Origin of the sequence: Ascidiaceihabitans donghaensis (assembly GCF_900302465.1) — a bacterium.
GTDB lineage: Bacteria > Pseudomonadota > Alphaproteobacteria > Rhodobacterales > Rhodobacteraceae > Ascidiaceihabitans > Ascidiaceihabitans donghaensis.
Genome location: NZ_OMOR01000001.1, coordinates 2789644 through 3020329, shown reverse-complemented (window position 1 = coordinate 3020329; position 230686 = coordinate 2789644). Strand labels below are relative to the sequence as shown.

General features: G+C 55.2%; 216 protein-coding genes, 4 tRNA genes and 1 other RNA gene (2 of these 221 running past the window's edge). 108 read left to right on the top strand and 113 right to left on the bottom strand.

What is annotated here, in order from left to right; translation table 11 throughout:
* From ASD8599_RS15020 to xdhA, 8 genes are all read right to left on the bottom strand, one after another.
* A protein-coding gene (locus tag ASD8599_RS15020) for an NUDIX hydrolase (RefSeq protein ID WP_108829282.1) crosses the window boundary here: on the bottom strand, window positions 1–29 show its 5' portion. 385 nt of this gene lie to the left of the window's left edge; the window shows 29 of its 414 coding nt (coding positions 1–29); its start codon is at window positions 27–29; its stop codon lies beyond the left edge, outside the window.
* Window positions 30–236: 207 nt separating this feature from the next.
* Window positions 237–1310, bottom strand: coding sequence for a BMP family ABC transporter substrate-binding protein (locus ASD8599_RS15015; RefSeq protein ID WP_108829281.1), 1074 nt, complete (start codon window positions 1308–1310; stop codon window positions 237–239).
* 34 nt (window positions 1311–1344) lie between these two features.
* Window positions 1345–2265 (bottom strand): ABC transporter permease, encoded by a 921-nt coding sequence (locus tag ASD8599_RS15010; protein WP_108829280.1) that lies wholly within the window; start codon window positions 2263–2265, stop codon window positions 1345–1347.
* On the bottom strand, window positions 2265–3347 hold the full coding sequence (locus ASD8599_RS15005) for an ABC transporter permease (RefSeq protein WP_108829279.1): 1083 nt from the start codon (window positions 3345–3347) through the stop codon (window positions 2265–2267). Before ASD8599_RS15005 ends, ASD8599_RS15010 begins: the two co-directional genes overlap by 1 nt.
* 57 nt (window positions 3348–3404) lie before the next feature.
* Window positions 3405–4922 carry an ABC transporter ATP-binding protein gene (locus ASD8599_RS15000; protein ID WP_108829278.1) on the bottom strand — a complete coding sequence of 506 codons (1518 nt, stop codon included), beginning with the start codon at window positions 4920–4922 and terminating at the stop codon, window positions 3405–3407.
* On the bottom strand, window positions 4919–5686 hold the full coding sequence (gene xdhC / locus ASD8599_RS14995; protein WP_108829277.1) for a xanthine dehydrogenase accessory protein XdhC: 768 nt from the start codon (window positions 5684–5686) through the stop codon (window positions 4919–4921). Before xdhC ends, ASD8599_RS15000 begins: the two co-directional genes overlap by 4 nt.
* On the bottom strand, window positions 5683–7974 hold the full coding sequence (xdhB, locus tag ASD8599_RS14990; RefSeq protein WP_108829276.1) for a xanthine dehydrogenase molybdopterin binding subunit: 2292 nt from the start codon (window positions 7972–7974) through the stop codon (window positions 5683–5685). The genes xdhC and xdhB overlap by 4 nt, the downstream gene beginning before the upstream one ends.
* Window positions 7971–9356 (bottom strand): xanthine dehydrogenase small subunit, encoded by a 1386-nt coding sequence (gene xdhA, locus ASD8599_RS14985; protein ID WP_108829275.1) that lies wholly within the window; start codon window positions 9354–9356, stop codon window positions 7971–7973. Before xdhA ends, xdhB begins: the two co-directional genes overlap by 4 nt.
* 177 nt (window positions 9357–9533) lie before the next feature.
* Between xdhA and dnaE the strand changes: the two genes are divergently transcribed.
* Both dnaE and ASD8599_RS14975 read left to right on the top strand, forming a co-directional pair.
* Window positions 9534–13034: a DNA polymerase III subunit alpha gene (gene dnaE / locus ASD8599_RS14980; protein ID WP_108830217.1), complete on the top strand. Its 3501-nt coding sequence runs from the start codon at window positions 9534–9536 to the stop codon at window positions 13032–13034.
* 92 nt (window positions 13035–13126) lie between these two features.
* Window positions 13127–14371, top strand: coding sequence for a hypothetical protein (locus ASD8599_RS14975; RefSeq protein ID WP_108829274.1), 1245 nt, complete (start codon window positions 13127–13129; stop codon window positions 14369–14371).
* A gap of 49 nt (window positions 14372–14420) precedes the next feature.
* Here the strand turns inward: ASD8599_RS14975 and ASD8599_RS14970 are convergent, their stop codons facing one another.
* Complete coding sequence (locus ASD8599_RS14970) at window positions 14421–14615, bottom strand: SlyX family protein (RefSeq protein ID WP_108829273.1); 195 nt, start codon at window positions 14613–14615, stop codon at window positions 14421–14423.
* Window positions 14616–14755: 140 nt separating this feature from the next.
* Here ASD8599_RS14970 and hisS point away from each other — a divergent pair, with 140 nt between their 5' ends.
* Genes hisS through hisG form a run of 3 tightly spaced genes read left to right on the top strand, consistent with a single transcriptional unit; the run spans window position 14756 to window position 18028 of the window.
* Window positions 14756–16261, top strand: coding sequence for a histidine--tRNA ligase (gene hisS, locus ASD8599_RS14965; RefSeq protein WP_108829272.1), 1506 nt, complete (start codon window positions 14756–14758; stop codon window positions 16259–16261).
* Window positions 16254–17324: an ATP phosphoribosyltransferase regulatory subunit gene (locus tag ASD8599_RS14960; protein WP_108829271.1), complete on the top strand. Its 1071-nt coding sequence runs from the start codon at window positions 16254–16256 to the stop codon at window positions 17322–17324. The genes hisS and ASD8599_RS14960 overlap by 8 nt, the downstream gene beginning before the upstream one ends.
* Window positions 17321–18028 (top strand): ATP phosphoribosyltransferase, encoded by a 708-nt coding sequence (gene hisG / locus ASD8599_RS14955; RefSeq protein ID WP_108829270.1) that lies wholly within the window; start codon window positions 17321–17323, stop codon window positions 18026–18028. Before ASD8599_RS14960 ends, hisG begins: the two co-directional genes overlap by 4 nt.
* 52 nt (window positions 18029–18080) lie before the next feature.
* Here the strand turns inward: hisG and ASD8599_RS14950 are convergent, their stop codons facing one another.
* From ASD8599_RS14950 to ASD8599_RS14930, 5 genes are all read right to left on the bottom strand, one after another.
* Window positions 18081–21098, bottom strand: coding sequence for a hypothetical protein (locus ASD8599_RS14950; protein ID WP_108829269.1), 3018 nt, complete (start codon window positions 21096–21098; stop codon window positions 18081–18083).
* 72 nt (window positions 21099–21170) lie between these two features.
* Window positions 21171–22925 (bottom strand): methionine--tRNA ligase, encoded by a 1755-nt coding sequence (gene metG, locus ASD8599_RS14945; RefSeq protein WP_281261566.1) that lies wholly within the window; start codon window positions 22923–22925, stop codon window positions 21171–21173.
* 54 nt (window positions 22926–22979) lie between these two features.
* The gene (locus ASD8599_RS14940) at window positions 22980–24209 is read right to left on the bottom strand and encodes an MFS transporter (protein WP_108829267.1); all 1230 of its coding nucleotides are present in this window, start codon (window positions 24207–24209) and stop codon (window positions 22980–22982) included.
* 99 nt (window positions 24210–24308) lie between these two features.
* On the bottom strand, window positions 24309–24911 hold the full coding sequence (locus tag ASD8599_RS14935) for a YceI family protein (protein WP_108829266.1): 603 nt from the start codon (window positions 24909–24911) through the stop codon (window positions 24309–24311).
* Window positions 24912–25013: 102 nt separating this feature from the next.
* Entirely contained in the window at window positions 25014–25553 is a 540-nt protein-coding gene (locus ASD8599_RS14930; protein WP_181364504.1) for an ImuA family protein, read from the bottom strand.
* A gap of 193 nt (window positions 25554–25746) precedes the next feature.
* On the opposite strand from ASD8599_RS14930, the gene ASD8599_RS14925 reads away from it, so the two are divergent.
* Window positions 25747–26790 (top strand): aldo/keto reductase, encoded by a 1044-nt coding sequence (locus ASD8599_RS14925; protein ID WP_108829264.1) that lies wholly within the window; start codon window positions 25747–25749, stop codon window positions 26788–26790.
* Between the two features lie 12 nt (window positions 26791–26802).
* Here ASD8599_RS14925 and ASD8599_RS14920 read toward each other — a convergent pair whose 3' ends face one another.
* Window positions 26803–27876 (bottom strand): GlxA family transcriptional regulator, encoded by a 1074-nt coding sequence (locus ASD8599_RS14920; protein ID WP_245926060.1) that lies wholly within the window; start codon window positions 27874–27876, stop codon window positions 26803–26805.
* Here ASD8599_RS14920 and bcoG point away from each other — a divergent pair.
* Genes bcoG through ASD8599_RS14900 form a run of 4 tightly spaced genes read left to right on the top strand, consistent with a single transcriptional unit; the run spans window position 27845 to window position 31456 of the window.
* Window positions 27845–28756, top strand: a complete 912-nt coding sequence (gene bcoG, locus ASD8599_RS14915; protein WP_108829263.1) for a 3-dehydrocarnitine:acetyl-CoA trimethylamine transferase BcoG — start codon at window positions 27845–27847, stop codon at window positions 28754–28756. The two genes, ASD8599_RS14920 and bcoG, sit on opposite strands and share 32 nt — an antisense overlap.
* Window positions 28753–29238 (top strand): lipocalin family protein, encoded by a 486-nt coding sequence (locus ASD8599_RS14910; protein WP_108829262.1) that lies wholly within the window; start codon window positions 28753–28755, stop codon window positions 29236–29238. The genes bcoG and ASD8599_RS14910 overlap by 4 nt, the downstream gene beginning before the upstream one ends.
* Window positions 29235–30710 carry a carnitine 3-dehydrogenase gene (locus ASD8599_RS14905; protein WP_108829261.1) on the top strand — a complete coding sequence of 492 codons (1476 nt, stop codon included), beginning with the start codon at window positions 29235–29237 and terminating at the stop codon, window positions 30708–30710. The genes ASD8599_RS14910 and ASD8599_RS14905 overlap by 4 nt, the downstream gene beginning before the upstream one ends.
* Entirely contained in the window at window positions 30707–31456 is a 750-nt protein-coding gene (locus ASD8599_RS14900; RefSeq protein ID WP_108829260.1) for an SDR family oxidoreductase, read from the top strand. Before ASD8599_RS14905 ends, ASD8599_RS14900 begins: the two co-directional genes overlap by 4 nt.
* Here the strand turns inward: ASD8599_RS14900 and ASD8599_RS14895 are convergent.
* A complete protein-coding gene (locus ASD8599_RS14895) occupies window positions 31453–32313 on the bottom strand; it encodes a helix-turn-helix domain-containing protein (protein WP_108829259.1) in 861 nt (286 codons plus the stop codon). The two genes, ASD8599_RS14900 and ASD8599_RS14895, sit on opposite strands and share 4 nt — an antisense overlap.
* Window positions 32314–32537: 224 nt before the next feature.
* On the opposite strand from ASD8599_RS14895, the gene ASD8599_RS14890 reads away from it, so the two are divergent.
* Window positions 32538–33347, top strand: a complete 810-nt coding sequence (locus ASD8599_RS14890) for a fatty acid desaturase (protein ID WP_245926059.1) — start codon at window positions 32538–32540, stop codon at window positions 33345–33347.
* Window positions 33348–33367: 20 nt separating this feature from the next.
* A complete protein-coding gene (locus tag ASD8599_RS14885) occupies window positions 33368–34270 on the top strand; it encodes a DMT family transporter (RefSeq protein ID WP_108830215.1) in 903 nt (300 codons plus the stop codon).
* Between the two features lie 9 nt (window positions 34271–34279).
* Here ASD8599_RS14885 and ASD8599_RS14880 read toward each other — a convergent pair whose 3' ends face one another.
* Window positions 34280–34975, bottom strand: coding sequence for an NUDIX hydrolase (locus ASD8599_RS14880; protein WP_108829257.1), 696 nt, complete (start codon window positions 34973–34975; stop codon window positions 34280–34282).
* Between the two features lie 48 nt (window positions 34976–35023).
* On the bottom strand, window positions 35024–35437 hold the full coding sequence (locus ASD8599_RS14875; RefSeq protein WP_108829256.1) for a DUF983 domain-containing protein: 414 nt from the start codon (window positions 35435–35437) through the stop codon (window positions 35024–35026).
* Window positions 35438–35632: 195 nt separating this feature from the next.
* Here ASD8599_RS14875 and ASD8599_RS14870 point away from each other — a divergent pair, with 195 nt between their 5' ends.
* The 4 genes from ASD8599_RS14870 to ASD8599_RS14855 all read left to right on the top strand — a co-directional run bounded on the left by ASD8599_RS14870 (window position 35633) and on the right by ASD8599_RS14855 (window position 37581).
* Entirely contained in the window at window positions 35633–36076 is a 444-nt protein-coding gene (locus ASD8599_RS14870; RefSeq protein WP_181364503.1) for an EF-hand domain-containing protein, read from the top strand.
* Window positions 36077–36137: 61 nt separating this feature from the next.
* Entirely contained in the window at window positions 36138–36728 is a 591-nt protein-coding gene (locus ASD8599_RS14865) for an RNA polymerase sigma factor (protein WP_108829254.1), read from the top strand.
* Entirely contained in the window at window positions 36715–37077 is a 363-nt protein-coding gene (locus tag ASD8599_RS14860) for a hypothetical protein (RefSeq protein ID WP_108829253.1), read from the top strand. The genes ASD8599_RS14865 and ASD8599_RS14860 overlap by 14 nt, the downstream gene beginning before the upstream one ends.
* Before the next feature lie 3 nt (window positions 37078–37080).
* The gene (locus tag ASD8599_RS14855; RefSeq protein ID WP_108829252.1) at window positions 37081–37581 is read left to right on the top strand and encodes a periplasmic heavy metal sensor; all 501 of its coding nucleotides are present in this window, start codon (window positions 37081–37083) and stop codon (window positions 37579–37581) included.
* A gap of 11 nt (window positions 37582–37592) precedes the next feature.
* On the opposite strand, the gene ASD8599_RS14850 is transcribed toward ASD8599_RS14855, so the two are convergent.
* Complete coding sequence (locus ASD8599_RS14850; RefSeq protein WP_108829251.1) at window positions 37593–38999, bottom strand: diguanylate cyclase; 1407 nt, start codon at window positions 38997–38999, stop codon at window positions 37593–37595.
* Between the two features lie 96 nt (window positions 39000–39095).
* Here ASD8599_RS14850 and ASD8599_RS14845 point away from each other — a divergent pair, with 96 nt between their 5' ends.
* From ASD8599_RS14845 to ASD8599_RS14825, 5 genes are all read left to right on the top strand, one after another.
* Complete coding sequence (locus ASD8599_RS14845; protein WP_108829250.1) at window positions 39096–39380, top strand: DUF3572 domain-containing protein; 285 nt, start codon at window positions 39096–39098, stop codon at window positions 39378–39380.
* A 2-nt stretch (window positions 39381–39382) separates the two neighbouring features.
* Window positions 39383–40087: an HAD family hydrolase gene (locus ASD8599_RS14840; protein ID WP_108829249.1), complete on the top strand. Its 705-nt coding sequence runs from the start codon at window positions 39383–39385 to the stop codon at window positions 40085–40087.
* A 98-nt stretch (window positions 40088–40185) separates the two neighbouring features.
* Window positions 40186–41745, top strand: a complete 1560-nt coding sequence (locus tag ASD8599_RS14835) for a trimethylamine methyltransferase family protein (protein ID WP_108829248.1) — start codon at window positions 40186–40188, stop codon at window positions 41743–41745.
* Window positions 41746–41834: 89 nt separating this feature from the next.
* Window positions 41835–42422, top strand: coding sequence for a heme NO-binding domain-containing protein (locus ASD8599_RS14830; RefSeq protein WP_108829247.1), 588 nt, complete (start codon window positions 41835–41837; stop codon window positions 42420–42422).
* Complete coding sequence (locus ASD8599_RS14825; protein ID WP_108829246.1) at window positions 42419–43474, top strand: GGDEF domain-containing protein; 1056 nt, start codon at window positions 42419–42421, stop codon at window positions 43472–43474. Before ASD8599_RS14830 ends, ASD8599_RS14825 begins: the two co-directional genes overlap by 4 nt.
* A 51-nt stretch (window positions 43475–43525) precedes the next feature.
* Here ASD8599_RS14825 and ASD8599_RS14820 read toward each other — a convergent pair.
* The 5 genes from ASD8599_RS14820 to ASD8599_RS14800 form a co-directional block, all read right to left on the bottom strand.
* Window positions 43526–43600 (bottom strand) — tRNA-Glu (locus ASD8599_RS14820).
* Between the two features lie 76 nt (window positions 43601–43676).
* Window positions 43677–45416, bottom strand: a complete 1740-nt coding sequence (gene recJ, locus ASD8599_RS14815) for a single-stranded-DNA-specific exonuclease RecJ (RefSeq protein ID WP_108829245.1) — start codon at window positions 45414–45416, stop codon at window positions 43677–43679.
* Between the two features lie 64 nt (window positions 45417–45480).
* Window positions 45481–46446 carry a class II fructose-bisphosphatase gene (glpX, locus tag ASD8599_RS14810; protein WP_108829244.1) on the bottom strand — a complete coding sequence of 322 codons (966 nt, stop codon included), beginning with the start codon at window positions 46444–46446 and terminating at the stop codon, window positions 45481–45483.
* An 87-nt stretch (window positions 46447–46533) separates the two neighbouring features.
* Window positions 46534–47820, bottom strand: coding sequence for a homoserine dehydrogenase (locus ASD8599_RS14805; RefSeq protein WP_108829243.1), 1287 nt, complete (start codon window positions 47818–47820; stop codon window positions 46534–46536).
* A gap of 75 nt (window positions 47821–47895) precedes the next feature.
* Window positions 47896–48180, bottom strand: coding sequence for a hypothetical protein (locus ASD8599_RS14800; protein ID WP_245926057.1), 285 nt, complete (start codon window positions 48178–48180; stop codon window positions 47896–47898).
* Between the two features lie 94 nt (window positions 48181–48274).
* Here ASD8599_RS14800 and ASD8599_RS14795 point away from each other — a divergent pair, with 94 nt between their 5' ends.
* On the top strand, window positions 48275–48859 hold the full coding sequence (locus ASD8599_RS14795) for a TetR/AcrR family transcriptional regulator (RefSeq protein ID WP_108829241.1): 585 nt from the start codon (window positions 48275–48277) through the stop codon (window positions 48857–48859).
* Window positions 48860–48930: 71 nt separating this feature from the next.
* Here the strand turns inward: ASD8599_RS14795 and ASD8599_RS14790 are convergent, their stop codons facing one another.
* From ASD8599_RS14790 to ASD8599_RS14780, 3 genes are all read right to left on the bottom strand, one after another.
* Window positions 48931–49842, bottom strand: a complete 912-nt coding sequence (locus ASD8599_RS14790) for a pirin family protein (protein ID WP_108829240.1) — start codon at window positions 49840–49842, stop codon at window positions 48931–48933.
* A gap of 346 nt (window positions 49843–50188) precedes the next feature.
* A complete protein-coding gene (locus ASD8599_RS14785; protein WP_108829239.1) occupies window positions 50189–50923 on the bottom strand; it encodes a COG3904 family protein in 735 nt (244 codons plus the stop codon).
* Complete coding sequence (locus tag ASD8599_RS14780) at window positions 50920–52233, bottom strand: hypothetical protein (RefSeq protein WP_108830214.1); 1314 nt, start codon at window positions 52231–52233, stop codon at window positions 50920–50922. The genes ASD8599_RS14785 and ASD8599_RS14780 overlap by 4 nt, the downstream gene beginning before the upstream one ends.
* A 145-nt stretch (window positions 52234–52378) precedes the next feature.
* Between ASD8599_RS14780 and ASD8599_RS14775 the strand changes: the two genes are divergently transcribed.
* On the top strand, window positions 52379–52810 hold the full coding sequence (locus ASD8599_RS14775) for an MmcB family DNA repair protein (protein ID WP_108830213.1): 432 nt from the start codon (window positions 52379–52381) through the stop codon (window positions 52808–52810).
* 117 nt (window positions 52811–52927) lie between these two features.
* A complete protein-coding gene (locus tag ASD8599_RS14770) occupies window positions 52928–53605 on the top strand; it encodes an outer membrane protein (protein ID WP_181364502.1) in 678 nt (225 codons plus the stop codon).
* A 126-nt stretch (window positions 53606–53731) separates the two neighbouring features.
* On the opposite strand, the gene ASD8599_RS14765 is transcribed toward ASD8599_RS14770, so the two are convergent.
* Complete coding sequence (locus ASD8599_RS14765) at window positions 53732–53932, bottom strand: DUF6324 family protein (protein WP_422664752.1); 201 nt, start codon at window positions 53930–53932, stop codon at window positions 53732–53734.
* A gap of 63 nt (window positions 53933–53995) precedes the next feature.
* On the opposite strand from ASD8599_RS14765, the gene ASD8599_RS14760 reads away from it, so the two are divergent.
* Together ASD8599_RS14760 and ASD8599_RS14755 are read left to right on the top strand one after the other, a co-directional pair.
* Entirely contained in the window at window positions 53996–54496 is a 501-nt protein-coding gene (locus tag ASD8599_RS14760; protein WP_108829237.1) for a GNAT family N-acetyltransferase, read from the top strand.
* A gap of 27 nt (window positions 54497–54523) precedes the next feature.
* Window positions 54524–54600: transfer RNA gene (locus ASD8599_RS14755), tRNA-His, on the top strand.
* A gap of 105 nt (window positions 54601–54705) precedes the next feature.
* Here ASD8599_RS14755 and ASD8599_RS14750 read toward each other — a convergent pair.
* From ASD8599_RS14750 to ASD8599_RS14705, 10 genes are all read right to left on the bottom strand, one after another.
* The gene (locus tag ASD8599_RS14750; RefSeq protein WP_108829236.1) at window positions 54706–55737 is read right to left on the bottom strand and encodes a fatty acid desaturase; all 1032 of its coding nucleotides are present in this window, start codon (window positions 55735–55737) and stop codon (window positions 54706–54708) included.
* Window positions 55738–55935: 198 nt separating this feature from the next.
* Complete coding sequence (locus ASD8599_RS14745; RefSeq protein WP_108829235.1) at window positions 55936–58137, bottom strand: 3-hydroxyacyl-CoA dehydrogenase NAD-binding domain-containing protein; 2202 nt, start codon at window positions 58135–58137, stop codon at window positions 55936–55938.
* Entirely contained in the window at window positions 58134–58628 is a 495-nt protein-coding gene (locus ASD8599_RS14740) for a hypothetical protein (RefSeq protein WP_108829234.1), read from the bottom strand. Before ASD8599_RS14740 ends, ASD8599_RS14745 begins: the two co-directional genes overlap by 4 nt.
* A 20-nt stretch (window positions 58629–58648) precedes the next feature.
* Complete coding sequence (locus ASD8599_RS14735; RefSeq protein WP_108829233.1) at window positions 58649–59860, bottom strand: acetyl-CoA C-acetyltransferase; 1212 nt, start codon at window positions 59858–59860, stop codon at window positions 58649–58651.
* Window positions 59861–59950: 90 nt separating this feature from the next.
* On the bottom strand, window positions 59951–60592 hold the full coding sequence (locus ASD8599_RS14730; protein WP_108829232.1) for a glutathione S-transferase family protein: 642 nt from the start codon (window positions 60590–60592) through the stop codon (window positions 59951–59953).
* 307 nt (window positions 60593–60899) lie between these two features.
* On the bottom strand, window positions 60900–62048 hold the full coding sequence (locus ASD8599_RS14725) for an acyl-CoA dehydrogenase family protein (RefSeq protein ID WP_108830211.1): 1149 nt from the start codon (window positions 62046–62048) through the stop codon (window positions 60900–60902).
* Window positions 62049–62068: 20 nt separating this feature from the next.
* On the bottom strand, window positions 62069–62281 hold the full coding sequence (locus ASD8599_RS14720; RefSeq protein WP_108829231.1) for a hypothetical protein: 213 nt from the start codon (window positions 62279–62281) through the stop codon (window positions 62069–62071).
* Window positions 62282–62329: 48 nt separating this feature from the next.
* Window positions 62330–64111 (bottom strand): acyl-CoA dehydrogenase C-terminal domain-containing protein, encoded by a 1782-nt coding sequence (locus tag ASD8599_RS14715; protein ID WP_108829230.1) that lies wholly within the window; start codon window positions 64109–64111, stop codon window positions 62330–62332.
* Window positions 64112–64150: 39 nt separating this feature from the next.
* Window positions 64151–64576 carry a MerR family transcriptional regulator gene (locus tag ASD8599_RS14710; protein WP_422664751.1) on the bottom strand — a complete coding sequence of 142 codons (426 nt, stop codon included), beginning with the start codon at window positions 64574–64576 and terminating at the stop codon, window positions 64151–64153.
* A 313-nt stretch (window positions 64577–64889) separates the two neighbouring features.
* The gene (locus tag ASD8599_RS14705) at window positions 64890–65483 is read right to left on the bottom strand and encodes a TetR/AcrR family transcriptional regulator (protein WP_108829229.1); all 594 of its coding nucleotides are present in this window, start codon (window positions 65481–65483) and stop codon (window positions 64890–64892) included.
* 66 nt (window positions 65484–65549) lie between these two features.
* On the opposite strand from ASD8599_RS14705, the gene ASD8599_RS14700 reads away from it, so the two are divergent.
* On the top strand, window positions 65550–66158 hold the full coding sequence (locus tag ASD8599_RS14700) for an NAD(P)H-dependent oxidoreductase (protein WP_108829228.1): 609 nt from the start codon (window positions 65550–65552) through the stop codon (window positions 66156–66158).
* Window position 66159: 1 nt separating this feature from the next.
* Here ASD8599_RS14700 and ASD8599_RS14695 read toward each other — a convergent pair whose 3' ends face one another.
* Window positions 66160–66537: a MerR family transcriptional regulator gene (locus ASD8599_RS14695; RefSeq protein ID WP_108829227.1), complete on the bottom strand. Its 378-nt coding sequence runs from the start codon at window positions 66535–66537 to the stop codon at window positions 66160–66162.
* Window positions 66538–66646: 109 nt separating this feature from the next.
* On the opposite strand from ASD8599_RS14695, the gene ASD8599_RS14690 reads away from it, so the two are divergent.
* The 3 genes from ASD8599_RS14690 to ASD8599_RS14680 are packed head-to-tail and all read left to right on the top strand — an operon-like array spanning window position 66647 to window position 68905.
* The gene (locus ASD8599_RS14690) at window positions 66647–67069 is read left to right on the top strand and encodes a PaaI family thioesterase (RefSeq protein ID WP_108829226.1); all 423 of its coding nucleotides are present in this window, start codon (window positions 66647–66649) and stop codon (window positions 67067–67069) included.
* A gap of 2 nt (window positions 67070–67071) precedes the next feature.
* Window positions 67072–67581 carry a PaaI family thioesterase gene (locus ASD8599_RS14685; RefSeq protein WP_108829225.1) on the top strand — a complete coding sequence of 170 codons (510 nt, stop codon included), beginning with the start codon at window positions 67072–67074 and terminating at the stop codon, window positions 67579–67581.
* Window positions 67565–68905 (top strand): MATE family efflux transporter, encoded by a 1341-nt coding sequence (locus ASD8599_RS14680; protein WP_245926055.1) that lies wholly within the window; start codon window positions 67565–67567, stop codon window positions 68903–68905. Before ASD8599_RS14685 ends, ASD8599_RS14680 begins: the two co-directional genes overlap by 17 nt.
* Before the next feature lie 54 nt (window positions 68906–68959).
* On the opposite strand, the gene ASD8599_RS14675 is transcribed toward ASD8599_RS14680, so the two are convergent.
* Genes ASD8599_RS14675 through ASD8599_RS14665 form a run of 3 tightly spaced genes read right to left on the bottom strand, consistent with a single transcriptional unit; the run spans window position 68960 to window position 70771 of the window.
* Window positions 68960–70003 (bottom strand): quinone-dependent dihydroorotate dehydrogenase, encoded by a 1044-nt coding sequence (locus ASD8599_RS14675; RefSeq protein ID WP_108829224.1) that lies wholly within the window; start codon window positions 70001–70003, stop codon window positions 68960–68962.
* A complete protein-coding gene (locus ASD8599_RS14670) occupies window positions 70000–70431 on the bottom strand; it encodes a DUF1330 domain-containing protein (RefSeq protein ID WP_108829223.1) in 432 nt (143 codons plus the stop codon). Before ASD8599_RS14670 ends, ASD8599_RS14675 begins: the two co-directional genes overlap by 4 nt.
* A gap of 1 nt (window position 70432) precedes the next feature.
* Window positions 70433–70771, bottom strand: a complete 339-nt coding sequence (locus ASD8599_RS14665) for a DUF952 domain-containing protein (protein ID WP_108829222.1) — start codon at window positions 70769–70771, stop codon at window positions 70433–70435.
* A 136-nt stretch (window positions 70772–70907) separates the two neighbouring features.
* On the opposite strand from ASD8599_RS14665, the gene ASD8599_RS14660 reads away from it, so the two are divergent.
* The 3 genes from ASD8599_RS14660 (at window position 70908) to ASD8599_RS14650 (ending at window position 73854) form a co-directional block, all read left to right on the top strand.
* A complete protein-coding gene (locus tag ASD8599_RS14660) occupies window positions 70908–72467 on the top strand; it encodes a bifunctional metallophosphatase/5'-nucleotidase (RefSeq protein ID WP_108830208.1) in 1560 nt (519 codons plus the stop codon).
* 118 nt (window positions 72468–72585) lie between these two features.
* On the top strand, window positions 72586–73113 hold the full coding sequence (locus ASD8599_RS14655) for a GNAT family N-acetyltransferase (protein ID WP_108829221.1): 528 nt from the start codon (window positions 72586–72588) through the stop codon (window positions 73111–73113).
* A gap of 69 nt (window positions 73114–73182) precedes the next feature.
* A complete protein-coding gene (locus ASD8599_RS14650; protein WP_108829220.1) occupies window positions 73183–73854 on the top strand; it encodes an SOS response-associated peptidase in 672 nt (223 codons plus the stop codon).
* Between the two features lie 60 nt (window positions 73855–73914).
* On the opposite strand, the gene ASD8599_RS14645 is transcribed toward ASD8599_RS14650, so the two are convergent.
* Both ASD8599_RS14645 and ASD8599_RS14640 read right to left on the bottom strand, forming a co-directional pair.
* Entirely contained in the window at window positions 73915–74262 is a 348-nt protein-coding gene (locus tag ASD8599_RS14645) for a cupredoxin domain-containing protein (RefSeq protein WP_108829219.1), read from the bottom strand.
* 107 nt (window positions 74263–74369) lie between these two features.
* Complete coding sequence (locus ASD8599_RS14640; protein WP_108829218.1) at window positions 74370–75260, bottom strand: LysR substrate-binding domain-containing protein; 891 nt, start codon at window positions 75258–75260, stop codon at window positions 74370–74372.
* Window positions 75261–75361: 101 nt separating this feature from the next.
* On the opposite strand from ASD8599_RS14640, the gene ASD8599_RS14635 reads away from it, so the two are divergent.
* Window positions 75362–76585 carry an acyl-CoA dehydrogenase gene (locus ASD8599_RS14635; RefSeq protein WP_108829217.1) on the top strand — a complete coding sequence of 408 codons (1224 nt, stop codon included), beginning with the start codon at window positions 75362–75364 and terminating at the stop codon, window positions 76583–76585.
* An 84-nt stretch (window positions 76586–76669) separates the two neighbouring features.
* On the opposite strand, the gene ASD8599_RS14630 is transcribed toward ASD8599_RS14635, so the two are convergent.
* Together ASD8599_RS14630 and ASD8599_RS14625 are read right to left on the bottom strand one after the other, a co-directional pair.
* On the bottom strand, window positions 76670–77263 hold the full coding sequence (locus ASD8599_RS14630; protein WP_181364556.1) for an HD domain-containing protein: 594 nt from the start codon (window positions 77261–77263) through the stop codon (window positions 76670–76672).
* Window positions 77263–78141, bottom strand: coding sequence for a phytanoyl-CoA dioxygenase family protein (locus ASD8599_RS14625; RefSeq protein ID WP_108829215.1), 879 nt, complete (start codon window positions 78139–78141; stop codon window positions 77263–77265). The genes ASD8599_RS14630 and ASD8599_RS14625 overlap by 1 nt, the downstream gene beginning before the upstream one ends.
* A gap of 169 nt (window positions 78142–78310) precedes the next feature.
* Between ASD8599_RS14625 and ASD8599_RS14620 the strand changes: the two genes are divergently transcribed.
* Together ASD8599_RS14620 and ASD8599_RS14615 are read left to right on the top strand one after the other, a co-directional pair.
* Entirely contained in the window at window positions 78311–80608 is a 2298-nt protein-coding gene (locus ASD8599_RS14620; RefSeq protein ID WP_108829214.1) for a xanthine dehydrogenase family protein molybdopterin-binding subunit, read from the top strand.
* Window positions 80586–81656, top strand: coding sequence for a DUF2235 domain-containing protein (locus ASD8599_RS14615; protein WP_108829213.1), 1071 nt, complete (start codon window positions 80586–80588; stop codon window positions 81654–81656). Before ASD8599_RS14620 ends, ASD8599_RS14615 begins: the two co-directional genes overlap by 23 nt.
* On the opposite strand, the gene ASD8599_RS14610 is transcribed toward ASD8599_RS14615, so the two are convergent.
* Both ASD8599_RS14610 and metF read right to left on the bottom strand, forming a co-directional pair.
* Entirely contained in the window at window positions 81640–82131 is a 492-nt protein-coding gene (locus ASD8599_RS14610; RefSeq protein ID WP_108829212.1) for a PaaI family thioesterase, read from the bottom strand. The genes ASD8599_RS14615 and ASD8599_RS14610 overlap by 17 nt on opposite strands.
* A gap of 61 nt (window positions 82132–82192) precedes the next feature.
* A complete protein-coding gene (gene metF / locus ASD8599_RS14605; RefSeq protein WP_108829211.1) occupies window positions 82193–83059 on the bottom strand; it encodes a methylenetetrahydrofolate reductase [NAD(P)H] in 867 nt (288 codons plus the stop codon).
* Window positions 83060–83166: 107 nt separating this feature from the next.
* Between metF and ASD8599_RS14600 the strand changes: the two genes are divergently transcribed.
* Window positions 83167–84072: a LysR family transcriptional regulator gene (locus tag ASD8599_RS14600; protein ID WP_108829210.1), complete on the top strand. Its 906-nt coding sequence runs from the start codon at window positions 83167–83169 to the stop codon at window positions 84070–84072.
* A 31-nt stretch (window positions 84073–84103) separates the two neighbouring features.
* On the opposite strand, the gene ASD8599_RS14595 is transcribed toward ASD8599_RS14600, so the two are convergent.
* The 3 genes from ASD8599_RS14595 to ASD8599_RS14585 form a co-directional block, all read right to left on the bottom strand.
* A complete protein-coding gene (locus tag ASD8599_RS14595; protein WP_181364501.1) occupies window positions 84104–84952 on the bottom strand; it encodes a sulfotransferase in 849 nt (282 codons plus the stop codon).
* Window positions 84953–84956: 4 nt separating this feature from the next.
* Complete coding sequence (gene cysK / locus ASD8599_RS14590; protein WP_108829208.1) at window positions 84957–85916, bottom strand: cysteine synthase A; 960 nt, start codon at window positions 85914–85916, stop codon at window positions 84957–84959.
* Window positions 85917–86007: 91 nt separating this feature from the next.
* Complete coding sequence (locus ASD8599_RS14585) at window positions 86008–87045, bottom strand: NADP-dependent oxidoreductase (RefSeq protein ID WP_108829207.1); 1038 nt, start codon at window positions 87043–87045, stop codon at window positions 86008–86010.
* A gap of 157 nt (window positions 87046–87202) precedes the next feature.
* On the opposite strand from ASD8599_RS14585, the gene ASD8599_RS14580 reads away from it, so the two are divergent.
* A complete protein-coding gene (locus ASD8599_RS14580; protein WP_108829206.1) occupies window positions 87203–87985 on the top strand; it encodes an inositol monophosphatase family protein in 783 nt (260 codons plus the stop codon).
* On the opposite strand, the gene ASD8599_RS14575 is transcribed toward ASD8599_RS14580, so the two are convergent.
* The 4 genes from ASD8599_RS14575 to putA form a co-directional block, all read right to left on the bottom strand.
* On the bottom strand, window positions 87982–88506 hold the full coding sequence (locus tag ASD8599_RS14575) for a hypothetical protein (protein ID WP_146188221.1): 525 nt from the start codon (window positions 88504–88506) through the stop codon (window positions 87982–87984). The two genes, ASD8599_RS14580 and ASD8599_RS14575, sit on opposite strands and share 4 nt — an antisense overlap.
* 132 nt (window positions 88507–88638) lie before the next feature.
* Window positions 88639–88998 (bottom strand): GFA family protein, encoded by a 360-nt coding sequence (locus ASD8599_RS14570; RefSeq protein ID WP_108829204.1) that lies wholly within the window; start codon window positions 88996–88998, stop codon window positions 88639–88641.
* Entirely contained in the window at window positions 88995–89726 is a 732-nt protein-coding gene (locus tag ASD8599_RS14565) for a rhomboid family intramembrane serine protease (RefSeq protein WP_108829203.1), read from the bottom strand. Before ASD8599_RS14565 ends, ASD8599_RS14570 begins: the two co-directional genes overlap by 4 nt.
* 31 nt (window positions 89727–89757) lie before the next feature.
* Window positions 89758–93153, bottom strand: coding sequence for a bifunctional proline dehydrogenase/L-glutamate gamma-semialdehyde dehydrogenase PutA (gene putA, locus ASD8599_RS14560; protein WP_108829202.1), 3396 nt, complete (start codon window positions 93151–93153; stop codon window positions 89758–89760).
* 107 nt (window positions 93154–93260) lie between these two features.
* Between putA and ASD8599_RS14555 the strand changes: the two genes are divergently transcribed.
* The 3 genes from ASD8599_RS14555 to ASD8599_RS14545 all read left to right on the top strand — a co-directional run bounded on the left by ASD8599_RS14555 (window position 93261) and on the right by ASD8599_RS14545 (window position 94456).
* Complete coding sequence (locus ASD8599_RS14555; RefSeq protein ID WP_108829201.1) at window positions 93261–93737, top strand: Lrp/AsnC family transcriptional regulator; 477 nt, start codon at window positions 93261–93263, stop codon at window positions 93735–93737.
* A gap of 30 nt (window positions 93738–93767) precedes the next feature.
* The gene (locus ASD8599_RS14550) at window positions 93768–94322 is read left to right on the top strand and encodes a tetratricopeptide repeat protein (RefSeq protein WP_108830207.1); all 555 of its coding nucleotides are present in this window, start codon (window positions 93768–93770) and stop codon (window positions 94320–94322) included.
* A 48-nt stretch (window positions 94323–94370) separates the two neighbouring features.
* A tRNA-Leu gene (locus ASD8599_RS14545) sits at window positions 94371–94456 on the top strand.
* A 127-nt stretch (window positions 94457–94583) separates the two neighbouring features.
* Here ASD8599_RS14545 and ASD8599_RS14540 read toward each other — a convergent pair.
* The 8 genes from ASD8599_RS14540 to ASD8599_RS14505 form a co-directional block, all read right to left on the bottom strand.
* A complete protein-coding gene (locus tag ASD8599_RS14540) occupies window positions 94584–98213 on the bottom strand; it encodes a translocation/assembly module TamB domain-containing protein (RefSeq protein WP_181364500.1) in 3630 nt (1209 codons plus the stop codon).
* An 11-nt stretch (window positions 98214–98224) separates the two neighbouring features.
* Window positions 98225–100003 carry an autotransporter assembly complex protein TamA gene (locus ASD8599_RS14535; protein ID WP_108829199.1) on the bottom strand — a complete coding sequence of 593 codons (1779 nt, stop codon included), beginning with the start codon at window positions 100001–100003 and terminating at the stop codon, window positions 98225–98227.
* A 249-nt stretch (window positions 100004–100252) separates the two neighbouring features.
* Window positions 100253–100933 (bottom strand): hypothetical protein, encoded by a 681-nt coding sequence (locus tag ASD8599_RS14530; protein WP_108829198.1) that lies wholly within the window; start codon window positions 100931–100933, stop codon window positions 100253–100255.
* Window positions 100930–102381, bottom strand: coding sequence for a PucC family protein (locus tag ASD8599_RS14525; RefSeq protein ID WP_108829197.1), 1452 nt, complete (start codon window positions 102379–102381; stop codon window positions 100930–100932). The genes ASD8599_RS14530 and ASD8599_RS14525 overlap by 4 nt, the downstream gene beginning before the upstream one ends.
* A 115-nt stretch (window positions 102382–102496) precedes the next feature.
* On the bottom strand, window positions 102497–102829 hold the full coding sequence (locus ASD8599_RS14520; RefSeq protein ID WP_108829196.1) for a light-harvesting protein: 333 nt from the start codon (window positions 102827–102829) through the stop codon (window positions 102497–102499).
* A 13-nt stretch (window positions 102830–102842) separates the two neighbouring features.
* Window positions 102843–102995, bottom strand: a complete 153-nt coding sequence (gene pufB, locus ASD8599_RS14515) for a light-harvesting antenna LH1, beta subunit (RefSeq protein ID WP_108829195.1) — start codon at window positions 102993–102995, stop codon at window positions 102843–102845.
* A gap of 240 nt (window positions 102996–103235) precedes the next feature.
* Complete coding sequence (locus ASD8599_RS14510) at window positions 103236–103898, bottom strand: response regulator (RefSeq protein WP_108829194.1); 663 nt, start codon at window positions 103896–103898, stop codon at window positions 103236–103238.
* 195 nt (window positions 103899–104093) lie between these two features.
* The gene (locus ASD8599_RS14505; RefSeq protein WP_181364499.1) at window positions 104094–104849 is read right to left on the bottom strand and encodes a sensor histidine kinase; all 756 of its coding nucleotides are present in this window, start codon (window positions 104847–104849) and stop codon (window positions 104094–104096) included.
* Between the two features lie 206 nt (window positions 104850–105055).
* On the opposite strand from ASD8599_RS14505, the gene ASD8599_RS14500 reads away from it, so the two are divergent.
* On the top strand, window positions 105056–105757 hold the full coding sequence (locus ASD8599_RS14500; protein WP_181364498.1) for a response regulator: 702 nt from the start codon (window positions 105056–105058) through the stop codon (window positions 105755–105757).
* A 47-nt stretch (window positions 105758–105804) separates the two neighbouring features.
* Here ASD8599_RS14500 and ASD8599_RS14495 read toward each other — a convergent pair whose 3' ends face one another.
* From ASD8599_RS14495 to ASD8599_RS14475, 5 genes are all read right to left on the bottom strand, one after another.
* A complete protein-coding gene (locus ASD8599_RS14495; RefSeq protein ID WP_108829191.1) occupies window positions 105805–106563 on the bottom strand; it encodes a hydroxypyruvate isomerase family protein in 759 nt (252 codons plus the stop codon).
* A complete protein-coding gene (gene otnC, locus ASD8599_RS14490) occupies window positions 106560–107210 on the bottom strand; it encodes a 3-oxo-tetronate 4-phosphate decarboxylase (protein WP_108829190.1) in 651 nt (216 codons plus the stop codon). The genes ASD8599_RS14495 and otnC overlap by 4 nt, the downstream gene beginning before the upstream one ends.
* Window positions 107207–108442, bottom strand: a complete 1236-nt coding sequence (gene otnK / locus ASD8599_RS14485) for a 3-oxo-tetronate kinase (RefSeq protein ID WP_108829189.1) — start codon at window positions 108440–108442, stop codon at window positions 107207–107209. Before otnK ends, otnC begins: the two co-directional genes overlap by 4 nt.
* On the bottom strand, window positions 108442–109332 hold the full coding sequence (ltnD, locus tag ASD8599_RS14480) for an L-threonate dehydrogenase (protein ID WP_108829188.1): 891 nt from the start codon (window positions 109330–109332) through the stop codon (window positions 108442–108444). The genes otnK and ltnD overlap by 1 nt, the downstream gene beginning before the upstream one ends.
* Before the next feature lie 79 nt (window positions 109333–109411).
* The gene (locus ASD8599_RS14475; protein ID WP_108829187.1) at window positions 109412–110314 is read right to left on the bottom strand and encodes a hydrogen peroxide-inducible genes activator; all 903 of its coding nucleotides are present in this window, start codon (window positions 110312–110314) and stop codon (window positions 109412–109414) included.
* 133 nt (window positions 110315–110447) lie between these two features.
* Here ASD8599_RS14475 and katG point away from each other — a divergent pair, with 133 nt between their 5' ends.
* Entirely contained in the window at window positions 110448–112646 is a 2199-nt protein-coding gene (katG, locus tag ASD8599_RS14470) for a catalase/peroxidase HPI (RefSeq protein WP_108829186.1), read from the top strand.
* A gap of 52 nt (window positions 112647–112698) precedes the next feature.
* Here katG and ASD8599_RS14465 read toward each other — a convergent pair whose 3' ends face one another.
* Window positions 112699–113979 carry a flavin-dependent oxidoreductase gene (locus tag ASD8599_RS14465; protein ID WP_108829185.1) on the bottom strand — a complete coding sequence of 427 codons (1281 nt, stop codon included), beginning with the start codon at window positions 113977–113979 and terminating at the stop codon, window positions 112699–112701.
* A gap of 59 nt (window positions 113980–114038) precedes the next feature.
* Window positions 114039–115070 (bottom strand): TRAP transporter substrate-binding protein, encoded by a 1032-nt coding sequence (locus tag ASD8599_RS14460; RefSeq protein ID WP_108829184.1) that lies wholly within the window; start codon window positions 115068–115070, stop codon window positions 114039–114041.
* A 356-nt stretch (window positions 115071–115426) separates the two neighbouring features.
* Here ASD8599_RS14460 and ASD8599_RS14455 point away from each other — a divergent pair, with 356 nt between their 5' ends.
* The 10 genes from ASD8599_RS14455 to ASD8599_RS14410 all read left to right on the top strand — a co-directional run bounded on the left by ASD8599_RS14455 (window position 115427) and on the right by ASD8599_RS14410 (window position 127942).
* Window positions 115427–116104: a hypothetical protein gene (locus tag ASD8599_RS14455; RefSeq protein WP_108829183.1), complete on the top strand. Its 678-nt coding sequence runs from the start codon at window positions 115427–115429 to the stop codon at window positions 116102–116104.
* Window positions 116105–116108: 4 nt separating this feature from the next.
* Window positions 116109–117128 (top strand): hypothetical protein, encoded by a 1020-nt coding sequence (locus ASD8599_RS14450; protein ID WP_108829182.1) that lies wholly within the window; start codon window positions 116109–116111, stop codon window positions 117126–117128.
* A gap of 10 nt (window positions 117129–117138) precedes the next feature.
* A complete protein-coding gene (locus ASD8599_RS14445; RefSeq protein WP_108829181.1) occupies window positions 117139–118881 on the top strand; it encodes a Dyp-type peroxidase in 1743 nt (580 codons plus the stop codon).
* Between the two features lie 28 nt (window positions 118882–118909).
* Window positions 118910–120253 (top strand): cytochrome P450, encoded by a 1344-nt coding sequence (locus tag ASD8599_RS14440; protein WP_108829180.1) that lies wholly within the window; start codon window positions 118910–118912, stop codon window positions 120251–120253.
* A complete protein-coding gene (locus ASD8599_RS14435) occupies window positions 120250–121026 on the top strand; it encodes a glutathione S-transferase C-terminal domain-containing protein (RefSeq protein WP_108829179.1) in 777 nt (258 codons plus the stop codon). Before ASD8599_RS14440 ends, ASD8599_RS14435 begins: the two co-directional genes overlap by 4 nt.
* A 70-nt stretch (window positions 121027–121096) precedes the next feature.
* Window positions 121097–122962: a LodA/GoxA family CTQ-dependent oxidase gene (locus ASD8599_RS14430; RefSeq protein WP_108829178.1), complete on the top strand. Its 1866-nt coding sequence runs from the start codon at window positions 121097–121099 to the stop codon at window positions 122960–122962.
* 1 nt (window position 122963) lies between these two features.
* The gene (locus ASD8599_RS14425; protein ID WP_108829177.1) at window positions 122964–124091 is read left to right on the top strand and encodes an NAD(P)/FAD-dependent oxidoreductase; all 1128 of its coding nucleotides are present in this window, start codon (window positions 122964–122966) and stop codon (window positions 124089–124091) included.
* A 115-nt stretch (window positions 124092–124206) separates the two neighbouring features.
* A complete protein-coding gene (locus ASD8599_RS14420; protein ID WP_108829176.1) occupies window positions 124207–125175 on the top strand; it encodes a DUF4123 domain-containing protein in 969 nt (322 codons plus the stop codon).
* Entirely contained in the window at window positions 125172–127001 is a 1830-nt protein-coding gene (locus tag ASD8599_RS14415) for a hypothetical protein (protein WP_108829175.1), read from the top strand. The genes ASD8599_RS14420 and ASD8599_RS14415 overlap by 4 nt, the downstream gene beginning before the upstream one ends.
* Window positions 126998–127942: a formylglycine-generating enzyme family protein gene (locus ASD8599_RS14410; RefSeq protein WP_108829174.1), complete on the top strand. Its 945-nt coding sequence runs from the start codon at window positions 126998–127000 to the stop codon at window positions 127940–127942. Before ASD8599_RS14415 ends, ASD8599_RS14410 begins: the two co-directional genes overlap by 4 nt.
* On the opposite strand, the gene ASD8599_RS14405 is transcribed toward ASD8599_RS14410, so the two are convergent.
* The 6 genes from ASD8599_RS14405 to ASD8599_RS14380 form a co-directional block, all read right to left on the bottom strand.
* Complete coding sequence (locus tag ASD8599_RS14405) at window positions 127939–129393, bottom strand: aldehyde dehydrogenase family protein (protein ID WP_108829173.1); 1455 nt, start codon at window positions 129391–129393, stop codon at window positions 127939–127941. The genes ASD8599_RS14410 and ASD8599_RS14405 overlap by 4 nt on opposite strands.
* Before the next feature lie 9 nt (window positions 129394–129402).
* A complete protein-coding gene (locus tag ASD8599_RS14400) occupies window positions 129403–130848 on the bottom strand; it encodes a TRAP transporter large permease (protein ID WP_108829172.1) in 1446 nt (481 codons plus the stop codon).
* A 5-nt stretch (window positions 130849–130853) separates the two neighbouring features.
* On the bottom strand, window positions 130854–131651 hold the full coding sequence (locus tag ASD8599_RS14395; RefSeq protein ID WP_108829171.1) for a TRAP transporter small permease subunit: 798 nt from the start codon (window positions 131649–131651) through the stop codon (window positions 130854–130856).
* A 96-nt stretch (window positions 131652–131747) separates the two neighbouring features.
* Window positions 131748–132788, bottom strand: coding sequence for a TRAP transporter substrate-binding protein (locus ASD8599_RS14390; protein ID WP_108829170.1), 1041 nt, complete (start codon window positions 132786–132788; stop codon window positions 131748–131750).
* Window positions 132789–133193: 405 nt separating this feature from the next.
* Window positions 133194–133571, bottom strand: coding sequence for a rhodanese-like domain-containing protein (locus ASD8599_RS14385; RefSeq protein WP_108830206.1), 378 nt, complete (start codon window positions 133569–133571; stop codon window positions 133194–133196).
* An 85-nt stretch (window positions 133572–133656) separates the two neighbouring features.
* Window positions 133657–135252 (bottom strand): GMC family oxidoreductase, encoded by a 1596-nt coding sequence (locus ASD8599_RS14380; protein WP_245926054.1) that lies wholly within the window; start codon window positions 135250–135252, stop codon window positions 133657–133659.
* Between the two features lie 107 nt (window positions 135253–135359).
* Between ASD8599_RS14380 and ASD8599_RS14375 the strand changes: the two genes are divergently transcribed.
* The 5 genes from ASD8599_RS14375 to ASD8599_RS14355 all read left to right on the top strand — a co-directional run bounded on the left by ASD8599_RS14375 (window position 135360) and on the right by ASD8599_RS14355 (window position 140793).
* Window positions 135360–136592 carry a TRAP transporter substrate-binding protein gene (locus ASD8599_RS14375; RefSeq protein WP_108829168.1) on the top strand — a complete coding sequence of 411 codons (1233 nt, stop codon included), beginning with the start codon at window positions 135360–135362 and terminating at the stop codon, window positions 136590–136592.
* Window positions 136593–136708: 116 nt separating this feature from the next.
* Entirely contained in the window at window positions 136709–137380 is a 672-nt protein-coding gene (locus ASD8599_RS14370) for a TRAP transporter small permease (protein ID WP_108829167.1), read from the top strand.
* Window positions 137380–138744: a TRAP transporter large permease gene (locus tag ASD8599_RS14365; RefSeq protein ID WP_108829166.1), complete on the top strand. Its 1365-nt coding sequence runs from the start codon at window positions 137380–137382 to the stop codon at window positions 138742–138744. Before ASD8599_RS14370 ends, ASD8599_RS14365 begins: the two co-directional genes overlap by 1 nt.
* A 78-nt stretch (window positions 138745–138822) precedes the next feature.
* Window positions 138823–139602: an IclR family transcriptional regulator gene (locus ASD8599_RS14360; RefSeq protein ID WP_108829165.1), complete on the top strand. Its 780-nt coding sequence runs from the start codon at window positions 138823–138825 to the stop codon at window positions 139600–139602.
* 78 nt (window positions 139603–139680) lie between these two features.
* A complete protein-coding gene (locus ASD8599_RS14355) occupies window positions 139681–140793 on the top strand; it encodes an S-(hydroxymethyl)glutathione dehydrogenase/class III alcohol dehydrogenase (protein ID WP_108830205.1) in 1113 nt (370 codons plus the stop codon).
* A gap of 59 nt (window positions 140794–140852) precedes the next feature.
* On the opposite strand, the gene ASD8599_RS14350 is transcribed toward ASD8599_RS14355, so the two are convergent.
* On the bottom strand, window positions 140853–141311 hold the full coding sequence (locus ASD8599_RS14350) for a CreA family protein (protein ID WP_108829164.1): 459 nt from the start codon (window positions 141309–141311) through the stop codon (window positions 140853–140855).
* Window positions 141312–141583: 272 nt separating this feature from the next.
* Between ASD8599_RS14350 and ASD8599_RS14345 the strand changes: the two genes are divergently transcribed.
* The 4 genes from ASD8599_RS14345 (at window position 141584) to ASD8599_RS14325 (ending at window position 146446) form a co-directional block, all read left to right on the top strand.
* Complete coding sequence (locus ASD8599_RS14345) at window positions 141584–142042, top strand: (2Fe-2S)-binding protein (RefSeq protein WP_108829163.1); 459 nt, start codon at window positions 141584–141586, stop codon at window positions 142040–142042.
* Between the two features lie 4 nt (window positions 142043–142046).
* On the top strand, window positions 142047–144287 hold the full coding sequence (locus ASD8599_RS14340; RefSeq protein ID WP_108829162.1) for a xanthine dehydrogenase family protein molybdopterin-binding subunit: 2241 nt from the start codon (window positions 142047–142049) through the stop codon (window positions 144285–144287).
* Between the two features lie 387 nt (window positions 144288–144674).
* Window positions 144675–145709, top strand: a complete 1035-nt coding sequence (locus ASD8599_RS14330) for a pyridoxal-phosphate dependent enzyme (RefSeq protein ID WP_108829160.1) — start codon at window positions 144675–144677, stop codon at window positions 145707–145709.
* The gene (locus tag ASD8599_RS14325) at window positions 145706–146446 is read left to right on the top strand and encodes a maleate cis-trans isomerase family protein (RefSeq protein ID WP_108829159.1); all 741 of its coding nucleotides are present in this window, start codon (window positions 145706–145708) and stop codon (window positions 146444–146446) included. The genes ASD8599_RS14330 and ASD8599_RS14325 overlap by 4 nt, the downstream gene beginning before the upstream one ends.
* A 35-nt stretch (window positions 146447–146481) precedes the next feature.
* Here the strand turns inward: ASD8599_RS14325 and ASD8599_RS20305 are convergent, their stop codons facing one another.
* Window positions 146482–146640 carry a hypothetical protein gene (locus tag ASD8599_RS20305; protein WP_181364496.1) on the bottom strand — a complete coding sequence of 53 codons (159 nt, stop codon included), beginning with the start codon at window positions 146638–146640 and terminating at the stop codon, window positions 146482–146484.
* 257 nt (window positions 146641–146897) lie between these two features.
* On the opposite strand from ASD8599_RS20305, the gene ASD8599_RS14320 reads away from it, so the two are divergent.
* Window positions 146898–146971 (top strand) — tRNA-Gly (locus tag ASD8599_RS14320).
* A gap of 48 nt (window positions 146972–147019) precedes the next feature.
* Here the strand turns inward: ASD8599_RS14320 and ASD8599_RS14315 are convergent.
* The gene (locus tag ASD8599_RS14315; RefSeq protein ID WP_108829158.1) at window positions 147020–147745 is read right to left on the bottom strand and encodes a hypothetical protein; all 726 of its coding nucleotides are present in this window, start codon (window positions 147743–147745) and stop codon (window positions 147020–147022) included.
* Between the two features lie 239 nt (window positions 147746–147984).
* On the opposite strand from ASD8599_RS14315, the gene ASD8599_RS14310 reads away from it, so the two are divergent.
* The 4 genes from ASD8599_RS14310 (at window position 147985) to ASD8599_RS14295 (ending at window position 153413) form a co-directional block, all read left to right on the top strand.
* Entirely contained in the window at window positions 147985–149799 is a 1815-nt protein-coding gene (locus ASD8599_RS14310) for an ABC transporter transmembrane domain-containing protein (RefSeq protein WP_108829157.1), read from the top strand.
* A gap of 68 nt (window positions 149800–149867) precedes the next feature.
* The gene (gene lysM / locus ASD8599_RS14305; RefSeq protein WP_108829156.1) at window positions 149868–150296 is read left to right on the top strand and encodes a peptidoglycan-binding protein LysM; all 429 of its coding nucleotides are present in this window, start codon (window positions 149868–149870) and stop codon (window positions 150294–150296) included.
* A 283-nt stretch (window positions 150297–150579) separates the two neighbouring features.
* Window positions 150580–152481, top strand: coding sequence for an acyl-CoA synthetase (locus ASD8599_RS14300; protein ID WP_108829155.1), 1902 nt, complete (start codon window positions 150580–150582; stop codon window positions 152479–152481).
* Complete coding sequence (locus ASD8599_RS14295) at window positions 152478–153413, top strand: alpha/beta hydrolase (protein ID WP_219928858.1); 936 nt, start codon at window positions 152478–152480, stop codon at window positions 153411–153413. The genes ASD8599_RS14300 and ASD8599_RS14295 overlap by 4 nt, the downstream gene beginning before the upstream one ends.
* Window positions 153414–153439: 26 nt before the next feature.
* Here the strand turns inward: ASD8599_RS14295 and ASD8599_RS14290 are convergent, their stop codons facing one another.
* Window positions 153440–154276: an alkaline phosphatase family protein gene (locus tag ASD8599_RS14290; protein ID WP_108829154.1), complete on the bottom strand. Its 837-nt coding sequence runs from the start codon at window positions 154274–154276 to the stop codon at window positions 153440–153442.
* Between the two features lie 3 nt (window positions 154277–154279).
* Window positions 154280–154720 (bottom strand): ACT domain-containing protein, encoded by a 441-nt coding sequence (locus ASD8599_RS14285; RefSeq protein WP_108829153.1) that lies wholly within the window; start codon window positions 154718–154720, stop codon window positions 154280–154282.
* 112 nt (window positions 154721–154832) lie between these two features.
* Between ASD8599_RS14285 and ASD8599_RS14280 the strand changes: the two genes are divergently transcribed.
* The gene (locus tag ASD8599_RS14280; protein ID WP_108829152.1) at window positions 154833–155471 is read left to right on the top strand and encodes a glutathione S-transferase; all 639 of its coding nucleotides are present in this window, start codon (window positions 154833–154835) and stop codon (window positions 155469–155471) included.
* 96 nt (window positions 155472–155567) lie between these two features.
* On the top strand, window positions 155568–156062 hold the full coding sequence (locus ASD8599_RS14275; protein WP_181364495.1) for a thioredoxin family protein: 495 nt from the start codon (window positions 155568–155570) through the stop codon (window positions 156060–156062).
* Window positions 156063–156138: 76 nt separating this feature from the next.
* Here the strand turns inward: ASD8599_RS14275 and ASD8599_RS14270 are convergent, their stop codons facing one another.
* The 6 genes from ASD8599_RS14270 to ASD8599_RS14245 all read right to left on the bottom strand — a co-directional run bounded on the left by ASD8599_RS14270 (window position 156139) and on the right by ASD8599_RS14245 (window position 164633).
* Window positions 156139–157776, bottom strand: a complete 1638-nt coding sequence (locus tag ASD8599_RS14270) for an ABC transporter ATP-binding protein (RefSeq protein WP_108829150.1) — start codon at window positions 157774–157776, stop codon at window positions 156139–156141.
* 73 nt (window positions 157777–157849) lie between these two features.
* Window positions 157850–158662, bottom strand: coding sequence for an ABC transporter permease (locus ASD8599_RS14265; protein WP_108829149.1), 813 nt, complete (start codon window positions 158660–158662; stop codon window positions 157850–157852).
* Between the two features lie 124 nt (window positions 158663–158786).
* On the bottom strand, window positions 158787–159743 hold the full coding sequence (locus tag ASD8599_RS14260; protein WP_108829148.1) for an ABC transporter permease: 957 nt from the start codon (window positions 159741–159743) through the stop codon (window positions 158787–158789).
* Window positions 159744–159752: 9 nt separating this feature from the next.
* Window positions 159753–161339: an ABC transporter substrate-binding protein gene (locus tag ASD8599_RS14255; protein WP_108830203.1), complete on the bottom strand. Its 1587-nt coding sequence runs from the start codon at window positions 161337–161339 to the stop codon at window positions 159753–159755.
* Between the two features lie 126 nt (window positions 161340–161465).
* Window positions 161466–163475, bottom strand: a complete 2010-nt coding sequence (locus tag ASD8599_RS14250; RefSeq protein WP_108830202.1) for a CocE/NonD family hydrolase — start codon at window positions 163473–163475, stop codon at window positions 161466–161468.
* A gap of 57 nt (window positions 163476–163532) precedes the next feature.
* Window positions 163533–164633 (bottom strand): DUF4147 domain-containing protein, encoded by a 1101-nt coding sequence (locus ASD8599_RS14245; protein WP_108829147.1) that lies wholly within the window; start codon window positions 164631–164633, stop codon window positions 163533–163535.
* Between the two features lie 251 nt (window positions 164634–164884).
* On the opposite strand from ASD8599_RS14245, the gene ASD8599_RS14240 reads away from it, so the two are divergent.
* The 4 genes from ASD8599_RS14240 to ASD8599_RS14225 all read left to right on the top strand — a co-directional run bounded on the left by ASD8599_RS14240 (window position 164885) and on the right by ASD8599_RS14225 (window position 172937).
* Window positions 164885–168046: an Ig-like domain-containing protein gene (locus ASD8599_RS14240; protein WP_108829146.1), complete on the top strand. Its 3162-nt coding sequence runs from the start codon at window positions 164885–164887 to the stop codon at window positions 168044–168046.
* A gap of 180 nt (window positions 168047–168226) precedes the next feature.
* On the top strand, window positions 168227–169510 hold the full coding sequence (locus tag ASD8599_RS14235) for a TolC family protein (protein WP_245926053.1): 1284 nt from the start codon (window positions 168227–168229) through the stop codon (window positions 169508–169510).
* Complete coding sequence (locus ASD8599_RS14230) at window positions 169510–171750, top strand: ATP-binding cassette domain-containing protein (protein WP_108829144.1); 2241 nt, start codon at window positions 169510–169512, stop codon at window positions 171748–171750. The genes ASD8599_RS14235 and ASD8599_RS14230 overlap by 1 nt, the downstream gene beginning before the upstream one ends.
* Entirely contained in the window at window positions 171747–172937 is a 1191-nt protein-coding gene (locus ASD8599_RS14225; protein WP_108829143.1) for a beta-barrel domain-containing protein, read from the top strand. The genes ASD8599_RS14230 and ASD8599_RS14225 overlap by 4 nt, the downstream gene beginning before the upstream one ends.
* Window positions 172938–173073: 136 nt before the next feature.
* Here ASD8599_RS14225 and dtd read toward each other — a convergent pair whose 3' ends face one another.
* The 10 genes from dtd to ASD8599_RS14175 form a co-directional block, all read right to left on the bottom strand.
* Window positions 173074–173517 carry a D-aminoacyl-tRNA deacylase gene (gene dtd, locus ASD8599_RS14220; RefSeq protein ID WP_108829142.1) on the bottom strand — a complete coding sequence of 148 codons (444 nt, stop codon included), beginning with the start codon at window positions 173515–173517 and terminating at the stop codon, window positions 173074–173076.
* Entirely contained in the window at window positions 173514–174188 is a 675-nt protein-coding gene (locus ASD8599_RS14215; protein WP_108829141.1) for a nitroreductase family protein, read from the bottom strand. Before ASD8599_RS14215 ends, dtd begins: the two co-directional genes overlap by 4 nt.
* Window positions 174185–175300 carry a TFIIB-type zinc ribbon-containing protein gene (locus ASD8599_RS14210; protein WP_108829140.1) on the bottom strand — a complete coding sequence of 372 codons (1116 nt, stop codon included), beginning with the start codon at window positions 175298–175300 and terminating at the stop codon, window positions 174185–174187. The genes ASD8599_RS14215 and ASD8599_RS14210 overlap by 4 nt, the downstream gene beginning before the upstream one ends.
* 110 nt (window positions 175301–175410) lie before the next feature.
* Complete coding sequence (locus tag ASD8599_RS14205) at window positions 175411–175830, bottom strand: hypothetical protein (protein WP_108829139.1); 420 nt, start codon at window positions 175828–175830, stop codon at window positions 175411–175413.
* A gap of 4 nt (window positions 175831–175834) precedes the next feature.
* Entirely contained in the window at window positions 175835–176950 is a 1116-nt protein-coding gene (locus tag ASD8599_RS14200; protein WP_108829138.1) for an SPFH domain-containing protein, read from the bottom strand.
* 25 nt (window positions 176951–176975) lie between these two features.
* Complete coding sequence (locus tag ASD8599_RS14195; protein WP_108829137.1) at window positions 176976–177917, bottom strand: DUF2927 domain-containing protein; 942 nt, start codon at window positions 177915–177917, stop codon at window positions 176976–176978.
* Window positions 177918–177955: 38 nt separating this feature from the next.
* Window positions 177956–179152, bottom strand: a complete 1197-nt coding sequence (locus ASD8599_RS14190) for a toxic anion resistance protein (RefSeq protein ID WP_108829136.1) — start codon at window positions 179150–179152, stop codon at window positions 177956–177958.
* 15 nt (window positions 179153–179167) lie between these two features.
* On the bottom strand, window positions 179168–180070 hold the full coding sequence (locus tag ASD8599_RS14185; RefSeq protein WP_108829135.1) for a 5-bromo-4-chloroindolyl phosphate hydrolysis family protein: 903 nt from the start codon (window positions 180068–180070) through the stop codon (window positions 179168–179170).
* Window positions 180071–180225: 155 nt separating this feature from the next.
* Window positions 180226–181044, bottom strand: coding sequence for a TerC family protein (locus ASD8599_RS14180; RefSeq protein WP_108830201.1), 819 nt, complete (start codon window positions 181042–181044; stop codon window positions 180226–180228).
* 164 nt (window positions 181045–181208) lie between these two features.
* Window positions 181209–182243: a pseudouridine synthase gene (locus ASD8599_RS14175; protein ID WP_108829134.1), complete on the bottom strand. Its 1035-nt coding sequence runs from the start codon at window positions 182241–182243 to the stop codon at window positions 181209–181211.
* A gap of 64 nt (window positions 182244–182307) precedes the next feature.
* Here ASD8599_RS14175 and ASD8599_RS14170 point away from each other — a divergent pair, with 64 nt between their 5' ends.
* Window positions 182308–182766, top strand: a complete 459-nt coding sequence (locus ASD8599_RS14170; protein WP_108829133.1) for a nucleoside deaminase — start codon at window positions 182308–182310, stop codon at window positions 182764–182766.
* A gap of 13 nt (window positions 182767–182779) precedes the next feature.
* Here ASD8599_RS14170 and ASD8599_RS14165 read toward each other — a convergent pair whose 3' ends face one another.
* A complete protein-coding gene (locus ASD8599_RS14165; RefSeq protein WP_108829132.1) occupies window positions 182780–183190 on the bottom strand; it encodes a VOC family protein in 411 nt (136 codons plus the stop codon).
* A gap of 113 nt (window positions 183191–183303) precedes the next feature.
* On the opposite strand from ASD8599_RS14165, the gene gatC reads away from it, so the two are divergent.
* The 5 genes from gatC (at window position 183304) to rnpB (ending at window position 187022) form a co-directional block, all read left to right on the top strand.
* A complete protein-coding gene (gene gatC, locus ASD8599_RS14160; RefSeq protein ID WP_108829131.1) occupies window positions 183304–183591 on the top strand; it encodes an Asp-tRNA(Asn)/Glu-tRNA(Gln) amidotransferase subunit GatC in 288 nt (95 codons plus the stop codon).
* Window positions 183591–185072: an Asp-tRNA(Asn)/Glu-tRNA(Gln) amidotransferase subunit GatA gene (gene gatA, locus ASD8599_RS14155; RefSeq protein WP_108829130.1), complete on the top strand. Its 1482-nt coding sequence runs from the start codon at window positions 183591–183593 to the stop codon at window positions 185070–185072. The genes gatC and gatA overlap by 1 nt, the downstream gene beginning before the upstream one ends.
* A gap of 57 nt (window positions 185073–185129) precedes the next feature.
* On the top strand, window positions 185130–185921 hold the full coding sequence (locus ASD8599_RS14150; RefSeq protein WP_108829129.1) for a hypothetical protein: 792 nt from the start codon (window positions 185130–185132) through the stop codon (window positions 185919–185921).
* Window positions 185882–186514 carry an N-acetylmuramoyl-L-alanine amidase gene (locus ASD8599_RS14145; RefSeq protein ID WP_245926156.1) on the top strand — a complete coding sequence of 211 codons (633 nt, stop codon included), beginning with the start codon at window positions 185882–185884 and terminating at the stop codon, window positions 186512–186514. The genes ASD8599_RS14150 and ASD8599_RS14145 overlap by 40 nt, the downstream gene beginning before the upstream one ends.
* A gap of 90 nt (window positions 186515–186604) precedes the next feature.
* Window positions 186605–187022: RNase P RNA component class A (gene rnpB / locus ASD8599_RS14140), an RNA gene on the top strand.
* A gap of 97 nt (window positions 187023–187119) precedes the next feature.
* On the opposite strand, the gene ASD8599_RS14135 is transcribed toward rnpB, so the two are convergent.
* Together ASD8599_RS14135 and ASD8599_RS14130 are read right to left on the bottom strand one after the other, a co-directional pair.
* The gene (locus tag ASD8599_RS14135) at window positions 187120–187590 is read right to left on the bottom strand and encodes a response regulator (protein WP_108829128.1); all 471 of its coding nucleotides are present in this window, start codon (window positions 187588–187590) and stop codon (window positions 187120–187122) included.
* Window positions 187591–189363 (bottom strand): sensor histidine kinase, encoded by a 1773-nt coding sequence (locus tag ASD8599_RS14130; protein ID WP_181364494.1) that lies wholly within the window; start codon window positions 189361–189363, stop codon window positions 187591–187593.
* 385 nt (window positions 189364–189748) lie between these two features.
* Here ASD8599_RS14130 and rpmG point away from each other — a divergent pair, with 385 nt between their 5' ends.
* Window positions 189749–189916, top strand: coding sequence for a 50S ribosomal protein L33 (gene rpmG / locus ASD8599_RS14125; RefSeq protein WP_011454349.1), 168 nt, complete (start codon window positions 189749–189751; stop codon window positions 189914–189916).
* Window positions 189917–190028: 112 nt separating this feature from the next.
* Window positions 190029–190505: a GNAT family N-acetyltransferase gene (locus tag ASD8599_RS14120; protein ID WP_181364493.1), complete on the top strand. Its 477-nt coding sequence runs from the start codon at window positions 190029–190031 to the stop codon at window positions 190503–190505.
* Between the two features lie 72 nt (window positions 190506–190577).
* Here ASD8599_RS14120 and ASD8599_RS14115 read toward each other — a convergent pair whose 3' ends face one another.
* Together ASD8599_RS14115 and ASD8599_RS14110 are read right to left on the bottom strand one after the other, a co-directional pair.
* Window positions 190578–191378: a Bax inhibitor-1/YccA family protein gene (locus ASD8599_RS14115; protein ID WP_108829125.1), complete on the bottom strand. Its 801-nt coding sequence runs from the start codon at window positions 191376–191378 to the stop codon at window positions 190578–190580.
* 172 nt (window positions 191379–191550) lie between these two features.
* A complete protein-coding gene (locus ASD8599_RS14110) occupies window positions 191551–191769 on the bottom strand; it encodes a DUF1127 domain-containing protein (RefSeq protein WP_245926052.1) in 219 nt (72 codons plus the stop codon).
* Between the two features lie 129 nt (window positions 191770–191898).
* Here ASD8599_RS14110 and ASD8599_RS14105 point away from each other — a divergent pair, with 129 nt between their 5' ends.
* The 4 genes from ASD8599_RS14105 to ASD8599_RS14090 all read left to right on the top strand — a co-directional run bounded on the left by ASD8599_RS14105 (window position 191899) and on the right by ASD8599_RS14090 (window position 195784).
* The gene (locus ASD8599_RS14105) at window positions 191899–192780 is read left to right on the top strand and encodes a LysR family transcriptional regulator (RefSeq protein WP_108829124.1); all 882 of its coding nucleotides are present in this window, start codon (window positions 191899–191901) and stop codon (window positions 192778–192780) included.
* Between the two features lie 415 nt (window positions 192781–193195).
* Window positions 193196–193570, top strand: coding sequence for a helix-turn-helix domain-containing protein (locus ASD8599_RS14100; protein WP_108829123.1), 375 nt, complete (start codon window positions 193196–193198; stop codon window positions 193568–193570).
* Window positions 193571–193643: 73 nt separating this feature from the next.
* On the top strand, window positions 193644–194447 hold the full coding sequence (gene hisN / locus ASD8599_RS14095; RefSeq protein ID WP_108829122.1) for a histidinol-phosphatase: 804 nt from the start codon (window positions 193644–193646) through the stop codon (window positions 194445–194447).
* Complete coding sequence (locus ASD8599_RS14090; RefSeq protein WP_108829121.1) at window positions 194444–195784, top strand: 8-oxoguanine deaminase; 1341 nt, start codon at window positions 194444–194446, stop codon at window positions 195782–195784. The genes hisN and ASD8599_RS14090 overlap by 4 nt, the downstream gene beginning before the upstream one ends.
* 19 nt (window positions 195785–195803) lie before the next feature.
* Here the strand turns inward: ASD8599_RS14090 and guaD are convergent, their stop codons facing one another.
* Window positions 195804–197096, bottom strand: coding sequence for a guanine deaminase (gene guaD / locus ASD8599_RS14085; protein ID WP_108829120.1), 1293 nt, complete (start codon window positions 197094–197096; stop codon window positions 195804–195806).
* Window positions 197097–197196: 100 nt separating this feature from the next.
* Between guaD and mgtE the strand changes: the two genes are divergently transcribed.
* Both mgtE and ASD8599_RS14075 read left to right on the top strand, forming a co-directional pair.
* Window positions 197197–198588, top strand: a complete 1392-nt coding sequence (gene mgtE / locus ASD8599_RS14080) for a magnesium transporter (RefSeq protein WP_422664769.1) — start codon at window positions 197197–197199, stop codon at window positions 198586–198588.
* Window positions 198585–199145: a 5-formyltetrahydrofolate cyclo-ligase gene (locus ASD8599_RS14075; protein WP_108829119.1), complete on the top strand. Its 561-nt coding sequence runs from the start codon at window positions 198585–198587 to the stop codon at window positions 199143–199145. The genes mgtE and ASD8599_RS14075 overlap by 4 nt, the downstream gene beginning before the upstream one ends.
* On the opposite strand, the gene ASD8599_RS14070 is transcribed toward ASD8599_RS14075, so the two are convergent.
* From ASD8599_RS14070 to ASD8599_RS14060, 3 genes are read right to left on the bottom strand one after another with little or no spacing between them, the layout of a single operon-like run.
* Entirely contained in the window at window positions 199132–200712 is a 1581-nt protein-coding gene (locus ASD8599_RS14070) for a GSCFA domain-containing protein (protein ID WP_108829118.1), read from the bottom strand. The genes ASD8599_RS14075 and ASD8599_RS14070 overlap by 14 nt on opposite strands.
* A 5-nt stretch (window positions 200713–200717) precedes the next feature.
* Entirely contained in the window at window positions 200718–200927 is a 210-nt protein-coding gene (locus ASD8599_RS14065; protein ID WP_108829117.1) for a helix-turn-helix domain-containing protein, read from the bottom strand.
* 42 nt (window positions 200928–200969) lie between these two features.
* The gene (locus ASD8599_RS14060; protein WP_181364492.1) at window positions 200970–201542 is read right to left on the bottom strand and encodes a DUF2975 domain-containing protein; all 573 of its coding nucleotides are present in this window, start codon (window positions 201540–201542) and stop codon (window positions 200970–200972) included.
* Window positions 201543–201649: 107 nt separating this feature from the next.
* On the opposite strand from ASD8599_RS14060, the gene ASD8599_RS14055 reads away from it, so the two are divergent.
* The 4 genes from ASD8599_RS14055 to ASD8599_RS14040 all read left to right on the top strand — a co-directional run bounded on the left by ASD8599_RS14055 (window position 201650) and on the right by ASD8599_RS14040 (window position 205906).
* Entirely contained in the window at window positions 201650–202258 is a 609-nt protein-coding gene (locus ASD8599_RS14055; RefSeq protein WP_181364491.1) for an outer membrane protein, read from the top strand.
* A gap of 82 nt (window positions 202259–202340) precedes the next feature.
* Window positions 202341–203153: a TIGR00282 family metallophosphoesterase gene (locus tag ASD8599_RS14050; RefSeq protein WP_108829114.1), complete on the top strand. Its 813-nt coding sequence runs from the start codon at window positions 202341–202343 to the stop codon at window positions 203151–203153.
* On the top strand, window positions 203150–204091 hold the full coding sequence (locus ASD8599_RS14045; RefSeq protein WP_181364490.1) for a DMT family transporter: 942 nt from the start codon (window positions 203150–203152) through the stop codon (window positions 204089–204091). The genes ASD8599_RS14050 and ASD8599_RS14045 overlap by 4 nt, the downstream gene beginning before the upstream one ends.
* 27 nt (window positions 204092–204118) lie before the next feature.
* Window positions 204119–205906, top strand: a complete 1788-nt coding sequence (locus ASD8599_RS14040; protein ID WP_108829113.1) for an SLC13 family permease — start codon at window positions 204119–204121, stop codon at window positions 205904–205906.
* 276 nt (window positions 205907–206182) lie between these two features.
* Here ASD8599_RS14040 and ASD8599_RS14035 read toward each other — a convergent pair whose 3' ends face one another.
* The 3 genes from ASD8599_RS14035 to ASD8599_RS14025 all read right to left on the bottom strand — a co-directional run bounded on the left by ASD8599_RS14035 (window position 206183) and on the right by ASD8599_RS14025 (window position 210549).
* Entirely contained in the window at window positions 206183–207841 is a 1659-nt protein-coding gene (locus ASD8599_RS14035) for an FAD-binding dehydrogenase (protein ID WP_108829112.1), read from the bottom strand.
* Between the two features lie 11 nt (window positions 207842–207852).
* Window positions 207853–208710: a bile acid:sodium symporter family protein gene (locus tag ASD8599_RS14030; protein WP_108829111.1), complete on the bottom strand. Its 858-nt coding sequence runs from the start codon at window positions 208708–208710 to the stop codon at window positions 207853–207855.
* Window positions 208711–208776: 66 nt separating this feature from the next.
* Window positions 208777–210549, bottom strand: a complete 1773-nt coding sequence (locus ASD8599_RS14025) for an SLC13 family permease (protein WP_108829110.1) — start codon at window positions 210547–210549, stop codon at window positions 208777–208779.
* Window positions 210550–210741: 192 nt separating this feature from the next.
* Here ASD8599_RS14025 and ASD8599_RS14020 point away from each other — a divergent pair, with 192 nt between their 5' ends.
* Complete coding sequence (locus tag ASD8599_RS14020; RefSeq protein ID WP_108830196.1) at window positions 210742–211482, top strand: YebC/PmpR family DNA-binding transcriptional regulator; 741 nt, start codon at window positions 210742–210744, stop codon at window positions 211480–211482.
* Between the two features lie 102 nt (window positions 211483–211584).
* Here ASD8599_RS14020 and ASD8599_RS14015 read toward each other — a convergent pair whose 3' ends face one another.
* Complete coding sequence (locus ASD8599_RS14015) at window positions 211585–211854, bottom strand: hypothetical protein (protein WP_146188220.1); 270 nt, start codon at window positions 211852–211854, stop codon at window positions 211585–211587.
* 304 nt (window positions 211855–212158) lie between these two features.
* Between ASD8599_RS14015 and ASD8599_RS14010 the strand changes: the two genes are divergently transcribed.
* The 7 genes from ASD8599_RS14010 (at window position 212159) to ASD8599_RS13980 (ending at window position 220427) form a co-directional block, all read left to right on the top strand.
* Complete coding sequence (locus tag ASD8599_RS14010) at window positions 212159–213064, top strand: DMT family transporter (RefSeq protein WP_108829108.1); 906 nt, start codon at window positions 212159–212161, stop codon at window positions 213062–213064.
* An 86-nt stretch (window positions 213065–213150) separates the two neighbouring features.
* Window positions 213151–213735 carry a choline-binding transcriptional repressor BetI gene (gene betI / locus ASD8599_RS14005; protein WP_108829107.1) on the top strand — a complete coding sequence of 195 codons (585 nt, stop codon included), beginning with the start codon at window positions 213151–213153 and terminating at the stop codon, window positions 213733–213735.
* Window positions 213722–215230 (top strand): choline-sulfatase, encoded by a 1509-nt coding sequence (betC, locus tag ASD8599_RS14000; protein WP_108829106.1) that lies wholly within the window; start codon window positions 213722–213724, stop codon window positions 215228–215230. Before betI ends, betC begins: the two co-directional genes overlap by 14 nt.
* 84 nt (window positions 215231–215314) lie before the next feature.
* Window positions 215315–216499 carry a BCCT family transporter gene (locus tag ASD8599_RS13995; RefSeq protein ID WP_108829105.1) on the top strand — a complete coding sequence of 395 codons (1185 nt, stop codon included), beginning with the start codon at window positions 215315–215317 and terminating at the stop codon, window positions 216497–216499.
* Between the two features lie 75 nt (window positions 216500–216574).
* Window positions 216575–218026, top strand: coding sequence for a betaine-aldehyde dehydrogenase (gene betB, locus ASD8599_RS13990; protein WP_108829104.1), 1452 nt, complete (start codon window positions 216575–216577; stop codon window positions 218024–218026).
* Window positions 218026–219675, top strand: a complete 1650-nt coding sequence (gene betA, locus ASD8599_RS13985) for a choline dehydrogenase (protein WP_108829103.1) — start codon at window positions 218026–218028, stop codon at window positions 219673–219675. The genes betB and betA overlap by 1 nt, the downstream gene beginning before the upstream one ends.
* Before the next feature lie 86 nt (window positions 219676–219761).
* Entirely contained in the window at window positions 219762–220427 is a 666-nt protein-coding gene (locus ASD8599_RS13980) for a thermonuclease family protein (RefSeq protein WP_108829102.1), read from the top strand.
* A gap of 9 nt (window positions 220428–220436) precedes the next feature.
* Here the strand turns inward: ASD8599_RS13980 and ASD8599_RS13975 are convergent, their stop codons facing one another.
* Both ASD8599_RS13975 and ASD8599_RS13970 read right to left on the bottom strand, forming a co-directional pair.
* Window positions 220437–221837, bottom strand: coding sequence for a helix-turn-helix domain-containing protein (locus tag ASD8599_RS13975; RefSeq protein ID WP_108829101.1), 1401 nt, complete (start codon window positions 221835–221837; stop codon window positions 220437–220439).
* A gap of 89 nt (window positions 221838–221926) precedes the next feature.
* Window positions 221927–223141, bottom strand: coding sequence for a multidrug effflux MFS transporter (locus ASD8599_RS13970; RefSeq protein ID WP_108829100.1), 1215 nt, complete (start codon window positions 223139–223141; stop codon window positions 221927–221929).
* 191 nt (window positions 223142–223332) lie between these two features.
* Between ASD8599_RS13970 and ASD8599_RS13965 the strand changes: the two genes are divergently transcribed.
* From ASD8599_RS13965 to ASD8599_RS13935, 8 genes are all read left to right on the top strand, one after another.
* Window positions 223333–224865 (top strand): acyl-CoA carboxylase subunit beta, encoded by a 1533-nt coding sequence (locus ASD8599_RS13965; protein WP_108829099.1) that lies wholly within the window; start codon window positions 223333–223335, stop codon window positions 224863–224865.
* 4 nt (window positions 224866–224869) lie between these two features.
* Complete coding sequence (locus tag ASD8599_RS13960; RefSeq protein ID WP_108829098.1) at window positions 224870–225208, top strand: hypothetical protein; 339 nt, start codon at window positions 224870–224872, stop codon at window positions 225206–225208.
* The gene (locus tag ASD8599_RS13955; protein ID WP_108829097.1) at window positions 225205–225603 is read left to right on the top strand and encodes a cupin domain-containing protein; all 399 of its coding nucleotides are present in this window, start codon (window positions 225205–225207) and stop codon (window positions 225601–225603) included. Before ASD8599_RS13960 ends, ASD8599_RS13955 begins: the two co-directional genes overlap by 4 nt.
* Window positions 225600–225986: a DUF6497 family protein gene (locus ASD8599_RS13950; RefSeq protein ID WP_108829096.1), complete on the top strand. Its 387-nt coding sequence runs from the start codon at window positions 225600–225602 to the stop codon at window positions 225984–225986. Before ASD8599_RS13955 ends, ASD8599_RS13950 begins: the two co-directional genes overlap by 4 nt.
* Window positions 225987–226200: 214 nt before the next feature.
* Window positions 226201–226347 (top strand): hypothetical protein, encoded by a 147-nt coding sequence (locus ASD8599_RS20300; protein ID WP_181364489.1) that lies wholly within the window; start codon window positions 226201–226203, stop codon window positions 226345–226347.
* A gap of 81 nt (window positions 226348–226428) precedes the next feature.
* Complete coding sequence (locus ASD8599_RS13945) at window positions 226429–226776, top strand: hypothetical protein (protein WP_108829095.1); 348 nt, start codon at window positions 226429–226431, stop codon at window positions 226774–226776.
* A 340-nt stretch (window positions 226777–227116) separates the two neighbouring features.
* A complete protein-coding gene (locus ASD8599_RS13940) occupies window positions 227117–227320 on the top strand; it encodes a hypothetical protein (RefSeq protein WP_108829094.1) in 204 nt (67 codons plus the stop codon).
* 366 nt (window positions 227321–227686) lie between these two features.
* A complete protein-coding gene (locus tag ASD8599_RS13935) occupies window positions 227687–229732 on the top strand; it encodes an acetyl-CoA carboxylase biotin carboxylase subunit (protein WP_108829093.1) in 2046 nt (681 codons plus the stop codon).
* Window positions 229733–229764: 32 nt separating this feature from the next.
* Here the strand turns inward: ASD8599_RS13935 and ASD8599_RS13930 are convergent, their stop codons facing one another.
* Window positions 229765–230223, bottom strand: coding sequence for a DUF4174 domain-containing protein (locus tag ASD8599_RS13930; RefSeq protein WP_108829092.1), 459 nt, complete (start codon window positions 230221–230223; stop codon window positions 229765–229767).
* 99 nt (window positions 230224–230322) lie between these two features.
* Here ASD8599_RS13930 and ASD8599_RS13925 point away from each other — a divergent pair, with 99 nt between their 5' ends.
* On the top strand, window positions 230323–230686 hold the 5' portion of the coding sequence (locus ASD8599_RS13925) for a hypothetical protein (protein WP_245926051.1). The gene runs 644 nt beyond the window's last position; the window shows 364 of its 1008 coding nt (coding positions 1–364); its start codon is at window positions 230323–230325; its stop codon lies off the right edge, out of view.

Here is a 230686-nt window from a genome sequence, read left to right as displayed (position 1 = left end):
ACTTGCAGCCTTTTGGGCCGCTGAAACATAGGGCTTAGGATGCTCTCCCAGAGAGCATTGAATAGACGCGACAAAGGAAACCTGCTCAGGTGATTATTTTTATGTAGTTGGTTAGATAGGGGATTTTGCGCGGATTTGCAAATTCAGGCCATTTCCGGCCACCCAAGATACATAAAAAAGGCCCCAAGCAAAATGCCGGGGCCTTTCAAAATGTCACAATAAACTAAAGAAATAGCTTACTGCGGGATGTCGCCTGTGATGCCTTCAACGTAGAAGTTCATTCCAGCCAATGTACCGTCATCCGCTGTCTCGCCTTCAGCCAAGAAATCAGAGCCGTCCTGCTTTTTCAAAGGACCGGTGAACGCGTGGTAGGACCCGTCCGCCAAGGCGGCTTTCATCGCCAAAGCTTCGGCTTTCACGTCCGCTGGAACCGCGTCGGAGATTTCACCGATGCCAACCATGCCAGCACCGATGCCGTCCCATGTGTCTGTGGACGTCCATGTGCCGTCCATAACGGCTTTGGTGCGGGCGATGTAGTAAGGCGCCCAGTCATCAATGATCGAAGACACGCGTGGCATCGGGCCGTATTGGCTCATGTCAGAGGCTTGGCCAAAGGTGATCACGTTGCCTGCTTCTTGAGCTGCGGCTTGGGGGGCTGTGGAGTCTGTGTGTTGCAGAACAACGTCCGCGCCTTGTTCGATCAGCACCTTGGCGGCATCAGCTTCTTTGGCTGGATCAAACCAAGTGTAGGCCCAGATGATCTTGAATTCGACGTCCGGGTTTACCTTCTTGGCATGGATGAAGGCAGAGTTGATGCCACGGATAACTTCCGGGATAGGGAAAGAGCCAATGTAGCCCACGATGTTGGATTTGGTCATTTTGCCCGCGATGTGGCCTTGGATCGCGCGACCCTCATAGAAACGTGCAGAATATGTGGATACGTTGTCGGCGCGTTTGTAGCCGGTTGCGTGCTCAAATTTCACATCTGGGAACTTGGCTGCGACGTTGATCGTCGGGTCCATGTAGCCAAAAGACGTGGTAAAGATCAGGTCAGCACCGTTCAGCGCCATCTGTGTCATGACACGCTCTGAATCGGGGCCTTCTGCCACGCTTTCCACGAAGACAGTTTCGACTTTGTCGCCGAATTCCGCTTCAACCGCCAAACGGCCTTTGTCGTGTTCATATGTCCAGCCGCCGTCGCCGATTGGGCCAACATAAACGAAGCCCACTTTTGTTTTGTCTTCGGCAAAAGCCGATGTCGCCAGACCCAGCGCGACTGCGGCGCCTGTCAGGATTTTGGTGAAAGTCATAGTAGGAGAACCCCCCGGTTTTTTGATTGGCCTGCTATTGCGAGGCATGGAAAATGCGCCCAAGCGATCCGGGCGCACGTGATTTGTCCTTTGCCAGAATCACCAGAACAATGATCGTGACGATGTATGGCGACATTGCCAAATACTCGACCGGAATAGCAACGCCTGCGCCTTGCAGATTAAGCTGCAATTGGGTGATTCCGCCAAAAAGATAGGCACCCAACAGCACACGCCACGGTTTCCAACTGGCAAATACAACCAGTGCAAGAGCGATCCAGCCAACACCGGCCGTCATCCCTTCGGTCCATTGAGGCACACGAATGAGGGAAATATACGCACCACCCAGCCCCGCGCAGGCCCCACCGAACATGATCGCCAACGTTCTGATCCGTTTGACTTTGTACCCAAGCGCATGTGCCGCATCATGGTTTTCACCAACAGCCCGCAGAACCAACCCCATACGTGTGAATTTCAAAACGGCCCAAACACTCGCTACGACCAGAAGACCCAGATAAACGATAGGGTCATGGGAAAATAATATCGGGCCAAGCACTGGAACATCAGCCAATGGCCCGAAATTCACATCGCCCATACGTGGTGGTTTGATGCCCACATAGCTTTGGCCCATCAGGGCTGACAGGCCCAACCCGAACAAGGTTAACGCAAGACCGGAAGCCACCTGATTTGCCAATGCCACCTGCGTCAGAAAAGCAAACAGCAATGACAAAGTGGCACCGCCCAAAGCGGCCATGACAAAGCCCAAAGCAGGGGATCCGGTGTTAACGGTGATGATGAACCCGCATATTGCGCCGGTGATCATCATGCCTTCGACACCAAGGTTCAAAACGCCCGCGCGTTCGGCAACCAACTCGCCGGTGGCGGCCAGCAGGATCGGCGTTGCAGCACTGATAAGGGCTGCGACCAAGATGATCGGGTTGATTGCACTTAGGTCCATTACGCGGCCTCCGCTTGTCCCACCCGAAGGCGGTAATTGGTCAGCAAATCAAAGGCCAACAGGAAGAACAAAAGCATCCCCTGAAACACCTGAATGGCGGCGACGGGCAAACCCATCTGGCTTTGTGCGATGTCGCCGCCGATGTAGGTCAGCGCCATCAGCCCGCCCGCAAAAAGAATGCCAATGGGATGAAGGCGACCCAGAAAGGCCACGATGATGGCGGTGAAACCATAGCCCACGTTAAAGTCGATCGTGACCTGACCTGAAGGGCCCGCGACTTCGAACATGCCTGCTAAACCGGCTAAAACACCGGAAAGGCCAAGGCAAAACAGGATCAGACGGGACGGGTTTACACCGCCAAACTTGGCAGCCCTTGGGGCTTCTCCGGTGACGCGAATTGCGAAACCCAAGCGGTGGCGGGCAAGTAGAACATAGGCAAAGATCACGGCAATAAAGGCCGCAACAACGCCCCAGTGCATGCCGGAATTGACAAACAGTTCGGCGTTATGGGCGCTAGGATACTGTTGCAGATTGCGTGATCCCGGAAACCCGAACCCCTCTGGATTTTTCAATAACCCCAAAGACATAGAGGCCAAAAACTGTTCGGCCACATAGACCAGCATCAGGCTGACCAGGATTTCATTGGTCCCAAACTTCACCTTCAAAACGGCAGGGATCATCGCCCAAACCCAGCCTCCAAATGCACCAGCCAAGACCATCAAGGGAAAGACGATAAAACTGTCCATTGGATAAAAAGCCAATCCAACACCTGCACCAAACAAGGCACCCATGATGTATTGGCCTTCAGCGCCAATGTTCCAGATGCCCGCCTTGAAACCCAAGGCCAACCCGATGGCAATCAACACCAAAGGCGCACCTTTGATCAACAATTGCGGGCGGTAAAAGAACGAAAACTCGCCAAACAGCGGTTCCCAGAAAATGGTCAAAATCGCCTGCACCGGATCTTTGCCCAACGCAGCAAACAAAGCCCCACCAAAAATCACAGTGGCCAAAACCGCCAACAAAGGTGACGCCAGCGCAAATCCCTGACTGGGCTGTGGGCGTTTCTCAAGCCTGATCATAGCCAAGTCCCCTGCTTCATCTCGCCAAATAAACCTCCGCCGGAGGCTCCCGCATTCTCAAACATGCGCGACCTCCATCCCATGGGCACCACCCATCATCAAACCGATCTCGTCCACAGTCAGCCCCGCAGCCGGGCGCGGTTGGCTCAAGCGTCCTTCGTTCAATGCAGCAAATCTGTCCGAGATTTCCATCAGCTCGTCTAAATCCTGTGAAATGACAATCACTGCGGCACCACCTTCTGCCAAATCCAACAGGGCCTGACGAATTGCTGCGGCCGCAGAGGCGTCCACGCCCCAAGTCGGTTGGTTCACCACCAAAACATCAGGGCGCTGCAAGACCTCGCGCCCGATGACGAATTTTTGCAAATTCCCGCCCGACAAAGACCGTGCCGCATTGCCTGAGCTGGGGGTGCGCACATCGAAGGCATCGATGATGCGTTCGGCAAACCCACGGGCTGCGGACCAATTCAACAAACCATTGCGGTCAAGGTTTTCACGCGTAGCACCCGTCAACATCGCGTTTTCAATTAGTGACATATCGGGGGCCGCGGCATGGCCCAATCGTTCTTCGGGTGCCGCCAGCAAACCAATTTTGCGCCGGGCATTGGGGCCAAGTGCTGCGATGTCGCGCCCTTTGTATTCAATCATGCCTGCCGGTGCGCGGGTTTCACCTGACAATGCACCCAGCAGTTCATCCTGCCCGTTGCCCGCCACACCGCCGATCCCAAGAATTTCGCCTTTATGAAGGGTCAGGGAAATGTCCCGCAATGGCATCCCGAACGCAGTGGCCGGGGGCAAATCCAGGCCCGAAAGCTGCAAAACGGCCTCTCCGGCTTTCGTTGATGCCCTTTGCGGCGTCTTTAGCGTTTCACCGACCATCATTTCAGCCATGTCCCGCGCGGATGTCTCGGCTGGCACGCAACTTCCGACGACTTTTCCCAAGCGCAAGATGGTGGCGGCGTCACACAGCGTTCTGATTTCTTCCAGCTTGTGCGAAATATACAATATGGACGTTCCCTCAGCACGCAGTGTGTTGAGCGTCTCGAACAGAATAGACACCTCTTGTGGGGTCAAAACAGATGTAGGCTCGTCCATAATCAGGAGTTTGGGTTCTTGCAAAAGGCAGCGGATAATCTCGACCCGCTGCTGTTCGCCTGCAGACAAATCGCCGACCACCCGGTCCGGTGACAAGGGCAGCCCATAGGCCTGTGATACCTCGGTGATGCGATCCGCCAATTGCCCCATCGCCGGCGCATCTTCCATGCCAAGGGCAATGTTTTCTGCAACTGTCAGCGCATCGAACAGTGAAAAATGCTGAAACACCATGCCTACGCCGGCCATACGGGCTGTGCGGGGATCAGGTGGCGTGAAAACGGCACCATTCAGGTGCATGATGCCGTGATCCGGCTTCACAAGACCGTAGATCATTTTGACCAATGTCGATTTCCCGGCTCCATTTTCACCCAAAAGGGCGTGGATTTCACCACGTCCAATGTCAAAACCGACGTCCGAATTGGCAACGACGCCGGGGTAGGCCTTGGTCAGGCCGTTCAAGCGCAGCAAAGTCTCGGTCATGCGGTCGCCTCCAAGCGCAATTGGGTCAAAAGGGCTTTGACGGTGCCATATGCAATCAGGTCAGGATGTTTGCCAAGGTTTTTGTCACCAATCGGGCAAGTGATGCCGTCTGGGTCAACATTTGCAGCCTGTAACTTTTTGCGAAAACGGGCCCATTTGGTCTTTGACCCGATCAATCCGCAATACGCAAAACCGCGTGTCGACAAAGCCGCGCACAGCGCCAGATCGATGTCATGGGAGTAGGTCAAAATCAAATGCATAGCATCTTGTGGTGCATGTGCTGCCAAACGGGGCATATCGTGTGCCGGAACCTGTTGTGCAGCCTTGAAACCGGATGCCGGAAATCGCCCGATGTCCTTATCTACCCAAGTGATATCAAAGGCTTGCGTTGCTACTGCGGTGCGCACCACGGATCGCCCGACATGACCCGCGCCCCAAACCCACAATGGGGGCTTGAATGTGGTTCTCATCGCGCAAAGGGGCGGGGTGTCCTGCGTCACGTCGATAGGCGTTGGCGTGCGGGTGTAGTGCAATGTGACAGCGCCGCCGCAACATTGCCCAAGGCGGGGACCAAGGGGAATGGTTTCGCGTGCTTCAAAGGACCCGTCGTGTAGCATCCGGCGGGCCGAAGCGATGGATGCAAATTCCAATGCGCCGCCGCCGATTGTTCCGACTGTGTCTGTTGCGGTCACGCCCATCACCGTGCCTGCATCGCGCGGCGCCGAGCCTTTGGTGGCTTCTATTCTCACATAAATTGTCGTCATCCCCGCGCTCTTTTGATGGCGGAAAATACCTGTTCTGCAGTGGCGGGGGCCTGCAAATCTGGATACTGTGTCCCGCAAGCGGCCACGGCGTCGCTTAAGGCAAAGAAGGCCGACATGCCCAACATGAACGGGGGTTCACCCACAGCTTTGGATTTGTAGATTGTGTCGGCAGGGTTTTCCCCGTCCCAAAGCGCAACATTGAAAATGCCGGGACGATCGGAACAGGCAGGAATTTTATAGGTGGATGGCGCATGGGTGCGCAAACGCCCCGCATCATCCCAAACCAGTTCTTCGGTGGTCAACCAACCTGCGCCTTGCACATAGCCCCCTTCGATCTGCCCGATGTCGAGGGCGGGGTTCAATGATGCTCCGGCATCATGCAAAATATCTGTCCGCAAAATCCGATTTTCGCCAGTCAACGTGTCAACTGCAACCTCGGTCACAGCAGCGCCATAGGCAAAATAGAAAAATGGCCGGCCTTGGCCCTTGATGCGGTCCCACTGGATGTCGGGGGTTTTGTAAAACCCGGTCGCGGATAGGCTAATGCGTGCCTGATAGGCCAATTGTGCCGCCTGCGCGAAACTGTAGCTGTGTTGCGGTAGACAAACGTGTCCGTTTTCAAACCGCACGGCAGAGGCTTCGCAGCCGTGAAGGTCCGAGACATGCTGCGCGATGCGGGCGCACAGTGTGTCACAGGCGATTTTGACAGCCATTCCGTTCAAGTCACTGCCAGAAGAGGCTGCGGTGGCAGAGGTATTGGGGACCTTTGCAGTGTCAGTGGCGGTGATTTTTATGGCGTCCAAGGGCAGGCCAAAGCGGGATGCCGCAACTTGGGCAACTTTTTGAAACAGGCCCTGACCCATTTCTGTGCCGCCATGATTGAGATGAACAGACCCGTCTTGATATACATGCACCAGTGCACCGGCTTGGTTCAAATGGGTCAATGTGAATGAAATACCAAATTTGACGGGGGTAAGGGCCAGCCCGCGTTTGATGATGGCGTTTTTTGCATTCCATTCGGTCACGGCGGCGCGGCGGGTTTGATATGCGCAGCTTGCGGTTAATTCATTGACCAATTCCCGCGCGATGCAATCCTCGACACGCTGGCCGTATGGCGTGGTTTTCTTTTCGCCGGAAATATCCCCCCCGGAGGGATAAAAGTTTTTTTGGCGCACGATGAGCGGATCAAGGCCAAGACTATGGGACACATGATCCACAATGCGTTCCATACCCAACATCCCCTGCGGGCCGCCAAAGCCGCGAAACGCCGTGGCGCTTTGCATGTTGGTTTTCAGACGGTGGCTTTCAATGCGCACATTGGGAAGAAAATAGGCGTTGTCTGCGTGCAGCATGGCGCGGTCTGCCACGGGCAAAGACAAATCCTGCGCCCATCCACAGCGCGTGTAATGGACAACATCCAAGGCGTGAATGGTCCCGTCGGCGTCAAAGCCGCAGGTGTAATCTATGCGAAAATCATGACGTTTGCCGGTGATGGTCATATCATCGTCGCGGTCATAGCGCATTTTGCACGGGTGTCCGGTGTGCAGTGCCGCAATGGCACAGGCGATGGCCAACGCATTGCCTTGGCTTTCCTTACCGCCAAACCCGCCGCCCATACGCCGGGTTTCAACCCGGACAGAATGCATGGGCTGCCCTGTGGCATGCGCGACTTTGTGCTGGATTTCTGTTGGGTGCTGGGTCGAGCTGTGTATCAGCAGATCACCGTCTTCTCCGGGCAAGGCCAGGGCTGCCTGACCTTCCAGATAGAAGTGTTCCTGCCCGCCTAGATTGATGGAACCTTTCACAGTTTTGCAAGCGCTATTGAGTGCCCCGGCCACGTCCCCGCGGCCGTAGACCCGTGGGCCGTCTTCAAACCTGCTGTTGGCTGCCAGGGCCTGTTCGATTGTTAAAATCGGGTCCTGTGCGGTGATGTCGAATTGCGCACGGCGCACGGCGTTGCGCGCAACATGATGGGACGTTGCCACAACCAAAAACAGCGGTTGCCCAACGTAGTGGACCGTGTCGGTGGCCAAAAGCGGCTCATCATGATTGGAGGGCGAACAATCCGCGTCATGCTGCAAATCCGACGCCGTCAATACAGCGATAACACCGGGTGTTTCGAGAACAGCACTCAGATCCATGGAATTTAATGTGCCAGCGGCGACAGGACTTGTCCCAAAAGCCAAGTGAAGTGTCCCACGAGGCGTTGGAATATCATCGACATATCGCGCGGCCCCAGACACATGCAGGGCCGCGGCGTCATGAGGTAAGGGTTTGGAAACACTCATGCGCGGACCTCCGACAAGGCGCAGTGCACACCCTGTGTTTCGTTCCAGTATCTCAGGATCATATTTTGCGCAGTTTGCATTCGGTATCCCGCCGATGCCCGTGCATCAGACAGCGGAGAGAAATCTTGTTCCATCGCCGCCATTGCTGCGTGCACCGTATCCAGCGTCCAAGGTTTGCCGCAAAGTGCTGATTCCGCTTGTGTAGCGCGTTTGGGAATACCTGCCATCCCGCCATAGGCCAGCCGCGCATTTGACACCTTGCCGTCTGCAACATCGACCCAAAGACAGCCACATACAGCGGATATGTCTTGATCAAACCGTTTTGACAGCTTGTAGCACTTCAACCGGTCGGGTTGTTTGGCAATTGTAATGCCGGTCACAAATTCACCGACCAATCTATCTTGTTTGCCATAGTCCAGAAAGAAGTTTTCCAGCGGTATGCTGCGTGTTTCGTCTGCGCACCGCAAATGCAATGTGGCGTCCATTGCGATCAATGCAGGCGGGCCGTCCCCAATAGGTGAGCCGTTTGCGATGTTGCCGCCGATGGTTGCCGCATTACGCACTTGGCGTGAGCCATAGCGTTGGATCATCTTTGAGAAACTTGGAAAGTCATGTGCAATAATCGTGTCCAATTGGCTTAGTGTTGCCATGGCCCCGATATGAAATTCGGTGTCGGTCTCTTTGCAAACGGCGAGGTCAGGCACGCGGTTTAGAAAGGCCACACGCCCCAGATCGCGCATTTGTTTTGTGACCCAAAGCCCCACGTCCGTGGCCCCCGCGATCAGCGTAGTTTCAGGGTTTTGTGCGTACCAGCGTGCAAATTCGGCCAGTTCGGTCGGGGGCTCTGCCCCCGCGCTGCCGCGCCCCCCCGAAGTATTTCCAGCGAAAGGAAGGGGGGTGTCGTGCATGTGTGCGGGCACTGCACTGGATTGTGCAGCAGTCGCGGCCTTGATGATGGGCGCATACCCTGTGCACCGGCACAGGTTTCCAGCCAAAGCGGTGTCATGATCCGTGTCACCATTCAGGTGCGCCGTTGCCATCGATGCGATAAATCCCGGTGTGCAGAACCCGCACTGACTGCCGTGATGATCGATCATCGCTTGCTGTACGGGGTGCGGTGTGCCGTCCGGGTGGGCGATCCCTTCCACTGTACGTACTGCTTTGCCGTGGAGCTGGGGCAAGAACAAGATGCAGGCGTTTAGCGCCTTTGCGCCGCCTTCATCCGTCACCATGACAGTGCAGGCCCCGCAATCCCCTTCGTTGCACCCTTCTTTTGTGCCTGTCAGTCGTTGATCTTCGCGTAACCAATCCAACAGCGTCGTTGTGGCACCGACGTCATCAAGGTGCACCGTCTTTCCGTTGAGCCGAAAAGAGACATTCATATGAGATAACCTGCCACCCTACCTCAAAAAACCCATTTATATGCGGCGTCGATGTGGCGTAGACGGCACGGGCGTGTTGCTGACAGTCTTGCAAGCAGCAAACGTTTTGGCAAGTCTTTGTGTGGAAGTGTCCAAGATGATGTGGCGGGGCTGTGTGGATTGATTTACAGTTTGGGCATGACTTCTGATCCCCGATTCATTCATCTTCGCACCCATTCCGAATACTCTTTGCTGGAAGGGGCATTGCGGCTGAAAAAGCTGCCTGATCTGTGTGCGAAACACGGAATGCCAGCCATGGCGCTGACCGATACCAACAATATGTTTGCCGCATTGGAATATTCCATTGCAATGTCAAGCAAGGGGGTGCAGCCCATCATCGGCTGTCAGGTCGATGTGACGTATTTGGCCACCCGCCCCGGTGAAAAACCCCGCGCCCCTGCGCCTGTTGTGTTGCTGGCCCAGAATGAGACGGGCTACGAAAATCTGATGAAGCTGAATTCGTGTCTGTACATCGGCAATTCGGAGCAAATTCCACAAGTGACTGTGGATGAATTGGCGCAATATGGGGCTGGTTTGATCTGTTTGACAGGCGGACCGGAAGGACCGGTGGGGCATTTGTTGCAGGGTGGACAACTGCCCGCAGCGCAAGAGTTGATGGACCGTTTGCATGGCATCTACGGCGACCGCCTTTATGTTGAACTGCAACGCCACCCCGGGGATGGCCAACCTGAAGCAGAGCGTTTGACGGAACGTGGTTTTGTCGAAATGGCCTATGCGATGAATGTGCCGTTGGTTGCGACAAATGATGTCTATTTTCCAGATGCCAAAATGTATGAGGCACATGATGCGCTGATTTGCATCTCTGAGGGGGCTTATGTTGATCAACAAGATGGCCGCAGGCGTCTTACCGCACAGCATTATTTCAAATCTCCGTCCGAAATGGCGACCTTGTTTGCCGACTTGCCGGAGGCGTTGGAAAACACAGTCGAGATCGCAAAACGCTGTGCGTTTCAGGCCTATCGTCGGGATCCGATTTTGCCAAAATTTGCCGACGACGAGGTGTCTGAATTGCGCCGCCAGTCCGAAGAGGGACTTCGTAAACGTCTGGCAGTCATTCCTCATGCTGTGGATGTGGCCGATTACGAGGCCCGTCTTGATTTCGAACTGAAGATTATCGAGGGCATGGGGTTCCCCGGCTACTTTCTGATTGTTGCCGATTTTATCAAATGGGCCAAAGACAACGGCATCCCGGTCGGTCCTGGCCGTGGGTCGGGTGCGGGGTCCTTGGTGGCTTATGCGCTGTTGATCACGGACCTTGACCCTTTGCGCTATCAGCTTCTTTTTGAACGGTTTTTGAACCCTGAACGTGTATCCATGCCGGATTTCGACATCGATTTTTGTATGGACCGCCGCGAAGAAGTCATTCGCTACGTTCAGGAGAAATATGGCCGCGATAAAGTGGGCCAGATTATTACTTTTGGTGCTTTGCTGTCGAAGGCCGCTGTGCGCGATATTGGCCGCGTTTTACAAATGCCCTATGGTCAGGTTGATCGTTTATCAAAGTTAATTCCCGTCGAAGGCGTTAAGCCTGTTTCGATCGAAAAAGCACTGGTGGATGAACCGCGCCTGCGCGAGGAAGCCCGCAACGAGGAGGTGGTCGCGCGGCTTTTGGAGTACGGCCAACAAGTTGAAGGCTTGTTGCGGAATGCATCGACACACGCGGCGGGCGTTGTGATTGGGGACCGTCCTTTGGACGCGCTTGTTCCGCTGTACCAAGATCCACGATCCGACATGCCAGCCACGCAGTTCAACATGAAATGGGTTGAGCAGGCGGGTCTGGTCAAGTTCGACTTTTTGGGCCTCAAAACCTTGACCGTCATTCAGAATGCCGTGGACCAGATCCGTGCAGGCGGAAGGCACTTGCATATCGCGGCAGACGGGACCGAACTTTATGAACCGCCCGAGGGATTGATCGACGATATTGCCGCGATTCCGTTGGATGACGAGGCATCTTACAAACTGTATGCCAGTGCGAAAACTGTCGCTGTGTTTCAGGTTGAATCCAGCGGCATGATGGACGCGCTAAAACGCATGAAGCCGACATGTATCGAAGATATTGTGGCTTTGGTGGCCCTTTATCGTCCCGGTCCGATGGAAAATATTCCCACCTATTGCGAGGTGAAAAACGGGTTAAAGGAACGCGAATCTGTCCATCCTTTGATTGATCATATCCTTGAAGAAACACAGGGAATTATCGTTTACCAAGAACAGGTTATGCAAATTGCGCAGGTCATGGCGGGTTATTCGCTTGGCGGGGCTGACCTGCTGCGACGCGCTATGGGTAAAAAGATCGCCGAGGAAATGGCGAAAGAGCGCCCCAAGTTTGAAAAGGGGGCGATGGAAAATGGAGTGGACCAGAAAAAGGCCACAGAGGTTTTCGACCTTCTTGAGAAATTTGCCAACTACGGGTTCAACAAATCCCACGCGGCGGCTTATGCCGTGGTCAGCTATCAAACGGCTTGGCTGAAAGCGAACCATCCGGTTGAATTTATGGCTGGCGTGATGAACTGCGATATTCATCTGACGGACAAATTGGCGGTGTATTTTGAAGAAGTGCGCAAGCGTTTGGAATTGCCTTGGGTGCCGCCTTGCGTGAACCGTTCTGACGCGACCTTTAAGGTCGTTGATGGCGCGTTGGTCTATGCGCTGGGGGCGTTGAAAAACGTTGGCGTCGAGGCCATGAAACTGATCGTGGAAGGCCGTGACGGCAAACCATTTGCGACCTTGTTTGATTTGGCCCGACGCGTTGACTTAAAGCGCGTCGGCAAAAGACCATTGGAAATGCTGGCCCGCTCTGGTGCATTTGATGCGCTTGATAAAAACCGGCGCCGCGTGTTTGACGCGCTTGACCCGCTTGTTAACTATTCCGCGGCAATTCATGAACAAAAGAACTCCAATCAGGTGTCATTGTTCGGTGAAGCAGGCGACGATCTGCCGGAACCTCGCATGATGCCGGTCGATGATTGGATGCCGGCCGAACGGTTGGGCGAAGAGTTCAAGGCCGTGGGCTTTTACTTGTCGGGCCATCCTTTGGACGACTACATGGGCGCGTTAAAGCGCAAGAACGTAGAAACTCTGGATCAGGTGCATGCCGCGGTCGAACGTAAAGGCGCAAAAAACGCCAAGATCGCTGGTGTTGTTGCAGGTGTTCAAATCCGCAAATCCGCGCGCGGAAATCGTTTTGCCTTTGCGCAATTGTCCGACACGACAGGCGGCTATGAAATCACGATTTTCTCGGACACTTTGGAAAAAGCGCAGGACCATCTGGTGACAGGTGCCAAAGTCATCGTTGGAGTGGAAGCAACTATGGAAAGTGATCAACTAAAGCTTTTGGCACGGTCCGTTTCGCCGATCGACACTGTTGTAGCAGACGTTGGAGGCATCGGGTTGAAGATATTTGTTGAAGAATCCGGTGCGATCGCGTCAGTGGCGTCTGTTTTGGAGGGCGCGAAAACAGGCGCCAAGACCGCAGGGCGTGGCCCGATCCAGTTTTGCCTTATGGACGCGGGCTTGCCCGGTGAGGTCGAAATTGATTTGGGGCAAGACTATCCGATGAATCCTCAAATCAAAGGCGCCATAAAATCGCTGATGGGTGTGCTTGAGGTCGAGGATCTGTAAGCGGACATTTACCACGATACTGTTGATGTGGTGGACAGACGGACAATGCCTAGGTTAAGACTTTCGTAACCATAGAACCGGGGTGGGATATTTTGCGTTTTTCCTATGCATTTGCTGTGCTGGTCGTTCTATCCGCCTGTGGTGATCCGCTTGCACAGGTCGAACGCATTTCCGATGTCGAATTGGTCGAAGAAACGTCGGCTCAAGCCTTGCCCAGCCAAGAAGAACTGGACCGCGAAGGTGGTTTCTTTTCGCGTATTTTACGCCGTGACACCGACCAAGCTGAAGTCGAAGCCGCAGTATCAAGTGCCGAACAAGCGGTGGACTTGGGCGCGGATGGCGTTCCTGAAGATGCTGAAACAGAGGATCTTATTGAACCACAGCCTGCGTCTGAGCCGGCTGAGATAGCGGGTTTGGGAACTGAAGCAGAGGCTGCGCCGCTAGCAAATTTGGAAACACAAGCAGAACAGCAAACCCCGCCCAAGAAGGGCCTTTTGGGTTGGCTGCAACCAAAAGCCGCTGACGAAGATACCGGATCTATCGCAGCAAGCGAAGCCGTATCCGAAATCGACCCTGCACAGAACGCTGAACCTGCGACCACTTTCGATGATGCCGTGACCACATTAAATGATGCGGATGGTGCAACCACAGATTTGGTAGAACCTAAAAAGCGCCGCGGCTTGTTCGGTCTGGGCCGGACCAATGATGCGGAAAATACCGAAACAGTGCGCACAGCGTCGCTGTCGCCTGAGCCTTTGGGCGACGCACCTGTTGAACGTGCAGAACCAACAAAGCGCCGCGGTCTTTTCGCAGGAGGAGCTGTCGCCGCATCACGCAGTGGCGTGGATTCTGTGGACGTTCCCTACGGAACTGTGTTGCCTTATGGACAAGTCGCACGAGTTTGTGATGCGCAGCGCAAGCCTATGGGGCGTAAACTCGATAAAGCGCCAGCAAGAGGAAAAGGGTACGCATTGTTCGACAGCAACCCGGATGCAGGCGGACAGCGTACATTCTACATCACCGGATTTGCTGACGGATGCCCCCGCCAGTTTACAGCATCACTTGCTGTTTTCGGCGCGCCTTCAATGCACGAACAATTGCGCTATGGACGTCCCAGTTCCGAATACCCGTATAGCGCCACTGACAAAGCATACGAAAAGGTTAAATCATCCGTTTGCGGTGTAGCGAAACGCAAGCCTTGTGGTAGCAAAATCAGTCAAGTGGAACGCAATACGGTGTTTATCAGTACTTATGAGCGTTTTGAAGGCAACGCGCGCTGGGCAGATATTTTGATCCATGACGGTGTTGTGCTGGCCAAATCGATCAAATCCCCATGACATGATAATCCCCGCCGGAGGCTTCCGCCTGCATGTCTTGATGCTGGTCTCAGTAATGTGGCGGACGTTCATCCCCGACGACAACGCCGCCACTTTGCGAAGCGTCCCGTTCCCCTTCACGCTGCATCAGCATGTGCACCCGACGGTTGAGTGTCACGATTTCTTCAGCCTGTTGGGCCACGATGTCCGAAAGGTCTTCGACCATCCGCGTCAGGTGGGCCATGTCTTCTTCAAGTTTGTTCATGGATTGGTCTTTCAGCGCTACACGGTTGTGTCGCTTATCGCATAGTCTCGTAGAACAGCAACCTGAACCGGCGCTTCACAGTTGCCCCTGAACACCGCCTGCGGTAGAGCCTGACCCGTGTCAACGGACAGGAACCAATGATGGCAAAGCCCAAGAAAACCCCGCGCCCCAAGGCAGAAACGCCAAAGGGCTTTCGCGACTATTTCGGCACTGAGGTCACTCAGCGCGCAGAAATGCTGCAAGCGATTGCCGGAGTGTATCATCGGTACGGCTTTGACGCATTGGAAAGCAGCGCAGTTGAAACTGTGGAAGCTTTGGGCAAATTCTTGCCTGACGTGGATCGTCCCAACGCGGGTGTGTTTGCGTGGCAAGAGGATGGCGAAGGCGAAAAGCCCGGCGATTGGTTGGCGCTGCGGTACGACATGACGGCCCCTTTGGCGCGTGTTTACGCGCAGCACCGCAATGACCTGCCCAACCCTTACCGTCGATACACGATGGGGCCGGTTTGGCGCAATGAAAAGCCCGGCCCAGGCCGTTTCCGTCAGTTTTATCAGTGTGATGCAGACACCGTCGGCACAGCGTCCATGGCTGCAGATGCAGAGATTTGCGCGATGTTGTCGGATACGTTGGAAGAAGTCGGCATTCCGCGCGGGGACTACATCGTACGCATCAACAACCGCAAGGTGTTGAACGGCGTCATGGAAGTGGCCGGCGTTCTGGATCCGTCTGATCCGGATAAATTCGCCCATGAACGCGGCATTGTTTTGCGGGCCATCGATAAACTTGACCGTTTGGGGATGGAAGGGGTGCGCGCACTTCTTGGCGAAGGTCGCAAAGATGACAGCGGCGACTTTACCGATGGTGCGGGTCTCACGGACGCGCAGGCCGACACGGTCATGGGGTTCATGCAGGCAAAACGCGACACAGGGGCTGCCACCGTGGCCCGTCTCTATGAGCTGGTTGAAGGGTCCGAGACTGGCAAAGCGGGTGTGGGTGAATTGGAAACGATGGCAAGCTTGTTGGATGCAGGCGGCTACCATGCGGACCGGATCGAAATTGATCCGTCGGTTGTGCGCGGCTTGGGGTACTACACAGGTCCTGTGTACGAGGCTGAACTAACCTTTGAAATTCTTGACGAAAAGGGCCGCAAGCGCAACTTCGGGTCCGTTGCTGGCGGCGGGCGATACGACGATTTGGTCAAGCGCTTCACCGGTCAAGAGGTTCCTGCAACGGGGGTCTCCATAGGCGTTGACCGGTTGCTTGCCGCTTTGCAAGCCAAGGGGCGCATGCAATCGACCAATCCCGGCCCTGTTGTTGTGACGGTTATGGACCGTGACAGGATGGCGGACTATCAGGCAATGGTTGCGGAACTGCGTCAGGCGGGCATCCGCGCCGAGGTCTATCTTGGCAATCCAAAGAACTTTGGAAACCAGTTGAAATACGCAGACAAACGCGCGTCACCCGTGGCCATCATCGAAGGGGGCGACGAAAAGGAGCGCGGCGTTGTGCAAATCAAGGACTTGATCCTTGGCGCCAAGATCGCGGAAACGGCGACCCATGAAGAATGGAAAGACCGCCCCAGCCAATTCGAAGTGCCACGGGCCCAGATGCTGGCCAAAGTCCAAGAGATTCTGAACAATGCGTAACGTCCGTATGCGCGCGATGGAACTGCGTGCAACTTTCGAAATGCAGGGGGCGACTGTGGTCGAACCTCCTGTGTTGCAACCTGCCGAAACGCTTTTGGACCTGTATGGCGAGGACATTCGTGCGCGGGCCTATGTCACGTCGGATGCGCTAAAAGGCGAACAGATGCTGCGCCCTGATTTCACGGTGCCTGTCGTGCAGATGCATATGTCTGACGGTGCAGAGCCCGCGCGTTACACCTATGCGGGTGAAGTGTTTCGCCGTCAGGAACATGATCCGGAACGCAGCAGTGAATACATGCAAGTGGGCTACGAGGTCTTTGACCGAACGGACCCCGCCGCCGCCGACGCAGAAGTCTTTTCGTTGATATCTCAAAGTGTTGCGCATTTGAATACACATGTGGCAACTGGCGACATCGGCATTTTGATGGCAGCCGTGCAAGGTTTGAACACCACCCGCGCCCGCAAAGATGCGTTGATGCGGCACATCTGGCGCCCGCGCCGGTTTCGCGCCCTGCTGGACCGCTTTTCGGGGCGTGTTTCGGTGCCCGCGTCGCGCGTTGCTTTGTTGCGCGGCGAGGGGACGGTGGATGCACCAAACATTGGTCTGCGCAGTGCCGCCGAGATTGAAGCACGCATTGCCGCTTTGCACCAAGACGCCGCCGCCGCACCGATTTCTCAGGCGGAGATGGAAGTCATTGATGCGTTGTTGAAGGTTCGCGAAACAGTACCTTACGCATTGCAACAATTGCGCGATTTGGCCGTTGATATGCCTGCGATTTCGTCAGCTGTGACCGGATTGGATGCGCGGTCCACTGCGATGGCGTCACGCGGAGTGGACGTAGATAACTTGCCCTTCGAGGCCAGCTATGGGCGCACGTCGATGGAATATTACGACGGATTTGTGTTCGGGATCTATGCAGACGGGCACCCTGAACTGCCGACTTTGGCCAGTGGTGGGCGCTATGATGCTTTGACCCGGCGGCTGGGGCAGGGGGCTGAAATTCCGGCGGTCGGTGCCGTGTTGCGCCCCGGATTGATCGCGGAACTGGAGGATGCGGCATGATTAAGTTGGGCGTGCCATCCAAAGGCCGGTTGATGGAAAAAACCTTTGACTGGTTTTCCGAACGCGGCATCGTCTTAAGCCGTACTGGATCGGACCGTGAATATGCCGGTCGTGTCGAAGGCATTGATGGTGTGGCTTTGGTTTTGTTGTCTGCGGGCGAAGTGCCACGGGAACTTGCATCGGGAAATATCCATTTTGGCGTCACAGGCACGGATCTTGTGCAGGAAAAACTGCCGCTCTGGGAACAGCAAGTGGCCCCCGTTGAAGAGATGGGGTTTGGCCATGCAGATTTGATCATGGCAGTGCCACAATGTTGGGTCGACGTGGACACTCTGGACGATCTGGATGCCGCCGCCTCTGCGTTTCGTGCGACCCATGGCATGCGCCTGCGGATCGCCACCAAGTACCATCGCCTTGTGCGCGATTTTCTGCGCAATGCAGGCGTCGCAGATTACGCGTTGGTCGACAGCCAAGGGGCCACTGAAGGCACGGTTGCCAATGAGACGGCTGAAATGATCGCGGACATCACCAGTTCTGGTGAAACACTGCGCGCCAACCATTTGAAAATACTGTCAGACGGATTGGTGTTGGCGTCCCAAGCGACGCTGTGGAAATCGCGTGTCGCACATGTTGACGAAGCCGATCGTGCTGTTTTAGCGGCGTTTCTGGAAACGGTCAGCGCCGGATTTGACGATCACGTTTAACAGGCGTCTTTGATTGGGGTGGGCCGGCATCGTTGGCGGCCCACCTGTCCATTTATTGCGATTTTGCTGATCCGCTGGCGGATTGCACCTTCAGCTTCCAACCTTCGATGATCGTGCCTTCCGTTTTCAATCGGCTCGCCAGATAGTAAAGGCGCTGCGTTGCGGGCTGGTTTGGCGCGGTCTCAAAGCGTTGCTTTAGATAGTAAGGCGGGATCGCTTGCGAATAGAGGGTCGCCGTCACTGTGACCTCCTTTGCATTCACGCCTTTTGGCACCTTGATCTGGTAGGTCGTGCGGTCAGAACCGTCCCCGAAATCGGCATCCATTTTAGCTTTCCCTTCGGGAAGGGTCGCTTTCATAAAGGCCGCTGTGACTTCGCTGTCTCCAAATTTCGCAATGAATTCAGGTGTTCCCGGCTTCAACGCGCCCTTTGGTGGCAGTCGATTGTCTTTGGGGTGGTAGACACGGTGCACAAAGCTTGTGGTGAATTCGAGCTCTGCATTCTGGGTCAGTTCCTCGTAGATTTGCACTTGGTCCTGATCGTCGATCACGGTGTAATGCGGCTGGAACAATGCTTCTTTTGCACCAGCAGGAACGTGATCCAGAAACTCTGTTTTCAAGGGCTTCTTATCCGCACCCAATATCACACCTGCGTCATTCGAGCAGCCCGAACACCAGATCACTTTGCCATCCTTTGAGGTTGCTTTTACCTCAAGGAAAGCACGACGGAAGCCGACACCTGACGGCAAACGGTGCCCTGTTTTGTTGGTCACGTTGACATGGGCCACAACACCGCCATCGCCCATTTCGACCTCGATCCCGACGTCGGCCGTTTCATCGCGCGCTTGCAGCGCTATTGTGTCCAACGACAACTGTGCGCCGTTCGTGGCCGATGTCATGGGGTCAGTATAGCCCATGCCCAATTCTTCGCTGAACTGACTTAGCATCGAAACCATGTAGGCGTTTAAACCGACAAAGTTGTGGCGTTTGTAGTCTTCGCGGAAAGGAACCGTGATGTCCTTTGTCGGCAACAGATTGTCGACGTCTGGCAGGTTGCTGTCCTGAATTGAGGCGATTTGGGTGGTGATGCTGTCGATCTTGATCTCGCCGTCAACGGTTTCGAAGTTCCCTTTCATATGGCAATCCTGACAGGACTGCCCGGTGCCCTCTTCATTAAAGACAGAGTTCACCCATTCGATGTATGTCGCCTGTTCGACAGAGTGTTGGAAATCCAGCAGTCCTTCTGCAAACGTGGTGCCGTATTCGTCTTTCAAAAAGGCTGCACCGTTCTTTGCAGCATCGTTGAATACCTTTTGATCGGCTTCCGAATACCCTTCCAATGGTTTGGTTTTGTCAGCATCAACATTGGGCAAATTGATTGTATGGCATGCCCCACACATCTGGCTGTCTTTAACATACTCGTTAAAGACAGGGGTGATCCCCATCGCATTTTGCATTGGTTTGACAGCGACATCCTTGAACGGTCCGCCCAATTCGTCAGCGTCCGTTAAGCGGAAGACGCCTGTCGTGCCATTCATGAGATAGGTGTCGAGGGTGTTGTAATCGGGCTGCCCTGCGGCTTGTTCGGGCGGCGCGATATGGTGGCAGACAGCACATGAAATACCTTCACGGCCCAGGTTACCGTATTGATGGTAATCGAAGACGCCTGCATCCTTCTGCTTTTGTTCCTCGGAAGCTGTCAGTGGATCATGCAGCAACGTATAGGCCACTTTGAAATCGTTGGCATTCAAACCCTTATCGGGGTTTTCGTGGGCGTCGATGCTAAGCTGTCGTTGGCCCATTGCTGCGTGGCATGACAGGCAAGTCGTCCCAAGATTGGAGGACAGGTCGCCCACACCGGCCTTTTCCAGAAGCGCGAATTCGCTTTCAAGCTGTGCGTAGAAAATCGGGTCACGCCCGGCCAAACCCATCGGGGACCAACGCCATTCGCCATATTCGGAAATGTTGTAACCTGTCCCATAGTCGGGGCCGGTTTGAATAAACATAGTGTTGCCGTAAGGCGCACCGCCAAGGCCGCCGTGACAGCCGACGCAATTGTCCGACGTTAAGAAGTGTTGCGAGTCGTTGGGCCTTGCAGGCACATGGTCCAACCATTGGCTGGGCAAGCGCTGCACGTTGTCAGGGTTGATGTTCACCCCGCCTGTCGGTTTGAACATAGCCAAAAATGTCGGATTTTGTTCGGTTGGTGAAACCGGCGCTGTCTTGGCACTTTTTTGGGCGGACTTTTCACTGTGGAAATAGTCCTCGATCAGGGCCGTTTCGCCTGCGCCACCCGCAGGGCGTTGCCATTTGGGCAAGTTGAATGGACCTTCGGGGAAGTTTTTCAGTTTGCGCCAGCTTTCATCGACGCGGAAGATGAAAGGCTGACCGGGATAGCCTTCGACGTTGTCCAAAGCGGAAAATATCAGTTCTTCCGCGGCTGAGGCATGGCACCGCATGCACGTGCCGTCGCCCGCAGACCCCGTTGGTGGGGTGTAGGGATACTTGCTAAAGTCGTCGATGGTGGCGTCTTGGTCGACGGAGGCAAAAAACCAGCCGCCGTGGGACACAGCGCTGTCTTTGACCATCACCGTCCAGTTCAACCCGCCGTCTTTGCGGATATACTTCAACATTTCCGCTTCAACCGTGTCCGGATCGTCGGGATGCAAGTACGTCAGCATGTCGCGGTATTCGTTGTAGATTGCAGACGGGGGCGTTGCCATTTCTTTGATCACGATCGCGCCGTCTTTGACCGTGCCTTTGCGTCCGCCCTCAAGCCAATCGATGATCTCTGGCGAATAGTACATGCGCACAGCGGGATGGACGCCGTAATTTGTATCAAGAACAAAGGGACCCGTATCGCGCCATGATTTGTCGCGCACCCACTTTAGCTCCGCGAAGTCGCGATTTGCGATAAACGGATAAAGCTGCGCTTCGTAGTCCAGCAAAGGCAAAGCAGATGGCAAGGGCAAACCAGAAGCTGACGAATCAGCTTGGGCGCGCAGCGGGGCAAAGGCAAAAACGACCGAACACAAAAATACTGTGGCTGTGACAGCTATAAAACGCTTCATGGCAAAATTCCTCAATCTATGAGGGTATCCTGCGACATTTTGTCAGTTCGATCAAGAATTTTTGATCAGTTTTTACGTTCGAACCCCAGAGAAACGCGCCTGCCAGGTTTCGCGGTCTTCGTCGCTGATTTTGGCAAAACTGACGTCCGGGACGGTAAACGCATGGCCGACACCCAGAGCATTGAGCGCTTCAGCGACATCTGTGGGCCATGCCGCGTCTGTCGCGTTCATCGTCGCCAACAGATCTGCACCGGCATCGGGGATAAAAGGCTGCGACAAAACGGCGTAAAAGCGGATCAGGTTCAAAGCCAGTCGGATTTGTGCTGCGGCTTGGTCGGGGTCTTCTTTGAATGTTGACCAAGGGGCAACCGTTTGGAGGTATTCGTTGCCTGCAGCCCACATTGCGCGCAATTCAGCGGCTGCTTTACGCACTTCTATGGCGTCCATGTGGGACTGATACTGCGCCAGTCGTTTTTGCAGATCCGCAATCAGTGCGGCTTCAACATCGCCGTAGGCTCCGCCCGCAGGAACAGTTTCGTCAAATTTGGAACGGCAGAATTTCGTGACTCGGGACACGAAGTTGCCCAAAACGTCGGCCAGGTCTTTGTTCGCGGTCTGTTGGAACGTTTCCCACGTGAATTCGCTGTCAGAGCTTTCTGGCGCGTTGCTGAGCAAATACCAACGCCAATAGTCGGCAGGCAACAGTTCGAGCGCTTGATCCATGAAGATCCCGCGCCCTTGGCTGGTGGAAAATTGCCCGCCGTCATAGTTGAGAAAATTAAATGATTTCAGGTGGTCGACCATCTTCCACGGCTCTTTCGACCCTAGGATTGTGGCCGGGAAGCTCAGCGTGTGGAACGGAACGTTGTCTTTGCCCATGAACTGCGTATAGCGCACGTCGTCGGCGCCTTTGTCGGTGCGCCACCAGCGTTCCCAATCGGCTTGCGCCAACCCTTGGGCGTCGGCCCATTCACCAGCACAAGCGATGTATTCGATGGGGGCGTCGAACCAGACATAAAAGACTTTGTCTTCCATGCCGGGCCAATCCTGATCACCGTTTTTCACCGGAATGCCCCAATGCAAATCGCGCGTGATGCCACGGTCGCGCAGGCCGTCACCGTCATGCAGCCATTTCTTGGCAATGGACGTCGTCAGAACAGGCCAGTCGGTTTTGCTGTCGATCCAAGCATCCAGATCGTCCTTCAACGCGGATTGACGCAAAAACAGGTGTTTGGTTTCGCGTACCTCAAGGTCGGTGGATCCTGAAATGGCAGAACGCGGTTCGATCAGGTCGGTAGGGTCCAGCTGCTTGGTGCAGTTTTCACATTGGTCTCCCCGCGCCTTGTCATAGCCACAGTTCGGGCATGTGCCTTCGATGTAGCGATCCGGCAAGAACCGCCCGTCTGCATTGGAATAGACCTGCTTTTCGCTGACTTCTTTGATCAGCCCATTGGCTTGCAGCGCACCTGCAAAATGCTGGGTCAATGTGTGGTTCTGTGGGGACGACGACCGCCCGAAGTGATCAAAGGACAGGCGGAAACCCTTGGCGATTGCAGCCTGCACGTCGTGCATTTCTGCACAATAGTCCTCGACGGGTTTACCTGCTTTCGCGGCTGCCAATTCCGCTGGCGTGCCATGTTCATCCGTTGCGCATAAAAACAGCACTTCGGCCCCGCGTGCACGTTGGTAGCGTGCGAACAGGTCTGCGGGCAGTTGGCTGCCAATCAGGTTGCCCAGATGTTTGATCCCGTTGATGTAGGGGATTGCCGAGGTGATGAGATGCCGTGTCATAGCCGTTGCCTTTTGTGCGCGTTGGCGATGCTTTATCAGGGCATTGCGGTCAGAGTACAGTGCCTAGGGCCACAAGAAGCTATCCTTCACCTAGTCATCGTGTGGCTTGCGGATCAGTTTTGTTAATCGCCCAACCAGAAATGAGGTGCGCGGTGCGTAGATATAGCGCGTGCGTGTGTCCGGCGTTGGCCGGGCCCGCATCCGTGTCAGCCCGTAAAGCACCAAAATGGCGTGACCCGAGGCAATCATAATGAACAAGGCAGGTGGTCCGAAACTGTTGATCAACACAGAAGCAGCATAGGGCGCTGCAATTGCTCCCAGTGCAAAATAGAACATCAAAGCCGCGGACAATTCGACCCGTTCGGAATCGCTTGCGAAATCGTGGGCATGGGCTGCGGCCACAGAATAGATCGGGAAAGATGTAAGTCCAAAGAAAAACGCCGTCATCATAATTCCGGACGTTCCAAGCCCGGTGGCGAAGGCGGTCACGGCGCAGCTGGCAATTGCGGCAACCGACAACCAAATCAACACCCAGCGACGATCATATTTGTCTGCAAGCCAACCCACCGGATATTGGGCCACAGCACCCCCCAGAACGAAAGCGGCGAGAAAATAGCCGATTTGCCCGGCGCTGAGGCCGACTTCCTGACCGTAGAGCGGACCCACCATGCGAAAGGATGCGCTGGATAAGGCGGCCACAACAACACCGGCTGCCGCCAAGGGGGAACGCTGAAAGGCCAGTTTCGGGCGCAATCGCGGGGCCGATGGCGTGTCGGGTTGGGGCACTTTGGTCAGCGTCAGTGGCAAAAGGGCGGCGCAGCAGAAAATGGCGAGGATATTGTATGACACGTAGCTGGCGGGACTTAGGACGCCGATCATCAACTGCGCCACCAACGATCCACTCATGTCGATCACACGGTATGTGCCCATGGCACGACCCCGTGTTTCATTGGTGACTTTGGCCTGCAGCCATGCTTCGATGACGGTGTAACACCCCGCCACACAAAGACCTGATGCGATGCGCATGATAGCCCAGGCATAGGGGTTCACGACCAGCATATGCGCCAACAGCCCGATGGCACCCGTGGCGGTAAAGGCCGCAAACGCACGGCTGTGCCCCACGCTGCCCATCAATCGGGGTGCCCACCAGCACCCGATGAAAAATCCCAGAAAATGCGCCGACCCCAACATGCCGATTTCTTGGGTCGAATACCCCAATACGCTGCCTGACAACGCGTCCAGCGGGCCAACACCACCGGAACTCAGTTGCAGCAGAACCGCGGAAAAAAATAGGGCAGCAAAGGAAATGATCAAACGCATGATATCCCTACCATGGGCCTTGCGGCGTCATTCGCCTATTGGGAATTCGACGTTGTGGCGTCGTTTTTGCAACAACTGCAAAAACGGGGGTGGTTTTTTTCAGGATGCCGCGCGGATTTCCGCGTCAATGTCCATGCGTACGGTGTCCGCAACAAGGTCTTGGTAGCCGTTGATGCCGAACGTTTTGCGGCTTAGCGATCCGCGCATGCGAATGGTCAACGCGCTTAGATCATGCGCGGCACTCCCTTCGGGGCGAAAGACGGATGTGTCAAAGCGGATGCTGTGTGTCACGCCACGCAGGGTCAAGTCGCCGGTTATGACTGCGCCTTTTGATATGCTGCCTTGTGGCCCCAACCGCACAGAAGTTGTGACAAATCGGGCATTGGGATGGGCCTTTGCATGCAGCATTGATGCGCTTTTAAGCGCCTCTGTTGCAAAGATAAGCCCGGTTTTTGCACGACGCACATTCGCAGAAACTTCAACGCGCGACGCCGCTAGATTGTCAGGATCGATGCTGATTTGACTGGCGTTGACGGGAACAGTGCCACGGTGTTCGGTACCGGACAGTAAAAAGCTGTAGGTGATCTTTGCGCCCTTGGGGCCGATCACATATGGCTTTGGGGCCGCCCAAGCCCGGGTTGCGATAAACGGCGCAGGAAAAAGACCTGCTATAGCGGTTTTCAAAAATGTGCGACGTTGCATGTGTCATCCCTTTGGGTTTCATACAGAACCTAGCATGGGACAACGCGTATCGGGACAGTCTTCACAAACTGTTGTTTTGGCGTCAACGCACCGAATGGCGCGTTATGCGGCTTGGATACTGGTGGGGGTGGCCTGTTTCGGACCTTGGGTGATTGTCCAGCTTTTCTGGGGGGCACGACGGGCACGCAAACGGTCCAAGCGCCAGGACTGCAAAGGGGCTGCATGTTGCGCTGTCAACGCCCAGCGCGTTTCAACACCCTGTGCGCCCCCCTCTCCGGGGGTCAGAAGCAACCCAAGCGGGGCGTGTGTTCTGTTTTGCCCGCCTGTTTCGGCAGCAAGATGGATGCGCCGCACTTGTGTAAGACCGGGCAGCCCCGGCACATCGGCAATCGCCAAATCAACAGCACCGGACCGCATGGCTTCTTCCATGCTCCATAAGATGTCCTCGGGGCGGCGGGGCGTCACAAAGATCAGACGCGCGGGGTTCACGATGTCCGCAACACCGCAGGCATGCAGGCGATCTGTGTTCCATTCAGGTGTAATCCAAAGGACAGGACCCTTGGTTCGGGCTGCAAGCCACAAACCGAATCTTTGCCGTGCTGTGCCGCAGGCTTCGTGCAGGCGACCATAGGGCAACGACATATCCGTGGCCGCCGCCAATAGTTGCAGCCCGCAAGGCGCGGGCGTCGCAGCGTTTGAATGTAAAGAAGACGCAGATACCATGACGCGATTATATAGATATTCATGCTTTGTTCTCAAGTTTATTCTTTGGGAACTTGCTTGCGCTAAAGCTGTTGAACGCTAGGGTTTGGAAAACCGACAAAAGGACACTGCCATGAAAATGAAACAGCTGGGACGCTCTGATATCGAAGTTTCCGAACTGTGCTTGGGCTCTATGACGTGGGGCACGCAAAACACGGCCGAGGAAGCGCATGATCAGATTGATTTGGCTTTGGAACATGGCGTTAATTTCATTGATACGGCTGAAATGTATCCTGTAAACCCGGTCGCGGAACGCACAGTTGGGCGAACGGAACGTATCATCGGGTTGTGGTTCGAAAAGACGTCCCGACGGTCCGATGTGGTGTTGGCAACCAAGCATTCAGGGCAAGGGTTGGGGATCGTGCGCGATGGTGCACCTATTTCCGCCAAAACGATTCCCGAAGCCGTGGAAGGGTCGCTGCGTCGTTTGAAAACAGAATACATCGATTTGTACCAATTTCATTGGCCCAATCGTGGCAGCTATATGTTCCGTAAAAACTGGACATATGATCCATCCGGCCAAAACCGCCAAGACACAATCGCGCACATCGAAGAAACTTTGGACGCTTTGCAAAAAGAAGTGAAACGCGGCACAGTTCGTGGCTTTGGTCTTAGCAATGAAAGTGCGTGGGGTACGGCGCAATGGTTGGCCGCGGCAGATCGGATGGGCGGCCCCAGAGTTTTGAGTGTCCAAAACGAGTATTCTTTGATGTGCCGGATGTTTGACACCGATATGGCAGAGCTTTGTGTGAACGAAGATGTTGGTTTGCTTGCCTTCTCGCCCTTGGCGACGGGTCTTTTGACCGGCAAATACCAAAACGATGCCATCCCTGAAAAATCACGGATGTCCTTGAACGGGGATCTCGGAGGGCGCAAAACGCAACGCGCTTTTGAAGCTGTGGATTTGTATCTGAAAATAGCAAAGAAACATGGGCTGGACCCCACACAAATGGCTTTGGCTTGGTGTTTGACGCGACCTTTCATGGGCAGTGTGATTTTTGGGGCGCGTGCAAAAGGGCAATTGAAGATCGCTTTGGGGGCTGCGGATGTGACGCTTAGCGATGAGGTGCTAAAGGAGCTGGACGTGGCAAACCAGCTTTGCCCGATGCCGTTTTAGGGGTTTGATGGCTCAAATCTGGTCACGCGGCAGGCCGGCTTTGCGTTGCGCCCGTGCACTTGCACCATGCGCACGGCGATAAGCCCGGGCAAAAGAAGACTGTGATGCGAACCCCGTGGCCAACCCAATTTCATGCAACGACATATGGGATTGGGTCACCAAGCGCTGGGCTTCCGTCAGTCGCAAGGCTAAATAATGCGCTTGCGCGGTTGTGCGCAGATGGGTGCGAAAATGCGATTGCAGAACCCTTGTGCTGACGCCCGATGATTTTGCAATCTGGGTCAAAGACAAAGGCTGATCCAGGTTGTTTTCCATCATTTCATGCGCACGCGTGGTGACCCGCGACCCGAACCTGCCCAAAGGCCTGCGCCACTGCGGACGGCGTGGATCAGGTTGGTGATCAAGAACAAAACTGGCTGCGACCTTGCCCGCCAAAGCAGCCCCATGTTCTGTTTCGATGAAAGCCAGCATCATATCGATGGTTGGCGCAGCCCCCGCACTTGTCATTCGGGCTTCAGCGATCTGATACCGTGCATTCACAGTGTGAACGTCGGGAAAATGCCGGGAAAATTCTTCCAAATCTTCCCAATGCGTTGTGGCAGAGAGACCATCCAAAAGGCCGCTTTTCGCCATAACCCAAGGGCCCCCGTCAATACCGATCACACTGCGTGCTGTCGTTCCTAGGCGGGCCAGACTGGCGCAGAGTGCTGGGGTGGCTTGTGCCTCGACCTCAAAGCCTGCGACGACAATAAGCACGTCGCATCTTTGCACACGGGCCACAGGGGCCGCTTGGACACTCAGACCCGATGTCAAGGTAATCGCGGCATCTGTCGGTGTTGCAAAGGTCCATTCAAAAAGGGTGCGTCCGGCTTGACGGTTGGCTGCACGCATTGGGTCAACCGCGGCTGCAAAGCTCAGCGTGTTGCACTGATCCAAAACAAGGACCGTCGCTTGTGTGATTTTCGCGCTTAAAGGCAAAAAAATTTCGCTTTTTGACAAGTTGTTGATCGAAACCCACACCAAACTTGGCGGAAATGCAAGAAAGGGATGCACGATGCCACTGACCATGAACAAAGAGGTTTTCATCACATGCGCCGTGACCGGGTCCGGCGGCACTCAGGATCGCAGCCCTCATGTTCCCAGATCGCCCAAGCAGATCGCGGACAGCGCGATTGCAGCGGGAAAGGCGGGCGCGGCTGTTGTGCATTGCCATGTCCGTGACCCTGAAACCGGCGCACCCAGCCGTGATTTGCAATACTACCGCGAAGTCACAGACCGCATCCGCGACGCCGACGTCGATGTGGTTTTGAACCTGACCGCAGGTATGGGCGGGGACATGGTGTTTGGCACGCCTGACGCGCCGTTCCCTTTGAATGAGGCAGGCACCGATATGATTGGTGCCGCGGAACGCGTCGCCCATGTGGCGGAGTGCCTGCCCGAGATTTGCACGTTGGATTGCGGCACAATGAACTTTGCCGAAGCCGATTACGTCATGACGAACACCCCTGGAATGCTGACGGCCATGGGCACGATGATGACGCAGATGGGTGTGAAGCCCGAGATCGAAGCCTTTGACACCGGCCATTTATGGTATGCAAAACAACTGGTTGCCGATGGTGTGTTAGACAGCCCCGCTTTGGTCCAGCTGTGCATGGGCGTGCCATGGGGCGCACCTGATGATTTGAACACTTTCATGGCGATGGTGAACAATGTGCCAGACGATTGGACCTTCTCGGCCTTTGCGCTGGGCCGCAATCAAATGGCTTATGTTGCCGCGGCGGTCTTGGCAGGGGGTAATGTGCGTGTCGGCTTGGAAGACAACCTTTGGCTGGACAAAGGGGTCCTGGCGGAGAACTACCAACTGGTGGAGCGTGCAGGCACGATCATCGAAAACATGGGTGCACGTGTGATCACGGCTCAGGACGTGCGTGATAAACTGGGTTTGGTCAAAAGAGCGCCAAAATGACGTTGCTACGTGCAATCAGCGCTGCATTCGTTTTGGCGCTGATCGCAGCCTGTGATGTCATGCCTGCTGATAGCTTCCGTGATCCCGGCACGCCGATAAGTGCCACAACACGCTTTGATCCGGCCGCATTCAGCGGACGGTGGAGCATTGAGGCGGCGTTTGCAAACGACGCCCTTGCGGCCCCGAAGGGCACGCTGGACTTCGCCTATGATCCGTTGCGTCAACGTATCACGCATGGTGGCAAAACCTATACGATCCCGCGCCCAGGCGTTCTGGCACCAAACGATCCAAACGCCGCGAAACTGGTTGTGATGTGGGTGGATGCCGATTTTCGCACAGCTGCGATTGGCACCAGCGACGGGACATTTGGTGCGATCATCAACCGTGGTGCCGCCATTTCGAATGATCGCTTGAAGGCAGCCACAGAAATTCTGGAATTTTACGGCTGGGACACCAGCAAATTGATTGAGGTGAAGACATGACAAAAACAGCAGCAATCGTTGGTGGTGGCGTGATCGGCGGCGGATGGGCCGCGCGTTTTTTGCTGAACGGTTGGGACGTGCGCGTCTTTGATCCGGACCCCGAAGCCCAACGCAAAATGGATGAGGCCTTGACCAATGCCCGTCGCGCGATGCCGGGCCTTGTGGATGTGGCAATGCCCGCTGAAGGGGTGATGTCGTTTCATACGACCATTGAAGACGCGGTGACCGGGGCGGAGTGGATACAAGAAAGCGTTCCGGAGCGCCTTGATATCAAACACAAAACACTGGCGGAAATACAAGCAGCCTGCCTTGCCAGTGCCGTGATCGGATCGTCTACATCAGGGTTCAAACCCTCGGAACTGCAAGACGGCGCTGCGAACCCCGGTCAGATTATGGTCTGCCACCCCTTCAATCCTGTGTACCTGATGCCCTTGATCGAAGTTGTGCCATCACCAGCCACAAATGCGGCGCATGTGACAAAAGCCAAAGAAACACTGACGTCGTTGGGCATGTATCCTTTGCAGGTTCGCAAGGAAATTGACGCACATATCGCCGATCGTTTCCTAGAGGCCGTTTGGCGGGAAGCCCTTTGGCTGGTCAAGGACGGCGTTGCGACCACGGAAGAAATCGACAACGCAATCCGTTATGGCTTTGGCATTCGCTGGGCGCAGATGGGGCTGTTTGATACCTATCGTACCGCAGGTGGTGAAGCGGGTATGCGGCACTTCATGGCCCAATTCGGTCCTGCGCTTAAGTGGCCATGGACCAAGCTGATGGATGTGCCAGAATTCACCGACGAATTGGTAGACTTGATCGCGGGACAATCCGACGCGCAGTCAGGCCACATGAGCATCGCCGACATGTTGCGCATCCGCGACAACAATTTGGTGGCCATGATGCGCGCCCTCAAAGCGCAAGACTTTGGCGCGGGCGCATTGATGAACGCCCACGAACAGCACTTGCGGGCGCAAAGCGGGCTGGATGCACGTGTGGCTGATATCGCAGACGTGTCACAACCCTTGGTGACGGTGCACCGCACGGTTCCTTTGGATTGGACGGATTACAACGGCCACATGAACGAAGCCAAGTATTTGCAGGCCTTTGGCGATGCGACTGACCGATTTATGGAAATGATAGGATGTGATGCCGCCTACATTGCGACAGGCGGCAGCTATTTCACAGCTGAAACCCATATCCGCCATGTGGATGAAGCCCATGCAGGCGCAGTGATCGAAGTGCGTACGCAAGTTCTTATGGGGCAAGGTAAAAAGATGCATCTGTGGCACGAGATGTACGAGGCAGACAGACTGCTGGCCACTGGCGAACATTTTCTTTTGCATGTCAGTCTGGAAAGCCGGAAACCATGTGATCCCAGCGCCGAAATCGTGTCGGCGCTTGAACGTGTGGCGGTGGCGCATGCAGCATTGCCCAGCCCCCAAGGCGCGGGCCGCGCCGTTGGCCAACGTCCATGAAAAGGGTGTTGGTCACAGCAGGCGGGTCCGGCATCGGGCTTGCAATGGGGCACGCTTTTGATGCGGCAGGCTATGACGTTATTGTCACTGATGTTGATTCCGACGCGTTGGATCAAGCCCCTGCAAGCTGGGCCAAACATGTCGCAGACGCATCCAGTGAGGCGCAGATGGCAGTTGTTTTCGCAAAGATTGACGGCGATCTTAGCGCGGTCTGCGCAAATGCGGGCATCGCCGGGCCAACAGCTGCTATCGAAGACATCAAACTGGCGGATTGGCAACGCTGCGTCAGTGTGAATTTGGAAGGCGCATTTCTGGCATTGAAATATGCGGCCCCGCGTATGAAAGCGGCCGGCGCGGGCTCTGTCATTTTGACGTCCTCCACAGCTGGAATTTACGGGTACCCAAACCGCGCACCCTACGCTTCCGCCAAATGGGCGATTATCGGATTGATGAAGACATTTGCAATGGAAGCGGGACCATTCGGGGTGCGTGCCAATGCGATTTGTCCGGGGGCGGTGGAAGGCCCACGCATGGAAGGCGTGCTGGAACGTGAAGCTGCAGCAAAATCCATGACCCGTGATCAGGTCTATGATGGCTATGCAAAAGGCACATCCATGCGGTCTTTTGTCAAAGCTGCCGATATTGCGGATATGGCAGTATTTTTGGCGTCGGACGCAGCCCGTATGGTGTCAGGACAGGTGATTTCTGTGGATGGTCATACGGAAAACCCGGACCCGAAAATCTAGCGTATTTGGGTGCGTAACATGTGTAGGTGTTCTGGAATGTCGCGGGCTGTAAAGGATGCCTCGCGGACCAGATCATCGAAATGTGTTGTTAAAGTTTCAATGCGTTCGCGGTCACGGAACGCCATATAGTGCCCACCAGCATAGACCACTGCCAGAAGTGGACCAAAGACGGTGATGGGGGCGGAATACAATTTGCGGGCATCAAACAAATACAAGCGCAGGCGCGGGTACAGCTGTTCTGTCAGGCTTAACAGGTGGTCCATTTGTTCAATGCGAACAGCCGCTGGCAGGCCGCGGTAATAGCCGGTGCCAGCGGCGAAGCTTTGCAGTTCGAACATGGGTAGGGTGATTTCGTAGTCCGAAAGTGATCCGCGCATCCAGTCAAGCCGGTCCTGCGAAGCATTGATGGCTTGCGTCGTGGTGCGCCCTAAATGCGGGCTGTATTCCCATTCCAACATTGCATGGGTTTTCAGCATGTCGGGCAAGGCGGCTGGGACATGGCGGATTTTGTAGCCGACAGCCTCTTGGTGCCATGCGAAAATTTGTTCGTCGATCAGCGCACGCGGTGCTTTTGTGAAAGTCATAGCAGAGGATGCCAAAAAGGCGGCACTTTCTGGCCGATCCGATAGGCCCAGCAACCAGTCGGTCGATACGCCTAAATGCGCAGCACACGCTCCCACCAAATGCGCGTTCGGCAACCTTGCCCCTGTGTCTGATAGGGCTTGTGAGATGGTGGACCGATCTGCCCCGGTGGCCCGGGCCAAGGCACTTTGATTGCTGCCAGCCAAAGCAATTGCAGCGGCCAAACGTGTGCGGAAGAGATCGGAGCGTTCAATTTTGTTCATATTTATCACCATATGTAATATTAAATCACATATTGTAGATTTTGGTAATAAGATACGTAATGTTCAGCTTTGTATGGGGGGCGTAGGGTCGTCAAAAAAGGCGCTCTATGCAAACTGCTGATTGTACTTCCCACGTTGCCCAACCCACATCTGCACGAAAGCACAGCCACAGCGAATGGCCGACTATCTTTTTGTTCTTGGGATGTTTTTCTTTGTGGGGGGGCGCCGTTTTTATCTTGCCCCTGCTACATCCTGCCATTGGATTTCTGGGTCTGGTTCCGGCGTTGGTTTTGCATTCTTCATTGTCCCACGAGGTTCTGCATGGGCACCCGTTTACATCCAAAAAGCTGAACGAGGCATGCGTTATCGTGCAGCCAGGGCTTTTTATTCCGTATTTGCGGTTTCGGGACACCCATTTGGCCCACCATATGGATGCGCGATTGACGGACCCCTATGATGATCCAGAAAGCAACTATCTGGATCCCGCTGTTTGGAACCAGTTAAGCAATGGTGCGCAGTTGGCTTTGCGGTTCAACAACACTTTGCTGGGGCGCATTTTGATCGGCCCAATGGTGTCACAATGGGCGTTTATGTGTGGGGACATGAAGGCAATTATGCAGGCTGACAGACCGGTTCTGACCGCTTGGATCTGGCATGTGCCGGGGGTCGTGTTGGTTTTGGGCATTGTGCTGACATCTCAGATGCCACTTTGGATTTATGTCCTGGGGGCGTACTGCGCGTTGTCCGTTTTGAAGATCAGGACGTTTTTGGAACATCAAGCACACCTACGCGCTTCCGGGCGCAGCGTTATTATCGAAGACAAAGGGATTCTTGCGTTTCTATTCTTGAACAACAACTTACACGCCGTGCATCACATGCATCCGTCTGTGCCGTGGTACCATTTGCGCGGTCTGTATTGGGGCAATAAGTCCCGTTATGTGACGTGTAATGGCGGTTACGTCTACGGGTCGTATATGCAGGTTTTCAGGCGCTACTTTTGGACGCGCAAAGATCCTGTGGCACATCCGCTCTGGCCAATGCGCTAAGATTGGCGCATCAGGGCGGCATGGACCTTTGGATTTATGTCACCTTGGCTGCGGCCACCTTTCAAACTGTACGCTTTATGCTGCAAAAGCAGATGGCGACGTCCACTCTCAGTGCGTCAGGGGCGACATTTGCGCGCTTTTTTTATTCCGCACCCTTAGTGGCTGTGTTGATGGCGTTGTATATGACGGTACGAGGTCAGAGTTTCCCGGACTTATCGACAGCGTTCTGGATGTATGGCGCCGTCGGTGGTCTGGCACAGATCCTGGCGACAGTGTGTGTTGTGATGCTGTTCAAGCAACGTAATTTCGCTGTCGGGATCACCTTCAAGAAAAGCGAAGTTGTTCTAATCGTCGTCATGAGCGTTTTGGTCTTGGGCGAAAAAGTCACATGGTTGGGATTCGGCGCGATCTTGTTGGGCGTCGTCGGGTTGCTTTTGCTGTCCTCTGCGCCAAAGGATCAAGCGTTTCGACTACGGGACATGGCCAACAAGGCCGCAGGTTTGGGCCTGCTGTCCGGGGCGCTATTTGCCGTCTCGGGTGTGACTTACCGCGGCGCATCATTGGAATTGCCTTTGGATGACCCTTTGGCGCGGGCGGCTATTACCCTATCCGCGGTGACGGCCATGCAGCTGGCCGCGATGGCCGTTTGGTTGCGTTTGCGTGAAGTCGGGCAAATCACAGCTGTTTGGAAGGCCCGACGCGTGGCTGGATGGATCGGGATGTTCTCGATGGCCGGATCGTTCTGCTGGTTTTTGGCGTTTACTTTGCAAAACGCGGCATACGTCAAAGCATTGGGACAGGTCGAATTGATCCTGAGCCTTATGGTCACTGCTCTGTTTTTCAAAGAAAAAATCACACCAAGAGAGATAACAGGCGTATGTATCTTAGGTGCTTCGGTGGTCTTGTTGGTCAGTGTTATCTAAACTGGCAGGCTACCTGTCTTGCGGCTTGCCATGTAGCCGTGCGAACAGGCTTTCTTCGTCGTTATTGTTGAAAAAAGGCACGCTTGCGGGTGGTGATGTATCACCGACACGTGCTTGTATCTCGCTTAGGACAACTTCTGTGATGAAAGGCATGTCAAAACTACGTGCCTGAGCCAACGAAACCCACTGAAGATGTGATAGCTCGTCTGAAGCCGCACTGAAATCATCAGGGTCACTTACCAGATCGTCAGCGTCGATTAGGAAAAAACGGGCATCAAAGCGACGGGGGCGACCCGGTGGCGTGATCGCACGAAACACAAACTGCAAAGGGGCTGCATGTGGCACATGGCCGGTGGCCGCGAAATCCACCCAATCGGCCGGCACTTCGCCATCCCAAGTGCCGGGCTGGCCCAACACCTGACCGGTTTCTTCGAACAACTCGCGGATTGCAGCGACGCCCAGTGCATGCGTCATGTCTTCGGGGCTTTCGTCCAGCAGCCTGTCCGCGCAAGGGGACCCCATAGGTGTCCCTAGCGAAACGTCGGCGTCACCTGCGTCAACTGCGCCGCCCGGGAACACAAATTTGTTTGGCATGAACACAGCTTTGGCACCACGTTGACCCATCAAAATATGTGGGTCGGTCAGGCGGTCGCGCAACACGATCACAGTGGCTGCGTGTCTAATCTGTGTCTTGTCGATGCTCATGTGCGGTCCTTGTCCAAATCCGGCCCCATCTTACGAAGGGGCCTTGCGTCAGGACGAGGTTCCGAAGCCCCCCATCTGACGCGCCCATTGATACCCGACAATGGCGCCCTTCAGTCTGGGCAGAAGGTAGAGCGATAGTGCCACACAGCCAACCGCAAAAATGGTAAACAAAACCAATGGTTCGGGACGCCATGTTACAAAGGCGATATGCAGCAGCGGCGCCATAAGGTGGCCAACCACCAAAATCGTCAAATATGCAGGACCATCATCCGCTTTGTGGTGGTGCAATTCCTGACGACACACTGCGCAGCGGTCTTCCACCTTCAGATAGCTTTTCAAAAGTGCGCCGCGTCCGCATTTGGGACATTTACGGCGCCACCCTTTGCGGATTGCAGCCCAAGTGGATCGTGTATTTTCACCGTCTTGTAGTGCGTCATGGTCCGCAAAGTTTGAATCGCTCATACAACTAATCCTTTTATAGAACTGTTAGATGCGCCCATTTGAGACGTTTTGAAAGGTGACAGGATGCCCTTGCGTCCCAATGTCGCAAAGCGCCGAGAGAAAATTAAAAAAGATGCGACGGAAAGTATTTGGCGCCTCGTTCTAAGATGTGACCGGCCCAAAAGGGGACGGAAAGGCAATAATGGAGACGATCCTATGACACAGACAATCAAATTCGTTCTGGCAGCATGCGCCGGACTTGCGTTGGTCAGCCCTGCTTTTGCAAATACGAAGGGTGCAGGCAAAAGTCCGCCAAGCTTCGAAACACTGGATGTAGATGGCAACGGCCAAATCACCGAAGCCGAAATGCGCGCCCATGGTGTTGCACGTTTCGAAGGGATGGACACCGATAAAGACGGCTTTTTGTCGAAGGCTGAACTGGAAGCGGCAGGCACAAAACGGGCTCAGAAACGCAGTGCCCGTATGATGTCGCATCTGGATGCCAACGAAGACGGGCAACTGTCACTCGAAGAGGTGCAAAAACGCGGCCGTGCGGGCAAGATGCTGTCGCGCATGGATAAGGATGAAGACGGCAGCGTGTCGCGGGACGAATACGATACGGCACGCGCTCATATGAAAAAGCGTCATAAAAAGAACTAAACCAGAAGTTTCGGGGCCGCGCTTGTCACAGGTGTGGCCCCGAGTTAACGCTTGGATGACTATGAATATGCCATTGGACGCAGAACCGGCCACAGATGATGCTGCATTGCTTGCCCGCTATGCACGCGGCGACGCTGCGGCGGCACGGTTGTTGACGGCGCGTCTGACACCACGCGTTTATGCGCAGGCATTTCGGGTCTTGGGCGACGGGGCGGAAGCCGAAGATGTGGCCCAAGAGGCCATGTTGCGTCTTTGGAAGACGGCACCGCAGTGGCGTGAAGGCGAAGCAAAAGTGTCGACGTGGTTGTACAGGGTAACAGCAAACCTGTGCATAGACCGCTTGCGCCGAACACGTGGTGCCGCATTGGACGACGTGGCAGAACCACAAGACCCGACGCCAGGTGTCGAAGCTAAAATGCAGGACCGTGCCCGCATGGATGCGTTACAAATGGCACTGAACGCGTTGCCAGACCGGCAACGTCAGGCTGTGGTCTTGCGTCATATCGAGGGTTTGGCAAATCCGGAGATCGCGCAGATCTTGGACATCAGCACAGAAGCTGTTGAAAGCTTAACAGCGCGGGGCAAGCGGGCATTGGCCACTTCATTGGCAGGGGCGCGCGCAGAATTGGGGTACACAGATGACACAGAATAAGTCTGAAATGATGGACTTGGACGCTTTGTTGGCAGGTGCCAAAAACCCGCCTGCACCGGATGCGCTAATGGGCCGCGTTCTTGAGGACGCATTGAAAGAACAGCCATTGCCGACCCTGCGTGAGACGCCCACGATGATGCAACAGGTTTTGGCTGTTCTGGGTGGATGGCAAGGCATGGGTGGTTTGGTGGCAGCGACATGTGCAGGGCTGTGGATTGGTATCAGCCCGCCCACAAATTTACCTGATGGGTTGATAAGCCTTTTAGGGTCGGACACAGGCACGGCCGCGGTGTTCACACAACAAGAACCAGAGCTGGGAAGCTTTGGGTGGGATCTGGAAGAGAGCTAACCCATGGAAAATGATATGAATGAAACTGGTCACATCACGCGGATTCCGCGCCTGTTCAAAGTTGTGTTGGGTCTGTCTTTAGCCTTCAACCTGCTGGTCATCGGCGTCATTGTAGGGGCGGGCGCACGCGGTGGCGGACCTATGCGAGGTGCCGGCCTTACCAACTACGCGATGCCCTATGTCAAAGCTTTGCCGGGCGAAGATCGCCGCGCCATTTTCAAGCGCATGCGGCGTGACGGGGTGCCCCAAATGCCTGATAGAAAACAGCGTCGGGCGCTGTATTTTCAGATGGTCTCCGTGTTGGAAGCCGACAACTTTGATGAAGTCGCGGCGGAAGCGATTTTGAAACAGCAAGGCACCACGTCTGTTGCAGCCATGACTGCAGCACAGAAGGCTTGGATCGAACATGTAAGCGAAATGGATGATGCGGCACGCCAAGCTTATGCTGTGGAAGTTCAACAGGAATTGGAACGCCGCCACAAACACAAAAAACCAAAACAATAGCGCCGTCGTGTTTATGCGGCAGGACGGCTTAACCTGACTTGGTTTCGCCCCAGTTCTTTTGCGTGATACAGGGCCTTGTCGGCTTGATCCAAAAGCCCTGCCGCCACGTTGCCCGCGCCGTACCTTTCGAAAGTTGACGCGTCTCCGATGGCCAAGCCAATGCTGATGGTCGCTGTCAAAGGACCCGAGCCATCGGGCTGTTGGAACGGTGCACACCCTATCAATTCGCACAAACGGGTTGCCGCAAGGCGTGCATTACGCAAACCAACCCCAGGCATCACCACCAGAAATTCTTCTCCGCCAATCCGTGCCACCAAATCAACGGCCCGCAGATTTTCTCGCAGCCGTTGCGCAGTTTCCACCAGAACAACGTCACCCGTTGCGTGGCCGTAAACGTCATTGATGTGTTTGAAGTAATCCATATCCGCAACCATCACGGCAAAAGGTTTGCCTGACCTTTGGGCGTTTTCTGCAATCCGGGCCAGATGGGGCATGGCATAGCGTCGGTTGTGCAGTCCGGTTAGCGGATCACAGACGGCCGCTTCCAGACCGGTACGTACGGTCGCACGCAGCCTGTCGGCGATGTGCTTGCGTTTGACCAGGGTCTGGATACGCAACGCCATTTCTTGGGCGGCGAAACCTTCCGTCATGATGTCACTGGCGCCCAGATCCAAAGCTTGAGAGGCTAAATCGGCGTCCTTGTTTGATTGGACGACCAGAACACCGCTGTGGCGCGTGCGCGAATGGGACCTGATCTCAGCCAGCATCCGCAACATTTCAGGTGCATTTTCACGACCCATGTCCAGAATGAAGACATCGGGTTCTTTGCCGTTGGCAGTATCGCAGGTTGGTCCCAGTCCGTTTTGGGGTTTGGCCATGTCCAAGGTGATGCCTACCAAAGACGACAATTGGTGTGTCCAGACCTTTGCGATTGTGGTGTTGCTGGACATGATTGTGGCGCGCGCGGCATGTTCGAAAGCTGTTGGAGCTTCGGCCAGACCAAGGGCGCGGGATGTGTCGTCACGCAGTTTCCATTCGGCTGCAGAATTGCAAACACGGACCAAACTGCGCACACGGGCCAAAAGCAAAACATCATCAAAAGGTTTGGCTATGACATCGTCAAAACCTGCAGCAAGCAAATCCAGACGGGCAGCGTTACTGCCTTCGTTCTGGAACGCAATCATGGGGACGTCGCGCATCTGACGCGATTTTCTCACGCGCTCAATCAGGGATGTGGCGTCACCATCAGGCAATTCCTGCGCTGTAAGAATGACATCGGGTACAGTTCTTTTGATCGCTGTCAACGCATCCGAAATGGATCCGGCCTGCACAACACTATAGTGTGCGGTGGACAGTTTCACCTTCAGAACGATCCGGTTCGTTGAAATCGGATCTATGACCAGGATCTTCCCGTGCATATCTTCCTACCAAAGCAGTTGCGTTTTTGTCTGCACTCAGGTTTGTCGTTTTAGGTTAATAAAGCGTTTCGATTTCCAGCAGGACAGGAAACTAAAGTGTTACATTCGCAAGAATCCGCCGAGACATTGGCTTTGCAGGCGTTGGCCTGGCTGGCCGGGCAAGAAGAATTACTGCCTGTTTTCCTTGGCGCAACAGGTGCCAGCGAAGCGGATGTACGCGCCGGCGCTTCTGACCCTGCGTTTCTGGCCGCCTTGCTGGATTTCTTGATGATGGACGATGCTTGGGTCGTACAGTTTTGTGATTCTGCGGGTGTGCCCTACGATCGCATAATGCAGGCCCGCTACGCTTTGCCCGGCGGCGCAGATACACATTGGACATGACCATGAAGAACACTCCGATCACGGCGCTTATTTTCGACAAAGATGGCACATTGTTTGAATTCGCCGCCACATGGGAAGCTTGGGCGCAAGCAATGTTGCTGAGACTGACATCCGGTGACCGCGTGCGTGCGGCACAGATCGGGACCAAAATCGGCTTTGATTTGGACAGCCGCAGCTTTCAAAACGATAGCATTGCAATTGCAGGTACAGCGGGGGAAATCGCTGATGTGATTGCACCACTGTGCCCCGAACTGTCGCGCGATGCAGTATTTGAGCTGATCAATGACGAAGCAGGCGCAGCCCCCCAAATCGAAGCTGTGCCTTTGGTCCCTTTCTTGAAGGATTTGCGCAGCCGTGGCTTGAAAACCGGAGTTGCCACAAATGACGCAGAAGCGCCTGCGCGAAAACACCTTATGGCTGCCGGTGTTGTCGATCATCTTGATTTTATTGCGGGTTTCGATAGCGGCCACGGTGGAAAACCCGCGCCTGGTCAGCTTTTGGCCTTTTGTGCGGCCACGGGGTGTGACCCTGCACATGTGGTTATGGTCGGCGACAGCACGCATGATTTACGGGCAGGTCGTTCGGCTGGCATGCGTACGATCGGAGTGCTGACAGGGATGGCGGACCGCGAAGTTCTGGCGCCGTTTGCCGATGTGATCTTTCCAGATATCGGTCACATTCCGGGTTGGCTGGACGGGCAAGTCTGAGGGCTTCGCAATAAATGCGACAGTTTATGTCGCAAATGGAAAGGCCGGTGCGGTGATGTGCCGTTTGGATACCTGCAACACAAGCAAGGGGTCCAGACATGTCCGAACGCAACAAACGCAGAACCCGCGGTGGAGGTCGTGCTGGCGCAGCCGAGCGTCGGGGATCAGCTGTCATTGAGCAAATGCCGTGGAACCCGCCGAAAATGATTGACCCGCCAGTCGAACCTCTCAGCCCTGAGGGTGTCGAAGCCATTCACGACGGAGCGATGCGTATTCTGGAAGAAATCGGGATCGAGTTTCTAAATCCGGAAGCTCTTGAGATTTTGCGCGAAGCAGGATGTACGATTGATGGTGAAAACGTTCGTATGGGCCGCGAATTCGTCATGGAAATGGTCGCGAAAGCACCAAGCGAGTTCACAATCACGCCGCGCAACCCGGACCGTGCCATTACCATCGGTGGCAACAACCTGAATTTCGGAAACGTATCATCACCGCCCAACTACTGGGATATGTCGATTGGCACAAAAGTCGCCGGCACGCGCGAGATGTGCCAGAATTTGTTGAAATTGACCCAATACTTCAATTGCATCCACTTCGCCGGGGGCTATCCGGTAGAACCTGTAGATATTCATGCGTCGGTACGCCATCTGGACGTTTTGTTCGACAAATTGACGCTGACTGACAAAGCCATGCATGCCTATTCGCTCGGCAAAGAACGGGTTGAAGATGTGATGGAGATGGTGCGCATCGCGGGCGGTCACAGTCACGAAGACTTCGACGCCAGCCCGAAAATGTACACCAACATCAACTCGACCTCGCCTTTGAAGCATGACTATCCGATGATGGACGGCTGGATGCGCATGGCGCGTCGGGGGCAGGGGCTGGTTGTGACACCCTTTACATTGGCGGGGGCAATGGCGCCTGTGACGATGGCGGGGGCCGTGGCCCAGTCGCTAGCTGAAGGGCTATGCGCAATTGTGCTGGCGCAATACATCAATCCGGGTGTGGCATGCGCGATTGGCACTTTTACATCAAATGTTGATATGAAATCCGGTGCGCCTGCGTTTGGGACACCGGAATATATGCGCGCAACTCAAATGACGGGGCAGATGGCGCGGTTTTACGGGTTGCCTCTGCGCTCATCTGGGGTGTGTGCTGCGAATGTGCCTGATGGACAGGCGATGTGGGAGACATCAAACAGCCTCTGGGCGGCAGTGCAGTCGGGAACCAATATGGTGTATCACGCGGCGGGCTGGCTGGAAGGCGGGCTGATTGCAAGCCCCGAGAAATTCATTATGGATTGTGAAATACTACAGCAAATTCAAAGGTATATGGACCCCGCGATCACGGCGACGGGCGTTGATGAAATCGCGCTTGAAGCGATCAAGTCGGTTGGCAATGACGGGCATTTCTTCGGGATTCAACACACACAGGATCGATATACGACAGCCTTCTACCAACCTTTCCTAAGTGACTGGAAAAACTACGAAGGATGGGAAGTGGCTGGTGGAATTTGGACACCCGAGCGGGCGCATCTGATGTTCAAAGAGATCATTGCGAATTTTGAGGCACCGCCAATGGACGTCTCAATTCGGGAAGAATTGGAAGCATTTGTTGCAAAACGTAAAGAAGAAGGCGGGGCGCCCACCGACTTTTGATGGTGTTTCATAGCGCCATAAAACGCCTGTTTGGGGAATGTTAACAGGTTTTGATGCATGGTGACCTTGGGATAGGGTATGAGGCAACCATGCACGGTTTAATCAATCGCGCGATACAGCGTTTCGTGACGGACAGTTATGGCATTGAAAAGTGGAATGACGCTGTGCGTTGGGCCGCTTTGGATGTGTCGGATTTCGAAGCAATGCTGACCTACGAAGACGGGTTGACGGAAAAAGCGATCGTCGGTGTGTGCTTCGTCTTGGACAAACCGCGTTCTGATGTGATGGAAGACATCGGAACATATCTGGTGTCACATCCCAATACAGAAGCGTTACGCCGGTTGTTACGGTTCGGGGGCGTGACCTTTGTTGAGTTTCTCAATTCTCTGGATGATTTGCCGGATCGTGCGCGGTTGGCTGTCTCTGATCTGGAATTGCCATCTTTGGAAGTGCGCGATCATTCTTCTACGCAATTCAGTTTGGTTTGTGCATGCCCCATCGTGGGCTTTGGGCATGTCATGATGGGTATTTTACGTACCATGGCAGATGATTACGGTGTGTTGGCAGTGTTTGAGCATATGGGATCAGGCCAAGGTGTTGAAACAATATCAATTTCTTTAGTGGTCACTGAATTTACAGAAGGGCGCAAGTTTGAACTTGGCGCACGCGTAGAATGAAAGCTTCAGACAATTTCCTAAGTATGTTGGATACGTTGTGTCCGATGCATGTGGTGCTTAACAGTACCGGTCATATTGTTCATGCAGGCCCTACAACGCAAAAGTTGCATCCGAATGGCCCATCGTTAATCGGGCAAAGGTTTTTGGAAGTCTTTGTTCTGAAACGCCCACGGGCCGTGGCAAGTGTGGCAGATCTGTTGAATGTTTCCGGCATGAAGCTGCATTTGCAAATGCGCGACCCGCCAATGACGGAACTGAAAGGCGTGCTTGTGCCCAGCCTTTGCGAGGGACAGATCGTTGTGAACCTGTCTTTCGGGATTTCGATCGTTGATGCCGTTGGTGAGTTCGGCTTGAACTGTGGTGATTTCGCGCACACGGATTTGACCATCGAAATGCTTTACTTGGTAGAAGCAAAATCCGCAGCGATGGAAGCCTCTCGCAAGATGAACTTGCGCTTGCAAGGTGCGAAAATCGCAGCAGAGGAACAGGCGTTTACCGACACGTTGACAGGCCTGAAAAACCGTCGCGCAATGGATCATTTCCTAGAGCGATATATCGAAGAAGATCGATCGTTCGCTTTGATGCAAATCGATCTGGATTTTTTCAAAGCTGTGAACGACACAAAAGGGCACGCCGCAGGGGATCATGTCCTACAAGTGGTCTCTCGCATAATGGTAGATGAAACGCGTGAAACTGACACTGTTGCCCGTGTTGGCGGCGATGAATTTATCATCCTTCTGCCTTCAGCGCAGTCCGAAGCGTCGCTGAGCAGTATCGGAGGGCGCATCATAAGCAAGCTTGAAGTTCCCATACTGTACCAGGGTGAACATTGTCAGATTTCTGCGAGTATCGGGACTGCGTTTTTCGAATCCGGTTGCGAACTGACAGCAGATCAATTGGTTAGCAATGCTGACGTCGCGCTTTATGCCTCAAAAGATGCAGGGCGGGCGCGGCAGACGTTTTTCAATCCCAAATTACGTCATTCGGTCACCCAATTGGTACCGCAAAATAGGAAAGAAGACTTCGCGCCAGATGTGCGCGACGCATCCTAGCGGAAAATGCCGTCTTTTCGTTACAAACCACAAAGATGTAAGGAAAAGACTTGGCATCCCGTAGGGGAATCGAACCCCTCTTTTCAGGTTGAAAACCTGACGTCCTAACCGATAGACGAACGGGACACTAAGTCTGGGCGCGTTCTAGGCAATCTGCGCAGAGCGTGCAAGCAGAAAAAACACTCAATTGTTGGATTTTTTTCTAAGCTCTTGCCGCGTCTTCCAATCGCAGCTGAACGCTTTGTTTTCCACGAAAACTGTTGATATCAAGGCGTCCAGCCAAGTGAAACCGGGCCCCGCCATGGTTTTCCAACGCAGGCCCTAACGCACCATCGAAGGCCCCGAACGAAATCGCATCCATACGGGGGCCACCGATCTCGCCAAATGTCACTTTAAGATGCGATTCTCCTACGCGGCGGGCATGAAAAATCTGCATATCCGAAAAAGCGAACCGTGGGCCGGCGGCGCCCGCTCCGAATGGGCCTGCTTGTTCAAGCATCTCGACCAGCTCAATGGTTGCAGCCCCCGGCATCATCACGCCGTCCAGTCGCAAATCAGCCGGTCCGATGTCACCTGCACCTTGACGGCCAAGCAAGTCAGACAGCCTTGCCATGGCCTCTTCCAGCTTGTCTTCTGATACAGTCAGGCCTGCCGCCATCTTGTGCCCGCCCCCTTTCACCAAAAGCCCTTCTGCCGCGAGGCGTTGGATGGGCGCACCAAGATCAATGCCGGACACGGATCGTCCGGACCCTTTGCCAACTCCGTTTTCAAATCCGATAACCACCGATGGACGGTTAGAAGCCTCTTTCAAACGTGACGCCACAATGCCCACGACGCCCGGGTGCCAACCGTCCCCGCTGGCCCAAACCAGAGGGGCGTCAAAGCCCCGCTCTTCGGCCTGTGCCAGCGCGGATGCGCGCACGGATGCTTCAATGTCGCGCCGTTCCGTGTTCAGCACGTCCAAGCGTTCCGCGAGCGCTGCGGCTTCATGTTCGGTGTCACACGACAGCAATCGCGCCCCGAGATCCGCCTGACCGATACGACCGCCTGCATTGACACGCGGTCCCAAAAGAAACCCCAAGTGATACGAACTGGGGGCGGTGTCCATGCGGGACACATCCGCCAAGGCCGCAAGGCCGGGGCGTTCGCGCCGGGCCATGACACGCAAACCCTGGCGTACAAACGCGCGGTTCACACCAATCAGGGGTGCCACATCCGCGACGGTGGCCAACGCAACCAAATCGAGAAGAGGCATCAAATCAGGACTTTGCGCTTTGTCATCGCGCATTTGTCGCCCTGCTTCCACCAACATCAAAAAGACGACACCGGCGGCGCATAAATGGGCCAAAGCACCATCTTCATCCTGACGGTTCGGGTTCACGACCGCCATCGCGTCGGGCAGTGTTTCGGCACCAAGGTGGTGGTCCAAAATGATGACATCTGCGCCTTTTGCTGCGGCCACTGGCCCATGGGACAGCGTCCCGCAATCCACACAAATAATCAGATCGTGATCGCGCGCCAACGTCGCCATGGCTTCATCGTTGGGGCCGTACCCTTCGTCGATTCTGTCGGGAATGTACAATGTGGCTGTCAGTCCAAGGTCGCGCAACCACACGATCAACAGCGCAGCAGAACTTCCGCCGTCAACGTCATAATCTGCAAATATCGCAATGCGTTGGCGTTGCTTTACAGCGCCCAAAAAACGGTGGGCGGCTTTTTCCATATCTTTCAAAGACCGCGGGTCCGGCAGCAGTTCGCGCAAGGACGGCGCAAGAAATGCAGGGGCATCGACAGCTTCGACACCGCGGCGTGCCAGAACTTGCGCGACGGGGCGGGGCAGGTCCGTTTGCTGTGTCAAAGCCTCTGCGGCGCGGTCCACCTGCACGGATGGGCCAACCCAGTTGCGCCCCGTCAAAGACGCTTCGATCCCTAAAAATGACATACCCACCCCTTTATGCGATCAAAAATACCCGCAATCGACCAAAGCAACAGGCGCTGGTGCCAGATCAGTCTTCCGCAGGTGTCCGGTAGGACATGCGACGAACAGAGCCGGTTTTGGAGCGCATCAACAGCGTTTCGCATGTCAGCCAGCCCACTTCGCGCTGAACTGCTGGCAGCAAGGAACCGCCTGTGACGCCGGTCGCTGCAAAGATCACGTCTTCGGTCACCAATTCATCGCGGGTGTAAATGCGGTCAAGGTCAGTGATGCCCGCTTTGGCTGCGCGTCCGCGTTCGTCGTCATTGCGGAAGGTCAAGCGGCCATAGAACTGTCCGCCCATGCATTTCAAAGCGGCCGCAGCCAAAACACCTTCGGGTGCACCGCCCAGACCCATGTACATGTCGATACCCGTGCCGGGTTCCGCGCAGTGCATGACGCCAGCCACGTCGCCATCTGTGATCAGACGAATGGCGGCACCTGTGGCACGTACTTCAGCGATCATCGCCTCGTGCCGAGGGCGTTCCAGAATACACACAGTGATGTCGGATGTGGCACAGTCTTTTGCCTTGGCCAGCGCTTCGACACGCTGGGTCGCTGTCATGTCCATCGTCACAACATCCGCGTCATACCCGGGTCCAATGGCCAGCTTGTCCATATAGACATCAGGGGCATGCAGCATTGATCCACGCGGGCCCATCGCAATGACCGTCAAGGCGTTTGGCATGTCTTTCGCCGTCAGCGTTGTGCCTTCGAGCGGGTCCAGTGCAATGTCCACGCCGGGGCCTTTGCCGGTTCCGACTTCTTCACCGATGTAAAGCATCGGCGCCTCGTCGCGTTCGCCTTCACCGATCACAACAACACCTGCAATATCCAAAAGGTTCAGCTGTTCGCGCATTGCGTTCACGGCGGCCTGGTCTGCGGCTTTTTCGTCGCCGTGACCCACAAGCTTGGCAGAGGCTAAGGCCGCAGCCTCAGACACACGGGCAAGACCCAATGAAAGCATACGGTCGTGAAATTGGGCAGAGGCGGTCATGGCTGGTTCCTTGAAAACGATGGTTCAGAGCGGTGTAGCGATCAATCGCGCCACAAACAATAATTTAAAAAGGGCGATTGGGCCGCCCTAGACTTCTTCGATGCGCAAAGCAACGGGGGCCGATGTCAACACACCTGTGCCTTCCATAGCGGCAATTGCTGCGTCAATGTCGGCACGTGTCGCTTTATGTGTGACGATCAGAACGGGGGCCGATGTTTGTGCGTGTCCGTATTGGCGCATGCGGTCGATGCTGACGCCTGCATCGCCCAAAACTGTGGTGATCTTTGCCAAGGCACCTGGTTTGTCGACCAGCCCCATGCGCAGGTAGTAGGGCGCCGGCAACACGGATGTCGCATGTTTCGCGTCTTTCAGAGTATGTGCGGGTTGGCCAAACACAGGCAGCGCAAAGCCGCGTGCGATGTCCATGACGTCTGCCATCACGGCACTGGCGGTTGGTCCTTCACCGGCACCGGGGCCGCGCAGCACGACTTGTTCTACGGCATGACCTTCCAGCACGACCATATTGGTGCCGCCTTGCAATTGACCCAAGGGCGAAGACGCAGGCACCAGGCAGGGTTGCATACGTTGTTCCAGACCACGGCCCGTCATTTGCGCGACACCCAACAGCTTGATCTTGTAGCCCATGTCGGCGGCCGCTGTGATGTCTTCGATGCTGACCCGTTCGATGCCTTCCAGATCAATCGCGTCAAAGTTAACGCGTGTTCCGAAGGCGATGGATGCAAGGATCGCCAGTTTATGTGCGGCGTCAATGCCGCCCACGTCCAATTGCGGGTCCGCTTCAAGATACCCCAACCCGTCTGCTTCAGCGAAAATGTCCTGATAGTTCAGGCCGGAGTCTTCCATGCGGGTCAGGATGTAGTTGCACGACCCGTTCATGACACCCATCACGCGGGTGATCTCGTTTGCTGCCAATCCTTCTGTCAGTGCTTTCACGACAGGGATACCGCCTGCGACGGCTGCCTCGTAACGAAGGGACAGATTTGCGGCTTCGGCTTGTTCGGCAAGGGCTTGGCCGTGCAACGCCAACAGCGCTTTGTTGGCGGTGATCACATGTTTGCCTGCGGCCAGTGCAGCTTCTGTGGCGGCCTTCGCCGGACCATCAGATCCGCCCATAAGCTCAACAAAAACATCGACATCGTCGCGTGTGGCCAAAGCCACCGGATCGTCTTCCCATGCATAGGCATCCAAAGGAATGCCACGATCTTTGTTTTTTGAACGCGCGGAAACAGCTGATATCGAAATGTCACGCCCCGAACGGGCCGTCAGCAATTCCGCATGTTGGCGGATGATGCGGACCACACCAACACCAACGGTGCCAAGACCTGCAATACCAAGGCGAAGTGGCTGTGACATTTTTAGGCTCCTAGAGATGGGATTATTGCATTTGTCGCGCGTTTATCGGGTTCGCGTGCGACACGCAACGCGGCATTATCCGCGCGGCACGCCTGTGCGCATTCGATCACGCGATGACGTGTCCACAACCCGACCACGCAAACGACTGGCGCGTGCCTTTAAGGCTGCCACTCTGGAACTTAGCTGATCTGTGGTTTGATCTGCGCTGGGCCCGCTTGCCGCTTGCGCCAGAATAGGCTCGATTGGAACAAGGTCAGGGTAGTTTGCATCGCTGCCATGTGCAGTAACTGCACCGTCCAGTTCAGGGAACTGGGTGCAAGCCGAAAGGCCAAAGACCAAAATTAGGGCAAAACTGCGCATCAAAAGCATCCTTCGTTGTCGGTTTGATGCACCAGCGCGAGGATTTGCGCAAGAGAGGCTTGGTTCTGAACGCGCGTTCAGTTAAGCCAGACCTATGGCGCGTACGGCAGGTTCACATTCTGATATTACAGGTCCTCGTGTGCGCACGGCTGCCTTGCAGTTGTTTGCCGAACACGGTTTTGCGGCGGTTTCTATGCGCCAGATTGCTTCTGCAGTGGGTGTGCAGGCGGGCGCATTGTATAACTACACAGCTGACAAACAGAGTCTTTTGTTTGATTTGATGAAAACCCACATGCAAGATGTGTTGGCCGCAGTACCTGATACTCCGCACCTGACGCCGACCCAACAACTGGAAGCCTTCGTCCGGTTTCACATTGCGTTTCACCATCGCCGTCCGGAAGAGGTGTTTATCGCCTATATGGAATTGCGTAATTTGACTCCGGATAACTTCGAAATCATTGAAGAATTGCGCCGCTCTTATGAGGCGCGCCTGCAAGGAATTCTTGCACGGGGCATCGCCTCGGATGATTTTGCCGTAGAAGATGCCAAAATTGCCACTTTTGCTGTAATTGCAATGCTCACTGGGGTGAACACCTGGTTCAAGGAAGGTGGGCGGCTGTCGTTGGCAGATGTTCAGGATCAGTATTGGCACATGGTACGTAAATCCGTTGGCGCCTAAGGGGGTGCACCGAGGTGCACCTTACACGCGGAGCGCTGCCCCGCACCCCGAGATATTTTTGGCGAAAAGAATTAATGTGCTGGCTGGATGAACGTTCCATTTCGCAAGTCGCGCATTGCTTGTTGCAGCTCCGCTTGAGTGTTCATCACGATCGGACCATGCCAAGCGACGGGTTCGTCAATTGGTGCGCCAGAGATCAGCAAAAACCGCACACCATGTTCCCCCGCCTGCACTGTCACCTCGTCCCCGGTGCCAAACCGGATCAACGTACGGTCCCCTGACATATCGCGGATGTGTATTTCCTGACCGCCGATTTCTTTTTCCAGCAAAACGCCTGTTGGCACTGACGCATCCACAAAAGCTGCGCTGCCTTGGAACACATAGGCAAACGCCCGTCGGTAGGTATCAATTTTGAACGTTTTCCGCACGCCTGCTGGCACCGAGATGTCCAAGTACTGCGGGTCTGCCGCTATGCCGTCGACGGGTCCTGTTTTGCCCCAGAACGTCCCTGTGATGATCCGCACATGGGTGCCGTCGTCATCGGTGACTTCGGGGATCGCGTCAGACGTCATATCCTGATAACGCGGCGCCGTCATTTTCTGGGCTGCGGGCAGATTGCCCCACAACTGGAATCCATGCATTTGTCCTTTGGCGTTTCCGTGCGGCATTTCCTGATGCAAAATGCCTGATCCGGCTGTCATCCATTGCACATCGCCAGCCCCGAGGCTGCCCGTGTTTCCAAGGCTGTCGGCGTGGTCCACAGTACCTTCCAGAACGTAAGTGATCGTTTCGATGCCGCGGTGTGGATGCCATGGAAAACCCTTGATGTAGTCTTCGGGGCGCTCGTTGCGAAAGTCGTCAAACAGCAAAAACGGATCAAGTTCCGACGGATCCTGAAACCCGAAGGCGCGGTGCAGCTTGACGCCTGCGCCTTCCATTGTTGGTTTGGCGGGCCTTGTTTCCAATGTGGGTCTTAGCGACATCTTTTGCCTTCTCATATCTGCATGGAGCCAACCATAACCGCGGTTTGGCGCACATCAACTCGCAAGAGCGCATGTGCCCTGTGCAATTTTGTGAAGGTGACGGGAACCACCACAGCCGTGAGGTTCTCTCATTCCCGAGGACCTGTATGTACAGGTGGGCGCCAGGTAAAAAGGCCAGGGCCAGAACAGAGCCAGCTCCCTCGGAATTGCTTAAGGCCACCGGAATGCAACCCGACACAAGAAGGGCAGAACCCGTCGCTTCATCAGATAGGGCAGGTTTGCACGCAGGACAAGGGCTGGTGCACTTTGCCCATATTGCAAAATAAGACGCGGGCGCGGCGCAGCGCTATTGCGGCGTTACGAAATTGTAAGTTTTCAACTGCTCGGGAAGCAGGACGTATATTTCTTCTGGCGGCGTACTGAGCGCGTGCTGCATAACCAATGGGTCAATGCCCATCGCGTCCAAATACACCATGACTTCGCCTTGGCCCCTTTGAATGTCTTCAACAGCGAAACGCGCCGGCAAAATAGTGCTTTCGCCAAAATAATGCTGATGCACGCCCACTGACGCCGCGTCGTCAATGGTGCGCGTGGTGCCTGCGGCCAGCACGTAAGGGCAAGCAGAATAGCATATTTCGCCATTGCGCATTTCTGTGTCAATAGCTTGGGCGCGAATAAACCGTCCCAAATCAAGGGCTTCCCCCACGGTTCCACCGGGAGATTGCAAAACCAGCAGCTTGACCTTCGGGGTCGCTTCCAAAATCTGCTTGCTGATGCGGTCTGCGTCACCAGCCGTTATGCCGCCCTCCAATCTGTATGTTTCACCGTCCAGTTGGGTCAGTGTGAGGCGGTCTGGCAGAGGACCGGACGGGGCAGGGCCGGTCTGGCGCGGGGTGCGGTTCGGATCAAATTGGCGCCGCTGGTCGCCTGGCCGCACCGGTTGGTCAAGATCCGGTGCGTCGGGCCCAAAGCGGGGCAAGGAAAAGGAACCCTGCATGTCGCCGACGATCAACAATGCCCCGATGCCCAACTGGAAAATCAAAACACCCGATAGAATACGCGCAACGCTGCGTCCGTTCATTTTGGGTCACTTTCAGGCAAGTCTGGCACGGGATCATGGGGCACATGAGGTGCACGAGAGGGGGCGTTCATGGCGTCCGGCATCTCGTTCATCGCCAGTTCGACATCGCGGATGGCGCTTAGGGCGGCGCGCAGTTCGGCAAGGGTCATGGTGTCTTCCACGCCTGCGCCTTCGCGCCCGCGCCGGATTGCAGATTGGGTTATGGCAAGAATAAACACCAAAACAGCAGGCAGCAGGTCGATCGCAATGGCCCCCGCCCAGCTGGGCACAAAATTTCGCGCGTATAAAATCACCGCGTCGGCGCTGGAAATCGGGGTATATGTCACGTCTTTTGGCGGCGCCAGCTGCTGCACCGTTTGCGCGGCAGTCTCAAGCGTTTCAGCGCGTCGGCCCAGCACATCCAGAACGGACGTGATGGTTGCCGCCTGATCCGAACGGGTTTCTTCTGTGCGTCCGTCCAGTTCGGGCAGCACAACAGAAGCCGCCAAATCCTGCGCCGCGCGTTCCACCAAGGGGGCGACATTCAGTTGCTGCATCTGGGCAATCAAACCGGCCAGTCGCACGGCTTGTTCTGAAAACTCGACGGATCGTGCTTCGACGGGGCCGGGTTCTACGGTCAGCGCCCGCATGCGGCTTAGGATCTGGTTGCCTTCATCAAATGCATTGTCGACCAAAGGCGTTTGGCTTGCGATCTGGGCTTCCAACCCTTGCAGTTCGGACGCTTTTTGGCGCAAGACCCGAAACACGGCCCCACGCCCCGCCAAACCGGACAGGTTGCCTGTGGCTTCTTGTTCCGAGAGGTCTTCGAATGACTGGCGCACTCGCGCCACGTCGCGTTCCAGACCTTGGGCTGACAGTGCAATTTCATGGGTGCTTTCCAGCGCATCTTGATAGTCTTGCACCGTTTTTGCCAAATGTTGTTCGACCGCGGCAGACCCCGCCAACGCAGCTGCATTCAACCAAGACGACATGGCGACAATGGCCAAGGACCCCAAGGCCATAGCCAACATCAGACCGATACGGGCCTGTGCCGTGCGCACCGCTGGAAACAGACGCAACATGTAAGACCAGAATACGAAAATACCGACCGAAACAGCCACCGAATACGCAATGGCTGCAAAGACCGACATGGCGCCGTTGCTGTCCAGCAATGACGATACCCCAAGGTAGGTGTAGATGCCTGATGCGACCGCCAGAACCCCCAGCGCCGTGCCGGAAAACGTGTCTAGCCACGTCAGATGATCTTCCAATTCGCGTGCGGCGCGGACGCCGCGTGCCTCTGCTTGGGTCAATGGTTTCTTGTCTGACATGTTGGTTCCTTGCCCTGATTCCGCCGCGTGGCTTTGCAATATGTAGGAGGCCATGGTGGCAAGGCCAAGGCGGCTTGCATTTGTTCATCCTTTGTTCGTATATTTGTGTATGCAGATTTCATCCCTTGTCCCGAACGGTACACCCATGGCACCCGGCCAAATTCTGGCCCGTGGCGTGTCGCGCCATCTGGGGCATTTGGGCATGGCCAGTCTGGAAGAATTTGTGCCCACACGCGGGTTGCGCGTAGACGTGATCGCGCTGGGTCCAAAAGGCGAAATTTGGGTCATTGAATGCAAATCCAGTCGGGTGGACTTTCAATCTGACAGTAAATGGCAAGGGTATCTGGATTGGTGTGACAGGTTCTTTTGGGCGGTTGATGGCGATTTCCCGACCGAGCTTTTGCCAGACGATACGGGATTGATCATTGCAGACGGATATGACGCCGAGGTGCAGCGCATGCCGGACGAGGTCAAATTGGCCGCAGCGAGACGCAAGAAAATCATCCAGAAGTTTGCCACAGATGCCGCGCGCCGGTTGCATCGTTTAAGAGACCCCAGAGCAGGGCAGGGGTTCTGACGGCAGGTCTAGAAATAGGCCTCACAATCACACACGGAAGCGTCAACTGCTGTGATCAAATAAAATCAGGCCGTCAGGGTTTTTCATTGCGTAACACATATGCAAAGGAAAGCTTCAGTGAAACAGATCGCGATATTGGGGGCACTGGCGACGGTTGCTCTGACGACACCTGCATTTGCCCAGGATTTATACGGCTTTGCCTACGGAGGCAGCGCGGCTTCAGCCGATTTGAACTACGGTGGCACGATTGGCGGGGCGCCAAATTCTGTGAACAACGACCTGGAAGGGGGGTATGGCCTTGGCGTGGGCGTGGGCAAGACTTTTCAGGCGTGGTCCACAGATAAAATCGGCCTGCGTGGGGAACTGGAGCTGTCGTTTAGCGACCGTGATGCAGACCAAATCCAGTTTTCAGGCAATGGCCCTGCCGCAGAGGTTAACGTCGCGGGGGGTATTCGAACGACAGCCCTTTTTGCGAATGTAATTGCTGATTTCAAAACCCAAGGGGCACTGACGCCATTTGCGGGTGGCGGTCTGGGCATTGCCCATATCAATCAGGATCTGGTTTATGGACCTGGCGTCCGCATTCAAGACAGCGACACACGCTTGGCTGCACAAGCAATTGTCGGGGTATCTTATGCTGCAAGTGATCGCATCACTTTGACAGCAGATGCGCGGTATCGGCGTGTGTTTGGCGTATCTTCCACACGGCTTTCGCCAGCGGGCACCTCTACAGGGACCGTACGTGGCGATCTGGAGTCCACATCTTTGAATATCGGTGTGCGCTTTAATTTCTGACGTAGACCACAACAGGAATAAGACGGTCAGTCACGCGTGCCCCCACCCAGTGAATGCAGGGCTGGCTGTTTTATAACGCGGGTCATTCCAATTTGGGATGACCCGCCGAAAACATCTAACAGGTCTCTATTTGATGATGCGCGCGGCTGCGACAGCTGCCAAGATTTCTTCAGCGATTTCTTCGGCTTCCTCGGGGTCGAAATCCATTGGCAAATCGATGCCTTTTCCCTCGACATAAATGCGCACCATCCCTTGATCGGTTGGTCCGATTTGCAGGTTTGCTTGGATGTCGCTTTCGCTGTTGATCCCCATGGGTGCGCCTTTCATTTGTTGTGTCTTGCTAGCCATCCGCGTCTTGAAAGGCAAGGTCGGGCGTCGCATGTTGATGTCATGGAAAACTTACAGATCAGGCGCTTTAAAGCCAGCGACACAGACTGGGTTGTGACCCAGCACGGCACGCACTACGCAAAAGCGGAAGGGTTTGACGATACATTCGGCCCGTTGGTCGCGTCAATTTTGGCCGACTTCAACGCACATCATGATTCGCAAATTGAACGTGGTTGGGTGGCCGAAGAAGACGGGCAGCGTCTTGGCACGATTTTTTGTGTGCGATTGAATGATACCACTGCGAAACTGCGCCTGTTTTTTCTGAAGCCCGGGGCCCGTGGGAAGGGGCTTGGGCAGAAATTATTGGCTGAATGTATGGGGTTTGCACAAAGCGTAGGCTATCAAAACATGCAGCTTTGGACACATGAAAGTCACACAGCGGCTTGTGCTTTATATGCTCGGACAGGATGGGATTTGGTGGACAGCAGACCAGTTCATTCGTTTGGGTGCGATCTTGTCGAACAAACATGGGTTTTTCAGTTCGGATCACACTTGCAATCGTAAGACTTGGGCGTTAAATCACCCCAACGTGCCGCCTTAGCTCAGTAGGTTAGAGCGCTTGATTGTGGATCAAGAGGTCCCTGGTTCGAGACCAGGAGGTGGTACCACCCTTCCCCCAAGCAGTATCGTCGCAAAGGCAGTTGCCTAAGCGCTATGAAAAGAACCGCGCATTCCATGCGCGGCGTTGAATGTTGGGCGTCGATCAATGCCGGTTATGCGACTTTGCGTGCCTCTGAAAAGGACAGCAGTCGCTTGCTGTTTTCATCCCAAAGATGCAGCCGTGCATTTGCGATGCTTTCGCGGATGGTCATCTGATTGCCTGTCGCAAGATCCGCGTGATCGCTAAGCACTTCGGGAAGGCGGTAAAATGGGATGCGGCTGTATAGATGGTGCACGTGGTGAATGCCGATATTGGCACTGAGCCATTGCAGAACCCGTGGCATGACGTAATGCGAACTACCATGCAGGGCCGCGTGGTGCACATCCCAGTTGTCGTTCTCTTCCCAATGCGTGGTCTCGAATTGGTGCTGGACATAGAACAGCCAGACCCCGGCCGTCGCTGCCAGCAAGGTGGACGGCACAAAAATCAGCAAGATCGGGGTCAGCCCGCCAAAGTAAAGGATCACCAAAAGCGCCACCAGGATGGCTGCATTGGTCCCCATAGCGCTGATCCAGTATTTACCCTTTTCCATCAATCCGACGGGCAGGCGGTTTTCCAAAAAGAACACATAACCCGGCCCCAGACCGAACAAAACGATCGGATGGCGATACATGCGGTACATCAGGCGTTTCATCGGAGAGCGGGCGCGGTATTCGGCGACCGTCAAAGTGTTTATATCGCCCAGCCCCCGCCGACCCAGATTACCGGCAGAGCTATGGTGGATGGAATGTGCCCGACGCCAAACATCATAGGGCGTCAGGGTCAGGACACCGATGGCGCGCCCCGTCCAGTCACTGAGTGCGCGGTTTTTAAAAAATGCGCTGTGCCCACAATCGTGTTGAATGGCAAACAATCGAAGCAAAAACGCGGCGTTGCACAGCGATATGGCCAAGGTCAGCCAAGCGCTGATTGACAGCGACCACCATGCCAATGCCCAAAGCCCAATGAAGGGTCCTAATGTTACCGCCAATTCGAAACTGCTGCGTTTTGCACTTGGTTCACGATAGTTTGCCAAAACTTTCACCCAGTCACGGGCGTTTTTCGGTTCGACTGTCTGCGCGGAAACGCCTGATTTTTGGGTCATATGTCTGCTTCTTGCCACTGTTGGCGATCTTGTTAACGCAATACAGCGCATCCGCAACGTATAAAACAAAGGGTCTTAAAAAGCTGTTCAAATCAAAGTGTTTGCCGGTACCGTGTCCCTGCACCCCATAGAGGGTCGGTAAAACAACAAAAGGCCCTGCAAAAACAGGGCCTTCCGTCAAATCACAATAGAAGAATTTTAGGCCGCAGCCGCGTCTTCTTTGCTAAACCGTCCATAGAAAGTCTGGTTCTTTGCGGCCATTTCACGCAGCAAAGCCGGGCATTCGAAGCGATCGCCGAATTTTTCCTGCAACTGGTCACAGCGTTCAGCGGCGTATGGTGTGCCGATAATGTCCAGATAGCTGAAGGGTCCACCCGTGGCAGGTGCAAAGCCCCACCCAAGGATCGCACCAACGTCACCCTCGCGGATGTCTTCCAACACGCCTTCTTCCAGCGCACGCACCGCTTCCAGCACTTGGGCAAACATCAAACGATCCTGTACTTCACGCAAAGCAGGCTGCTCTTCGGCCAATGGATACTTGTCGTGAACGCCCTTCCAATAGCCTGTGCGCTTGCCTTTTTCGTCATAGTCGAAGTAGCCCGCGTTCGCCTTGCGGCCCAGACGGCCTTCTTCTTCCATCCACACGATCAAATCGTCAGCTTCAGAGGCCGGATAGGCATTGCCCATCGCCGCTTTGGTCGCTTTCATGATGCGCACGCCAAGGTCGATGGATGTCTCGTCGCCCAGTTGGATCGGACCCACAGGGAAGCCCAACTGCTGCGCTGCACTGTCTATCAACTGCGGTGCGACGCCTTCTGTGACCATGCGCGTGGCTTCGTTTCCATAAGGAATGATGCAACGGTTGGCATAGAAGAACCGTGCGTCGTTGACCACGATCGGCGTTTTGCGGATTTGGCGGACGTAGTCCAAAGATTTCGCAACTGCGCGGTCGCCGGTTTCCGCGCCCTTGATGATCTCAACCAGCAACATTTTCTCAACGGGCGAGAAGAAGTGGATGCCGATAAACTGCTCAGGGCGCGAAGACGCCTTGGCCAGTTCAGAGATAGGCAAGGTCGAGGTGTTGGAGGCGAAAATGCAATCCTCAGGAATGACCGCTTCGACACGTTTGGTGATCTCGGCCTTGACGGCGGGGTCTTCGAACACGGCCTCGATGATCAGGTCGCAGCCTGCCAGTTTTTCAACATCAGGCGTCGCAGTGATCAGCGACAGCATCGCCTCTTTCTTCTCAGGCGTGCCCTTTTTGCGGGCGATGCCTTTGTCGAGATAGGCCTCGGTGTAGGCTTTGCCCTTGTCGGCGGCTTCCTGATCGCGGTCGATCAACACGACCTCGATGCCCGCTTGTGCGGAAACCAATGCGATGCCCGCACCCATCATGCCTGCACCCAACACGCCCAATTTCTTGACGCGCTGGTCTGCGATGCCTTTGGGACGCACAGCGCCTTTTTCCAAGGCTTCTTTGTTCAGGAACAAGGACCGGATCATAGCGGAGGAGCTTGGGTTCATCAGGATATTCGTGAACCAACGCGCCTCAATTTTCAGGGCCGTGTCGAATGGTACCAAAGCCGCTTCATAGAGCACGCTCAGCACAGCCTTTGCCGCAGGAAACGCACCTTTGGTCTTGCCCGCGACCATCGCATTGGCGCCGACGTAGTTCATGAAGCCTGCCGGGTGGTAGGGCGCACCGCCGGGCATTTTGAAGCCTTTGGCGTCCCATGGTTTGACGATGTCGGCGTCTTTGGCCTCCAGAACCCAAGCGCGGGCCGCAGCGACCGGATCGTCGGACACTTCATCTACGATGCCTAGCGATTTCGCTTTTTCAGGCGCGTTCATACGGCCTTCAAGGATTTGCGACGACGCGTTGACCAAACCCATTTTGAACAACAAACGAACTGTGCCGCCGCCGCCGGGGAAGATACCGACGAGGATTTCAGGCAAGCCAACTTTGGCCTTAGGGTTGGAGGTGCAGAAGATGCGGTGCGTGGCCAGTGGCAGTTCCAGACCGATGCCCGCGGCAGTGCCGGGCAGGGCGGACGCAATTGGTTTGCCGCCTTTGTTGGTCTTTGGGTCCATGCCGGCGCGTTCAATCTTGCGCAGCAACGCATGCATTCTCATGGTGCCTTCAAACAGACCCTTGGCCGGATCGTCGCCTGCGTCGGCTTTCATTTTGGCCAGCAGGTTCAAGTCCATGCCGCCTGCAAAGCTGTCCTTGCCGGATGTGATGACGATGCCTTTGACGGCGTCATCGGCCAAGGCGTCGTCAATATGCGCGTCAAGTTGGCCCAAGCCATCAATAGACATCACATTCATGGTCTTGTCGGCGACATCCCATGTGATGGTAGCAATGCCTTCGGCATCTTTTTGCATCGTAAAATCGGTCATTTCAGTTTCCTTTCCGGAAGTTCTTTCAGTTCGGGCGGCAAGGCATCTGTCGATATCGTATCGACGATTGCGAAGTTGCCCGCTTTGTTCACTACGGCATTGGTGCAATCGGTCTCGCGCCAGCCATGTTCAGGGTGCCGGACCAGCCGGATACGGTTGTAATAGGGGGCTCGCAGTCGTGTTCCGTTGTGCATCATATGGGATATGTGAGTCCCTTCGATGACATCTGGTGTCACGAACCACGCCGTCTTCACCAAGCGGTGCAGACCTGTGACATTGTCAGTCTTCAAAACGTCGACGAACTGGCGAAAGTTCCTGCGATGCTCTTCATCGTCTTCAATGCACAGGTCCAAGTTGACGGTGCGAACCCGCCAGGGGAAAGAAATGCAAGCGCTAAAGGCTGCATAGTCAGCGGCAAGTGTCGCTGCCGAAGCCCGATCAACATGGTCCTGATAGATGACCATGGCGTCCCGGTCTTTGGTTTCTTTCATATTCCCTGGCATTGCCGTGTTCAGACCCGTTCGATGATGGTAGCCGCCCCCATGCCGGACGCGATGCAAAGCGTGGCCAAGCCAACTTCTTTGTCTTGGCGTTCAAGCTCGTCCAGAAGCGTTCCGATGATCATAGCACCAGTTGCGCCTAAAGGATGCCCCATGGCGATGGACCCACCGTTGACGTTTACTTTTTCATGCTCGACGTTGAATTTGTCCATGAACAGCATGACGACCGAGGCAAAGGCTTCGTTGACCTCAAAGAGGTCGATGTCGCCGATATTCATGCCATTGTCTTCAAGGATTTTCTTGGTGGCGGGAACCGGGCCCGTCAGCATGATCGTGGGGTCCGTGCCGATCTTTGTTGTGGCTTTGATGCGTGCGCGCGGCTTCAGGCCGTATTTCTCGCCAAACTCTTTGTTGCCGATCAAAACAGCCGCTGACCCGTCCACGATACCAGAGGAGTTGCCCGCGTGGTGGATGTGGTTAATTTTCTCAAGATGCGGGTACTTCATCAACGCGACCTTATCAAAGCCGGGCATCATTTCACCCATGGCTTGGAAGGCCGGGTTCAGCGACCCAAGGCTTTGCATGTCGGTTTGCGGGCGCATGTATTCGTCGTGGTCCAGGATCGTCAGACCGTTTTGATCTTTGACCTGAATGACGGACTTGGCAAAACGGTTGTCGTCCCAGGCCGCTTTGGCACGGCGCTGGGATTCCATTGCCAGCATGTCTGCATCATCACGGGTGTAGCCGTACTCTGTCGCAATAATGTCCGCCGAGATGCCCTGCGGCACAAAATAGCTTTCCATGGCGATGCTTGGGTCCGCGGCAATCGCAGCGCCATCGCTGCCCATGGCCACGCGGCCCATCATTTCGACGCCACCTGCGATATACGCCATGCCCGCGCCACCTTTGACCTGATTGGCGGCTAGGTTCACGGCCTCCATGCCAGAGGCGCAGAAACGGTTGATGGCAAGACCGGGAATACGCTCATCAAGGTCCGAGGCCAAAACAGCAGAGCGTGCCAAACACCCGCCCTGTTCCATGACTTGGGTGACATTGCCCCAGATCACATCCTCAACGGCGTGGCCTTCCAGATTGTTGCGCTCTTTCAACGCGTTCATGGTGACGGCAGACAGACGCAGCGCTGTCACTTCGTGCAGGCTCCCGTCTTTGCGACCCTTGCCGCGCGGTGTGCGCAGGGCGTCGTAGATGTAGGCTTCGGTCATATCGGGTGATCCTTTCAAGCAGTGTTCTTTTATCAGGTGATGCTTTGGCATGGGACAATTCAAGGCCTGCCGCAGCGTCGTGAAGAAGGGTTACGCGCGGTCAGAGGGGTTGCCGGGCATTAGATCGTAAGGGTGTTTCCACCCCGGAGTTTCAGACAAACGTGTCAACCACGCGTCGATGTTTGGGAAGGCGGCCCGATCAAACCCAAATGGCTCTGGATAGTAGAGATAGCCACAGCAACTCAGATCGGCATTGGTGATGTCGTTGCCCACAATCCATTGCCGCCCTTCGAGATGAGCATTCAACACAGCATAAGCGCCTTGAAGGCGGCCTTGATTGAAAGCAATGGCCTCTTGGGGGCGTTTGTCTTCAGGCAAAAAGTTCATCAAAAACCGTGTAACGCCGGCCATTGAGCTCAGTTTGTGATTGTCAAACAAAACCCACCGCAACACTTCGCGGCGTTCCTTGGGTGAATTGCCTGCGAACTTACCGCTTAAATGACTGATGTAGTCCTGAATGGCACCCGATTGAGTGATAGAGTAATCGTGATCTGTGTCGATCAACACAGGTGCTTCGCCCATAGCGTTGATGGCTTTGAACTCTGGCGTGCGCGCGGCCCCTTGGAAAAAATCAACAAAGACCGGTTCCCATGCGAGGCCTGATAGCTCCAACGCCAATGCCGCTTTGTAAGAATTGCCGCTTTCGCCAAAACATTGCAGTTGTAAGGTCATGTGCCAGTGTCCTCCCATGGACGCTTTTTGTTAAACAAGACTGGGGGTTTCACACCCCCAGACCCCCGTGAGGTTTACTTTGCGAGATGAACAAGGGGATGTTCACCAAGGATTAAGGTTAATGCGTCTACCATGGACCGGTATGGTAGGCTGAGGAGCTGAGCCATATGCGAGGTGAAGCTCTGCCGTCCCGTACTATCTGGTTCCGGATGGCGGAGTGGATCGCGCATAAGATCCCCCTTCATCTCGCCGGATAAACCTCCGCCGGAGGCTCCCCAACGTACAAATTGCACCGTAGAGCAGGACATCAAAGTGCCCTCGCGATCAGCTCTTTCATAATCTCGTTGGTGCCGCCGTAAATGCGCTGAACGCGGGCATCAGTCCACATCTCGCCTATAGCGTACTCTTGCATAAACCCATAACCGCCATGAAGTTGCAGGCATTCGTCCAGAACCCAGGCTTGGGTGTCTGTTGTCCAATACTTGCACATCGCCGCTTTGTCCGCCGTGAGTGCGCCGCGCAAATGCTCGGCCATACATTCATCAAAGAATGATCGGCTGACCATTGTCTTTGTTTTACACTCGGCCAGTTTGAAGCGCGTGTTCTGGAACTGCATGATTGGTCCGCCAAACGCTTCGCGTTCGCGCGCATAGGCCACTGTTCGCTCAACAGCACCTTCCATGGCCCCAACCGCAGCGCATGCAATGATCAAACGTTCTTGTGGAAGCTGGTTCATCAGCTGGTAAAACCCTTGCCCCTCGTCGCCCCCCAAAATGTTCTCGGGGGGTATTTCTACGTTGTCAAAAAACAGCTCGGACGTATCGGCCGCATGCATCCCGATTTTGTCCAGGTTGCGACCGCGTGCAAAGCCTGTGACCTCATCCGTTTCGACCACAACCAGAGACACACCTTTTGCGCGTTCATTGGGATCGGTTTTGGCAGCTACGATGATCAGATTGGCGTGCTGACCGTTGGTTATAAACGTTTTTTGGCCCGACAAACGGTAAGCGTTTCCATCGCGAATTGCTTTTGTTTTGATGGATTGAACGTCGGACCCGGTCGACGGCTCTGTCATCGCCAGGGCACCGACCAACTTGCCAGTGACCATTTTTGGCAACCATCGGGCTTTTTGCTCTTCCGTTCCGCAATTCAGAATGTAGTGCGCGACGATGCCTGAATGGATGCCATGACCCCATGACGCAAGATTGGCACGCGATGCTTCGATCAGGATAGCGGCTTCGTGTCCGAAGTCACCGCCAGCTCCGCCGTATTCTTCGGGGATGGAAGGGCAAAGCAGACCCAATTCGCCGGATTCAACCCAAGTCTCGCGATCCATTTGCCCCTGTTTGCGCCAACGCTCGAATTTGGGGCCCCATTCTTTGGTTATGAATGCCCGCGTCATTTCGGCGATCATCTGGTGCTCATCGGTCATCCAGCTTGAGGCGGTGCCAGCCATATCTTTCATGCGGGTTCTCCCTAGCGCTTACGCGCGTCGATCTCTGCGTTAAACAACCGCAAGCGGGCTGTCAGATTTTCTTCGTTGATAACACTGCGGAAATTTTCAAATAAAAACGACAGCGCCTCTCCCTCGTCCAGTCCTGCATCGGTCGCAAACCGTTTAAGGTTTCTATAACCGTCTTCGGTCATGGCGATGGGAAGGCGACGGGTCAGGCGAAAGCGTTTTGGCATCAAGGCTCCGAAGTTAGGGTAAGGTGCGCCTTGGCGCACCCCACCAGTTTAGAAGTTTGCCGCGTCCAACGCCATAACTGTGTCCGCACCTGTGTTTATGCGGGCCAGATGCAGCGCTGTTGCTGGCAATTGGCGGGCCATATAAAAGCGCCCCGTGGCCAGCTTGGTCTCGTAGAACGCGGTGTCCGACGCGCCGTTTGCCAAGGCTTCGGTTGCCGCTTTGCCCATCTGTGCCCACATCAAGCCAAGGCAGACGTGACCGAACATATGCATGAAGTCGTTGGACCCCGACAAAGCGTTGTTCGGGTTCTTCATACCGTTCTGCATGAAATACATGCCTGCAGCTTGCAAGTCTTTGGACGCCGCTTTGAGTGGCTCCAAAAACGCCGCATCATAGGCGTCGTCTTTGCCGGCATTATCCTTGATAAAGGTTTTCACCAGATCAAAGAACGCCATCACATGCTTGCCGCCATCTTGGGCCAGTTTACGGCCAACCAGGTCCAAGGCCTGCACGCCATTGGCGCCTTCATAGATCATGGCGATCCGGGCGTCGCGGGTGAACTGGGACATGCCCCATTCCTCGATATAGCCGTGCCCGCCGTAGACCTGCTGTGCTTTGACGGTCATGTCGTAGCCTACGTCCGTCAGGAAGCCTTTGATGACCGGGGTCAGCAAGGACACCAAACCGTCAGCGTCTTTGTCTTCAGAACGATGTGCCGCATCGATCATGGTGGCGCCCCACAGAATGAACGCACGTGCGCCTTCTGCGAAAGACTTTTGCTCCATCAGAGAACGGCGAATGTCGGGGTGTACGATCAATGGATCGGCTGGACCGTCTGGGTTCTTCGCACCCGTCACGTCACGGCCTTGCAAACGGTCCTTGGAGTAATCCAAAGCGTTCTGATAAGCGGCGTCCGCTTGGGCCAGACCCTGCATTCCGACGCCCAAACGGGCCTCGTTCATCATGGTGAACATGGCGCGCATGCCTTTGTGCTCGTCGCCCAGCAGGTATCCCGTCGCTTCGTCGTAGTTCATCACGCAGGTGGAATTGCCGTGAATGCCCATTTTCTCTTCGATCTTGCCCACGGACACACCGTTGCGCGCACCCATGTCGCCGTTGTCATCGACCATCACCTTGGGCACGATGAACAAGGACACGCCCTTGATGCCTTCAGGGCCGCCCACGATCTTGGCCAGAACCAAGTGGACGATGTTATCGGCCATGTCGTGATCGCCGGACGAGATAAAGATCTTCTGGCCTGTGATCTTATACGACCCATCCGCTTGGGGTTCCGCTTTGGTGCGCATCATGCCCAGATCGGTGCCGCAATGGGGTTCGGTCAGGTTCATGGTGCCGGTCCATTCGCAGCTGACCATCTTGGGCAACCATTTGTCTTTCTGTGCGTCTGTGCCGTGCGCCAAAATGGCGGAGGCTGCACCGTGGGTCAGACCCTGATACATGGTAAAGGCTTGGTTTGATGCGGAAAACATCTCGCCCACGGCTGAGCCGATCACGGCTGGCATGTTCTGGCCGCCGTATTGTTCTGGCATGTCCAATCCGGTCCAGCCGCCTTCTTTGACCTGCTCGAACGCGGCCTTAAAGCCCGTCGGTGTGTAGACGATGCCATTTTCCAAACGGCAGCCTTCGGTGTCACCCACTGGGTTCAATGGGGCCAATACATCTGTGGCCAGTTTGCCGGCTTCTTCCAGAACGGCAGATGTGAAATCTGCTTCCAGCTCGTCGTAGCCTGGGATCGTGGATTCCGAGATTTTCAACACATCATGCAGGATGAATTGCGTGTCTTTGGTTGGGGCTGTGTAGCGTGGCATGGTAGAGTCCCTTGTTGAGGTAAGGTTAAGACGGGCGGCTTATTCGGCCGCTTTTTTCGGGGATGACATTGAGGCAAGAATTTTCTCGCCCCACTTCATCTGGCTTTTCAAATCGTCAATGGCTTCGGTCAGTTCGTCGCGTTGTGCTTCCATGTCGGACAAACGGTCTTTGGCGACGTCATAGGCACGGGCAAATTGGGTCTGTTGCTGGTCGCCGACGTGATACAGATCCAGAAGTTGGCGGATTTCTTCCAAAGAAAAGCCAAATCTCTTGCCGCGCAGGATCAACTTAAGGCGGGCGCGATCTGAACGGGTGAACAGGCGTTTTTGACCAATGCGTTCTGGAAACAGAAGTTCCTTGGCCTCGTAGAATCGCAAAGTGCGCGGTGTAACGCCAAAGGCTTCACACATCTCGCGGATCGTTAGGGTTTTGTCTTGTATCGTTTCAGGCATCAAATCAGACATCGTTTCGGTTCTCTTTTCAGCATCATGTGGCCATGACGTGGGCAGGTAAGGATGAAGTTACAATACAGGCTTACGTTGACGTAAGTTGTACGTTACGTCACTTTGAAGGTTTACGCACGATAACTCAACGTCAACTTGTTGTGAGGCCATAAATGCAAACGCGATATGATGTTTGGTGCGTAATTTGACCCCATAACGTCGATCCGGTGATGCACGACTGAACGCTACGCTGCGCACCGCGGACCCGGTTTTGGCGCAATCCGGTGCTGATTCTCTTGGTGGGACGCCGATTGAATTGAAGACTTGCCAGCCGTTACGCGGGTTTGAGAAGCGACAATCGCGCCGCGCGAGAAATGTGATACACATATTCTTCCTGAGACCACCCGCAGCTTTTTGTGGCGTCTTCCCAATGCCGCACTGACAGCAAAACCCATAGCAAATCGGCGGCTTTTGCCACGTTTAAATCATCTGCCAATACGCCGTCGTCAGACAAGGCTTGGGCGGCTGCGACACAGCCTTCGTGGACGGCGCCCATGCGATCTGCCCAAGCGGTGGCAGCGGCATCATCGTGGTCTTTCATCACCATCAAAGCTTTGGCCACGCCATATATTTCGGGGATGTAACCGGTCCAAAACGCGATGAAAGCGTTCAAGCGATCAAGGCCGTTTGTGGCTGTGCGGCTTGGGATCAAACGGGCATCCACATCCAGAACGACATCCAGATACCTTGATGTGGCGGTCAGCAAATCACCGCGTGTCGGAAAGTGCAAATACAGCGCTTGCCTGCTGACGCCGGCACGCTTTGCAATGTCACTCATGCGGACACTTTTGTCTGGCGTCTCTTCAAGGGCCTTCCATGCGGATTTCAGAATGACATCGCGGGTGGATCGATTTTTATTACTTGACATGATGTAAAGTTATCTCCTACTTGACATCGTGTAAATTGACACCGTGTCAAGTAAAGGAGAAATGACATGTCATCTGCAAAAACTGCCAATGCCCAGGGGCGCAATATCTTCATTTGGGTCGCGCACCCGAACGCAGATTCACTGTGCGCGAGCCTTGCGGATCGTTACGCCAGCGGGGCAAAGGCCAAAGGCGCCAACGTGCGGCACATGGCGCTGTCCGAAATGGATTTTGATACGGACGGACCATCGCTGAAAGGCACCGAAGGCTTGGAGCCTGATCTGGTTGCGTGGCAGCAAAACGTGGCTTGGGCAGATCACATTCTGATTGTGCACCCCTACTGGTGGGCGTCGATGCCTGCCCGCGCCAAAGCGGTGCTGGACCGCGGTTTGTCGTCGGGGTTCGCATACCAATACACAGGGCGCGGTATGGGGTGGAATAAATTGCTAAAGGGCAGGTCCGGCGACGCCATCATCACCAGCGACACCCCCCCGCTTTTGGACACGCTGTTATATCGCAAGCCGGGGCGACGGGTGTTGCGCAATCAAGTGTTTGATTTTGTTGGAATCAAAGCCAGAAAAATCCTGCAGCTTGGGTCCGTGAAACTGGCCAAGCCGGCGAAAATCGAAAACTGGCTCAAGCAGGCAGAGCAGTTGGGAATGAAAGCCGCCCGCTGATTTATGCGTTCGCTTTCAACCCTTTGGCAACCTTCTGACGCAAATCGGTCAGCTCAGCGAAAGCCTCGTTGAGCTGCTCGCGTTGTTCTGCCAGTTCTTTTAGTTGGCGGTCGGCCATGTCCACCCACGCCTGCATTTGCGCTTCGGTGCCTTCGTCTTCATAGATCAGCAACCATTGGCGTATTTCTTCCAGCTGAAAGCCGAATTTGCGGCCCCGCATGATCAGTTTCATGCGGGCACGCTCACGGGCTCCGTAAAAACGAGACCGACCTTCGCGGTCGGGTTGCAGCAGTTCAATATACTCGTAATAGCGCAGCGTTCTCGGGGTTACCTCGAACGCGGCGCACATCTCTTTAAACGACAGACGGTCTTCGGTCATGCGCGCTCTCCCTGTGGGCAAGGTAGGCTTGCAATTCGTCAAGCGCAACAGGGGCACTTGCCCTTTTTGAACTGGACTGTTCAATTGCACGCAACGGCAGGAGACCTAAATGTCCGATAAAGTGAATATGGCGCGGCAATTCATGACCGCCATCCCCCATGCCCGTGATTTGGGAATGGAACTGACGCAATTGGACGGAGGTGTCGCAACGATCCGCATGCCTTACGATGAACGGCTGATCGGAGACCCGGACACAGGCGTCATGCATGGCGGTGCGATTTCGGCCCTGATGGACAGCTGTTGCGGGGCGGCTGTGATGAGCCACCCGTCCAACCCCGGCGGTACGGCCACCATTGATTTGCGGATCGACTACATGCGGGCCGCAACACCCGGGCAAACCGTCAGCACCACGGCCACCTGTTATCATGTGACCCGAAGTGTCGCCTTTGTGCGTGCAACGGCGGTAGACGAGGACACGGAAAATCCGGTGGCGATGGCGACAGGCACTTTCACCGTGCAGGGGGCGAAATAGACATGCGTAAGAAACCGGAACCCGTCCAAGTGGTCAAACAGCGCCGCGATGCCGCACTGAAAGCGTTGATAGAACGCAGCCCGTATGTGCAATATCTGGGCGTCGAATTTGAACGCAGAGGCGATGAATTGACCGGTATTCTGCCGTTTCAGGAAAAGCTGATCGGCAACCCGCTGTTGCCTGCGATCCATGGTGGCGTCACTGCGGCGTTTTTGGAAATAACATCTGTTGTCGCGCTGACATGGGCGTCAATCTGGGATGACCTGGAAGCGGGTGAGTTGGAACTGGACAGCACAACGCCGCTGCCGAAATTCCCTAAAACAATCGATTTTACAGTGGATTACTTGCGATCGGGACTGCCGCGCGACGCCTATGCGCGTGCGCGGATCACGCGCGCCGGACGGCGCTATTCATCGGTGCATGTGGAAGGGTGGCAAGACAATCGAAGTAAGTTGTTTGCCCAAGCGACGGGGCATTTTCTGATGCCAAAGTTACGTGTTAAAACCGATTGAACATGACCTGACTGCCGCGCCGCAGCCACTGACCCATAAGCGTGTTCTTAAGATTGCGCTGCCCATTGTGTTGTCCAATGCCACAGTGCCCATTTTGGGGGCGGTGGATGTGGGCGTTGTCGGGCAAATGGGACAAGCAGCCCCTATTGGTGCTGTGGCAATGGGCGCAATTATTCTGACCACGCTGTATTGGTTCTTCGGGTTCTTGCGCATGGGGACGGTGGGCCTTGTTGGCCAAGCCGAAGGGGCAGGGGACAGTGCGGAGGTGTCCGCTTTGCTGACCCGCGCCCTGATGATCGCCGCGGGTGCGGGTGTGACGCTGATCGCCTTGCAGGGCCTGCTGTTTTACGGGGCGTTCTGGATTTCACCAGCAACGGCTGAAGTTGAAAGCCTTGCGCGGGACTATTTGGCGATCCGCATTTGGTCCGCGCCTTTTGCGATTGCGGTTTTTGCTCTGACAGGCTGGCTGGTGGCGATGGAGCGCACCGCAGGTGTGTTTGTAGTCCAGTTCGTGATGAATGGTGTCAACATCGGACTTGATCTATGGTTTGTGCTTGGTCTTGGATGGGGCGTCGAAGGGGTGGCATTTGCGACGGTCATTGCGGAGATTTTAGGGGCGTGTGTCGGGCTGTGGCTGTGTCGGTCTGCTTTTGCTAATCCCGCTTGGAAAGACTGGCCGCGCGTGTTCGATCATGCGCGTCTTGTCCATATGGCATCCGTGAACATCGATATTTTCTTGCGTTCTGCCATGTTGATGGCAATTTTCACGTCCTTCGTATTTTACGGCGCGGCCTTCGGCGATGTGACACTGGCCGCCAACGAAGTGTTGATACAGTTTATGTACATCACGGCCTATGCGATGGACGGTTTTGCCTTTGCAGCCGAAACCTTGATCGCGCGGGCCATCGGGCGCCGCGATGTTGCACGTGTCCGTCGGTCTGCGGTTTTGACAGCAAGCTGGGGATTGGTCACATGCGTTGCCATGTCTGCGGCTTTTGCTGTGATTGGGCCATGGTTGATTGAGGTGATGGCAAAAGATGTGTCTGTGCAAATCGAGGCAAGACAATATCTGCCATGGATGATTGCGGCCCCCTTGGTGGGCTGTGCCGCTTGGATGCTGGATGGCATTTTCATAGGCGCCACACGCGGCGCTGATATGCGCAACATGATGTTTATCAGCTTTGTGATCTATTTCGGGTTTGTCGAACTGGCGATGCCTGTTTGGGGCAACCATGGGCTTTGGGCTGCCATGCTTTTGAGCTTTGTGGCGCGTGGCGTCACGCTGGGATCACGGTATCCGGCGTTGGAGCGTTCTGTGCAGTAGGCCGGGGCGCTGCCCCGGACCCCGAAGTATTTTCAGCGAAAGGAAGCGAAAAGCTTAAAGCCATCTTCGGGTGTCGGTTCCCGTTGCCTCTGCCACGTTTTCAAAGCCGTCCTTCTTTAGGAGCAGGTCTAAATCGCCTGCGATGTTTGCGGCAAGCGATAAGCCCCCGTAAACAAGCGCGGTGTACAGTTGCACAGCCGATGCGCCCGCTTTGATTTTTGTGTACGCGTCTTCTGCCGTGCTGATCCCCCCCACGCCGATCAGCGGGATGTCCGTCAAACGGCTTAGCTTTGCCAGCACCTGCGTCGATTTTTCAAACAGGGGTTTGCCAGACAGCCCGCCCGCTTGTGCCGCATGCGGGCTTTGCAGACCGTCACGGTCCAGCGTTGTGTTTGTGGTGATGATTGCGGAGACACGTGCGTCTTGAGCCACTTTGGCAATGTCTGCCAGATCCTGGTCTGTCAGGTCCGGTGCGATTTTCAAGAATACCGGACAGGTGCCGCGCACTTGCATGACCCCGTCCAGCAGCATCGCCAGCGCCATGGGGCCTTGTAGGTCACGCAGCTTTTCCGTGTTTGGCGATGATACATTGACAGTTGCAAAGTCCACATGCGGGCCACAAAGCTTTAGCACTTCGGCAAAGTCGACGGCTTTGTTCGCGCTGGTTTTGTTGGCACCAAGGTTGATGCCCACCGGAATGCCTTTTGGTCGCACTGCCAGCCGTGCGGCGATGGCTTCTGCCCCTTCGTTGTTGAACCCGAAACGGTTGATGGCCGCTTTGTCTTCTGTCAGGCGAAACAGGCGCGGTTTGGGGTTGCCGGGTTGGGCAATGGGTGTTGCTGCCCCGACTTCGATGAACCCGAACCCCGCCTGGGACAATGGTGCAACTGTTTCGGCGTTTTTGTCGAACCCTGCGGCCAACCCAATCGGGTTGGGCATGTTTAATCCGGCGATTGACGTTTTTAGCCGATCCGAGGTCACCGGACCCGGCGTCGGGGCAAGCCCCGCTTTCAACGCTTTGATCGCCAAGCCGTGGGCCGTTTCGGGGTCAATTTTGCGCAGCGCTTTCAGGCCAAGTTGTTCTGCAAACCGCTTCATCCGAAGGTGTCACCTTCTGTGGTCGTTCCGTGCCGGATCAGGCGCGACGTCAGAACGGCTGCTTGGCGGTGCACAACGGCTTTTTGGTAGTCCGGATCCGTGACCATTGCCAGAAAAGCGCCGGAATTCGGGTAGCGTGCAATAAAACATGCGTCCCACGTTTCATCATCGGGACCAATCAGAACGCTTTCACAGCGACCACGCCACAGAATTGTGCCGCCAACTTTCTGTAGAATTGGCCCTGTTTCTGAACCGTAGTTTTTGTACGCGTCCGCGCCGCTTAGGTTTTGCCCATGCATAGGATGGTCTGCGGGGTATTCGGCGTGGATCTTGAACTGTACCAAGTTCAACATTTCTATAGGTTGGTCGCGTGGCAGGTCTTTGAATGCGTCGAATTGTGCGCGGTTGGGGTCGATGTGATGAGGCATTTTAGACAACCCCTGCTGGAAATTGGTGCACACCGTTCACCAATGGCAAAGGCTGCGCCCAAGCCACATCAGACAGCTTCAAGCTACGGTAAAGATGGGGGAAAAGCGCGTCGCCGCGCGACACTTCCCATTTTAGATCATCGCCCAGTGTCTCGGTTTCGACCCCCAAAAGGAAAAGATCCTCAGCACCTGCAAAGTGTTTGGCGGCGGTTTCGGCGGCTTGTTCTGCGGTTGAAAAGTGAACGTAGCCATCCGCTACATCGATGGGCGCACCTTGGGTTTCGCCGTTAGCGCGCAAGTCGGCCCATTCGTCGGCCCGGAAAATTTTCAAAATCAGCATAGGTCCCGTGATGCCTTTCTGTGCGCTTGGGGTCAAGCAGTCGGATGCTGACCCAAGGTTAACAAAACCGTCTTTGACTCTGTGCGGGGCGGGGGTCAATGTAAGGACATACATGAACCAACAGGGGGCGCACGCGATGTTTATGCGTTTGACACAATCGGTTGCTGCATTGGCTTTGATGGCAGGTACAGCGGCTGCGGATTATACTTTGACCATTTTGCACACCAATGATTTTCATGCACGCTTCGAGCCAATCAGCAAATACGATTCCGGTTGCGGATCCGAGGACAATGCCGAAGGGAAGTGCTTTGGCGGTTCGGCGCGGCTTGTCACAGCCATCGCGGATGCGCGGGCACGGTCCAACAACTCGATCCTTGTGGATGGGGGCGACCAGTTTCAGGGCACACTGTTCTACACCTATTACAAAGGCGCTTTGACCGCCGAAATGATGAACAAGCTGGGCTATGATGCGATGACCGTGGGAAACCATGAATTCGATGACGGTCCTGAAGTTTTGGCGGGCTTTATGTCAGCAGTGAACTTTCCCGTTCTGATGTCCAACGCCGACGTGTCGGCAGAACCGTTGCTGGCGGATAAGCTGGCCAAATCAACGATCATTGAGCGCGGCGGCCAAAAGATCGGTTTGATCGGTCTGACGCCAGAAGACACCGATGAGCTTGCAAGCCCGGGGCCGAACATCACGTTTTCCAACCCGGAAAAGGCCGTGGCCGCTGAAGTTGCAAAACTGCAAGAGGCTGGCGTGAACAAAATCATCGTGCTGAGCCACTCAGGCTACAGTGTTGACCAAAAGGTGGCCGCTGCGGTGCAGGGCATCGATGTGATCGTGGGCGGGCATTCCAACACGCTGCTGTCCAACACGAATGAGCGCGCGCAGGGGCCATACCCGACGATGGTCGGCAACACCGCTATCGTTCAGGCCTATGCATACGGTAAGTTTTTGGGCGAACTGAATGTCACCTTCAATGATGCCGGCGATATTGTTGAAGCCGCCGGAGAGCCTTTGATCATGGACGGCTCGGTTGCTGAAGACGCGGCCACCGTGGCACGTATCGCGGAAGCAGCGGCACCCTTGGACGAAATTCGCAACAAGGTTGTGGCGGAAGCTGCCACAGAAATTGGCGGTGATCGCGCAGTATGCCGTGCCATGGAATGTTCGATGGGGTCGCTTATTGCTGATGCGATGTTGGACCGCGTCAAAGATCAAGGCATTGAAATTGCAATCCAGAACGGTGGTGGTATTCGCGCCAGCATCGATGCGGGTCCGATCACCATGGGCGAAGTCCTGACCGTGCTGCCGTTCCAGAACACGCTGTCGACCTTTCAAGTGACGGGCGCAGTAATGGTTGAAGCGCTGGAAAGCGGCGTCAGCCAGATGGACGAAGGCAAAGGGCGTTTCCCTCAGGTGGCTGGCATTTCTTTTGCCGTTGATCCTGCAGCCGAAGTTGGCGCACGTATCAGCGACGTCATGGTTGCTGGTGCTCCCATCGACATGGACAAGCTGTACGGCGTGGTGTCCAACAACTATGTGCGCAACGGTGGGGATGGCTATGCCATGTTCAAAACGGCTGAAAACGCATATGATTTCGGCCCTGATCTGGCGGATGTTACAGCCGAGTTTTTGGCAGCCAAGGGACCCTTCACACCTTACACGGACGGTCGCATCACCGTGAAGTAACCAATCGGAGGTGCACCAAGGTGCACCTTACGCGCCAACAATAGATGCCCCGCCTCAAGTAGATGTGGGGCATTTTGCTTTGGCGACCCAAGCTGCACCTTTGGAAAGGGCACACGCGATGACAATTTGCCAAGACCATCAGGTCAGGTTGCGCCGTCTTACCCCGCGGGACTTGGCTGCGTTCCAAGCTTATCGGCAAGACCCGGTTGTAGCAGAGTTTCAAGGTTGGACGGATATGACCGACGCACAATGTTTGAGGTTTCTAACGGATATGCAAACTGGCCCCCTGCCTAAGCCCGGGGGGTGGTGCCAGATTGGCATCGCTCAGACACATGATGATCAGCTGATTGGCGATTGCGGATTGCATGTGAACGCGCAAGGCACTGAAGCCGAATTGGGCATCACCCTATCGCGGACACGTCAGGGGCGTGGACTTGGGTTTGCCGCAGTTCAATTAGTCGTCAACTGGATTTTTGCACAAACGGATGTCGCCAAAGTCGTGGCAATTACCGATGCCCGTAACCGGCGCGCCCAAGCGCTGTTACAGCATTTGGGATGGCCGCGCGTCGGTACTTTGGGGCCTGACGTGGAAATAGTTGGCCTAACAGAATACGTATTTGAGATGTCCCGTCCGTCGCAGCCGTAAGGTGTGCCTTGGCACACCACATGGCGCTGTTGCGTTGAGGTTGCACCGCTTTCGCAGTAGAAACATCCCATGTGTGGACGCTTTGCCATAACCTTACCAAATGATGCGATGGCACAATTGTTTGCGGCGGCGCCGTCTAACGATCTGCCGGATGTGCCCAACTTCAATGTGTGCCCGACAACGCTGGTCCATGTGATTACGTCCCAGATGGAACAGCGTCGATTGGAAGCCATGCGGTGGGGGCTTATTCCAAACTGGTACAAAAACCCAAACGAGGGCCCGCTATTGATCAACGCACGCGGGGAAACAATCGCGGACAAACCCGCCTTTCGCACGGCCTGTCGCGAAAGGCGGGGCATCATTGTGGCGACGGGGTTCTATGAGTGGACAAAAGGAGCGGACGGTGCGCGCGATCCTTGGTACATCACCCGCCGTGATGAGGCGCCCTTGATGTTTGCGGCCGTTTGGCAGGACTGGGCGGGCGCTGACACGGCCGCACCGATCCGCACCTGTGCGGCGGTCACTGTGGCTGCAAATGTTGCGATGTCAGCTGTTCATCACCGGATGCCGGTTGTTCTGGAACAAAATCAGGTGCCCAAGTGGCTGGGTGAACAAGGCAAAGGGGCCGCCACGCTGATGCGGGCCGCCCCAGAAGATACGTTGCGCTGGCACCGTGTGGACCGTGCTGTGAATTCCAACAGGGCAAGTGGTGCGCAGTTGATTGAACCGCTGTCCGCGTGAAACTAACATGCCGTGTCCTGCATTCGGCAAACGGCGCATTCGAGATGAAACGCAAAAGCGTTATTTCAAAGGTGCAGAGCCGAATTCAATGATACCGGTGACGGCAGGATCGCCGTTTTCGTCCGTGACACCTTCATGGATGAAATCACGGCTCATACCGGCGGTTACGACGATCGTGGCACTTTGTTCCGGACCAAGCGGACCAGTTGTCCATTCGCCGTCGACAGATGTGACGGTGATCGTTTCCAAAGAGCTGTTGGCAAATTCCAGGGTATCGCCAGCAGACACATAAGATGTCTGTGGAAAATAGGCCGTTGGCAGCACCAGAATGTTGTGTTCAGCAGCATAAGTCGGCGTAGAGATGAAGGCACCCGCCACAGCAGCAAGACATGCGATTTTTCGCAGCATAGTATTTCCTTTGCGTTCCGGCCCCACCCGTAAAAACATACAATTGTCGCTACTTGGGGAATAAGGCGCGAATGAGGCACGTCTTGGCCGGACATGCGGCATTTCCCTTATTCTGACGACGTTTGTGCCGCGAGCCATGTGCGGAACGCATCCAGTGGGGAGAAGTCTGTGCGTTCAGGCGGCCAGACCAAAAAATATGCGCCTATGCTTTGCGACGTGCCTGATGCGGCCAGCTTCAACTGACCGCTTTTCAAATGTGGCTCAGCGACAAAGTCGGGCAGCAGCGCGATCCCAGCCCCATGAATGGCCGCCTGTGCCATTGTGGAAAACTGGTCAAAAACCATGCCCGTTGGAAGCGTGTCGTTTACGCCTCGCGCCTGAAACCATCGCATCCAGCCTTTGGACCGTGTGTCCAGATGCAACAAAGGATGTCGCAACAATTCTGTCGGTGAAAGAAGGTCGCCATCGACCAGATCTGGCGCACAGACAGGCACCACTGTTTCGGCCATCAGCGCCATATGTTGTGCGCTGGCCCAATCTTCGCGCCCAAAGTGAATTGCTGCATCGAAGCGTGCCGCGCGAAAGTCGAAGGGGGCAAAGCGGGTCGCAAGGTTCAGGGTGATCTCGGGATGCTTTGCTGCAAAATCAGACAACCTTGGCGCAAGCCAGTGCATGCCAAAGCCCGGCAAAATAGCCAGCTCAAGCGTATGGGCCTGCGGGGTGTCCCGTGCCGTTAATGTGGCTTCGTTCAAATCGGACAAAATGCTGTGTACGGAATGTGCGTAGCGTTGGCCGACCGCTGTTAGCCGCAGCCCGCGCCCGTCTTTTTCAACCAACGTTACGCGCAGTTGCTGTTCCAAGGATTTCAGTTGCCGGCTGACAGCGCTTTGCGTCAGGGCCAGCACCTGAGCGGCGGCCGTGGCGCTGCCGTGTTGCGCCACGGCATCCAGACACATCAGTGCTGCCGTCGATGGAACATTGCGGCGGGATATCTTCATTGATGCGTTTTCCTCATGCTATTCAGGATCACTTGGCATTGGTGTTTATTTGTTACCCCGCGTATCATGCCCCAAAGCGGAATTTATTTAGGAAGCACACCATGAACATAGAAGCAAAAGTTCTGAAAGCGAAAGATCAACCGGACTTGGGTAGCTTTGATTGGGAAGATCCTTTTCGCCTGAGCACCCAGCTTAGCGAAGATGAGCGTATGATCCAGGCTTCGGCAAAGGCTTATGCGACGGAAAAACTGGCACCGCGTGTGATCAATGCGTTCGCCAACGAGGAAACCGATTCTTCCATCTTCCGCGAAATGGGTGAAATGGGCTTGTTGGGTGTCACGTTGCCAGAGCAATATGGCGGCCTTGGCGGATCGTATGTATCTTACGGCTTGGTCGCTCGCGAAGTCGAACGTATCGATAGCGGTTACCGCTCGATGATGTCTGTGCAATCGTCTTTGGTGATGTATCCAATCTATGCCTACGGCTCTGAAGAACAACGCATGAAGTACTTGCCAAAGCTGGCTTCTGGTGAATTCATCGGCTGCTTTGGTCTGACTGAACCTGATGCGGGATCCGATCCTGCTGGCATGAAGACCGTGGCAAAAAAGACAGACGGCGGATACGTGATTTCGGGGTCCAAGATGTGGATTTCAAACGCGCCTATCGCGGATGTTTTTGTGGTCTGGGCCAAATCCGAAGCGCATGACGGTCGCATCCGCGGTTTTGTTCTGGAAAAAGGCATGAAAGGTTTGTCCGCCCCGAAGATCGGCAACAAATTGTCGTTGCGGGCCTCGATTACGGGCGAAATTGTCATGGAGGGCGTTGAGGTTGGCGAAGATGCTTTGTTGCCCAATGTTTCCGGTTTGAAAGGTCCGTTTGGTTGTTTGAACCGTGCGCGGTACGGCATTGCATGGGGCGCCATGGGGGCGGCTGAGTTTTGCTGGCATGCGGCGCGTCAGTACGGACTGGATCGCAAGCAGTTCAACAAGCCCTTGGCAGGCACACAGTTGTTCCAGAAAAAACTGGCAGACATGCAAACGGAAATCGCGCTGGGCTTACAAGGTGCTTTGCAAGTTGGACGCTTGATGGACGCGGCCCAAGCGGCCCCCGAGATGATTTCCATCGTCAAACGCAACAACTGCGGAAAGGCTTTGGACGTTGCGCGTATGTCGCGTGACATGCATGGCGGCAACGGCATTTCGGGCGAGTTTCAGGTCATGCGTCATATGATGAACTTGGAAACCGTGAACACCTATGAGGGCACACATGATGTGCATGCGTTGATTTTGGGCCGCGCCCAAACCGGTATTCAGGCGTTCTTCTGATAGGTTAACTCAGGACCGGGGCGCTGCCCCGGACCCCGAAGTATTTTGAGCGAAAGGAAAGGGCGTATCGGTGCCGGTGCGCCCTTAGCGTGTTAGCGGTGCGCGGATGCCGGGTTTGATGACGTCGGGATCATAGGGCGTGCGCGCGAAAACCTCGTGCACAATTGGTGTGAAGAATTCGATTGGCAACGTGTCGTAGTCGGGGTCAAAGCTTGACTGGTCCCAGCGTTCACAAAAGGTGGCGCAGTCGTCAAAATAGATATGCCCTTTGTGCGCGTCCCGTTTGTCAGGGTTTCCCCCCACATGGTGCCCGTAATAGATCATTTGAAAATCGCCATGAGTTTGCACGCACCAGCTGCATTGTTCACGTACAAATGGACGCAGGATCGTGGCGGCGTATTCGTCGTGATTGTAGGGCGCATAGATATCGCCGATGTCATGCAAGAGCGTGGACACCACCCAATCGATATCCGCGCCATCACGGTGTGCCCGTGTTGCCGATTGCAGCGAATGCCCAAGCCGCGTGATCTGGTAGCCTGAAAGGCCTTCATCAAGATCGACCAACGCTTTCAGCAAACGATCCGCCGTGCCTTTGGTGTGCTCTGTTTCGTGTTTTGTCAGAAAGTCGTACTCTGCTTTGGTGCCGTCTTTCATTTGTGTGAAATTGACCCGATCCATCATGTGTACATCCCGGTTTCGCCTTTTGCGCCTTTCATCATGACTTTGGCCTGAGCGGCGCGAATGTGTTGATAAAGTTCAAGGCTTTCTTTGCTAAATAGAGTTGAAGGTGCGGGAACGGGAACGAAGTTCTTTTGCACATCTTCCCCCCGGACCAGTGTCGCGTAGTCCTCGCCCCCTGTTTGTTGGGCAATTTCCGGCGTGCAATAGCGGATCACTGCCGCGATGCGCCTGTCATCGGTGGTGTTCGGCCCTGACCCGTGGATTGTCAGGCCATGATGCAACGAGATTTGCCCGGGATGAATTTCGATCGGATGTTTGTCGCCTTCGCGCACTTCAACCGCCACTTCTTGACCACGGCTGAGCAGGTTGTTGTCGTCAAATGTATCGGTATGTGGCAAGATCGGGTTTTTGTGTGACCCTTTCACAAAATCCATACATCCGGATGCCGGTGTGGCGGGTGACAAGGACAGCCAAGCCGTCACAAGCCCGTCCACGGCACCAAGCCCCCAATACGTCAGGTCCTGATGCATGGATACGATTTGGGTTGTTTTGGGTTCCTTGATGAAAAATTCGACAGAATAGACCATAATGTTTGGACCGAGCACACCTTCGACCACATCAAGAATACGCGGATCTGATCCGATGCCATGCGCCAAAGGCATCACGCAATGCGAATTGACGCGTTTGTATGTATTCAACGGAAGGGGGAGGTCCGCCTCCAGCCAGTCACGTTCGATTTTTTCCAACTCAGACCGCAATGCCTGAGCTTCTGTCGCCGGCATCACCTGCAACGGAAACAAAAAGCCATCGGCCCAATACTGTTCGCGGTGCCCTGCAGACAGCTTGCCGTCCTCAAGGGGAAGTGGTCGGGGCATGATATCCTCCTGTTCTAATCTAAGGGTCAGCTTTCAAAAATGCAGGGCCACTGTCTGTTCTATTTTCGACGTGAAGTGACGCAAAGATGTCATGTTATCAGGCTGGACATGCGGCGGAATGAGGCTAGTGTCCGCACTGACTTATGCAGTGATACCAGAGGGCGTTGAAATGGAAAAATTCGGCAAAAGCCAATCGGCAAAACGTGTTGAAGATGTACGTTTTTTGACCGGTGCAGGACGATATGTTGATGACATCGCCCCTGCAAACGCTTTGTTTGCGTATTATTTCCGCTCACCTATTGCCCACGGTGTTATCACGGAACTGGACGTGTCGGATGCACGCGATGCGGATGGTGTCGAGGCGGTTCTGACCTGCGCGGATCTGGAAGCTGCTGGCATGAACGTCGCTATGGCGGGTGCCCTGGTCGACAATCGCGACGGCACAAAAGGCGCCGCCACGATGCGCCCGATGTTGGCGCAAGACCGTTTGCGGTATGTGGGTGAGCCGATTGCCCTGATTGTGGCGGAGACTTTGGCGCAAGCCCGGGACGCTGCTGAACTTATCGTGCTGGACTATGACGAGTTGCCAGCAAAAATGGATTTGGTCGCGGGCGGGGAAACTTTGCACGACAGCGCCGCTGACAACGTGGCCTTCGACTGGGGTATGGGCGACGAAGCCGCCACCAATGCGGCCTTTGACGCCGCTGCACATGTGGTCAGCCTTGAAGTCGGGGACAACCGCGTCATCGTGAACTCTCTGGAACCGCGCGGGTGCTATGCCCATTGGGGTGATGGACGGTTGCATGTGGCCATCAACGGGCAAGGCGTTTGGGTGCCCAAAAACGCAATGGTTGCGGCCTTCGGGGTGGATGCGGATGACGTGCATGTGACAAACCCCGACACAGGCGGCGGCTTTGGTATGAAGGCGATGGGTTATCCAGAACCGTTTTCCGTGGCACAGGCTGCACGCCAGTTGGGGCGTCCAGTGCGTTGGATGTCCGAGCGGACAGAGGCCATGTTGTCAGACAATGGCGGGCGCGATTTGACATCTACGGCTGAGCTGGCCTTTGACGAGAACCACAAGATCACCGCCTACCGCGTTCATAGCCATGTCAATTTGGGTGCCTACAATTCACAATTCGGACAACCCATTCAAACCACGCTGTTTTCGCGGGTTTTGATGGGGGTCTATGATGTGCAAACCACGTGGTTGCAAGTGAACGGTTATTTCACAAACACGGTGCAAGTGGATGCCTATCGTGGCGCCGGTCGACCCGAAGCGATCTATGTGTTGGAGCGGGTCATAGACCGTGCCGCGCGCGAATTGGGGGTAGACCCATGGGAATTGCGCCAGATCAACTTCATCAAGCCTGACCAATTCCCCTATCTGGCGGCCACTGGCGAAACATACGATGTTGGCGACTTTCCCATGCTTCTGAACCGTGCCGCAGAGATCGCAGACCGTGACGGATTTGAGGCGCGTAAAGCAGCCGATGCCAAGAAAGGCCTGCTGCGGGGGCAAGGTCTTTGCTATTATATCGAAAGCATTCTGGGCGATCCTTCCGAAAGCGCGCGCGTTGAATTCAATGACGATGGCACCGTGCATATTTTTGTCGGCACGCAATCGAACGGGCAGGGCCACGAAACGGTTTATGCGAAGTTCTTGTCTGACCAAACCGGCATACCGGTAGACCAGATTTTTGTCATTCAAGGCGACAGTGATTTGATCAAACAGGGTGGTGGCACGGGTGGTTCACGGTCCGTCACTGTGCAAAACACGGCGACTTTGGCCACTGTTTCGACGATGATCGACGCTTTCACGGCTTTCTTGGCGGACGAAATGGGCGTGCCTGCATCTGAGATCAGCTTTGATGATGAACGCTTTCGCGCAGATGGATCAAACCTGACCCCGACCATGCTGGAGGTTGCGGAGATGGCCCGCGACAAGGGTCGTGACGATCTTTTGGTGCATGAAGAACGCACCACACTGCCTGCACGCAGCTTCCCCAACGGCGCACATGTTACAGAGGTTGTGGTGGATCCGGACACAGGCGTTGTGACCACCGACCGCTATTTCGTGATTGACGATTTTGGCAATCTTATCAATCCGATGCTGGCCGAGGGCCAAGTGCATGGCGGTGTCGTCCAAGGCATTGGGCAAGCCGTCACAGAGCATGTTGTGTATGATGAAGATGGCCAATTGCTCACGGCAACGTTCATGGACTATGCCTTGCCGCGCGCCGAGGATGTACCCAATATTAACTTTACGTCAGTACCAGTCCCGTCAACCGCCAACATCATGGGGATGAAGGGGTGTGGCGAAGCTGGAACTGTCGGGGCATTGGCCGCTGTTGCAAATGCAGTGCAAGATGCGCTTTGGGAACGCGGTGTGCGGCAAGCCGATATGCCGTTCACCCCTCATAAGGTTTGGGAATTGTTGAAGGATGGCCGGATCGCCGCTGAATAACAGGATTGTCCACTGGCTGCAGGCGCGGTTTGGCCGTGCCATGCCAGAGGTTGCACCGCCCACACGTGGGGCGACCATTCACTTGGTGATCTTGGATGGCACAATGTCATCTCTGGATGAAGGCTATGAGACGAACGCCGGACTTGCCTACAAATTGCTATCGGGCAAGGGCAGCGACGTGTCGGTGTATTATGAGCATGGGTTGCAGTGGTCGCATTGGCGCAAGGCTGGTGATGTGCTTATGGGGCGCGGCATCAATCGCCAAATCCGTCGTGCGTATGGCTACCTTGCATCGCGCTACAAGCCCGGCGACAAGATATTCTTGATGGGGTATTCGCGCGGGGCATACGCGGTGCGGTCCTTGGCGGGGGTGATCGACATGGTGGGGTTGTTGCGCCCCGAACATGCCACCGAACGCAACATTCGTGACATTTACAGGCGCTATGAATGTGGCCCTTGCACAGATGCGGCCAAAGCGTTTGCCAAAATCCACTGCCATCAACATGTCGAAATTGATATGATCGGGGTTTGGGATACGGTAAAATCTCTTGGGCTGAATGCACCTGTGTTATGGCGGCTTTCAGCGCCACGCCATGCCTTTCACAACCACGCTTTGGGGGCATGCGTTAAGCGCGGCTACCACGCATTGGCCCGCCACGAGACGCGGGTGGCCTATGCGCCTGTGATGTGGGAAAGCGATCCAGCATGGACCGGTGATCTGGAACAGATGTGGTTTCGTGGGTCACATGCTGACGTGGGCGGGCACATTGGTGAATTTATGCAGGCCCGGCCCCTGTCCAATATTCCATTGGTCTGGATGCTAGAGAAAGCCCAAGCCGCTGGTTTGCCTTTGCCCGATGGATGGGCCGCGCGGTTTGAACAAGACGCGTCGGCGCCGTCCTGTGGCACATGGCGCGGGTTTGGGCGATTGTTTGTGACGCGAAAACAACGCGTTGTTGGGGTTGATCCGTCAGAGCGAGTGCATCCAAGCGTGGCAGCCCAGACGACGTCTGTGCCGGCTTCAATCGTGACTACGAAGTCGGCTTGATCTGCATGATGATGCAGGTTGTCGATCCGGTGGCATAGGTTTTACCATCTTCAACGCCGACAATCTTTCCGCTGGCGACACCCGTTGAACGGCCGGAATGATCAACAGTGCCGATGCAGTCAATTTGCATGCCCAAAGGAATAGCACGGGTGATGTTGATCTTGTATTCCAGCGTTGTGTAAACCGCGCCGCGCGGCACTTTGGTCATGACAGCGCAAGCCATAGCACTGTCCAGAAGCGTCCCGTACCAGCCCCCATGCACTGTGCCCATCGGGTTGGTCACGTTGAATTCGGGTGTCCCACGAAAGACCGCGTGCCCGTCAGAAATATCATGTAACGTGTATCCCATGGTCTGCCCGATCGGCGGGCCGGGGTTTGTACCGTCCAATATGCTTTGCATGAATTCCAGGCCAGACATGGCCAAGACATCTTCCTGGTTCAACAAATCTGCGGGCGATTTCGCGATACGGGGCATGGGCTCTCCGGCGTTAGGGTCTACTGCCGACGCTAGGAAAAAGCCCGATGGCAAACAAGCTTTACGCCACGTTGCGGATGCCGCTTGCTGCTGTCACACCCAAAGCATGGCAGACCTCGCGGGTCAGGTCCGGACGGTTCAACGTGTAGAAATGCAGCGCATCGACACCTTCGCACATCAGGTCATCGCATAGTTCTGTGCACTGGGCGATGGACAGAAGGTCCATGCGGTCATCGCGTACAGCGTTTTCAAAAGCTTGGGCGAGATCTGCAGGGATTGATGCGCCGCACCTTTCGGCAAAGCTGACGGTGCTTTTCCAGTTCGAGATTGGCAAAATTCCGGGTGTGATTGGGGCAGTAATTCCAGCTTTGACGCAGGCGTCGCGGAACCGAAGGAAGTGTTCCGGATCAAAGAAAAATTGTGTGATTGCCTCAGCCGCGCCCGCATCCAGTTTGGCTTTTAACCATTCAACGTTTTGTTGGTCTGATACCGCATCGGGATGCGTTTCGGGATAGGCGCCAACACGGATGGTGAATTTCCCGGTGGCTGCCAAGGCTTCGATCAATTCCACGCTGTTGGCAAAGCCGTCCGGGTGTGCGGTGAACGCGGCGTCACCTTGCACAGGGTCCCCGCGCAAGGCCACGATATCGGTGATCCCCGCCTTAGCGAATTTTTGGGCGGTGGCCATAACTTGGGATTTTGATGCCCCGACGCAGGTCAGATGGGCGGCAATTGGCATGCCCGATGTACGGCGCAAAGTGGCGGCTGCATCATGCGTCAAGTCCTGTGTGGAGCCGCCGGCGCCATAGGTCACGGAGAAGAACCGTGGATCAAGAGGCGCCAAAGCTTGCGCTGTGTCCCAAAGCCGGAAAGATGCATCGATTGACTTTGGGGGGAAGACCTCAAAGGAAATGGCGGGCGATGTCATGTGATGTTCCTGACTTGGTTTGGCGGTTGTGGCGGGGCGTTGTGCTTTGTCCCATGATTGTGTTAGTGAATCAAATTCATAACTCTCATCAACAATATGAGTTTCATATGCATATCGAATTTCGCCACTTGCGCACCATCAAAGCCATTCATGAAGCGGGTGGTTTGGCCAAGGCAGCCGACCAGCTGCACATCACCCAAAGCGCGTTAAGCCATCAGGTCAAAGGTCTTGAGGATCAAGCGGGGGTGGAATTGTTTGTACGCCGGTCCAAACCGCTGCGATTGTCTGCGGCGGGCCTGCGTCTGTTGCGGCTTGCGGAACAGGTTTTGCCCCAGATCGAAGCAACTTTGGCAGAGTTCACAGGTCTGCGCGATGGTAAGTCGGGGCGAATGCACATCGCCATCGAATGTCATGCCTGCTTTGAATGGCTGTTTCCTGTGCTGGAAGAATTTCGCCGCTCGTGGCAGGACGTTGATGTGGATATACGCCCCGGTCTTGCTTTTGATGCCTTGCCTGCGTTGATGAAAGAACAGGTCGATTTGGTGGTGTCATCCGACCCAGAGGAAATACCGGGGATCGATTTTATCGAACTCTTTGATTATCAAGCGGTTTTTGTTGCCTCAAAGGATCACCCGCTGGCCCAAAAGGACTATATCGATGCAAAGGATTTCCGTGGTGAGACACTGATCACCTATCCTGTGGAACGCACGCGACTGGACGTGTTCAGTCAGCTTTTGATCCCGAACAAAGTTGAACCCGAAACTGTGCGGCAGGCTGAATTGACAGCTGTCATTTTGTTATTGGTGGCCTCTAATCGTGGGGTATCCGTCCTGCCCGATTGGGTGGTTCGGGAAGTGAAATATTCATCCGACTACATCACCCGTCCGCTGACCAAAGATGGCATCACACGGCGTCTCTATGCCGCCATTCGCAGTGACGAACGTGATAAACCCTACATGAAGCGGCTGATTGAACTGGCACGGGTTGAAGCGCGCAAGTTACAGCAGGCATAGCGGCAGAAGCATTAGATTTTGACCCTTGGCGTTACAAATACAACTCTATATCGCGACGCCAGTTGTCTGGCAGGTTTGATATTGTTTTTTCTGCCCAAAGGTATGATTTTGCAGTGCGTTGCACGATGGATTTGCGCAATTCCTCGGGCAGAGGGGGATATCTCCCACGATTACGGGTAAACTCATGTTTGGCGACAGGTTTTCCAATTATGCCAAGAAACCCACATAGCTCTTGCAACATCTCATCAGCATTCTCTGAAAACATATGTTCTGTGAAGTGTCGAAAAATCCGTTCTGGCGGCACGCTTTGGACGGCGTTTTCATAAATCTCAGGGGCGAAAGGTATTGGATTGGAGGGTATACAGGGGGCCATCCATTGTCCAACGATCTGCTCCATCGTGACTGTGAGCGATTTGTTTTTGATCTGATGTGCTGCACGTGACCACAATTGCTCTGCGGGATTTCGCATCAAGAAGATCAGCTTTGTTTCAGGAAATAGGGCAAGCATACGTCCAAATTCGATCTGCGACAAACGCCCGTAGCTTGGTGTGATGTCTCCAAAAACGGCGTCCGGTTCCACGCGCGAAGTAAAGAAGCGCTTATAATCGGCATCAGTCCGCATCTCAAAGCGATCCCGATATTCCAGTATGCCCGGCGTCATCTCAATCTCACCGTTCAGAAGCTGCTGTTGCGTGGCCTCCCATCGTGCGCGAATACGCGCATCAATTCGCTGCCGTTGTTTTGGATTGCGCCTATTGAACCAGTTGATTTCCTTGGTTGCCGTCATCTGGGCCGTGGTGTGATTTTTAAGATACGCGTGCAGCCAAGAGGAGCCTGCACGCGCTAAACTGATATACGAGAAATAGTTCTCGTGCGCCAAACACTCAGTCTCCGAGGCCGTCAAACAAGGCCGTGGACAAATACCGTTCTGCAAAGCTGGCGAGGATCACGACGATGTTTTTACCTGCCATATCGTCTCGCGCACCAAGCTCTAGTGCCGCTTTCAGCGCAGCGCCGGACGAGATACCTACAGGCACACCTTCCAACGCGGCCACTTCACGGGCCAACGCAAATGCGTCGTCGTTGGAAACGGTCAGCACCTCGTCGTAGATTTCAGTGTTCAGGATCGCGGGGGCGAAGCCTGCACCGATGCCTTGGATTTTATGCGGGCCGGGGGCACCTCCAGACAGAACAGGCGAATCCGTAGGCTCAACGGCCACGATATGGATGTTCGGATTTTGCTGTTTCAGGAACCCACCCGCGCCGGTGATCGTGCCGCCTGTGCCGATCCCCGACACAAAGGCGTCGATGTTGCCGCCCGTGTCGTTCCAGATTTCGGGGCCCGTTGTCGCCACGTGGATGGCGGGATTGGCCGGGTTCTCGAATTGTTGCGGGATCACGGCATCGGGAATCGAGGCGGCGAGTTCCTCAGCCTTGGCAATCGCGCCTTTCATACCTTTTGCGGGTTCCGTCAGCTCCATCGTGGCGCCAAGGATCGCAAACATTTTGCGCCGTTCAATCGACATGCTTTCGGGCATGGTCAGGATCAGCTTGTAGCCTTTGGCGGCGGCGGCCAGCGCAAGGCCGATGCCTGTGTTGCCGGAGGTCGGTTCGATCAGGGTGGTTTTGCCGGGGGTGATGGTGCCTGCGGCTTCCATCGCTTCGACCATGGCCACGCCAATACGGTCTTTGACCGAAGACGTCGGGTTGAAAAATTCCAGCTTGGCCAGAATGTTGGCTTTGGACCCGTGTGCCGCTGCCAATTTGTTCAATCGGACAAGAGGTGTGTTGCCAACTGTCTCGGTGATGCTGTCGTAAATTTTTCCGCGTCCGGGCTGTGCCATATCCGTGATCCTTTTTGTTGTTGGACCCAAGCTAGGCAGGAACGGGATGAAATTCCAGCGCGCAAGGCAATCACGCGCTGGAAAAGAACAATCAGATCACTTTTACGATCTGTTTTCCGACATTTTTCCCCTCAAGAAGCCCCATGAAGGCTTTTGGTGCGTTCTCAAGCCCTTCTGCGATGTCCTCAACGACCTTGATATCGCCTGAGGCCACTTTGGGGCCAATTTCACCAAGGAATTTTGGGAAGTCATTCCAATGATTTGAAATGATGAAGCCGTTCACAGACAGGAAGTTCACCAAAATCGTGCGCCACATTGCAGGAGCTGACAGTTTTGAAGACGCGCCTGCGCCCAAACCGCCGTCATTGTACCAAGAGATCATACCGCAAATCGGGATGCGCCCGTGTGGTTTCATAAGCGGCATCACCGCTTCCAGCACTTTGCCCCCTACGTTTTCAAAGTAGATGTCGACGCCACCGCCGGCGGCCTCTTTGATCGCAGCACGCATGGATTTTGCATCATCATAAGCGCGGTGATCCAAGCACACGTCAAAGCCAAAGGTTTCGACCGCCATTTTGCATTTGTCGGGTCCGCCCGCGATGCCGATGGTTTTCAGGCCCAGTGATTTCGCAACTTGGCCGACCATAGACCCAACAGGGCCGGTGGCTGCTGCCACGACAAGCGTTTCACCGGCTTTTGGGCGTCCGTATTCCATCAACCCGTACCAGCCTGTGAAACCGGGCATGCCCAAAACACCCAAAGACGCTGTGATTGGCCCGTGGTCGGGATTGATTTTGCGGCACATCTGGGCGTCTGCCACGGCATGGGTGGCCCAGCCGAACATACCAAAGGCGATATCGCCCGGCTTGAAGGCCTCCGAATTGGACGCAATCACTTCGCCCACGCCGCCACCTTCCATGGTGCCACCGATCGGGACGGGGGCCGCATAGCTTTTGCCGTCGTCCATGCGTCCGCGCATATAAGGATCAAGCGACATGTAGTGGTTGCGGACCAAAATCTGTCCCGGTCCCGGTGTCGGCACCTCTACGGTCTCAAAACTGAAATGTTCCGGTTGTGGTGCACCCGACGGGCGGCCAGCCAGAGCGATGCGTTGCATTTGGTCTGTCATGATATTCTCCCTCTTTGGGCCAGCGTGGCGCGACCTGCCATTTGTGGCAAGTGCGACGTTCCGTTACGGTTGCGCAATGCGATGGTGCAGCCCCCCTTGGCAACTGCGCCCCTTGGGCGTATAGCGCGGGCTTGATCCCTATCCGGAGTGTGTCCCAATGGTTGGCAGTGCAAATCTCAACGTCATGATCAAAGCCGCGCGCAAAGCGGGTCGCGGGTTGATCAAAGACTTCCGCGAAGTCGAGAACTTGCAGGTTTCCATGAAGGGGGCAGGCGATTTTGTCAGCAAGGCAGATTTGAACGCGGAACGCACAATCAAATACGAACTGATGGAAGCACGCCCCACCTACGGATGGTTGGCCGAGGAATCAGCCGAAGAAGAAGGCAAAGATCCCACGCGCCGCTGGATTGTGGACCCGTTGGACGGCACAACGAACTATTTGCATGGTCTGCCCCATTGGGCAGTGTCCATCGCACTGGAACACAAAGGCCAGATCGTAGCCGGTGTTGTCTATGACGCGGCCAAAGACGAATGTTTCTTTGCTGAAAAAGGTGCTGGTGCCTGGATGAACGAAACGCGTCTTCGTGTGTCCGGCCGGTCCCGAATGATCGAAGCCATCTTTGCAACGGGCGTGCCGTTTGGCGGGCGCACCGACCTGCCATTGACCCTGCAAGACATCGCCAAGCTGGCCCCCGTGTGTGCAGGCATCCGGCGTTGGGGCGCCGCATCGCTGGATTTAGCCTATGTTGCCGCAGGCCGCTACGATGGCTTTTTTGAACGCCGCCTGAAGCCATGGGATATGGCGGCTGGCCTCATCATCGCCAAAGAAGCCGGTGCATTGGTTGAGCCGATGAACCCCGATGGCCATATTCTGGACGACGGCGAAGTGATTTGCGCCAACGAAGCACTGTTCAACGGATTGGCAAAAACACTGCGTTAAACCGGTATGTTCGCCTGCAGCGTTGGCCATGTCACAATGCGCAAAGACCGGCCAACAAAGCACCCCGCACAGGCCCCCAGAATGGTGGCGAACAGGCCGAGGAACGGGGCGCTGTGCAAAACAGCCGGTGCCACACTTTGCAATACGCCTTGCACGAAGTTGGCCCAGAACACCGTCATGACAGTTATCATGGTAACCCATTCGCCTTGAACCGTTATCCGCTGTGCGTCTTTTTGCACAATCCGGTTGCCTTGGTAGGCATAGGCCCAAACAACGCATACCGCGAAGCCAATCACAAACCCGGCCCAAGCCGTCATGGGCTGCGTCATGCGTGAAACGGCGCCGACGGGCATTAAGCTTAGAAATGGAATTGCGTAGTACGGCCACACAGGGCTTTGGCGCGTGGTACGGGCCCGCAATCCCAGCACGACAAGGCCAACCAACAAAGGCCACACCCAAAACGGTGTCTGTGTCGCAACACCGCGCAGAATTTCCCAAATGATTTCAAATATCGCTGACATCGTTTTGTCCCGTTCCATACATTGCCTTGGCCGTGCCTAGCGCTGGCACAGAAGGGATGCGCGGTGGTTTACGTGAACCACTGCAAAGGATACGCGATTGGGCCTTTTGTGCGTTTGACGCTTCGTGAACGGTTATCTGTCAGAGGGGTGGTTTTTACCGTCTGTCCAAGGGATTGGTTCGTGGTCCAATGGATGCCGCCCGTCGATGCAGCCCAGATTGATGCCGCATTGGGTGGGATCGGACCGTCTGTGGTGATGCGTGTAGATGCCACAAATCTTGCAAAAGTGGTGCTGCGCCGTATGGGTGCCAAAGCTGTAGGTCGACAAAACGTCGGCGCCTTTAATGACTTTCACGCTGGATGCGATGGCCGTAACTGCTGCGGCTTGCCTGCGGGCGCAAAACGAACAATCGCAGCGGGATGGGTCAAGACCATCAAGAAGCTCTGCGCTGAGTTCCACCGCACCGCAATGACATCGCGCCGTGATGTTCATCGACGGACCTTGGGAATGCGGCTGAGATCATAGCGTGCCTCGGGGTGGGGGGGATGCCCGTCCGTGCGCTTCCAGAACCCGAATGCACCACGCGCCAGCCAAACCGGCACAATCATCACAAGCCCTGCAATAAAACCGCCTGCATGCGCCCAATAGGCCACGCCGCCACCATTGGGATCTGCCGAAATGCCGCCCATAAACTGCATGCCAAACCAAAGCATCAACATGATCCAGGCAGGGATCGGGAAAATGCGGAAAAAGATGATGAAAAAGATGAAAATGTCGACTTTGGCCTTTGGGAACAGCAGCAGATAACCGCCCATAACCCCTGCAATCGCGCCCGAGGCCCCAACCATCGGAACGCGACTGTCCACGCCTGTTGCATATTGCAACAGACCTGCCGCGATGCCGGACAGCAGATAAAAGCCAAGGTAGCGCATGTGCCCCAGCTCATCTTCGATGTTGTCGCCGAATATCCATAAAAACAGCATATTCCCGGCCAGGTGCATCCATCCCCCATGCAAAAATTGCGAGGTTATGAATGTGTAATAGCCTTCGCCAAAGCTGATCCGGGCAGGGATCAACGCCCAGTCGACGTAGACGGCGCGATAGATCGCTTCGGGATCATTGAAGCCGTAGCTTAGAAAGATGCCGATGTTGGCGACCATAAGCAGCCATGTGACATAGGGCGTGCGCCCCGACGGGTTGTGATCGCGTATCGGTAACATGGGCAGACGCTGCGGTTTTGGCCGCGAAAGGTCAAGTGATTTGCCCGACCTCTCCCAGCAATGCCGCGTTGCCGCCCGACGCGGTGGTGTCGATGCAAATGTGGGTTTCCGATTGTGCATGGCCTGCATCCGGTTGATTCGTAATCAACGGCACGATTGCGCCACTGCGCTGGGCCAATGCCTTGTCGATGGCTTGGGCCGTGTCGGCGTCGCCCCACCATATCACACCGGCGTAGGCGGGGCCGTCTGTCAGCTGATGTGGCGCGATCTGACCTGTGGCTTTGACAGCGGTGCCGCCAAGGGCTGTGATGGCCTGCGCTTGCGCCGCTGCGGCATCGTCTCCGGGGCCCATGCACAGAACCGACCCACGGTCATACGCGCTAAGACGGTTGGATTCGCCCGTTGGACCCGGCAGGCTGGCCTCATGGATCAGGGCTTCGACAACGGACGCGGCGGGCAGTTCCGTCTGTTTGTTTTGGAATGTGCCATCGGAATGGGCGGGGACCGGTGCGCGGAAGCGCAGCAAGTAATCGGGCCCGCCCGCTTTCGGTCCGGTGCCAGACAATCCGTTGCCACCAAAAGGTTGACTGCCGACAATGGCCCCGATCTGATTGCGGTTCACATAGATGTTGCCCGCTTTGATCCGGTCCGACACGTGCTGCACGCGGTCGTCGATACGTGTGTGCAAGCCGAACGTCAGCCCGTAACCGGTGGCGTTTATGTCATCGATGATGGCGTCCAGTTCGTGGGATTTGAATGTCGCAAGATGCAAAACAGGCCCGAAAATCTCTTCCTGCATGTCAGCAATGCCTGCCACACGGAGCAGTGTCGGGGCGATGAAAGTGCCTGTGTTCGGGCTTGGCAATTGATGAATAACATCACTGGCCGCGATATGAGACGCGATTTTGTCACGCGCTTGTGCGTCAATCACGGGTCCAAGATCGGTCTGCAAGTCCCAAGGGTTGCCTGTGCTTAAACTGTCCATGGCCCCCATCAACATTTCGGTGAAATGGGGGGCAATGTCTTCTTGAACGTATAGGCAGCGCAGCGCAGAACACCGCTGTCCAGCGCTTTGAAACGCGCTTTCGACAATAGAGGCGACGGCTTGTTCCGGCAGCGCGGTGCTGTCCACGATCATGGCGTTCAGCCCGCCGGTTTCAGCGATCAATGGGGTGGCAGGGGCATTGTCTGCAAGGCTTTGACGAATTTTCAAGGCGGTCGCGGTTGATCCTGTGAAGGCCACCACATTCAGGTCGGGGTGCGCGGTCAGCGCTGCGCCAATCTCCGCGCCGCCGGGCAAAACTTGCAAGGCGTGTGGGGGCACACCTGCGGCATGCAGTAACTCAGCAGCACGATGGGCCATCAATGGGGTTTGTGCGGCTGGCTTGGACAAAACTGCATTGCCTTGCGCCAATGCGGCAGCCATTTGGCCGGTATAAATCGCCAAGGGAAAGTTCCACGGCGAAATGCAAAGCGCTGTGCCAGCCGGTGTGTCATCGGTGGCTTGGGCTGCATAGTAGCGCAAGAAGTCAACGGCCTCGCGCAATTCGGCCACGCAATCCAGTAGGGTTTTTCCAGCTTCGCGGGTCAAAAGGGCAAAAAGTTCGCCGTAGTTCTGTTCGTAAAGATCGGCCGCGGCGTTCAATACGCGGCGGCGCGTGTCCAAGGGTGCATTCCAAGGGGCCGCGTGTTGCACAGCCGTTTCCACATCGGCCAGCGACGCATTTTGGACGTGGCCGACTGTGTCGCTTGGATCGGAAGGGGCAAGGCATGGGGTTTCAGGTGCCGGGTTGGCAGTTGCGACCAATTGCGGTTTTGCCTGCCACTGATGGGTTGCAAACGGTGCGCGGGCAGCGTTGATGCGGTCCAGTGTGGGGGCGTGCCCCAAATCAAAGCCCATGGAATTTGGGCGTTCGGGCAGGTAAAGTTCCGTGCCTGTTGCGATGTCGGGTACGGCAGTGTTCAGGGCCTCAAACGGATCGGCGGCCACGATTTCCGGGGCGACATCTTCATCCACGATCTGGTTTACAAAGCTGGAATTGGCACCGTTTTCCAACAGGCGCCGCACCAGATAGGCCAGCAAATCGCGGTGTGCACCAACAGGCGCATAGATGCGGCACCGGGTTTTGTTGTCTTGCATCACCATCAGGTGCATGGCTTCGCCCATGCCGTGCAGGCGTTGGAATTCGTAAGGGACATCGTCTGCCATATGCAAAATGGCGCTGACGGTATGGGCGTTGTGGGTCGCAAATTGCGGATAGATGCGATCGGTCATGCCCAACAGGCGGCGGGCGTTGGCAATGTAGCTGACATCAGTTTGTGCTTTTTGCGTGAAAACCGGAAAGGCATCCATGCCAAGGGTCTGGGCCAATTTGACCTCGGTGTCCCAATAGGCCCCCTTGACCAAACGGACCATGATTTTGCGGTCCAGCTTTGTGGCCATGTCATAGAGCGTGTCGATGACTGTGCCGGCGCGTGGACCGTAGGCTTGAACCACCACGCCAAAGCCGTCCCATCCCGCAAGGGCCGGTTCAGACAGTACATTTTCGATTACATCTAGCGACAAGGCCAAACGGTTTGCTTCTTCGGCGTCCACGTTTAGGCCCATGCCCGCAGACTTGGCAAGCAGTGCCAAAGACCGCAAGCGCGGGGTCAGATCACGCAGAACGTCGGCGTGTTTTGCCAGTTCATAACGTGGATAGAGCGCGGACAGTTTGACCGAAATGCCGGGGTTCTCGCGCACGTCCTTGTGGGTGCAGGCGGTGGCAATCGCGGAAATCGCGCGGCTGTAGCTCAGGTGATATCGACGGGCGTCGCTTTCGGTGCGCGCCGCTTCGCCCAGCATGTCGTAAGAATAGGTGAAGCCCTTTTTCTCCATGCCCGCGGCCCGTTTCATGGCGGCGTTGATGTCTTCGCCCAGCACAAACTGGCGTCCCATTTCTTTCATCGCCCGCGAAACGGCCGCGCGAATGACAGGTTCACCCACGCGCTTCAATGCCGCTTGCAAATGGCGGGCAGGGCCGGGGGCATCGTCGTCCAGTACACGTCCGGTCAACATCAAAGCCCATGTGGACGCATTCACCAAGGGCGAGGCGGATTGACCAAGGTGTTTGCCCCAATCGGATGGCGCGATCTTATCTTCGATGAGCGCGTCTATGGTGTCGGCATCCGGCACACGCAACAAGGCTTCGGCCAGGCACATCAGGGCGATCCCTTCGTCGGTGGACAGGCCATATTCGGCCAGAAACACCTCCATCAAGCCGGGTTCTGACCCTGTTCGAATACGCGTGACCAACGCCGCTGCCTTATCTGTGATCTGTGTGCGGTCCAATGAACTTAGGTTGGCCAATGCGACCAGCTCCGTAATGATTGCATCAGGATCAGCATAGGTTTTTGCGTCAATGGCGTTCAGCAATGCAGTGTTCATCACGAGGTCTCCTGTTCGTTTGATCCACTGTATCGCATTAATTGTAGACATAAAGACTTAGATTTTGCATATGATCAGGCCAAATTATCATTTTGAAGGGGTGAGGCATGATTTTTGAGCAATCCGGGTTGGATCGGTTTGATGCATCGATTCTTGAAGTTCTGGCAGAAGACGGGCGCATCAGCGTTACGGACTTGGCCGGGCGCATTGGTTTGTCGAAATCACCCACCCAAGCACGACTGCGGCGTCTGGAAAGCTCTGGCATGATTTTAGGATATCGTGCGATGTTGGATCCGATAAAATTGGGGTTGGACCATGTGGCGTTTGTCGAAGTCAAATTGACCGACACCAAAGAGGCCGCATTGCGGGCCTTCAACGCGGCTGTCGCTAAGGTCCCCGAAATTGAACAAGCCCATATGATTGCAAGCAATTTTGACTATTTGTTGAAAATCCGCACGCGCGATATGGCAAGCTATCGCGCCTTTTTGGGCGACACGATTTCATCGTTGCCCCACGTGGCATCCACATCGACATTTGTGGCGATGGAAGCGGTCAAGGAAACTGTTCTCGCGGATGTGTCTTGATTTTTGTTTGCGCTGAGCCACCCTTGGGCCATGCGTATTTTATTTGCTTTAGCACTGATGGCGGGCCCGGTATGGGCGCAAGATTGCCCTGATCCTGCGGATCATTCGGCAGAATTGAACGGTTTGATCGCAAAGGCGCGTGCCGCACCAGATGAGGCCGCAGGGCGCGAAGTGTCATCTTCCATGTGGCAGGTGTGGTTGCGTGCGCCGAATGAGCAAGCCCAAGAAGTGCTTGATCGCGGCATGCGCCAGCGCGATGTCTATGATTTTGTAGGCGCTTTCAAAGAGTTCGACACCTTGGCGACCTATTGCCCGACCTATGCTGAAGGGTTCAATCAACGGGCTTATGTCCAGTTTCTGCAAGGCGCATTTGCGGGTGCGCTCAAGGATTTGGACCTTGCTTTGGCGATCAACCCCAACCACGTCGCGGCCCAATCGGGGCGGGCGCTGACTTTGATGCAGCTTGGGCGTATTCCAGAAGCCCGCACGCAGATGCTGGCGGCGTTAAAGAATAATCCTTGGCTGTCAGAGCGTGCTTTGGTGGCCAAAGGTGCACCCTTGGGGCCAAAAGGCGAAGACATCTGATATCGGGACTTGAGTGCGCCTTGCGCTTTGCCTAAACCTGCACATGTTGCGGGTGTGGTGGAATGGTAGACACACCAGACTTAAAATCTGTTGGGCGAATGCCCGTGGGGGTTCGAGTCCCCCCACCCGCACCATTCTCACAAGTTCGAACGGCACGGCCGATTCCCTATTCGAGTTCGAACTTTGTTCGAACGGGCGCACCATTTTTCTGGACCTGACGCTTGTGACTGTTTTGGTTGTTCTGAAAAGACGGTGATCCGCCTAGTAGTCCTTTTCAAAGAAGACACCGACTGAACTGTCACCGTTGGACTTGATTTGCCCTCGCGCTGTTACGGATTTTGACAAGTCGATATTGACAGAAACACCTGCAGTGTTGGTGTTTCCGATGGTGACGTCTGTGTAGATGTTGTCACTGATGTACTTCCCAAGCCGTAATCCGGTTTCGCCTTGTGCGTTGGTCGTCACGTCCAGATCATCCAGACCAAAGCCGCGCCGGAATTTGGAAATTAGCCCTTCTCCGCCTTTACCTGCCAAGGTTCCGACGGCTTGCGCCAATTGCAAAGCTTGAAATGCAGACAGGTTGCCAGCGCTGCCGTTGAAAAAAATCTGCGCCAGCACTTCGTCTTCGGGGGCCGCCGGTGTCGAAGTAAATGACACCTCTGGTTGCGATGCAGGCCCTTCGATGATGATGCTTGCCGTGCCAAGTGTTGTGCGCGTGGTGGCGACGAACCGCAGTATGGGATCCAGACTGCCCTGCAGTGCTATGCTGCCTTCGTCCAGTGCAAACCGTTTGCCCAATATGTCCAAACGTCCGCGAATAAGGTTAAACCGACCTGACGAGATAACCTGATCTGTGCGTCCACTTAAGTTTAACGCGCCGCCCAGTTCCGCATTCAATCCGCGGCCGCGTACGAACACCCGCGACAGCGCATTTACCTGAATATTCAGTCCCAAAGCTGTGGGGTCGTTTCCCTTTGGGCCGTCGGTGCCGTCTGTTTTGTTCAGCCCGGCCCGTTGGATGGTGCGACGCACCGCCTGTGAAGGACTGCGATGTGATATCTGCGGAACGATGGCAAAACCGTTGCCAGCAGACGTGGGCACTTGAATGTTTGTCTCACCTACGTCGATGCGACCCGAAATGACACCTCCCCCCGTCAGCGGGCCGCGTAAATTGAGGGCACCGTTGACCGTTGTATCGTACAACGAGGGATCGGTCAGCTGTACGGCATCCAGTGATATGGCCAGATCGGCGGGAAGGTTGCCCGTCAAGGTAAGCGGTCCGCGCACTGTCAGGCGCCCCCCCGACGATACATCCGCCGACACGTCGATCTGTGCACGCCCCCGATTGAAGGCGATTTGTGACTGGATATCTGTCAGGGATATATTTTGTGTGGGAACAGACAGTTGCGCCCCTGTCGTGGACAAGCGGCCCGACAAAGATGTCAGTGCGGCAGGACCTTGCATCGCAAGATCAAAGTTTGCCAATCCCTGTACGTTGCGAGGAGCCAAAAAGGGATTTGCCAAGGCCAGAGGGGCCAATCCCTTGGCTGTGAGGTTCATGTTGCCGCCTGTGCCAACACGGCCAGATACATCTGCGCGCAGCCCACTCAACCCACGCAATGCGGTTTCAATTTGCCAGGCCGCATCCTGCTGTGCGGCGGTCCCGTCCACGTTAAGGGGGCCGTTGATCAACGCGCCAACGGCAGCCACATTCGGAATGCTCAGGCTGTAGCTGACCTTTGGGCTGGGCCCTGTCACAGTGCCAGCCACGTCGCCAGAAATGCCATAGGGGGCCGTTAACTTCGTATCAATATCCCAGACGTCGGCTGTGCGTTTTGCCGTGCCAGACACTGTCGCAGCACCGCGGAATTGACTGGCGACGCGTTGGACCTGTGGCAAATACAGTTTGAAGTCTAAAGCAGGGGCAGTCCCCGTGGCACGACCCTTCAGGGTGGTTTCGGCGTCAAACGGACCGATTAGGGTCGTGTCGATGCGCCAACCCTGTGTGTCTTGAACGGCTTGGCCGGACAAGGCAATCGAGCCTTTCAGGCGTGCATCAATTGTCGAACTGTCGGCAATGCGCAGTGTGACGTCAGCCGTAGAGGCATTTGTTTTCAAAACCGCAGAACCGCTGGACTGAAAGGCATCATTGCGAAGCTCGAAACGGGGAAGCCGCGTGCCAGATGAGTCGCGTATCACGTCTATGGACATGCGGGTGACACCGGCCAAGGCATTGTCAGCTTGTTCCACGCCCGTTTCAAGGTCAGTGGTTTTGCCGTCCAATGTCAGATCGAATGATCCGCCCAGATCCAACGTCCCGGCGATTGCTGCCTCGGCTTGACCTGCCATTTCCAATCCTGCCAGCTTTGAAAAACGTGAAAGGTTTTGGGCGTCCAGAAACAGGGCCAATTCGGTTTCAAATGCATCTGACAGACCTGCGGTGACGACTGTTCCGGTCAGCTGATACTGCGATCCCGCGATGTCTATCTGGTCCAGTCGCAAGGCGCCGTTTGACTGATAGCTGATCCCGAAAGCGCCAGAGATTTGATCGCTGACGGCGTCTTGCATTGCGGCGTCAGCAAAGACAGCACCGCGTGTGGAAAAGGTAACATCGGCTTGCAAGTTCTTTTGTGCAGATGCGCTGGTTTCCAAAGCTCCGTTAACTTGCAACCGGGTTTCACGTAGGGTTGCTGCGGATGTGACAAGGTTGCTGAGATCAAACCGGGCATCGATGTCGGAACTTTGCGCCGCGTCATAGTCGATTTGCAGTTTGGCATGATCAATGCGTGTTGATCCATTTGCAAAGGGCAAAACCACTGGGCCGTTTTCCACGGGTTCGATCTGCCCAATGACAGCGATTTGTGTGGGCCAATACCTTGCGTCCAGGGCGATTTTCCCCTGCAAGGCCAAAACCCCTGATCGCAGGTCTAGATCAGACAGGGTCAGCGCACCGCTTTGGTTTTGGTTTCCAATGGCTTGCACTGTGGTGTTGTTGCCAAAAAAGCCGCGGTAGGTTTCGGGCAAAAGAGGGGTCAAATCACCTTGAACGTCCAATGCAAAGTCACGGCCTGTTTCTGTGTCACCTTGCAACGTGATCTGTCCTGCAAGCCGTTCGGCACCGCCCGTTTCCAACGAAATATCCGTTACCAGATCGTCCAGTTTCCCTTCACCGGCGATTTGTAGCCGCAATTCAGGGCGGTCAGGGATGTTTAACAGGCGGGCTACGATGCCATCCTTGGCTTCACTTAGGTCCAAATCGATGGCTGCGGTTTGGCTGGCCGCTGCGTAACTGGCGTCAATTACAAACTGGCCGTCTTGCCCGTCAATGCGCACCGCGTTTAGCGTGACGTTGCCCGAACCACCGGACAACTGCGCTGTGGCCTCCATGGTCAATTCTGCTTTCTCACCCAGAATGGAAGGCCCCAAAGTGATCCGGTCCAGCTTTAACAGATCAATTTCGACAGAAACGGGCAAATCAGGTAAGGCGAACCCGCCAGCTTCTGCGGCTGGCATATCGTCGGTGTCCTGAGACGCGGGCAAGCGGGTGAGTTCTAGGGTCTTGGCGCTGAGTTGCTGGATTTCGATGCGCCCGCGCAGCAACGCGGACCGTGTCCATTCCAATTGAATGTCATCAAGGGCCAACCAAACACCATCATCATCCGCGAAGGTAATCTGTTCAATGGTTGCCACACTGCTGAGCGCACCTGCGAACCCGTCCACGCGGACACGGCGGCCTTCGCCCCCAAGGGCATCTTCAAGCAGGCCAACGATAAACCCGCGATCTTCCTGTGACGTTTCTGCGTCAGTGGCGCCGGTATCTTGCCCGACGGCCGGAATACCGAGCAGGATTGCCCAAACGGCAATAGCCCAAATGGCCGGTATGACGTGCATGCAACGTCCCATCAAAACGATTGTCCGATCCCGATATAGAGCGCAGCCCCACCAGATGTGTCAGGACCACTGACAGGGACACCGACGTCCAATCGCACCGGGCCTATGCCGGTGTCGTAGCGAATGCCAAAGCCTGCGCCGGTTTGCCAATCCCCGGAAGACGCGTCAGGGAATTCTTCGGATCCTATATAGCCCGCATCGTAAAACCCCACGATGCTTAGTTTGTCACCGGTTTTAACCCGGATTTCGCCAGACAGCCCCAAAAACGAACGTCCGCCAACCGTATTCCCGCCGCCAATATCGACACCAAGCGATTGAAAATCATGCCCGCGTACCGTGCCGCCACCGCCCGAGTAGAACAGAAAATCTGTTGGCGCTTCGGACAATGATGGACCAACCAAAAACCCAAGCTGCCCACGCAACGCAAAGGTGACGCGTTTGGCATTGCCGAAACTGTGGTAGGTGCGGGCGTCCAATGATCCACGTAAGCCATTCGCACTGCCTTGCAGGTTCAAAAATGGGGTCAGGGTTGCATTGGCATAGTACCCATCCGTCGCGTTCAAGCTGTCGTCGCGGTAGTCGAATTCGGCGCCAAGCGGCAAAGTCAGAATGCTGTAAGATCTGCGGCCAAAGGCGTCTGTGGTATCCGCAATGTCCAGACCGATGCCCAATGTGTATTCGCGTTGTGCAGACGCATAGCGGTGTATTCCGGCCTCAAGAGAAAAGCGGTCCAGCGCAAAATTCGGTTCTTCCAGACTGGACAGCTGTCCATCGACATAGAAATCTGTGTCTTCGTTAAACGTCGCGGGACGTCGGAACGCGACGGTCAGATCAAAATCCTCGCCGCCCGTGTCACCCCCGATGCCCGAGATGTCGGCCCCGATGCGCAAACGCTCTGCGCCGCCAAACAAGTTACGGTGCAACCAAAATGCACTCAGGCTTAGCCCGTCCTGGGTTGAAAGCTCCGCTCCAAATCCAAATCTGCGCGGTTTGTTTTCAGCGAATTGCGCGAGGATATCCAACTGGTCGCCGCCTGTTATCGTGTCTGCCTCTGAAAGCGCGACAACCGAAAACACACCAGTGCGGCGCAGACGGGTGGCGACCAGATCCAGTTCAGCAGGATCGTACACTGTGCCTGTTTGCAGGCCGGCAATGTCGAGGATGCGTTGTGTGCGCATGCGTTCGTTGCCAGTGACTTGTAAATCGCCAAACCGAAGGCGGGGGCCGGGTGCGAGCGTTACATCCACGTCCAGCCGCCCGGTATCATGATGTGCTGTGATAGATTGCGATTGCACATTTGCCTTGGCGTGTCCTGCATTTCGCCAAGCTTGCGTGCCTTCAGTGGCCGCAGATTGCAGGGTGCCTGTTGATGCGGTTTGACCGGTTGCAAAACCTTCCGGCAATTGTGTGCCTGGCGGCAATGGGGCGATTCTTGCAGTGCCGAAAACAAACGGCCGCCCAGTCGTGACGCGCAGTTCAACGGAGCCGATCTGACGCGGGGGTTGCACAGGCGACAGTGTCGCCGCTTCGCGTCCATCGACAAGGATGGAAACTGTCGGTGCGAAATACCCGCGGTCATACAACACAGCCACAAGACGCGCATAGTCGGCTTGTGCTGCGGCGATGACATCTTGTGCGGCGGGGGCGCCTTCTTCTGCTTCTGCAAGCGGGGTCAAAAGTGAATTTTGGCGCAACTCATCTGTTAGCGCGTTCGTTGTGACGCGAAATTCAAATGCGATCCCGATTGTTGGAAGCAGTGCAAACGCCAGAGCAATCGCAAGATGTTTCATTTGGATGGAGCGCCCCGTGAATGGATTGGCCTGATAAGCAGTATGACACTAACGCGCTTATGGCACCAATGGTTCAGAGCTTACACCAGTGGGGCGATAAAAATTTGTTGATAGGCGGAATCCGGACCCTGAAAACGGGCAGGATCAGATGCACTGATTTTGTGCCACCAACATTAGGATGCGTGATCAACAAAAAAGGGTCGATGCCTGAACATCGACCTTTCCCTAGCCCGTCTGGGGACGTTGTGATCAGCTGACGGGAGGCCAGCCCAAAGCGTGGGAAAATGGCAAATCGCCGCCGCGAATGACGGAATTGCTGCGCGGCTTTTTGGACAGCAAAGCCATAGGCCAGAAAGCACGTGACATAAACCGCCCGCCACTGATCACCGAAGATGAACGGCTTTTCTTGGACAGAAGCGGCATGGGCCAGAACCAACGGGACCGCGCCCCCGATTTGCCCTTAGCGGATGTCTTGGTTTTGCGATCGCTCAGCAGGCGAAACCCGAGGCCGACGGTGACGGGGCCACCCGCATATCCGGTGCGGCTGCTTCGTACGGTCAGAAAGTGGGGGTGTTCCTTCAAAACACTTGAAGCGCGTTGCGGGCCGTCTGGCATGTAGTAATCATCAACCACACCATCGACAGCGATGGCATTGCGCTGGGCCATCATCTCGCGCACGATCGTCGCAGCTGTCAACGGCTTGTAGGTGGCACGAACCACAACCAACGCGCGCCCGTCCTTGATCTGTTTTGCATATGCGTCTTGCGCCGAAGGATGTACCAGTGCAGCATCCATCTTTGCATGTAGGTCCGAAGTGTCCGCAGAAAATACAGATGTTGCGCGACTGGGCACACCACGAAAGATTACTCTTTCGGCGACGTCCTGTGCTGTTGCTTCGTCTTGAAACAAACGTGTTATGATTGTTGTCATGATACCTCCACCGGGTTTGTGTGTGTGTTCGAGACTTCAGAACCGGGTGCGCACTGGTTTGGCTGATCCAAGCGGTTTTGCATAAACAACAGAGCCACCAAGACAGCCAGGACCAGGAATATTATCTCGATCGTGAAAACTACGTTATAGGGCGCTTCAATGCGTAATCCAGTCGCGCTTTGTGTGCCCACGATGATGTCGCGTACAATGCCTGCCGCTGCGATGCCCAATCCGGCGCAACTGGCTTGCACAGCCCCCCATGCACCCAAAGCAAGTCCGGTTTGGTCCTGCGTGGCTGCACGTAATGTGGCTGTTAAGGTGGCATGTCCGAACAGTCCTGCCCCCAACCCTGTTGCGAAAGTTCCGATGAGGAACAAGGGGATGCCCGCCCCCAAAGAGGATGCAATGATAGCCGCAAACCCCGGTATTCCGATGGCTGCTCCGATCAATGTATAGCGGGTGGGCGTGCCGCCTTGGCTTAATCCTTGTGATGCCAATGCGAAGCCGATCAAAGTGCCCGTTGCGAATAAGGCTGTCAGCTTGGTGGTGGCCGCGACTGACAGTCCCAATGCTTGTCCACCGTAAGGTTCCAGCAATACATCCGCCATCCCGAAACCAAAGGTGCCAAGACCTATCACAACAAGCAACGCCATCATTCCGGGGGCTTGCATCAAAAGCGCCCACGCTTGTCTGAAGTGCACGGGACGCGCAGCCTTCATGGCTTGGGCACGTATTCGGTCACGGGTTTCCTGTTTCCACATGGCGCATAGGTTCAGGGACACAGTGACGACTGCCGCCCCTTGAATGACCTGAACCAAGCGGCCCGGGGTATAGTTTTCCAAAAGTGTTCCAAACACGAGCGCACTGGCAACCATCCCGACCAAAAGCATCACGTACATCAAACCGACAACTTTTGGCTGATCTTCCTGTTTGACCAGATCGGTTGCCAGGGCAAGTCCCACGGTTTGAACCATGTGAACACCAGCGCCAACCAATAAGAATGAAAGGGCCGCAGAGGAGTATCCAAGCCAACGTGGCGCATCAAAGCTGTCACCGTATCCAGACAAAACCAACAGTGAAAAGGGCATAATGGCAAAGCCGCCAAACTGGTACAGCGTCCCTTTCCAGATGTAGGGAAGACGGCGCAAGCCCAAGGCGGATACATGTACATCGGACTTGAAACCGATCAGCGTTCTGAAAGGCGCAAAGATAAGCGGAAGCGCCAGCATGACCGCAACAAGCGACGTTGGCACACCGAGTTCGACAATCATGACACGGTTCAACGTTCCCACGATCAGAACCAGCGCCATGCCAACCGTAATCTGAAACAAAGAAAGCCGCAGCAATTGCGACAAGGGGACCTCGTCCGTGGCAACATCCGCGAATGGCAAATACTTCGGCCCGAGGGACGATAATTTTTGAGCAACAAGGGAGCGGTAATTGAACATCGGCTTCAAGCAGGTCCTGCACAGGCTGCGCCGATCGCGTTAATGCTGGCGAAACAAATGCGTAAAAAGCTGAAAAGGGGTAAAGCCCGCAGCGGTTGGCCGCAGGCCTAAAGTTTTACTCTGTGATTTTCAAAGAGGCGTGTATTTCCGGCGCTTTAAGCGTTGCCTGAACCGGTGTGCCGTCAGGCATGATGATAGTCACATTGCGTGATCCATCTGTTGCCGGAATGACATAAGCCGCTTTTGCTGTGTCAGGGTCCGTCAGCATGGCCGCTGATGCTTCCATATCACCTGCGCCCAGCTCTTTGCCGGACAAGAAATCAGAGACCCAAGATGTGTTGCTCAGAACCGCAACATGCACGGCGAAAGAGCCGACAGCCACAGCGCTGAGGAACAGGGGAACACCAACTGTTGGTTTTACGACCAACCACATTTTTGCATTGTTCATGAGTTAGCCTCCCTTATCCGAGCCAAGGGGTCGCAACCGCGACCAGAATGTGAGCGAGCAAGGCAATCGCGCCGAAAACGCGTGTCCCGTCGATGAGGTAGCTATGCACTTCCTCAGCCTCATCCAGTGTCAGGCCTGTTGGCCATACTTTGTCGTCATTTGCCACGTTTGGATCCTCCGTAAATTTGACGCAAGCATCAGTGGCTGCCGCAAACGCAGACGATGGCCACTATAGGTTAAAAGACGCACACTGTATCAATCATTCTGTACTTAAATTATTACATTTTCAAGTGTAAATAATAAATGACACTTGCGGGTAGGTTGCCAAACTTGCGGATTTTGGTGATTTGGTCGTTTTACAAACGCAAGGCCCTGCGACGTCCAGGACTAAGTGGCATTGGAACACTTAAGACGGATTTCTTGTGTATGTGTTGAAGTGAAAATCCGGCTCTTCGAGAAAATCAGCTACAAAATGCTGTACCTGTTCAGCGTTTTGCTGATCAAAACCAATTCCTGCTGACTGACTGGCCGCGGCTTTGAACCCAGCGGCAATCGCGTCTTGCACGGAAGCGCTTTCCAGTGCTTTTAAGACTGCGTGTTCGACGGCATTCTGAAAGTCTTTGGATCCGAAAGGATTGAAATACCGTCGGGTATCTTTTCGTGCCATGACGGTTGTCATGGCATGGTTCAAAGCCTCCGTGGAAAGTTCATTTTTGTTTAGAAAGTCGCTACAGCCCTGCCGAAACGCCGATACCGCCAGGGCAGTTTGATCCTGACCAGAAATCATAATAACAGCCGCATTTTTGTTGTTTTTATTGTTTTGGATCATATTGAGCGCATCCAACCCGTCACCTTCTGACAGGTTGTAGTCGACCATAATGACGTCAAAGGACGATTCCCCCATAAGGTCTGCCATAACGGATAAAGTCGGAGCTTCTTCAATGGTTACGTCCAGATCGGAACGCTCTGTGAACCGCCGAATAAGCTTCCTATCAATCGCGTCATCGTCCAACACCAACGCTTTGATTGGTGCAGTTGTCGGTTGGCTGTCGCTGAATTGAAATTGCATTGTATTTTACCCCACTATCTAACCCATGGACAAGGATGGGGGAGAACCAATGCGGATGTCTTAACTCATGTTCAAATTCTGATACCAATTTGAAGTGTATTTGAAATTTGGTTTCAGCACATTTTGTGAAAGGGCGGTTTGGCCTAGGCTTTGGTGTGCTTCTATCTCTGGATGCGAATAAGTCGCCGAGGAAAATCAGCTTGCCAGCGGCAGGCGAATTTCAACAAGTGCTGCCTGGGTTGAGGCTGAGTCTTCAACATCCCGCCAGGTTATTGCACCTTGGTAAATTGCCGCGATTTTTTGCAAAATGGCTAATCCCATGCCGCTGCCCTCAATAGTGTCGCGCGACTGCAAAGTTGACATGGGTTCCAAAACTTTGCCGCGATGCGCGAAGGGAATGCCGTGACCTGCATCCGCGACATGGATGACACAACACCCATCGGCCTCGTATACTTGGACCTCAAAGGGTGCTGCACCGTGTTTTTGTGCATTTGACAAAAGAATATCAAATATTCTTCGAGCGTCATCTGGTCCACATCTAATACTCGAAAGCTCGATGCGCGTCGTCGTGGTGCCGTTTGTGTCCATTCCTAGCTTTTGCAAGCTTTTCTCGACCACTGTGGCGATCGATACAGTTTCGATCTTCTGAAGTCTCCCGACCCGTGAAAACTCCAAGAGGTCAACCAACATTCGGTCCAGACGAACGCTTTGGGCTTTCATCATCGTGATGTTTTCTGACATCAATGGCATCAATTCTGGCGCATGTGACACAACATCTTCTTCAATCCACGTAGGAAGGACGTTTAGGGCGCGCACACATGCCCTTAGATCGTGCCCTAAGATGTGCACAAATCGGTCAAAATCGTCCGCATCGGATACAGTTGCCGTTTGATCAGATGGTTCGGTCAACTTTTTGTCCCTTGATTGCTGAAAAACGATCGCGCCACGCATCATAAGCGTGAAAAGAGTAAAGCTTGGTAAGTTTAATCGCAGGTTAAAACCGAAAGGAGGAGGCGCATAAAAGCGTCGAATAGATATCCAAGTTAGTAAAAATTTTAGGAATTAGGTTTGCAATTCGAAGATGCATTTAACTATTGGTTTGCGCTTTTTAAGCATTGTCCCCGTCAAGCACCAAAATGCAACCGAGGAATAGAACCATGCTGTCTTCCAGTTATATTGAAACTGAAAATGATATCGTTTTCGGGTCGGCCAACTCTGCGAGTGTCTTGATTATCGACGACAGCGAGTTTGACAGAAAACGCATCCGCCGGTTGTTTCGCGATGCCGGACTGAATGTGTTCCTCGATGAAGTTGATACAATCAGCAACTTGCAAGAGATGTTAAATGAAACCAGTTATGATATTGTTATAATTGATTATAATCTTTCGGAAGGCACGGGTATAGATGCCGTCACACTGTTGCACAGCCATCCGGAACACGCAGACACAAAAGCGATCATGATCACTGGTGATGATCAATCCAATGTTGCCGTTCAGGCCATGAAGATGGGTTGCGAGGATTATATCTCAAAAGCGCAGATGACGGCAGAACGGCTGAAACAAGCCGTGGTTACCTCTATCAGAAAACGCGCGGCAGCTCAAAATTCTTCGGCGAAAATGGAGCTGATGGTTCAAGATTTGGCCAACGATGTTCTAGGTGACCTGTCAGGTATTCTTCAGCCAAAACTCGCAAATATGTTGCGCGATCTACGCGCTTTGAAGCGTCAGTTAAATCAGCCCGATACCAATATCCCGGAACGATTGGAAAACATCGATAGAAACTGTATCGAGATGTGGAACGCGTTGGCCAAAGCCCCTAATTTATGTGCGGAACTCAAAACGGACAAGAAATTGCACTAAAGTTTAAAGGCGGATCGGGGTAATGGAACAGATCGGGAAAACGACGATCAGACTAAGGTTTGCATCCACCCCAAAGACGCATCTGTATCGTTCGCCGGTTTGTATTCTGCACCCAACGGTGCTGACCACCCCAGTTTGGAAATCGCATCAAATACGGCCAGATAGTTGATCTCGCCTTCATCTGGGCGGCCGCGACTTGGAACGCCTGCAAATTGGATGTGTCCAATAGTGGGGTGCAAGGTTTGAAGTCGGGTGATCACGTCACCTTCGGTGCGTGCGACGTGATAACAATCAAACATCAACTTTATATTGGGGCATTTGCAGTTTTCAATTATTTCAATGGCTTGCGTTGTGGTTTGCAGGAAGTATCCCGGCGCATCATGTGGGTTCAAAGGTTCAATCAACAGGGTCAGGTCCGGTGCCGCTGAAGCTGCGAACACAAGGTTTTCGACAAAGGTGCGATGGGCTTCCGGACCGGATGCAAAACCGGCCATAATGTGAACGGCTTTTGCACCGATCGTGCGTGCGTAGCTGATTGCCATTTCAATCGCAGCGCGTGCGTCCGCTTGACGACCGGGCAATGCACTTAACCCGTTTTCGCCATTTTCGGTGTTGCCACGGGAGGTGTTCAAGCCAAGCATCGTCAGACCTGTTTCGGACAAAGCCGCCAACGTGTCTTCGGCAGGCACGGCGTATGGCCAATGGCATTCCACAGCATCAAACCCGGCAGCTTTCGCCGCGCGTATCGCATCGGGCAAGGGCCTGTCTTGCCAAAGGAAACCAAGATTAGCAGAAAATTTTGTCACTGGTCCCACTCCACATCGAATTTTGTCACGACCGCTTGGATTTGATCATCCGAAAGCGCACGCGCATCCATATGACGGGTCATCAAAGCAAGGCGGGCTGTGTCCTCCAATTCTTCGATTGCATTGCACGCGGCTTCTACGTCTTTGCCTGCCACAACAGGCCCGTGATTTGCCAACATCACCGCGCTGCGTTTTCCCGCCAGACCGCGCACAGCCTCCCCCATGGCTGGGTCGCCAGGTAAAAAGAAGGGCAATAATTTGACTTTGCCCAGCTTCATCAAACCGTAAGGCGTGAGCGGTGGCAGGAAACTGTCTGCGTCCAAATCTGGCAAAAGTGACAAGGCTACGGCATGACAACTGTGCAAATGAACCACCGCCCCTGCGCTGGATCGTGTGTCGTAAAAGGCTGTGTGCAGTGGCATTTCCTTGGTCGGAGCATCCCCGGATTTCAGTTGCCCTGACGCATCGAAGTGACTGAGCCGGCTGGGATCAAGCCGTCCGAAACTGGTGCCTGTTGGCGAAACCAAAAGGCCGCCATCATCAGTCCGCGCGGATATGTTACCTGTGCTGCCGTGGGTTAAACCGCGGTCAAACAGGGATTTCGCCAATTCACAGATTTGGTCACGCAAGCGCGTTTCGGTGCTCATGGCTGTCCCAACTGTTGCGCGGCTTTCTCAAAGAAATCCACTGCGCCAAAGTTACCGGATTTCAGAGCGACTGCAAGATTTGGGCTCGCCCGTAAGGCGGGAACGCCGGGGTCGATCTCAGGCCCAATTTCAAGTGTGTGCAAATCAAGACCTTCCACAACCGCGCCGGACGTTTCGCCACCCGCTGTGATCAATCGTGTGACACCGCCCTGTGTCAGTCGCGCCGCAACATCCGCCATAAAGGTTTCGATGGCCGACGACGCACGGTGGGTGCCGAATTTGTCTTGCACTGCGCGTATCACGTCCGGATCTGCAGAACTGTATGCGATGGGCACACCAGTCTGCGACAGCATCCAGTCTGCAAGGTCCTGTGCCGTCAACGTACCGTCGATGACGTCCTCTGCGATAATCTCGCGCCCCGGATTATGTGCGATATGATGGGCCACCTGATTACGCGTCGCTATGGAACACGATCCCGACAGCACCGCGGCGGGCCCGTTTTGCAATGTCCATGGGACCGGGGCAACGGTGCACCCGAAATTGGCGGGCAATCCAAGGGCCACGCCAGATCCACCAGTGACCAAGGGCAAATCCTTTGCTGCTTTGCCGATTTCGAACAAATCTTCGTCTCGAATGGCATCCACGACGATATGGCGTTTGCCTTTGCGTGTTTCGGCTTCGAGAGCATTTGAAATAGCAGCAGCCCCCATGAAGACGTCTTGCGACGCAACATGGCCCACACCGTTTGGCGTTTGGTGCGCCAGCCATCTGCGTAAATCCGCATCTGTCATAGGGGTCAAAGGATGATTTTGCATGCCGCTTTCGTTCAGCAACACGTCCTTCACAAAGAGGTGCCCCTGATACACAGACCGCCCGGTGCCGGGAAACGCAGGGCATACGATGACGCTGTGCGCGTCCAGCGCGTCGGCCAAAGCATCCGCAACAGGACCGATGTTGCCCCCTGCGGTGCTGTCAAAAGTAGAGCAATATTTGAAAAAGATCTGTGTGCAACCCTGTGCCAACAGCCAGTCCAAAGCCTCCAAAGACTTCGCTATGGCGTCACTTGCCGGTATTGACCGCGATTTCAAGGCTACAACGCCGGCTTGGACGTCTTGCGGGGCAGGGCCGTTTGGCACGCCTGAGTATTGTGTCACCCGCATACCACCTTTGGCGAGCGTGTTGGCCAAATCACTTGATCCGGTGAAATCGTCCCCGATGCACCCCAAAAGCATTAGGCTTCTCCCTTCAGTGTCAGACCGGCTTGTTTTGCGTAGACTTTGGCCACAGCAGCGTCGTCTTCTGTCCCCAACCCCATGTGTTTGGCCGCGTCGAACTGGGCCAGTGCGGCTGTGGCGATTGGCGCCTCAAAGCCCGCAGCCTGTGCCACGTCCAGCACAATACCAAGGTCTTTCGGCCAGATGTTCACAGACGAATGCGGGGTATAGTTGCCTTCTACAATATGAGGCGCACGATTTTCCAGCATCCACGATGTCCCGGCGCATTTGCTGATCACTTCGAGGAATTTTTCAGGGGTGACGCCTTGGGTCATTCCAAACGTCAGCGCCTCTGCCATGGTTGCAATGTGAACGCCCGCCAACAATTGGTTCACGGCTTTCATTGCTGATCCGGGACCTGCTTTGGCGCCCAGTTCAAATACGGTTTGTGCGGTGGCGTCCAAAACGGGTTTGGCCGCGGCGAAGGCTTCGGACCGCCCGGATGCCATGATGGACAACTGCCCAAGGCCAGCTTTTACCGAACCGCCAGAAATGGGTGCATCCAAATACAATACGTTTTGCGCCGCACAGCGCGCTTCCATCTCAACAGCAAATTGTGGGGGGACCGTGGCGCATGAAACAACCACGCCACCCGGTTGAAGCCGCGACACGATACCATCCGCCCCAAACAGAACATCTTCTGTTTGCGCCGCATTCAGAACCACCACTACAGCTGCATCAAAAACCGCCCCGTCGTCTGTGGCGCCTCCGGCGGCATGGAAGTTTTCCACGACGGTCTCGCTGACATCCAATCCAACGACAGTGTGACCCGCCCGAAGCAAGGAGACAGCGATGCCGTATCCCATTGATCCAAGCCCAACGACAGCGATCTTATTTGATGGTTTCATGTTTTGTCGTCCACTTTAATGCATACATTAAATTCCCTAGATCACAGATCATACTTTAGCGCTACCTTTTTTGCCTGCATCATTCGTTGCGCGCATGGCCAGCTGCGGTTCTGGCAATATGCCCGATCTCTTGCAGCTGCGCACGCAGCGGATTGGTTTTGCGCCATACCATTCCCACGGTGCGTTGTGGTTGTGGACCATCCAGCTTTGCGACACACACAGCGGCAGCCCCTGTTTCGACACTGACAGCCATCTCAGGTATCAGCGTCACACCAAGTCCGGCACCCACCATTTGCACCAAAGTCGAAAGCGCACTGCCGTCCAACCCGTCGCGGGGCATGGCAGAGGGCATATTGCAAAACGATAGTGCCTGATCCCGAAAGCAGTGCCCTTCTTCCAGTAAAAGCATCCGCATTTGTGTGAGTTCCGCGCGTGATGGCACGGGGATCGCGGCGTCTGTTGCGGGACGCACCAGAACAAGGCTTTCGTCGAACAGTGGCAATTCAGTCAGCCCCGGATCGCCAATGGGCAACGCCACGATGGCGGCATCAATGCGCCCTTCAAACAATTCTTCCACAAGGCGTGCAGTCATTGTTTCGCGCAAATGAACATCGAGATCGGGATAGGTACGTGTCAGTTGACCGATCATTTTGGGCAATAAATAAGGTGCGATGGTTGGAATAACGCCCAACCTCAACCGCGCCATTGTCCCGTCCTGCGCTGCGCGAGCGACATCGGCAAGATCGTCCACAGACTGCAGAATTTGACGAACATGACCCGCAAGGTCTTCTCCGATTGATGTCAGGCGTACGTGTCGGGCGGCCCGTTCAAACAATGGCGCGCCCAGTTCGGTTTCCATGTCTTTGATTTGCACAGACAGTGCAGGTTGCGAAATGGCGCAGGTGTCGGCCGCGCGCCCAAAATGCCCATGACGGGCCAAAGCTTCGAAATATCTGAGCTGTTTCAATGTGATATTTGTCATAACTTGAAGTTATCGTGATCATCGGAAAATACAACTTATATATATGGCAGTGACTTGGTACACCTGCGCCAAGGACGCATGACCCCGAGTCGCACTGCGGCCAGAGCCACGAAAATTACACCGGAGAGACATCATGGACGGAAACGACATCCCAACAGGCGGCGGCTGCCCCGTAATGCACCACGCGATCAACCCGACAAGCAACAAAGTGCGCTCGAACCGCGACTGGTGGCCGAACCAGCTGAACATGAAAATTTTGCATCAGCAGTCCAATCTGTCCAACCCGATGGGTGACGATTTTGACTATGCCGAAGCTTTCAAAAGCCTGGATCTGGAAGCTGTAAAAGCTGATTTGACAGCTTTGATGACAGACAGCCAAGACTGGTGGCCTGCCGATTACGGTCACTACGGACCGTTCTTTGTGCGCATGGCGTGGCACTCTGCCGGGACATACCGGACGGCGGACGGACGCGGTGGGGCAGGGGCTGGCCAACAGCGCTTTGCGCCACTGAACAGCTGGCCAGACAATGGCAACCTCGACAAAGCCCGTCGTTTGCTGTGGCCCATCAAACAAAAATACGGCGCGTCTTTATCTTGGGCTGACTTGATGGTTCTGGCGGGCAACATCGCCATGGAAACCATGGGCTTTAAAACCTTCGGGTTTGCAGGCGGTCGTGCGGATGTGTGGGAACCTGAAGAAGATGTATACTGGGGCGCAGAGGCCGAATGGCTTGCCGCGTCGGGCGGCGAAAATTCGCGCTATCAAGGTGAACGCGAATTGGAAAACCCGCTGGCCGCTGTGCAGATGGGTCTGATTTACGTCAATCCCGAAGGTCCGGATGGCAACCCTGATCCAAATCTGTCTGCCCATGACATCCGCGAAACTTTTGCGCGTATGGCGATGAACGACGAAGAAACAGTGGCGTTGGTTGCGGGTGGTCACACCTTTGGCAAAGCGCACGGTGCGGGCGATGCGAACCTTGTTGGCGTTGAGCCTGAGGGCGAAGGTCTTGCGGCGCAAGGTCTGGGCTGGACCAGCACACATAAATCCGGTCGTGGTGTTGATGCAATTACATCTGGCATTGAAGGTCCTTGGACAGCCAACCCGATCCAGTGGGACATGGGGTACTTTGATGTGTTGTTCGGCTATGACTGGGAATTGACGAAATCCCCAGCCGGCGCACACATCTGGCACGCAAAGGGTCTTGAGGCTGACGACCACGCGCCACAGGTCGACGGGTCTGCAGAAACCGTTCCGTTGATGATGACGACAGCGGACATGGCCATGCGCATGGACCCTGCCTATGAAAAAATCGCGCGACGTTTCCACGCCAACCCCGAAGAATTTGCGGATGCTTATGCACGTGCATGGTACAAGCTGACACACCGCGACATGGGACCGCGCGATTTGTATTTGGGGCCAGACGTTCCGGAAGAAGTGTTGATCTGGCAGGACCCGATCCCAGAAGGCAAATCATTGTCGGATGCGGATATTGATGCCCTGAAAGCCAAGATTGCCGCGTCAGACCTGACCGTGCAGGAAATGGTGACAACGGCTTGGGGTGCTGCGGTGACATTCCGCGGTTCGGACAAGCGCGGCGGTGCCAATGGCGCACGTATCCGTCTTGCACCACAGAACGGCTGGGAGGTGAACAACCCCGATCAGCTGAACAAAGTGTTGTCCACGCTTGAAGCAATCCAAGCAGATCACGGGTCGGTTTCACTGGCAGATTTGATCGTGCTGGCTGGCAACGTCGGTGTGGAAACAGCTGCCAAAGCGGCCGGTCATGATGTGACGGTTCCCTTCGCATCCGGTCGCGGAGACGCAACAGCGGACATGACAGACGAGCAATCGGTGTCCATGTTGGAGCCACAAGCCGATGCGTTCCGCAACTATACAAAAGCGAAATTCAACATCTCTGCGGAAGAGCTTATGGTGGATCGCGCCCAGTTGCTGACTTTGACGGCGCCAGAAATGACAGTTCTGGTAGGCGGTATGCGCGCTATGGACGCCAACTTTGACGGCTCATCCCATGGTGTGTTCACTGACACGCCGGGTGCATTGACCAACGATTTCTTTGTGAATTTGTTGGACATGGGCACTGTCTGGGCACCTGTGTCCGAAGACGAAGACTTGTTCGAGGGCACAGACCGGGCGACAGGCGACAAGAAGTGGACAGGCACACGTGTGGATTTGGTCTTCGGATCGAATTCGGTCTTGCGCGCAGTGTCCGAGGTCTATGCCGCGCAGGACGCAAAAGGGCGTTTTGTGAACGACTTTGTCGAGGCATGGGTCAAAGTGATGAATGCAGACCGTTTCGATCTAGCGTAAACGCTGCACCAATAAACGGAAACCGGCGTCCCATGCGGGGCGCCGTTTTTCGTTACAAGCTCTGCTGCGCAAACTGTGCACCTTCTGGCACGATATCAGGCCGTTCGTTTGTGTCTGAAATTCCAGTGCCTGCGATGCGTTTGTAAAAGGCAGCATGTTGCGCCATTTCCTCTTCCGAAATGACGTCGTGGATATGGTCGAAATACCCGTCACACCGGTCTTCGACAGTGTTCAAAATCTCGTCCGGACCAGCCCCGCGATTGGTCAGCACCATGCGGTTGGTCAAAGGGCGCATTTCGTCTTCGAAAGTCTGCAAGGCTGTCGTCGAAAGACCATGTTTCAAGAATGCCGCGACCAGCTTGCGTGCATCAATAATGCCTGCGCCTGCGCCGTTTGATCCAACTGGATAGGCCGCATGCGCGGCATCCCCCATCAGAGTCATGCGCCCGTGGGTCCAGCGATCAAGAGGATCGCGGTCAACCATCGGATATTCAAAAACCTCTTCTGCCCCTGCGATCAAAGACGGGCAGTCCAGCCAGTCGAATTTGAAGTCTTTGAAATGGTGCGCAAATTTTTCCAACGGCACATTTTGGGCATAGTTGCCTTTGTCAAAGGCCGTATCGGTGCCAAAATTCAGTTCTGCGATCCAGTTGATGGTCGATAGGCCGGTTTCAGGGTCTGCTTGCGAAATAGGATAGGTGACGAACCTGCGCGACGCATGGCCGACCAACGCCATCGAAGCACCGCTTAAAGGTGCTTTTGCCAGTGTTGTGCCGCGGTACAAAACAGCCCCCTCCCAGCAGGGTGCGCCTTCGTTTGGGGCAATTTGTTTGCGCAAAGCAGAGTGGATGCCATCGGCCCCGATTAACACGGGCCCTTCAACGCTGTGTGTGTGCATTTGACCATCCACCAGATGCAAAATCACGCGATCGTCTTGTGTGTCAAATCCTGTGGCCTTCCAGCCGGTGCGCACCGCATCCGGTCCTGCACGGCGCAGAACCTCATTGTAGAGCATCATGTGGAACTTGCCACGGTGCACCGAATATTGGGGCCAGTGGTATCCCGCATGCAGGCCGCGTGGTTCAGTCCAGATGTGCAATCCGCGTTTGGTGTACATCCCAAAGTCACGCGTTTGTATGCCGACGTCGTCCAGCTGATCCTGCACCCCAAGCGCGTATAGTTCGCGCACCGCCGAAGGTTGCAAGTTAATCCCGACGCCCAATGGATTTAGCATCGGGGTTGCTTCAAAGACCTGAAACGGGATGTTGGCCTGATGGCAAGACAGGGCAAGTGCCAGACCAGAGATGCCGCCCCCCGCAATTAACACCGTCATTCCACTGCACCCCTTTAGCTTGCGTTGGCTTGTGTCTTCACCTGCATTGACAGATGTGGTCAACCGCCGTGTTTCTTGATCAACGCCTTGGCCTGCTCGATCAATGCTGCGCCATCAAAACCTTTGTCATCCATTTCACCTATCCAGCGTTGGATCACAGGCTGTGCAGCGGCTTTCCAGCGGGCGACTTCAGTGGCGTCCAAAAGGGTGATGTCATTGCCAAAGTTTTGCGCAATGGCCCGACCTGGCGCGTCGCGATCTTCCATGATCTGCGATGCAAACGCTGACAATTTCATGCCGGTTTCTGCGTCCAGAATAGCGCGCAAATCGTCAGGCATTGCTGAATATGCGTCTTTGTTCATGACCATCACAATTGTGGCTGTATACAGCGCCTCGTCCCCCGAAAACTCTGTGTGTTTTGTAACCAGTTCGCTTAGTTTGATGGCAGGCGAGACCTCCCATGGGATGACGGTGCCGTCGATTGCACCCTTGGACAAGGCCTCGGGAATAGCGGGCAAGGGCATCCCCACTGGCGTCGCCCCCAGCTCTTTCAACATATCGACAATCACACGGGTTGGGCCGCGTAGTTTCTTGCCTGACATATCTTCCAAAGCGCTGACCCCGGTGCGGGTGTGAATGACCCCAGGCCCATGAACCCAGGCGCCTAACACTTTGACGTCCTTGTATTCTTCCGCTTGAAGATCGGTTTCAACCATGTCCATGAACGCCATCGATGTGGCGATAGGGTCGGTCATCATAAAGGGCAATTCGAACACTTCTGTTTTGGGGAAACGGCCCGGAGTGTACCCGACGACCGTCATGATAATTTCGGCCACACCGTCAACGGCTTGATCCATCAATTCGTGGGGGCGGCCCCCCAAGGCCATGCCGTCAAAATGTTCGATTTTCAAACGCCCGTCTGACTTTTGAGCCAGATCATCCGCCCACGGTTTCAAAACAAGCTTTGGAACAGTTGCGGGTGCAGGTAGGAACTGATGCAGTCGCAAGGTGACGTCTTGGGCGAATGCGCCAACAGGCAAAGCGGTAAAAACTGCGGTCGCCAAAGCGGTCAAAAATGTGCGTTTTTTCATGTGTTGTCTCCCCGGTTCGCGGATCAGAGTGCGAACAGTTTGTGGCACTGTCAATTCAAAGCGCGAGGTTCGGTGTGAAACAGAGGATTTGAAACGGTATATTGCGCGTTGATGAAAATGGCGGTGTTCAAATAATTATATGATGTATAACTATCTGTTTTAAATGTGATTTGTGAGATTTCTATCTGACCTGTTTCTTAGTAACACTGCCTCGCAATTTGGGATGCAAACCTGCATTGCCCTTATGACGCGAATTTTTCCATTGACTCACCCCCCTCTGATCGCCTTCCCTAAGGGTAATTATTTTACCGACCATGCCGTTTACACTTGGCAGCAAATTTTTTTGAGAGGGCACAATGTCGAATATTGCCGGCAAAGCGTATGCGATGAATATCGTGACGCCAAGCAAACCTACGAAAACATGGCTTAACCGTCTGATCTTTATGGCGGCGCGAGGGTTGCCTGCAAATCTGATGGGCCTGTTGGGACTGTCGATCATCCATTTCGCGCGTTGGGTCATTATCAAACCCGAAGACTGGCCTGATCTGGGGCAGGGTAAGCAAAACCTGAACAACGACTACATGCTGTTTTGTTCCAATTTCAACGGCACGTGGGACCAATATATTGATGCGTTTTCGGACGGTATTCCAAACGGGTTGAACCTGTTTTGGTACTCGGCAACGAAGTATCCGGGGTCGATCCCTGTGACCCCGTTCAAGGACTACATCACTTACAACCAGCTTTCCAACGACTACTACTACAACGCCACGCCGGGGTCCGCGCAGCGCGATGTAAAGTCTGCCATTCAAGTGTACCAACAAGTTCTGGCGCTGTCGGGCGATCACGCAAACACCAGTGCAGAAGATTTCGCGCGTGCCTATAAAACTGCTATTTTGCAGGTGCAGGACGATCTTGGCGATCCGGGCTTTGGCCCCGTGGCCAGCCTTGATACGGAACGCGCCGATGTGAACCGGACGGCCTATGTGAACGCCGCGCAGAAACAGTTTCGCTTGTTGCGTAAAAAGAAGGCTTGAACTCATGGCAGATCTCGACACAGGTCACGTTTTTCTGACCACACTTGCACCCATCAAAACCGGCACGCCTTTGGACCCCGACAGCACGTCATACGACCAACGTGTGCGGATTGCGCTGGCCGAATTGCCAACCGCACGTCAATCCCCCGCGACAGAGCGCGCGAAATACAACAGCCCCTTTGCACGCAACTTGCGCAACCATTTTGTACGCATGTTTGTCATTGACGATGTGATCTACAATGGGCGCATCGGTGAAAACGCGTTGAAAGAAACGATCCAGAAAACCAACACGATCATTCCGCAACCCGTTGACCGTTTGAACTGTTCGTATCTGGTGTTTAACGCCGACATCGACGCGATCACCAAAGACGGTGATCCATTGCCCACTGATTTGTCGCCCAAAAAGCAAAAAGCCGTCCGGCGTGCCTATGCGATGGAAATCTGGGACAGCATGGAAGAGGAAATCGTCGAAATTTACCGCAACTGCGTGGGCTTCGACGGGATTTCGACGGGTGATGGCTTTGCTGATTATCTCGAAAAATGCCACGTTGAAACGACGATGCCGTTTCATGACTATTACATGAAGCTGCCAGATTTTCACACTTTGCCCACAAAGCCGCTTTTGGCAGTTGTGGCGATCCCGGCCCTTGTTGGGCTGCTTGCACTGGTCTTGTGGCTTGCCGGCGTGGGCAGTGTGATGGGCATGGCGACGTTCTGGACAGGCATTATTGCGCTTGTCTTGGCGTTTGTCGCCGCCAAGCTGGCGATCGGCTACACCATGCGCAACGGGGCCAAACCGCTGGCACCTGCCGAATTTGATGATCTGCCGTCTGTGCTTAAATCCATTTATATTCAACAAAAATTTGCCGATTTTGTGGTGGAACACCAAGGCGCGTCCGACGCGGATCTGCATGCTGCATTCGGCGCATTTATGGCTGAACACAGGCCCGACGACCGCACAGGTCCGATGCAAAAACCGGGCGTGATTTCATCGTCCCGTCCCGACAACATTATAAACGCTTGAGGGCACAATTATGACCCGCGAACTTAATTTGAACGACATTCAAGGCAATGTCACACGTGCCTATGGCCGCTTTTCCTTTCCCTTTGCCCGCTACTATTTTTTCCACATCGACAACGCCGCGGCTGGTCGGAAATTCATTGATGAAGTGCGCAAACTGGTCACCACGGCTGAGCGCTGGGCGCCTGAGCCTGCAAAGGGCGAAGACCATGTGCCGGGGGTCAATTACAAACCCAAAGTCACAACCAACATGGCGTTTACGTTTCTTGGTCTTTGGGCGCTGGAATTGCCTGTGCGCACCTTGCAGGGCATGCCGGATGTGTTTGCCGAAGGGATGAAGGCGCGTGCCTTTGTCTTGGGCGATCGTGACCAAACGCTAACCGAAGAGGAAGCGGCCAAAGACAATTGGTGCGCCCATTGGGATCCGATCTGGCAGAAAAACCGCGTTCCGGGGGCAGGCGGTAAAGACGATGTGCACATTTGGCTGTCTTTGAACGCGCAATGCGTGCCTGGCACCGTGCAACCTGTGCCCGAGCTGGAGCAGCGTGTGAACCAGATCAAAGCCCTGCTTGGCAATGGTGTCCGCCTGATGGAAGGCAACAGCCAGACCGGACCGGGCGAATGTCAGGAAGCTTCAGCCGTTTTCGAAGACTTTGGCGGGCTGAAAGTGCCATCGCCCAAAGAACACTTTGGCTTCACGGATGGCATTGGTGATCCGGTGTTCGAAGGTCAATACAGTGACGCGCAAATGAAGACTGCTGTGATCGGACGCGGTAAAATGATGGGCAACGGTTGGGAGCCTTTGGCAACCGGCGAGTTCATTTTGGGCCATCCCGACGAAAGCCAAGAATTGCCGCCGACGTCGCGCCCTGCCGAATTTATGCACAACGGCACTTACATGGCATACCGCAAATTGCACGAAAACGTCGGCACTTTCTGGGACGTCGTGGACGCGGAAGTTGCGCAATATTGCAAAGTCATGGACGTGGATGAGGACGAAGGCCGCGAGACCCTGCTTGCCAAAATGTGTGGTCGCTGGACCGACGGGGTGCCCTTGTCTGTGGTGCCGACCTACGCAGACTGGCAAGCGTTCCGTGCCAAAATGAACTTTGTGCCTACGCCTCAAGAAGACATTGATGCGGGAAAAGTCAGCAAAGACGACGCGGTATCGCCCTTTGATGCCTATATGAACCAGATCAAATATATCAAATCTCCGGAAGCGTCCGATTTTCGCTATGCCGATGATATGGCCGGGCTGAAATGTCCGGTGGGTGCGCATATGCGGCGCGTGAACACCCGCGACTACATGGACCCGATGAACAAATTCGGGGTGGGCGCGGATGGCACGCAGCCTGATAACCCTGACGCCAACACTGCGCTGAACAAACGCCGCCGTGTGCTGCGGCGCGGTCTGCCATATGGCCCTCCGAATTTTGACAGCAAAGACGACGACACCGAACAGGGCGTGGCCATGATGCTTTTGGGCACCAGCTTGTTCCGGCAGTTCGAATTTGTGCAACAGCAATGGATCCAATACGGGCTTGATTTTCATCAAGGCAACAACACCGATCCCCTGTTGGGCAACCACGATCACCACAAGCGGCACACAATTCCGTCTTGTCCGATGACTGGCAAGCCACCCTATGTGATGAGCAAGCTGAAGACGTTTGTGGAATGTCGCGGTGGGGACTACTTTTTCATCCCCTCCATGACGGCGCTTCGGATGCTGGGCATGGGTATCGTCGATCCGACTTAACCGGTCTCAAATTTAAAGGAGACCAGCCATGGTCGCAGTATTCACGAACGTCTTCACAACAGCGTTTCGGATCATTCAGGTTGTGCTTGAAGCCTTTTTGGCGCTGGGCTGGTTGATCCTGAACGGGGCGAAAGCCGCTATGGGTGGGGGCATCGCGACCTTCGCCACGTCGGCGGGTGCACAGCGCAGGGTCTTTGCAATCCTGCGGGCCTTTGTGCCCAATTTCACGCTGAACAAAGTGCTGATGAAAGCCTATGACAACACGGGCACAGCCGTAGTGTCGCGCCGCGTTGACGTGCTTGATGTGCTCAACCGCAACGATGATTTTGAGGTGGTGTATGGCACCCGCATGCGCAAGCTGACCGAAGGGGAAAACTTCTTTCTGGGGATGCAACCGGGTTGGGACTACACGCGTGATACATCCGCGATGCGGCTTGCCGCGCGGATGGACGATGTGTCCAATATTGTGCTGCCACGTGCCACTGAACGGGCCAGCGACATCGTCAAAGCCTCGGGTGGCAAGATCGATATTGTCCCTGCGCTGACGCTTGAAGTGCCTTGGGACATGACTGCGACCTATTTCGGTGCTGGCGGCGAACGTAACGCGATGCAGGAATGGACGACCGACCTGTTTTGGTACTTGTTTGAAGACTTGCCTGCGGACCCTGAACTGGATGCCAAAGCGATGAAATACGCGGGCGAGCTGCGCGATTATCTTGATGGGTTGATAAAGGACCGCAAAGCGAACCCAACAGATGCCGAAGACATCCTGAACCGTTGCCTTGCCTTGCAAAGCGCGGACACACCGGGGATGAGCGACCTTGGCATTCGCAACAATATGCTGGGCATTCTGATCGGGGCGATCCCGACCATTTCCAAGGCGTGCTGCCTAGCGTTGGACGAATTGCTGAACCGTCCCGATGCACTGGCCACAGCCCACAAAGCGGCGCTTGCGGGCGATGATGCCCTGCTTGCGATGCACATCTGGGAAGCGTTGCGGTTCAATCCGCACAACCCTGTCATTTACCGCCGTGCCACACGGGACGCCATTGTTGGGCGCTCAACCCTGCGGCAGCGCACAATCAAAAAAGGCCAGATTGTTTTTGCGGGCACCGCGTCTGCGCAATTCGACCGCTATGACATTCCCACGCCAAACCAGTTCCGCACCGATCGTCCATTCGAGGATTACATCATCTGGGGATACGGCATGCACAATTGTTTCGGGGCCGCGATCAATGCCGCCGTCATTCCGGCGATTCTGAAACCCCTTCTGGCGCAGAAAAACCTGCGTCGTGCAGCGGGGGCTGCCGGCCAGATCGATGGCGGTGGCACACCACATCCGCAACATTTCCACGTGGAGTTTGACACATGAGCAAGCCACTTCTGATAACACTGCTGCCGTCTTCAGGCGTCGATACATCCCGTTGGGTGCTGGCCCATTATGACTACGCCTACACAGAGCGTCCCCACGCCCCGATATTTCATGTCTTGGCGTTGAAATCCTGGGGGCTGACCAAAGATCAATACCCCGGGTTGGTGGTTGACGGCAAAGTCGCGGCCTATGGATCGAAAGGCATCACGCTGCATCTTGATCCGCAAATGCCGGAAGAAAAACGCTTGATGCCAGATGATGAGGCCGGACAGGCAAAAGTACTTGAGATGGCAAATTACGCTGGCAACATTGTCGGCGGGGCTGTGGTCAATTGGTCTTATTGGAACTTGCTGAAATACAAGTCGGTCGTCTGGTCTTCGGTGACGACCTCGGTGCCTTGGTACGAAAAACTGACACTTCGTGTCGCGTTTCCTTTGATCCGTTGGGCCATGTACAAGGGTCTGGAACTGGATCAGGCCGTTGCCGATGAAGCGTTGAAAACCATCTATGAAGGTTTTGACAAAATCGACGCGCTGTTGGCTGATGGACGTACTTATATGTATGGTGACAGGCTGACATATGCTGATCTGATCACCGCTGCATGTTTAGGGCCGATGATTTTGGCACAAGGGTATCACGGGATGTTACCCAACCACGCGTTGTGTCCCGTGTTCATGCAAAAGGTTTATGCAGAACTGCGCCAACGGCCCACGGGGCTTTATATTCAACGGATGTATGACCTGCACAGACCTGCGCAATTACTGCAGGTTTAAGCAATTTTTCAACGGTTTGGCGAATTTCCGTCACCTAATTTTATCGAATGAATTTTAAGGGAGAGCGACATTGACCGACGTCCAGGACACCACAATCGTATCTGCGGCCATCTATCCCCCCATCGGTGTGTGCCGGGTGGGAAATAGCCCGTCCGAATTCTACATTGGCCCCGAAGTGAACGAACCGGCACCCTTGCCACCGGGCAGCTACCGCGATGACAGCGGCCGCATAAAACGTGAAGCTGCGCGTTTCCGCATCTATGGAATGAACGCAGCCGGGCAGGCCGTGGCCGAGTTGACGGCCGATACTGCTGACATCGAATGGCAGGTCGCCTTGGCCAACCAAAAGTCCAGCTGGTACGAATTTCAACTGGCGCAAGATGTGCCCGAAGCCGCGCAGGCCGCCCCCAGTGTCAAACGCAATCTTGCAGTGGCCGACCGTGACAGCCTGACAATTGCGCCATCCCCGCAATCGGTTTCGGGCACGAACCACAAGGGGGAAAGCACCAAGTTTGACGATGGCACCTGCTTTGGCCAACGGGTCTATCTGGGGGAACTGCATACCGATGACGTCGGACGATTGATCGTGCTTGGCGGGCATGGCAAAGCAGCATCCAACGATGACAGCCCCGCGATCACATTTGCCAACAACGAAGGTTGGTATGACGATACCTCTGATGGACCTGTGACCGCGACGGTGACAATGGAAGGCGTCCAGTTGGATGTGGCCCCCGCGTGGGTCATTTGTGCGCCGCCAAATTATGGCCCGCAGATCAAATCTGTGCGTACGATGTGGGACTTGATGCGCGACACAGCCGTCAGCGCAAAGATGCTGGACCGCCCTGCGAAACCATCGTTCCAACACGACATTCGCCCGATTTTCGAACGGATGACCGAATTGCAGTGGGTGAATGCGGGCTTCGCTGCGGCCTTTGGCTTTGAGGGGCCTTTCGACTTTTCGTCACCCGAATGGTTGGCACGCTTGAATGATGCCACGGACACAGGCGCAGAAACGCGGCGTGTGCTTTACAACAATTTCCGTGTGTTTGATCGGGACAGCAAATCGCCCGTGCCGTGGCCTTGGCTGTATGGTGATGCGATGAATGTGCCACCAGCAGATACGCCGCGCCAACATACCACGCTGTCGGATTTGCAGATGGGTTTTCTGGCGCAATGGGTCGAGGGCGATTTCATCGCCGACTACGATCCGGACGCCTGCCCGCCTGCATCCATTGACGCTGTGCCGGTGGCAGACCAGCCCGATATGCTGACGCGTGCGGCGATGGAGTTTTGTCTGGCTGACGCGTTTCACCCAGGATGCGAGATGACTTGGCCAATGCGGCAGGCCGGTATGTATGCCAGCGCGTTTCGCCTTAAGGCACGAGACGGGGCAGAACCGGATTATGGTCAGGAATTGACGCCAATTTGGGATGCACCGGGCGGGCCTGTCAACGGGGGCCAATCGCCGGGATCTATCACACGATGGATGGCTGTGCCCTGGCAGACAGATACTGCATCTTGCCGGTCAGGATACACCAAGGCCTACGACCCTTATGTGCCTACGTTCTGGCCCGCACGGGTCCCCAACGAAGTGGTCAGCGCCGAAGCGTACAGTGTAATCACTGACACGTCTGCGTCCATGCAAGATCGCATTGCAGCCTTCACAAACCGTGCCGACTGGCTGGAACCTTTGGGGCCTGACAAATATTATCAACATCAGATCAACCATATGATCCACCACTTCGATCAGATGGGCATTGTCGAGGTACACCCGGGCCCCGAAGGCAGCAGTGATGCCTTTCCGGCCACGATCCAAGTGTCTGATCAGCCACAAAAGACGCGTTTGATGGCGATGGCAAAAGGCGCTGCACCGCAAGGGCGCTCGGATCTATCACACATCGACAAAGTCCAGCGGTTGCCCGTGAAAGGCGGATAGCCTGAGGCACGATTGCGATATCGCGATTGTTGGTGCGGGCCCTGCGGGGTCCGCATTGGCATGTCTTCTGGCGTCTCGATATTCTGTGGTGATTGTTGAAAAACAAAGCCAGCCTGCGCCGCGCATTGGCGAAAGTCTGATCCCGGGGGCAAGGCGCCTGTTGCGGGATATGGGGTTGTTGGAGGCGATTGAGGCACGCGGCTACCTTGCGTATCTTGGCAACCAATCGGCGTGGGGCAGCGACCAGTTGGAAAACACCGATTTCATTCGGGACCCTGGCGGTCCGGGATGGCATTTGGATCGCGCTGACTTTGAAAGAACCTTACGCGATGTTGCAGGCAGACGCGGTGCTTCGGTTTTGACGTCTCAAACTGTTTCAAGTTGCGAACGGGACGCGGCAGGTTGGAGGTTGGGCTGTGTGTCGGGCGCGCGGATCCATGCACGAATTGTGGTAGATGCGACCGGACGCAAAGCCTCGATCGCGCGTATGATCGGCCAGCGCCCTGTGGTTCTAAGTAAAACCGTGGCGGTCTGGATGCGGTTGCCGAATGCTGCAACGCGCCCGCATGACAAAGACCTGCTAAGCAAAGGCCCCCTACACAAAGGCCCCCTACACAAAGGTTTGTCGACGATTGCCAGCTGTGCCACAGGATGGTGGTACACTGCCCCTGTGCGCGACGGGCGGGTGGTGTCTTTGCACACGGATTCCGATCTTGTGACCGACAACCTGCGTCACAGTGACGGGTTTGTTGAAGCCGCACGGCAAAACGCGGTTGTTGGTGCAGCCTTGGCGCAAACTTGTGCAAATGACAGTGCCCGTCCCCGTATTACCGCCGCCAACACGTCCCTTTTGCCTGTTCCTGCGGGCAAAGGGTGGCTGGCGGTCGGGGACGCAGCGCTGGCGTTGGATCCGTTGTCATCGCGCGGTGTGTTCCAATCGCTTTACACCGGGTTGGCCGCGGCTGCCGAAATTGATGCGGCTTTGCACAACAAAACTGGTATGGATTTTGCCGTGTACGCGGCGCATCTTCAGGATATCGCTACAACCTACCGCAGACATCTGAATTTGTTTTATCGAACAGAACGACGATGGCAGGACGCCCCGTTCTGGATGCGACGGCAGGGATGAACGGGTTCCGGTGGGTTCAGAGGTTTTTACGCCATCGTCGGTTGCAACTGCCGTAAACAGTGTGGCACGGTCAGTTATAAGTGGACTGGCCGGATCACAGCTATAGATTGCGACAATGACACAAAAAATGTTGGATTATCACGTCGATGCAGGGATGACCCCGCTGACGGACCCTGATTTTGGTGAAGAGGGCGTGTTTGTGCCCGAGTGCCTGCAGACGCGGCTTTTTCCTGATGTTCCCGAAGGCAGCGCACCCCAGTTTCTGTATGCATTGCTTGATGCGGGCAAAATTCCGTTTCTTTTGGACCGCTTGGGTCAGGCCGAACTGGATCACGTTTGCTTATATGATTTCGATGATTTCGATGACGATACACAACAGGTTGCCCCTTGGCTGGTGCGTTTGACAGCAGACAGCGACATCACGCGGCAGTTTTTCTCGTTCGACGCGGACGACGACAATCCCTTCCATATGTTGGTGCACGGCGGTGGCATTTTGCTGCGCAGCCATGCGGACATCGCAGCTTTGCGCGGCCATTTGCGCCACTATACTGTGCTGCCGGATGAAGGCGGGGTGCGGATGGTGTTTCGCATGCAGGAACCGGGATATCTGGATGCGTTGCTGGCGGTGTCCAGTGACCAAGAGATTGCGACGTTCTTTTCGCATGTTCTGGAACTGACGTATCTTTTGCCGTCGCTGGAAGATGGAAAATGGGATGCAATCAGCGTCAGGGCACCTACTGTGACGGCGCAAAACGCACAGGGCTTGCATGCACGCCCCAAACTGGACAAAGCACGGCGTGATAATCTGCGCCACATGCGCAATCTTATTCAGGCGCGGGCTTTGGCGTTAAAAACAGGCGCTGATCTGGCGGATCGCGAAGCGCGTGCAGACACCTATTACAAAATCCTGATGACGGGCTATGACAACGAACCCACCGTCATCAAGACCCACGACCTGTTGCGGCGCGTGCCTGAGGGTGCGTTGCAACCCTATTGGGATGCGGTGCGCAGCGGTGACCATTCGTTGGGGTACCTGAACCACCGGTTGGCCGCCCATTACGGCCTTGAGGACATAGTACAATGAGTGTTTGCGTTGAGTGTGGCGATTTTGAATTGTTTTACGTCCCGTCTTGCGGAGATGCTGCCGTTGGCGACAGCGACGTGTTGTTGTTCGCGGGGGATGAGCTGCTTGGCGTGAACGCCGAAATCCGTGAAATGGACGGGCTTTTCGGGGATCTGGATCAAGCCAACAACACAGAAGACGTTGAACTGATCGTGCAAGCGCAAGCGGCCTTGGCCAAAACCCTCGACAGCTACGTCAAGCCCGGTGTGCACCTGCCCGACAAGCATCTGGTGCAGATGTATTCGCTGAAAGGCAAACGCTGGACGCGGGTGCGCAGCGACAAGATGGCCAACCACTGGCGCCGCTACCGCATCGGCAAGGACATGTTGCAGCCTTCAGGGGACCAGCTGCCCAAGTCGCGTCTGGTAGAGGCTTTCAAAGAGGTCGGCAACAAGGTCAAGGACGACCTGCAAGGCGGCATCACCTTCCGCAACCAAATCGCCAAGGGCAGCGTCAGCGCGGGTATTCTGGAACTCTTTGACGAAAGCTGGGCCAAGTGGATTGACGCGGTCAACGAAAGCATGACCTATTCCCATGCCGAGCCAACGTTTGATTTGTCGGCAGGCGCACAGCTTTTGCGGGCCTATGCAGGGTTTGGTGTGAACCTGGGCTACAACCCGAAAAAGAAAAGCGCTGGCATGTCCGGCCACGCAGAGGCACGTGCCATTCTGGCCGAGGCCAAAGCGACCTTTAATTACTATGCCCCACACCGCGATGGCTGGCATGCGCTGATCCCGTATGGCGCACCACAAGCGTCAGAAGACGGACGCCAAAAAGAACTGAATTTCGGTTATTTCCGCGGCCACTTTACCTTTGCAACCCATGCCATGTTAGGGGCCAGTATCTTTGCCACGGCAGGGGTGGAATACAAGGCTGAACCCGATGGCTCTATCTTGGCCAAACCCTCGATGGCTGGCGTTAAGGGCGAAGCCGCACTTGGGGCTTTTGCTGGGGTGGAAGCTGGCGGCAGCGTCAAGGGGGCGCTGGAATGGTTGAACCCCGGTTTGATCGTGGACGGACAGCCCGTCACCAACAAGGAATGGGGGGCGATCATCGAAGTCGGTGCGTCATTGGCGGGCAATTTCGGCGTTGGCGCACAGATCGATTTCAAGATCACCTATGACGGTGGCAAGCTGATCTTCAAGTGTAAGGCGCAATTGGTTGTGGGGCTTGGGGCCAAAGGCAGCCTGTCGGGCACCATCGGGTTCGACAAGATGTACGAATTTATCATGTATTTGTACAACCAGCTGAAAGATAACGATTTTAGCTATCTGGAATTTATCGACGAAGGGGCGTTCAACTTTGTCATTGCAGCTGTGTTGTACGCTATCGAAAAAGGCGTTGATCTGGCCCGTCTTGGTGCCTTTGCGGTCAGCGAAGTGTTGTCTGCAACCGCCAAACTGTTCTCGGAACCGCAAGCGGCTGAAGACTATGCGAAAAAGATCAAAGCCCGCCCGAGCGCTTTGATTTTTGCGCCGCCAGAAGCGAAAGGCGCCATCTTGTACCGCCTGTCGGAAACCTACACTTTCTCGTTCGAAGAGCACCAAGAAGCGGCCATTCTGACGGTTGTCGGCACAGTGCAATCCAAAGCGGAGTGGGACAAAATTGTGGAACGCATCACTCCGGCAGGCAGCAAGTCTTCGGCCTCTGCCGGGTTGGCACGTCTGAACTACATCATGGACGGCGGATCACAGCGTAAATTCACGACTTTGATCGCGGCCATCAATAGCCTGCCGCCCACAACGCTTTATGCAGGATCGCCTGTGCGCGTGCAGACCATCGCATGACGCGTGGAATTATCATCGCAGGGGCGGCGGCTTTGGTTGCAGCAGGCATCGGGGCCGTTGCTTTGCCTGGGATGATGCAGGGCCGTGCCTTGGAGGCTTTGAAAACCCGCACCCTTGCAGAGCTTGTCTATGTGCAAGGCGGGGATTTTCGAAACGGCACCTACAGTGTGACGTGGCAAAAGCCGGATGGTAGCCGGATTGACCTGCCGGTGCGCGATGCGTCCCAAAGCCAGACAAGCAAGGACGTCACGCTGCCTTCGTATTATTTGCAGGCCCATGAAGCGGACAACGCAGACTTTGACATGTTTCTTGCGGCCACAGGACGGCCCGCGCAGTATAAGTCGCCCCAAACCTCACGTGGGACAGCAGGTGTTGCAGCAGAAATGACATGGTCAGAAGCGCGGGATTTCTGCGACTGGCTGGGTGATGTTTCCGGTCTGAACATGCGTTTGCCCACAGAAAACGAATGGGAATTCGCCGCCCGCGCCCGCGGTGGCACACCGCCCTATGCCACAGACAACGGTCAGTTTCTGGAAGGCGAAAACACCCATGATACGGTCATAGGCAACAATCCAGCCACACGCGGCGTGTTTGGGCCAAGCCCCATGGGGTTCTACAATATGGCCGACGGTTTGTATGAATGGGTCGGTGACATGGGCCGCGTGCGGATCGCCAAGGGCGGCAGCAATGTGTCCAGCGCAGCCTATGAGACGATCCCAAGCCGCGCGGTGATTGAAGGGTTTGCAAAGACGGCCGACACTGTGACTTTGTCTGATAACGCGGCCCGATACGGCGCGATCAAAGCCGACACATTGTATTTGTTCAATGCGACGGCACGCTGCGTCGCGGACGTGACACAGGCCCCTGCACAAAGCGGATTTGGCACAGCGCCCGATCTTGACGCGATTGGCTTTCCAACGGTTTACGTCTGGCCGTTTTAACCGTGTAGGGCGGCCACCGTTTTCAGGGTGGAAAAGCCGTAAAGTGCCTCAAACCCTTTTTCGCGTCCGTGACCTGATAGGCCGACGCCGCCAAAGGGCAGCTCAACGCCACCCGCAGCGCCGTAGTTGTTCAAGAACACCTGACCCGCGCGAAGCCGTTTGGCCAACCGCATTTGACGCGCCCCCGAAAGGGTCCAGACGGATGCGACCAAACCAAAGTCCGTGCCATTCGCAATACGCACAGCATCGTCTTCGGTGTCGAAAGGGATAATCACCTGAACAGGGCCGAATATTTCTTCCTGCGCAAGCAAGTGATCTGGCGGGACATCTGCGAATAGGGTCGGGGCCACATAAGCGCCGCCTTCAGGGGCGTTGGATGAAATTGACGCTTGGGCGACAAGCCGCAGGTCATGGCCCTTGGCGATGTACCCGTCCACGATGCCCTTTTGGCGGTTTGAAATCAGCGGGCCTACGTTCAGATCATCTGATGCCGGACCGACGTTCAGCGCCTTGTAGGCGTCTCCCATGCGCTGGACGACGGCCTCGTAGACACCGCGTTGCACCAGGATGCGCGAGGAGGCAGAACAGGTCTGGCCCGCGTTTTGCAGCCCCGCATTCACCAAAAACGGCAGGGCCGCATCCAGATCGGCATCGTCAAACACAAGCTGCGGGGATTTGCCCCCCAGTTCCAACGTGACAGGGACAGCATTGGCGGCAGAGGTTTCTTGGATAATTTTACCAACACCCACAGAGCCCGTGAAGGACATGTGATGCACGCCTTTGTGCGCGGTCAGTGCGGCACCTGCCTCAGCCCCAAGGCCCGGCACCACGTTCAACGCACCGTCCGGCAGACCTGCGTCCTTGCAGATTTGTGCAAACGCCAGCGCCGTCAAACAGGCTTCTTCGGCGGGTTTTAGAACGCAAGCATTGCCCATCGCCAAAGCCGCCCCGACAGAGCGCCCGATGATCTGCATCGGGTAATTCCATGGCACGATATGTCCGGTTACGCCGTGCGGCTCGCGCAGGGTGTAAACGGTGTAGCCGTCCTGAAACGGGATGGTTTCGCCGTGGATTTTGTCGGCGGCACCCGCGTAGAATTCCATGTAGCGGGCCAAAGCCACCACATCGTTGCGCGCTTGGGTCAAGGGCTTGCCAACATCCATCGATTCCAACTGTGTGAGATGGTCGATGTTTTTCAGAACCTCTTCCCCGATCCGCGCCAGAACGCGGCCCCGTTCAAAGGCTGGCAGTCTGCCCCATGTACCGTCGAGTGCTGCTTGCGCGGCTTGAACGGCTGCATCGATATCTTCGGGTGCCCCCCGCGCGATGTTGCAAAGGGCTGCGCCATCGGACGGGTTGATCAAAGGCAATGTCTGGCCGCCACGTGAGGGTTCCCACGCACCGCCGATAAAGCACAGCGTGGGGTCGATGTTCATAGGTTTGACTGTCATGGCGCGACCTTAGTTCGCGTAGGCCACCGCTGGCAACCATGTCACCAGCCAAGGAAATTCAAACACGATAAACAAGCCGAACAACTGCAACAGCACGAAGGGGATCACGCCTTTGTAGATATGTCCCAGCGTGACGCCGGGGGGGCACACGCCTTTCAGATAGAACAGTGCGAAGCCAACAGGTGGTGTCAGGAACGACGTCTGCAAAGTGACCGCCACCAGAATGGCAAACCACACGATCTGCGGATCATCCACAACACCAAAGCCGTCCACAGCCAGATCAAGGCCCAGAACAACGGGCAACACCAGTGGCATGATGATCAAGGTGATTTCGATCCAATCCAGCAGGAATCCGAGTAGAAAGACGATAAACAGAATAAAGATCACGATCATATACGGGTTGTCGAAAGATCCCGCGATCATATGTTTGATCGTCTCGTCCCCGCCATACAGCCGCAACACATAGGCAAAGAAGTTGGCGGCGATGAAAATGCCAACGATGTAGCCTGATGTGTTTAACGTCTGGCGCATCACATCGCGAAACACGGTGTAGGTTAGCTTGCGGTTCAAGATCGCCAGTACCATAGCGCCCAATGCGCCAAGGCCCGAAGCTTCGGTCGGGGTGGCGAACCCGAAAAAGATCGAGCCCAAAACCACCAAAATCAGCGCCATCGGCGGCATCACGGACAAGGCGACTTCTGCAATAATCTTGCCTGTCACGGGTTCACGATTTTCAGGCACTGGCATCGCGGACGGGCGCAGCACGCCGTAAATCACGATGAAGGTAATATAGAGTGCGCCAAGTAATAGGCCGGGGAACAGCGCCCCCATAAATAAATCGCCCAAGCTGATGGACAGCTGATCCGACATAATCACCAGCATGATGGATGGCGGGATCAAAATGCCAAGTGTGCCAGAGGCGGCGATGGTGCCTGTGGCGATGGATTTGGAATAGTTTTGTTCCATCATCGCGGGCAGGCCCATGACACCCAGCAACACAACGGACGCGCCGATCACACCGGTAGAGGCCGCCAGAATGATACCGATCAACATCACTGACAGGGCCAGCCCGCCGCGCAACGCGCCAAACAGCACCTGCATCGACCGCATCATGCGCTGGGCAACGCCGGATTGATCCAGCATCAGCCCCATGAAGATGAACATCGGCAAAGCGACCAGAACAGGGTTTTTGATAACCCCGCCAAAGAACCTGCCCGCTGCAGCCCCCATCTTTTTGTAGCTGATACGTGTGTCGTCATATTCGATATATTCGCGGATACCGGTTTTGTTTGGGTCCAGCACAAAAATGGCCAGCACGATAAAGATCAGGGACACACCGACCAAGGCGTAAGCCACGGGGATGCCCCGAAACAGCATGGCAATGAACGTCAGGAAAATGATCAGGACGAACCATTCGTTCAGGGTCAGAAAGTCGATAAGGGACAACAGCTGCATGTGATTTAACCCTTAGCCTGAACAGAACGATTGCGGATAAATCCGACAAGATAAAGTAGCGCCACCAAGACGATAGCGACCCAAAGTGCGTACTCGAACATCGGTTCGCGCAAGATGCGACGCGGCTTGATGTCGGCGTTTGTGAGATAGACAAACCAGTACATGACATAAACCACGACGCGCCACGCGACGAAGATCGCCATAGGCAACATACCCACGATCACAGTGCACAGATTGACGGGTTTGATGACGCGCAAATTGCGGATCATGACCGCGTAGGCCGCCAAAATGCACACGCCAAACAATAGGGGCAGGGAGGCTTTCAACAAATACAGGCGGTGCAGGCCGTTGGGGCTGTCCGACCCTTCACCTGCGACGATCGACGCGATGGCGTAGTGGAACAGCGTGTCGAACATGATGCCCAGAAACGGCATCAACAACCATCCAAGTGCAAAGACTTCGATGCGGGCCTTCTTTTCTGGGCTGTAATGTTCGTGAAAAATATCAACCCGCACGTGGCTGGATGTTGTGATGGCATAGCCAAAGGCGGTCAGCATGGCAAAGCCGTAGATCCACCATTGGGCGTCGTCCAACCAGGCCTGGTTGAAGCCGTTGCCGCGCAAAAATACCTGAGAGACGATGGCCAACATCAAAAGCGGAAACGCCCAGGCCACCACGTTGCCCACATTGATCATCAAACGATCAAAGACACCGTGTTGGTCGCGGTCGACCTCGCCGGGATCGCTGATCGCCAAGACGGCATCAACTGTTAGCTCTTCTTGGGGGTCTGTTTTCTGTGTCATGCTCTCACTCCTCAAACCGGTCAGTGGCGACGGGTCTTTTTTTATTCAAAAGGCGGCACCCGAAAGTGCCGCCTCTCAATTGTTCAAGCATCGCAGTTACTTGCGTGGCAGGTAGATGTTGTTGGACCAGATTTTGTAGCCTTCGCGGTACTCTGCCAGATCAGCCCAGACTTTTGCAAAGTACTCGTCTTCCGCTGCCAGCTCAGCCGCAACTTCGTTCCATGTGCTTTCAAACAGTTCCAGCATTTCTGGGGACCACTGCTTGATTTGAACGCCATTTGTTTCGGAGTTCTCGACCATCGCCGCGTAGTTGGTGGCTTCGCCTTCGGCCAAAGATGTTGTCACGTTGGCCAAGCAAGCTGTCTCGATCTGGTTTTGTGCAATCTCGGACAGGTCTTCCCAGACGTCGATGTTCACAATCAGCTCAAACAACGTGGATGGCTGGTGCCAGCCAGGGAAGTAGTTGTATTTGGCGATTTTGTGAAAGCCCAAACGCGCGTCGATGCGCGGCATGGAAAATTCCGTGGCGTCAATTGCACCGCGTTCCAGCGCCGGGAAGATGTCGCCCGCACCCAACAGGGACGTGGACACGCCCAGACGCTGCATAACTTCCGCACCAAGGCCGAAGAAGCGCATGTTCAGGCCTTCCAGGTCAGCCACACCGTTGATTTCGTTCTTGAACCAGCCGGAGGTTTCTGGCGCGATGATACCGCATGGCATGACTTTGACGTCGTAACCCGCTTGGTCGTACATGCCCTGCCAAAGCTCTGCACCATCGTCATACAGGATCCAGCCCATGAATTCGCCAGCTTCGGGACCAAAAGGCACAGCCGCGAAAAGGGAAGCGGATTTGATTTTGCCTTGCCAGTAGCCGGATGTCGCAAACGCCGCATCAACAGAACCGTTGGACACAGCGTCCAGTGCTTCAAGTGTCGGAACCAGTTTGCCGGGATCGAAGTGTTCGATTTGGACATCTGTCGAGATCGAGTTCAGGCGATCCTTGAAGTCCACGGAAGCTGTGCCAAGAATGGGCAGGCTTGATGGGAATGAAGATGTCATTTCCAGCGTGTCTTGGGCCATAGCGCCGGTTGCGGCAACCGTGGCCGCGACAGCGGCTGCGATAAAGTTGGTTTTCATTTGGTATTCCTCCCTAGGTGACCATTTTGGCCGATGATGTCGTTGGGTCAGTGACCTCTTTGATTTGGGTCAGATCGCAATGAATACGTTAACGTATACATTAAAGCGCTGTCTACAAACTTCTCCCCCGTCGCACGGGTTAAGTTTTTGGCGACAGCAGGGGTCTTGGCAAGGGGTATGAAATTACCCAGTTCGCACAGAACATGCCGAAATATACGTCAGGCCTTTGAAATAAAACGTAAAAACCCAAAAGTGGGCTGAAAGATAAAACGTCTGTTTTGGTAAAAAGATTTGGCCAAAGTGGGAATGTGTTAACTTTTGGCTGCAAATCGCAAGATCATTAGTTTAGGTGAGTCGGGCCAATTGCCCCGACTTTCCCTTGTAAGTGGTGACTTGAGTGCGCGATCAAGCGCTTTCAATCGGGCCGCCTGCGTCTTTCCAGCCCGAGATGCCGCCGATGTTGGTGACATTCGTGTACCCCATGTCAGTCAGCGTTTTGCCAGCCAAGGCTGCTTGCCCGCCGGCCGCGCAAATCAGGTAAATGGGGGCGTCTTTTGTCAGGGCAGGGTTATAGGCGCCTGTTGCGGGGTCGGCGATGAATTCCAGCATACCGCGCGGGATGTGATGTGCACCTGCGATCGTGCCGGTTTGCGCGATGGACGCGCTGTCTCGGACGTCAACAAAGACGCTGGCTGCATCACTATGTTTGGCAACGGCATCAGCAGAATCGATCCGTGGCACAACCGCGTTGGCATCTTCCATATAGTCTTTTGAGGTTTTCATGTTGGACAGTTCCGTCGTTTGATCAAAAAGCAAAATGGGCGACCTATCGGGGCCGCCGCATCCTTGGCGCATTAAAAAGGAAGACTTACGTGCCTGCCAGAATCATTTTCGCACAGTTTTCGCCGATCATAATGGCCGGTGCATTGGTATTGCCGGACACGATTTCGGGCATTATCGAACAATCCGCCACGCGTAGGCCCTTAACCCCGTGCACGCGCAGTTTGTCATCCACGACTGCGTCATTGCCTGATCCCATTTTGCACGTTCCGGTGGGGTGATAGATTGACGCGGTGTTGTTGCGTGCCCAATCCAGTGTTGCGTCGTAGTCGTTGATGTCCAGATCAGGATCAGGCCGGAATTCCGTTGAGATTTTCTGATCCAGCGGTGCATGCCGCGCAATGGTTCGCGCAATATTGACCCCCGCCACAACAGTGCGGCAATCGGTTTCAGTGGACAGATAGTTGGGGATGATTTTGGGATAGACCTTCCCATCAGCGCTTTGCAGGCGAATTTCACCGCGGCTTTCCGGACGCAATTGGCACACGGACATGGTGAAGGCCGAAAACTTGTCAGCACCTTTGCCTGGGTTTTCTGCCGACAACGGCTGCACATGAAACTGGACATCGGGTGTTTCCAGGTCTTCGCGGGTTTTCATAAAGCCAGTCGCAAGGCTGGCGGCCATAGCCATGGGGCCCGTGCGTGACGTGGCATACTTTAACGCAATGCGGGCCTGGCCCAAAAGACTGGACACTTCATCGTTCAAAGTGGGTTCCTTGCACTTGTAGACAAGGCGCGCTTGCAAGTGGTCCTGCATTGCTTTGCCCACCCCGTGAAGGTCTTTTTTGACTTCTATGCCGTGCTCTTGCAGTTGTGCGGCTTCGCCAACACCGGACAGCATCAGGATTTGCGGTGAATTGATGGCTCCGCCACTTAGAATGACTTCTCGATTGGCTTTTATGGTGTGTTCCACGCCGCCTTTGTCTGTGTAGGTGACGCCGGTGCACACGCCGTTCTCGATATTGACCTTTTGAACAAGGGCGCGGGTGATGATGTGTAGATTGTCGCGGGATTTCACTGGATTAAGGAAGGCCACTGCCGACGAACACCGGCGCCCGTTCCGTGCGGTGAGTTGGAAAAAGCCGACGCCTTCTTGTGATTCGCCGTTGTAATCGGGATTGAATTTGTAGCCTGCAGCCTGGGCTGCCGCGACCCATGCGTCCGTGATCGGGCGCTCGATACGCATATTCGACACCGACAATCCGCCTTTGTCGCCGTGATATTTATCGGCACCACGTTCGTTGTTTTCGCTTTTCTTAAACAACGGCAAAACGTCGTCCCAAGACCATCCGCTATTGCCCATTTGCGCCCAGCGGTCGTAGTCTTGTGGTTGTCCACGTACGTAAAGCAAACCATTCAATGAAGAAGACCCACCCAGAACCTTACCACGGGGCCATTCGATGGAACGGCCGTTCAGACCAGGGTCAGGTTCTGTTTTGTAACACCAGTCTACATTGGGGTTATGTATCGTTTTGAAGTATCCGACGGGGATATGGATCCACGGATTGATGTCACGGCCACCGGCTTCCAGCAACACGACTTTGTTGGCCGGATTGGCGCTGAGGCGGTTCGCCAAAACGCAACCCGCAGAGCCTGCGCCTACTACAATATAGTCCGCTTCCACAAAATATCCTCCCTTGGTTCGAATTAACCCTATACAGATTGGTTTTGTCATACTACAGTTTTTTGAAACTAAAAGTCTCAATAATTGACAAACGGGAGGAAATTGTCATGTCTACGGGAAATAAGTTAGCGGGTATCTCGCGCCGGGATCTGTTCCGGGTTGCGGGTCGCTACGGCATGAGCTCGACGCTCATGGCGGCAGGTGGCTTCGGTGGGGCGATGAGCCTTGCAAACTTGGCGTCTGCGGCAGAATCCACATATGAGAAACGCTTCGCAAAAGAACCAAAGCACACGCTGAAATTTGGCGCGGCTGGCTTCAACGCACGCAACCTTTTGATCGAACGTGCGGGCGCATTGGAATTTGCACGTGACCTCGAATCACGCACAGACGGTGAGATTCGCGTCGAGTTCATCGGCGACAACCAAATCTGTGGTCAGGTATCTTGCGTAGAGAAATGCCAGCAGGGCATCATCGACATCTATGCGGCGTCTACACAGAACTCAGCGGGCGGTGCGCCGTACCTGAACGTTCTGGACTACGCGTACATGTTCCGTAACCGTGCGGACCAATACCACTTCTTGTACTCTCCTAAGTCCCAAGCGCTTTTGCGTGAGCCTTATGAGCGTCGCCATGGTCTGAAATTCCTGTTCTCCCACGCTGAATTGCGCGGCATCCAGTTGGGTCTGGCATGGGAAGACAAAGAAACAGTCACATCCATCGACCAACTCGCAGGCACAAAAAACCGTGTTACTGGCACTCAGCTGGGTCGCATCGCGATGACGGCTTTGAACCTGAACCCGGTTCCGGTTGCATGGGAAGAAACACTTGATGGTCTGAAGCAAGGTCTGATTGATGGCGCGGAAACATGGGCTTCGGCCGTGGCATACGCCAACATGTCACCTGTTGTGTCCCAGTCTGTTCACCTCGACTTCTTCTGCGGCACAGAGCACACGGCGATGAACGCAGGCGTCTTCGACGGTCTGTCCGGCGAATTGCAAGACGAAGTGATGGAAGCTTCCTACTGGGCCCAAACGCACGTCCAAGCCGCAAACGAAGCAGCTTTGGTCAAAACTGTTGGTCAATCCGATCCACAGCTTCCAGGCACGATCTTCGCGCAAAACAACGTGCGTAACGCATTCTTGTCTGCCGAAGAGAAGAAAAAAGCCGAGGAAATGTGCTCACCCGAATTCCAACCACAGCTGTGGGAAGAATGGCGCGAGCGCATCAACGGCTGGCAAGGTGGTGCGGACACGTACCAAGAAATCTACGACGAAGTGCGTACAATCGATGGCGATACACTGCCAGAGAACGTGGAACCACGTCGCTGGTGGAAAGCCTAAATACCGGCTTCACGTCTAAAATCAGCCGGTCCGAGATTTCGGGCCGGTTTTTTTGTCCCAAAGATCGCATTTAAGCGGCATGGTGGGCGAAACGAAATCATAGGGAGGGACGCCAGATGTCGATCTGGTCAGACATGGTCACCATCGTCACCGCGACGTTGAGTGGCGATATTAATTTCAAGGTTACACAAGCGTATCGATCAGATGCAGCGTGGCTGGTTTTTGGCCCGCTTACTGTTATTGGCGCGATTGCTGTGCACTATTTGTACAAGGCGTTTCCGTTTCTGGATCGTCACCTTGAGCGCACTGTCGCTGTGACGGCTTATATTCTTATTGCGCTTATCATTTTTGTCGGTGTGATCCAGCGCTTTGTCTTTTCCAGTCAGGTGCCGTGGTCGACAACCATCCCGCCGCTGATCTTTATGATCATGTCGTGGTACGGATGTTCGTATAATGTGAAACTGCGCACACACCTCAGCTTTAGCGAATTTCGCACCAAATTCAGCCACAAGGGGCAGTACTATAGCCTGTTGATGGACAATGTACTTTGGTTCATCTTCTGCATCATCTGCGTGACAACCATGTCGCGGATCACGGTCAACACCTATGACAACTTCCAGATTGTTCTGGGGACCGACGGCGTCATGCGCTGGTGGTTTATCATAACGATGCCTTTGTGTTTCATCATGATGGCGGGCCGCGTTCTGAGCAACGCGTTGATTGATCTTGGCCGTTTCCGCAACAACGAAAAGCTGATTGAACAAGCGGTAATCGGGGGAGAAGCGTAATGACCGATGGAACGTGGATTACACTTATTTCTCTGGCTGTAACGGTCTTGTTTATGTTGGGAACACCGGTTTTGCTGGTGATCTTTTACTGGTCCGTGGGCTGTAGCCTTGTGATTGGCCTGACCTTGGACAACGCAGGAAACGAATTGCTGAACGTGTTCAAAGACGGCTTTGCGCTGCTTGCGATGCCTTTGTTCATTCTGACAGGGGATCTGATCAACAAATCAGGGATCGCCAAACGATTATCGGACTTTGCCTATGCCTGCCTTGGTTGGCTGCGCGGTGGTCTGGCGATGGCGGCCATCGGGGCTTGCGGCTTGTTTGCCGCGATCTCGGGGTCAAACTCTGCCACAACGGCCACAATCGGTTCGATGTTGCACCCCGAAATGACAAACGGTGGTTACGATGAACGCTTTTCTGCGGCGACGGCTGCGGCGGGCGGGACTGTTGGGATCATCATCCCACCGTCGATCATCTTCATCGTTTATGGCTTCTTGATGAACTTGCCGATCTCGGATCTGTTCATTGCGGGGATCATCCCCGGGTCGTTGATGGTCTTTGCGATGATGGCAATGTGCTTCATCGTGTCCACCATCAACAAGTGGGGCATCCTGATCGCTTTGTCACCGTTTCGCGTGTTCAAAACGGCTGTCGGCGCTTGGCTTGGCTTCTTCGCCATCGGATTGGTGCTTTGGGGCATCTACACGGGCAAATTTTCACCGACTGAGGCGGCAGGGGTTACTGTTGGCTTCGGGATCATCGTCGGTGTGATCAGCTACCCGCTGAACAAACTGATGGGGGTGGACCAGTCTGCACCAGTTGATGAAAAACCCTTTGCGGCGATGGTTGTTGTTGAAGGGTTCCGGTTGCGTGATGTGCCAGCGGTGGTTGTGCGGTCTGCACAGATTGCGGGCATCCTGACGCCTTTGATCGCGGTGTCTATCGTGATGCAACAGGTTCTTGGGGCGCTTGGTGCGTCCGAAGTCATCGGAGAGCTGTTGCGCGGTATGGGCGGTTACTATCCGGTGCTGTTTGCGTCTATGGCTATCGTGTTTGTGTCGGGGATGATCCTTGAATCCCTGCCTGTCACAATCATCCTTGCACCGATCCTGGCACCAATTGCGGCCAGCGTTGGCGTTGATCCGATCCACTTCTCGGTTGTGTTCCTTGTGGGGGCGTCGATCGGCTTTATCACGCCGCCTTACGGTCTGAACCTTTACGTGGCGTCTGGTGTGACCGGGGTTCCTTACTTCCGGCTTCTGCGGTACTCGACGATGTATCTGGTTTCGCTGATTGCGGTCTGGCTGTTTGTTGCCTTGGTGCCCGAACTCGCAACTTGGTTGCCTGCACAGATGGCACGATAGACACATGACGTGAGTGACCTATAAAGAACGCACTGGCCGGTTTTGCTGGCCAGTGTTCTGACAAAGTGGGAAGCGTGAATGACTGCCGAAGATACCTCGGGCAAGCCGGGGCAAATTCCGACAAACCTGAGACTGCTGTTGCTTCTTGAAGAGGTTGCAAAGGCTGGCGTTCCGGTCACCCCCGCCGATCTTGTTGAAGCACTTGGGCTTCCCAAACCCACAGTTCACCGCCTCTTCCACACCGCCGAATCCGAAGGCTTTTTGCAACGCGACATTGATGGCCGCAGTTACGGTCCGGGCCCGCGTTTGCGTCGGTTGTCTGTCAACACACTTAGCTCACAACGGTTGCGCACCGTGCGTCTGGCGATCCTGAATTCGGTTGTGGAAAGCGTCGAAGAGACCTGCAACATCGCCGTTCCTGATCGCGACGGCATGATCTACCTTGACCGCATCGAAACAAAATGGCCGCTGCGCATCCAGTTGCCCATCGGCACGCAGGTGCCCTTCCACTGCACAGCATCTGGCAAAATGTACCTCAGTTCACTGAACCCGCGCTACATTGACCGCTTTTTGAACGCGCAGGTTCTGGAAGCGCGAACTGCAAGAACCATTACAAACCCAAGTGCGTTGAAGGCAGAACTAAGTGCGACCCGCAAACGCGGCTATGCCACGGACAACGAAGAATTTATGGAAGGCATGGTTGCCGTCGCAGTGCCCATTCTGGACGATCAGGGGCGACTGGTCTCAACCCTGTCTGCGCACACCCCGATGCAGCGATTGTCGCTTGAGCAAATTCAACAGCACCTGCCGACGCTTCGGGAAGGCGCTGAAAAACTGTCTGAATTGCTACTGAATTAGGTCGGATGTCTTGACAATGCAGGCCGCGACTGGCCTTGATCATGCCCAATACATACCGTTTTTGGGAGAAAACTGATGATGCGCACCCGTGCTGCTGTTGCCGTTGCCGCTGGCAAACCACTTGAAATTATGGAAGTGAATCTGGACGGACCACGCAAAGGCGAAGTCTTGGTCGAGATCAAAGCCACAGGTCTGTGCCACACCGACGAATTTACCCGTTCCGGTGATGACCCCGAGGGCATTTTTCCGGCCATTTTAGGCCATGAGGGCGCGGGCGTTGTGATCGAAGTCGGGGAAGGCGTCACAACGCTGGAAGTTGGCGATCACGTGATCCCGCTTTACACGCCGGAATGCCGCGAGTGCGAATACTGCCTGAACCCCAAAACCAACCTGTGTCAAAAGGTGCGCGCCACCCAAGGTCAAGGCCTGCTGCCTGACGGCTCTACCCGCTTTTCCATGTTGGATGGCACCCCGATCTACCACTACATGGGCTGCTCGACCTTCGCCAACCACACGGTTGTGCCCGAAATCGCACTGGCCAAGGTGCGCAAAGACGCACCGTTTGACAAAATCTGCTACATCGGGTGCGGCGTGACCACGGGCATCGGCGCTGTCATCAACACAGCCAAAGTTGAAATCGGCAGCCGCGCGATCGTGTTTGGGCTGGGCGGCATTGGTCTAAACGTGATCCAGGGCCTGAAACTGGCCGGCGCCGACCAGATCGTGGGTGTGGATTTGAACGACGACAAAGTCACCATGGGCGAACATTTCGGGATGACCGACTTCGTGAACCCCTCCAAAGTCGAGGGCGATCTGGTGGCCCATCTGGTGGAGCTGACAGGTGGCGGTGCGGACTATACCTTTGACGCCACAGGCAACGTCAACGTGATGCGCACAGCGCTTGAGGCGTCCCACAAAGGTTGGGGCGAAAGCATCATCATCGGCGTGGCTCCTGCAGGCGCTGAAATCTCGACCCGTCCGTTCCAATTGGTCACAGGCCGTTCATGGCGCGGCACAGCTTTTGGCGGGGCCAAGGGTCGCACGGACGTTCCCAAAATCGTCGATTGGTACATGGACGGAAAAATTGAAATCGATCCGATGATCACGCACAAATTGACGTTGGACGAGATCAACCACGGCTTTGATTTGATGCATCAGGGTAAATCCATTCGCGCGGTTGTCGAGTTCTAAAAAGCGCCACACTGCGCACAGGAAAAACGCCGCTTGCACTGTGCTGGCGGCGTTTTTTGTTAGGGGTTTTGGAACAGGGGCACTGTCGATACGGACATCTTGGCAGAGCCGTTTTGCACCTCTCGGGCGTGCGCGAGATAGATCAGTGTTTGATTGGATTCATCAAAGATGCGACGGACGCGCAACGACTTCCAAACAATAGACCGTCGTTCGGAAAAGACGTTCTCACCATCGTCGGACCGGTCGATGTCGCCGATCTTGATCTTGCCTGTTTGACGGCACGCGATAGATGAATTCGACGGGTCCTCGAACCAATTTCCGTTTTGCAAACGGTCAATCACGCCGCGCTCAAAGTAAGCGACATGGCACGTCACGCCTTCGACGTCGGGGTCTGCAAAGGCTTCTATGACGATACCGTTCCCAAGCCAGTCGACGTCGACATTGCCCACCTCTTCGGCTGTCGCTGTGCTGCCAGCAATAGCCAGCACAGCACACACGCCGCTTAACGGGCGAAGCATTTAACGCAGGCCCAAGAAGGACAGGATCACTGCAATGACGACGACAAGACCGATGATATAGATGAGACGGTTCATAGTATTTCCTTTTTGATGTTTGGCTGGCGATGGGCACCCGCCGTTCATCAAGACAACACCCTGCCGTGCAAAAAGTTCCAATTTAAGTCGATGATGAAACCGACGTCGCGTTCTGCAAGTCCATTGGCGTGAAATGCAGGTTTTTCTTATTCGCTGGTGCCTTATGTATGATCCAACAGCATTCAGGAGGGGCGCAAATGCAACTTACGGTCAACGGAACCAATCACGATGTGGATGTCGAAGACGACATGCCCCTGCTTTGGGTCTTGCGCGATGAGATTGGGATCACAGGCGTTAAATACGGATGTGGCGTCGCGCAGTGTGGTGCATGCACAGTGCATATTGACGGTGAAGCCGTGAAATCCTGCCAGATCAGTGCCGCAGATGTGGAAAGCCCGATCACAACCATCGAAGGGTTGGGCAACCCTGATGCGTTGCACTCTGTGCAAGAGGCATGGATCGAACATCAAGTTGCCCAATGCGGCTATTGCCAGTCAGGCCAGATCATGGCGGCGGCCGCTTTTCTTGCCCAGACCCCAAACCCGACGGACGCCGATATCGATGATGCCATGTCGTCCAATTTATGTCGGTGCGGCACGTACCCCCGTATTCGCGCCGCAGTGAAATCGGCCGCTGCGAAAATGGAAAGGGCATAAGATCATGAGTAAAATTGGAAAAATTGCCCGCCGTACCTTTTTGATCGGATCGGCCGCGATCGTGGGCGGCGTTGCGTTCGGCTACTATGCCTACAAGAAACCAGTCGCGAACCCGCTTTTGAAGGGGCTGGCTGACGGCGAAACCGCACTGACGGCTTACGTCAAAATTGATGCGGACGGAATCACGTTGATCACGCCGCGTGCGGACAGCGGGCAGGGGGCCTATTCGGTTCAGGCGATTATGATTGCAGAAGAGCTGGATGTGGAGCTTGATCAGATCAAAGTCGATCCGGGGGTTCCATCGCGGGCCTACTACAACACGGCTTTGGCGCAAGAAGCAGCCCCCTTCCCATCGACCAATGACAGTTTCACGGCCAACTCCATGCGCGGTGTCATGGATGCGATGATGAAGTTTCTCGGGATGGATATCACGGGTGGCTCAACGACCGTCCCTGACGGTTTCACCAAATTGCGCGTTGCAGGTGCAGTCGCCCGCGAAACACTAAAGGCGGCTGCTGCGCAAAAAACCGGTGTGGCCCTCACCGATCTACGGACCTCTAAGGGCGCTGTTGTTTTGCCCGATGGCACGTCGCTGCCTTATACGGAATTGGCGGCAATTGCGGGCACTTTGGACCCTGTCGATGAAGTGCAATTGCGCGATCCCTCCACATGGCGGTTGATGGGCAAGACAACGCAACGGCTTGATATCGTGCCAAAGTCCACAGGGACGCAAGATTATGGCATCGACTTTACGCTTGATGGCATGGTTCACGCCACAGTACGCACCAATCCGCGCCGTGGCGGCGCGATGCAAAAATTTGATGCATCGGACGCAAAAGCGATGCGCGGCGTCAGTCAGGTGTTTGAAATCAGCACCGGCGTGGCCGTGATCGCAGACAACACATGGCGCGCGATTCAAGCGGCAAGCGCAATCGAAATCGAGTGGGACGCGGCGCCTTATCCTGCGGAAATGGAAGATCACTGGCAAACTTTGTCCGACAGTTTTGTTGCGGACCGTGTGGACAGCACCATGAAAGACGAAGGTGACGTTCAGGCGGCTTTGGATACTGGCGATGTCATCGAGGCAGAATACCGCGCCCCCTATCTGGCCCACGCACCGCTGGAACCATTATCGGCGACTGTGCTTGTGCAAGACAATCGTGCGGACGTTTGGACAGGCACCCAAATTCCCAGCTTTTTGCGCGGAAACGTAGCCGATATCACGGGCTTGGACAAAGATGACGTCCACATTCACATGTTGATGATGGGCGGAAGCTTTGGCCACCGGCTGGAAGCGCGTGTTGTTCAGGAAGCCGCCGAAATCGCGGTGAAAATGAAAGGCACGCCTGTAAAGTTGACCTACAGCCGCGAAGAAGACATGACGCACAATGACACCCGTCAAATCGCTATGGCGCGGGGGCGCGGGACGGTTAAAAACGGCCAAGTGGAAAGCTTTGATTTGGGCATAGCCATGCCATCGGTGATCGCAAGCCAGATGGGGCGCCAAGGGATAAGCGTGCCGGGACCCGATACGCAGATTGTGGCAGGTGCCTGGGAACAGCCGATGCGCATTCCCAACTATCGGGTGACAGGCTACCGTGCGCCTGAGCTTGCTCCGATTTCCAGTTGGCGGTCGGTTGGCGCGTCGTCCAACGGCTTTTTCCACGACGTATTTCTGGATGAATTGATCCACGCCGCAGGTGCTGATCCGATGGCAGAGCGTTTGCGCCTTTGCTGGCATGATCCGTCCCGCAAGGTGTTGGAAAAGGTCGCTGACATGTCCAACTGGGGCGCTCCTCTAGCCGCCAATCAAGGACGCGGCGTCGCGTTCTGCATGTCCTTTGGCGTGCCCACCGCCGAAGTGGTGGAGGTGACCGCGACCGAGGATGGCATCCGGCTTGATAATGTCTGGGTCGCAGCCGACGTCGGAACAGTGGTTGATCCTGTAAACTTCGAAAACATGGTGCAAGGTGGGGTCGTTTGGGGCCTTGGCCACGCCATTCTGTCAGAAATTACCTATTCCGATGGAATGGTCGAACAGGACAACTACGACAGCTTTGAAGCCATGCGCATGTATCAGGTTCCCAACATCGAAGTTGCCGGACTGGAAAACGCAGATCAGGTGCGCGGCATGGGCGAACCCATGGTGCCTCCGGCTGCTGCAGCCTTGTCCAATGCGATCTTCGCGGCAACGGGGCAACGCATCCGCGAGATGCCAATGAACAAGTTCATCGACTTCGTATGAAGTTAGGCTCAGGACCCATTAATCTTAATACCTCAGTTTTCCTGATTTGGTTCGTGATGAGGCGCAGTTGCGCGGGAATAGTGGTTCTATTTCAAGCAGATGCAACGATAGTCACGGGCCAAATCAGGGAAATCGGAGACGCGATTTTCACTTCATCTCTGCGCCCCAAAGGGGCGACATCTCAGCGTCTTGAGCCGCTTGAAAAGAGAACCACTCTTATCGTCACGTCCCAAGACTCCGATATTTCGTGAAAATCGCGCTGAGGCATTAAGATTAATGGGTCCTGAGCCTAGGGGCGGGCTGTAATGGCCCGCCCCCATTCTTAGCCGTCTACTGCTAATTTGAAAAATCACTTGACCGAAGTCGTTTCTGGCAGTCTGTGGGGGCATGGATATTTTGCTAAACACCCCCCGCCGTTCTGTTTCTGGTCTGGATGCTATTCCGACACCCAGCACAGACGTTGAAGCCGTGCAAAGCCTTCTGGATAAATGCCCGCATGCCGCACAGACACCACTGCTGGACGCGCATGAGCTGGCCGCTCAAGCAGGCGTACAAAATCTGTGGTTGAAAGACGAACGGAGCCGAATGGGGTTGGGCAGCTTCAAGGCGTTGGGGGCAGCATATGTCATTGCGCATGATGCGGCGGGGGCGGATGTGTCCAATAACACCTATGTCACAGCAAGTGCTGGCAACCACGGGATGTCAGTGGCCGCAGGGGCAGACGCCTTTGGTGCAAATGCTGTGGTTTATATTGCACAATCAGTACCTGAAAGCTTCGCGGAAAGATTGCGGTCGATCGGGGCTGAAGTCCGCCGTGAAGGCGACATTTATGAGGATAGCATGGCTGCAGCGGCGAAAGCTGCAAAGGACAACGACTGGATCTTGTTGTCCGACAGCTCTTGGCCCGGCTATACGGATCGGCCTTTCCGCGTGATGGAAGGATACCTTGTTTTGATGGCAGAAGCGATTGCGCAAATGCCGCAAGCGCCCACACATATTTTCTTGCAAGCTGGCGTTGGCGGCCTTGCTGGGGCCTGTGCGGCAATGGCGCGCAAAACATGGGGGGACGATCCTGTTATTGTTGTGGTCGAACCTGATCAAGCGCCTGCATTGGTGGCGTCGATCAAAGCCGGCGCTTTTGTCGTGACCCTAGGCGGTGTGTCCGACATGGGGCGGTTGGACTGCAAGGAAGCGTCTTTGATTGCGCTGAAAGGGCTTTCACGTGACGCAGATGCGTTCGTGACATTGACAGAACAAGAAGGGGCTGAAGGCGCACAAGCAACCGTGCAAAATGGTATTGCGGCCAGTGCGTCCGGGGCTGCTGGGATCGCCGCGTTGTTGCAGGCGGATGCGCACCGCGACGCATTAAAACTGGATGCCGCGTCGCGGGTGTTCTGCATTCTAAGCGAAGGGCCTGCATGACGCGCTACACCTACACCCTTGCGCAGGATGCTGCGGCCCCGTTGGGGCTGGTTGTTCTGCAAACTGATGAAACGATTGAAGGGGATATGCGGCGTCTGCTGGGCGATCGTGCCCCCTACGTCAGTCGCGTTCCCAGCGGGGTCAGTGTGACGCCGGAAACGCTGCAAGCGATGGCAGGACATGTTACGCAGTCCGCGGCCCTTTTGCCTGCGGCTTTGCGGTATGGTGCAATCGGATATGGGTGCACATCCGGTACCGCACAAATCGGGGCTGGGCGCATTGCCGAATTGGTTGGGGCAGGGGCAGATACCGGCGCTGTCACGGACCCGCTAAGTGCATTGGTTGCCGCTTGTCGCGCGTTGAAGGTGAAGAAACTTGCGTTTTTATCGCCTTACGTGGCCGATGTATCGGCGAGATTGCGTGATACACTGAACCAAAATGGTATCGAAACGCCAATATTTGGCAGTTTCGACGAAGATGAAGAAGCAAAAGTTGTCCGAATAGATGCAGCGTCAATCGAAGCGGCGGCTGTCGATCTGTGTCGGGGCCAAATAGTGGATGCGGTGTTTTTGTCCTGCACCAATTTGCGCACCTTGGATGTCATAGCACCGCTAGAGGCCATTTTAGGCATTCCAGTCCTAAGCAGCAATTTGGTGCTGGCATGGCATATGGCGCAGCTTGGCCAGGCCCAAATCATCGGGCCCGGACAATTGATTGCAGCACATCCAGCGGGTTAGCCGCCGGTTCTGTATTTGCAGCTATTGGCGTTTTATCACCAAGCAGCGTTTGTCATGATCATGCGGGCCACGTCGGTGCGCTTCATGCCGCGATCTGCAAATTCGGCGTCGTTGAAGCCGTGAACAGCCATATGCGTTTGCAGGCTGGATGGTGTCGAAAAGCGGGTGCGCAAAGCTTTGAGGATGCGTGTCATGGTCAATCTCGTTTTATCATTTTACGTTGATTGGCAGATAGTGCTGCACTGCAGCGTGGAAAAGTGCCGCAAGTGCAAAGCCGTCTTGCGTTGACTGCAATGCTCGGGAAATCAAAATGTGCGGACGCTGCGCGCGCGGGCTATGACGGGGCAACATGTGGTTGTGTTCCGTCTGCCCGGCAAAAGTGAAATGCGCAGGGTTCTTGCTGTGTCAGGTCTTGACGGTTCTTGGGCGATGGCTTACCTGCACCATGAGCGCGGGCGTTGTGTAGTGGTAAGACCTTAGCCTTCCAAGCTAATGACGCGGGTTCGATTCCCGCCGCCCGCTCCAAAAAAGTCCCCTACACCCGAAACAGTCCGAACGTCTTTTTCTGACCAATCAGAACAGCGTGATTTGTGATCGCGCAGACGCCACATCACGGGCCAACTGATTGGTGGCGCTCATGTGCCAATCAAGACCTGTTTGCCCCTGCGCTGTCGCGTGCTCAAGGTTCTTTGTTGCGGCTTTGGCTTGGGCGGCAGTCATCGTTAGGGCTTCGACTAATTTTTGACGATCTGCACGCACTTGATTCAGGCGTTCATCATACGCATCTGCGCTGATGTTTCCTTTTGCCTTCTCGCGCGCCAAATCTGCCAATTCGATGTCTTGGGCGGCCAGACTGCGCGGCAAATCGATTGTGATGGTTTCCATCTGGTCATTGGTTTTGCGAATACTTTTGGTCAAAGCGTTGGCTGAAACCAATTCAACACGTCGTGCCACATCGCGTTTTCCGGCGGCGTTGCCAATGATGCCACCCGTTGCGCCACCAACCAAAGCGCCCGCAACGCAATTCTGGGCGTTGCTTGCGGATAAGACAGTCAAACCGCAGCCTACAGCGGCCCCCATTGCAATGCCTTTGCGTGTCGATTTACGCACGACGTCCTGCATAAGAACGTCCAGATGCGCGGTCTGATCTGTTAGAGCGACCACATCGTAATGTGCAACCTGTGTCTCGAACCCTGTGTTCTGTCGTGCGACAAACCCAAAGCCATCTGTTTGGCTTTGTGTGCACCCGGCTATTGCAAAAATGACAAAGACGGAAACGGAACGAGTGAGGCGAGACATGATAAAATCCAGTATTCAGAGGGCGTTAAGTGCCTGATGATTGTGGATGTATCGAAACAATATGACCCAATTGGGGCAATTGGTGACAATTTTGAATAAATTTGGGGACGATTTTGGGATGCGTCACAGCGACGACATGAGGCTTTTTGCCGCTTGGGTGCCCGGCCCTCGGGCGGAACTGTCCGCTTGACCTAACATGTCTGCAAGGCCATGAACCTATGAACGTCAAGAGAGTGCGCATGTCTGATCAAACGACCCAAGCCCCGCCCCCAGCCGCTGCGGGCAATGAAGAACGCGAAAAATCCAAAGAGATAGGCGCACTGCGCGCGTTGTGGCCCTTCATGGCCCCGTACCGTGTTTTGATGATGATGGCGATTGCAGCCCTTGTCGCCACAGCCGTGATTTCTTTGACCTTGCCTTTGGCCGTGCGCCGCGTTGTCGATAATTTCCGCACCGAAGATACCGCGATTCTGGATCAATACTTTTTGGCGGCTTTGGGCATTGCCGGACTTCTCGCCATAGGCACGGGTTTGCGTTACGCCTTGGTCACACGTTTAGGGGAACGGGTGGTGGCAGACATCCGCAAGGCTGTGTTTGATCGTGTCATTGGCATGTCGCCTGCCTTCTATGAGAAAATCATGACCGGCGAAGTCTTAAGTCGCATCACGACGGACACCACATTGATCCTAAGCGTGATTGGATCGTCTGTGTCGATTGCATTGCGCAACTTGCTGATATTTGTGGGTGGCTTGGCATTGATGTTTTTGACGTCGGTGAAACTGGCGGCTTTGGTGCTGTTGATTGTGCCTGCCGTCGTGGTGCCGATCCTTGTGTTGGGACGCCGTCTGCGTGTGATCAGCCGCGAAAACCAGGACTGGATTGCTGCTTCTTCCGGCAACGCATCCGAGGCATTAAGCGCGGTGCAGACCGTTCAGGCCTTTACGCATGAACATGCCAGCCGCAGCCAATTCGCCGATGTTACCGAGCTAAGCTATGGTGCGGCGCTGCGCCGTATCACGACACGGGCCGCTATGACGGTCATTGTGATCTTCTTGGTGTTCACCGGCATCGTGGGCGTTTTGTGGATTGGGGCCAATGATGTGCGCGCGGGGGCAATGACCCAAGGGGCTTTGATCCAATTCGTGATCTATGCGGTTATGGTGGCAGGCGGGGTTGCGGCCTTGTCCGAGATTTGGGGCGAATTGCAACGCGCCGCGGGCGCTACAGAGAGACTTGTTGAGTTGCTGCAAACCATCGACAGTGTTCAGGATGCGGACGCGCCGGACGCTTTGGCGTCTCCTGTAAGGGGGCAAATTGCCTTTGAAAACATAGGTTTTGCCTACCCCGCGCGTCCTAATGTGCAAGCGTTGGATGAGGTTTCGCTGGATATCGCACCGGGCGAAACCGTGGCTTTTGTCGGCCCATCGGGGGCCGGGAAAACCACCATTATCCAGTTGCTTTTGCGGTTTTATGACCCTCAAAAGGGACGTATTTTGCTGGACGGCGTGAACTTGGCGGCGATGGAGCGGTCCGAATTTCGCAAACACATTGCGCTTGTGCCGCAAGACCCGACGATCTTTGCCACGTCCGCGCGTGAAAACATTCGCTTTGGGCGACCGGATGCGAGTGATGCGGATATTGAAGCCGCAGCACAAGCGGCTGCGGCACATGACTTTATCGCGGGTTTGCCGCAAGGCTACGACAGCCCCTTGGGGGAACGTGGTGTTATGCTGTCGGGTGGACAAAAACAGCGTATCGCAATTGCGCGGGCCATTTTGCGCGATGCGCCGGTCTTGCTGTTGGACGAAGCCACATCGGCTTTGGACGCGGAAAGCGAACGGGCGGTGCAAGCGGCTGTCGATCAACTGAGCGCGGACCGCACAACGTTGATTGTGGCGCACCGTTTGGCCACTGTTAAAAAAGCAGACCGAATTGTTGTTCTGGATGCAGGGCGCATCATCGCCACCGGCACACACGAAGCGTTGGTGGCCGAGGACGGGCTGTACGCACGCTTGGCGCGCCTGCAATTCACCGATGGGATGGCTGCAGAATAATTCCCCTTTCCACCCGACGCGGATCGGGGATAGGCTTTGCCAACACAAAAAAAATGGGAGTGTTGATTATGGGTCTTTGGAGTTTTGTAAAAGACAGCGGCAAAAGCTTGTTCGGGGGCGGCGGTGACGCCGAAGTCGACGGTGCAGCGTTGCAAGATGAAATCAAAGAACTGGGCTTGGACGCATCCGGTATGGAGATCACTGTCGAAGGCGACAAGGTCAAAGTGTCTGGCGAAGCCGTTAGCCAGGAAATGAAAGAAAAAGTCATTTTGGCTGTGGGCAATGTGGAAGGCGTGGCTGCCGTTGAAGACAGCGTGCCAAGTGCTGGTGAACCAGTTTTCCACACGGTCGAAAAGGGCGACACGCTTTGGGCCATTTCGTCAAAAACACTTGGCAATGGCGCACGCTACGAGGAAATCTTCGAAGCCAACAAGCCAATGCTGAGCCATCCAGACAAGATTTATCCCGGCCAGATGCTGCGTATCCCGCAAGCCTAAGGTTGATCCTGTCAAAATTTCAGAAGGCCGCATTTCTTTATGCGGCCTTTTTTCGTGATTGCACCCACTTGGGGGCTCTGCCCCCGGTGCTGCGCACCTCCCCCGGGATATTTTTGGCGAAAAGAAGGGTTGGTCCGGCTGTTGACCTTTGGTCAGCTGCTTTGACGCGGCGTCTCATTTGCCTTGTTTTTCCGGTAAACCTTGCGAATTCCAGTATTCCGCCGCATCTTGTCTTTTAGGGAAATTAACGCTCGCAAAGACGGGCCAAAAGGGAGGACGCCGCATGGCTTATGAAGGCATGGAAGACCGCAATCGCATTGAAGCGGAAATGACATGGGAAGAGCGCGACGTGCCCGTCACGCTCTATGGCCTTCTGAGCCGCACCACGGCGAAATTCCCCAACCACAATGCCTTGAGCTATCAAATTTTTTCTGGACCCAACGACAAAAAAGAGACCTTTAACTGGCAACAGCTCAAGGACAAGACAACACAAGCGGCAAACCTGTTCCGGTCTTTGGGTGTCGGTTCCAAGGATGTCGTGGCCTACATCTTGCCCAACTGTAACGAGACAGTGCTGACCCTTTGGGGCGCTGGCGTCGCGGGTATCGCCGCCCCCATCAATCCGCTATTGGAACCCGAACAAATCGCATCGATCCTGCGCGAGACCGGTGCAAAGGTCGTCGTCACCTTGCGTCCGTTTCCAAAAACCGACGTTGCTGAAAAGACCGCTAAAGCTGTGGCATTGGCCCCCGATGTGCACACGGTGCTTGAGGTTGACTTGCTGCGCTATGTCACTCCGCCCAAAAGCTGGATCATTCCGCTGATCCGCCCAAAGATGAAGCCGCCCGCCGGAAAGACCTATAAGAACTTCAACGCGGAACTGAACAAACAAAGCACGTCGTTGCAGTTTGAAGATGTTCAGGAAGATCGCGTTGCGTTCTACTTCCACACTGGCGGCACAACTGGCATGCCCAAGGTCGCCCAACACCTTTACTCGGGCACCATCTACAATGGCTGGCTTGGCGCAGAGATGTTGCTGGATGAGAACGACGTGTTGTTGTGCCCGCTGCCGTTGTTCCATGTGATGGCCTGTCAGGTGATGATGATGGGCGCTATGGCTTCTGGTGCCCACGTCGTCTTTCCGACGCCGCAGGGATACCGTGGCGAAGGTGTATTTGACAACATCTGGAAGCTTGTCGAGCGCTATAAGGTGACATTTGTCGTCTCTGTTCCAACAGCTTTGGCAGCCACCATGCAGCGTGCCGTTGATGCGGATATTTCGTCGGTGAAGACCGCGTTTTCTGGATCCGCCCCCTTGCCGTTGGAATTGTTCAAGCGATTTGAAGAAGCGACAAACATGACCATCGTTGAGGGATACGGCATGACCGAAGCCACGTGCCTTGTGTCGGGCAACCCTGTGGATGGCCTCAAAAAAGTAGGCTCTATCGGCATTCCCTTTCCCTACACCGATATCAAGATTGTCAAAGGGTCGGCAAACGGCGACGTGGAAGCTGGTGTCGATGAAATCGGCGAGATTTGCGTATCCAATCCGGGCGTTTACGTTGGAAACACCTATACCGAGACCGAAAAGAACGCGGGCCTGTATTACAACGACAGTCACTTGCGCACAGGCGATCTTGGGCGTGTCGACAGCGACGGGTATCTGTGGATCACGGGCCGTGCCAAAGACCTGATCATTCGCGGGGGCCACAACATCGACCCTGCCGAAATCGAAGAAGCCTTGCTGGCGCATCCGGCCGTTGGATTTGCAGGCGCCATTGGTCAACCCGATGCGCATGCTGGTGAAATCCCCTGTGCCTTTGTCGAACTTGTTGACGGTGCCACAGCCACCGCAGACGAATTGATCGCTTTTTGCAAAGAACATGTTCAGGAACGCGCGGCCCAGCCCAAGCACATAACCGTTATGGACGAGTTGCCCAAAACCGCTGTTGGTAAAATCTTTAAGCCCGACCTGCGCAAAGACGCTATCACACGCATCTACAACGAGGCCCTGAAAGAGGCCGATGTGCCTGCGCGCGTTGTTAGTGTCACGGAAGACAAAAAGCGCGGTTTGGTGGCGCAGGTTGATGCGAACGGGACGTCGGACACAGCGTTGCAGACGGTTCTTGGTGACTTCATCAACCCATGGGAACATGCAGGCGCTGTCGCCACTGCCGCTGAATGATGCAGGACTATCAAGCCATTCTGGACGATGAAATCTGGGCGTTTTTGGACAAAACCGCCCAGTTTTACCCGCCGGACGCGGTGGATTTGACGGTTCAGGAACAACGCGCGGTCTATGACAGGATGTGCGTTGCTTTTGACTTTGGTCGACCTGATGGTTTGCGGGTGTCTGATGTTCCTTTTGGGGGCGTGCCATGTCGCATCTATGAAAGCACGGAAGACAGCGCCGCGACCGTGTTTTTCTGCCATGGGGGCGGCTTTGTTGTCGGTGGATTGGACAGCCACGACAGTGTGTGTGCGGATATGTGCACCCGAACAGGGTTTAAGGTTGTGGCGGTGGATTACCGGATGTCGCCAGAGCATCCGCACCCAGACGACTTCAATGACGCTTGGGCAGCCTTTGAAGCCGTGGCCGCATCAACAGACGGTCCTATCGTGTTGTGCGGTGACAGTGCAGGGGGCAATCTGGTTGCGGCTGTGGCCCATCATGCCCGCGGACGCATAGATGGGCGCATCACCGGGCAATTGCTGATCTATCCCGGCTTGGGCGGGGATATGACCAAGGGCAGTTACATTGAACACCCCGAAGCACCCGGCCTGACCACAAAAGACATGGCCTTTTATTCCGCCATTCGTGCAGGCGGGGCCGACAAAACGGGTGATGCAACATGGGCCCCGTTGCATGACAGTGACTTTTCCGGTCTTCCGGCGACAGTGGTTTTGACGGCGCAATATGATCCGCTGTCCAGCGACGGTGCCGCCTACCGTGACGCTGTGACGACGCACGGCGGCAAAGCCGTTTGGTTGGAAGAGCATGGCCTAGTGCACGGACATTTGCGTGCACGGCGAATGTCTACCAAGGCCGCGCTTAGTTTTGACCGTTCCATTGCGTCTTTAAAGGCGTTGTCTTTGGGGCAATTGCCCCGGCTGTAGACACTTGGTTCGCAGGCTCTACGGGGTCAGATCAAAAAAGACTTGGCCTTCATTGTGTCCGGAATGTCTGCGCCCAGTCGGGACAAAATCGTAGGGGCCAGTTGCAGCTGGTCGATGACGTCATCCGGGGCAGGGCCTTCTGCATCGCCAAAATAGTACAAGGCGGCTTCTTGTTGCAATGCGCTGCGGCCGCCGTGATGGCCGCGTTCGTCCTGACCGTGATCTGCCGTTACAATCACCTCATATCCTGCTGCACGCCACCGCGGAATGAACGGCGCCAGCATTTCATCCATCACATGACAGGCGTGGTCCATTTCCTGACAGTCATGGAAAAAACGGTGCCCCATGCTGTCGAGGGTGCAGGTGTGCAGCATCCCGTAGTTCAACCCGAACCGCAGGCACAGGTTTGTCAGTGTCCCAAACAGGTCAACATCTGACGGGGTCATCTGATTGGCGTGGCCGTATCCGGTCATCGAATGGAACCGGCCATGATTGATGCTGGTGCTTTCGGGTTCGTCATATTCGATGTCACGCACGTAGTCGAAAGGGTGGCGATTGAAGAACTCTGACCAGAAACTGTGTGCGACGGCACCCGTAACCCCCCCCGCTTTACGAGTTTGGGAAAAGACGTCCGGATGGGACAGTTTGAACACGTTGCCATTGCCTGTGCACCCGTGTTCGGCCGGTGCAACCCCTGTGTGGATCGAGGCGTAGCAGGACGCCGAAATCGACGGCAGCACAGACCGCATTTTCCACACCCGCGCGTCGCCGCTGTCGACCCACCCTTCAAGGTTGCCAAAAAGGCGGCGCCAGTTGCGGTAGGGAACGCCGTCCAAAATGATCAAAAGCAGTTTGCGGTCCATGGGTTAGGCTCCTGTTGTTGTTTGTGCGTCGATGGCGATTTGGGCCAGCACCTGCATCGCTTCATCTGCTTTGTCCTCGGGTACAAAGACATGATCGTGGAAAAATCCGGCAACTGGATTAACGCCCATGTCGTGTGCCGCCAGTTTTGTGGCAATCACAGCCATGAACCCGACAGCTTCCAATGCCGAATGCACATCCAACGTGATCATGCGACAGGCAAAGGCGTGATCAAGCCCATGTTTTTCGGCATCTTTTTGAAGCATGATCAGGGTTGGGCCTTCGGCTTCATGAAAGACCATACGCGCAGGCAGGTGATCAGTCGGGCTTCCGGGGGGCCGTGTGACAAAAACATAAACGCCATCCACCAAGGTGGCTTTCAGCGTCTTCAACAACGTGGAAAGGTCCAGTTCGCCGGTTTCAATTCCGGGTGTTTCGGTTGTCATTTTTCTGCCCCAAGTCACTGTGCTGCTATCACTTTGGGTTCAATCGGATTTGCATGCAAGGCGTCCCACGCGTAAGTCTGCGGGCATTGTTTGAAAAATCCGGTCAGAGCCAATGAACCAAAACGATATCCCGATTTTCTATTCGTTCCGTCGCTGCCCTTACGCGATACGGGCGCGATTGGCGTTGGCTATGGCGCGGGTGCAGGTGGATCTGCGTGAGGTCGTACTGCGTGACAAGCCAGACGCATTTTTGCAAACCTCGCCCAGCGGAACGGTGCCGTGTTTGCAACATGCCGAGGGGGTGATTGACGAAAGCCTTGATGTGATGATCTGGGCGCTGCAACAGCACGATCCCGAAGGTTGGCTGGATATGCCCGCCGAAGGCTGGGACTGGATCGCGCGCTGTGATGGTGCGTTCAAAACCGCATTGGACCGCACCAAATATGCGACGCGATATCCGGACGCTGATCCGCAGGCGGAACGCGCCAAGGCGATGGCCTTTCTGCAGGATTTGGATCAGCAGATTGACGGATGGGTGTTTGCACACCCCACCATCGCCGACTACGCGATACTGCCGTTTGTGCGCCAGTTTGCCTTCATTGATAAGGCGCAGTTTGATCGCGAAGCCATACCGCAGGTGCAGGCGTGGTTGGCAGGTTTTCTGGGCGCACAAGCGTTTGCGGATGTCATGGGTAAATACCCGCAGTGGATCGCGGGCAGTGACGGTATCGTCTTTCCAGGCACCCCTTGAAGTCACGGTGACGTGATGCGGCGTGTGATTGGTGTGAATGGCATCAAAGGGGGTGGCACGGGTAGGGTTGCGCCTATTGCACCAAGGAGTGGACTTATGAAACAGACCCGCAAAACCCGCCAAGCTGCGGCACGGCAGAAAAAGTCGCAACCATCTGGTGCTGCGCAACCGTCACGGCGCAATGTCCTGAAACTGTTGCGTAGTGGCGCGATTGGCGGGGTTGTTGTGGCGGGGGGCGGTTACTTTGCGCGTGGGTCATTTCAAGCACATGCAGCGGAACATGATCTAAGCCGTCTTGGGCAGGGCAAACCCGTTGTGGTTCAAATCCACGACCCGCAGTGTCCGACCTGCACGTCTTTGCAACGCGAAACGCGCAAGGCCCTGAAAGGGTTCGGTGAGTGCGATATCGTTTATCTGGTGGCAGATATCATGACTGAAAAAGGTGCCGCTTTTGCTGCAAAATACGGTGTGCCGCATGTGACGCTGTTGTTGTTTGACGGGGAAGGCGACTTGCAACAGACTTTGAAGGGCATGCGACAGCGAGACGAGCTGCAACAGGTGTTCACATCCCACCACGCGGCCTCAACTTAGCGTTACAAGTAGAAGTACGGGATCGCGTTTCTTGATAGAACACGATCCCGCGTGTGTTGGCATGCCAATAAGGCGCTTAATTTCCGGCGCTCGCCATTTTTCGGCCCGCAATCACTTTTTCCAACCACCCCAGTTCCATTTCTGGAACAGAAGACAGCAGCAGGTCTGTGTAGTCATCAAAGGGCGGTGCCAGAACGTCGGACTTGCTGCCGTAGCGCACGACCTCGCCTTGATACATGACCGCAATGCTGTCTGCGATCGCTTTGACCGTGGCCAGATCGTGGGTGATGAACAGATACGATACGTCTTCGATCTTCTGCAGCTTCAAAAGCAGCTTCAGGATGCCATCCGCAACAAGTGGGTCAAGGGCCGACGTAACTTCGTCACAGATGATCAGCTTGGGCTTGGCAGCCAAGGCGCGCGCGATACACACACGTTGCTTTTGGCCCCCGGACAGTTCTGCTGGATAGCGGTCCTGAAACCCGTCGCCCAGTTCGATTTCATCCAAAAGCTCTTGGATACGCTTTTGCTTTTCTGCGCCCTTCAGCCCGAAATAAAATTCCAGCGGCCTGCCGATGATCGTGCCCACCGTTTGGCGCGGGTTCATCGCCGTATCAGCCATCTGGTAGATCATCTGCAATTCGCGCAGGTCTTCAAGTTTTCGGCTAGCAAGATCGGGTGACAGATCGCGCCCGTCGAAATGGATGCGGCCTTGTGACTGTGGCAAAAGCCCTGTGATGACCCGTGCCAGGGTGGATTTGCCAGACCCGGATTCCCCGACCACGGCCAGGGTTTGCCCGGGATGCAAATCGACGTTGATGTTTTTCAACACGTCAAAATTGGTGCCCTTGTAGCGTGCTGTGACGCCTTCAACTGTCAACAAAGGTTGGTCAGTGGGCGTCTTTTCCACGTGATCGATCGATCGGACAGACACAAGGGCTTGCGTATATTCTTCACGTGGCGCGTTGATGATCTGGTCTACGTCGCCGTATTCCACCATCTCGCCTTGTCGCAACACCATGATGTGGTCGCTGACCTGTGCCACAACGGCCAAATCGTGGGTGATGTACAGGGCTGCAACGCCGGTGTCTGCGATGGCTTCCTTGATCGCTTTCAACACATCAATCTGGGTGGTTACGTCCAACGCAGTTGTGGGTTCGTCAAAGACCACCAGATCGGGCTGTGGGCACAAGGCCAGTGCTGTCATGCAGCGCTGTAACTGCCCGCCCGAGACTTGATGCGGAAACCGCGATCCAATGTTTTCAGGATCAGGCAGGTCGAGTTTGCGAAACAGCTCAATGGCGCGGGCTTCGGCGTCCGATTTTGAGAACTTGCCTTGCAGGATCGCGGCCTCTGTCACCTGCTCCATGATCTTCTTCGCAGGGTTGAAAGAGGCGGCTGCAGATTGCGACACATAGGTCACTTCCGCGCCGCGCAGTTTGCGAATGTCACTGCGTCCCGACTGTAAAACATCGCGGCCGTTGACCCAGACTTCGCCACCGGTCAGCTTCACACCGCCGCGCCCATAGGCCATCGCGGCAAGACCGATGGTGGATTTGCCCGCACCGGATTCCCCGATCAGCCCAAGCACCTTGCCCGGCATCACGTCGAAATCGACGCCATGTACGATTTCGATGTCATGGGGTTTCGCATCCGGTGGGTAGATTGTGGCCCCGATTTTCAGGCCACGGACTTTGAGAAGTGGTTCTGTCATTGTGTCACCTGCGCGGGGGCTCTGCCCCCGCACCCCCGAGGTTTATTTGGCGAGATGAAAGGGATGAAGATCATTATCCGCGCCCCCCTTTGAGAGATGTGGTGCGGTTCAAAACCCAGTCCGCTACGAGGTTCACAGAGATGGCCAGCGTACAGATGGCCACAGCCGGGTAAAGTGCGGCCCCGATGCCAAAGTTGATGCCGTCTTTGTTCTCTTTCACGATCCCGCCCCAGTCGGCCAGCGGTGGTTGCACACCAATGCCAAGGAAGGACAGCGTGGAAATGAAGAGAACCATAAAGATGAACCGCAGTCCCATTTCAGCCACCAAAGGTGACAAGGCATTGGGTAGAATTTCACGGAAGATGATCCAGAAGATCTTTTCCCCGCGCAACCGTGCGGCTTCGACGTATTCCATCACGGAAATATCCACGGCAACCGCACGCGCCAATCGGAACACACGGGTGCTGTCCAACAACCCCATGAGCACAATCAGTGTCAGTACGGTCACATCAATGGCGGACAAGATCACAAGGGCCAGGATCAGCGACGGAATGGACATCATCAAGTCGACAAACCGCGACAGGACCTGATCCACCCAACCACCAGACACAGCCGCAATAAAGCCCAGAATGGAGCCGGTTGAAAAGCTGAGGATGGTTGCTGCAGTGGCGATGAAAATAGTGGTTTGGCCGCCGTAAATCATACGTGTCAGCAGGTCCCGCCCAATTTGGTCGGTGCCCAGCCAATGCGCGGCCGAGGACGGCTCCCATACGTCACCTACGGCTTCTGCCATGCCGTACGGGGCGATCCAAGATGCAAAAATTGCGGCGAAAAAATATAGGCCCGTCAAGGTCAGGCCAATCAGAGCGGAAAGGGGGATACGCATTACAATGCTCCCGATATTGGATGAGGGATGAGGCGGGCGGTGCACGACACCGCAAACGGGTGACAGACCGCGCCTTTGCTGCGCAAAGACGCTTGTCTGCACGAAGTGGCTTTTCTTTGAAAAGTCACTTGGGATGCCTCAATCTTGGGTTTGACAGAATGGACACAACGTCGGCGATCATGTTCAGCACAATGTAAACGGCTGCAAAAATCACACCGGACGTCAGCACCACAGGCACGTCGCGTTTTACCACGGCATCCACCAGATATTGCCCCATGCCCGGATAGGCAAAAACGGCTTCGACCACGACAACACCAACCACCAGATAGGCAAGGTTCAGCATGACGACATTGACGATGGGCGCGATTGCGTTTGGGAAAGCGTGTTTGCGGATCACCTCAAACGTGGTCAAGCCTTTCAGTTCTGCTGTTTCGATATAAGCCGACTGCATCACGTTCAAAATGGCCGCCCGGGTCATACGCATCATATGCGCAAGAACCACCAGCGTCAGAACAGTGACGGGCAAGGAGATAGCATGCAGCTTGTCCAGCAGGGGCATGTCAGGGGAAACATTTGCGAATGACGGGGCCCATTGCAACTTAACGCCAATCACAAAAATTAGGATATAGGCGAGCATGAATTCTGGCAAAGAAATGAAAGTGAGCGTAGAGCCCGAAATCACCTTGTCAGGCCAGCGGTTTTGGTATCGCACGGCAATCAGGCCCAAAAGAATAGCCAAAGGAACAGAAATCAAGGCAGCCCAGCTGGCTAAGAAAATAGTCGCCCCAAGGCGTTTGCCGATTTGTTCACTGATGGAGAGTTTGTTGGACAGGGCATTGCCCATATCGCCTGTCAACATGCCACCGATCCATTCGGTGTAGCGCGTCAGGGCAGGGCGGTTCAGCCCCATTTCTTCGCGCAAGTTGGCAAGGCTTTCGGGGGTGGCGGCTTGGCCCAATTGGGCTTGTGCTGCGTCGCCGGGCAGGATTTCGGTCAAGCCAAAGATGAGTGCAGAGGCGGCGAAGAGCAGAATGATGCCCAGCGCTAAACGCTGGGCAACAAGTTTAAGGATGGGGTGCATAAGGTGTCCTTACGCCTTCCATGTCTTGGCGAAAGCAGTCCAGTACATTTGTGGACCTGACGGGTTGGTTTCCCAGCCCTGAACGTCTGAGGACACAGCATCCACAAAGTCGTTGAACATCGGCACCATGACGCCGCCTTCTTCGTTCAACAAACGACCCATTTTGGAATAGATCTCTTTGCGCTTGCCTTCGTCCAGCTCTGCGCGGGCTTCCAACAGCATCGCGTCGAAATCTTCGCGCTTCCAGCGGGTGTCGTTCCAGTCTGCCGTGGACAGATAGGCCGTGGAATACATCTGGTCCTGGACCGGACGACCGCCCCAATAGGATGCGCAATATGGCTGCACGTTCCAGACTTCGGACCAGTAACCGTCGTTTGGCTCACGCTTGATTTCCAACGGAATGCCTGCGGCTTCGCAAGACTGCTGGAACAAGGCTGCCGCATCAACCGCACCCGGGAAAGCACCATCTGCAACGCGCAGGATGATGGGAGATCCGTCATGGCCGGACTTTTTGTAGTGCTCTGCCGCTTTTTCAAGATCGAACGCGCGCTGCGGGATCGTCTCGTCAAACAGCGGGTAGGCTTCGTTGATGGGCATGTCGTTGCCGACCGATCCAAAGCCTTGCAGGATTTTGTCGACCATTTCCTGACGGTTCAACGCATACTTCAACGCAAGGCGCAGATCGTTGTTGTCGAAAGGTGCTGTGTCGACGTGGGCGATAAACACATAGTGGCCGCGGCCCGATGTTGTGCGCACATCGATGTTTGGTGCACGACCCAACAGTTTTGCGATCTTTGGCTCAACACGGTTGATTGTGTCGACCTGACCGGATTGCAGGGCAGCGGTCCGCGCTGTTGCATCGTTCAAAACGATCACTTCAACAGCGTCATAGTGGCCCATTTCGTCTGCAGCCCAGTGGTTGGGGTTCTTTTTGAACGTCATACGCACGCCCGGCTCATCCGTTTCCAGCGTGTAAAGGCCGGTGCCGATGGCGGCAGCCACGTCATCAAAGCCACCGTTGGGCTGAATGATCAGGTGGTAGTCTGCCATCAGGTACGGCAAGTCGGCGTTGCCGATGGCCAGCGTCAATTCAAACACGTCACCGTCGGCGCGCATGGATTCGATGCCCTTCATGATGCCCAAAGCACCGGACTTGGAATCTTCGTTCGAGTGACGCTGCATGGTTGCCAGAACGTCTTCGGCTGTTACCGCAGCACCGTTAGAGAATGTGATCCCCTGACGGACTTTGAAACGCCATGTTTTGGCATCTGAAGAGCCTTCCCAGCTTTCGGCAACACGCGGTTCCAGACCATTCGGGCCCGCATAGGCCAAGGTTTCACCCCAGCAGAAACCCCCGGCGATTGGCACATCAGAGGCCCATGTCGCAGGGTCTTGGCTGTTTGTGGATTCACCACCCTGCACGCCCATTTTGAACGTGCCGCCTTTGACGGGCGTTGCCGCATAGGCCGCGTCCGCAAGGAAAGATGTGGCAACAGCTGCGGACACACCAAGTGCCGCGGCTTTGCTCATGAATTCGCGGCGTGTCATGGTGCCGGCTTTTACCTTGTCCGTAAGGTGTTGTAGTTCCGTCGTCATCAAATCGTCTCCCGTGTTGACTACATCCGCGCGTCTGTGGCGCGGCTTTTTCTTGATTGATGAATCAAGTTTGCGCATTAATGCCGCGCTCGCAAGGGTTAATAGCGCTTTCATGACACAGATGTGTCAGATGCCGTTCCGTTCTATTTTGTCTGTGATGTCGCGTTCATAGATCAGCACGTCATTTTCAAAGGCTTCCATTTTCGCGGCAAGGTAGAAATGCGTTGCGTCCGACCACATGTCGCACCTTGCTTCTGTGCGCAGACGCAGCTGGTCGCGCTCAATCTCGTCGCTCCAGTGGCAAGAGCCTCGGGCAGACAGCGGGTCGTCCGGGTGAATGTCCCAGCGTTCGCGCGCGATTGACCCGTTGATCAGGCCATGATCCAGATCGCGGACTTTCCCAAAATCATCCTCGATGACCAAAGATACGATGCCTGTGGTCATGTCGGTTTCTTGGCGACGTATGTGGTTTTCGGGACGTAGTGTTTCAGTCTCCCATGGCGGTGCCGCTTCGGGGGCTGCGAACTGCGGCGCGGGGCGCTGTTTGCTTGGCCCCAAAGACGTCGGCAGGGTCGCGGCCCCCTTCACGATGCGCAGCGTCGTTTTTTCGGGGGATGGCCAGATCAGCGGCCAATAGGTGTCAGACACCGCAATGCGTAGCCTGTGACCTTCAGGTACGGTGTAGGCCACATTATCCAAATTCAACGTGCCCCACCCCCATTCGCCGTCTACCAATTCATGCGGCTCTTGCCCGGCGATGGGGGTGTTCAGGTTCAAGACGCCATAGGTAATGCGGGTCGATGCCCCATCGGGATGTACGTGGTTCAAACGGACCGCAATCTGCGCCACTGGTTTGTCAGATGCCACACGCAAAAAGATGTTCGGCGCGCCTGTGATGTTCAGATCAAGGGTTAAGGGATCGCTGTCCCATGTGGCCGACAACGCATCGTCGCGGCGCTGGTCGCCGGGCTGTTCGGGGCCCAACCAGATGGCGCAGTACTCACCGGCGTCCATTCCACAGTCTTGGGGCGAGGATACGGGCACGTTGATCGGCTGGGGCGGATGTCCATCAGTCAGAGTTCCGTCCTGCTGAAACGAATAGCGGGCCGCCGGGGCGTGGATGCCTGTTTCCGGCCATCGGTCTAAAGTGCGCCAATGACCGGGGCGCTCTGCGTGCCAAGTGGCAGGACGCACACCGTCCATCTGATAGACACGGTAAGGTGGATCTTGATCCACCCCGGTGTCTGCATCCTTCAGCCATGTGTCCCACCACCGCAACGCCTCTTGCAGAAAGCCGATACGCGGTTCGGGCACTGCAAAATGTGGGTATTTGTGGACCCATGGTCCGATTATCCCCTTGGCACCGGGAATGTTTTCGACAATCTGCGGGACTGCATTTTTGTAGGCATCCCCCCAACCGCCAACAGCAAGAACCTTGGCCTTGATTGTATCGTAGCTTTCACAAACAGAGCCGTGTTTCCAATAGTCGTCTCGTGTTTGGTGGCGCAGCCATGTGGACGGCAAAAAGGGTTCGTTTTCCAAACGCTCCAACCACATTTCGCGCCAGTCTTCGCGCAGGGCAGGGTCTGGTGCCCGGCTGGAATAGGACCACATGGTCGCCCCCCAGCCGAGATTTTCGTTCAAAAGGCAGCCGCCCTTATAGTGGATATCGTCGGCAAAGCGGTCGACGGTCGAACATAAAGTTATCACCGCTTTTAATGGCTCAGGCGTCATAGCGGCAACTTGCAAACCGTTAAACCCGCCCCAGCTGATGCCCATCATACCCACGCGGCCGTTGCACCAACCTTGTGTGGCAAGATGGTGAATGACTTCAACGGCATCATCCAGTTCCTGTTGGGTGTATTCGTCTTCCATCACACCATAGCTGTCGCCATTCCCGCGCATATCGACACGCACGCACGCGTAGCCGCGCTGCGCGAAATACGGATGGGTCAATGCGTCCCGCGCGGTTGTGCCGTCGCGTTTGCGGTATGGCAGGAATTCAAGGATGGCAGGCATCGGATCATCACCGGCATCCTTTGGCATCCAGACGCGGGCCGACAGGCGGGTGCCATCGGACAGGGTGATGCCATAGTCGGCGTTTTCTTCGATGTCGCGGAGTTTATGATGTGTCATGGCGCGACGGTGCGGCGAAGGCGGTGCGGCTGTCAAGCGGGCGCGGTGCGTATCGGGTCAGGTCCGTTTGGCGATCAATATGTCCATCACGTTTGTGCCTGTCGGTCCGCTGCGAAACAACGCCCCACGGGCGTCCAGCCACGGGGCAGCATTTGCAGTGTTCAAAGCGTCTGACCCGCTGTCATCCCACGTGTGCCCGTCCACCAAAGCGCCCGCCGCATCCGTTGGCCCGTCTGTGCCATCGGTGCCTGCGACCAGAATTTGCACGCCTTCGATGCCTGCAATCTCTCGGGCCAACAGCAATGCCAATGCCATGTTGCGTCCGCCTTTTCCTGGGTTGGGCGGCAATATCACTGTTGGCTCACCCCCTTTGATGTGCAGGCCCGGACCTGCCGCAAGCACTTGGGCCGCGATGCGCGGTGCCAGCGCTACGGCATCGTCGTAAAGGTCTTCTGTATTGCTCAAAATAACGCCCTGCGCCGCGTCTGCGGCCGCCGCACGGGCGATGGCGTTGCTGGCGACGATGTATGGGGCGAAGTCAAACGGTGCGTCAGCGGGCGCATCCCCAATGCCTGACCCTATGACGCCCAGAGCGTCCCCCTCGACGTCGGAAATGGCAAGGCTCGTGATGCGTTGCCCTTTGAACCGTGCCAGAAGTTTGCCGCCCTTTATTGCGGACAGATCTTTGCGCAGCGCATTCATGGCGTGAATGTCTTGCCCCGACGCGAGCAGAGCTTGGGTGCGGTCCGCAAGATCGTTCAATGACAACCCGTCCACCAGATGTTCGGCCAAAGCAGAGGCGCCGCCGGATGTCAGCACCAGCAGATGCGTGTCTCGGGCCATATTGTCCACGGCGTCGATCAGCCGCGCCCCGGCTTTTAGACTTTGTGCATCTGGCACCGGGTGTGCGGCTTCAATAATTTCCGCGTTTTGCGGGGCATCCATTACATGTCCATGCTTTGTCACAATCAACATGGGCAAGGGGCCAAAGGCATCATGTGCAGCTGCGGCCATAGATGCGGCCGCTTTTCCAACTGCAATCACCGCGTCAGGGCGCATCACATTGTGCTGACGCAGCGCATCGCACACAGCGCGACGTCCAATGACGGCGTCGACGCCTGCCGTCCATATGGTGACCAAATCATCTGCTGTGGACATCTTTGGCCCCTTTTTGTTGCTGGCGGTGCCACAATAAGGACAACACTTCTGCCCCGAATTGAAGGCCATATGTACCCAAAGCCTCACGAAATAGCGATTTTGGTGAAAAAAGAGACTAGCCCTAGATTCGCCTTTGCGTTAAGTTGCAAAATACAGAACGCAAGCAGAGCGGCAAAAAAAACAACGCCTGCTGAAGAAAAACACAAAATGAGACCCGCATTGAATGGGTTTCGAGGTAGAGTGGTGGTGTTATGAAGGCGATTGATTTCGTCGTCCGTGATGGTGCGGGCGCATTAAATCGTGGTACGGTATCGGCAGAGGCTGAAACGACTACAATCCAGGTCACAAACGGTCAGGAAATTTCCCTCAATCTGCGTCAAGTGGACATGGAAGGGCATTCGCGCAGCGGCGACGATTTGAGCATCGTGCTCTCGGACGGCCGCATCATCGTGATCGAGAATTACTTCAATGACGCAGGCGAGGCGAACCGCCTGTTCATCAGCGCCGACGGCTACTTGAATGAAGTTGCCTTTGTTGAGACAACCGACGGTGGCCTGTACGCCCAGTTCGGTCCAACAGAGCAGTGGGGCAAGTGGAGCCCATCTGATGATTTGATCTATTTGGGCCGCACAGAAGTTGCTGTGGGTCCAGTTGCTGACGACGAAGTGTCCATGCTTGCGCCATTGGGCGCGTTGCTTGGCGGTGGCGGCTTGGGTGCCGCGGGTGTTGCAGCTGGCGTCGGCGGTCTGGCCGTTGTCGGTGGTGGCGGCGGTGGCGGTGGAGGTGGCAATGAGCCACCACACACAGAACCAACTGTGGACAACGCCGACAGCACGCCAAGCGTTGGTGGCACAGTTATGCCCTACGAGGTTGTCGTAACAGGCACCGGTCATCCCGGTGATCTGGTCGAAGTTGTCGTGGGGGATAAGTCCCTTGATACGCTGATTGGCGACGATGGCACATGGGGCGTGACTTTTGACGGTGACAACCTGCCAAGCGACGGCACATCCCAAGCGGATGTAACAGTCACGGGCGGCGGCGAGACATATGATCTGGATGGTCCTGTCTTTCTCATCGACACAACGCCTCCGGAAGTGTCCGTTACATTTGGCACTGAATCCAATGGCGATATCTTTAACGCATCCGAACTGGATGGCGGCGCGACAGTGGGCGGCACCGGTGAAGCAGGTGCATCCGTCAGCGTGACCGTCGCGGGCAACACGCAAACGACCACAGTCGGCGACGACGGATCGTGGTCCGTGACATGGCCCGCAGGCACATTTGCAGGCGGCGAATATTCCGAGACCATGACGATCGTGGCGACAGATGCGCTGGGCAATGCCTCGACCTATTCTGAAGTTCTGGTGATCGACACGGTCAGTGAAGTTGCCATCAACACATCAGCTGTTGGCGGTGACGGTACTGTTAATGGTGTCGAAGCTGCCGGTGGGATCACACTGACAGGGTCCGCGCAGGCTGGATCGACTGTAAATGTGACATTCGGATCGACGACTTTGGCCGCGACTGTGGCGTCTGACGGCAGCTGGACGGTGGATTTCCCCGCCTCAGCGGTGGCGTCGGGCGAATACGATGCAACCGTGACCGCGGTTGCTACCGATGCCAACGGCAACTCTGCGACCACAACGGGTACAGTGCAGGTCGACACCTTTGTAAATGCCTTCAACTACACCTCTACCGCAGGCGGTGCAGACGGTGTGATCAACCAAGCCGAAGCACAATCGGGTCTTGTGGTCACGGGTCAGGCCGAACCGGGTTCAACAGTCTCTGTTGTTCTGGGCGGGGTAACAACAACAGCAACAGTTGCCGCAAACGGCAGTTGGACTGCGACCTTCAGCAGCGATCAGCTGGCTGGCGGCACATACACCACGACTATGACGGCGACAGCCACGGATGCGGCAGGCAACACGTCTGAAATCACGCAATCCGTCAGCGTTGATACCGAAGCGGGTCTTTTGACCATCAGCCCGGCACCGGTCGAAGGCGATGACATCATCAACGCAGCCGAGGCCAGCGACGGTGTTGTCTTGTCCGGTACCGCAGACCCAAGTGCAGTTGTGACCGTAACAATGGGCGGCGTCAGCCATACCGTAGTGACGGGCGCAAACGGCGTGTGGAATGCTACATTTGCAGCAGGCGAAATCGCACCGGGCACGTACACTGCCAATATCGAAGCGACCACAACAGATGCTGCGGGCAACACACGCACGGCCACAGACAGCGTTCAGGTGGACACGCAGGTCGACAACATGTCGGTAAGCGCAAATACAGTTGCAGGTGACGGGGTAATCAACGCGTCCGAACAGGCATCTGGCGTCACCATCACAGGCACAACTGAGCCGGGATCATCCGTTATGGTCACATTGGGCGGTGTTACCGTTCCTGCGACCGTGGATGCCAATGGCAACTGGACGGCGGCGTACCAATCCAGCCAGATCACAACAGGCGAACAAAATGTCGCTTTGGAAGTGACTGCGACGGATGCCGCGGGCAACGTGGCGACCATCAACAATACTGTTGAAGTTGACACATTGGTCAACACGCTGAACTTCTCGGCGGGCAATGTGGCAGGCGACAATGTGGTGAACGCGTCCGAAGCCAGCACGGGCATCAGCCTTGGCGGGCAGGTCGAAGCCGGGTCTACCGTTGTTGTAGACTTCCACGGCACGACGCTGGTGGCGAATGTGGATGCGGCAGGCAACTGGAGCCTGGATGTTCCGGCCTCGGCGATCCCTGCTGGCAGCTATGACGCTGACATCACGGTTATGGCAACCGATGCGCATGACAACACGGCAACGATTTCGGACACTCTGCGTATTGACACGGATGCGCCCGACGGGCCGGTCATGGCATCGCTGACAACGATTGGTGATGGTGTGCGCGGTATTTCCATCGAGCAAACCGATGATGATGTGTCTATTGCGCAGGTTACGGATTCTGCAATCACCGCCACACCGGCGCAATCTGCAGACAACGCATTTGGCGAAACCGAATTCCGGTTTGGCAGCGATGTACCGGACGGCTCAAACCTTGTTATCACGGCGACAGACGATGCTGGCAACACCGCAGGCACATATGTTGTGCTTGATGACGGCGTTGCAGGATCGACAACGTCCCTAGCGACACCGGGCTTGGGCAACTATCAGGTTGAAACCGTTGATCTGAACTTTGCGGAAGAAGCGCATCTGACAATCAACGAAGCGCAGCTTGTGAACCTGTCCTCGAACACGGATCAGTTGATCGTGACAGGTGGCGGCGACGACCAAGTGACCTTGACAGACGGACAGGCCGCAGGGACCACAACCGTCGATGGCGCAGATTACAACATCTACAACGTTGGTGCTGGCACCGTGTTGATCGATGATGAAATCACAGTGAATACTGTGATCGGCTAAAGGCTTCAGGATTTTGGCCGATCCATTATAATTGAGGCGGGGACGGGATCCACAAAAGCGATCCCGAACCGCGCCCACCACAACAAAATAATAGTACCGGCACGTTAAGGGCAGGACATGGGGCATGGTGTAAAAGGTACAGGCGTAGCCTGTGCAGTAGTAATTGGGCTTTCGGGCTGTATGAGTGACTTCGGAGACAGTAATCTTGTCTCGCGGATGCGCGCACCCGAAACCGGTGTGACAGAAACGGCAGCGGCGCCAAAAACGACCGCATATGCCTCAACAGACACCAAATACGATGACAAGCTGAACGCTGAAAGCACGATCATTCAAGGGCTGGTCAGCCGGCGATCTATTGTGCCTGAAAGCAGTTCTTTTGAACGGGTCACAACATCAGTGATGGCCGCGAACAACCGTGCGGCTGAATCCGAATTGAAATCGGCACGGTTGCGTGCGGAAGCGGCCAGTAAGAACTGGTTGCCGACGATTGGGCCGCAAATCTCGCTGACATCCTTGTCATCTGTGGTGGCCAATCTGGTTGTGGATCAGGTGATCTTTGACAACGGACGCAAGAAGGGCGAACGCGCTTTTGCCAAAGCGGATGTCGAAGTCGCAGCCGTTGCTTTGGCCGAAGACACCAACGACCGTGCGGCGACGGCACTGACACTGTACTTGGCCGCCGCAGAAGGGCGTGAAAAGGCGTCACTGTCCGAAACCACGTTTGAGGACATGAGCCGCTTTGAATACATCATGTCAGAGCGCGTGCGCGGTGGTGTTTCTGACCGCTCTGATCTGAATATTATCCGCCAGAAGCTGGCTGAAATCCGCGCCGACCTGGAAGCAAACCGCGAAACAGCCCGCACAAACCTGTCGGAATTGAACGCCATGGCGATTGATCCGCTGACAGATGTGCGTGGGATTACTCGGCTGCCGGTTACCGCAAACGCGGCGCAGCCTTTGGCGGTGGTGCGTGCCGAAGCCGAAAAAACACGCGCGATTGCTGCGGCTTCTGTGGATCGTGCAAGCCAATTGCCCGGACTTTCGGCCCGTGGCACGCTTGGCGCAAATGGCGGTGTGACGGTCAATGGCGGCGGCGCACAGTTGGGTCTTGGCACAGGTGCGCGTTTGAAGTCCATCGAAGTGGCCAAAGAAACCGCTGGCCGTTTGGTGCTGGAAGCCACGGAAGATTCCAACCGCGCACTTAAAAGCCTTGAAAGCCAGATTGCAGCCAAAACCCGTCAAACGGGCGAAGCCACAAACCTGCGCCAGCAAGCCAAGCAAAACTTGGACTTGTTTCAGGAACAATACCGTGCAGGACAGCGTCAGGTGATGGACGTTGTTGGCGTCTATGAAACCTTTGCGCGCGCTCAAACAAGCGAAGTTACCACCAAATACGAAGCGGCACGCCTGCGCATTGAGATGGCGCGGATATTGGGTGTTCTGGCCGACGGGGGCCAGATTTGATGAGCACGCAGCCTTTCACGCTGACCATCACCAATGGAAACCGAGGCCGCATTGAAGCCTCTGCCAAGGTGCAAGCGCCAGAAGCGGACAATAAAAACCTGTTTGGTGACCGCATTCAGGCGCGCGCCGAACTGGCGGTGGTCTATGCAGGGTTGCTTGGCGTTGATGCGCTGAAATCCGATGCGTTTGATGCAATTTCCAAAGCCACATCCGATGGCGCAAGCGATGCGGTTGAAGCCCATGCCATCGCCAAAGGGCTGTCCCATATCGGCTGTGTGACCGAAGTCTGCACTTTGCAACATTTTACCGCGGATCAATGGCCTGCCCTGGCTTACATGACCAGCGGGCAGGTGGTGCTTGTGATGGGCCAATCGCGCGGTGATTTGGTGATTTACGACAAAACCTGCACCGACAATCGCGCCCATGTTCCTATGGCGGATTTTGAACCTTATTTTGCGGGCCTTCTTGTGCGGGCCGAAGCGCCTTTGGCGACTGTGGCCAAGACACACAAGACCGAAGCCAAGCCTGCACATTGGTTCTGGGGGCAGTTTCACACCTTCAAACGCCAGTTGGGCGAAGTCGCGTTGGGATCTTTTGTCGCCAACCTTCTTGCCGTCGCTGTTGCGCTGTTTTCGTTGCAAGTCTACGATCGGGTGATCCCGCATCAATCCGAAGCCACGCTTTGGGTGTTGGCCGTTGGCGCGTGCCTTGCACTTTTGATGGAAGCGTTTTTGAAAATTGCGCGCGCCCGTTTGATGGATGGGGCAGGGCGCCAGATTGAATTGTCTGTGCTGGGCGTTTTGATGGAACGGGTGATCGGCATGCGGTCTGACGTGCGGGGGCAATCCCCGTCAATGACGTTTTCTGCGATGCGCGAATTCGGGTCGGTGCGCGAATTCTTTACCGCCTCGACCATCGGAACAATCGCAGACATCCCGTTTATCTTTGTGTTCTTGCTGCTTGTGGCCTCAATCGCTGGAAATGTTGTTTGGGTTCTGGTGCTTGGTGGTATCCTGATGGTGGTGCCGGGCTTTTTCATGCAAAAGAAAATGATGCAGTTGACGGCGGAAACCCAAGGGGCCTCTGCCAAGTCTTCGCGCCTTTTGCACGAGGCGATCTTTGAACGTGATACGGTCAAGACCCAGCGCGCCGAAGACCGCGTGATGCGCTTGTGGTCGGAATTGACAACGCTGTCTGCACTGAAATCATCCGAACAACGCAAGCTGGCGTCTGTACTGACATTCTGGAGCCAAGGGGTCCAGCAGGCCACCTATGTCGCCGCTGTGATCGTGGGCACCTATCTGGTTTTCGCAGGGCATTTCACCGTGGGGTCCATCATCGCGGTGGGCATTTTGACCAGCCGCACACTTGCGCCGCTGACGCAGTTGGCTGGCACCATGGCGCGTTGGGGAAATGTGAAAACGGCGCTGGACGGTTTGGATGCAGTGGCGATGTCAGAACAAGATGCAGACGAAGACCGCACATATTTGCGCCGCGAAAGCCTGAAAGGGCATTTTGAGCTGCGTGAATTGACGTTCCGCTACGAAGATGATGGCGCACCGACGCTGGATATTCCGGGCGTTGCGATCTTGCCGGGGCAGCGTATCGCGATCCTTGGTGCGAACGGGTCTGGCAAGTCGTCGCTTTTGAAGGTTTTAAGCGGGCTTTACGCGCCATCCACTGGCCGCGTTTTGTTGGACGGCACAGAAATGAGCCAGATTGAGCCGCGCGACCTGCGCCGCCTGATCGGGTACCTTGGACAGGATGTGCGCCTGTTTTCAGGCACGTTGCGGGACAACTTGAACCTGACCATGCTGGAACGCGACGACACGCGCCTTTTGGAAGCATTGGATTTTGCGGGGCTTGGGCCATTTGTCAAAGGACACCACAAAGGCCTTGATCTTGAAATTCTGGATGGTGGCCAAGGCCTGTCCATCGGGCAACGTCAATCCATCGGGTGGGCGCGGCTTTGGTTGCAAGACCCGCAGATTTGCCTGCTGGATGAACCGACAGCGGCGCTGGATCAAAAGCTGGAAGCCACACTTGTCAGCCGGTTGGAGCGCTGGATGGATGGGCGCACAGCGATCATCGCCACGCACCGTGCCCCGATATTGGCCCTGACGAACCGAACGCTTCTGTTGCAGAACGGGCGCATGACAGTAGACGGCCCGCGGGATCAGGTGCTGGCGCATTTGAACCAGACGGGCCTTGTTGTTCCGATGAAAGGGGCCATCGGATGAGCGTTGCAAGCCAGACGAACCTGAACACGCAATTGGGCGGCGACATGAAAGGCCCAAGCTATGTGGTTTGGCTGTGCGCGGCATCGGTTCTGGTGTTTTTGATCTGGGCCGCATTCGCTTGGGTGGACGAAATTGTGCGTGCCGAGGGGTCGATGATTTCATCGTCTCGTCCGCAAATTATCCAAAACCTTGAAGGTGGTATTCTGGCCGAACTCGCGGTGCAGGAAGGCGATGTGGTGGAACGGGGCGACGTTCTGGCGCGGCTACATGGAACGCAATTCAAATCTGCTGTGGACGACTTGCAAGACCAGATTACAGCTTTGGAAATTCGCCGTCTGCGGCTTGAGGCCGAGCTGGCAGGACAGTTCGATTTCATCGTGCCCGAGGTCTTGGCCGCACGTACGCCCGGCATTGTGGCTTCGGAGCGTGCTTTGCTACAAGCCCGTCAATCCGATTTCGTGTCGCGCCGCGAAGGGGCGCAACGCGTTCTCAATCAAGCCACCAAAGAAAAAACGCTGCTGGAAGATCTACTGGAACGCAATATCGTATCGCTGATCGAAGCCACACGTGCCCGCAAAGCCCATGCCGACGCCCGCATCCGTATGGATGAGATCGTGACCCAAACCGAACTCGAACGCGCACAGCAGTTTTCTGACACGCTGAAAGAACTGGGCACGTTGCGCCAAAATCTGAAAGCCAGCTTGGACCAGCTGTCGCGCACCGTGCTGTTGTCGCCGATGAAGGGCATTGTGAACAATCTGAGCGTGACTACGATCGGTGGCGTTGTACGTCCGGGCGAAGAGATTTTGCAGATCATTCCAATGGACGAAGAGTTGTTTGTTGAAGCCCGCGTTGACCCCAAAAACATCGCCAATGTGCGTCCGGGCCAAAAGGCGACAATAAAACTGTCTGCGTATGATTACACGATTTTCGGGTCTTTGCAGGGCGAGGTCAAATTGATCTCGGCTGATACGTTCAAAGATGAAACCGCGCGTCGTGCTGACGGTGATCCACACTATAAAGTCACGTTGCGTGTGGACATTAAAAACCTCACGGACAGGCAGGCCAGCATTGCCATCCGGCCCGGCATGCAAGCTTCTGTTGAGCTGCACACAGGTGCCAAGACGGTTATGCAATACCTTATGAAGCCGCTTTACAAATCCCGCGAAGCGTTTCGCGAACCGTGATCCGAGGGCCTCGTTGAAACGATTGACTGTGGCCGGAGCATCTGTTTTCGGCAATGAGATTTCCGGGTAGCTCACTTGATGGGACCCTTGCCACCGGCGGGGTGTTTTTTGGAAAAAGACAGGGACGCAAGACGGGTTAGTCTGCGGTATCCAGCCAAATTGTCACCGGACCGTCGTTTGTCAGGTCCACGGCCATGTCGGCACCGAATTGACCGGTTTGTGTTTCAATCCCGAGGGTCCGCAACGCGTCAACGAATTGCAGGTAAAGCCGTTCTGCCACGTCTGGTTTCGCCGCACCCGAGAACCCGGGCCTGTTGCCCCGCGCGGTGTCTGCCGCCAGTGTGAATTGGCTGACGACCAAGGCTTGGCCGCCGGATTGTAACATTGACAGGTTCATTTTCCCGTTTGCGTCTTTGAAAATCCGCAGCTTGGCGATTTTGCCAGCCAGGTTTTCAACAGTGACTGGCGTGTCGTCTGGCATGGCACAGACCAAGATCAATGCCCCTGCGCCACATTCCCCGACGCAAGACCCGTCTACAGTCACGTGGGCTTTGGTCACTCTTTGGATCAGTGCCCTCATGTGTCGTGCCAGGTGACGACATCGCCAACTGCTGCCCTGTCTGTTCGAAAGGCATTGGCGGGGTGTTTGGTGTCGGGATAGCCGAATGATATTGCGCACAACACCCATTCATCTTCGGGCAGTTCGAAAAAGTTTCGCACGAAAGGGGCCTGAGCGGCGATCGCCCCTTGTGCGATCGTTCCCAAACCCTGCGCAGTGGCAGCTTGGGTAAAGGCTGCAACGAAGCCGCCACAATCTACAGCACCATATGTGCCGAGCACAGCTGGGGTGGTCACGATTGCCACATGCGGCGCCCCGAAGAAACGGAAGTTTTCCATCATCTGTGCGGCGCGTCCTGCGCGGTCTTCCTTGGGGATTTGCAAGGCATCATAAAGCTGAAAACCGCAGGCCCGTCGCCGTTCCCCCAGCGCTCCGGGGTAGGCTTTGGGCCATTCGATATCGGGTTCTGGCGCGTTGGACATGGCTTGATCGTACAGTGCCGCACCAAAGCGCTGCGTGCCTGCCCCTTCGGTAATCGTCAATTTCCAAGGTTGGGCATTGCACCATGTTGGCACCTTTTGCGCGACCTGCACAATGTTCTGGATTATTTCCCTTGGGACGGGATCGGGTTTATAGGCGCGGCACGAATAACGTTCGGTTGCGATGCGGTTCAGTGTTTCGAAATCTGTCATTGGTTCATCGCCATGGCAAAACCGATTGCCCCAGCAACAAGCAGTCCAACCACCACAGCAATGGTGATTTTGATGGCAGAATAGGGGCGTTCACCCTGCACGCGCCCGGTGCGCCCGTTGACGACAAACCGGTAGGTTTTGCCGCGGTATTTGTAGGCTGCCAACCACACAGGCAGAAGAATGTGTTTGAAGGTGACCGCGCTGATTTGGGTCTGAATGTCATGTACCCGTTGCCTGTCACCGCCAATGTCGAATTTTACGTCGCGAGTGATTTGTGCGTCCATGCGCATGCGGGCCTCTTTGAAACCCTCTTGCAGTTCAATTGAATACCCTTCTGCACGAAAACCGGCAAGATACGCGGGATCGTAGGGTTCCATTGCACTTAGATCCCATGGTTCCAGAGCATCGGTAAACCGTTTTGGCAAAGAGGTTGAAGCCAATACCAGAACGTCATCAAAAAAGCGTGCAACGCGCCCCCGAACGCGGGCCCACCTGACTTTGGCGACCCGTACCGTTTGGCGTTTGCCGTCGCGCATGACTGTTTGGTTTTCGTAGTAGACGGTGCCCCGTTCGCCGGCATATGCAGATTTTGTATCTGCATCGAAGGTCCAGTAAGGCACGTAAATTCCCTGCATTTTGCGGCCTTTGCGGGCGTATTCCTGCAGGCCGGAGGGGGCGAACCATAGCCCGCCCAACCAGTCTGTCATTGACGAACGGGCCGCACTTTCATCCATTGCGAAGGGTAACAGCCCGCGCGGTTTGATGTGGCGGTGGGCCCCTGTATCGGTGACGACAGGTGTTGCGCAGAACGGACATTCTGCGGCGTGCACATCGGGTTCGAATTCAACCTGAGCTGCGCAATTGGGGCATTTTGAAACGCGTGTTTCTTCGATTTCCGAGTGAGGCAATTCAGCGTCAAGAGCGGTCCGAAAATCCAGTTCCTTGATCGCATGAACAGGCGCTGGTGTGTCCATGTCGCCGGTGTTGCCGCAGTGGTCACAGACAAGGGTATGGGCGCTTGGATCAAAGCGGAAATCTGCCCCGCAATTGTCACACGGAAACCGGTGTTCCGATTGTGGTGCGGGGGCGTCTTGGGGGCCTGAGGCGTCCATGGGGTACCTTGCGTGTTGCTTGGGCCAAAACTAGCGCAGGCAGGCCACGGGTTCCACTGTTGAAATGCGCAGGTTGCATTCGAATTTGGGACCGTATGACCCCGAGTGCGCTACAAAATGCCGTGCAGCGCCTTTGGCGTTATGCGGCGCAATGCGCCATCCCCAAGCGCTGTGTGCCGCCATAAGTGAAAAATCGCATGCAATGCGACCATGGAAAGCGTCACGAAATAGAGGCGGGGCAAGGGAATGCCAAAACTGCCGTTTCCCATCAGCGCTCGTAACGTGATGCCACTGGATAGGGCCAACACGGCATACATGCCCCAGCTTAACCAGGGATGTGCACTGCGCAGCGTGCCTGTCAATTTCGGGCCCGGACCATTCATCAGCCCTTTGAACAGGGCGATGGCGACCATGGCAAAGCCGCATATCGCGTAAAGCAACGCAATTTCTGCGATCACGCCGCCAGCCAAAAGCAGGATAAGCAGAACCAAAACGGTCCAATGCAATCCAATCGTGAACCGGCGGCGCACAGGCTTATGCGCCGGGTGGAGGTGGTGGCAAAATGGTGAAAAGCTGCGCCAGTTCACGCACATCTTCGGCTTTCATCCAGCCATCCTGTCCTGCGGTCCACACGAATGTATCGCGGGTCAATGTGCCCTCGGACACCATGCGGCCCATTTTGGCTTTGGAAAACGGACCAGACGTCGCCCCGTTTTCCGCAACGTGCCACACGTGTTCTACAGGCGGCGGAGGTGGGGCCATGGCGGCAGGTGCGGGGGCGGCTGCGGCAGGCTTTGCGCCCCATGGTCCGGCGCTCATGGCTTGTCCCATCTGCATGCCCAAACCGGCCCCCATGCCTGCTTGCATGGCAGCCGCGGCACCACCATCGCGTCCCAAAGCTTCGGCTGCTTGGAATTGCATGTATTCGTTGAGATTTCCGATCACACCCATGGACGACCGCTTGTCCATGACCTCTTCGACGGCAGGCGGCAGCGAGATGTTCTCGATATATAGCTCGGGCAGCATCAGGCCGTATTCCGCCAGTTGTGCGCTGATGTCTTTGGCAACCAGCTGGCTGAGTTCGCGGGTGTTGGCGGCCATGTCCAACACAGGGATGCCGGATTTGGCCAAAGTGCGCGAAAACTCTTGCACGATGATGTTGCGGATCTGGTAGCTGATCTCGTCCATGGTGAATTCGCCATCGGTGCCGACGATTTCCACCAAGAAACGCGCCGGATCAGACACCTTAACGGAATAGGTGCCAAAGGCGCGCAAACGCACCGGACCAAATTCGGGGTCACGGGCGATGATCGGGTTCTTGGTGCCCCATTTCAGGTCGTTGAAACGGGTGGTGTTGACGAAGTAGATTTCGGATTTGAACGGGCTTTGAAAGCCATGATCCCAGTGTTGCAGGGTGGTCATGATAGGCATGTTGTTGGTTTCCAACATGTACAGCCCCGGCGTAAAGACATCCGCCAATTGCCCTTCATGCACAAACACAGCCGCCTGACCTTCGCGCACTGTCAGCTTGGCACCGTATTTGATCTCGTGGCCCTCGCGTTCAAAACGCGACACCATCGTGTCACGGGTGTCGTCGACCCAATGGATGACGTCGATAAACTCGCCTGTCAGAAAATCAAAAATACCCATAAGGGGTCTCCTTCTTTTGGGGCCGTTACAGCGGCCCTTTTGTCTGTTCTCGCGCCAGCATGCGCACAATGGGATCGGCGTCAGGCTGGGTCATTCCCGCTTTGAGGCGGTCGTCATACAGCATTTTGAGCAACACTTCGTCGTGGTCGGTCAACAATGCGAACTCATCGTCATCGTTGAAAATGGAAGGCCGAGCTGCAGGGCTGTCGTTGGCTAGGCCAAGGCCTTGGGCCAGTTCCTCGTGGATACAGGACAAACGCAGTAAGTCCGGATTTTCTGAACGGATCACAGCCACAGCGGCGGTATAGGTGCTACGGTCGGGGCCTGTGGCGTAGGCTGCAACAGCACAGTAAATGTCGCGGCTTAGGTCGCGCACGGCCGTTAAATTGGCCTGTGTGATACCTGGTAAACGGGTGGCAATCTGGTTTACGGTCGCGGCACGGTCGTCTTCGGACACGAAAAACACAAGGAAATTTGCACGCGATGCACCGCCGGAATTTGCGCTGATCGGATGCCCTGTCGCGCGGGCCAATCGTTTTGCATAGTCCTTCACATCCTGCGTGTCGCGCGCACGTTGTGACGGGGGCACAGAGGGGCCAAAAAAGACCTCGAACTGGACAGGCGCGTCCCAACGGCGAAGTTTGCCGGATACCCCTTGGGCGGCACCGCCGTATTCGTTGTAAAACACGATTTGCTTGAAGTTACGGGCCAGCATTTCGGCGCTAAAGGGTGTATCGGGTCCACCGCCGTCTTGTCGCAGCAAACCTTGGGTCAGTTGCGACGATTGCACCGAGGTCAAATAGCTGCGCAAAGCAGCACTTTTTTCGGATGTGGCTTGGGCCACCTGAATGGGGGCGGGGCGCAGCGCGGCTGGGCGGGCTTTGGGGGTAAGCACAGGCTCCACCGGGGTCAAACACGCCCCGAGTGTCGCAAGACATGTAAAACATGCCCCGAGCTTCGCCGCCATTCGTCGGCTCTTATAACCGCGCCACTGCACCCTTCAGATCAGGCTGGAACAGACGTGGATGCGTTGTCGCCCACACCGTCTTCGCGTGACTTGGCAGCCGCCAAAGTGTCGCGCAAATCTGTTTCCATCTTCTGCAATTCGATCTCGGCTTCGGCGCGCTTGGCTTTGCCTTCATCCGCGATTTTCAAGCTGTCTTCAATGGTGCCAATAAGATCGGCGTTTGCCTTTTTGACAGCTTCGATGTCGAACACACCGCGTTCCATTTCTTCGCGGACCATTTTGTTGCTGGTGCGCAGGTTTTCGGCGTTTGACGTCAACAATTCGTTGGTCAGATCATTGGCGCTGCGCACCGCTTTGGCCGCTTCAGCGCTGCGTTGCATGGTGACAGCTTGGGCCAGCTGTGTTTCCCACAAAGGCACTGTGTTGATCAAAGTCGAGCTGATCTTGGTCACAAGGCTTTTGTCGTTTTCCTGAACCAAACGGATCGAAGGCAGCGATTGCATCGTCACCTGACGTGTCAGTTTCAGATCATGGACACGGCGTTCCAGATCGTCACGCGCGGCACGCAGGTCACGCAGTTCTTGGGCCACCATGACTTGATCGTTTTCGGCGGCGGCTTCAACAGAAGCGGCCTTGGCAGGGATTGTGACCTCGTCCAGCTCTTTCAGCTTTTCCTCACCGGCTGCAATGTACAGCGCCAGTTCGTCGTAAAAATCGAGCGTTTTGTCATAGAGCAGATCAAGCGATTTGATGTCTTTCATCAGCGTGTGCTTGTGACCCTCCAGATCATCAGTGATTTCGTCAATCTGGCCTTGGACATCTTCGAATTTCGCTTTGAACTTCATGAATGGGGCTGCGCGGCCCAGAAGCTTTTCCCAAAACGTGCGTTCGCGGCGCACATCGAGTTCGGAGATGGAAAAACCACGAATGGCCGTGACCATATTGGCCAGTGAATCGCCAGCTGGTCCCAAATCCTTGTTGCGCACATCGGCGAGCATGGATTGCGAGATAACCTGCAATTCGGCTTGTGCATTTGACCCGAACGAGACGATGGAATTGGTGCTTTCCATGTCAATTTCAGCCATGCGCTTGGTGATTTCAGCGCTAACAGGGGCGTCGGCTTCGGCAAGCGTTACGACCGCCCCGGCATCCACAGGCTCGCGCAAAGCCACTGCTGTAACAGCTTCGACTTCTGCTAAAGTGGCTTCGGCTTTTTGGCGTACAGTTTCGGACATTCATGGTCCTCCTTTTTATATCTCGTCAGACGGGCGTACCGGGACGCCCTCGCGCTGCAAGCGTTCACGCAGCACATCAATTTCAACATTTAGATCGCCGCGGTCTTCCAGCAGCAATTTCTTTGTGCGGGCATCAAAGCCCGCGCTTAGATCGTCCAAAAGTGTGGCATAGTCTTCGCGTGCACGGGCATCTTGTGTGCGGCTGTAGATGTCTGCGAATTTGATCGTGGCATCGCGCGAGGCCTTTAAGTAGACGCCCAAATACTTGCGGGCGGCAGTCAAATCGCGAGGGTCTTCTTCGACCGTGCGGATAAGATCGCGGGCCTTGTTTTGAAACCCTTGCAGCTTTTGTTCCATGCGCCGGTCATTGGCGCGGCGCATTGCGTCGGTCATTTCGTCAAGATAGGCTTCGGCCTTATCGACCACCTTGGCCACACGGTCTTGTTGGTGCGTATCAATGCCCGCCATCCCTTTTGATCGCAGCGGATCAATGCCGAAGGCGGCCACATGCAGACCCATTGCCGCCAATCCATACAACACCGGCGCAATCACGCCCGGCTCTACCCGAAAGGCGGCCATCGCAATGCCGATGCCTGTCAGCGCACTGGCAAACATCTTGCGCGGGATACCGGGTTTGCGCGCGACCTTGCGGGCATTGAACGCAGCCTCTGCCTGCAAACCGCCCCGCAACAGCCACGCCGCCAGTGTCAGAACGGCGGCGGCGCCCAGACCTGCGATCAGGCCAATTGCGCCATCGTTCAGCGACAAAAACACCATTGGAATTGCTGGAATAAACAGCACATTGGCGCGTGCCCCTACAGGGGACACGTCCGCCTTGTCATAGGCCCCGGGTGTGACCGGATCCAGATCGGATGCTTCGCCATCGGGGCTGTATTGACCACCAAATCGCTTTGCCATGTGTCAAAGTCCTCCAAGCCAGCCGGTTGTCACCCCGAACATCAGGACGATCAACGCGGCATATGCGATCTTTTGAAAGGTATTTGGTGTCATTTGCTTCCCTTTGGGCACAGCTTAGGGCGTCTTAACCATTTTTGCCAGATAACTGCTGCGGTTCAGTGTTTGGCACCTGTGCGGCGTTCTGCATTCAGCTTGCGGGTATAGCCCGATTGAATCACTTCGACCGCAACAAGAACCAAAACGGAAAAGTAGAAGGTGGTCTTGGACATCGGAATAACTTCGTAACCGCCGACTTTCAGGGCCAGACTGTCATCATGCATCGCATGTGCTGCGGCTTGACCGGCTTCGCCCAAAAGAACAACACCGACGATCAGCAAAATGAACAGGCCTAAAACCTCATACATGCGGTTCTTTTCCAAAAAGCGTGTCACTCCGTCAGCCAAAAGCAACATGGCAAGGCCTGACAACAAAATGGCAGTCGCCAGAATTGGGAACACGTCTGTGATGGCGATGGCAGACAGAACAGAATCAAAAGAGAAGATCAGGTTCATCAACACGATAAGCATCACAACCTGTGTCGCTGATTTGCCCGATTTTTGTTCCACGTCTGTGTCAAGCTGGTGAATGGTCAGCATGTGTCCGATTTCTTTCACGGCCGTGTACATGATGAAAATGCCGCCGATGACGAAGACCAAAGTCGCAAAGTTCACACCGCCTTCAAGAACGCCGGTCCAATCGAAAATGTAAAAGGGTTCTGCCATGGCATCGATCAAACGGATCATGACAAAAAGCAAAATCACGCGCAGAGCGACAGCAATCAAAATACCCCATCTGCGCACGGCAGCTTGTTGGGCCACAGGGGCGCGCTGGCTTTCGATTGAAATGTATAACAGATTGTCGAAACCCAGAACAGCTTGCAAAAAGCAAAGCATCAACAGATTTCCAAGATTTTCCAACGTCGCCAGTTGCGCCACATAGTCCAGCATAGCCGTCCCCCAAAACAGAATTTCCACGCATGTAACGCAGCTTTGTAACAATCAACAGCCCATGCAAGGGGGAAAACTGCGCAAGGTGCTGCAAGGTTGCATTCTTTTTGCTATAAACGCGCTATGTTTCGCGAACGCCCTGTGGATGGCGTTTATCTTTTTGGTTTGCCCTGCGGCTTGGCGCCTGGCTTGCCCTGCGGACGTTGTCGTGACTTGGGCGCAGGTTTGCCTGACGGCTTTGCCCCGAACTTTGCGCCTGATTTGGCACCTGATTTGGACCCCGTTGCAGTTGGACGGCCCCCTGACCCTTCGGCTTTTTCACGGGCATATTCGGCACGCGCCCTGTCGCGGGTGCGGCCCTGTTCGGAGGGTTTGCGTGAGGCCGCGTATTTGCGATCGGGGCGCTTAACTTCTTTTTTCTTGGCTGTGCCCACAGGGTCTTCGGCTTCCATGCCCAATTGATCACGCATGACTTTGCGGCGCAGTTCTTCGACTTCGCCTTGTTTCAGGTCGCCCAGCTGGAAGGGGCCATAGCTGATGCGGATCAAACGGTTTACGGTCAGGCCAATGTCTTGCATGGCACGGCGGATTTCGCGGTTTTTGCCTTCGCGCAATCCCACAGTCAGCCACGCATTTGCGCCTTGCTGGCGATCCAGCGACACTTGCATGGGTTGGAACTTTTCGCCTTCAACGACGATACCTTTGCGCAATGGGGTAAAGGTATCTTCGGTGGGGCGGCCGTTGACGCGCACGCGGTAGCGCCGCAGCCAGCCTGTAGAAGGCAATTCCAGCTTGCGCTTGATGCCGCCATCGTTGGTCAGCAACAAAAGCCCTTCGGAATTGATGTCCAACCGGCCCACGGACATCACGCGGGGCAGATCCTCGGGCATGTGATCAAAGATTGTCTCGCGGTCTTTTTCGTCGCGGTTGGTCGTCACCAGACCGGCGGGCTTGTGATACAGCCACATGCGGGCAGGTTCGGCTTCTGCGATGGGTTTGCCATCTACGGTGATCGTGTCGCCGGGGCTTACATTGTAGGCGGCGCGGTCCAGCACAGTGCCATTGACGGCCACGCGGCCTGCTTCAATGATCTTTTCGGCGTCGCGGCGGCTGGCCACACCTGCGCGGGCCAGAACTTTTGCGATGCGGTCGCCTTTGGGCGGCTGGGATGGGGTATCTTGTGTCATGACGCCGCCTCTATCCTATCCGCGCACCTTGCGAAAGCGCACTGTTTGGAGGAAGGGTAACACAATGACATTCACATCGTTCATGGATATTGCTTTGGAAGAAGCCAAAGCCGCCGCTGCGCGCGGTGAAGTGCCTGTGGGCGCTGTCATCGTGGACACATCAGGGCAGGTGGTGGCGCAGGCGGGCAACCGGACACGCGAATTACACGACCCTACGGCGCATGCAGAGATTTTGGCGATCCGGTCCGCATGCGTTGCGGCAGGCACAGACAGATTGGTGGGACACGACCTCTACGTCACGTTGGAACCTTGCCCGATGTGCGCTGCGGCAATTTCAAACGCCCGCATTGCGCGGCTGTACTTCGGGGCGGATGATCCCAAATCCGGGGGCGTGGGTGTGGGCGCAAAGGTGTTTTCCCACGCGCAATGCCACCACGCACCTGAGATATACGACGGAATCGGGGCGCAGGCATCTGCCACTTTGCTTAGGACGTTTTTTCAAGCCAAGCGCGAAGGCCGCTAAGTCATGGTTTGTGTCAGTCGCCTTTGGCTTGATGCACTTCAATGACGTTGCCGTCAGGGTCGTAGAAAAAAACCTGATGCCATTCTGCAGCGGCAGTGTGCCCCCAATCCGAGTAGGGTATACCTTGTGCATCCAGATGCGCCTTGAAGGCTTCGATGTCGTCGGTGCGGTACGCAATGTGACCGCGTTCAACCGGATTGACGGCATGACCTGTTTTAAAGCCGACGGTCAAATCCTTTTGCGCGATGTGGGTTTGCACGGCGCCATCGGTGCGAAACGCCAATTGCCCTGCATAACCTTTGTTTTTCTCTTGTTTCGGAATGTCTTGCGTGACTGCGTCCAACTGCAAAACATCACGGTAGAATGTGTCCAGACGGCTGACGTTTTCAGAACTGAAGCTGACGTGATGCAGGGTAAGTTTCATGGACCGGCCTTTCTTTGTGTGCATGGCAAATTCTGCCTGCAATCAAACCCGGCCACAAGACCTTGCGAGTGGGCGATCAGAGCGGTAAACGGAAACCAACAAATGAGGTTCCCATGTCGATTGACCAAAGCACAGCCGCGCGTGTCGCCAAGCTTGCACGCATCAAGGTAGAAGAAGACGCCCTTCCTGCCTTAGCCGAAGAATTTAACACAATTTTGGGCTTTATCGAACAGCTCAATGAAGTGGATGTGGATGGGGTCGAACCTATGACCTCTGTGACGCCCCAGCGTTTGAAACGCCGCGAAGACGTGGTGACAGACGGCAACCAGCCGGAAGCTGTTTTGAAAAACGCGCCCGACGCGCGTGAGGGATTCTTTGCTGTGCCCAAGGTGGTGGAATAATGACTGAACTGAACACATTAGGTTTGGCGCAAGCCCGTGACGCTTTGCGCAAAGGCGAAACCACGTCGCGCGAATTGACCGAAAGCTGTCTCAAAGCAATCGAAGGGGCAGGGGCCTTGAACGCCTTCGTCCACCACACTCCAGAGCTGGCCATGGATCAGGCCACAGCTGCAGACGCCCGCATCAAAGCCGGTGACGCGCCAGACATGTGTGGCCTGCCTTTGGGCGTCAAGGATTTGTTTTGCACCAAAGACGTGCCGTCCCAAGCCGGATCGCGCATCTTGGAAGGGTTCTTGCCGCAATACGAATCCACCATCACATCGAACCTGTTTGCGTCTGGTGCCGTCATGTTGGGCAAGCTCAACATGGATGAATTCGCAATGGGGTCATCCAATGAAACATCTGTATACGGCAATGCGGTCAACCCGTGGAAAGTCGATGATCGCCAGCTGACGCCCGGTGGGTCTTCGGGTGGATCGGCCTCTGCCGTTGCGGCGGATCTATGTTTGGCAGCGACGGGTACAGACACGGGTGGTTCTATTCGTCAGCCCGCGGCTTTCACTGGCACAGTTGGGATCAAACCGACATACGGGCGCTGTTCGCGTTGGGGCGTGGTGGCGTTTGCCTCGTCTCTGGATCAGGCTGGTCCCATGACAAAATCGGTCCGTGACGCGGCCATCATGCTTGAAACTATGTGCTCTTATGATCCGAAAGATAGCACAAGCATGGATTTGCCGGTGCCAAACTTCGAAGCGCTGATGACGGGCGATATTCGCGGCAAGAAAATCGGGATTCCCAAGGAATACCGGATGGAAGGCATGCCGTCCGAGATCGAAAAGCTCTGGGAAAACGGCGCGGCGATGTTGAAAGATGCAGGCGCCGAGATCGTGGACATCTCTTTGCCGCACACCAAATACGCTTTGCCTGCCTACTACGTGATCGCCCCGGCCGAGGCATCGTCCAATTTGGCGCGCTACGACGGGGTACGCTACGGGCACCGTGCGACTTTGGATGCGGGCGACGGCATCACGGAGATGTACGAAAAAACCCGCGCCGAAGGATTCGGACCCGAAGTGCAGCGCCGGGTCATGATCGGGACTTATGTTTTATCGGCCGGGTTCTATGACGCTTACTACAACCGGGCGCGACGTGTGCGCACGCTGATCAAGAAAGATTTTGAGGACGTGTTCGCCGCCGGTGTGGACGCCATTTTGACACCGGCCACGCCCTCTGCAGCCTTTGGCTTGGGTGAAATGACGGATGTTGATCCTGTGCAAATGTACCTCAATGACGTCTTTACGGTGACAGTGAACATGGCCGGATTGCCCGGTGTAGCTGTGCCTGCGGGGCTGGACGCGCAGGGGCTGCCGTTGGGACTGCAACTGATCGGGCGGCCCTGGGAAGAGGGCGATTTGCTGTCTTCCGCCTATGCGTTGGAGAAAGCGGCTGGTTTTGTAGCCAAACCGTCCAAATGGTGGTAAACGACGCAAAAGAGCATCGTAAATAAGCGCACCGCCCAAAGGCGGGCGGAGGCAAATATGATACCAAAACTGATCCTGATCGCAGGAGCGCTGGGCGCTTTGGCGGCGTGCCAACCTGCCGTTCCCGACAGCGGGGCGCAACCTGGTGTTCCTGGCCGCGGTGTGGGTTTTGACACGTCGACACAGGCCAAACAGCAAGTGACACAACAGCAGGTGCCAGCTGCGGCCCCCGTGCAATCATCCGCTTTGCCTACAGCTGCCACGTCAGCGCCTGCACCGCGACCGGCAGCCGATCCGGTGATTGCGACAGCCGAAAGCGCATTGAACAACAGTTCTCCTGCGACGGCCGCGGCCAACGCGAATGACGTTGAAAACGCACGGGCTGCATCACTGAATTCCGGCGCAGGGGTGGTGAATGCCAGCCCGGCCAATGCTGCACCAACCTTGGTGAACAACCCGGGAATTTCCGACGAAAACGATTTCGGGGCCGTATCGTCCCGACAGTCCATCGAAAGCGACAAGGCAAGAATTGCAGCCAATCGTGCGCAATATACAGTGGTGCAGCCCACCGCTTTGCCCAGCCGTGAAGGTGGCAACCAGCCAAATGTTGTGGCCTATGCGCTGCAAAACAAACACCCTAAAGGCACGCAATTGTACCGACGTCTGGGGTTCAACGCAGCCAACAAGTTCGAAAAGAACTGTGCGGTTTATCGTTCCGCGGATGAGGCGCAGATTGATTTTCTGGCCCGAGGAGGCCCCGAAAAAGATCGTAAGGGTCTCGATCCAGACGGGGATGGTTACGCGTGTCGGTGGGACCCGACGCCGTACCGTGCGGCATCGGGCGGTTAAGCCTGTATATTCATCAACATCCTTCACCGAATTGCGGACCGCGCCGGAACGGGTTGCGGCCCTCGCTTGTGGTTGTGCATTACACTGCGATGGCCACGGCCGAGGCTGCAATAGAGCGGTTATGTGATCCGGCGGCCGAAGTCTCTGCCCACTATGTGATTGCGCGCAGTGGCGAGATTACGCAGCTTGTGGACGAAGAAATGCGTGCCTGGCATGCTGGTGCGGGCGAATGGCACGGGCAAGACGATGTCAATTCAAGTTCCATCGGAATTGAGTTGGACAATGGCGGCACATACCCGTTTGCAGAACCGCAAATGGGCAGCCTGGAATGGCTGCTTCCGCGCATTCTTGACCGATGGGGGATCGCGCCGGAAGGGGTTATTGGACATTCCGATATGGCGCCGGGCCGCAAGTTTGACCCCGGACCACATTTCGATTGGTCGCGTTTGGCACGACAGGGTCTTGCGGCAACACAACCAGCCGGAAAGACAGCAGCCGATGCAGGCTATACTGCGCAAGTGTCTGACGCGGATAGGGCCGTTGCTGTTCAGCTACGATGGGGTGCGGATCCAAGGACAAAGGGTTTTCTTTAAGGTCCTGCCATCGTCTGTTGCCGCCTTCGTAGTAACCCCCAACAAAAGCCCATTGACGCGTTGGACGTCACCCGCCACAAGCAACCCTGCGCGGAAGGCTGGACGGCCGCTTAAACTTGGTTCTTGCGAACACGGGTGTAAGAGGAAAGTCCGGACTCCACAAAGCAACGGTGCCGGGTAACGCCCGGCGGGGGTAACCCTAGGGACAGCGCCACAGAAAACAAACCGCCCTGTGCGCGGATCGGGCAACCGATATCACACGCAGGGTCAGGGTGAAACGGTGGGGTAAGAGCCCACCGCGGGACGGGCAACCGGACCGGCACGGCAAGCCCCACCGGGAGCAATGCCAAATAGGGACCGCGCGAGGGCATGCCCTCGGGGCCGCTTTAGCCCCAGCAGGTCCGGGTTGGCAGCTAGAGAAGCAGAGGCAACTCTGTTTCAAGATGAATGGTCGTCTCGGGCAGGCAACTGCCTATGACAGAATCCGGCTTATAGGCCTTCCGCGCAATTTGTTTGTTCAATATCAAACTAGGCTCTTTTTTGCAGATTTATCTGAAAGGCGGGCATTCCTTGCGATTTCAAAAAGGTGATCTGTTTGGGTCATTTTATTGAAGTGGGTGAATTTGGACGTCCGGTATGGACAAAACCGGATGTTTCGGATGTTTGCAGGTATCCCAAAAGGCCGTTAACGCCTGTACCACATTGTCCATTTCCTTGATGCCATGTGGTTTGACAATGTATCCACAAGCGTGTTTTTCATATGCGCGGCCTATGTCCGCTTCGCTGCCAGATGTTGTTAAAACGATCACACGGGAATTTGCCACTGCCTGATTTTGACGCAGCTCTGTCAAAAATTCGTGCCCGTCCATACGCGGCATGTTGATGTCCAATAGGATAGTAAATGGGTGATCCGTTTCGCCGTGGGTGCAGTGACTGTTCAAAATCTCAAGAGCATCCAGCCCGTCACATGCGCGGGTCAGAGTACCAAAAAACTCAGACTTTCTAAGGCTTCGTTGCAGGAACTCAGCGTCAAAGTCGTCATCATCCACCAGCAAGATATTCATTTTATTCTGCATTTACGCCGCCTTTTTCTGGAGGTGAGTGGATGATGGGGACCCGAAAAGGGGCCAATCAAAGGTGAATAAAGCACCGCCTTCTGGGGGAGATGCCACAGTGATACGTCCCCCGTGTCGCTCTACGGCCTTTTTTACAATGGCCAGCCCGATACCGGTGCTTTCTGCAGCACCATTCAAGCGCAGGGTTTGAAACATGTTGAAGATACGAGTGTGATAGCGTGGATCGATTCCAGGGCCGTTGTCGTGTATCGAAATGCGGCAACGATCGCCGGCCTGGACGGCTTCCATCGTGATCAAAAGCGGTCTTTTCCCATCGTGGTACTTGATCGCGTTTCCAACGAGGTTTTCCAGAATGCGGCGTAGGTTAAAAGGATCAAAAGCAATGGACGAGACACGGGTGTTGAGCTTTATGGCGGTTTGATCCAGTTCGAAATCAAGCATCAAAGCATCGACAGCTTCTTGGAACTCTAGCTTCGGTTGATCGGCTGCATCAGTCCCGGTTTTCGACAGTTCCATAATGCCTTGTGTCAGTGCATTCATTCGGGCGACGCGGTCCATGATACGATCCAGATTGTGCCCCACTTCGGGATTGTTCGAAGGCGATGCAAAATACCCTTCCAGATCCTCCCGTATCATTTCAGTCAGGCCAGCGATGCCGCGAATAGGAGTTTTTAGATCGTGCGATGCCACATACGCGAACTGCTCTAATTCTTGATTTGTGTTTTTCAGGTCTTGGGTTTGCAGCTTCAGTTGCGCGGTGACCTTGTCTGCGTAGCGCTCTGAATGGGCATTGGCCCGCGACATCATTATCAAAAGTACTATGATGAGACCTTCAATGGTCAATCCAGCCAATAAAATGATCGTGGGCTGCGCGTAAGAATTCTGGAGGCGAAATGCTGCATTGCTGCGCATGTCCAAAAGCCATTCGCGCCCGTACATGCTAAGTAAGACCTGAGTGGCGAACATCGGGTCGGGATCATTTGCGGCATCGGTGTTTAAGTGTTCGTCGTAAAGTGTGACGTCTTGATCAGAGATACTAAAATGGACATTGCGCCGTTCCTTGGCGAGCAATCCTTCAATCAATTTGTGAACGACAAAGGGCGCGTAGACAGCGCCCACCGCGTCCACGGGCCGCGTGTCACCATCATTTGCATCTGTGGCATGGTAGACTGGCGCGTAAAATAAGAACCCGGGCGTTTGGGCTTTGTCTTGCACCAACACAATAGGCCCTGAGATTTGGGCTGTTCCGGTGTCACGGCTGGCGATTGCTGCTGTTCGGCGATTGGTTTCATGGGCGACGTCCAACCCAAGGGCAGCAGCGTTTTCTGCTTCCGGTTCGATGAAGGAAATCGGCATAATGTCGCGATGATCGTGACGCGGAAAAATGTCAAACGCAGCGCGTTCCAATCGCCGGGTTTTCAAATAGTCGCCTACTGAATTTGCATTGAGGAAATGGATAACCCCGATACCCGTGATGCCGGGGTATTTTTCTTCAAGCCGCAGTGTTTTTGCAAAGGCTTGCCAACGATCTCGCGAGATGTCGCCGCCATGCGATTCGATTGTGGAAACGCCAGCCCAAAGCGCATCTTCGTGCAGGCTCATCCTGTCTTCAATCAGATCGACAAGACGACTGACAGATGTGTCAAAACGTGCTTGGGTACGCGACGCGATTTGGGCCTTAGAGAACTGCCAAACCGATAGCGTAAGTGTCAATGACAACACAACCAAAGCGATGTGTGGCGCTGATATTCGCCCAACTTTGCGCGGGCGCATCCACAGATTTTGAAAAAATTGTATGATGTTGGATATCTTCATTCCTGCACGCTATGATCAAACCCTTAAACAATCGTGATGTCGTACTGGGTTTTCACAAATTCATTTTCCCTTGGTGAACTGTTGTTGAAGTGATGAAGGGGTTTGCGTACCGCGCAACAAAGGCGTGCAGGGCAATCAATTCACGTGAAAGGCGATCACGAGAACCTGACGCAAAGCCTTTTTTCGCCTTCAAACCGCGCACAGAACGGAGTATTTAAGATATAAGGACAGAGTTGCGATTATATTGCCGTTTGGTGTTGACTCGGGGGCCAAGACGGTTAGAACGCAAATCTCAGAATTCACGCATATCCCTACCGAGGGATGATGCAGCAGGAGATACAAAATGGCGAAGCCAACCACGATCAAGATCCGTCTGAACTCGTCCGCGGGCACAGGCCATTTCTACGTCACGAAGAAAAATGCGCGTACGATGACCGAAAAGATGGTCGTCCGTAAATACGACCCCGTTGCGCGCAAGCACGTGGAATACAAAGAAGGCAAGATCAAGTAAGATCACACCCTGACTTGAACCGCAAAGGCCGCGCTGAAAAGCGCGGCTTTTTGCGTTTTCAGCTTTCGGATCCAAGCGGCGCGGTATTGGGGTTCAAAGAAGGGAAATGGAAATGACACTGCGCGTTGCAAACCTTGGAGATCAATCAGCATTAAACCGGCTTTTTGAGCGAAGCTACCCAACTTTGTTGAAAGACGTCTATGATGCAGAAACACTGAAGACAGCTTTGCCCAAGATGATCAGGGCGCAACCTGTTTTGCTGTCTTCGGGTACCTTCTTCGTCTGGGACTGTGCTGGCATCCTTGCAGGGGCGGGGGGCTGGAGTGTGGATAAGGCACGCGCTGACAAGGCGCACATCCGTCATGTGGCAACAGATCCGGCACACTTGCGCAAAGGCATCGCACAGGCGCTGATTATGCATTGTCTTGCAACAGCCAAAGCGGCCGGAATTACAGAAATGGAATGCTGGTCAACACGCTATGCGGAAGGGTTTTATGCAGCCATAGGGTTCAGTGCGATCGGACCGATCGACGCGATGCTGGGAGGCACCGTGGCCTTCCCTTCAATCCGTATGACTATGTTCTTGTGACAAAGAACACCGGTAGAAAGAAAAAGGGCCACCCGTTTCCGGATGGCCCGAGCCGTTTCAGTGAAACATAGATTATTCTTGTTGGCCCATGAACATCAGCAGGAACTGGAACATGTTCAAGAAAGAGATGTAGAGGCTTAGCGCACCATCAGATGCCGCCTTGTCCAACCATTCTTGATCGCCGTGTGCAGCATGCGCCACATAAGTCGCCTTGATGTCCTGCGTGTAGTAGGCTGTCAGACCTGCAAAGATCAGAACGCCAATTGCAGAAATTGCCATCATCATCGGACCAGATTGGAAGATGAACATGTTCAGCAGCATCGCTACGATCAAGCCGATAACACCCATCATCAGGAATGTGCCCATGCCGCTCAGGTCACGTTTTGTCGTGTACCCGTACAGGCTCAGCGATGCGAAGGCGATCGCAGTAACAAGAAACGTCTGCACGATGGAAAACGATGTGAACACCAAGAAGATGGAGCTCATGGAAATGCCCATCACGGCGGCAAAGATGAAAAAGCCGACTTGCACAGCTGCGGCGGAGCCACGGCTCATCAAAGCGCCCCAGCCAAAGAACAAGAAGGCCAAGGGGGCGAACATCACGACCCACTTCAATGGGGAAGCGAACAACGCCACGCCTAGACCTGTCAGGTATTGGCCTTCACGCAAGGCGTAGACGCCTTCAGATGTGCTTGCTGCTGCGGAAGGGTCAGCAGTTACTGCTAGACCTGCAATCGCCCAAGCCGCCAATGCCGTGATCAGCATGCCGATGGACATTTGCCCGTACACTTTGTTCATGTGGGCGCGAAGCCCTACGTCAATCTGGGCGGCGCGGGAACCGGCCGCGCTCCGGATTGTATTCACGTCAGCCATTTCAGACCTCCAAATTAAACACTGTAGGCGCGGGACCGTCCCACGCGTATCTGTACTTGAATATCGGGCTCTGAGGGGGGCGTTTCAAGTGTTTTCGACAGGCAAAACGTCACAAGGTTAACAAAAAACGTCAGGAATGGACGTTTTGCCTATATTGTTATGGCGGATGGGATCATTGGCGCCATGTGGCTGGCACATCCCAGACCGGGCGGTTGGCTTCTTTCTGAGCGTCTTGTGCGGTCACGCCAATATCTGCAAGCTGTTTTGCATCAAGCGACCGCAATTGACGGCGCGTGCGCCAGACACTCAGCATTTGCCACACAGACGGGGCGGCGGGGGATGTGTGCAAGGACGATTGGCACATCATGCCAGTTTGATCAGTAACAGCCATCGGGTCTCTCCAATTTAACAAAAAGCGATGCGTTTCATATTTTGCATCAGGTATGTTGATGTATATGACAAAGCTATGTACATTTTGGAAACGAATGTTTGTTAAATTTATCATCAAGGATCGTGATGTATGAGAAATTTGGATATAACGACGCTACGGTCTTTTGTGGCGGTCGCTGACAGCGGCGGGGTGACACGGGCTGCCGGGTTTTTGCATTTGACGCAATCTGCAGTGTCCATGCAGTTGAAGCGGTTGGAAGAGATGCTGGGGCTTGAATTGCTTGACCGTTCAGGGCGTACGATTGCTTTAACAGCGTCAGGAGAGCAGTTGCTGGTCTATGCGCGCCGCATGATTGCATTGAACGATGAGGTCATAACCCGGCTGACGGATCAGGCATTTGAAGGTGAGATCACGCTTGGGGTACCACATGATATCGTTTATCCGGCGATCCCGCGTGTCCTGAAGCAATTTCATGCCGCCTTTCCGCGCGTTAAAGTGCAACTGATTTCATCCTATACACGCGCTTTGAAGCGGGATTTTGGGCAGGGCACTTGTGATTTGATCCTGACTACAGAGACAACGATTGATGCGGGTGGTGAGTTGCTTTGTACAAAGCCGTTGTGTTGGATCGGGGCGCCCGATGGGTCCGCGTGGCGGCAAAGACCATTACGGCTTGCGTTCGGGCGGCAATGTACATTCCGTCCGAAAGTGGTGGAACGGTTGGACACCGCCGGTTTGGAGTGGGATCTGATGGTCGAAACCGAAAGTGACCGGACGATTGAAGCAACTGTTGCAGCTGACCTTGCTGTGCATGCAATGATCGAAGGCACAGAGCCGCCGCATCTGGAGCAGATAGAACACAACGAAAGCCTGCCTGAATTGCCTGCGCAACACATCAACTTATACGGGGCGCAAAGCACCAAAGGGGTCGTGCATGATACTTTGGCTGACCTTCTAAGACGTGCCTTTGCGGGCAGTGATTCGGTCAAGCTGCGTGCAGTTTCAGGTTGAAACCATCAAAATGCACAGCATAATCTGAAAAACTTTGTATAAATTTGTTGCTACTTCGGATCGAATTTAATGAAAATTGACGTGTATTAGCGTCAATTTTCTACATTTGTTCGCATCTCTGCTAGCGCGTTGTTATCGCCAGATTATTTTTAGAAAGGGTCCATTCTGACCCTGCTTCGGCATCAGAAGGGGACTCCGAACTGACGAAAAACGTTAACAAAGCTTTAACGCCTAGCGGGCATAAAGGCGCTGCAAATCAGCTCATACGTGCGGAACTTGTTGCTTATGAGGCGCGTTGTCGCGTACCTTAAGGCCAATCCCGACAGGCTAGTATTGCTTTGGGATCGTTCGGACTGTGCGCATTGCGCGTCGTATGGCTCGGGTTTCAGGCATTGCGCATCGCAGGTGAAAACTCATGGCTCACATCGTCGACACTCACGTCGGAAAACGGATTAGGCAGCGTCGCTGGCTTATCGGGATGACCCAACAAAAACTTGCAGAGCTTGTCGGGATCAAATTTCAACAAATCCAGAAGTATGAAACGGGCGCAAATCGCGTCAGTGCATCACGCCTTTGGGACATCGCGGAATCGCTTGGCGTGCCTGTGGGGTTCTTCTTCGAAGGGCTGGAACCTGCAGGATCCGAAGCAGCCGAAGCGGGCAACATGGTACCATCTGATCTGTTCGCCGACAAAGAAGCGATGGATTTGGTTCGGTCGTACTATGCGATCCCCGAAGCCCAGCGTCGTCGTTTGTTCGAATTGGCGCGTGTCCTTAGTGATGTGGCCTGATCACGCCTTGGGCATGTGATTGCATTTAAAAACCTAAGTTGCAAAACGGGGTGCATCGTGGCACCCCTTTTTTATGACAGTTTCACATGATCAAATCGCAGCTCTGACCGAAGTGGCACATGCGCTTGCGGACGCTGCACGTCAGGCCATTCTGCCGCATTTCCGCAGCGTGGACCTTGTGTCCGACAACAAGTTAGACGACGGGTTCGACCCGGTTACTGTCGCCGACAGGGCGGCGGAACAAGCGATGCGTGATGTTTTGGCGGCCCTGCGTCCTGATGATGCAATCTTGGGTGAAGAATTCGGGGCGACATCGGGCACCACTGGGCTGACTTGGGTATTGGACCCGATAGATGGCACGCGTGCTTTCATCTCGGGGACACCAACGTGGGGTGTCTTGATCGCTGTCGGTGACGATGCAGGGCCGGTGATCGGGGTCATTGACCAGCCTTACATCGGCGAACGTTTCACGGGCTCACCTGCAGGCGCAGACCTACAAGGGCCGCATGGCAATTCAACACTCAAAACGCGCGGCCCCCGCCCGCTAAGCGAAGCGACAATTTTCACAACTTTTCCGGAAGTGGGAACCACAGCAGAGGCAAAAGCCTTTCATGCCGTCGCAGGCCAAACGCGGCTGACGAGATACGGCATGGACTGCTATGCTTACGCTTTGCTGGCTGCGGGGCAGATTGATCTGGTGATCGAAGCCCAGCTGAACGCCTACGATATTCAAGGCCCCATTGGCGTCATTCAGGGCGCGGGCGGCATCGTAACCGACTGGGCGGGGGGCCCTGCCCACAATGGTGGGCGCGTAATAGCCGCGGCCAACGCAGACATCCATAAAGCAGCATTGGCGATCTTGGAGGAACATCTGTGACGACGGTCTTGATCCAGAATGCTGACGTTGTCCTGACGATGGATGACACACGTCGCGCGTTGCACGGTGCGGACGTGCAAATTGAAAACGGGCAAATTACCGAAGTCGGGCACGGGCTAACGCCATTGGGCGAGGTCATCAACGCAGCGGGGTGTGTTGTGACACCGGGGCTGGTGAACACGCATCACCATCTGTACCAAACGCTGACTCGCGCGGTGCCGGGCGGGCAAGACGCGCTGTTGTTTGGTTGGTTGCAAACGCTATACCCCATTTGGGCACGCTTCACGCCGGATCATATGTTTACATCCGCACAGATCGGGCTGGCAGAGCTGGCGCTGTCTGGATGCACGTTGAGCTCGGATCACTTGTATCTTTACCCCAACGGCGCACGGCTTGAGGACACCATTCATGCCGCATCCGAAGTCGGATTGCGCTTTCAACCGACACGCGGGGCCATGAGCATTGGCGAAAGCGATGGCGGTTTGCCACCAGACAGTCTGGTGGAACGTGAAGCGGACATTCTGAACGATTGTATTCGTGTTATTGATGCCTTCCATGACGCTTCTGCCAATTCGATGTGCCGTGTTGGTGTGGCCCCGTGTTCGCCATTCTCGGTCAGCACGGAATTGATGCGTGATGCGGCTATTTTGGCGCGGGACAAAGGCGTGATGATGCACACGCATCTTGCCGAAAACGACGAAGACATCGCGTACAGTCTCGAAAATTTTGGCAAAAGACCCGGGCAATATGCTCAGGATTTGGGCTGGACGGGGCCCGATGTCTGGCATGCCCACTGCGTCAAACTGGATGCGTCCGAAATCGCAATGTTCGCAGATACCAAGACCGGGATTGCGCATTGTCCCTGTTCCAACTGCCGCTTGGGCAGTGGCATAGCGCCTGTGCGCGCTTTGCGCGATGCAGGCGTGCCCACAGGGTTGGGCGTGGATGGATCGGCCAGCAACGATGCGGGCAATTTGGTTGCGGAAGCGCGACAAGCGATGCTGTTGCAACGGGTCGCAAACGGGGCCGATGCCATGAGCGCCGGTGAAGCCCTTGAAATAGCGACGCGCGGCGGTGCTGATGTGCTGGGGCGCCCCGAATGCGGAAGACTGCAAACGGGCGCACGGGGCGATGTGGCGATATGGGATGTCTCTGGCATCGAAAGCGCCGGCAGTTGGGATCCTGCGGCGTTGCTTTTGGCGGGACCTACGACGGTGAAGCACCTCGTCGTTGAAGGGCGCCAGATTGTGCGCGACGGGCATATGGTCACGATGGATCTGGAGAAAACGGTTCAAACGCAAAACCGATTGGCGCGCCAGCTTCGGGACGTTTTGTGAAGCGCCTGTGCGTTAACCGCTATTCTTGCACCTGACGTCCCGCGATCCACAAATCTGCCACGGCACGGTCATCACCCATCATGATGGTCGCAAATACCGCGTCCCAGACGTCTTTGGCCCGCTGGCTGCGTTGCGCGATGGCAGGCGTTGAGGCCAAATCCAACACGCAAACATCCGCTTCAAACCCGACACCCAGATGGCCAATCTTGTCTTGTAAATGGAGGCTGCGTGCAGAGCCCGCTGTACCCAACCACAAAAGCTGGGCGGCGTGTGTGGGGGTGCCGCGCAACTGTGCGATTTCATAAGCTGCGGCCATCGTACGCAGCATCGAAAAGGATGATCCGCCCCCGGTGTCCGTGGCCAAGCCTACAGGCATCCTTGCTTTCATGCTCGCCAGATCGAACAGGCCCGATCCAATGAATGTGTTGGATGTGGGGCAGTGTACCGCCGCTGCACCAACATCAGACAAACGGTCCATTTCGCGCGGCTCCATATGGATGGCATGGCCGTAGACACCGCGTGCCCCCAGCAGGCCGTGTGCTTCATAGGTGTCCAGATAATCACGGGCGTCGGGATAAAGTGATTTGACCCAGGCGATCTCATCCGGTTGTTCGCTAAGATGGGTCTGCATCAGGCACTCGGGATGTGCGGCCCACAGTGCGCCAAGTACGTCCAGTTGTGCGGGGGTAGAGGTCGGCGAAAAACGCGGTGTGATCGCATATTCGGCCCGGCCCACCCCGTGCCAGCGCGTCAGCAATGCAAGGCTGTCGTCGTAGGCGGATTGCGCTGTGTCTTGCAAATCTTGCGGTGCATTGCGGTCCATGCAGGTCTTGCCCGCCACGATGCGTTGGCCGGATTCTGCGGCGGCTTCAAATATCGCATCAACGGACGTTGGGTGAATAGTGCCATAAGAACAAACGGTTGTCGTGCCATGCTGACGCGTTAATTTAAGGTAAAGACGGGCGATCTCGCGGGCGTAGACCGGATCGTCAAAGCGCGTTTCTTCCGGGAACGTATAGGTGTTCAACCAGTCAATCAGCCGTTTGCCCCATGACGCGATAATGCCCGTCTGGGGATAATGGACATGGGCGTCCACAAACCCCGGAACAATCAGTTTATCACCGTAGCGCACTTCGGTCGCTTGCGGGTAGGCTTGGCGTAGGTCAGCGGCGGCACCAACGGCCACAATATGCCCGCCTTGCATCGCTATCGCGCCCGCGCTGTCGATGTGCACGCACTCTTGCCAAGGGGTCTCAAACGGATCACCGGAATAGGTCAGAACCTGACCGCTCAATAAGGTTGTATCATTCATTCCGCCAACCTACGCCTGCCAGCTGCAGTCGTAAATCGCAATTGGCGACCGCTGCCCATTGTCTCTGCACAGCGCCCCCCCTATGGTCCGCCATATGTCTATGGATGATGTCAATCAAAGCCCTTCAGAGCCGCGCGATGACGGGGCGTATACGCTGGATCGTAAAGATATCAGCGCGATCCTGTATGCGGTCGAAATCGAAGACAAAGCCAAGCTGACACAGCTGATGGACCCGTTGCACGCAGCCGATATTGCTGACCTTTTGGAACAGATCAATGCGTTTGACCGATCGCGTCTGATCCGGCTTTATGACCGCGATTTCGACGGCGAAATTCTGTCAGAACTTGACGATAGCATCCGCGAAGAAGTGATTGCGGTTCTAACGCCGCAGGTCTTGGCCGAAGCGGTGCGTGATCTCGACAGCGATGACGTTGTCGATTTGGTCGAAGATCTGGACGAGCCGCAACAAGAAGCGATTCTCGACGCGCTGGAAGACGTAGACCGCGCCGCGGTTGAACAGTCCTTAAGCTATCCTGAATTCTCAGCCGGACGTTTGATGCAACGCGAAGTCGTCATGGCGCCTGAACACTGGAATGTGGGCGAAGCCATTGACCATTTGCGCAATGCAAAAGAAGACGATCTGCCCGACCAGTTCTATCACATCGTCGTCGTGGACCCGCGCCTGCACCCCGTTGGCAATGTGACCCTTGGCAAGTTGATGCGGTCGCGTCGTGAGGTCAAGCTGACGGACATAATCGAGGACGTGTTTCAGGTCATTCCTGTGGACCAGGATGAAGGCGACGTGGCCTATGCGTTCAACCAATACCACTTGATTTCAGCGCCTGTCGTGGACAGCGAGGGACGGTTGATCGGCATCATCACCATCGACGATGCGATGGCTGTGCTGGACGAAGAACACGAAGAAGACATTTTGCGGCTGGCCGGTGTTGGTGAAGGGTCTTTGTCTGACCGTGTCATCGACACCACCAAGCGTCGTATGCCGTGGTTGGCGGTGAATCTGGCCACCTCCATCGCGGCTTCTATGGTGATTGCGCAGTTTGAAGCCGCCATCACCCAAATCGTGGCCTTGGCTGTTCTGATGCCGATCGTGGCCTCTATGGGGGGCAACGCGGGAACGCAATCGTTAACCGTGGCTGTACGTGCCATCGCCACCAAAGACCTGACCGGCGCAAACGTGTGGCGCGTGATCCGGCGTGAAGTCATGGTGGGCTTGGTCAACGGGCTGATTTTTGCGGTTGTTATGGGTATCGTTGGGGTCGTGTGGTTCGGGTCGCCCGCATTGGGCTATGTCATTGCGGCAGCCATGGTTGTGAATATGGTGGTGGCGGGCCTTGCAGGCACCGTTATTCCGGTGATTTTGGAACGTGTTGGCGTCGATCCCGCGTTGGCCTCTGGCGCATTTGTGACCACGGTGACAGATGTTGTTGGCTTTTTCGCATTTCTCGGACTGGCTGCTATGGTGTTGTTATGATGGATCTAACAGCGATCAAGGCACAGGCCCGCAAGGAAGGATTTGCCCGGCGCAAGGCGGCATTTGATGCCAACGGCGGCGGTGCAGGGGGCTACCTTTCAGAGATTTTGGCGGGCTATCGCGGTGTGCCGTTGTCAGGCTATATGCCAATCCGAACCGAAATAAATCCGCTGTCGGCTATGGCTGAAGCCGCAGCTTATGGAGCTGTTGGCGTTCCCGTCATACAGGCGGCGGGGCAACCGTTGCGGTTTTCCAAATGGCAGCCAGATGGTGCGATGAAAGCCGGCCCTTTCGGGGCGCAAATCCCCGAAGTTGACGACTTTTTTGAACCGGAAATCGTGATTGTTCCTCTGGTGGCGTTTGACGCACAGGGTGGGCGACTGGGGTACGGCGGCGGGTTTTATGATCGCACCCTAGAGCTGTTGCGCGGCAGACGTGCGACTTTGGCCATCGGCTTTGCGTTTGCAGCGCAGCAGGCAGACAGCCTGCCTTTGGAACCCACGGATCAACCATTGGACATGATTGTGACCGAAAACGGCGTGATCAGCTTGACGTAAGCCGTGTTTTGAATGCCTCGAACCCTGCATGGGTCGGATTCATCTTTAAAGCCATATCAACAAAGCGTAACGCGGCATCGGTCTGGCCACGTGCGCGTTCAAGCTGCGCCATTTTGAAGTAGGGCTGAGCCTGACGTTTAGACATGTCCAAACACTGCATGAAAACGCGCTCAGCAGCTGCAAAGTTGCGCTGCCCCATGTGGGCATCCCCCAAAACAATCAGGGCGGGCATATGCTTGGGGCTTTGATCCAAAATCTGGGATGCAATGGCCTGCACCGCGTCAAAGCGTTTCAGACGCAGCATCAGGCGTGCGGCAAACACCTGCATATCAACAGACGTTGTTTCAAAGGACAGGTCGCCACTTTTGTTTGTGAATTTATGGGTCAAAAAATCGAAGGCTTGCGTTAATTCACCCTGGCCCGCCAAAGCCCGCGCCTTGACCAAGACCGCACGCTCCAATTCTGGTGATGTGCTCAATGCGCGGTCTGCCAGTTCAAGCGCTGCGTCAAACCGCTTTGCAGTGACCTCGTTGGCTGCCAATTGGGTCAGCACGTCGGGGTCTTCGGTCCGATCGTCCGTGGTTTCCACATATTTCGCAACCATACGCGCCACGTTTAAATCGACAAGACCCTGACGCACATGCACCTGATCGTCTTCCCAGCTTTCATGGCGATCACTTAGCGTTATGGATTCAAAGCTGGGAAAATAGGACACATTTTCATAGCGGTACGCGATTTCTTCTGCAGCTGAACGTAGTGTCGCTTTGGAATAGGCATTGGCCACGATGACGTCTGTGTCGGGGCGAAACGTAGAAACCAGAGGCACCGGCGACACGGTCAAAATGCAATTCAACCCGCCCACGCGGTTGTGGGCGTTGGCGGTGTCAATCAGCTGCGCCATTGAGGCTACAACATCGGAATGGCGCATGACCCGCAGGCGAAAACGGTCGGGATCCGTCTGTATCATGCGCTTGAGAGGAGGAGAATTCAGATAGATCCCCAATTCTGCATCATACCACGCCTCAACCAGACCCATTGTCAAAACCAGCAACTTACAATTTGCCAAGGCACTGTAAGCCTGTTTGATCTGGGTGCGACGCGCGACGGCGGTGGCTTTGTCTGTGGGCAGAGCCCAGCGTCGGCCCACATGCAAATCGACAACCTTGTCGGAACCAACGTCGTACAGGTGACGATCAGGATCGAAGGGGGCGTCGGGATTCAATGCCCAAGTGACCTCGTTCAACATCGAAGCTGCTGTGAAAGTATTTAGCACATTGTTTTGTATGCCCGGTCCAATGGCGCGGCGGGCTGGCAGATCAAAGCCCAGATGGATCAGACTTTTTTCCACGTTGCGGGCAAAACAGGACCCTAGAGTAAAGACACTTGCGCCCGTCTGTAGTGTGAAGGGCGCGTTGAAATGCGGTGTGCAGAACGGTTCGACACGGTTTTCGCTGTCATGACGATCGGGCCAACGGGCATGGGTGTTGGTCTTAAGATGTGCGAAGGCATCCTGGGCGGACAGCTCGGCCAAAAAGGGCGGAGGTGCGTTTTTGTTGTCCTGTGCCATGCCGGTTATCCTTCGGGATCGAAATCAAGGATGTCTGCAGGCGTGCACTCCAGAGCATGGCAAATCTTATCCAGAGTTTCAAAGCGCACCCCTTTGACCTTGCCAGACTTCAATAGGCTGACATTCTGTTCTGTGATGCCTACGATTTCAGCCAGCTCTTTGGACCGCATTTTACGCCTTGCCAGCATCACATCCAAGGTGACGATAATTGCCATGCTTTTCCCTTCGCGCCCCGTGCCTAAACAATTGCCCCGTATTTAAACAATTGCTTTATGGTCTTCAGACAATTGTGCGGCGCTGACCATAATATGGGCCACAGCGACAATGACCAGACCGATCACGATGGCATAGACATCCGTGTCTTCCAAAGCGATTTCAATGCTTAAGCTGTTGGGGTTGGCCCAGTACTTCATCAGCGTGCCGGTCAGGGCGTTCAGAATGATGCTGACGGGACCAAGCGCAAACAGCATCCAGCCAATGCGTCGCAACTGAAGGGCAGACTGCGGCGTGAAAATGCCGATGGTTTTGATGCCAACAAACAATTGACGGACAGTCATCAACAAAACGACGCCAATCACATCCATCACCAACCACAATGCAGCCGCAAGAACAGCATGGGATGTGGGCAATTGGGTCAAGGCGGGATCAAGGTCCAGCTGTGCACTGAGTTCACGCGCCAACATGTCAGAATCGCTAAAAGCTGTGGCCAGAAAATAGAAGATAACCGTCAATGCGATCGCAACAGCACCAGTGCTCAGCCAGATGCCGATGGTTGCAGTGCGCTGGATTTTTCCCATCACAGGGTCGGACATAGAATGATCAGTTAGCATGAGTTTGCTCCACATAAATTTATCAGTTGCATTAATTATCGTAAAACAATAAATAATGCAACTGTTGCGATTATTGCGCATCGTGAATCAAACATATGAGGAAACACATGCTGTATCGAGAGTTGATTTTGACATCTGCCATCATTTTAGGGCTTGGGGCCGAGGCACAGGCACAAGACCGGTGGGCGGGGTTTTACGCCGGCCTCAGTCTTGACGCCGTGGACACATCGTCAGACGTGGCCAGCAACGCGACACATCGCTATTCTGACAACGGTGCGTCGTTGGGCCTTTATGCGGGCTACAACTATGCACGCGCCAATGGTTTCGTTTGGGGCCCAGAGATCGCTTTGACAGGAATTAATGCGTCCGGCAGCCGGTCGGATGCAGCGTTGGGCACTTCAAGTTTTCGCGGGTCATTCTTGCTTAATCCAAGGATGCGACTTGGATATGCGACGGATCGGGCCTTTTTCTACGGCATGGTCGGGCTGGGGATCACGGATGCCGGTGCGGAACCTGACACAAACTCCGGTACTGACATTTATGTGTCAGGGTCGATCGGTATCGGCGCAGAATTTGCCCTGCGCGATGACTGGTCCACCAAGATCGAGGCCGTGCACTACACCTGGAATGACGTGAATAAGACGTTCAATGGCAATGTTCAGGGTGTCGATACGAAAACCACGCAATTCACGATTGGTTTGTCACGCAAGTTCTAACATCCGGTTTTTCGGTGAAGACCGCTAAAAATAATGGTCGCGCCCCTTGCTCCTGCGACGGGCGCGGCCTAGGCGTTGAATTATGAAAATATTGTTCTTAGGCGATGTGATGGGCCGCGCGGGGCGTCGGGCGATCACCGAAAATCTACCCCGATTGCGCGAGGCTTGGGCCTTGGACTTTGTCGTCGTGAACGGCGAAAATGCCACGTCGGGTATGGGGTTGTCAGGCGCACACGCCAAAGTACTGTTGGATGCTGGCGCGGATTGCGTGACGCTTGGGGATCATGCTTTTGACCAAAAAGACATGATGCAGTTCATCGAACACGAACCGCGTGTGATCCGGCCTTTGAACTTCTCAAAAGCGTCTCCGGGCAAAGGATCACGGCTTTTTACCACAAAAAACGGACGCAAGGTTCTGGTCATGCAAGCTTTGGGGCAGGTCTTTATGAAGCGGCCCTTTGATGACCCATTCTCGGCGGTTGAGCCTGTGTTCAAGACGCATCCTCTTGGCGGACAAGCTGATGCAATCGTTGTGGATTTCCACTGTGAAGCCACGTCAGAAAAAATGGCGATGGGGCATTGGTGTGACGGCCGCGCCAGCCTTGTGGTTGGCACGCACACCCATGTGCCCACAGCCGACGCGATGATTTTGCCAGGCGGGACAGCACATCTAAGCGATGCTGGCATGTGTGGTGATTACAATTCCGTGATTGGCATGGAAAAACATGAACCCCTGCGCCGATTTATCACCGGCATGCCCAAAGACCGCTTCACCCCCGCAACCGGCGAAGCAACATTGTCAGGGGTTTACATCGAGACCGATGATCAAACGGGCAAAGCCACACGCATTGAAATGGTGCGTCAGGGTGGTCGTTTGCAGCAATGCGGACCATGACGGACAGTTTGTCGGGTCGTGAAAAGCTGGGATATAGCCTGTTTCTAGTGCTTTTGGGCATGGGTTGGTCGTTCACGATTCCAATGACCAAAATAGCAGTCAGCGAAGGGTATAAACATTTTGGCCTGATCTTTTGGCAAGTCGCCATTGGGACGGTTTTGATGTTTGTAATCAATAGTGTGCGGCGTAAATCGTTGCCCATGGGACGGGATCAAATTCGGGTGTATGTCATTATCGCGCTGATTGGTACGGTGCTGCCCAACACCGCAAGCTTTCAGGCCGCGGTGCATTTGCCGGGTGGCCTGTTGTCTATTTTGCTGTCGATGATCCCGATCTTTGCCTTTCCCATCGCGTTGGCTTTGGGCAACGACACGTTTGATGTCCGCCGGTTTGCGGGGCTGTTGACGGGGCTTTGCGCTGTCATGCTGATCGTATTGCCGGGGGCAGGCAGTCTTGGCATTCCATCCGTTGTGTGGGTGTTTGTTGGTCTGATTGCCGGCATGTTCTATGCGTTTGAGGGCAATTTTGTTGCCAAATGGGGCACTGCGGGACTGGATCCCATTCAGGTTCTGTTCGGGGCGTCTTTGGTGGGGTGTGTGATCACACTGCCCATCGCACTTATGAGCGGACAATGGATCAACCCGTTACCACCCTACGGTTTACCCGATGCAGCACATGTCGCGGGCTCAGTTGTGCATGTTCTGGTATACACAGGATATGTTTGGCTGGTTGGCAGGACGGGCGCAGTCTTTGCAGTTCAAGTGAGCTATCTGGTGACGTTGTGTGGGGTGTTCTGGTCTAAAATTCTGCTGGACGAAGCATATGAGCCGCAAATCTGGATGGCATTGGCATTGATGATCGGTGCGATGTACCTTGTCCAGCCAAGACCGCGAACGCGGCTTGCACAGGCTGATACAATCAAAGACACTCACGCATAAAGCACTCCCTTACAGCGGGCAGATACCATGGGCTTTCTCAACCTTTCCCAAACCGGCAGCGCGGTGGTCACGTTAACCGTTGTGATTGTCATGTTCATACTATTTTTACGCGAAACCTTCCCCACTGAGGTTGTTGCCATCACCGGAGCAGCCGCGCTGCTGGGGTTGGGCGTTTTACCGTATGACCGCGCCCTGACAGTCTTGTCCAACCCTGCGCCTTGGACCATCGCCGCGATGTTCATCATAATGGGGGCATTGGTGCGCACCGGCGCTTTGGACGCATTCACCGCAATTGCAGACAAACAAGCGCGGACCAACCCGGCGTTGGCTATTGTGTTACTGATGGCATTTGTGGTGCTCAGTTCTGCGATTGTGTCAAACACACCCGTTGTTGTTGTTATGATTCCGGTGTTTATCCAGCTTGCGAAAACGATGGGTATTACGGCATCTAAGCTGTTGATACCGCTTAGTTATGCCGCGATTTTGGGTGGTACTTTGACTTTGATCGGGACATCCACAAATTTGCTGGTGGACGGCGTTGCACGCGCCAACGGGCTCGCAGCCTTTTCCATCTTTGAAGTGACGCCGCTGGGTATCATTTTGGTCATTTGGGGGATGATCTATCTGCGTTTTGTAGCGCCAAAGTTGCTGCCTGATCGTGAAAGCATGGCTGATCTTTTGTCGGATCGAACCCGTAGGAAGTTCTTCACAGAGGCGGTTATTCCGCCGGAATCCAACTTGGTCGGACGTGAAGTCACTGGCGTGCAATTGTTCAAACGCGATGGCGTGCGGTTGATCGATGTTATTCGCGGCGATGTGTCTTTGCGGCGCAATCTGCAAGGCGTTGAACTGGCAGTAGGCGACAGGGTGGTTTTGCGCACGCAGATCACCGAGCTGCTAAGCCTGCAACGCAACAAGGAACTTAAACGTGTGGATCAGGTTTCGGCAGTTGAAACCACCACCGTAGAGGTGCTGATCACGCCAGGATGCAAAATGGTCGGACGATCATTGGGGGCCTTGCGTTTGCGTCGGCGGTTCGGGGTCTATCCTTTGGCAGTACATCGTCGAAATCAAAATATTGGACGCCAACTTGATGATTTGATTGTGAAAATTGGCGATACACTTTTGCTCGAAGGGGCCCCTTCCGATATTCAGCGCCTCAGTTCTGAAATGGATATGGTGGATGTTTCCAAGCCATCCGCCCGTGCGTTTCGGCGCAGCCACGCACCCGTCGTTATTGTCGCTTTGACGGGGATCGTTTTGCTGGCAGCGCTTGGAATAGCCCCGATTTTTCTGCTTTCGGTGCTGGCTGTTGCCCTTGTTTTGATTACCAGATGTATCGATGCAGACGAGGCATTCGGGTTTGTTGACGGGCGCCTTCTGGCGCTGATTTTCTCGATGTTGGCAATTGGCGCTGCATTGGAAGCATCGGGTGCCGTTGCTTTGATTGTCGGGTTTATTGCCCCGGGTTTAAGTGTTCTGCCACCCTTTTTGATCGTTTGGGCCATTTACCTTTTGACCTCCGTGTTAACCGAAATGGTCAGCAACAATGCGGTGGCAGTTGTGGTCACGCCCATAGCAATCGGATTGGCCGGGGCCATGGGGATCGACCCCCGACCCCTTGTTGTGGCGGTGATGGTTGCGGCCTCTGCCAGCTTTGCGACACCTATCGGGTATCAGACCAACATGCTTGTTTATGGTCCGGGCGGCTATACGTTTTCGGACTTCATGAAAGTCGGAATCCCGTTGAATCTGAGCATCGGTCTTTTGGCTTCTGCGGTCATTCCGTTTATCTGGCCACTCTATTCTCAGTAAAACTCTTCTCTGATCCGCACAATTTGGCACTTGGGTCACACACGCCATGTGACGTTGTAAGAACACCTGCGGGGACGTTGATGGATGAAGCTGTGGATAAGACGATTTAGATTGAAAGATCAAAGGCGTGCTCGCCTCACCTTACGCAATGCGTAAACAAATGGTTAAGGTGATCAGAATTTCGTTAACAGCCACAAACCTTCCTAGATCGGGGTCCACGGGGAACGCCGCAGATTACAAGATTCGAACCTTTTCCTTCACGGTCGTTCCAAGCGCTTAGGCAATAGATTTCGACCGTCCTGCAGCGCGTCCTGAAAAGATGCAGCCCCCTAAAAACGTTCCCTCGAGTGCGTTGTACCCGTGGTATCCGCCGCCGCCAAACCCCGCAACTTCGCCTGCTGCGAATAGACCGGGTATGATTTCCCCGTCAGCACCGATCATGCGGCTTTCCAGATCGGTGTGCAGACCACCAAGCGTTTTGCGGGTCAAAATGTTGAGCTTCACAGCGATCAATGGTCCGTTGCTTGGGTCGAGAATCTTGTGCGGTTTTGCGACACGCACCAACTTGTCGCCGCGATAATTCCGTGCAGCATGAATGGCCATCAACTGCGCGTCTTTTGTGAAAGGATTGTCGACCTGCAAATCGCGGGCGCTGATCTGGCGGCGCAAATGGTCGGCATCTATCAAATCACCACCCGCGACTTGGTTCATACCACGGGCAAGGTCCTCAAGTGTTTGTGCAACAACGAAATCTTCGCCTTTGTCTTTGAACGCCTCGACGGGTTTTGGCGCCCCTTTTCCAGACAAAAGGCGGGCCTTGATCACTTCCAGCCAGCTTTTGGAAGTCAGATCGGGGTTTTGTTCCGACCCCGACAAGGCGAATTCCTTTTCGATGATTTTTTGGGTCAAGATGAACCAGCTGTAGTCGTGACCCGTCGATAGTATTTCCTTAAGCGATGTCATGCTGTCGAAGCCGGGCAAGTTTGGCGGCGCAAATCGATTGCCAGTGGCGTCAAACCACATAGAAGACGGGCCTGGCAGGATGCGAATGCCATGTGATGGCCAGATGGGGTCCCAGTTTTTAACGCCTTCCGTGTAATGCCACATGCGGTCGCCGTTGATCACGTCCCCACCAGCGGCCTCAGAGATCCCGATCATACGCCCGTCCACATGCGCAGGCACCCCGGCGATCATCTGTTTCGGCGCGGGCCCCAAACGTTCGGTTGGCCAGACTTTGCGCACCATCTCGAAGTTTCCACCAATGCCTCCGGATGTCACGATAACAGATGGGGATTGAAGGGAAAAATCGCCTACAGGATCGCGATTTGTGGATGCGCCGCGTTGGACAGAATCCTCGGCCAACACAGTGCCGCTAACGCCTTTGGCCGCGCCGTTTTCCATGTCGATTCTGTCTACCTGATGGCGGAACTTGAATATGATACGGCCAGCTTTTTCGTGTTCCAGACAGCGTCTGACAAAGTGTTCAATAATGCCTTCACCGGTACCCCAAGTGATGTGAAAACGGGGCACCGAATTGCCGTGGTTGTCGGCATAGGACCCGCCGCGTTCGGCCCAGCCCACAATTGGAAACCATCGGTTGCCCATATCGTAAAGCCATTGGCGCATGTCGCCTGCTGCAAATTCCAAATAGGCTTCAGCCCATTTACGTGGCATCGCATCTTCAGGGCGGTCAAATTGGGCCGATCCCATCCAGTCGTTATAGGCAAGTTCAGGGCTGTCTTTGATACCCATGCGGCGTTGCTCGGGCGTGTCGATCATAAACAAGCCACCCAAGGACCAGAAGGCTTGGCCGCCCAAAAAATGGCGAGGTTCTTGGTCAAGAACGATTACTGATTTCCCGCGGTCGCCCAGTTCTGCGGCTGCGGCCAACCCTGATAGGCCCGCGCCTACAACGATTGCATCTGCTTGATCCATAATGGAAATCCTTATCTTTTGCGGTACCAGGCCACAAAGGGGGCCGCGACAAAGTACATCAATATACCATAGACGGCTGATGGTAGGGCCATTGTTGAAAAGCCCTCTGATTGCCCGGAAATGATCGCAGCCAAGGCAATACCCAGTGTCGCGTTCTGTACACCCGTTTCGATCGAAACGGTTTTCATCTCGTGCCATGTCAGACCGGATGCGCGTGCCAAGCCAAGCCCAAGCAGCATCAGGCCGATGTTCATCACAATCAGTGCCGGACCAAGGGTGCTTAGATTGTCGATCAACAGCGCCCAATTGCCAGCAATCGCGGCCAAAACGATAACAACAAACAAAACCGTGGCCAGCACCGACAAGGCCGGCTCGATACGCTGCGCAAACCCTGTTGCAAAGTGCCTGACTGTCACACCGATCAATACGGGCAAAGTGGTGATCAAAAAGACCGCGATTGCCAGTGTGGCGATGTCAATTTGTGGTGCGTTCTCGCCCATGAAGTGCACAACGGACCATGCTGCAAGAAAGGGTACAGTCAGCAGCCCCAGCAGGCTAATGACCGCCGTAAGAGAGACTGACAGTGCCACGTCACCTTTGGCCAGTTTGGTAATCATGTTGCTGGTCACACCGCCCGGGCAAAAAGACAGCAACATAAACCCGACCGCCAGCTCACCAGGCAGCTTGAATGCGATCACCACCAGATAGGCCACAACGGGAAGGGCGATGATTTGTGCAACGGCGCCGACCCCGAAGGCCCGCAATCGTGTCAGAACACGTGCGAAATCGCCAAACGTCAGGCCGATCCCCAAGGATAGCATAATGATTGCAAGCGACAGTGGCAAAACCACGTTGATAAGAATGTCCATCGAAGGCCCTTCAGGTTTTTTCTACACATTCTAATGTGCTTGCAGGTTGGCAAGAAAAACGTTCCGTCAGAGTGGCCAGAACACCAGAATTGCGGGAATAGAGACCGCCACCACTATGATTTCCAACGGAAGCCCCATGCGCCAGTAGTCTCCGAAACTGTAGCCACCCGGCCCCAGAATTAGCGTGTTGTTCTTATGGCCGATGGGCGTCAGGAACGCCGATGATGCAGCCACAGCCACAGCCATCAAAAACGGGTCCGGCGAAACACCCAGAGTTTGGGCCATTTGAATGCCCACAGGGGCGGCCACAATGGTTGTCGCGGTGTTGTTCAGCACGTCGGACAACGTCATGGTAACAATCATCAAGACGGTCAGCACCATCCACGCAGGCAGCCCTTGGGTCCATCCGATCAAAGCACCGGCAATCAACTCGGTGCCGCCTGATGTTTCCAACGCGGCCCCAAGCGGGATCATAGACCCCAAAAGCACAACCACGGGCCATTCGATATGCGTGTAAAGTTCCGACAAGGGCACGATGCGCGTCAAAACGTAAGCCACCACAACCATGCCCAATGCGACAGGCAGATAGATAAGCCCCAAGCTTGCGGCGATCACGGCCCCGCCGAACATGGCGATCGCCAGCCAGACTTTGCTGTTTTCGGTCACAGCCAACCCGCGATCTGCCAAGGGCAAGCACCCCAACCATTCGGTGACATCCGGTCCACGGTCGCGTGGCACCAGCAGAAGCAAAATGTCTCCGGGCCGCATTTCAGTCTTGCGGATTTCTTTGGATATACGTTTGCCTTCGCGTGAAATGCCCATCAACACAGAGCTTTGACGCCAAGACAGCCCGACCGCTTGCGCCGTTCGGTCCACCAAGCGGCTGTTTTCCATCACCACGACTTCAATGATCTCAACACCTTCTCCGGCCGCATTTAAGCGTTCCGTGCGTGTTTCGTCTGCCAATGCCAAATCCAGCGCAGTGCGAAATTCGTCTAATGCGTCTGGTGTGGCTTCCAATACGAAGGCGTCGCCTTCTTGAATTTTTGTATTGCGGGCCTGACCGTAGCGGCGCTTGCCATCACGGATCAAACCAATGATGGCAACGTCGGTCTTTTCGGCGTCTTCATCCAGTTCTGCAACGCGTTTGCCGATGTGTTTGTTGCCCGCAGGCACGGTCAGCTCTGCGATGTATTGGCTTAGATCGTCTGGTCCGCCGCCATCGTCTTCACGCGCGGGGATCAAACGCCAGCCAATCAGTGCCACAAACAAAAGCCCTGCAATGGCCGCAACACCACCGACAGGCGCGAAGTCAAACATCTTGAACGGTGCGCCAAGGCTTTCTTCGCGGATGGCAGCGATGATGATATTGGGCGGGGTGCCGATCAAAGTGACCATGCCGCCCAGGATGGTGGCAAAGCTAAGCGGCATCAGCGACAAGCCTGCACTGCGTCCTGCTTTGCGTGCGGTTTGAATATCGACTGGCATCAACAATGCCAAGGCAGCGACATTGTTCATAAAGGCGGAAAGCACGCCACCAATTGCGCCCATCAAAGTGATGTGTGCCCCAAGCGACCGGCTTGCGTCGACCAGCGTGCGGGTGATTAAAAACACAGCACCCGACCGCACGAGGCCCGCTGATACGACCAGCACCAACGCCACCACCAGCGTGGCTGGATGGCCAAAGCCTGAAAAGGCGTCTTTTTGCGGCACAACCCCCAGCACCACGCCGACCATCAGGGCCGAAAAGGCCACAATATCGTAGCGAAAACGCCCCCACAACAGAAGGCCAAAGACGGCGCCGAAAAGCGAAAACAGGATGATTTGATCAGGTGTCATAGCTGTACAGTATGGTCTTGTGCACGCGGGGGCCAGCGCGATTTGCAATGTGGTTTGAAGGCTTTGACCGCGATCTTTCTAGCCGTGGAACCGTATCCTATGGTGCAGAATGCGCACGTGGGCTTGCACCTGCAACCTTGCCTGCCTTATAGCAACGGCCAACATGCAGCAGATGAATTCTTGGAGGATGCTATGGCAGGCCACTCAAAATGGGCGAATATTCAGCACCGAAAAGGGCGTCAGGACAAACTGCGCTCTAAATTGTTTTCCAAGCTGGCCAAAGAAATCACGGTGGCCGCCAAGATGGGGGATCCCGACCCCGACAAGAACCCGCGTTTGCGATTGGCTGTAAAAGAAGCCAAATCCAATTCTGTGCCCAAAGACGTGATTGATCGCGCGATCAAGAAATCCCAAGCGGGTGAGGGGGATGACTACGAAGAAATCCGCTATGAAGGGTACGGCCCCAATGGCGTGGCTGTCATCGTGGAAACCATGACGGATAACCGCAACCGCACCGCATCCACTGTGCGATCCACATTTTCCAAAAACGGCGGAAATCTGGGCGAGACAGGCAGCGTTGGGTTTATGTTCGACCGCAAAGGCGAAGTCAGCTACGGCGTGGATGTTGGCGATGCGGATACTGTGATGATGGCTGCCATCGAGGCGGGCGCAGAAGATGTCGAAAGCTCAGACGACGGTCATATCGTTTGGTGCGCCGACACCGATCTGAATGATGTGTCCACGGCGTTGGAGGCGGAATTGGGCGAATCTTCATCGACCAAATTGGTATGGCGTCCTACGACGACAACTGAAATGGACCTTGAAGCGATGGAAAAGTTGATGCGACTGGTCGATGCGCTGGAAGATGATGATGATGTCCAACGCGTCACAACCAATTTTGAAGCGTCTGACGAGGTGATGTCGCAGCTATGATGCGGCGTCCATAACCGAACAATTCGGTTGTCAAAAAATCTTGCCCTTCCATTCAATTGGAGGGGCTTTTTTGTATCTATGTGCCGCGAACGGCTGACGCAGTTAGCCGAACAAGGCCCGCGTCAGTCCAATCCAGCTTTTGCGGTTTTCGCTTTCGCGCTGGGGTGCTTTCACATCGACCCGGCGCATCAGCTCTTTGACTTCGTTCAGGCGCAGCTTGGCCGCGTTGCCCCCCGCGCGACTTTGCACGCTAAGGATTTTTTCCTGCGTATAAAGCGCGTCCTGGATCAGTTTGAGATCCCTCACGCTTAGGTCCAGATTATGTGCGTTTTCCAACATCTTTTCGATCTTTCTATGTGCCTTCTTAGTCATATGGTAATTGCAAAGAGATACGCCAATCATCAATGTTCAGATCACTGTGATGTGGATGAAACTTTTGTGCCAAGTCGCCAGCATCTAAGTATGGTACATGCCTTTGTAAAGGCGTCATCTTTCACTATTTTTCCAATCGTCGAATCCGCGTAGTTTTCAACTGAATTAAAGGCCGGATTAAGACTGAAAACGGCCTAAGTCTGGCACGTTTGGGCACATGGTTTTGACTCGAGGCGTACGTTTGTTGGCGCAGTCAGGCCGATAGCCCTTGTGACCGCTTGGTGTTTGGGTGTTGATACGCGGTATGGTTCAAACGTCTTCCTCGCGCCCGATGGCCGGTATCTTTTGGATGCTGGTGACAGGGCTTTCTTTTGTTGCGGTCACGGCATTGGTCAAGTGGATGGGCCCCACGATGCCGCCTGCGCAATCCGCATTCTTGCGGTATTTGTTGGGTCTGGTTTTCTTGCTGCCGATGATCCGCGAATTGCGCAGTGCAACCGTGACGCCGCGGCAATGGAAGCTGTTCGGACTGCGTGGCTTTTTGCATGCATTTGGTGTGATGCTTTGGTTTTTTGCCATGACGCGCATTCCTATCGCTGAAGTGACCGCGATGAACTATCTGGCACCGGTCTACGTGTCGATCGGGGCCGCTATTTTTCTAGGCGAACGTCTGGCGATGCGGCGCATTATGGCTGTGATTATCGCGTTGGTGGGGGCGGCCATCATATTGCGGCCCGGATTCAGGGAAGTTTTGCCCGGTCATCTGGCGATGCTGGTTGCGGCCGTTGTTTTCGCGGGGTCGTATCTTTTGGCGAAGATCATGGCCGATGAGGCCAAGCCGACGGTGGTTGTTGCCATGCTGTCGTTGTTTGTCACCGTGGCTTTGGCGCCATTTGCAGCCTATCATTGGGTGACGCCGACGTGGTCCGATATTGGCATTTTGTTTGCTGTGGCTCTGTTTGCCCAAGCGGGGCACTATACCATGACCCTTGCTTTTGCAGCGGCCCCTGTGACTGTGACGCAACCTATCACCTTCTTGCAACTTGTCTGGGCTACTTTACTTGGCCTGATCGTTTTCGATGAAGCCGTCGACACATATGTCATTCTCGGAGGCGTTCTGATTTTGGCTTCAGTCACGTTCATCACATGGCGCGAAGCCGTTTTGAAACGTGGCCCCATCACCCCCACAACACCCGCCACGAAGGTCTAGCTGTTTTTATTGATTGACGGGTTAATTAAAATCCTTCTAGGGTTAGCGCCAATTGAAAACTGCTTCATTTATGTGTTGGGGGATGCATGCCAAAGGTTGGAATGGAACCTATTCGACGGTCCGCCTTGGTCACAGCGACCATTGAGGAAATCGGCGCAGCTGGCCATCTGGGTGTGACCGTCGGCCAAATCGCCAAACGCGCAGGCATGTCCAGTGCGTTGGCTCATCACTATTTTGGTGGCAAAGATCAGATTTTTCTGGCGGCCATGCGCCACATTTTGCGCGAGTTCGGGCAAGAAGTCCTTGTGCGGCTGCGCGAAGCCCGCACGCCCTACGCCCGTGCCGAAGCCATCGTGGGGGCCTGTTTTGCGCCGTCCTGTTTTGCCCCCGCCACGATCAGTGCTTGGATGACGCTTTATGCGCGTGCGCAGACAAACGACGGCACAGCACGTTTGTTGCGGCTATACCAACTGCGCTTGCACTCGAATTTGACGCACGCTTTGCGGCCCCTGACGGACACCCCCGATGTCGCGGCAACAACAATGGCGTCTTTGATTGATGGCCTGTATTTACGTGCAGCTTTGGCACGCACGTCTGATGCAAACCACGCGCATGAAACGGCGCTGAATACCCTTAAAACGATTGTGGGCCCCAAAAATGACCAAACCTAATATCCTGATATTTATGGTGGACCAGTTGAACGGCACGCTGTTTCCCGATGGTCCAGCGGATTGGTTGCATGCACCCAATTTGAAGAAGCTGGCCGCACGGTCCACGCGGTTTGCCAACGCCTATACGGCGTCGCCGCTCTGCGCCCCGGGGCGGGCGGCGTTCATGTCGGGCCAATTGCCTTCCGCGACAGGTGTCTATGATAATGCGGCGGAGTTTCCATCCTCGTTGCCCACCTATGCCCACCATTTGCGTCGCGCGGGCTATCAAACCTGCCTTTCGGGCAAGATGCATTTCGTAGGCCCCGACCAGCTGCACGGTTTTGAAGAACGCCTGACAACTGATGTATATCCGCCCGATTTTGGCTGGACGCCGGACTACCGTAAACCGGGGGAACGCATCGACTGGTGGTATCACAATATGGGGTCTGTCACCGGCGCGGGCGTGGCCGAGATCAGCAACCAGATGGAATACGACGATGAAGTCGCCTATCATGCGACCCGCAAGGTTTATGATCTGGCACGCGGCAAAGATGACCGCCCGTGGTGCCTGACCGTCAGCTTCACGCATCCGCATGACCCCTATGTGGCGCGAAAGAAATATTGGGATCTTTACGAGGATTGCGAACATCTGCTGCCGACCGTGCCTGCAATGGATTATGACGATCACGATACCCATTCGAAGCGCATTTTTGACGCCAACGACTGGCGCAGCTTTGACATCACAGAAGACGACATCAAACGGTCCCGTCGCGCCTATTTTGCCAACATTTCTTATCTGGACGACAAGATCGGTGAGGTGATGGAAGCCTTGGACGGCACCCGCCAAGAAGCGATCATTCTGTTTGTATCGGATCACGGGGATATGTTGGGCGAACGGGGCCTTTGGTTCAAAATGTCCTTCTTTGAAGGCTCTGCGCGGGTTCCGATGATGATCAGTGCCCCGCAAATGGAACCGGGATTGCATACAACGCCTGTGTCGAACATCGATGTTTGTCCGACGCTGTGTGATCTGGCGGGGGTGGACATGTCCGAGGTGATGCCATGGACCGCAGGCCAGTCCGTTGTGCCAATGGGGCAGGGCGTTGAACGCACGGAACCTGTCGCGATGGAATACACAGCCGAGGCGTCTTATGCGCCGATGGTGTCGCTGCGGTACGGCAAGTGGAAATACAACCGTTGTGCTTTGGATGCAGACCAGTTGTTTGACCTGGACGCCGACCCACATGAATTGACCAATCTGGCGCAGGTGCCTGCGCATAAAGGGACGCTGGACCAGCTACGTGCCAAATCCGAAGCGCGTTGGGATCTGGACAAGTTCGACGCAGAAGTGCGCGCCAGTCAAGCAAAACGCTGGGTGGTTTACGAGGCCCTTCGTGAAGGCGGATATTTCCCGTGGGATTTCCAACCTTTGCAAAAAGCCTCGGAGCGGTACATGCGCAACCATATGGACCTCAACACAGTTGAGGAAGACGCGCGATATCCGCGTGGCGAATGACATAAATGTAACGACCACTTCGAAGGATGCAGGGTGGTTGAACCTTAAAGAAGCATTCAAGCCAACAACCAACGAGGAACGAAAATGTTAACGTCGATCATATCTTTCGGGGTCATTCTGGCATTTGTGCTGGTGGCCATTTGCGTGATCAAATGGTGGAATTTGCCGCTGACGGGCGTGACGCCTGTGCCGCTGTTCACCTTTATCGCGATCCTGTTTACGTCGGGTTTGGATGTGGGACTTATCATGTTTCCGCTCGCCTTTGATTATCCGTTATACGCCGATACAGCGACAGAACCGGCCTATGCCTTCACCAACCCGCTTGCGCTTGAATTCGGGTTCTGGGGCTTTTTGATCTGGGCGTTCTACTTTTTGACGACCTTTTACTTTTGCGCAATCGAACCGCGCGTGAAGTTCTTTGACATCCCGTTTGTGAAGCTTCTGAACAATATCGTGATCATCACAACCTGTGCCTTCACAGGCGCGTTGTTCCTGATCTACATGCCCTATTACATCGCAGAAGTCGGTGACGGCGAAACGATTTTGCCGGTATTCTACCTGATCTGCTTCCTTGTGATCCTGGTGGCGGCGTTTTCGTCCACAGACCTCAAGTTTGTGCGGGTTCTATCCGTCAGCTCGACGATCCTGTTCTTGTTGCTGATCCTTTACATGTTCCTGAACGCAGGCATGAGCGTGGGCGATCTGGCATCGACCGGCAGCAATATCGGCGGTTATTTCACCAACATCCACAAGTTCATCATTCCGCTGACGGATTATCACGAATTCTACCTGTTCTGGTGGTTTGCATGGTCCATCATGATTGGTCAGTTTGTCAGCCGCTTTGTCGGTGGGTTGAAAACATGGCAATTGCTGGCGTCCTTGCTAGTGTTCCCATCCATTCCCTTGGCGCTGTGGTTCACCGTTTTGTACTATTACCACCTGAACGGTATCGGCACAGCAGGCTTCCCGAACTGGGCCATGACCATCGTAGGCATCGTGTTTGTCATCAATTCGTTCGACAGTCTCATTCGCTTGTACACAGACAACCTGAACCTGACGACCGAGCGTTTCGGTACCGTGTCTTATGTGTTGGCCAACGCCATCGGCTTGTTTGTTCTGACGCTGCTGTTCCAAAGCCAGTGGTTGCAAATCCAGTGGGTCGGCTCTGTGGTCATCGTGATCTACCTGTTGGCACTTGCGTATATGTTCTTTGTGAAACGCGACAGGCTTTCGGGTTTGACGGGCAACGCGCAAACACCAGCTGAATAAGCGCCTTAAAAAATCAATCCCCCGTCCAACGCATGATCTGTGCATTGGGCGGGACGCAACAAAACGAGAGATTTCATGCAGACCCAACCCAAAGCCAGCCATTTTATCAACGGTGAATATGTCGAAGACACTGCCGGCACACCCATCGAGGTGATCTATGCCGCAACAGGCGAAAAGATCGCGCAGGTCCATTCCGCAACGCCTGCGATTGTGGAACAGGCTTTGGATGCTGCACGTGCGGCTTGGCCCGCTTGGGCTGCGATGTCTGGCACAGAACGGGGCCGCATTTTGCGCCGTGCAGCCGACATGATCCGTGACCGCAATCACGAACTGTCGGTTCTGGAAACCTACGACACAGGCAAACCCTATCAGGAAACGATCGCCGTTGATGCGACCTCGGGGGCGGATGCGCTTGAATATTTCGGTGGCATGGCCGCGACCCTGACGGGCGAACACATCCAATTGGGCGACGATTGGGTTTATACCCGCCGCGAGGCGCTGGGTGTCTGTGTCGGGATAGGCGCGTGGAACTATCCCACACAAATCGCCTGTTGGAAGGGCGCACCTGCATTGGCTTGTGGCAATTCGATGGTGTTCAAACCGTCAGAAACCACGCCGCTGTGCGCGTTGAAAGTGGCCGAGATTTTGATTGACGCTGGCCTGCCGAAAGGCATTTACAACGTCATTCAGGGTTTGGGTGATGTGGGCGCGGCTTTGGTCACCGATGACCGTGTCGACAAGGTGTCTTTGACAGGCTCCGTACCAACGGGCCGCAAAGTCTATGCGGCAGCGGCTGCAGGCATCAAACACGTCACCATGGAACTTGGCGGCAAATCCCCGATGATCGTGTTTGAGGACGCGGACATCGAAAATGCCGTCGGCGGTGCGATCTTGGGGAACTTTTATTCCTCTGGACAGGTCTGTTCCAACGGCACACGCGTGTTTGTGCACAAAGACATCAAAGAAGCGTTTCTGAAGCGCCTCTCCGAGCGTCTGGCCACAGCGGTGATCGGCGACCCGCAAGACCCCGACACCAACTTCGGGCCAATGGTATCAGAGCGGCAGATGGATATCGTGCTGGGCTACATCGAAAAAGGTCAGGCTGAAGGGGCGCGTCTGGTTTACGGCGGCAAGCGTTTGGACCGCGACGGGTTCTATCTGGAACCCACAGTTTTTGCGGACGTCAAAGACGATATGACCATTGCACGTGAAGAGATCTTTGGCCCCGTGATGGCAGTTCTCGATTTTGAAGATGAAGCGGATGTGATGAAACGCGCCAATGACACAGAATTCGGGTTGGCGGCAGGTGTGTTTACCAACGATCTGACACGGGCACACCGTGTCGCAGCCGGGTTTGAAGCCGGGACATGTTTCATCAATTCCTACAACGATGCACCCGTTGAAGCCCCCTTTGGCGGATCGAAAAACTCGGGCGTCGGACGTGAAAACTCCAAGGCGGCGATTGAACACTATTCGCAACTCAAATCCGTTTACGTGCGTATGGGTGATGTCGAGGCGCCGTTTTGATGGAAGCGGATTATGTGATTGTCGGGGCCGGCAGTGCGGGATGCGCTATGGCTTACCGTCTGGCCGAGGCGGGAAAAGACGTGTTGGTGATCGAACATGGGGGCACGGACGCAGGGCCGTTCATCCAGATGCCTGCTGCACTGTCTTACCCGATGAACATGAAACGGTACGATTGGGGCTACACATCGGAACCCGAACCGCATCTGGGGGGGCGCAAGTTGGCATGCCCGCGCGGCAAGGTCATTGGTGGATCGTCTTCGATCAACGGCATGGTTTATGTGCGCGGCCATGCGAAAGACTTCGACCATTGGGCTGAAAGCGGCGCGGATGGTTGGGCCTATGCGGATGTGTTGCCCTATTACAAACGCATGGAGACATGGGACGATGGCGGGCACGGCGGTGATCCCGAATGGCGCGGCACAGATGGGCCTTTGCACGTGACACGTGGCCCGCGTGAAAATCCTTTGTTCAAAGCCTTTGTCGAGGCTGGCAAGCAGGCAGGCTATGAGGCCACTGATGACTACAACGGGCAAAAGCAGGAAGGCTTTGGCCCAATGGAGCAAACGGTGCACAAGGGGCGACGCTGGTCTGCGGCCAACGCCTATTTGCGGCCGGCCTTAAAACGCGAAAACTGCAAACTGATCAACGGTTTGGTCGAGAAGGTCGTGATCGAAGACGGTCAAGCCACTGGTGTGGCTCTGGCGGGTGGGCAGGTTGTAAAAGCGCGGCAGGAAGTAATCCTTGCGGCGTCCTCAATCAACTCTCCGAAAATTCTGATGCTGTCGGGGATCGGACCCGCGGCCCATCTGGCTGAACACGGCATTGAAGTGGTCGCAGACCGTCCCGGCGTCGGGCAGAATTTGCAAGATCATCTGGAGCTGTATTTGCAAATGGCGGCCAGCCAACCCATCACGCTGTACAAACACTGGAACCTGTTTTCCAAGGCGATGATCGGGGCGCAATGGTTATTCACAAAGACAGGTATGGGCGCGTCCAACCAATTTGAAAGTGCGGCGTTCATCCGGTCAAAACCCGGTGTGGATTATCCCGATATTCAATACCATTTCTTGCCGATCGCTGTGCGATATGACGGCAAGGTGGCGGCTGAAGGCCACGGGTTTCAAGCGCACACAGGCCCGATGCGATCGGTGTCGCGTGGGTCCGTCACGCTGCGCTCGAAAAATCCGCAAGACGACCCGAAGATTTTGTTCAATTACATGTCGGACCCTTCGGATTGGGAGGATTTCCGCCGCTGTATTCGCCTGACCCGCGAGATCTTCGCGCAAAATGCGTTCAAGCCCTATGTGAAGCACGAAATCCAACCCGGGGACGCGGTGCAATCAGACGATGAGCTGGACGCATTTATCGCCGAGCATGTGGAAAGCGCCTACCATCCCTGCGGAACCTGCAAAATGGGGCGGCGGGATGACCCGATGGCTGTGGTGGATGCACAGGGACAGGTGATTGGCGTCGACGGGCTGCGTGTGGCAGACAGCAGCATTTTTCCACGCATCACAAATGGCAATCTGAATGGGCCGTCGATCATGGTTGGGGAAAAGATGTCTGATCATGTGCTGGGCCGCGACCCCTTGCCACGCGCCAATGATCAGCCGTGGATTCACCCGGATTGGGAAACAGAGCAAAGGTAAAGCGTTCGCGCTTTCCTTCATGTTTTGTTTACCTTCGTTACTGGTTTTGCTTGATATGTTCATGCTTTACCCTCATTTGAGGGGGCATGAACACGTTTTGCACCGCCATCGTTTTATGTTTGTTACCTATTCTTGCCGCGGCGGAAACGTCTGGCCAATTTACCGGTCGCGTTGTTGTCATTGACGGTGACACCTTTGACGTTGGGGACACGCGGGTGCGCTTGCATGGCGTTGATGCCCCTGAAAAAGACCAGCATTGTGTCACCGAACAGGGAACGTCCTGGCAGTGTGGGGCATGGGTCAACGATCAGGTGCGCCAGCGGATACAAGGGCAGATCGCGACGTGTACCCAAGTGACTGTCGACAGGTACAACCGTGTTGTTGCCTCATGTGACGTCGCCGGCGAAGATATTGGTCGTGCGCTGGTATCCGATGGATTGGCGTTTGCCTACGCCAAATATTCCACGACCTATGTTCTGGACGAAAAGGGCGCTGCGATCAACGATCGTGGCCTGCACGCCAGCCGTGTGCAAAGCCCGTCACAGTTTCGCAAAAGCCGCATCAAGGGACGCATTCCACCGGATCGGGACTGCGTGATCAAAGGCAATGTTTCGGCGGATGGAAAACGCATCTTTCATCGGCCTGGTCAGGCATTTTATGAGCGCACAGGCATTAACATCCAAAAGGGCGAACGGTGGTTTTGTTCCGTTCAAGATGCGGTTGCATCCGGGTGGCGGGCCGCAAAACGCTGAAATTGCGCGCTAATCCACAGTGTAGGGCAGCACGTCACGCAAGTCGGTATCAATGGTCAATTTGCGTTCAAGCGGCGGCACAGAGCGTTGGTGACATGTCTTGCGTTCGCAAATCCGACACGAAATGCCGATAGGTTCAAACGCATCGGTCCGGCCAAGATCCAAACCATCCGCATAGACCAAGGCCCCGGCATGCGCGACTTCACAACCCAAAGCGATCGCGAACCGGCGCACGGGTGCACCATAACGGCCTGCCGGTTTCGACACATCGCGAGCCAAGTTGATATAGCCGACCCCGTCCGGCGTTTCGGCCAACTGTCGCAGAAATTGGCCTGGTTGCTCGAACGCGCGGTGTACGTTCCAAAGCGGGCAGGCGCCGCCAAACCGGGCGAATTGCAGACGCGTGGCGGAATGCCTTTTGGTGATTGTGCCTGCTTGATCGACGCGCACAAAGAAAAATGGAATACCTTTTGCGCCGGGTCGTTGCATGGTGGCCAACCGGTGCGCGACCTGTTCGATTGAGGCACCAAATCGCCCCGCCAACCACTCCACATCATGCCGGCTGTCTTGAGCGGATTGCAAAAAGGTGGCGTAGGGCATCAATGCGGCGCCTGCAAAATAGTTTGCCAAGCCGATTTTTGCGATAGCGCGGGCTTCTTGCGTTTGAAACCGGGCCAGATCTAGTGTCGCTTCCAATAGTGCGTTTTGTTTGATCAAGGCGACTTGAAGAAGCAATTGGAAGGTTTGCGTTTCGGGTGCTGCACGCAAGGAAATGGTCAATTTTTTGGTTGATGGGACGTAAGACCGCAGCCTGTCGGTGTCCTCAAACGCAACTGTGATCCCTTCTGCGCCAAGGGTTGAGACGGCGGCGACCCGGATGTTTCCAGAGCGGCCCTGATCCGTGGCAAAGTGTTCCGCGGCGCGATCCACAGGATCAATGTAGTTGTCACAATAGTGAAAAAAGTCGCGGACCTCCTCCCAAGGGCTTGGACGTGCACGCGCATCCTCACGTCCCAACGCCTCGTCCAGAGAGGCCAGCCTTTCATGGGTCTGGCGATAGCTGTTGTGCAATTCGATAAAGGCGCGTGCAAGCGTCGGTGCATTTGATGCCGCCAACCTAAGATCCGCGATCGGTGGCATGTCACCGGCAAAAACCGGATCAGCCAAAGCTTCGCGCATGTCGCTGACCAGACGTTCACCATCTCCGGTGGAAAGTTCCGTGACATCAATACCGAACTCACCAGCAAGGGACAGGACGACCGCTGTGCTGACGGGCCGGTTGTTGTTTTCCATCTGATTGAGATAGGGCAGCGACACACCCAGCTTCGCAGCAAAGTCTTTTTGCGTCAGCTGAACGCGGGTGCGCACCTCGCGCAGTTTTGCGCCTGCATATAGTTTTTGCGTCGCCATAAGCTACCTTCCCCGCCAGGTCTTTGCAGGTTTGCAATGGCTCAGCGTAACTTTGCAAAGCATCCCGTGCAAGTCGCAGGTTTCAGGCGCTACAGCCGCAGCCGTGCTTCGCGCTTATAGACCAGCAGAATAGAGGTTAATGCAGCGCATGAGGTGATCAACATGATCAAGATTAAAGGATAAGCCCCTGTTTCAGGCGTTAGCAAAAACAGCGCCAACATAGACAGGCCAGCGCCCCCGCCGATCATGATTGCGCCACCCAAACCGGATGCTGTTCCAGCCAGATGTGGCCGCACCGACAGCATGCCCGCTGTCGCGTTCGGGATCACCATGCCGTTGCCCAAGCCCACAAATGTCATCAAGCCGAAGAATGTGAACGCATTGCCCAGGCCCGTCAGAAACAACAACAACATCAAGGCCATGCCAAACACGAGAACAAGGCAACCTGCCAAAATAAGTTTGTTCACTCCCAAGCGCTGGGCATTGCGGCCCGTAATCCAGTTTCCAGTGAAATAGCCGATGGCTGGTGCCCCAAAACAGATGCCAACCCACACGGATGACAGGCCAAACACATCGGAGCCAACAAAGGGTCCGCCGCCGAGATATGCAAAAAACGCCCCCGTGCTAAAACCAGATGCCATGGAGTACCCCCAAAACCTTGGGGAACGTAGTAATTCGGGATATTCCTTGAACTGTTGTGCCAGCGTCAAACCAGAGGGTTTGGATGTCTCGCCAAGGTCGTTCCAAACAAGACAGAACAGAACCAAACCCACGATGAAAAAGGCCCAAAAGTTGGATTGCCAGCCAAAAAACTCGTTCAAAATACCGCCGATGGCCGGGCTGACCATCGGAACCACTGCCATGCCCATCGTGACGTAGCCGATCATCGAAGCGGATTGGTCTTGGTCATATGAATCGCGCACAATCGCACGGCTGAGAACCATACACACCGCGACCGACGCCTGCACCATCCTGAAAAACAGAAACCATCCGACGGTCGGGGCGTAGATGCAGGCTACGCTGGCGGTCAGGAAAACAACCAGCCCCCCAAGCAAAACAGGGCGGCGGCCAAATTTGTCCGAGACAGGGCCGATAAAAATCTGCAAAACAGCGCTGACGATCAAGAACAAGGGCACCGAAAGTGTCACTACACTGTAATCGGCGTCGAAATATGCGGTCATGCCGGGCAAACTGGGCAAATACATATTCATTACCATCGCCGACATACCCGACAGGTAAATCAGTGTGAAAATATGTGGCGGAGTGCTGCGATCCAGAAAGCGGATCGTGATCGGCTTGTTCATGGTTAACAGCTAGGCCTCGTGCTGTGGGTTGTCTATATGAACCGAACGGAACAGTTCATTATTTGCAGTTTTGCAATTTGCAAAAGATTGACGGAATAGTATTTGCAAATTTGCGGAAAGAGGCTGTGATCTGCCCAAGCTCCTTGATAAAACATCCCAAATGAATTCGAATTCCATGAACGGGGCTGACGATGAAAGACATTCTGACCGAGTTAAATGATCGCCGCGAGGCAGCCCGTCTGGGCGGAGGCCAAAAGCGTCTCGATGCGCAACATGGACGAGGCAAGTTAACGGCCCGTGAACGGATTGATCTTTTGGTGGATGAGGGCTCTTTCGAAGAGTTTGACATGTTCGTCACTCATCGCTGCACCGATTTTGGTATGGAAAAACAAAAGCCTGCGGGCGATGGTGTTGTCACAGGCTGGGGCACGATCAATGGCCGTATGGTCTATGTGTTCAGCCAGGATTTCACGGTTTTGGGCGGCTCAGTTTCGGCCACACATGCTATGAAAATCTGTAAAATCATGGACATGGCGATGCAAAACGGTGCGCCTGTCATTGGCATCAACGACTCAGGTGGTGCGCGTATCCAAGAAGGCGTGGATTCGCTTGCGGGCTACGGCGAAGTGTTTCAGCGCAACATCATGGCGTCCGGTGTGGTGCCTCAGATTTCCGTGATCATGGGGCCATGCGCCGGTGGGGCCGTCTATTCGCCCGCGATGACCGACTTCATCTTTATGGTCAAAGACAGCTCTTACATGTTTGTCACTGGCCCTGACGTGGTGAAAACCGTCACGAACGAAGTGGTCACCGCCGAGGAATTGGGCGGGGCATCGACCCACACCAAGAAATCCTCTGTTGCGGATGCGGCGTTTGAAAACGACGTGGAGGCATTGGCCGAAGTGCGCCGCCTTGTGGACTTCCTGCCGCTGAACAACCGCGAAAAACCCCCTGTCCGTCCTTTCTTTGATGAACCGGGTCGGGTTGAGGCATCGCTGGACACGCTTGTGCCAGACAATCCCAACACGCCTTACGACATGAAGGAATTGATCCTGAAGCTGGCGGACGAGGGCGATTTCTACGAAATTCAGGAAGAGTTCGCCAAGAACATCATCACCGGCTTTATCCGCCTTGAAGGGCGTACAGTGGGCGTTGTGGCCAACCAGCCCATGGTTTTGGCAGGGGTTCTGGACATCGACAGCTCGCGTAAGGCTGCACGGTTTGTGCGCTTTTGTGATGCGTTTGAAATCCCAATCCTGACACTGATCGACGTTCCGGGCTTCTTGCCGGGCACCACCCAAGAATACCGCGGCGTCATCAAACATGGTGCGAAACTGCTGTTTGCCTACGGCGAGGCGACCGTGCCAAAAGTCACAGTTATCACACGCAAAGCATACGGCGGGGCCTATGTGGTGATGTCGTCCAAACACCTGCGCTCTGACTTTAACTATGCCTGGCCAACGGCCGAGATTGCGGTGATGGGGGCCAAAGGGGCCACCGAAATCATCCACCGCGCAGACCTTGATGATGCCGAGAAAACAGCAGAGCATGTGGCGGACTACGAAGACCGCTTTGCCAACCCGTTTGTGGCTGCCGAACGTGGGTTCATTGACGAGGTGATTCAGCCACGTTCAACGCGCAAACGGGTCAGCCGCGCCTTTGCATCCCTGCGCAACAAGAAGCAGCAGATGCCGTGGAAGAAACACGACAATATCCCGTTGTAAGCTGATGGCCCGCAACTGGCACATTCTGCGCAAGCAAGATCAGGTGACGCTTGCCCGTCATCTGCCCCCGCGCTTTGATCTGTCCGCCAGCACCACGTTGGCAAGCGGGGATGCATTGCGTCTGGCCACGCAAATCCGCCAGGATGTGTGGCGTGCCTTGCAAAAGCTGCGCGGCTTTTCCCCTGTAGTCGAGGTGACGCAAAGCACGGGTGGCGTACAGGTGACAGCCGGTGGGCGGGTGTTTGGCGCTGTGCCGGAACCGGTTCAGGACCGTTTGCAGGCCGTGTTGGACAACCCGAAAAACCGTGCCCGCTGGGTGCGTTGCGCCGGAGGAATGCAATGACACAGCTTTGGAAAAACCAAGCCTTCTCAATCTCACACGCCGACGATGGCAAGTTTGAAGGCAAAGGGTTGCGGCCTTTCTTTGAGTATCGTGATCTAGGTATCAGCGGTGCGACCAAAGGCGCTTTTGGTGCGCATGTCATTCGCGCAGTGCCGGGCATGGAAAGCCCTGCGACATGGCACAGTCATGACCTTGATTTCCAGATGGTCTATGTCACCAAAGGCTGGGTGGTGTTTGAATACGAGGGCACTGGTGAACACGTGTTGCGCGAAGGGTCTTGTGTGTTGCAGCCCCCCGGCATCAAGCACCGCGAAGTGCGTCATTCCGATGATCTGGAACTGATCGAAATTATCGCACCTGCCGACTTCGCCACCAAAGACGAGACAGCGCCATGATGCTGCGCATTGCAACTTTGGTGGTGGGTTTGGCAGGATCTGTGGCTTTTGCGCAAGACGTGCCTTCTGGCCAATCTGTGACGCTTTTTGATGCGTTGATTGATAAGGTGGAAGGTCAGACATGGCTGCGGATGCGCTATGTGGCCCCGGCCATTGCGCGGGACGGGGGCGATGTGGATTACGACACAGCAAGCGTAGATATGGCACATTTGTGTGCCTCTGCAGCCCTGCCTTACGCCAACGAATATGCCATAGACCCACACATTGTTGTGATTTCTCTGAGCGACCGCGAAACTGAATTTGGTGTGCAGGATCAAGAGGCCACGCAATTTTTTGAGGCATATCGGGTCCAAAATGATGCCTGCATCTGGGAGGCTTTCTGATGGAAACACAACATATTGCGGCTCACTTCTTATGTGGGCAGGTTTTTGAGGCTTTGAAGACACAACTCCGCCGATTGGGTGGCTGTGGATATCTTTTTCGCACCTTTTCGCCTATGATCCCCCAAGGGAATTCCAATCGGAGCCCGACCTCGTTAGAGGGAGTGGGGGCGCATTTCGCGTCTTTGCAAGTTATTGAAAGTGACAGGAGACTTAGATGTCAAAGAGCATCAAATTGCTGGCAACCTTCGGTTTTATCGCCGTTGTTGCTGCCTGTGCGCGTGAGCAGCAGGCCGAAGAATTTGTCGTGGTTGATCCAGAGCCGATCAGCCAGGAACCGACATACACAGGCAAGTACAAGTAATCGTACTGCTACAGGGCAGGCGTTCGCGGCTGCCCTGACCCTGACATTCGTGCCAACCCTCTTTGATGCGGAGGTGGCATTATGATGAAGCATCGCGGCTTTCCCGGCCGACTGACGGGCACAGATTTCCAGTTCATCATTCGTCGTGCAAACCCCAAAGGGGTGACAGCAATCACACGCCGCGAACGCAAACGTGACCGCAAGCCGGCGGACCGCCGCGCTGACGCGGGATTCATGAAGGCACTGTGGGAACATTTTGGACCACACCCCTTTGAACGGGGCAATCTGGATGCCGGGCGGCTGTCTTGGTTGTTTGGTCGCGAAGTCCTGCCAGCCACCGATCCCTTCGATCCGGAAGACTACGAAGCTTTGCTGGTGATCGACGAAAGTGCAGCACAAGCGGCCTTTCCCGAAGCGTTCGAGGGCTGATCGGCATGATGTTGCGCACGTATTCTCAAAAACGGCGGAGCTTGGCCGACTTCCCGCATTGCGAGAATAACGGCTTGGCAGATGCAAAATCTACGCGCAATGTGATCCTATCGGCACGCCATCCCCAAACACATGTGCGTGTCGTGTACCATTTCCGTACCCCTTCCCCTAATGGGCGGCACGATGCGTTTCGCACCGTGTCGCCTATTTTTTTGCGTTCTAAATCAGCCGGTTGGCGAAATGCTGCCCAATGGCGCCCTGTGCATTGGAACCATGTTGCGTCCAACATAGTTTGTGATTTGAAGGTCGTTATAGACCGTACAGAAAAAGGATCACGGCAATGGCAGTACAAAAATGGATTATCGCGGGCGCAACAGCCTTGGCGCTTGGCGCGTGTGGCGACACGATCAGTGAACAAGCGCTTGCGGGTGGTGCAATCGGCGCTGGCGCAGCCGTCGTCACAAGCGGAAGTGTTGCCACAGGTGCCGTCGTTGGGGCTGCAGGCAACATCGTGTACTGCGAACTCAACCCCGGCAAATGCTAATCGTTATTGGCGCTGTAAGCAGAGTGATGCGAAAAAATCACTCTCTTTAGCGTCAGGTGTCTTTGCCACATTTCAGGCAGATTCTCGTGTATACTGGTCTCAATGGGCAAAATTAATAGCCCTTGAGCGAGGCAGATATTATGAAACGAGTAACCAGCATTTTTGCGGTTGCAGCACTATTGTGTGCAGCCGGTTGTACCCAGCCCCAAGACGCATCCAGCCGCGGGGACATATCCCTGTTGGGGCCGCTAACAAGCAACTAAAGCCGTGCGGCCTCGTGCCGTGCCAATATAACACTGCAAGACCCGCCCTGCCGATGCAGGGCGGTCGCTTGCGTTCAACCTTTCACATCAAAAGGGACAGCACATGTTCAACAAGATCCTGATCGCCAACCGTGGCGAAATTGCCTGCCGCGTTATCAAGACAGCCCGAAAAATGGGTATTTCCACGGTCGCCATTTATTCCGACGCCGACCGGCAGGCCCTGCATGTGCAAATGGCGGACGAAGCCATCCACATCGGCCCGCCGCCTGCCAACCAGTCCTACATTGTCATCGACAAGGTGATGGAAGCGATCAAGGCATCGGGCGCGCAGGCTGTGCATCCGGGCTATGGTTTCTTGTCCGAAAACTCGAAATTCGCCGAAGCGCTGGACGCCGCTGGCGTAGCGTTTGTTGGCCCGCCCGTTGGCGCAATTGAAAAGATGGGCGACAAGATCACGTCCAAAAAGATCGCTCAAGATGCGGGCGTGTCCACTGTTCCGGGCTACATGGGGCTGATCGAGGACGCCGAGGACGCGGTTAAAATTTCCAATCAGGTTGGCTATCCGGTCATGATCAAAGCGTCGGCCGGCGGCGGTGGCAAAGGCATGCGCATCGCGTGGAACGACGACGAGGCCCGCGAAGGCTTTCAATCCTCCAAAAACGAAGCGGCCAACAGCTTTGGCGATGATCGGATTTTCATTGAGAAGTTTGTCACGCAGCCCCGTCACATCGAAATTCAGGTGCTGTGTGACAGCCATGGCAACGGCATCTATCTGGGAGAACGCGAATGTTCGATCCAGCGCCGCAACCAAAAGGTGGTCGAAGAGGCCCCATCGCCATTCCTTGATGAAGCGACCCGCAAAGCCATGGGTGAACAGGCTGTCGCTTTGGCGCAGGCTGTGGATTATGCCAGCGCAGGTACGGTTGAATTCATCGTGGACGGCGACAAGAATTTCTATTTCCTCGAGATGAACACGCGTTTGCAGGTTGAACACCCTGTCACCGAACTGATCACTGGTGTTGATTTGGTCGAACAGATGATCCGCGTCGCCAATGGTGAGGCGTTGACCATCACCCAAGACGATGTGACGCTGACGGGCTGGGCCATCGAAAACCGCCTGTACGCAGAAGACCCTTATCGCGGGTTTTTGCCGTCCATCGGACGTCTGACACGCTACCGCCCCCCGATGGAGCAAGCGGCAGGGCCACTTCTGGACAACGACAAATGGCAAGGCGATGCCCCCTCTGCCACGGTTGCTGTGCGCAATGATACCGGCGTCTATGAAGGCGGCGAGATCAGCATGTATTACGACCCGATGATCGCCAAACTTTGCACATGGGCACCAACCCGTGATCAGGCGATTGAAGCGATGCGTGTGGCGCTTGACAGCTTCGAGGTTGAAGGCATCGGACACAACTTGCCGTTTTTGTCGGCTGTGATGGATCACCAGATTTTCATCGACGGCACAATGACAACAGCCTTCATCGAAGAACAATACCCTGATGGCTTCGAAGGCGTCACCTTGTCCGACACCGACGTCCGCCGGATCGGGGCCGCCACAGCCGCCATGCACCGCGTTGCAGAAATTCGCCGCGCCCGTGTGTCCGGGCGCATGGATAACCACGAACGCAAAGTCGGTTCTGACTGGAATGTTGCGGTGCAGGGGCAGTCCTTTGACGTGGCGATCAACGCGGACCATGACGGGTCAACCATCACCTTCGACGATGGCACGGCGATGCGTGTGTCGGGGGCATGGACGCCTGGCGACCAAATCGCAGAAATGACTGTGGATGGCACTGCATTGGTGTTGAAAGTCGGCAAGGTCAGCGGCGGGTTCCGCATTCGTGCGCGTGGTGCTGACCTTAAGGTCCATATTCGCACACCGCTTCAGGCGGAATTGGCGCGTAAAATGCCCGAAAAATTGCCTCCGGACACATCCAAGATGTTGCTGTGCCCGATGCCCGGATTGATTGTGAAACTGGATGTCGCTGAAGGTGACGAAGTGCAAGAAGGCCAAGCGCTGTGTACGATCGAAGCCATGAAGATGGAAAACATTCTACGCGCCGAAAAGAAGGGCGTGGTTACAAAGATCAACGCTGGGGCGGGCGACAGCCTGTCGGTTGATGATGTGATCATGGAGTTCGAATAACCCATGAATAGGCCGCAACCCATAAAGGCGGTTCATCCGTCTGTGGCTGCGGCCTCTTTTTGCTCGCGGACTTCGCGTTTGCGCATTGGCATTTTGTCGATGCTGCGGGTGATTTCACGAACGTCCCACGGGAATGGCTTGCGCAGCTTTATGCCACCATCTTTCCCGATGATCGCAAGCATGAAGCCGCGTGGGCGCAATTTCAGTCTAAGATCGGACTTGGCGTCAGGGTCTGTGTCCAGCAACACAACCACATCGCGGTCGGCCAAATCGGCTTCGCCTTCACGCAACAACTCGAGCTGTTCGATAAAGCGCGGGTCTGCTTCGTTGTCCGCAAAGACCACGACGGGCCGCTTTTTCCAGACAAATTGTGACAAGTCTTTTGTTTCTACGCTGTCAAACACGTCCGAATTTTGCGTGTCTGCGGTGTCTTCCGCAAAGAGCGGAAATGCGAATAAGCCTGTTAAAACAAGGGGAAGTAGTGGTTTCATATGCGCTCCTGTTGACGCTAAGATAGGCCGTTTTTCCAAGAATGCGATGGGTTTGGGTAGATATTTTAACGTTAAATCGATCTCAATGGATATGTGGGCATGAACGGGGCAATTCCCGGTAAATGGCCGTACGGGGCGGCGCAGCAACGAGCAGGCCGCACAATGGACGTAACCCTTCACCTTGGTGTGCACCGCACAGGCAGCACCACTTTCCAAAGTTACTTACGGCGCAACGCGCAAGGGTTTCGGAACAAAGGTGTCGGCTTCTGGGGGCCACGGCGCACCCGCAAGGGACTGTTTGCCGGTGTTTTGCCTGTGCCGGGCGTCGCATCTGGTCGTGATTTGCAACGGCGGGCCAAAGGGCGCGTCCAATTGCAACTTGAACGCTCTGCCAGAAGTGGCATCCAGACCTTGGTGGTCAGTGATGAAAATCTGATCGGCTCTGTGCGCGACAACTTACGCC

Coding starts and splice junctions, on each gene's coding strand:
- ASD8599_RS15015 (WP_108829281.1), bottom strand. CDS start 1,310: ATGACTTTCACCAAAATCCTGACAGGCGCCGCAGTCGCGCTGGGTCTG.
- ASD8599_RS15010 (WP_108829280.1), bottom strand. CDS start 2,265: ATGGACCTAAGTGCAATCAACCCGATCATCTTGGTCGCAGCCCTTATC.
- ASD8599_RS15005 (WP_108829279.1), bottom strand. CDS start 3,347: ATGATCAGGCTTGAGAAACGCCCACAGCCCAGTCAGGGATTTGCGCTG.
- ASD8599_RS15000 (WP_108829278.1), bottom strand. CDS start 4,922: ATGACCGAGACTTTGCTGCGCTTGAACGGCCTGACCAAGGCCTACCCC.
- xdhC (WP_108829277.1), bottom strand. CDS start 5,686: ATGACGACAATTTATGTGAGAATAGAAGCCACCAAAGGCTCGGCGCCG.
- xdhB (WP_108829276.1), bottom strand. CDS start 7,974: ATGAGTGTTTCCAAACCCTTACCTCATGACGCCGCGGCCCTGCATGTG.
- xdhA (WP_108829275.1), bottom strand. CDS start 9,356: ATGAATGTCTCTTTTCGGCTCAACGGAAAGACGGTGCACCTTGATGAC.
- dnaE (WP_108830217.1), top strand. CDS start 9,534: ATGACTTCTGATCCCCGATTCATTCATCTTCGCACCCATTCCGAATAC.
- ASD8599_RS14970 (WP_108829273.1), bottom strand. CDS start 14,615: ATGAACAAACTTGAAGAAGACATGGCCCACCTGACGCGGATGGTCGAA.
- hisS (WP_108829272.1), top strand. CDS start 14,756: ATGGCAAAGCCCAAGAAAACCCCGCGCCCCAAGGCAGAAACGCCAAAG.
- ASD8599_RS14960 (WP_108829271.1), top strand. CDS start 16,254: ATGCGTAACGTCCGTATGCGCGCGATGGAACTGCGTGCAACTTTCGAA.
- hisG (WP_108829270.1), top strand. CDS start 17,321: ATGATTAAGTTGGGCGTGCCATCCAAAGGCCGGTTGATGGAAAAAACC.
- ASD8599_RS14950 (WP_108829269.1), bottom strand. CDS start 21,098: ATGAAGCGTTTTATAGCTGTCACAGCCACAGTATTTTTGTGTTCGGTC.
- ASD8599_RS14940 (WP_108829267.1), bottom strand. CDS start 24,209: ATGCGTTTGATCATTTCCTTTGCTGCCCTATTTTTTTCCGCGGTTCTG.
- ASD8599_RS14935 (WP_108829266.1), bottom strand. CDS start 24,911: ATGCAACGTCGCACATTTTTGAAAACCGCTATAGCAGGTCTTTTTCCT.
- ASD8599_RS14930 (WP_181364504.1), bottom strand. CDS start 25,553: ATGTCGTTGCCCTATGGTCGCCTGCACGAAGCCTGCGGCACAGCACGG.
- ASD8599_RS14925 (WP_108829264.1), top strand. CDS start 25,747: ATGAAAATGAAACAGCTGGGACGCTCTGATATCGAAGTTTCCGAACTG.
- bcoG (WP_108829263.1), top strand. CDS start 27,845: ATGCCACTGACCATGAACAAAGAGGTTTTCATCACATGCGCCGTGACC.
- ASD8599_RS14920 (WP_245926060.1), bottom strand. CDS start 27,876: ATGAAAACCTCTTTGTTCATGGTCAGTGGCATCGTGCATCCCTTTCTT.
- ASD8599_RS14910 (WP_108829262.1), top strand. CDS start 28,753: ATGACGTTGCTACGTGCAATCAGCGCTGCATTCGTTTTGGCGCTGATC.
- ASD8599_RS14905 (WP_108829261.1), top strand. CDS start 29,235: ATGACAAAAACAGCAGCAATCGTTGGTGGTGGCGTGATCGGCGGCGGA.
- ASD8599_RS14900 (WP_108829260.1), top strand. CDS start 30,707: ATGAAAAGGGTGTTGGTCACAGCAGGCGGGTCCGGCATCGGGCTTGCA.
- ASD8599_RS14895 (WP_108829259.1), bottom strand. CDS start 32,313: ATGGTGATAAATATGAACAAAATTGAACGCTCCGATCTCTTCCGCACA.
- ASD8599_RS14885 (WP_108830215.1), top strand. CDS start 33,368: ATGGACCTTTGGATTTATGTCACCTTGGCTGCGGCCACCTTTCAAACT.
- ASD8599_RS14880 (WP_108829257.1), bottom strand. CDS start 34,975: ATGAGCATCGACAAGACACAGATTAGACACGCAGCCACTGTGATCGTG.
- ASD8599_RS14875 (WP_108829256.1), bottom strand. CDS start 35,437: ATGAGCGATTCAAACTTTGCGGACCATGACGCACTACAAGACGGTGAA.
- ASD8599_RS14870 (WP_181364503.1), top strand. CDS start 35,633: ATGACACAGACAATCAAATTCGTTCTGGCAGCATGCGCCGGACTTGCG.
- ASD8599_RS14865 (WP_108829254.1), top strand. CDS start 36,138: ATGAATATGCCATTGGACGCAGAACCGGCCACAGATGATGCTGCATTG.
- ASD8599_RS14860 (WP_108829253.1), top strand. CDS start 36,715: ATGACACAGAATAAGTCTGAAATGATGGACTTGGACGCTTTGTTGGCA.
- ASD8599_RS14855 (WP_108829252.1), top strand. CDS start 37,081: ATGGAAAATGATATGAATGAAACTGGTCACATCACGCGGATTCCGCGC.
- ASD8599_RS14850 (WP_108829251.1), bottom strand. CDS start 38,999: ATGCACGGGAAGATCCTGGTCATAGATCCGATTTCAACGAACCGGATC.
- ASD8599_RS14840 (WP_108829249.1), top strand. CDS start 39,383: ATGAAGAACACTCCGATCACGGCGCTTATTTTCGACAAAGATGGCACA.
- ASD8599_RS14835 (WP_108829248.1), top strand. CDS start 40,186: ATGTCCGAACGCAACAAACGCAGAACCCGCGGTGGAGGTCGTGCTGGC.
- ASD8599_RS14830 (WP_108829247.1), top strand. CDS start 41,835: ATGCACGGTTTAATCAATCGCGCGATACAGCGTTTCGTGACGGACAGT.
- ASD8599_RS14825 (WP_108829246.1), top strand. CDS start 42,419: ATGAAAGCTTCAGACAATTTCCTAAGTATGTTGGATACGTTGTGTCCG.
- recJ (WP_108829245.1), bottom strand. CDS start 45,416: ATGTCATTTTTAGGGATCGAAGCGTCTTTGACGGGGCGCAACTGGGTT.
- glpX (WP_108829244.1), bottom strand. CDS start 46,446: ATGACCGCCTCTGCCCAATTTCACGACCGTATGCTTTCATTGGGTCTT.
- ASD8599_RS14805 (WP_108829243.1), bottom strand. CDS start 47,820: ATGTCACAGCCACTTCGCCTTGGTATTGCAGGTCTTGGCACCGTTGGT.
- ASD8599_RS14800 (WP_245926057.1), bottom strand. CDS start 48,180: ATGCGCAGTTTTGCCCTAATTTTGGTCTTTGGCCTTTCGGCTTGCACC.
- ASD8599_RS14795 (WP_108829241.1), top strand. CDS start 48,275: ATGGCGCGTACGGCAGGTTCACATTCTGATATTACAGGTCCTCGTGTG.
- ASD8599_RS14790 (WP_108829240.1), bottom strand. CDS start 49,842: ATGTCGCTAAGACCCACATTGGAAACAAGGCCCGCCAAACCAACAATG.
- ASD8599_RS14785 (WP_108829239.1), bottom strand. CDS start 50,923: ATGAACGGACGCAGCGTTGCGCGTATTCTATCGGGTGTTTTGATTTTC.
- ASD8599_RS14780 (WP_108830214.1), bottom strand. CDS start 52,233: ATGTCAGACAAGAAACCATTGACCCAAGCAGAGGCACGCGGCGTCCGC.
- ASD8599_RS14775 (WP_108830213.1), top strand. CDS start 52,379: ATGGCACCCGGCCAAATTCTGGCCCGTGGCGTGTCGCGCCATCTGGGG.
- ASD8599_RS14765 (WP_422664752.1), bottom strand. CDS start 53,932: ATGAAAGGCGCACCCATGGGGATCAACAGCGAAAGCGACATCCAAGCA.
- ASD8599_RS14760 (WP_108829237.1), top strand. CDS start 53,996: ATGGAAAACTTACAGATCAGGCGCTTTAAAGCCAGCGACACAGACTGG.
- ASD8599_RS14750 (WP_108829236.1), bottom strand. CDS start 55,737: ATGACCCAAAAATCAGGCGTTTCCGCGCAGACAGTCGAACCGAAAAAC.
- ASD8599_RS14745 (WP_108829235.1), bottom strand. CDS start 58,137: ATGACCGATTTTACGATGCAAAAAGATGCCGAAGGCATTGCTACCATC.
- ASD8599_RS14740 (WP_108829234.1), bottom strand. CDS start 58,628: ATGAAAGAAACCAAAGACCGGGACGCCATGGTCATCTATCAGGACCAT.
- ASD8599_RS14735 (WP_108829233.1), bottom strand. CDS start 59,860: ATGACCGAAGCCTACATCTACGACGCCCTGCGCACACCGCGCGGCAAG.
- ASD8599_RS14730 (WP_108829232.1), bottom strand. CDS start 60,592: ATGACCTTACAACTGCAATGTTTTGGCGAAAGCGGCAATTCTTACAAA.
- ASD8599_RS14725 (WP_108830211.1), bottom strand. CDS start 62,048: ATGGCTGGCACCGCCTCAAGCTGGATGACCGATGAGCACCAGATGATC.
- ASD8599_RS14720 (WP_108829231.1), bottom strand. CDS start 62,281: ATGCCAAAACGCTTTCGCCTGACCCGTCGCCTTCCCATCGCCATGACC.
- ASD8599_RS14715 (WP_108829230.1), bottom strand. CDS start 64,111: ATGCCACGCTACACAGCCCCAACCAAAGACACGCAATTCATCCTGCAT.
- ASD8599_RS14710 (WP_422664751.1), bottom strand. CDS start 64,576: ATGTCTGATTTGATGCCTGAAACGATACAAGACAAAACCCTAACGATC.
- ASD8599_RS14705 (WP_108829229.1), bottom strand. CDS start 65,483: ATGTCAAGTAATAAAAATCGATCCACCCGCGATGTCATTCTGAAATCC.
- ASD8599_RS14700 (WP_108829228.1), top strand. CDS start 65,550: ATGTCATCTGCAAAAACTGCCAATGCCCAGGGGCGCAATATCTTCATT.
- ASD8599_RS14695 (WP_108829227.1), bottom strand. CDS start 66,537: ATGACCGAAGACCGTCTGTCGTTTAAAGAGATGTGCGCCGCGTTCGAG.
- ASD8599_RS14690 (WP_108829226.1), top strand. CDS start 66,647: ATGTCCGATAAAGTGAATATGGCGCGGCAATTCATGACCGCCATCCCC.
- ASD8599_RS14685 (WP_108829225.1), top strand. CDS start 67,072: ATGCGTAAGAAACCGGAACCCGTCCAAGTGGTCAAACAGCGCCGCGAT.
- ASD8599_RS14675 (WP_108829224.1), bottom strand. CDS start 70,003: ATGAAGCGGTTTGCAGAACAACTTGGCCTGAAAGCGCTGCGCAAAATT.
- ASD8599_RS14670 (WP_108829223.1), bottom strand. CDS start 70,431: ATGCCTCATCACATCGACCCCAACCGCGCACAATTCGACGCATTCAAA.
- ASD8599_RS14665 (WP_108829222.1), bottom strand. CDS start 70,771: ATGCTGATTTTGAAAATTTTCCGGGCCGACGAATGGGCCGACTTGCGC.
- ASD8599_RS14660 (WP_108830208.1), top strand. CDS start 70,908: ATGTTTATGCGTTTGACACAATCGGTTGCTGCATTGGCTTTGATGGCA.
- ASD8599_RS14655 (WP_108829221.1), top strand. CDS start 72,586: ATGACAATTTGCCAAGACCATCAGGTCAGGTTGCGCCGTCTTACCCCG.
- ASD8599_RS14650 (WP_108829220.1), top strand. CDS start 73,183: ATGTGTGGACGCTTTGCCATAACCTTACCAAATGATGCGATGGCACAA.
- ASD8599_RS14645 (WP_108829219.1), bottom strand. CDS start 74,262: ATGCTGCGAAAAATCGCATGTCTTGCTGCTGTGGCGGGTGCCTTCATC.
- ASD8599_RS14640 (WP_108829218.1), bottom strand. CDS start 75,260: ATGAAGATATCCCGCCGCAATGTTCCATCGACGGCAGCACTGATGTGT.
- ASD8599_RS14635 (WP_108829217.1), top strand. CDS start 75,362: ATGAACATAGAAGCAAAAGTTCTGAAAGCGAAAGATCAACCGGACTTG.
- ASD8599_RS14630 (WP_181364556.1), bottom strand. CDS start 77,263: ATGGATCGGGTCAATTTCACACAAATGAAAGACGGCACCAAAGCAGAG.
- ASD8599_RS14625 (WP_108829215.1), bottom strand. CDS start 78,141: ATGCCCCGACCACTTCCCCTTGAGGACGGCAAGCTGTCTGCAGGGCAC.
- ASD8599_RS14620 (WP_108829214.1), top strand. CDS start 78,311: ATGGAAAAATTCGGCAAAAGCCAATCGGCAAAACGTGTTGAAGATGTA.
- ASD8599_RS14615 (WP_108829213.1), top strand. CDS start 80,586: ATGGCCGGATCGCCGCTGAATAACAGGATTGTCCACTGGCTGCAGGCG.
- ASD8599_RS14610 (WP_108829212.1), bottom strand. CDS start 82,131: ATGCCCCGTATCGCGAAATCGCCCGCAGATTTGTTGAACCAGGAAGAT.
- metF (WP_108829211.1), bottom strand. CDS start 83,059: ATGACATCGCCCGCCATTTCCTTTGAGGTCTTCCCCCCAAAGTCAATC.
- ASD8599_RS14600 (WP_108829210.1), top strand. CDS start 83,167: ATGCATATCGAATTTCGCCACTTGCGCACCATCAAAGCCATTCATGAA.
- cysK (WP_108829208.1), bottom strand. CDS start 85,916: ATGGCACAGCCCGGACGCGGAAAAATTTACGACAGCATCACCGAGACA.
- ASD8599_RS14585 (WP_108829207.1), bottom strand. CDS start 87,045: ATGACAGACCAAATGCAACGCATCGCTCTGGCTGGCCGCCCGTCGGGT.
- ASD8599_RS14580 (WP_108829206.1), top strand. CDS start 87,203: ATGGTTGGCAGTGCAAATCTCAACGTCATGATCAAAGCCGCGCGCAAA.
- ASD8599_RS14575 (WP_146188221.1), bottom strand. CDS start 88,506: ATGTCAGCGATATTTGAAATCATTTGGGAAATTCTGCGCGGTGTTGCG.
- ASD8599_RS14570 (WP_108829204.1), bottom strand. CDS start 88,998: ATGAACATCACGGCGCGATGTCATTGCGGTGCGGTGGAACTCAGCGCA.
- ASD8599_RS14565 (WP_108829203.1), bottom strand. CDS start 89,726: ATGTTACCGATACGCGATCACAACCCGTCGGGGCGCACGCCCTATGTC.
- putA (WP_108829202.1), bottom strand. CDS start 93,153: ATGAACACTGCATTGCTGAACGCCATTGACGCAAAAACCTATGCTGAT.
- ASD8599_RS14555 (WP_108829201.1), top strand. CDS start 93,261: ATGATTTTTGAGCAATCCGGGTTGGATCGGTTTGATGCATCGATTCTT.
- ASD8599_RS14550 (WP_108830207.1), top strand. CDS start 93,768: ATGCGTATTTTATTTGCTTTAGCACTGATGGCGGGCCCGGTATGGGCG.
- ASD8599_RS14540 (WP_181364500.1), bottom strand. CDS start 98,213: ATGCACGTCATACCGGCCATTTGGGCTATTGCCGTTTGGGCAATCCTG.
- ASD8599_RS14535 (WP_108829199.1), bottom strand. CDS start 100,003: ATGAAACATCTTGCGATTGCTCTGGCGTTTGCACTGCTTCCAACAATC.
- ASD8599_RS14530 (WP_108829198.1), bottom strand. CDS start 100,933: ATGACAACAATCATAACACGTTTGTTTCAAGACGAAGCAACAGCACAG.
- ASD8599_RS14525 (WP_108829197.1), bottom strand. CDS start 102,381: ATGTTCAATTACCGCTCCCTTGTTGCTCAAAAATTATCGTCCCTCGGG.
- ASD8599_RS14520 (WP_108829196.1), bottom strand. CDS start 102,829: ATGAACAATGCAAAAATGTGGTTGGTCGTAAAACCAACAGTTGGTGTT.
- ASD8599_RS14510 (WP_108829194.1), bottom strand. CDS start 103,898: ATGCAATTTCAATTCAGCGACAGCCAACCGACAACTGCACCAATCAAA.
- ASD8599_RS14505 (WP_181364499.1), bottom strand. CDS start 104,849: ATGCGTGGCGCGATCGTTTTTCAGCAATCAAGGGACAAAAAGTTGACC.
- ASD8599_RS14500 (WP_181364498.1), top strand. CDS start 105,056: ATGCTGTCTTCCAGTTATATTGAAACTGAAAATGATATCGTTTTCGGG.
- otnC (WP_108829190.1), bottom strand. CDS start 107,210: ATGAGCACCGAAACGCGCTTGCGTGACCAAATCTGTGAATTGGCGAAA.
- otnK (WP_108829189.1), bottom strand. CDS start 108,442: ATGCTTTTGGGGTGCATCGGGGACGATTTCACCGGATCAAGTGATTTG.
- ltnD (WP_108829188.1), bottom strand. CDS start 109,332: ATGAAACCATCAAATAAGATCGCTGTCGTTGGGCTTGGATCAATGGGA.
- ASD8599_RS14475 (WP_108829187.1), bottom strand. CDS start 110,314: ATGACAAATATCACATTGAAACAGCTCAGATATTTCGAAGCTTTGGCC.
- katG (WP_108829186.1), top strand. CDS start 110,448: ATGGACGGAAACGACATCCCAACAGGCGGCGGCTGCCCCGTAATGCAC.
- ASD8599_RS14465 (WP_108829185.1), bottom strand. CDS start 113,979: ATGACGGTGTTAATTGCGGGGGGCGGCATCTCTGGTCTGGCACTTGCC.
- ASD8599_RS14460 (WP_108829184.1), bottom strand. CDS start 115,070: ATGAAAAAACGCACATTTTTGACCGCTTTGGCGACCGCAGTTTTTACC.
- ASD8599_RS14455 (WP_108829183.1), top strand. CDS start 115,427: ATGTCGAATATTGCCGGCAAAGCGTATGCGATGAATATCGTGACGCCA.
- ASD8599_RS14450 (WP_108829182.1), top strand. CDS start 116,109: ATGGCAGATCTCGACACAGGTCACGTTTTTCTGACCACACTTGCACCC.
- ASD8599_RS14445 (WP_108829181.1), top strand. CDS start 117,139: ATGACCCGCGAACTTAATTTGAACGACATTCAAGGCAATGTCACACGT.
- ASD8599_RS14440 (WP_108829180.1), top strand. CDS start 118,910: ATGGTCGCAGTATTCACGAACGTCTTCACAACAGCGTTTCGGATCATT.
- ASD8599_RS14435 (WP_108829179.1), top strand. CDS start 120,250: ATGAGCAAGCCACTTCTGATAACACTGCTGCCGTCTTCAGGCGTCGAT.
- ASD8599_RS14420 (WP_108829176.1), top strand. CDS start 124,207: ATGACACAAAAAATGTTGGATTATCACGTCGATGCAGGGATGACCCCG.
- ASD8599_RS14415 (WP_108829175.1), top strand. CDS start 125,172: ATGAGTGTTTGCGTTGAGTGTGGCGATTTTGAATTGTTTTACGTCCCG.
- ASD8599_RS14410 (WP_108829174.1), top strand. CDS start 126,998: ATGACGCGTGGAATTATCATCGCAGGGGCGGCGGCTTTGGTTGCAGCA.
- ASD8599_RS14405 (WP_108829173.1), bottom strand. CDS start 129,393: ATGACAGTCAAACCTATGAACATCGACCCCACGCTGTGCTTTATCGGC.
- ASD8599_RS14400 (WP_108829172.1), bottom strand. CDS start 130,848: ATGCAGCTGTTGTCCCTTATCGACTTTCTGACCCTGAACGAATGGTTC.
- ASD8599_RS14395 (WP_108829171.1), bottom strand. CDS start 131,651: ATGACACAGAAAACAGACCCCCAAGAAGAGCTAACAGTTGATGCCGTC.
- ASD8599_RS14390 (WP_108829170.1), bottom strand. CDS start 132,788: ATGAAAACCAACTTTATCGCAGCCGCTGTCGCGGCCACGGTTGCCGCA.
- ASD8599_RS14385 (WP_108830206.1), bottom strand. CDS start 133,571: ATGAAAACCTCAAAAGACTATATGGAAGATGCCAACGCGGTTGTGCCA.
- ASD8599_RS14375 (WP_108829168.1), top strand. CDS start 135,360: ATGTCTACGGGAAATAAGTTAGCGGGTATCTCGCGCCGGGATCTGTTC.
- ASD8599_RS14370 (WP_108829167.1), top strand. CDS start 136,709: ATGTCGATCTGGTCAGACATGGTCACCATCGTCACCGCGACGTTGAGT.
- ASD8599_RS14365 (WP_108829166.1), top strand. CDS start 137,380: ATGACCGATGGAACGTGGATTACACTTATTTCTCTGGCTGTAACGGTC.
- ASD8599_RS14360 (WP_108829165.1), top strand. CDS start 138,823: ATGACTGCCGAAGATACCTCGGGCAAGCCGGGGCAAATTCCGACAAAC.
- ASD8599_RS14355 (WP_108830205.1), top strand. CDS start 139,681: ATGCGCACCCGTGCTGCTGTTGCCGTTGCCGCTGGCAAACCACTTGAA.
- ASD8599_RS14350 (WP_108829164.1), bottom strand. CDS start 141,311: ATGCTTCGCCCGTTAAGCGGCGTGTGTGCTGTGCTGGCTATTGCTGGC.
- ASD8599_RS14345 (WP_108829163.1), top strand. CDS start 141,584: ATGCAACTTACGGTCAACGGAACCAATCACGATGTGGATGTCGAAGAC.
- ASD8599_RS14340 (WP_108829162.1), top strand. CDS start 142,047: ATGAGTAAAATTGGAAAAATTGCCCGCCGTACCTTTTTGATCGGATCG.
- ASD8599_RS14330 (WP_108829160.1), top strand. CDS start 144,675: ATGGATATTTTGCTAAACACCCCCCGCCGTTCTGTTTCTGGTCTGGAT.
- ASD8599_RS14325 (WP_108829159.1), top strand. CDS start 145,706: ATGACGCGCTACACCTACACCCTTGCGCAGGATGCTGCGGCCCCGTTG.
- ASD8599_RS20305 (WP_181364496.1), bottom strand. CDS start 146,640: ATGACACGCATCCTCAAAGCTTTGCGCACCCGCTTTTCGACACCATCC.
- ASD8599_RS14315 (WP_108829158.1), bottom strand. CDS start 147,745: ATGTCTCGCCTCACTCGTTCCGTTTCCGTCTTTGTCATTTTTGCAATA.
- ASD8599_RS14310 (WP_108829157.1), top strand. CDS start 147,985: ATGTCTGATCAAACGACCCAAGCCCCGCCCCCAGCCGCTGCGGGCAAT.
- lysM (WP_108829156.1), top strand. CDS start 149,868: ATGGGTCTTTGGAGTTTTGTAAAAGACAGCGGCAAAAGCTTGTTCGGG.
- ASD8599_RS14300 (WP_108829155.1), top strand. CDS start 150,580: ATGGCTTATGAAGGCATGGAAGACCGCAATCGCATTGAAGCGGAAATG.
- ASD8599_RS14295 (WP_219928858.1), top strand. CDS start 152,478: ATGATGCAGGACTATCAAGCCATTCTGGACGATGAAATCTGGGCGTTT.
- ASD8599_RS14290 (WP_108829154.1), bottom strand. CDS start 154,276: ATGGACCGCAAACTGCTTTTGATCATTTTGGACGGCGTTCCCTACCGC.
- ASD8599_RS14285 (WP_108829153.1), bottom strand. CDS start 154,720: ATGACAACCGAAACACCCGGAATTGAAACCGGCGAACTGGACCTTTCC.
- ASD8599_RS14280 (WP_108829152.1), top strand. CDS start 154,833: ATGAACCAAAACGATATCCCGATTTTCTATTCGTTCCGTCGCTGCCCT.
- ASD8599_RS14275 (WP_181364495.1), top strand. CDS start 155,568: ATGAAACAGACCCGCAAAACCCGCCAAGCTGCGGCACGGCAGAAAAAG.
- ASD8599_RS14270 (WP_108829150.1), bottom strand. CDS start 157,776: ATGACAGAACCACTTCTCAAAGTCCGTGGCCTGAAAATCGGGGCCACA.
- ASD8599_RS14265 (WP_108829149.1), bottom strand. CDS start 158,662: ATGCGTATCCCCCTTTCCGCTCTGATTGGCCTGACCTTGACGGGCCTA.
- ASD8599_RS14260 (WP_108829148.1), bottom strand. CDS start 159,743: ATGCACCCCATCCTTAAACTTGTTGCCCAGCGTTTAGCGCTGGGCATC.
- ASD8599_RS14255 (WP_108830203.1), bottom strand. CDS start 161,339: ATGACGACGGAACTACAACACCTTACGGACAAGGTAAAAGCCGGCACC.
- ASD8599_RS14250 (WP_108830202.1), bottom strand. CDS start 163,475: ATGACACATCATAAACTCCGCGACATCGAAGAAAACGCCGACTATGGC.
- ASD8599_RS14245 (WP_108829147.1), bottom strand. CDS start 164,633: ATGTCCACAGCAGATGATTTGGTCACCATATGGACGGCAGGCGTCGAC.
- ASD8599_RS14240 (WP_108829146.1), top strand. CDS start 164,885: ATGAAGGCGATTGATTTCGTCGTCCGTGATGGTGCGGGCGCATTAAAT.
- ASD8599_RS14235 (WP_245926053.1), top strand. CDS start 168,227: ATGAGTGACTTCGGAGACAGTAATCTTGTCTCGCGGATGCGCGCACCC.
- ASD8599_RS14230 (WP_108829144.1), top strand. CDS start 169,510: ATGAGCACGCAGCCTTTCACGCTGACCATCACCAATGGAAACCGAGGC.
- ASD8599_RS14225 (WP_108829143.1), top strand. CDS start 171,747: ATGAGCGTTGCAAGCCAGACGAACCTGAACACGCAATTGGGCGGCGAC.
- dtd (WP_108829142.1), bottom strand. CDS start 173,517: ATGAGGGCACTGATCCAAAGAGTGACCAAAGCCCACGTGACTGTAGAC.
- ASD8599_RS14215 (WP_108829141.1), bottom strand. CDS start 174,188: ATGACAGATTTCGAAACACTGAACCGCATCGCAACCGAACGTTATTCG.
- ASD8599_RS14210 (WP_108829140.1), bottom strand. CDS start 175,300: ATGGACGCCTCAGGCCCCCAAGACGCCCCCGCACCACAATCGGAACAC.
- ASD8599_RS14200 (WP_108829138.1), bottom strand. CDS start 176,950: ATGGGTATTTTTGATTTTCTGACAGGCGAGTTTATCGACGTCATCCAT.
- ASD8599_RS14195 (WP_108829137.1), bottom strand. CDS start 177,917: ATGGCGGCGAAGCTCGGGGCATGTTTTACATGTCTTGCGACACTCGGG.
- ASD8599_RS14190 (WP_108829136.1), bottom strand. CDS start 179,152: ATGTCCGAAACTGTACGCCAAAAAGCCGAAGCCACTTTAGCAGAAGTC.
- ASD8599_RS14185 (WP_108829135.1), bottom strand. CDS start 180,070: ATGGCAAAGCGATTTGGTGGTCAATACAGCCCCGATGGCGAAGCATCC.
- ASD8599_RS14175 (WP_108829134.1), bottom strand. CDS start 182,243: ATGACACAAGATACCCCATCCCAGCCGCCCAAAGGCGACCGCATCGCA.
- ASD8599_RS14170 (WP_108829133.1), top strand. CDS start 182,308: ATGACATTCACATCGTTCATGGATATTGCTTTGGAAGAAGCCAAAGCC.
- ASD8599_RS14165 (WP_108829132.1), bottom strand. CDS start 183,190: ATGAAACTTACCCTGCATCACGTCAGCTTCAGTTCTGAAAACGTCAGC.
- gatC (WP_108829131.1), top strand. CDS start 183,304: ATGTCGATTGACCAAAGCACAGCCGCGCGTGTCGCCAAGCTTGCACGC.
- gatA (WP_108829130.1), top strand. CDS start 183,591: ATGACTGAACTGAACACATTAGGTTTGGCGCAAGCCCGTGACGCTTTG.
- ASD8599_RS14150 (WP_108829129.1), top strand. CDS start 185,130: ATGATACCAAAACTGATCCTGATCGCAGGAGCGCTGGGCGCTTTGGCG.
- ASD8599_RS14135 (WP_108829128.1), bottom strand. CDS start 187,590: ATGCAGAATAAAATGAATATCTTGCTGGTGGATGATGACGACTTTGAC.
- ASD8599_RS14130 (WP_181364494.1), bottom strand. CDS start 189,363: ATGCGCCCGCGCAAAGTTGGGCGAATATCAGCGCCACACATCGCTTTG.
- rpmG (WP_011454349.1), top strand. CDS start 189,749: ATGGCGAAGCCAACCACGATCAAGATCCGTCTGAACTCGTCCGCGGGC.
- ASD8599_RS14120 (WP_181364493.1), top strand. CDS start 190,029: ATGACACTGCGCGTTGCAAACCTTGGAGATCAATCAGCATTAAACCGG.
- ASD8599_RS14115 (WP_108829125.1), bottom strand. CDS start 191,378: ATGGCTGACGTGAATACAATCCGGAGCGCGGCCGGTTCCCGCGCCGCC.
- ASD8599_RS14110 (WP_245926052.1), bottom strand. CDS start 191,769: ATGGCTGTTACTGATCAAACTGGCATGATGTGCCAATCGTCCTTGCAC.
- ASD8599_RS14105 (WP_108829124.1), top strand. CDS start 191,899: ATGAGAAATTTGGATATAACGACGCTACGGTCTTTTGTGGCGGTCGCT.
- ASD8599_RS14100 (WP_108829123.1), top strand. CDS start 193,196: ATGGCTCACATCGTCGACACTCACGTCGGAAAACGGATTAGGCAGCGT.
- hisN (WP_108829122.1), top strand. CDS start 193,644: ATGACAGTTTCACATGATCAAATCGCAGCTCTGACCGAAGTGGCACAT.
- guaD (WP_108829120.1), bottom strand. CDS start 197,096: ATGAATGATACAACCTTATTGAGCGGTCAGGTTCTGACCTATTCCGGT.
- mgtE (WP_422664769.1), top strand. CDS start 197,197: ATGGATGATGTCAATCAAAGCCCTTCAGAGCCGCGCGATGACGGGGCG.
- ASD8599_RS14075 (WP_108829119.1), top strand. CDS start 198,585: ATGATGGATCTAACAGCGATCAAGGCACAGGCCCGCAAGGAAGGATTT.
- ASD8599_RS14070 (WP_108829118.1), bottom strand. CDS start 200,712: ATGGCACAGGACAACAAAAACGCACCTCCGCCCTTTTTGGCCGAGCTG.
- ASD8599_RS14065 (WP_108829117.1), bottom strand. CDS start 200,927: ATGGCAATTATCGTCACCTTGGATGTGATGCTGGCAAGGCGTAAAATG.
- ASD8599_RS14060 (WP_181364492.1), bottom strand. CDS start 201,542: ATGCTAACTGATCATTCTATGTCCGACCCTGTGATGGGAAAAATCCAG.
- ASD8599_RS14055 (WP_181364491.1), top strand. CDS start 201,650: ATGCTGTATCGAGAGTTGATTTTGACATCTGCCATCATTTTAGGGCTT.
- ASD8599_RS14050 (WP_108829114.1), top strand. CDS start 202,341: ATGAAAATATTGTTCTTAGGCGATGTGATGGGCCGCGCGGGGCGTCGG.
- ASD8599_RS14045 (WP_181364490.1), top strand. CDS start 203,150: ATGACGGACAGTTTGTCGGGTCGTGAAAAGCTGGGATATAGCCTGTTT.
- ASD8599_RS14040 (WP_108829113.1), top strand. CDS start 204,119: ATGGGCTTTCTCAACCTTTCCCAAACCGGCAGCGCGGTGGTCACGTTA.
- ASD8599_RS14035 (WP_108829112.1), bottom strand. CDS start 207,841: ATGGATCAAGCAGATGCAATCGTTGTAGGCGCGGGCCTATCAGGGTTG.
- ASD8599_RS14030 (WP_108829111.1), bottom strand. CDS start 208,710: ATGGACATTCTTATCAACGTGGTTTTGCCACTGTCGCTTGCAATCATT.
- ASD8599_RS14025 (WP_108829110.1), bottom strand. CDS start 210,549: ATGACACCTGATCAAATCATCCTGTTTTCGCTTTTCGGCGCCGTCTTT.
- ASD8599_RS14020 (WP_108830196.1), top strand. CDS start 210,742: ATGGCAGGCCACTCAAAATGGGCGAATATTCAGCACCGAAAAGGGCGT.
- ASD8599_RS14015 (WP_146188220.1), bottom strand. CDS start 211,854: ATGACTAAGAAGGCACATAGAAAGATCGAAAAGATGTTGGAAAACGCA.
- ASD8599_RS14010 (WP_108829108.1), top strand. CDS start 212,159: ATGGTTCAAACGTCTTCCTCGCGCCCGATGGCCGGTATCTTTTGGATG.
- betI (WP_108829107.1), top strand. CDS start 213,151: ATGCCAAAGGTTGGAATGGAACCTATTCGACGGTCCGCCTTGGTCACA.
- betC (WP_108829106.1), top strand. CDS start 213,722: ATGACCAAACCTAATATCCTGATATTTATGGTGGACCAGTTGAACGGC.
- ASD8599_RS13995 (WP_108829105.1), top strand. CDS start 215,315: ATGTTAACGTCGATCATATCTTTCGGGGTCATTCTGGCATTTGTGCTG.
- betB (WP_108829104.1), top strand. CDS start 216,575: ATGCAGACCCAACCCAAAGCCAGCCATTTTATCAACGGTGAATATGTC.
- betA (WP_108829103.1), top strand. CDS start 218,026: ATGGAAGCGGATTATGTGATTGTCGGGGCCGGCAGTGCGGGATGCGCT.
- ASD8599_RS13980 (WP_108829102.1), top strand. CDS start 219,762: ATGAACACGTTTTGCACCGCCATCGTTTTATGTTTGTTACCTATTCTT.
- ASD8599_RS13975 (WP_108829101.1), bottom strand. CDS start 221,837: ATGGCGACGCAAAAACTATATGCAGGCGCAAAACTGCGCGAGGTGCGC.
- ASD8599_RS13970 (WP_108829100.1), bottom strand. CDS start 223,141: ATGAACAAGCCGATCACGATCCGCTTTCTGGATCGCAGCACTCCGCCA.
- ASD8599_RS13965 (WP_108829099.1), top strand. CDS start 223,333: ATGAAAGACATTCTGACCGAGTTAAATGATCGCCGCGAGGCAGCCCGT.
- ASD8599_RS13960 (WP_108829098.1), top strand. CDS start 224,870: ATGGCCCGCAACTGGCACATTCTGCGCAAGCAAGATCAGGTGACGCTT.
- ASD8599_RS13955 (WP_108829097.1), top strand. CDS start 225,205: ATGACACAGCTTTGGAAAAACCAAGCCTTCTCAATCTCACACGCCGAC.
- ASD8599_RS13950 (WP_108829096.1), top strand. CDS start 225,600: ATGATGCTGCGCATTGCAACTTTGGTGGTGGGTTTGGCAGGATCTGTG.
- ASD8599_RS20300 (WP_181364489.1), top strand. CDS start 226,201: ATGTCAAAGAGCATCAAATTGCTGGCAACCTTCGGTTTTATCGCCGTT.
- ASD8599_RS13945 (WP_108829095.1), top strand. CDS start 226,429: ATGATGAAGCATCGCGGCTTTCCCGGCCGACTGACGGGCACAGATTTC.
- ASD8599_RS13940 (WP_108829094.1), top strand. CDS start 227,117: ATGGCAGTACAAAAATGGATTATCGCGGGCGCAACAGCCTTGGCGCTT.
- ASD8599_RS13935 (WP_108829093.1), top strand. CDS start 227,687: ATGTTCAACAAGATCCTGATCGCCAACCGTGGCGAAATTGCCTGCCGC.
- ASD8599_RS13930 (WP_108829092.1), bottom strand. CDS start 230,223: ATGAAACCACTACTTCCCCTTGTTTTAACAGGCTTATTCGCATTTCCG.